The organism is Rhizobium oryzicola, from assembly GCF_030504645.1.
In the GTDB taxonomy this organism is placed as follows: Bacteria; Pseudomonadota; Alphaproteobacteria; order Rhizobiales; family Rhizobiaceae; genus Neorhizobium; species Neorhizobium oryzicola.
This window is the reverse complement of sequence record NZ_JAUKWQ010000004.1, coordinates 113,808-344,493: the sequence shown is the minus strand read 5'-3', so window position 1 is coordinate 344,493 and position 230,686 is coordinate 113,808. Positions and strand designations below refer to the sequence as shown.

The 230,686-nt window shown below is 59.0% G+C and carries 204 protein-coding genes, 6 pseudogenes and 1 riboswitch (2 of these 211 only partly in view); of the genes and pseudogenes, 106 read left to right on the top strand and 104 right to left on the bottom strand.

Translation table 11 applies throughout. From position 1 onward, the window contains the following. The 3 genes in view from Q2T52_RS15090 to Q2T52_RS15080 are tightly spaced (at most 14 nt apart) and all read right to left on the bottom strand, a layout consistent with a single transcriptional unit that may run on beyond the window. A protein-coding gene (locus Q2T52_RS15090; protein WP_302077599.1) for an isochorismatase family protein crosses the window boundary here: on the bottom strand, positions 1-66 show its beginning. 576 nt of this gene lie to the left of the window's left edge; 66 of the gene's 642 nt are visible here — the first part of the coding sequence; it begins with the start codon at positions 64-66; its stop codon lies off the left edge, out of view. A gap of 10 nt (positions 67-76) precedes the next feature. Beyond that, a complete protein-coding gene (locus Q2T52_RS15085) occupies positions 77-937 on the bottom strand; it encodes an isocitrate lyase/PEP mutase family protein (protein WP_302077598.1) in 861 nt (286 codons plus the stop codon). A gap of 14 nt (positions 938-951) precedes the next feature. Beyond that, positions 952-1,698: a maleate cis-trans isomerase family protein gene (locus tag Q2T52_RS15080; RefSeq protein WP_302077597.1), complete on the bottom strand. Its 747-nt coding sequence runs from the start codon at positions 1,696-1,698 to the stop codon at positions 952-954. Between the two features lie 108 nt (positions 1,699-1,806). Between Q2T52_RS15080 and Q2T52_RS15075 the strand changes: the two genes are divergently transcribed. Then, positions 1,807-2,583, top strand: a complete 777-nt coding sequence (locus tag Q2T52_RS15075) for a GntR family transcriptional regulator (RefSeq protein ID WP_302077596.1) — start codon at positions 1,807-1,809, stop codon at positions 2,581-2,583. Positions 2,584-2,594: 11 nt separating this feature from the next. On the opposite strand, the gene Q2T52_RS15070 is transcribed toward Q2T52_RS15075, so the two are convergent. The 7 genes from Q2T52_RS15070 to Q2T52_RS15040 are packed head-to-tail and all read right to left on the bottom strand — an operon-like array spanning position 2,595 to position 9,492. Beyond that, a complete protein-coding gene (locus Q2T52_RS15070; protein ID WP_302077594.1) occupies positions 2,595-3,467 on the bottom strand; it encodes an MBL fold metallo-hydrolase in 873 nt (290 codons plus the stop codon). 9 nt (positions 3,468-3,476) lie between these two features. Continuing rightward, positions 3,477-4,316, bottom strand: a complete 840-nt coding sequence (locus Q2T52_RS15065; protein ID WP_302077593.1) for an SDR family NAD(P)-dependent oxidoreductase — start codon at positions 4,314-4,316, stop codon at positions 3,477-3,479. Continuing rightward, a complete protein-coding gene (locus Q2T52_RS15060; RefSeq protein WP_302077592.1) occupies positions 4,313-5,830 on the bottom strand; it encodes an aldehyde dehydrogenase in 1,518 nt (505 codons plus the stop codon). Before Q2T52_RS15060 ends, Q2T52_RS15065 begins: the two co-directional genes overlap by 4 nt. A 32-nt stretch (positions 5,831-5,862) precedes the next feature. Beyond that, entirely contained in the window at positions 5,863-6,582 is a 720-nt protein-coding gene (locus Q2T52_RS15055; RefSeq protein WP_302077591.1) for a GntR family transcriptional regulator, read from the bottom strand. After that, complete coding sequence (locus Q2T52_RS15050) at positions 6,579-7,493, bottom strand: polysaccharide deacetylase family protein (RefSeq protein ID WP_302077590.1); 915 nt, start codon at positions 7,491-7,493, stop codon at positions 6,579-6,581. The genes Q2T52_RS15055 and Q2T52_RS15050 overlap by 4 nt, the downstream gene beginning before the upstream one ends. Before the next feature lie 17 nt (positions 7,494-7,510). Continuing rightward, the gene (locus Q2T52_RS15045) at positions 7,511-8,257 is read right to left on the bottom strand and encodes a maleate cis-trans isomerase family protein (RefSeq protein ID WP_302077589.1); all 747 of its coding nucleotides are present in this window, start codon (positions 8,255-8,257) and stop codon (positions 7,511-7,513) included. A gap of 29 nt (positions 8,258-8,286) precedes the next feature. After that, positions 8,287-9,492 carry an FAD-dependent oxidoreductase gene (locus tag Q2T52_RS15040; RefSeq protein ID WP_302077588.1) on the bottom strand — a complete coding sequence of 402 codons (1,206 nt, stop codon included), beginning with the start codon at positions 9,490-9,492 and terminating at the stop codon, positions 8,287-8,289. A 376-nt stretch (positions 9,493-9,868) separates the two neighbouring features. On the opposite strand from Q2T52_RS15040, the gene Q2T52_RS15035 reads away from it, so the two are divergent. From Q2T52_RS15035 to Q2T52_RS15010, 6 genes are all read left to right on the top strand, one after another. Continuing rightward, positions 9,869-10,786, top strand: a complete 918-nt coding sequence (locus tag Q2T52_RS15035; protein ID WP_302077587.1) for a branched-chain amino acid ABC transporter permease — start codon at positions 9,869-9,871, stop codon at positions 10,784-10,786. 2 nt (positions 10,787-10,788) lie between these two features. After that, positions 10,789-11,718, top strand: a complete 930-nt coding sequence (locus Q2T52_RS15030; protein WP_302077586.1) for a branched-chain amino acid ABC transporter permease — start codon at positions 10,789-10,791, stop codon at positions 11,716-11,718. Beyond that, positions 11,715-12,530 (top strand): ABC transporter ATP-binding protein, encoded by an 816-nt coding sequence (locus Q2T52_RS15025; protein WP_302077585.1) that lies wholly within the window; start codon positions 11,715-11,717, stop codon positions 12,528-12,530. Before Q2T52_RS15030 ends, Q2T52_RS15025 begins: the two co-directional genes overlap by 4 nt. Beyond that, entirely contained in the window at positions 12,520-13,251 is a 732-nt protein-coding gene (locus tag Q2T52_RS15020) for an ABC transporter ATP-binding protein (protein WP_367187321.1), read from the top strand. Before Q2T52_RS15025 ends, Q2T52_RS15020 begins: the two co-directional genes overlap by 11 nt. Before the next feature lie 42 nt (positions 13,252-13,293). Further along, complete coding sequence (locus Q2T52_RS15015) at positions 13,294-14,475, top strand: ABC transporter substrate-binding protein (protein WP_302077584.1); 1,182 nt, start codon at positions 13,294-13,296, stop codon at positions 14,473-14,475. A 491-nt stretch (positions 14,476-14,966) separates the two neighbouring features. Further along, the gene (locus Q2T52_RS15010) at positions 14,967-15,806 is read left to right on the top strand and encodes a DUF1206 domain-containing protein (RefSeq protein ID WP_302077583.1); all 840 of its coding nucleotides are present in this window, start codon (positions 14,967-14,969) and stop codon (positions 15,804-15,806) included. 88 nt (positions 15,807-15,894) lie between these two features. Here the strand turns inward: Q2T52_RS15010 and Q2T52_RS15005 are convergent, their stop codons facing one another. Then, complete coding sequence (locus Q2T52_RS15005; protein ID WP_302077582.1) at positions 15,895-17,121, bottom strand: MFS transporter; 1,227 nt, start codon at positions 17,119-17,121, stop codon at positions 15,895-15,897. A 305-nt stretch (positions 17,122-17,426) separates the two neighbouring features. After that, complete coding sequence (locus Q2T52_RS15000; protein WP_302077581.1) at positions 17,427-18,293, bottom strand: aldo/keto reductase; 867 nt, start codon at positions 18,291-18,293, stop codon at positions 17,427-17,429. A gap of 169 nt (positions 18,294-18,462) precedes the next feature. Here Q2T52_RS15000 and tehA point away from each other — a divergent pair, with 169 nt between their 5' ends. Beyond that, positions 18,463-19,458 (top strand): dicarboxylate transporter/tellurite-resistance protein TehA, encoded by a 996-nt coding sequence (gene tehA / locus Q2T52_RS14995; protein ID WP_302077580.1) that lies wholly within the window; start codon positions 18,463-18,465, stop codon positions 19,456-19,458. Between the two features lie 90 nt (positions 19,459-19,548). Here the strand turns inward: tehA and Q2T52_RS14990 are convergent, their stop codons facing one another. The 4 genes from Q2T52_RS14990 to Q2T52_RS14975 all read right to left on the bottom strand — a co-directional run bounded on the left by Q2T52_RS14990 (position 19,549) and on the right by Q2T52_RS14975 (position 25,926). Next, positions 19,549-21,225, bottom strand: a complete 1,677-nt coding sequence (locus tag Q2T52_RS14990; RefSeq protein WP_302077579.1) for a DUF4214 domain-containing protein — start codon at positions 21,223-21,225, stop codon at positions 19,549-19,551. Between the two features lie 85 nt (positions 21,226-21,310). Further along, positions 21,311-23,074, bottom strand: a complete 1,764-nt coding sequence (locus tag Q2T52_RS14985) for a DUF4214 domain-containing protein (RefSeq protein WP_302077577.1) — start codon at positions 23,072-23,074, stop codon at positions 21,311-21,313. Between the two features lie 310 nt (positions 23,075-23,384). Further along, entirely contained in the window at positions 23,385-24,770 is a 1,386-nt protein-coding gene (locus tag Q2T52_RS14980) for an MFS transporter (RefSeq protein WP_367187320.1), read from the bottom strand. A gap of 205 nt (positions 24,771-24,975) precedes the next feature. Continuing rightward, on the bottom strand, positions 24,976-25,926 hold the full coding sequence (locus Q2T52_RS14975) for a dihydrodipicolinate synthase family protein (protein ID WP_302077576.1): 951 nt from the start codon (positions 25,924-25,926) through the stop codon (positions 24,976-24,978). 143 nt (positions 25,927-26,069) lie between these two features. Here Q2T52_RS14975 and Q2T52_RS14970 point away from each other — a divergent pair, with 143 nt between their 5' ends. Then, a complete protein-coding gene (locus Q2T52_RS14970) occupies positions 26,070-27,101 on the top strand; it encodes a LacI family DNA-binding transcriptional regulator (protein ID WP_302077575.1) in 1,032 nt (343 codons plus the stop codon). Between the two features lie 45 nt (positions 27,102-27,146). On the opposite strand, the gene ccoS is transcribed toward Q2T52_RS14970, so the two are convergent. From ccoS to Q2T52_RS14920, 10 genes are all read right to left on the bottom strand, one after another. Further along, a complete protein-coding gene (gene ccoS / locus Q2T52_RS14965) occupies positions 27,147-27,314 on the bottom strand; it encodes a cbb3-type cytochrome oxidase assembly protein CcoS (RefSeq protein ID WP_302077574.1) in 168 nt (55 codons plus the stop codon). A 1-nt stretch (position 27,315) separates the two neighbouring features. Next, positions 27,316-29,520: a heavy metal translocating P-type ATPase gene (locus Q2T52_RS14960; RefSeq protein ID WP_302077573.1), complete on the bottom strand. Its 2,205-nt coding sequence runs from the start codon at positions 29,518-29,520 to the stop codon at positions 27,316-27,318. Between the two features lie 21 nt (positions 29,521-29,541). Beyond that, a complete protein-coding gene (locus Q2T52_RS14955) occupies positions 29,542-30,336 on the bottom strand; it encodes a DUF2189 domain-containing protein (RefSeq protein ID WP_302077572.1) in 795 nt (264 codons plus the stop codon). Between the two features lie 11 nt (positions 30,337-30,347). Continuing rightward, positions 30,348-30,569: a hypothetical protein gene (locus tag Q2T52_RS14950; RefSeq protein ID WP_302077571.1), complete on the bottom strand. Its 222-nt coding sequence runs from the start codon at positions 30,567-30,569 to the stop codon at positions 30,348-30,350. Next, positions 30,566-31,441 carry a cytochrome-c oxidase, cbb3-type subunit III gene (gene ccoP, locus Q2T52_RS14945; protein WP_302077570.1) on the bottom strand — a complete coding sequence of 292 codons (876 nt, stop codon included), beginning with the start codon at positions 31,439-31,441 and terminating at the stop codon, positions 30,566-30,568. The genes Q2T52_RS14950 and ccoP overlap by 4 nt, the downstream gene beginning before the upstream one ends. Then, a complete protein-coding gene (locus tag Q2T52_RS14940; protein WP_367187319.1) occupies positions 31,432-31,605 on the bottom strand; it encodes a cbb3-type cytochrome c oxidase subunit 3 in 174 nt (57 codons plus the stop codon). Before Q2T52_RS14940 ends, ccoP begins: the two co-directional genes overlap by 10 nt. Next, positions 31,605-32,339: a cytochrome-c oxidase, cbb3-type subunit II gene (gene ccoO / locus Q2T52_RS14935; protein WP_302077569.1), complete on the bottom strand. Its 735-nt coding sequence runs from the start codon at positions 32,337-32,339 to the stop codon at positions 31,605-31,607. The genes Q2T52_RS14940 and ccoO overlap by 1 nt, the downstream gene beginning before the upstream one ends. Positions 32,340-32,342: 3 nt before the next feature. Continuing rightward, the gene (ccoN, locus tag Q2T52_RS14930; RefSeq protein ID WP_302077792.1) at positions 32,343-33,995 is read right to left on the bottom strand and encodes a cytochrome-c oxidase, cbb3-type subunit I; all 1,653 of its coding nucleotides are present in this window, start codon (positions 33,993-33,995) and stop codon (positions 32,343-32,345) included. Between the two features lie 433 nt (positions 33,996-34,428). Then, positions 34,429-35,307 (bottom strand): NAD(P)-dependent oxidoreductase, encoded by an 879-nt coding sequence (locus tag Q2T52_RS14925; protein ID WP_302077568.1) that lies wholly within the window; start codon positions 35,305-35,307, stop codon positions 34,429-34,431. A 118-nt stretch (positions 35,308-35,425) separates the two neighbouring features. After that, positions 35,426-36,223, bottom strand: coding sequence for an inositol monophosphatase family protein (locus Q2T52_RS14920; protein WP_302077567.1), 798 nt, complete (start codon positions 36,221-36,223; stop codon positions 35,426-35,428). 310 nt (positions 36,224-36,533) lie between these two features. Between Q2T52_RS14920 and Q2T52_RS14915 the strand changes: the two genes are divergently transcribed. The 11 genes from Q2T52_RS14915 (at position 36,534) to Q2T52_RS14865 (ending at position 49,278) form a co-directional block, all read left to right on the top strand. Then, positions 36,534-37,883: an ABC transporter substrate-binding protein gene (locus Q2T52_RS14915; protein WP_302077566.1), complete on the top strand. Its 1,350-nt coding sequence runs from the start codon at positions 36,534-36,536 to the stop codon at positions 37,881-37,883. 95 nt (positions 37,884-37,978) lie between these two features. After that, positions 37,979-38,530 (top strand): SIS domain-containing protein, encoded by a 552-nt coding sequence (locus tag Q2T52_RS14910; protein ID WP_302077565.1) that lies wholly within the window; start codon positions 37,979-37,981, stop codon positions 38,528-38,530. Positions 38,531-38,604: 74 nt separating this feature from the next. Continuing rightward, positions 38,605-39,519 (top strand): carbohydrate ABC transporter permease, encoded by a 915-nt coding sequence (locus Q2T52_RS14905; RefSeq protein WP_302077564.1) that lies wholly within the window; start codon positions 38,605-38,607, stop codon positions 39,517-39,519. Next, positions 39,519-40,337 (top strand): carbohydrate ABC transporter permease, encoded by an 819-nt coding sequence (locus Q2T52_RS14900; RefSeq protein ID WP_302077563.1) that lies wholly within the window; start codon positions 39,519-39,521, stop codon positions 40,335-40,337. Before Q2T52_RS14905 ends, Q2T52_RS14900 begins: the two co-directional genes overlap by 1 nt. Beyond that, entirely contained in the window at positions 40,334-41,239 is a 906-nt protein-coding gene (locus Q2T52_RS14895; RefSeq protein ID WP_302077562.1) for a sugar phosphate isomerase/epimerase family protein, read from the top strand. Before Q2T52_RS14900 ends, Q2T52_RS14895 begins: the two co-directional genes overlap by 4 nt. A 19-nt stretch (positions 41,240-41,258) precedes the next feature. Further along, the gene (locus tag Q2T52_RS14890) at positions 41,259-42,257 is read left to right on the top strand and encodes a sugar-binding transcriptional regulator (RefSeq protein ID WP_302077561.1); all 999 of its coding nucleotides are present in this window, start codon (positions 41,259-41,261) and stop codon (positions 42,255-42,257) included. A gap of 56 nt (positions 42,258-42,313) precedes the next feature. After that, a complete protein-coding gene (locus tag Q2T52_RS14885) occupies positions 42,314-43,396 on the top strand; it encodes an ABC transporter ATP-binding protein (RefSeq protein ID WP_302077560.1) in 1,083 nt (360 codons plus the stop codon). A 75-nt stretch (positions 43,397-43,471) separates the two neighbouring features. Continuing rightward, positions 43,472-44,509 (top strand): NAD(P)-dependent alcohol dehydrogenase, encoded by a 1,038-nt coding sequence (locus tag Q2T52_RS14880; protein ID WP_302077559.1) that lies wholly within the window; start codon positions 43,472-43,474, stop codon positions 44,507-44,509. 28 nt (positions 44,510-44,537) lie between these two features. Continuing rightward, positions 44,538-45,266 carry an SDR family oxidoreductase gene (locus tag Q2T52_RS14875; RefSeq protein ID WP_302077558.1) on the top strand — a complete coding sequence of 243 codons (729 nt, stop codon included), beginning with the start codon at positions 44,538-44,540 and terminating at the stop codon, positions 45,264-45,266. Between the two features lie 36 nt (positions 45,267-45,302). Further along, on the top strand, positions 45,303-46,913 hold the full coding sequence (locus Q2T52_RS14870; RefSeq protein WP_302077557.1) for an FGGY-family carbohydrate kinase: 1,611 nt from the start codon (positions 45,303-45,305) through the stop codon (positions 46,911-46,913). Between the two features lie 397 nt (positions 46,914-47,310). After that, on the top strand, positions 47,311-49,278 hold the full coding sequence (locus tag Q2T52_RS14865; protein WP_302077556.1) for a methyl-accepting chemotaxis protein: 1,968 nt from the start codon (positions 47,311-47,313) through the stop codon (positions 49,276-49,278). 105 nt (positions 49,279-49,383) lie between these two features. Here Q2T52_RS14865 and Q2T52_RS14860 read toward each other — a convergent pair whose 3' ends face one another. Beyond that, positions 49,384-50,277: a LysR family transcriptional regulator gene (locus tag Q2T52_RS14860; RefSeq protein WP_302077555.1), complete on the bottom strand. Its 894-nt coding sequence runs from the start codon at positions 50,275-50,277 to the stop codon at positions 49,384-49,386. A 333-nt stretch (positions 50,278-50,610) separates the two neighbouring features. On the opposite strand from Q2T52_RS14860, the gene Q2T52_RS14855 reads away from it, so the two are divergent. From Q2T52_RS14855 to Q2T52_RS14840, 4 genes are all read left to right on the top strand, one after another. Beyond that, positions 50,611-52,035 (top strand): c-type cytochrome, encoded by a 1,425-nt coding sequence (locus Q2T52_RS14855; protein ID WP_302077554.1) that lies wholly within the window; start codon positions 50,611-50,613, stop codon positions 52,033-52,035. Between the two features lie 45 nt (positions 52,036-52,080). Continuing rightward, entirely contained in the window at positions 52,081-52,611 is a 531-nt protein-coding gene (locus tag Q2T52_RS14850; RefSeq protein ID WP_302077553.1) for a sugar dehydrogenase complex small subunit, read from the top strand. A 13-nt stretch (positions 52,612-52,624) separates the two neighbouring features. Then, entirely contained in the window at positions 52,625-54,259 is a 1,635-nt protein-coding gene (locus Q2T52_RS14845) for a GMC family oxidoreductase (protein ID WP_302077552.1), read from the top strand. Between the two features lie 266 nt (positions 54,260-54,525). Next, positions 54,526-56,385, top strand: a complete 1,860-nt coding sequence (locus Q2T52_RS14840; RefSeq protein WP_302077551.1) for a methyl-accepting chemotaxis protein — start codon at positions 54,526-54,528, stop codon at positions 56,383-56,385. A 65-nt stretch (positions 56,386-56,450) separates the two neighbouring features. Here Q2T52_RS14840 and Q2T52_RS14835 read toward each other — a convergent pair whose 3' ends face one another. The 3 genes and pseudogenes from Q2T52_RS14835 to Q2T52_RS14825 form a co-directional block, all read right to left on the bottom strand. After that, entirely contained in the window at positions 56,451-56,663 is a 213-nt protein-coding gene (locus Q2T52_RS14835) for a hypothetical protein (protein WP_302077550.1), read from the bottom strand. Further along, positions 56,639-57,144: pseudogene (locus tag Q2T52_RS14830) on the bottom strand (IS6 family transposase); the annotation flags it as partial. The pseudogene Q2T52_RS14830 and the gene Q2T52_RS14835, both read right to left, overlap by 25 nt. 236 nt (positions 57,145-57,380) lie before the next feature. Next, positions 57,381-57,965, bottom strand: a complete 585-nt coding sequence (locus Q2T52_RS14825; protein WP_302077549.1) for an NUDIX domain-containing protein — start codon at positions 57,963-57,965, stop codon at positions 57,381-57,383. A 400-nt stretch (positions 57,966-58,365) separates the two neighbouring features. Between Q2T52_RS14825 and Q2T52_RS14820 the strand changes: the two are divergent. Then, positions 58,366-58,572 (top strand): annotated as a pseudogene (locus tag Q2T52_RS14820) (transposase); the annotation flags it as partial. On the opposite strand, the gene Q2T52_RS14815 reads toward Q2T52_RS14820, so the two are convergent. After that, a complete protein-coding gene (locus tag Q2T52_RS14815; RefSeq protein WP_302077791.1) occupies positions 58,564-59,325 on the bottom strand; it encodes a DeoR/GlpR family DNA-binding transcription regulator in 762 nt (253 codons plus the stop codon). The pseudogene Q2T52_RS14820 and the gene Q2T52_RS14815 sit on opposite strands and share 9 nt — an antisense overlap. A gap of 464 nt (positions 59,326-59,789) precedes the next feature. On the opposite strand from Q2T52_RS14815, the gene Q2T52_RS14810 reads away from it, so the two are divergent. After that, the gene (locus Q2T52_RS14810; RefSeq protein ID WP_302077548.1) at positions 59,790-59,975 is read left to right on the top strand and encodes an NUDIX hydrolase; all 186 of its coding nucleotides are present in this window, start codon (positions 59,790-59,792) and stop codon (positions 59,973-59,975) included. Positions 59,976-60,743: 768 nt separating this feature from the next. On the opposite strand, the pseudogene Q2T52_RS14805 reads toward Q2T52_RS14810, so the two are convergent. The 3 genes and pseudogenes from Q2T52_RS14805 to Q2T52_RS14795 form a co-directional block, all read right to left on the bottom strand. Further along, positions 60,744-60,893 (bottom strand): annotated as a pseudogene (locus Q2T52_RS14805) (IS5/IS1182 family transposase); the annotation flags it as partial. 136 nt (positions 60,894-61,029) lie between these two features. Then, positions 61,030-63,984 carry a cadherin-like beta sandwich domain-containing protein gene (locus tag Q2T52_RS14800; RefSeq protein ID WP_302077547.1) on the bottom strand — a complete coding sequence of 985 codons (2,955 nt, stop codon included), beginning with the start codon at positions 63,982-63,984 and terminating at the stop codon, positions 61,030-61,032. 602 nt (positions 63,985-64,586) lie between these two features. Then, positions 64,587-65,434: pseudogene (locus Q2T52_RS14795) on the bottom strand (transposase). A gap of 72 nt (positions 65,435-65,506) precedes the next feature. Here Q2T52_RS14795 and Q2T52_RS26935 point away from each other — a divergent pair. Together Q2T52_RS26935 and Q2T52_RS14785 are read left to right on the top strand one after the other, a co-directional pair. Beyond that, positions 65,507-65,665 (top strand): annotated as a pseudogene (locus tag Q2T52_RS26935) (ornithine cyclodeaminase); the annotation flags it as partial. Positions 65,666-66,057: 392 nt separating this feature from the next. Beyond that, entirely contained in the window at positions 66,058-66,276 is a 219-nt protein-coding gene (locus tag Q2T52_RS14785) for a hypothetical protein (RefSeq protein ID WP_302077546.1), read from the top strand. A gap of 219 nt (positions 66,277-66,495) precedes the next feature. Here Q2T52_RS14785 and Q2T52_RS14780 read toward each other — a convergent pair whose 3' ends face one another. The 6 genes and pseudogenes from Q2T52_RS14780 to Q2T52_RS14755 all read right to left on the bottom strand — a co-directional run bounded on the left by Q2T52_RS14780 (position 66,496) and on the right by Q2T52_RS14755 (position 71,482). Next, positions 66,496-66,861, bottom strand: a complete 366-nt coding sequence (locus Q2T52_RS14780; RefSeq protein WP_302077545.1) for a hypothetical protein — start codon at positions 66,859-66,861, stop codon at positions 66,496-66,498. A 111-nt stretch (positions 66,862-66,972) separates the two neighbouring features. Beyond that, the gene (locus tag Q2T52_RS14775; RefSeq protein ID WP_302077544.1) at positions 66,973-67,554 is read right to left on the bottom strand and encodes a VOC family protein; all 582 of its coding nucleotides are present in this window, start codon (positions 67,552-67,554) and stop codon (positions 66,973-66,975) included. A 19-nt stretch (positions 67,555-67,573) separates the two neighbouring features. Further along, on the bottom strand, positions 67,574-68,323 hold the full coding sequence (locus tag Q2T52_RS14770) for a GntR family transcriptional regulator (protein WP_302077543.1): 750 nt from the start codon (positions 68,321-68,323) through the stop codon (positions 67,574-67,576). Between the two features lie 142 nt (positions 68,324-68,465). Beyond that, positions 68,466-69,151 (bottom strand): annotated as a pseudogene (locus tag Q2T52_RS14765) (amidase family protein). 496 nt (positions 69,152-69,647) lie between these two features. Then, positions 69,648-70,697, bottom strand: coding sequence for an ATP-binding cassette domain-containing protein (locus Q2T52_RS14760; protein ID WP_302077541.1), 1,050 nt, complete (start codon positions 70,695-70,697; stop codon positions 69,648-69,650). Further along, complete coding sequence (locus Q2T52_RS14755; protein ID WP_302077540.1) at positions 70,694-71,482, bottom strand: SDR family NAD(P)-dependent oxidoreductase; 789 nt, start codon at positions 71,480-71,482, stop codon at positions 70,694-70,696. The genes Q2T52_RS14760 and Q2T52_RS14755 overlap by 4 nt, the downstream gene beginning before the upstream one ends. 198 nt (positions 71,483-71,680) lie before the next feature. Here Q2T52_RS14755 and Q2T52_RS14750 point away from each other — a divergent pair, with 198 nt between their 5' ends. The 3 genes from Q2T52_RS14750 to Q2T52_RS14740 are packed head-to-tail and all read left to right on the top strand — an operon-like array spanning position 71,681 to position 75,680. Continuing rightward, a complete protein-coding gene (locus Q2T52_RS14750) occupies positions 71,681-72,637 on the top strand; it encodes an ABC transporter substrate-binding protein (RefSeq protein ID WP_302077539.1) in 957 nt (318 codons plus the stop codon). Then, entirely contained in the window at positions 72,625-74,655 is a 2,031-nt protein-coding gene (locus Q2T52_RS14745; RefSeq protein WP_302077538.1) for an ABC transporter permease, read from the top strand. The genes Q2T52_RS14750 and Q2T52_RS14745 overlap by 13 nt, the downstream gene beginning before the upstream one ends. Continuing rightward, positions 74,652-75,680: a histone deacetylase family protein gene (locus Q2T52_RS14740; RefSeq protein ID WP_302077537.1), complete on the top strand. Its 1,029-nt coding sequence runs from the start codon at positions 74,652-74,654 to the stop codon at positions 75,678-75,680. Before Q2T52_RS14745 ends, Q2T52_RS14740 begins: the two co-directional genes overlap by 4 nt. Positions 75,681-75,766: 86 nt before the next feature. Here the strand turns inward: Q2T52_RS14740 and ggt are convergent, their stop codons facing one another. From ggt to Q2T52_RS14715, 5 genes are all read right to left on the bottom strand, one after another. Then, on the bottom strand, positions 75,767-77,362 hold the full coding sequence (gene ggt / locus Q2T52_RS14735; RefSeq protein ID WP_302077536.1) for a gamma-glutamyltransferase: 1,596 nt from the start codon (positions 77,360-77,362) through the stop codon (positions 75,767-75,769). A 37-nt stretch (positions 77,363-77,399) separates the two neighbouring features. Then, on the bottom strand, positions 77,400-78,089 hold the full coding sequence (locus Q2T52_RS14730; RefSeq protein ID WP_302077535.1) for an ABC transporter permease: 690 nt from the start codon (positions 78,087-78,089) through the stop codon (positions 77,400-77,402). Then, entirely contained in the window at positions 78,086-78,799 is a 714-nt protein-coding gene (locus tag Q2T52_RS14725; protein ID WP_302077534.1) for an ABC transporter permease, read from the bottom strand. The genes Q2T52_RS14730 and Q2T52_RS14725 overlap by 4 nt, the downstream gene beginning before the upstream one ends. Positions 78,800-78,896: 97 nt before the next feature. After that, positions 78,897-79,748: a transporter substrate-binding domain-containing protein gene (locus Q2T52_RS14720; protein ID WP_302077533.1), complete on the bottom strand. Its 852-nt coding sequence runs from the start codon at positions 79,746-79,748 to the stop codon at positions 78,897-78,899. 92 nt (positions 79,749-79,840) lie between these two features. Next, positions 79,841-80,515 (bottom strand): GntR family transcriptional regulator, encoded by a 675-nt coding sequence (locus Q2T52_RS14715; RefSeq protein WP_302077532.1) that lies wholly within the window; start codon positions 80,513-80,515, stop codon positions 79,841-79,843. Positions 80,516-80,794: 279 nt separating this feature from the next. On the opposite strand from Q2T52_RS14715, the gene speB reads away from it, so the two are divergent. Then, on the top strand, positions 80,795-81,835 hold the full coding sequence (gene speB, locus Q2T52_RS14710) for an agmatinase (RefSeq protein WP_302077531.1): 1,041 nt from the start codon (positions 80,795-80,797) through the stop codon (positions 81,833-81,835). Positions 81,836-81,910: 75 nt separating this feature from the next. Here the strand turns inward: speB and Q2T52_RS14705 are convergent, their stop codons facing one another. The 5 genes from Q2T52_RS14705 to Q2T52_RS14685 all read right to left on the bottom strand — a co-directional run bounded on the left by Q2T52_RS14705 (position 81,911) and on the right by Q2T52_RS14685 (position 89,039). Further along, positions 81,911-84,331: an aminotransferase class III-fold pyridoxal phosphate-dependent enzyme gene (locus Q2T52_RS14705; protein WP_302077530.1), complete on the bottom strand. Its 2,421-nt coding sequence runs from the start codon at positions 84,329-84,331 to the stop codon at positions 81,911-81,913. A gap of 188 nt (positions 84,332-84,519) precedes the next feature. Next, positions 84,520-85,482 (bottom strand): LysR family transcriptional regulator, encoded by a 963-nt coding sequence (locus Q2T52_RS14700; RefSeq protein ID WP_302077529.1) that lies wholly within the window; start codon positions 85,480-85,482, stop codon positions 84,520-84,522. Positions 85,483-85,697: 215 nt separating this feature from the next. After that, complete coding sequence (locus Q2T52_RS14695) at positions 85,698-86,855, bottom strand: ABC transporter permease (protein ID WP_302077528.1); 1,158 nt, start codon at positions 86,853-86,855, stop codon at positions 85,698-85,700. After that, the gene (locus Q2T52_RS14690; protein WP_302077527.1) at positions 86,852-88,057 is read right to left on the bottom strand and encodes an ABC transporter permease; all 1,206 of its coding nucleotides are present in this window, start codon (positions 88,055-88,057) and stop codon (positions 86,852-86,854) included. The genes Q2T52_RS14695 and Q2T52_RS14690 overlap by 4 nt, the downstream gene beginning before the upstream one ends. A 4-nt stretch (positions 88,058-88,061) precedes the next feature. Then, on the bottom strand, positions 88,062-89,039 hold the full coding sequence (locus Q2T52_RS14685) for an HlyD family secretion protein (protein ID WP_302077526.1): 978 nt from the start codon (positions 89,037-89,039) through the stop codon (positions 88,062-88,064). Between the two features lie 428 nt (positions 89,040-89,467). Here Q2T52_RS14685 and Q2T52_RS14680 point away from each other — a divergent pair, with 428 nt between their 5' ends. Beyond that, on the top strand, positions 89,468-91,234 hold the full coding sequence (locus Q2T52_RS14680; RefSeq protein ID WP_302077525.1) for a hypothetical protein: 1,767 nt from the start codon (positions 89,468-89,470) through the stop codon (positions 91,232-91,234). Between the two features lie 21 nt (positions 91,235-91,255). Here the strand turns inward: Q2T52_RS14680 and Q2T52_RS14675 are convergent, their stop codons facing one another. Further along, on the bottom strand, positions 91,256-92,155 hold the full coding sequence (locus Q2T52_RS14675; RefSeq protein ID WP_302077524.1) for an AraC family transcriptional regulator: 900 nt from the start codon (positions 92,153-92,155) through the stop codon (positions 91,256-91,258). 200 nt (positions 92,156-92,355) lie between these two features. On the opposite strand from Q2T52_RS14675, the gene Q2T52_RS14670 reads away from it, so the two are divergent. The 14 genes from Q2T52_RS14670 to Q2T52_RS14605 all read left to right on the top strand — a co-directional run bounded on the left by Q2T52_RS14670 (position 92,356) and on the right by Q2T52_RS14605 (position 112,605). After that, positions 92,356-93,822: an alpha-glucosidase/alpha-galactosidase gene (locus Q2T52_RS14670; RefSeq protein WP_302077523.1), complete on the top strand. Its 1,467-nt coding sequence runs from the start codon at positions 92,356-92,358 to the stop codon at positions 93,820-93,822. Between the two features lie 108 nt (positions 93,823-93,930). Beyond that, positions 93,931-96,018: an ABC transporter substrate-binding protein gene (locus tag Q2T52_RS14665; protein WP_302077522.1), complete on the top strand. Its 2,088-nt coding sequence runs from the start codon at positions 93,931-93,933 to the stop codon at positions 96,016-96,018. Between the two features lie 108 nt (positions 96,019-96,126). Further along, positions 96,127-97,134 (top strand): ABC transporter permease, encoded by a 1,008-nt coding sequence (locus Q2T52_RS14660; protein ID WP_302077521.1) that lies wholly within the window; start codon positions 96,127-96,129, stop codon positions 97,132-97,134. Positions 97,135-97,144: 10 nt separating this feature from the next. Then, a complete protein-coding gene (locus tag Q2T52_RS14655) occupies positions 97,145-98,278 on the top strand; it encodes an ABC transporter permease (protein ID WP_302077790.1) in 1,134 nt (377 codons plus the stop codon). 11 nt (positions 98,279-98,289) lie between these two features. After that, positions 98,290-99,957 carry an ABC transporter ATP-binding protein gene (locus Q2T52_RS14650; protein ID WP_436799541.1) on the top strand — a complete coding sequence of 556 codons (1,668 nt, stop codon included), beginning with the start codon at positions 98,290-98,292 and terminating at the stop codon, positions 99,955-99,957. A gap of 16 nt (positions 99,958-99,973) precedes the next feature. Further along, positions 99,974-101,347, top strand: coding sequence for an alpha-glucosidase/alpha-galactosidase (locus Q2T52_RS14645; RefSeq protein ID WP_302077519.1), 1,374 nt, complete (start codon positions 99,974-99,976; stop codon positions 101,345-101,347). A gap of 346 nt (positions 101,348-101,693) precedes the next feature. Then, a complete protein-coding gene (locus Q2T52_RS14640) occupies positions 101,694-103,895 on the top strand; it encodes a putative bifunctional diguanylate cyclase/phosphodiesterase (protein ID WP_302077518.1) in 2,202 nt (733 codons plus the stop codon). Between the two features lie 29 nt (positions 103,896-103,924). Then, positions 103,925-104,848: an amino acid ABC transporter substrate-binding protein gene (locus Q2T52_RS14635; protein WP_302077517.1), complete on the top strand. Its 924-nt coding sequence runs from the start codon at positions 103,925-103,927 to the stop codon at positions 104,846-104,848. Positions 104,849-104,855: 7 nt separating this feature from the next. Beyond that, on the top strand, positions 104,856-105,788 hold the full coding sequence (locus Q2T52_RS14630) for an amino acid ABC transporter substrate-binding protein (RefSeq protein ID WP_302077516.1): 933 nt from the start codon (positions 104,856-104,858) through the stop codon (positions 105,786-105,788). A gap of 312 nt (positions 105,789-106,100) precedes the next feature. After that, on the top strand, positions 106,101-107,315 hold the full coding sequence (gene repA, locus Q2T52_RS14625; protein WP_302077515.1) for a plasmid partitioning protein RepA: 1,215 nt from the start codon (positions 106,101-106,103) through the stop codon (positions 107,313-107,315). 97 nt (positions 107,316-107,412) lie between these two features. Then, complete coding sequence (gene repB, locus Q2T52_RS14620) at positions 107,413-108,405, top strand: plasmid partitioning protein RepB (protein ID WP_302077514.1); 993 nt, start codon at positions 107,413-107,415, stop codon at positions 108,403-108,405. A gap of 186 nt (positions 108,406-108,591) precedes the next feature. Beyond that, entirely contained in the window at positions 108,592-109,854 is a 1,263-nt protein-coding gene (gene repC, locus Q2T52_RS14615; protein ID WP_302077513.1) for a plasmid replication protein RepC, read from the top strand. 359 nt (positions 109,855-110,213) lie between these two features. Then, positions 110,214-111,347: an RHE_PE00001 family protein gene (locus tag Q2T52_RS14610; protein WP_302077512.1), complete on the top strand. Its 1,134-nt coding sequence runs from the start codon at positions 110,214-110,216 to the stop codon at positions 111,345-111,347. A gap of 94 nt (positions 111,348-111,441) precedes the next feature. Continuing rightward, positions 111,442-112,605, top strand: coding sequence for a M20 aminoacylase family protein (locus Q2T52_RS14605; protein ID WP_302077511.1), 1,164 nt, complete (start codon positions 111,442-111,444; stop codon positions 112,603-112,605). A 23-nt stretch (positions 112,606-112,628) separates the two neighbouring features. On the opposite strand, the gene Q2T52_RS14600 is transcribed toward Q2T52_RS14605, so the two are convergent. Continuing rightward, entirely contained in the window at positions 112,629-113,516 is an 888-nt protein-coding gene (locus Q2T52_RS14600; RefSeq protein ID WP_302077510.1) for an SMP-30/gluconolactonase/LRE family protein, read from the bottom strand. A gap of 80 nt (positions 113,517-113,596) precedes the next feature. Here Q2T52_RS14600 and Q2T52_RS14595 point away from each other — a divergent pair, with 80 nt between their 5' ends. Further along, positions 113,597-114,037, top strand: coding sequence for a GlcG/HbpS family heme-binding protein (locus tag Q2T52_RS14595; RefSeq protein ID WP_302077509.1), 441 nt, complete (start codon positions 113,597-113,599; stop codon positions 114,035-114,037). A 3-nt stretch (positions 114,038-114,040) separates the two neighbouring features. On the opposite strand, the gene Q2T52_RS14590 is transcribed toward Q2T52_RS14595, so the two are convergent. After that, entirely contained in the window at positions 114,041-115,072 is a 1,032-nt protein-coding gene (locus Q2T52_RS14590; protein WP_302077508.1) for an L-idonate 5-dehydrogenase, read from the bottom strand. A gap of 16 nt (positions 115,073-115,088) precedes the next feature. After that, entirely contained in the window at positions 115,089-116,036 is a 948-nt protein-coding gene (locus Q2T52_RS14585; protein WP_302077507.1) for a 2-hydroxyacid dehydrogenase, read from the bottom strand. Between the two features lie 97 nt (positions 116,037-116,133). Between Q2T52_RS14585 and Q2T52_RS14580 the strand changes: the two genes are divergently transcribed. The 4 genes from Q2T52_RS14580 (at position 116,134) to Q2T52_RS14565 (ending at position 119,284) form a co-directional block, all read left to right on the top strand. Next, positions 116,134-116,892, top strand: coding sequence for an SDR family oxidoreductase (locus tag Q2T52_RS14580; RefSeq protein ID WP_302077506.1), 759 nt, complete (start codon positions 116,134-116,136; stop codon positions 116,890-116,892). Positions 116,893-116,938: 46 nt separating this feature from the next. Beyond that, positions 116,939-117,826 (top strand): NAD(P)-dependent oxidoreductase, encoded by an 888-nt coding sequence (locus Q2T52_RS14575; protein ID WP_302077505.1) that lies wholly within the window; start codon positions 116,939-116,941, stop codon positions 117,824-117,826. Next, positions 117,823-118,155: an NIPSNAP family protein gene (locus tag Q2T52_RS14570; RefSeq protein ID WP_302077504.1), complete on the top strand. Its 333-nt coding sequence runs from the start codon at positions 117,823-117,825 to the stop codon at positions 118,153-118,155. Before Q2T52_RS14575 ends, Q2T52_RS14570 begins: the two co-directional genes overlap by 4 nt. A 115-nt stretch (positions 118,156-118,270) precedes the next feature. Beyond that, entirely contained in the window at positions 118,271-119,284 is a 1,014-nt protein-coding gene (locus tag Q2T52_RS14565; RefSeq protein WP_302077503.1) for a LacI family DNA-binding transcriptional regulator, read from the top strand. Positions 119,285-119,311: 27 nt separating this feature from the next. Here Q2T52_RS14565 and Q2T52_RS14560 read toward each other — a convergent pair whose 3' ends face one another. From Q2T52_RS14560 to Q2T52_RS14535, 6 genes are all read right to left on the bottom strand, one after another. After that, entirely contained in the window at positions 119,312-120,229 is a 918-nt protein-coding gene (locus tag Q2T52_RS14560) for a CE1 family esterase (RefSeq protein WP_302077502.1), read from the bottom strand. 177 nt (positions 120,230-120,406) lie between these two features. After that, the gene (locus Q2T52_RS14555; RefSeq protein WP_302077501.1) at positions 120,407-121,504 is read right to left on the bottom strand and encodes an ABC transporter substrate-binding protein; all 1,098 of its coding nucleotides are present in this window, start codon (positions 121,502-121,504) and stop codon (positions 120,407-120,409) included. Positions 121,505-121,540: 36 nt separating this feature from the next. Then, positions 121,541-122,605, bottom strand: coding sequence for an ABC transporter permease (locus tag Q2T52_RS14550; protein WP_302077500.1), 1,065 nt, complete (start codon positions 122,603-122,605; stop codon positions 121,541-121,543). Between the two features lie 15 nt (positions 122,606-122,620). Then, the gene (locus Q2T52_RS14545) at positions 122,621-124,117 is read right to left on the bottom strand and encodes a sugar ABC transporter ATP-binding protein (protein WP_302077499.1); all 1,497 of its coding nucleotides are present in this window, start codon (positions 124,115-124,117) and stop codon (positions 122,621-122,623) included. Between the two features lie 155 nt (positions 124,118-124,272). Next, positions 124,273-125,721, bottom strand: coding sequence for an aldehyde dehydrogenase (locus Q2T52_RS14540; RefSeq protein ID WP_302077498.1), 1,449 nt, complete (start codon positions 125,719-125,721; stop codon positions 124,273-124,275). Positions 125,722-125,757: 36 nt separating this feature from the next. After that, the gene (locus tag Q2T52_RS14535) at positions 125,758-127,203 is read right to left on the bottom strand and encodes an aldehyde dehydrogenase (protein WP_436799544.1); all 1,446 of its coding nucleotides are present in this window, start codon (positions 127,201-127,203) and stop codon (positions 125,758-125,760) included. 161 nt (positions 127,204-127,364) lie between these two features. Here Q2T52_RS14535 and Q2T52_RS14530 point away from each other — a divergent pair, with 161 nt between their 5' ends. Beyond that, positions 127,365-128,273 (top strand): helix-turn-helix transcriptional regulator, encoded by a 909-nt coding sequence (locus tag Q2T52_RS14530; protein ID WP_302077497.1) that lies wholly within the window; start codon positions 127,365-127,367, stop codon positions 128,271-128,273. 67 nt (positions 128,274-128,340) lie between these two features. Beyond that, positions 128,341-128,937 carry a DUF1349 domain-containing protein gene (locus Q2T52_RS14525; protein WP_302077496.1) on the top strand — a complete coding sequence of 199 codons (597 nt, stop codon included), beginning with the start codon at positions 128,341-128,343 and terminating at the stop codon, positions 128,935-128,937. 6 nt (positions 128,938-128,943) lie between these two features. On the opposite strand, the gene Q2T52_RS14520 is transcribed toward Q2T52_RS14525, so the two are convergent. From Q2T52_RS14520 to Q2T52_RS14470, 11 genes are all read right to left on the bottom strand, one after another. After that, positions 128,944-129,645: an ABC transporter ATP-binding protein gene (locus tag Q2T52_RS14520; protein WP_302077495.1), complete on the bottom strand. Its 702-nt coding sequence runs from the start codon at positions 129,643-129,645 to the stop codon at positions 128,944-128,946. Continuing rightward, complete coding sequence (locus tag Q2T52_RS14515) at positions 129,645-130,391, bottom strand: ABC transporter ATP-binding protein (RefSeq protein WP_302077494.1); 747 nt, start codon at positions 130,389-130,391, stop codon at positions 129,645-129,647. Before Q2T52_RS14515 ends, Q2T52_RS14520 begins: the two co-directional genes overlap by 1 nt. After that, complete coding sequence (locus Q2T52_RS14510; protein ID WP_302077493.1) at positions 130,388-131,410, bottom strand: branched-chain amino acid ABC transporter permease; 1,023 nt, start codon at positions 131,408-131,410, stop codon at positions 130,388-130,390. Before Q2T52_RS14510 ends, Q2T52_RS14515 begins: the two co-directional genes overlap by 4 nt. Next, positions 131,407-132,267 (bottom strand): branched-chain amino acid ABC transporter permease, encoded by an 861-nt coding sequence (locus Q2T52_RS14505; RefSeq protein ID WP_302077492.1) that lies wholly within the window; start codon positions 132,265-132,267, stop codon positions 131,407-131,409. Before Q2T52_RS14505 ends, Q2T52_RS14510 begins: the two co-directional genes overlap by 4 nt. A gap of 56 nt (positions 132,268-132,323) precedes the next feature. Beyond that, complete coding sequence (locus Q2T52_RS14500; protein ID WP_302077491.1) at positions 132,324-133,487, bottom strand: ABC transporter substrate-binding protein; 1,164 nt, start codon at positions 133,485-133,487, stop codon at positions 132,324-132,326. A gap of 140 nt (positions 133,488-133,627) precedes the next feature. Continuing rightward, positions 133,628-134,488: an NAD(P)-dependent oxidoreductase gene (locus tag Q2T52_RS14495; RefSeq protein WP_302077490.1), complete on the bottom strand. Its 861-nt coding sequence runs from the start codon at positions 134,486-134,488 to the stop codon at positions 133,628-133,630. A gap of 11 nt (positions 134,489-134,499) precedes the next feature. Then, positions 134,500-135,348 (bottom strand): formyltetrahydrofolate deformylase, encoded by an 849-nt coding sequence (gene purU, locus Q2T52_RS14490; RefSeq protein WP_302077489.1) that lies wholly within the window; start codon positions 135,346-135,348, stop codon positions 134,500-134,502. 52 nt (positions 135,349-135,400) lie between these two features. Beyond that, positions 135,401-136,465 (bottom strand): 4-oxalomesaconate tautomerase, encoded by a 1,065-nt coding sequence (locus Q2T52_RS14485; RefSeq protein WP_302077488.1) that lies wholly within the window; start codon positions 136,463-136,465, stop codon positions 135,401-135,403. Continuing rightward, positions 136,458-137,129 carry a 4-carboxy-4-hydroxy-2-oxoadipate aldolase/oxaloacetate decarboxylase gene (locus Q2T52_RS14480; RefSeq protein WP_302077487.1) on the bottom strand — a complete coding sequence of 224 codons (672 nt, stop codon included), beginning with the start codon at positions 137,127-137,129 and terminating at the stop codon, positions 136,458-136,460. Before Q2T52_RS14480 ends, Q2T52_RS14485 begins: the two co-directional genes overlap by 8 nt. Next, positions 137,129-137,857: a PIG-L deacetylase family protein gene (locus Q2T52_RS14475; protein ID WP_302077486.1), complete on the bottom strand. Its 729-nt coding sequence runs from the start codon at positions 137,855-137,857 to the stop codon at positions 137,129-137,131. Before Q2T52_RS14475 ends, Q2T52_RS14480 begins: the two co-directional genes overlap by 1 nt. A 1-nt stretch (position 137,858) precedes the next feature. Further along, positions 137,859-138,818 (bottom strand): VOC family protein, encoded by a 960-nt coding sequence (locus Q2T52_RS14470; RefSeq protein ID WP_302077485.1) that lies wholly within the window; start codon positions 138,816-138,818, stop codon positions 137,859-137,861. A 254-nt stretch (positions 138,819-139,072) separates the two neighbouring features. On the opposite strand from Q2T52_RS14470, the gene Q2T52_RS14465 reads away from it, so the two are divergent. Next, positions 139,073-139,993, top strand: coding sequence for a methylenetetrahydrofolate reductase (locus Q2T52_RS14465; RefSeq protein ID WP_302077484.1), 921 nt, complete (start codon positions 139,073-139,075; stop codon positions 139,991-139,993). A 7-nt stretch (positions 139,994-140,000) separates the two neighbouring features. Here the strand turns inward: Q2T52_RS14465 and Q2T52_RS14460 are convergent, their stop codons facing one another. The 6 genes from Q2T52_RS14460 to Q2T52_RS14435 form a co-directional block, all read right to left on the bottom strand. After that, positions 140,001-140,885 (bottom strand): TIM barrel protein, encoded by an 885-nt coding sequence (locus Q2T52_RS14460; RefSeq protein ID WP_302077483.1) that lies wholly within the window; start codon positions 140,883-140,885, stop codon positions 140,001-140,003. A gap of 58 nt (positions 140,886-140,943) precedes the next feature. After that, a complete protein-coding gene (locus Q2T52_RS14455; RefSeq protein ID WP_302077482.1) occupies positions 140,944-141,831 on the bottom strand; it encodes an ABC transporter permease subunit in 888 nt (295 codons plus the stop codon). 7 nt (positions 141,832-141,838) lie between these two features. Then, positions 141,839-142,729: a carbohydrate ABC transporter permease gene (locus tag Q2T52_RS14450; protein WP_302077481.1), complete on the bottom strand. Its 891-nt coding sequence runs from the start codon at positions 142,727-142,729 to the stop codon at positions 141,839-141,841. 77 nt (positions 142,730-142,806) lie between these two features. Continuing rightward, entirely contained in the window at positions 142,807-144,144 is a 1,338-nt protein-coding gene (locus Q2T52_RS14445; RefSeq protein WP_302077480.1) for an extracellular solute-binding protein, read from the bottom strand. A 166-nt stretch (positions 144,145-144,310) separates the two neighbouring features. Then, positions 144,311-145,666 (bottom strand): amidase, encoded by a 1,356-nt coding sequence (locus Q2T52_RS14440; RefSeq protein WP_302077479.1) that lies wholly within the window; start codon positions 145,664-145,666, stop codon positions 144,311-144,313. A 134-nt stretch (positions 145,667-145,800) separates the two neighbouring features. After that, complete coding sequence (locus tag Q2T52_RS14435; protein ID WP_302077478.1) at positions 145,801-146,556, bottom strand: IclR family transcriptional regulator; 756 nt, start codon at positions 146,554-146,556, stop codon at positions 145,801-145,803. 129 nt (positions 146,557-146,685) lie between these two features. Between Q2T52_RS14435 and Q2T52_RS14430 the strand changes: the two genes are divergently transcribed. From Q2T52_RS14430 to pcaF, 3 genes are read left to right on the top strand one after another with little or no spacing between them, the layout of a single operon-like run. Further along, positions 146,686-147,393 (top strand): 3-oxoacid CoA-transferase subunit A, encoded by a 708-nt coding sequence (locus Q2T52_RS14430; protein WP_302077477.1) that lies wholly within the window; start codon positions 146,686-146,688, stop codon positions 147,391-147,393. Next, entirely contained in the window at positions 147,390-148,079 is a 690-nt protein-coding gene (locus Q2T52_RS14425) for a CoA transferase subunit B (RefSeq protein WP_302077476.1), read from the top strand. The genes Q2T52_RS14430 and Q2T52_RS14425 overlap by 4 nt, the downstream gene beginning before the upstream one ends. A gap of 9 nt (positions 148,080-148,088) precedes the next feature. Next, positions 148,089-149,294, top strand: a complete 1,206-nt coding sequence (gene pcaF, locus Q2T52_RS14420) for a 3-oxoadipyl-CoA thiolase (protein WP_302077475.1) — start codon at positions 148,089-148,091, stop codon at positions 149,292-149,294. Positions 149,295-149,327: 33 nt separating this feature from the next. Here pcaF and Q2T52_RS14415 read toward each other — a convergent pair whose 3' ends face one another. Then, entirely contained in the window at positions 149,328-150,860 is a 1,533-nt protein-coding gene (locus Q2T52_RS14415) for a S10 family peptidase (RefSeq protein WP_302077474.1), read from the bottom strand. A 142-nt stretch (positions 150,861-151,002) separates the two neighbouring features. Between Q2T52_RS14415 and Q2T52_RS14410 the strand changes: the two genes are divergently transcribed. Together Q2T52_RS14410 and Q2T52_RS14405 are read left to right on the top strand one after the other, a co-directional pair. Further along, positions 151,003-151,410 (top strand): DUF2946 family protein, encoded by a 408-nt coding sequence (locus Q2T52_RS14410; protein ID WP_302077473.1) that lies wholly within the window; start codon positions 151,003-151,005, stop codon positions 151,408-151,410. Between the two features lie 65 nt (positions 151,411-151,475). After that, on the top strand, positions 151,476-152,846 hold the full coding sequence (locus tag Q2T52_RS14405; RefSeq protein ID WP_302077472.1) for a PepSY-associated TM helix domain-containing protein: 1,371 nt from the start codon (positions 151,476-151,478) through the stop codon (positions 152,844-152,846). Positions 152,847-153,259: 413 nt separating this feature from the next. Here the strand turns inward: Q2T52_RS14405 and Q2T52_RS14400 are convergent, their stop codons facing one another. The 5 genes from Q2T52_RS14400 to Q2T52_RS14380 all read right to left on the bottom strand — a co-directional run bounded on the left by Q2T52_RS14400 (position 153,260) and on the right by Q2T52_RS14380 (position 158,399). Continuing rightward, the gene (locus tag Q2T52_RS14400) at positions 153,260-154,045 is read right to left on the bottom strand and encodes an SDR family oxidoreductase (RefSeq protein WP_302077471.1); all 786 of its coding nucleotides are present in this window, start codon (positions 154,043-154,045) and stop codon (positions 153,260-153,262) included. Between the two features lie 48 nt (positions 154,046-154,093). Further along, on the bottom strand, positions 154,094-155,044 hold the full coding sequence (locus Q2T52_RS14395; RefSeq protein WP_302077470.1) for a sugar-binding transcriptional regulator: 951 nt from the start codon (positions 155,042-155,044) through the stop codon (positions 154,094-154,096). A gap of 21 nt (positions 155,045-155,065) precedes the next feature. Continuing rightward, positions 155,066-156,535: an FGGY family carbohydrate kinase gene (locus tag Q2T52_RS14390; RefSeq protein WP_302077469.1), complete on the bottom strand. Its 1,470-nt coding sequence runs from the start codon at positions 156,533-156,535 to the stop codon at positions 155,066-155,068. An 83-nt stretch (positions 156,536-156,618) separates the two neighbouring features. Next, a complete protein-coding gene (locus tag Q2T52_RS14385) occupies positions 156,619-157,587 on the bottom strand; it encodes a transketolase family protein (RefSeq protein WP_302077468.1) in 969 nt (322 codons plus the stop codon). Continuing rightward, positions 157,587-158,399 (bottom strand): transketolase, encoded by an 813-nt coding sequence (locus tag Q2T52_RS14380; protein ID WP_302077467.1) that lies wholly within the window; start codon positions 158,397-158,399, stop codon positions 157,587-157,589. Before Q2T52_RS14380 ends, Q2T52_RS14385 begins: the two co-directional genes overlap by 1 nt. A gap of 210 nt (positions 158,400-158,609) precedes the next feature. On the opposite strand from Q2T52_RS14380, the gene Q2T52_RS14375 reads away from it, so the two are divergent. The 4 genes from Q2T52_RS14375 (at position 158,610) to Q2T52_RS14360 (ending at position 162,955) form a co-directional block, all read left to right on the top strand. After that, a complete protein-coding gene (locus Q2T52_RS14375; protein WP_302077466.1) occupies positions 158,610-159,596 on the top strand; it encodes an ABC transporter permease in 987 nt (328 codons plus the stop codon). Between the two features lie 106 nt (positions 159,597-159,702). Next, positions 159,703-160,638: a substrate-binding domain-containing protein gene (locus tag Q2T52_RS14370; RefSeq protein WP_302077465.1), complete on the top strand. Its 936-nt coding sequence runs from the start codon at positions 159,703-159,705 to the stop codon at positions 160,636-160,638. 20 nt (positions 160,639-160,658) lie between these two features. Beyond that, entirely contained in the window at positions 160,659-162,152 is a 1,494-nt protein-coding gene (locus Q2T52_RS14365; RefSeq protein ID WP_302077464.1) for a sugar ABC transporter ATP-binding protein, read from the top strand. A 14-nt stretch (positions 162,153-162,166) separates the two neighbouring features. Continuing rightward, positions 162,167-162,955 carry an SDR family oxidoreductase gene (locus tag Q2T52_RS14360; RefSeq protein ID WP_302077463.1) on the top strand — a complete coding sequence of 263 codons (789 nt, stop codon included), beginning with the start codon at positions 162,167-162,169 and terminating at the stop codon, positions 162,953-162,955. Positions 162,956-163,056: 101 nt separating this feature from the next. Here Q2T52_RS14360 and ribB read toward each other — a convergent pair whose 3' ends face one another. Next, entirely contained in the window at positions 163,057-163,698 is a 642-nt protein-coding gene (gene ribB / locus Q2T52_RS14355) for a 3,4-dihydroxy-2-butanone-4-phosphate synthase (protein WP_302077462.1), read from the bottom strand. A 114-nt stretch (positions 163,699-163,812) separates the two neighbouring features. Beyond that, positions 163,813-163,963, bottom strand: a riboswitch (FMN riboswitch). Positions 163,964-164,185: 222 nt separating this feature from the next. On the opposite strand from ribB, the gene Q2T52_RS14350 reads away from it, so the two are divergent. The 9 genes from Q2T52_RS14350 (at position 164,186) to pcaD (ending at position 172,671) form a co-directional block, all read left to right on the top strand. Beyond that, the gene (locus Q2T52_RS14350; protein WP_302077461.1) at positions 164,186-165,367 is read left to right on the top strand and encodes a muconate/chloromuconate family cycloisomerase; all 1,182 of its coding nucleotides are present in this window, start codon (positions 164,186-164,188) and stop codon (positions 165,365-165,367) included. A 14-nt stretch (positions 165,368-165,381) separates the two neighbouring features. Next, positions 165,382-165,672: a muconolactone Delta-isomerase gene (gene catC, locus Q2T52_RS14345; RefSeq protein WP_302077460.1), complete on the top strand. Its 291-nt coding sequence runs from the start codon at positions 165,382-165,384 to the stop codon at positions 165,670-165,672. Between the two features lie 50 nt (positions 165,673-165,722). Then, positions 165,723-166,661, top strand: a complete 939-nt coding sequence (catA, locus tag Q2T52_RS14340; RefSeq protein ID WP_302077459.1) for a catechol 1,2-dioxygenase — start codon at positions 165,723-165,725, stop codon at positions 166,659-166,661. 118 nt (positions 166,662-166,779) lie between these two features. After that, complete coding sequence (locus Q2T52_RS14335; RefSeq protein WP_302077458.1) at positions 166,780-168,138, top strand: Rieske 2Fe-2S domain-containing protein; 1,359 nt, start codon at positions 166,780-166,782, stop codon at positions 168,136-168,138. Next, complete coding sequence (gene benB, locus Q2T52_RS14330) at positions 168,135-168,623, top strand: benzoate 1,2-dioxygenase small subunit (RefSeq protein WP_302077457.1); 489 nt, start codon at positions 168,135-168,137, stop codon at positions 168,621-168,623. Before Q2T52_RS14335 ends, benB begins: the two co-directional genes overlap by 4 nt. Positions 168,624-168,661: 38 nt before the next feature. Next, positions 168,662-169,684, top strand: coding sequence for a benzoate 1,2-dioxygenase electron transfer component BenC (gene benC, locus Q2T52_RS14325; protein ID WP_302077456.1), 1,023 nt, complete (start codon positions 168,662-168,664; stop codon positions 169,682-169,684). Further along, positions 169,681-170,469 (top strand): benzoate diol dehydrogenase BenD, encoded by a 789-nt coding sequence (gene benD, locus Q2T52_RS14320; RefSeq protein ID WP_302077455.1) that lies wholly within the window; start codon positions 169,681-169,683, stop codon positions 170,467-170,469. The genes benC and benD overlap by 4 nt, the downstream gene beginning before the upstream one ends. Positions 170,470-170,507: 38 nt before the next feature. Further along, complete coding sequence (locus tag Q2T52_RS14315; protein WP_302077454.1) at positions 170,508-171,836, top strand: MFS transporter; 1,329 nt, start codon at positions 170,508-170,510, stop codon at positions 171,834-171,836. A 55-nt stretch (positions 171,837-171,891) separates the two neighbouring features. Then, positions 171,892-172,671, top strand: a complete 780-nt coding sequence (pcaD, locus tag Q2T52_RS14310; RefSeq protein ID WP_302077453.1) for a 3-oxoadipate enol-lactonase — start codon at positions 171,892-171,894, stop codon at positions 172,669-172,671. Between the two features lie 80 nt (positions 172,672-172,751). On the opposite strand, the gene Q2T52_RS14305 is transcribed toward pcaD, so the two are convergent. The 6 genes from Q2T52_RS14305 to Q2T52_RS14280 all read right to left on the bottom strand — a co-directional run bounded on the left by Q2T52_RS14305 (position 172,752) and on the right by Q2T52_RS14280 (position 180,183). Further along, a complete protein-coding gene (locus Q2T52_RS14305) occupies positions 172,752-173,690 on the bottom strand; it encodes a LysR family transcriptional regulator (RefSeq protein WP_302077452.1) in 939 nt (312 codons plus the stop codon). Positions 173,691-173,860: 170 nt separating this feature from the next. Continuing rightward, positions 173,861-175,330: an amidase gene (locus Q2T52_RS14300; protein ID WP_302077451.1), complete on the bottom strand. Its 1,470-nt coding sequence runs from the start codon at positions 175,328-175,330 to the stop codon at positions 173,861-173,863. A gap of 295 nt (positions 175,331-175,625) precedes the next feature. Continuing rightward, complete coding sequence (locus tag Q2T52_RS14295) at positions 175,626-176,921, bottom strand: NAD(P)/FAD-dependent oxidoreductase (RefSeq protein WP_302077450.1); 1,296 nt, start codon at positions 176,919-176,921, stop codon at positions 175,626-175,628. A 44-nt stretch (positions 176,922-176,965) separates the two neighbouring features. After that, positions 176,966-177,388, bottom strand: coding sequence for a RidA family protein (locus tag Q2T52_RS14290; RefSeq protein WP_302077449.1), 423 nt, complete (start codon positions 177,386-177,388; stop codon positions 176,966-176,968). Positions 177,389-177,469: 81 nt separating this feature from the next. Next, complete coding sequence (locus Q2T52_RS14285; protein ID WP_302077448.1) at positions 177,470-178,609, bottom strand: ornithine cyclodeaminase family protein; 1,140 nt, start codon at positions 178,607-178,609, stop codon at positions 177,470-177,472. A 128-nt stretch (positions 178,610-178,737) separates the two neighbouring features. Beyond that, a complete protein-coding gene (locus Q2T52_RS14280; protein WP_302077447.1) occupies positions 178,738-180,183 on the bottom strand; it encodes an APC family permease in 1,446 nt (481 codons plus the stop codon). Between the two features lie 139 nt (positions 180,184-180,322). Between Q2T52_RS14280 and Q2T52_RS14275 the strand changes: the two genes are divergently transcribed. Continuing rightward, positions 180,323-181,345, top strand: a complete 1,023-nt coding sequence (locus Q2T52_RS14275; RefSeq protein WP_302077446.1) for an AraC family transcriptional regulator — start codon at positions 180,323-180,325, stop codon at positions 181,343-181,345. A gap of 3 nt (positions 181,346-181,348) precedes the next feature. Here Q2T52_RS14275 and Q2T52_RS14270 read toward each other — a convergent pair whose 3' ends face one another. Next, positions 181,349-181,732 (bottom strand): VOC family protein, encoded by a 384-nt coding sequence (locus tag Q2T52_RS14270; protein WP_302077445.1) that lies wholly within the window; start codon positions 181,730-181,732, stop codon positions 181,349-181,351. A gap of 55 nt (positions 181,733-181,787) precedes the next feature. Further along, positions 181,788-182,723 (bottom strand): LysR family transcriptional regulator, encoded by a 936-nt coding sequence (locus Q2T52_RS14265; RefSeq protein WP_302077444.1) that lies wholly within the window; start codon positions 182,721-182,723, stop codon positions 181,788-181,790. Between the two features lie 201 nt (positions 182,724-182,924). Between Q2T52_RS14265 and Q2T52_RS14260 the strand changes: the two genes are divergently transcribed. The 4 genes from Q2T52_RS14260 (at position 182,925) to Q2T52_RS14245 (ending at position 186,791) form a co-directional block, all read left to right on the top strand. After that, positions 182,925-183,266 (top strand): Dabb family protein, encoded by a 342-nt coding sequence (locus Q2T52_RS14260; RefSeq protein ID WP_302077443.1) that lies wholly within the window; start codon positions 182,925-182,927, stop codon positions 183,264-183,266. A gap of 1 nt (position 183,267) precedes the next feature. Then, on the top strand, positions 183,268-184,350 hold the full coding sequence (locus Q2T52_RS14255; RefSeq protein ID WP_302077442.1) for a maleylacetate reductase: 1,083 nt from the start codon (positions 183,268-183,270) through the stop codon (positions 184,348-184,350). After that, a complete protein-coding gene (locus Q2T52_RS14250) occupies positions 184,347-185,189 on the top strand; it encodes an intradiol ring-cleavage dioxygenase (protein ID WP_302077441.1) in 843 nt (280 codons plus the stop codon). Before Q2T52_RS14255 ends, Q2T52_RS14250 begins: the two co-directional genes overlap by 4 nt. A 93-nt stretch (positions 185,190-185,282) precedes the next feature. Next, complete coding sequence (locus tag Q2T52_RS14245; protein ID WP_302077440.1) at positions 185,283-186,791, top strand: aldehyde dehydrogenase family protein; 1,509 nt, start codon at positions 185,283-185,285, stop codon at positions 186,789-186,791. Positions 186,792-186,881: 90 nt separating this feature from the next. Here the strand turns inward: Q2T52_RS14245 and Q2T52_RS14240 are convergent, their stop codons facing one another. Beyond that, a complete protein-coding gene (locus Q2T52_RS14240) occupies positions 186,882-187,448 on the bottom strand; it encodes a nuclear transport factor 2 family protein (protein ID WP_302077439.1) in 567 nt (188 codons plus the stop codon). A 398-nt stretch (positions 187,449-187,846) separates the two neighbouring features. On the opposite strand from Q2T52_RS14240, the gene Q2T52_RS14235 reads away from it, so the two are divergent. The 8 genes from Q2T52_RS14235 to Q2T52_RS14200 are packed head-to-tail and all read left to right on the top strand — an operon-like array spanning position 187,847 to position 194,601. Beyond that, a complete protein-coding gene (locus Q2T52_RS14235; RefSeq protein ID WP_302077438.1) occupies positions 187,847-189,028 on the top strand; it encodes an amidase in 1,182 nt (393 codons plus the stop codon). A 4-nt stretch (positions 189,029-189,032) separates the two neighbouring features. Then, entirely contained in the window at positions 189,033-190,172 is a 1,140-nt protein-coding gene (locus Q2T52_RS14230; RefSeq protein ID WP_302077437.1) for an acyl-CoA dehydrogenase family protein, read from the top strand. Between the two features lie 24 nt (positions 190,173-190,196). Then, positions 190,197-190,559, top strand: a complete 363-nt coding sequence (locus Q2T52_RS14225; RefSeq protein WP_302077436.1) for a hypothetical protein — start codon at positions 190,197-190,199, stop codon at positions 190,557-190,559. An 18-nt stretch (positions 190,560-190,577) separates the two neighbouring features. Beyond that, the gene (locus tag Q2T52_RS14220; RefSeq protein ID WP_302077435.1) at positions 190,578-191,852 is read left to right on the top strand and encodes an aromatic ring-hydroxylating oxygenase subunit alpha; all 1,275 of its coding nucleotides are present in this window, start codon (positions 190,578-190,580) and stop codon (positions 191,850-191,852) included. Next, entirely contained in the window at positions 191,849-192,343 is a 495-nt protein-coding gene (locus tag Q2T52_RS14215; protein WP_302077434.1) for an aromatic-ring-hydroxylating dioxygenase subunit beta, read from the top strand. The genes Q2T52_RS14220 and Q2T52_RS14215 overlap by 4 nt, the downstream gene beginning before the upstream one ends. Next, the gene (locus tag Q2T52_RS14210) at positions 192,343-193,104 is read left to right on the top strand and encodes an SDR family NAD(P)-dependent oxidoreductase (RefSeq protein WP_302077433.1); all 762 of its coding nucleotides are present in this window, start codon (positions 192,343-192,345) and stop codon (positions 193,102-193,104) included. The genes Q2T52_RS14215 and Q2T52_RS14210 overlap by 1 nt, the downstream gene beginning before the upstream one ends. A gap of 13 nt (positions 193,105-193,117) precedes the next feature. Beyond that, positions 193,118-194,086: a PDR/VanB family oxidoreductase gene (locus Q2T52_RS14205; protein WP_302077432.1), complete on the top strand. Its 969-nt coding sequence runs from the start codon at positions 193,118-193,120 to the stop codon at positions 194,084-194,086. A gap of 2 nt (positions 194,087-194,088) precedes the next feature. Continuing rightward, complete coding sequence (locus Q2T52_RS14200) at positions 194,089-194,601, top strand: flavin reductase (protein WP_302077431.1); 513 nt, start codon at positions 194,089-194,091, stop codon at positions 194,599-194,601. 14 nt (positions 194,602-194,615) lie between these two features. On the opposite strand, the gene Q2T52_RS14195 is transcribed toward Q2T52_RS14200, so the two are convergent. Beyond that, positions 194,616-195,236, bottom strand: a complete 621-nt coding sequence (locus tag Q2T52_RS14195; protein WP_302077787.1) for a MarR family winged helix-turn-helix transcriptional regulator — start codon at positions 195,234-195,236, stop codon at positions 194,616-194,618. Positions 195,237-195,529: 293 nt separating this feature from the next. Between Q2T52_RS14195 and Q2T52_RS14190 the strand changes: the two genes are divergently transcribed. From Q2T52_RS14190 to Q2T52_RS14155, 8 genes are all read left to right on the top strand, one after another. Continuing rightward, entirely contained in the window at positions 195,530-196,768 is a 1,239-nt protein-coding gene (locus Q2T52_RS14190; protein WP_302077430.1) for an ABC transporter substrate-binding protein, read from the top strand. Positions 196,769-196,862: 94 nt separating this feature from the next. After that, on the top strand, positions 196,863-197,918 hold the full coding sequence (locus tag Q2T52_RS14185; protein ID WP_302077429.1) for a branched-chain amino acid ABC transporter permease: 1,056 nt from the start codon (positions 196,863-196,865) through the stop codon (positions 197,916-197,918). Between the two features lies 1 nt (position 197,919). Next, entirely contained in the window at positions 197,920-199,680 is a 1,761-nt protein-coding gene (locus tag Q2T52_RS14180; protein WP_302077428.1) for a branched-chain amino acid ABC transporter ATP-binding protein/permease, read from the top strand. Next, positions 199,677-200,402, top strand: coding sequence for an ABC transporter ATP-binding protein (locus tag Q2T52_RS14175; RefSeq protein ID WP_302077427.1), 726 nt, complete (start codon positions 199,677-199,679; stop codon positions 200,400-200,402). Before Q2T52_RS14180 ends, Q2T52_RS14175 begins: the two co-directional genes overlap by 4 nt. Before the next feature lie 381 nt (positions 200,403-200,783). Next, positions 200,784-201,752 (top strand): helix-turn-helix domain-containing protein, encoded by a 969-nt coding sequence (locus tag Q2T52_RS14170; protein WP_302077426.1) that lies wholly within the window; start codon positions 200,784-200,786, stop codon positions 201,750-201,752. 64 nt (positions 201,753-201,816) lie between these two features. Next, positions 201,817-202,758 carry a SphA family protein gene (locus Q2T52_RS14165; RefSeq protein ID WP_367187317.1) on the top strand — a complete coding sequence of 314 codons (942 nt, stop codon included), beginning with the start codon at positions 201,817-201,819 and terminating at the stop codon, positions 202,756-202,758. Positions 202,759-202,768: 10 nt separating this feature from the next. After that, on the top strand, positions 202,769-203,992 hold the full coding sequence (locus tag Q2T52_RS14160; protein WP_302077425.1) for an MFS transporter: 1,224 nt from the start codon (positions 202,769-202,771) through the stop codon (positions 203,990-203,992). Positions 203,993-204,055: 63 nt separating this feature from the next. Continuing rightward, entirely contained in the window at positions 204,056-205,495 is a 1,440-nt protein-coding gene (locus Q2T52_RS14155) for an amidase (protein WP_302077424.1), read from the top strand. Positions 205,496-205,621: 126 nt separating this feature from the next. Here Q2T52_RS14155 and Q2T52_RS14150 read toward each other — a convergent pair whose 3' ends face one another. From Q2T52_RS14150 to Q2T52_RS14130, 5 genes are read right to left on the bottom strand one after another with little or no spacing between them, the layout of a single operon-like run. Beyond that, a complete protein-coding gene (locus Q2T52_RS14150) occupies positions 205,622-206,701 on the bottom strand; it encodes an NAD(P)/FAD-dependent oxidoreductase (RefSeq protein WP_302077423.1) in 1,080 nt (359 codons plus the stop codon). Between the two features lie 57 nt (positions 206,702-206,758). Further along, on the bottom strand, positions 206,759-207,937 hold the full coding sequence (locus tag Q2T52_RS14145; protein WP_302077422.1) for an NAD(P)/FAD-dependent oxidoreductase: 1,179 nt from the start codon (positions 207,935-207,937) through the stop codon (positions 206,759-206,761). 11 nt (positions 207,938-207,948) lie between these two features. Then, on the bottom strand, positions 207,949-209,532 hold the full coding sequence (locus Q2T52_RS14140) for an FAD-dependent oxidoreductase (RefSeq protein ID WP_302077421.1): 1,584 nt from the start codon (positions 209,530-209,532) through the stop codon (positions 207,949-207,951). After that, positions 209,532-210,788 carry an aminotransferase class I/II-fold pyridoxal phosphate-dependent enzyme gene (locus Q2T52_RS14135; protein ID WP_302077420.1) on the bottom strand — a complete coding sequence of 419 codons (1,257 nt, stop codon included), beginning with the start codon at positions 210,786-210,788 and terminating at the stop codon, positions 209,532-209,534. The genes Q2T52_RS14140 and Q2T52_RS14135 overlap by 1 nt, the downstream gene beginning before the upstream one ends. 15 nt (positions 210,789-210,803) lie before the next feature. After that, positions 210,804-212,030, bottom strand: a complete 1,227-nt coding sequence (locus Q2T52_RS14130; protein WP_302077419.1) for an aromatic ring-hydroxylating oxygenase subunit alpha — start codon at positions 212,028-212,030, stop codon at positions 210,804-210,806. 216 nt (positions 212,031-212,246) lie between these two features. Here Q2T52_RS14130 and Q2T52_RS14125 point away from each other — a divergent pair, with 216 nt between their 5' ends. From Q2T52_RS14125 to Q2T52_RS14110, 4 genes are all read left to right on the top strand, one after another. After that, positions 212,247-213,239, top strand: coding sequence for a LysR family transcriptional regulator (locus Q2T52_RS14125; RefSeq protein WP_302077418.1), 993 nt, complete (start codon positions 212,247-212,249; stop codon positions 213,237-213,239). A gap of 46 nt (positions 213,240-213,285) precedes the next feature. After that, positions 213,286-214,308, top strand: coding sequence for a glycine betaine ABC transporter substrate-binding protein (locus Q2T52_RS14120; protein WP_302077417.1), 1,023 nt, complete (start codon positions 213,286-213,288; stop codon positions 214,306-214,308). A 120-nt stretch (positions 214,309-214,428) separates the two neighbouring features. After that, entirely contained in the window at positions 214,429-215,313 is an 885-nt protein-coding gene (locus tag Q2T52_RS14115; RefSeq protein ID WP_302077785.1) for an ABC transporter permease, read from the top strand. Beyond that, a complete protein-coding gene (locus Q2T52_RS14110; RefSeq protein ID WP_302077416.1) occupies positions 215,310-216,404 on the top strand; it encodes a quaternary amine ABC transporter ATP-binding protein in 1,095 nt (364 codons plus the stop codon). The genes Q2T52_RS14115 and Q2T52_RS14110 overlap by 4 nt, the downstream gene beginning before the upstream one ends. Before the next feature lie 205 nt (positions 216,405-216,609). Here the strand turns inward: Q2T52_RS14110 and Q2T52_RS14105 are convergent, their stop codons facing one another. Continuing rightward, positions 216,610-217,524, bottom strand: a complete 915-nt coding sequence (locus Q2T52_RS14105; protein ID WP_302077415.1) for a hypothetical protein — start codon at positions 217,522-217,524, stop codon at positions 216,610-216,612. A gap of 436 nt (positions 217,525-217,960) precedes the next feature. Further along, positions 217,961-218,878 carry a hypothetical protein gene (locus Q2T52_RS14100; protein ID WP_302077414.1) on the bottom strand — a complete coding sequence of 306 codons (918 nt, stop codon included), beginning with the start codon at positions 218,876-218,878 and terminating at the stop codon, positions 217,961-217,963. A 332-nt stretch (positions 218,879-219,210) separates the two neighbouring features. Here Q2T52_RS14100 and Q2T52_RS14095 point away from each other — a divergent pair, with 332 nt between their 5' ends. After that, positions 219,211-222,381, top strand: a complete 3,171-nt coding sequence (locus Q2T52_RS14095) for a beta strand repeat-containing protein (protein WP_302077413.1) — start codon at positions 219,211-219,213, stop codon at positions 222,379-222,381. 60 nt (positions 222,382-222,441) lie between these two features. Here the strand turns inward: Q2T52_RS14095 and Q2T52_RS14090 are convergent, their stop codons facing one another. The 3 genes from Q2T52_RS14090 to Q2T52_RS14080 are packed head-to-tail and all read right to left on the bottom strand — an operon-like array spanning position 222,442 to position 225,657. Continuing rightward, the gene (locus Q2T52_RS14090; RefSeq protein ID WP_302077412.1) at positions 222,442-223,986 is read right to left on the bottom strand and encodes a DHA2 family efflux MFS transporter permease subunit; all 1,545 of its coding nucleotides are present in this window, start codon (positions 223,984-223,986) and stop codon (positions 222,442-222,444) included. Beyond that, positions 223,983-225,203, bottom strand: coding sequence for an HlyD family secretion protein (locus Q2T52_RS14085; RefSeq protein WP_302077411.1), 1,221 nt, complete (start codon positions 225,201-225,203; stop codon positions 223,983-223,985). Before Q2T52_RS14085 ends, Q2T52_RS14090 begins: the two co-directional genes overlap by 4 nt. Continuing rightward, the gene (locus Q2T52_RS14080; protein WP_302077410.1) at positions 225,196-225,657 is read right to left on the bottom strand and encodes a MarR family winged helix-turn-helix transcriptional regulator; all 462 of its coding nucleotides are present in this window, start codon (positions 225,655-225,657) and stop codon (positions 225,196-225,198) included. Before Q2T52_RS14080 ends, Q2T52_RS14085 begins: the two co-directional genes overlap by 8 nt. 202 nt (positions 225,658-225,859) lie before the next feature. Between Q2T52_RS14080 and Q2T52_RS14075 the strand changes: the two genes are divergently transcribed. The 7 genes in view from Q2T52_RS14075 to Q2T52_RS14045 are tightly spaced (at most 43 nt apart) and all read left to right on the top strand, a layout consistent with a single transcriptional unit that may run on beyond the window. After that, positions 225,860-226,543 carry a tetratricopeptide repeat protein gene (locus tag Q2T52_RS14075; protein ID WP_302077409.1) on the top strand — a complete coding sequence of 228 codons (684 nt, stop codon included), beginning with the start codon at positions 225,860-225,862 and terminating at the stop codon, positions 226,541-226,543. Positions 226,544-226,586: 43 nt separating this feature from the next. Continuing rightward, the gene (gene sctE, locus Q2T52_RS14070) at positions 226,587-227,852 is read left to right on the top strand and encodes a type III secretion system translocon subunit SseC family protein (protein WP_302077408.1); all 1,266 of its coding nucleotides are present in this window, start codon (positions 226,587-226,589) and stop codon (positions 227,850-227,852) included. A gap of 27 nt (positions 227,853-227,879) precedes the next feature. After that, positions 227,880-228,815: a type III secretion system translocon subunit SctB gene (gene sctB / locus Q2T52_RS14065; RefSeq protein ID WP_302077407.1), complete on the top strand. Its 936-nt coding sequence runs from the start codon at positions 227,880-227,882 to the stop codon at positions 228,813-228,815. 7 nt (positions 228,816-228,822) lie between these two features. Continuing rightward, complete coding sequence (locus Q2T52_RS14060; protein WP_302077406.1) at positions 228,823-229,311, top strand: hypothetical protein; 489 nt, start codon at positions 228,823-228,825, stop codon at positions 229,309-229,311. Between the two features lie 35 nt (positions 229,312-229,346). After that, positions 229,347-229,796, top strand: coding sequence for a hypothetical protein (locus Q2T52_RS14055; protein WP_302077405.1), 450 nt, complete (start codon positions 229,347-229,349; stop codon positions 229,794-229,796). Positions 229,797-229,835: 39 nt separating this feature from the next. Continuing rightward, positions 229,836-230,429 (top strand): hypothetical protein, encoded by a 594-nt coding sequence (locus tag Q2T52_RS14050; RefSeq protein WP_302077404.1) that lies wholly within the window; start codon positions 229,836-229,838, stop codon positions 230,427-230,429. Continuing rightward, positions 230,426-230,686, top strand: the beginning of a protein-coding gene (locus Q2T52_RS14045; protein ID WP_302077403.1) for a hypothetical protein. 867 nt of this gene lie beyond the right edge of the window; only the first 261 of its 1,128 coding nucleotides appear in the window; the start codon lies at positions 230,426-230,428; its stop codon lies beyond the right edge, outside the window. The genes Q2T52_RS14050 and Q2T52_RS14045 overlap by 4 nt, the downstream gene beginning before the upstream one ends.

Below are 230,686 nucleotides of genomic sequence, written 5' to 3'. Positions count from 1 at the left end.
TGATTTTCCGAAGCCCGCCTTGTTGTCATAAGCGATCTTGTAATTGTCATCCAGGTTCTGGGCCATGGCCGCTCCTTCAGATTTCCGCGTAGCGGCGTTCGAAGTCCCACACATCCTCGAAGCCGAGCAACTTGTTGAATTCCGCAAATGAATAGAGATCGATCTCCGGCGAGGTGATGCCGTTGTCCTTGAGATCCGCATAAGCCTTCTGCAGGGCAGCACCCGCCGCCAGGAAGCCGATTGCCGGATGGATGGCGACCGAGAAACCGATCTCCTTCAGCTTTTCCGCCGGCAGGATCGGGGTCCGCCCACCATTGACCATGTTGGCAAACAGCGGAGCGTCGATGCTCTCGGCGATCCGGCGCATCTCATCCTCACTCTCGGGCGATTCCACGAAGACGATATCGGCACCGGCCGCGTGATAGGCCTTGCCGCGGCGGATCGCCTCGTCAAGGCCGAGCGTGGTGCGGGCATCGGTGCGGGCAATGATCAGGAAATCGTCGCTGCGGCGGCTTTCGACGGCCACCTCGATCTTGCGCACCATGTCCTCCATGCGGATCACCCGCCGACCGGGCGTGTGGCCGCATTTCTTCGGAAACTCCTGATCCTCGATCTGGATGGCGGAAACGCCGGCATCTTCGTAGCCGCGCACCGTGTGGCGCACATTCAAAAGGCCGCCATAGCCGGTATCGGCATCGGCAATCACCGGCGTCTTCGTCATTTTGACGATCTGCGCGATGCGCTCGATCATGTCGCGATAGGTCGCGATGCCCGCATCGGGCAGGCCGAGATAGGACGCGACCGTGCCGTAGCCGGTCACGTATAGCGCCGGAAACCCTGCTCTGTCGGCAATTAGCGCCGAAATCAGATCGAAAACGCCCGGTGCAAGAATGAAATCTCCCGCCTGCAGCGACGTCTTCAACGATGGATTGGCCATGTCATCCTCCCTTTTCAATGGTTTTTCAGTAGGCGGCCAAAGCCGTCCAGTTGGTCGTCAATCCCTGCCCGCCGCAACATGGCCCAGAAGGTCGCCTGATTGGAGGTGACGACAGGCACGCCCAGTTCCGCTTCCAATTGCGCAATGAGCGGCAGTGCCGGAAAATCCGTGCAGGTGATCAGAATGGCCTCGCTGCCCGGCGCGAAGGCCTGGCGCACATGCGCTGCGACCGCCTGCAGCGGTGTTTCTGCGATGCGGATATACTCTTCGGGGCCCTTGGCGCCGATGCCAAGGCCGATCAGCCGATCGACCACAAAACCGTTCTCCTGAAGAAATTCAGTTTCATGGTGATTGAGCGCCTCGGCATAGGGCGTTGCGACGGAAAGGCGGGCAACACCGAGCGTCTTGAGAGCCCTGATGATGGCCGCCGAGGTGGTGACCACAGGCACGCCACTCTTCGCCGTCAGTGCGTCCGGCAGGGCCTCGACCGGGTTCATCATCGATCCCGCCGTGCAGGCATAGGCGATAGCATCGACGCGGGCGGGTTTGAGCATGGCGATGACGGCATCCAGATCCGCCATCAGACCGACACGTCCCGCCTTGCTGCTGCTATCGGGATGCAGGCGCATGCGATGGGTATGGAAGGTCACGCCTGATGGCAGCATCTGCATCCATTCCGCTTCATTGACCGTATTGGTCGGCGGCGTGATCAGCCCCAGCTTGGCACGGAAGCTGTAAACCGAGGAATGCCGGGTGGACATGCGGATTTCCTTTCATAAGCTGGCGATGAACTGCGCCGCAGGCGTGCAGGCGCTGTCAACCGGCGGCAGTTTGCGATATCTGGGGGCCCAGGAATTCTGGAGATTGGCATGACACCTTCCGGCACGGACGCGCGATCCGAGAGCAAGACCGACAGCGGGCCGCGCTATGCGCAAATCCAGAAGATCCTGGAGAACCGGCTGATCGACGGCATTTACCCGATCGGCAGTCTCATTCCGCCGGAACTCGATCTGGCGGCGGAATTCAACATCAGCCGCACGACGATCCGCGAAGCGCTGCGTTATCTCACCGAGCGCGGCTATGTCGAACGCCGGCAGGGCGTTGGCACGCGGGTGATCTCCAACAGGTCGCGCTCCACCTTCTACCAGTCGTTCGCTTCGCTGGAAGAGCTTTTCCAGGTCGCGGTCGAGACCTATTTCGTCGTGCTGGACATCGAGAGCGTTGCGCTGACCTCCGAGATTGCCGAGCTGGTCGGCGGCCTCCCGGGCGAGGAATGGATGCGGGTCAACGGTGTGCGCTGGACGGAGCCGGGCGGCAAGCCGCTCTGCTACGTGCAAAGCTATGTGCCGAAACGCTTCGAAGCGGTGGTGCAACAGTTTCCAGGCTATCAGGGGCCTTTCTTCGAACTTCTGGAGCGCCATGCCGACGGGCCGATCGAGGAGGCGGTGCAGGAAATCCGTGCCGTGCCGATGCCCGCGGATTTCATTCGCCAGCTCGGCCTTCGTCCGGACAGCTGGTCGCTGCAATTGCTGCGCCGCTATGTCACCGAGGCGGGCGTGCTGATCGCCTCGTTCAACTGGCATCCGGCCGACCAGATGGCCTATGTGATGCATATCCATCGCGACCGGCAGACCGGCAATGAATGACACGCGCGCCATCACGGCAGGAACTCCGGGGTAAATACGGCACCTGCCCGCAACACGCGCAGGCCACTGCTGTGGCGCAGATGTGCGGGGACCAGAACCGTGCCATTGGCGGCTGAATCCTCAAACACAGCGATGCGCGTGGCGATCGCCTGCTGCGGGTCGGCGCAGAAGCGGCTTGCCCAGTTGGGATGCGGCACCTGAACAGGGGAATGGACAGCGTCGGCGCAAAACAGCACCTTCTCCGACCGGTGACAGAGGCAGAGCCCAAGCTGGCCTGGACTGTGGCCGGGCAAAGGCTGCAGAGTCACGCCTTCAAAGAGCGAGAATCCGTCCTCGACCAGATCCACTCGGTCCGCCTCGACAAGCGGCGCTACGCTATCGGCAAAGGCGCCGTGATTGTGGCTGCCGGGCTGCTCAGCCTCACTCGCCTGCCAGTGCTCATATTCTGCGCGCCCGATCAGATAGCGGGCATTCGGGAAGGTCGGCACCCAGCGGCCATCGGCAAGCATGGTGTTCCAGCCGACATGATCGGCATGCAGATGGGTGCAGAGAACAAAATCAACGTCTTCCGGGCGTATGCCAAGTGCGCCCAGCCGCTCGAGATAACCGGAGGCCAGCCGCTGATGCCAGTCGGCGCGACGCGGCCGTGGCCTGTGCTCGCCAACGCAGGTATCGATCAGCACGATGCGACCGCCTACCCTCAGCACATGGCTTTGCACGCCGAGCAGAATAGTGCCTGCTGCAAATTCCACATGGCTCGGTTCCAGCCACGAGCGATGATCGGCCAGCATCTCGACCGTCTTGCCGGGAAACAGCAGATCGATCGGCAGCGCGAAAGGATCGATATCCACGACGGTGTCGAGAGTGGCGTTGCCGATCTTCATCACATCCCCTCACATGATCACGGGCTTGGACACGGAGGGCGAGCGTGCCGCGGCAGCGGCAGCCTCAATCGGCAGCGCTTCATCCCAGAGCCGCGCAATATAGCGTCCACCGGTTTGACCTTTCGACTGGTCGGCACAGAGCCAGAGGATCGCCCGGCGCATGATCGATGCCGGCAAAAGGTTGCCGTCAGCGCCCTTCTTGTCCACGCTTGGCGGCAGAAGATCAGTATCGGCAGCGCCCCCCGGCAGGTAGACATTCACGTCAACGCCCCTGCCTGCAAGATCCTGCGCCCAGACACGGGATGCGGCCTCAAGCGCCGCCTTGCTTGGGCCGTAGGGCGAGTAGCCTCGGCGCACCATGGTCTGGTCGCTGGTCGAGATGTTGATGACCTTGCCGAAGCCGTTTGCAAGCATCTTCGGAACCGCGGCCCGCGCCATATTGAACGCGCCGTTGACATTGGTGTCGATGATGGCGCGCCACGCTTCGGGGTCCGCCTCCCAGAACCGGCTGGGCTCGGTGTTGAAGCTCTCGCTGATCAGCCGCATGCCAAGACCGGCATTGTTGATCAGCACATCCAGACGCCCGAAGGCATCAACAGCGGCGAGCACCGCGGCCTCGCACTGTGCGTAATCGGCGACGTCAGCGACCACTGCGATCGCCTTGCCGGGACCTTTGCGGTTCGCCTCATCCACCGTCTCCGTGAGCGCTGCCCCTGGCTTGGAACCGACAACGGCCACTGACGCACCGGCTTCTATGAGCGCCAAAACCATTTCGCGGCCAAGCCCGCGCGATCCGCCGGTGACGAGAACCGGACGGCCGGCGAGCGATGGATAGGATACGCTGCTCATGCCACCGTCTCCGGGGTCAGGCCCATACGTGGGATGTGGCGTGGTTCGCGCGCGATGATCGTCGTCTTCATTTCGGTGAACATCGCCTGCGATCCCTTGGCACCTTCACGACCGAGACCAGACTGCTTGTAGCCGCCAAAGCCGGTACGTAGGTCCCGCACGATCGGTGTGTTGACGAGAACCGTACCAGTACGAAGGCCGGAGGAGGTGCGCATCGAACGCTCAAGATCCTGCGTCCAGACATAACCGACCAGGCCGAAATCGCTGTCGTTTGCACGCTCGATGACTTCATCCTCGTCTTCGAACACCTGCAGCGTGGCAAAGGGACCAAAGATCTCCTCCTGGCAGATCGCCAGATCATTGCCGGGTGCCAGCATCGCCGTCGGCTCGAAGTAATAGCCGGTGTTGAAAGCGCTCGCCCGATGACCACCCGCCAGCAGGCTTGCGCCCTCCTTCAGCCCCGCTTCCGCATAGCGCGACATGCGCTCCCGCTGAGCGTGGTTGATCATCGGGCCGATTTCAGTGCCGACCGCCAGCGGATCGCCGATCCGCATCGCTTTCACTCGCTGCGTGAAGGCATCAATGAATCGATCCGAAATCCGACGATCGACAAAGATCCGGCTGCCCGCCAGACACATCTGACCGTTGTTCATGAAGGAACTCAGCAGAGCGCCATCCAGCGCCTGCTCGAAATCCGCGTCGGCAAAGATGATGTTGGCGGACTTGCCACCAAGCTCCATCGCGGCACCTTTGATGCCCTTGGCGAGCGAGGAGAGGATTGCCGTGCCGGTGGCGGTGCCACCGGTAAAGGACACCATGTCGATGCCCGGATGCGAAACGAGCGCATTGCCGGTCACCCCTCCCCGGCCGTTGACCATGTTCAGCACGCCCTCGGGCAACAGATGCGCCACCAGCTCGAACAGGCGCGTCACCGTCAGCGGCGTCATCTCGGACGGCTTGACGACGCAAGCGTTGCCGAAGGCAAGCGCGCCGGCGATCTTCATGGCGGTCAGACCAAGCGGCATGTTCCACGGCCCGATCAGCGCACAGACGCCGATCGGCTCATAGGTGACAAGGCTTAGCAAACCGGGCTCCTGGGTAAAGACATCGCCGCCAGACTGGTTGATATATTCCGCGAAGAACCGGAAGTTATAGGCAGCCCGCGGCACATGGATCATGCGGGTCTGGCTGAGCGGAATGCCGGTATTGATGCTTTCGAGAACAGCCAGTTCTTCCGCATTTTCCAGAATCGCATCATGGATGGACATCAGCGCATTCTGGCGCTCGGCCACCGTGGTGCGCCGCCAGGGACCGTGATCGAAGGCGCGGCGGGCGGCGACCACAGCACGGTCGACCTCATCGGGGCTCGATTCGATCAGAACCGCCACCTGCTCCTCGCTTGCGGGATCGATGACCGGAATCTCCTCGCCGGCGGAACTGCCGACAAAACCTCCGCCGACATGGCCTTGAATACACCGCAGGCTTTCGCGGACTTCAGCTCTCGCATGGATCATCGGATTGGCACCTTCTTTAAATACCTGTCGTTTCAAGACTTTCGGGCGGCATCGCGCGGCCGGGGCTTGGTGGACAGGATGTGGCCGGTCATGGCCGCACTCGCCCATTCGCTGTTGCGCAGCTGAAGCGCCGCCAAGATGTCGCGATGCTGTCGGTTGGAACGGACGACATCGACACGCTGCTCGATGACGTATTGCTTAAGCAGGATGAGCGGCAGCACCACGGCTGGCGCCGTCAACTGCTTCAGATGCGCCGAACGTGTCGCCTCAACGATGATTGTATGGAAGGCATCGTTGAGGCTCATGAAGCGATCGATCACCTCGTCGCTCTTGTCCTGTTCGATCTCAGCCGTCTCATCGATAATGCGCTGCAGCTGGGCGAGCTCATCTGCGGTGATCTTCTCCGCAGCTATGGCGGCAGCATAGCCTTCCATGCGGGCACGCATGTCGAAGATGATGGAGACTTCCTCATAGGAAAACTCCGTCACGAACCGGTGGCGGTTCTGCACCGTGGCCAACCCCTCAGCCACCAGGCGGCGCAGTGCCTCGCGCACCGGCGTGCGACTGGTGCCGGTCATTGTTGCCAGCATTTCCTCAGTCAGGTGGTCGCCGGGTTTCAGGATCCCACGCAGGATCGCCCGGCGAATGCCATCGTAAGCCTTTTCCACTGGCCGTTGACCGTCATCGTCCGCAAGATCCGTCGCCGTGGCCGGCGACGGCTGTTCGAAATCCTCCTCCCGAACGTCCCTCATACCGCCTTCTCCGGAATATGGTGCTGGTGGTTTGCCAGGTACCAGTCAGCAATCTCCTCACGGGTGGCAAACCACACGTCGTCGAACTGCTTGGCGTAACGGATGAAGTCACGCAGCGCCCGGATGCGGTAGGGCTGGCCGATGACATGCGGATGCAGACCGACATTCATGAACTTGCCGGTGGTTGCACTTTCCGCATAGAGCCAGTCGAACTGTTCCTTGAACATCTGCAGACCGCCTTCGGCACCGAGCCCCTGGCGCAGGAAGGAGAAGTCGTTGACCTCTGAGGTGTAGGACACCGAGACCATCGGCTTACCGCTGCGCGTCTTCACCAGATAGGGCTGGTCGTCGTTGAGCAGGTCGCAGATATAGGTCAGCCCCTCCTCCGCCAGGATATCGACGGTGTTGAGGGTCGAGCGCAGCGAGCTGGACAGCCAGCCCTTGGCCTTCTTGCCGCAGAACTCCTCGTAGACCTTGAGGGTCGCGCGGATCACCTCGCGCTCGGCCGCCTCATCGAACATGTTGTCGGTGAGAAGCTCGGACTGCACGTAGTTATGCGCAACGATTTCCCAGTTGCGGCCGAGAGCGGCTTGCACGACCTGCGGCCGTTCCAGCGCCATCTTGGCATTGATGGTGCAGCTGGAGGGCACGCCCTCGGCATCGAAGATATCGAACATGCGCCAGACGCCCACACGCTGGCCGTATTCGCGCCAGGTGTAGTTGGCATTGTCATAGACATTGCCCGGCAGATCGCCGCCGACGATGCTCGGACCACCCGGATAATAGGGCTTCGGCGTATCGCGCACCGCATCCCAATATTCAAAATTGGTGGTGAGGATCACGGCCAGGCGCTTGCCGTTCGGCCATTTAAGCGGCTGGCGTTCGCTGATCGGCACGAAATCATACTGCATGGGAAAACCCTCCGGTCTCAGTAATGCGACAGGAGCGAGCCGAAGCCCTGCACCTTGTCTTCGATGCCGTTCTGGCGCAACGCATACCAATAGGTTGCGGTGTTGATGGCGATGACAGGCTTGTCGAGCCAGAATTCGGCGATACCGGCAACGCGGGCCATGGCGAGGTTGGTGCCGACCTGGACAATCGCCTCGACGCTCGAATCATTGACCTCGTTGATACTGTCGCGCAGTTCCTGTTCGCTGACATGGGCGATCAGCATCGGGCTCTGGCACTTCAGGCCCTTCAGATGCACCACCTCGTAGCCGCAATCGGAGAAGAACTTGGTCACCTGCTTGTCACCAACAGGCATATAGGGCGTGACGACGCCGATGCGTTTGATTTCACCATACTTCGACAGTGCTGCCTGGCAGGCATCGGAACCCATGGTGACCTTCACGCCGGCGCGCTCTTCGACGCGCTTCTGCAGCTGGACCGAGCCATCCAGCCCGTCCCAGAAGGTTTCGGCCGACATGCCCATGACAAGATGGTCAGGTCTGCAGGTCATGACGGAATCGATCGACTGCATGATCGCCGCGCGGATATTGTCGATGAGCTTCAGAAAATCCTCGTCGCTATGGACCGGATCGTCAGGGATCGTGATGCGCGAAAAATGATTGGTCACGCCGACCGGGCTCATCCGGTCGAATTCCGGCTGGACCGAGGTGTTGGTGGAGGGAGCAATGACGCCGAACTTGTGGCGGTAGCCGAGACTGTCGACCATGGAAAATCCTTTATCAGAAAGAGAAAAGCTCAGGCGACCTGCTCAAGGTCCCGAAGCGACTGGATCATCGAAGAGCGCATCAGATAGGTTTTATGGGTCGCGGGGTTTTCGACCACGCGGCGCAGTTCGTCATGATAGGCGGCACGCGCCGCCGGATCATTCTCCGCCATCATTCGACGGTTGCGCAGCGATTGCTCCTGCACCGTCTCGATCGCAACCTTGCGGCGCTGGCGGTTGTAGCGGTCGATGAGTTCGATCGGCGCGCTGCCATTCCACACCTGAGCGAGCTTTTCGCAAAGGTTCACGGCATCATGAATGCCGCCATTCATGCCCATGCCGCCGAGTGGATTGTTGAGATGGGCTGCATCACCGGCCAGGAAAATGCGGCCTGCCACATAGGTCGCCGCGACGCGCTGGTGCACGCGATAGGCGGTCGCATGGCTGATCTCATAGGGCCCCGCCTTCGGGCAAAGCGCCTGCAGGCGGCTTTCCATCACGGCAGGATCCTTGATCTGCTCGTCGGTCTGGTTCGGATCGGTCGGAAGCAGCACCCGCCACAGCGAGGGCGTGCGCAAGAGCACCGCCCATTCGGAAGGGTCCGTCAAATAGGCGATAGGCGCCAGATCGCTGATCGCCTCGTCGAAGCGGAAGGGCGTCGACATCGACAGGAAGATTTCCGGAATGGTCAGGCCGTCAAAAGCGATGTCGAGCGATTTGCGGATCACGCTGCGGGCACCATCAGCGGCGATCAGATAGCGTGCGGTCAATTCCGAGCGCACGCCGTCGGCATCCTCGACCGTCAACGTAACGCTGTCATCATCCTGAGAGACATCGACAGCCCTTGCGCCATAGACGAGTTCGATCAGGTCGTCGGCATCGATGATGCGTCGCATCTCCTCGGACAATTTCCACTGCTCGCATTGCAGGCGGTAGGGATGATTGGTCTCCCCCTTGAGAACGCCCAGATCGAAGGTGGCAATGACGCCTTCCTTGCGATCGCGAAACTGCCAGGTCGGGCATACAAGCCCGCGTTCGACCAGTTTCTCGCTGACGCCGAAGCGATCCAGCATATCAAGGGTCGGCGGATGGAATGTCGACGCGCGCAGGTCGCGCGGCAGGTCGGGACTTGTCTCGACAATGGTAACCGGGATGCCTTCCTTGGCCAGGCAACAGGCAGCGACCAGACCGACAGGGCCAGCACCGACCACAAGAACACGCTCTTTTATGGGCCTCATTATTGAACACTCTCACCAATTGTTCCCTTGACAACGATCAAGGCCTAACTCATTGTGTACAAAATGTCACGACATTTAAAGACATATTTTTGGAATTTGTCGTGATTATTTTTTTGGCGAACGCGAGACGAACAAGAGGCAATTGCCCAAAACTTGTTCCAAATGCTCGCCGAAATCGACAAAAGCAATGCAAAAACAAATGATAAGTGGGAACGACAGTGCTTTATACAACTCTTGAAAGGAAATGCAGGGCGCATGCACGCCTGCCTCGTCCGGACTGACGAATGGTTTACCCAACGCCGCTTGCTGATCAGATTTGTATCCAATTATGCAGGCTGACGGCGGCGAATGTATCCAATTCAACCGGAGAGAGCCGATGTTGCTGATCCAGCAGATAATCAACGGCGTGATGCTTGGCAGTGTGTATGTGACGATGGCCGTCGCTTTCACACTGACGATCGGCGTGCTGAATTTCCTCAACTTCACCATCCCGACGCTGTTCATGCTTGCGGGCATGGGCGCATGGGCGCTGACAGCGAAGGGCGTGCCGATCATCGGGGCGCCGCTAATCCCTGTTGTCATCGCGCCGATCATCGCAATTGTCACGACAATTGCCGCTTCACTGATCGTCGAGCGCTTTACATTTCGCTACCTCAAAATGAAGTATGGCGATTCCACCGAACACGCGATCCCGCTCGTCAGTTCGCTCGGCTTCCTGCTGATCATCGAAAATCTGGTTCGCATCGCCTACGGCACCGATCCGCAGCGCTTTACGGCGCTGGAGGCGGATTTCACTTTCGATATCGCGGGGTTGATGATCCGCGTGCCGCAGCTCGCAAGCCTGATGATCTCGATCGGGATTGTGTTTGCCGTCAACCGGGCGCTCAATCATAGCCGGATTGGACGCGGGCTGCGCGCGGTAGCCGAAAATCCGGACGCGGCCAATCTGCTTGGCGTCGAAGCCAATAAGCTGGTTCCCGTCATCTTCATGCTGACCGGCCTTCTGTGTGGATTGGCAGGCATCCTGTTCGCCATGAATTACGGTGAAGTCTCGCCGCAGATGGGCGAGGACATCGGCTCGAAAGCGATCGCCGGCATGGTGATCGGCGGCCTCGGCTCCATCTGGGGCGCGGTCATCGGCGGTCTCATCATCGGCGTCGCCGAAATGCTGACGATCCATCTCTTCGGAGCAGACACAGTGCAGGTGGTCGTCTGGGGCCTGCTGCTGGTGATGCTGTTCTTCCGACCCCAGGGCCTGCTCGGCCACAACTCCATCGGCAAGGGAAAGCTCTGATCATGTCCGGCTATATGACGGGAATCCTGACCGTCCTCTCCATCAACATCATCATGGCCTACGCCATCTTCCTACCGGCTGCCGCTGGCCAGCTCAATTTGGGCGGCGCCGGTTTCCAGGCACTTGGTGCCTATGCGACGGCATTCCTGTCAGCGAAATATGGTACGCCAAGTTGGGCAACGATCCCGGCCGCCATGCTGGTCGGCGGTCTTGTTGGCGGCGTGCTCGCCTTCCCGCTGCTGCGCACGAAGGGTGTCTATCTGGTACTCGCCACCTTTGCGCTGGCTGAGGTGATCGCCGGAGCGATCTTGAATACCACAGCACTCGGCGGTGCGATGGGCCTGTCGGTGCCTGATTATGTCGGGGCCAATGTGCCGATGATTGCTGCCGCCTGTGTCACGCTGTTCGTCTTCTATCTGATGGCGACGCGCTTCGGCCTTGTCATGCGCGCTGCCCATGACGACGATGTCGTCACCGATCTGCTTGGCGCCAATGTGCGGGCTATCCGGGTCGTCGCATTTGCCCTGGGGGGTGCGCTGGCCGGGCTCTCGGGTGCGCTCTATGCGCTCGCCTTCAGCTTCGTCGACATCAGCACCTTCAATGCGACGATATCGATCTACGTGCTGCTCTATGTGCTGCTCGGCGGCACGCAGACCGCCTTCGGCCCCATCCTCGGCGCCACCTTCTTTACGCTGTTGCCCGAAGTGCTGCGCTCCGTACTGCCGCAGGTGAAGGCATTCCTTGCCGGCATCTTCGGCCAGACGGGCGCGATTGCGCCGCCGGATGAAAGCTGGCGCTTCATCATTCTCGGGCTTCTGACCGTCCTGATGATGATCTTCCGCCCGGAGGGGCTGGTGACACGGACCTTCATCGAAAGGCTGAAGGGAGCGCTGAGAGGCCAAGGTGCGCGTCGAAAGGGAGCCGTCGCATGACCACCGCAGCTCCTCTCCTATCCCTGCAGAATGTATCCAAGCGCTTCGGCGGCCTGAGCGTCATCACCGATGTGAGCTTCGAGGTGGCCAAGGGCGCACGCATGGCGCTGATCGGCCCGAACGGCGCCGGCAAGACGACGATCTTCAACCTCATCTCGGGCTTCTACCGGCCGGATGAAGGCCAGATCGTGCTGGATGGCGTGCCGATCCAGCAACTGCCGTCCCGCAAGCGCGTCGGCCTCGGCCTGTCGCGCAGCTTCCAGAACATCCGGCTGATGCCGCACCTGTCGGTCATCGAAAACATCATGCTGGCGCAACAACCCCATGCGGGCGGGCTTCTCGACATGGTGAAGCCGATCGCCCTTCCCGGTTTCCGGCGCTGGCAGCGCGAGGCGGAAGAGCTTCTCGATGCCATGGGCATTGACACCTATGCGGGAGACGTTGTCGCCACCCTGCCCTATGGCGTGCGCAAGAAGATCGAGGTGGTGCGGGCGCTTGCCGCGAAGCCAAAGCTGCTTCTGCTGGACGAGCCGGCCGCGGGCCTCAACGCCGCCGAAACCGAAGGCCTCACCGATTTCCTCAAGCGTATCGCGCTGACGGGCGTGACGCTGCTCGTCGTCGAGCACGACATGGGGCTGGTGCGCAAGCTCTGTGACGATGCGGTGGTGCTCAACTTCGGCGCCAAGATCTACGACGGCCCGACGGCCACCGTGCAGGACAATCCTCTCGTTCTGGAAGCCTATCTCGGCCCCCGCCATTCGAAAACCGCCTCGGGCGCCAGTGATCAGAAAGGGGCGCACCATGTTGCTTGAAATCCGTGATCTTGATGTCCGTTATGCCCGCACCCATGCGGTGAAATCCGCCAATCTAGACATCAAAGAAGGCGAGATCGTCACCGTGCTCGGCGCCAATGGTGCCGGCAAGACATCGCTTCTGCGCGCGCTGCAGGGCGCCGTCAAACCGGCCGGTGGCAAGATCCGCTTCGCAGGCGAGGACATTACCCATATGTCGCCCGCAGACCGTGTCCGCCGCGGCATGATGCTGGTTCCGGAAGGACGACAGATCTTTGTCAGCATGACGGTCCACGAGAACCTGCTGATGGGTGCCTATTTGCGGCAGGATGGCGACTGGGTGCGCGACCTCAAAGAGGTCTATGAGCGGTTTCCCAATCTTGCCAATCGCCGCGACATGAAAGCGAGCACGCTGTCCGGCGGCGAGCAACAGATGCTGGCCATCGGTCGTGCCCTGGTCAGCAGGCCGCGCCTCGTGATGCTCGATGAACCGTCGCTCGGCCTCTCGCCGCTCTTCGTCAACAACCTCTTCGAACTGATCACGCAGCTCAACCGCGATGGCATCACCATCCTGCTGGTGGAACAGAATACCGGCATGGCGCTGGAAGTCGCGGCCCGCGGCTACGTGCTTGAACTCGGTTCCGTCGTCTTGAGCGGCACATCCACCGACCTTTCGCAAAACAGCGCGCTTGCCGAAGCCTATCTCGGCGGCGGGCATGCCAAGACCTCCCAGACTGCCTAACACCAACATTCCGGCGTCATCTGTCGCCTCAAGGAGAGCATCATGAAAATAAGGTCCAGCTTGATTTCCAGCATCGCCCTTGCCGTCCTGATCGCCGGGTCTGCAAAGGCGGAAGACACCATCAAGATCGGCAATCTGATCGTCACCTCCGGTGTGCTGAAGAGCATCGCCGAACCGGCCGTCGTTGCTGCCGACATTGCGGTGGCGGAAATCAATGCCTCCGGTGGCATCAACGGCAAGAAGGTCGAGCTGGTGCGTTATGAAACGGCATCCGATCCCAAGCAGGCAGCGGTTGGTGCGCGCAAGCTCATCCAGGATGATGGCGTCCTCGCCATTCTCGGCCCGTTCTCGTCGGCGGAATCGGCCGTCGCCTTCAATGATGCCGAGCGCGGCAAGGTGCTGATGATCCCGAACACCGCCTCGACACCGGGCCTGACGGACGGCAAGACCTATGCCTGGCGCCTTTCCGAGGATGAGGAAAAGCAGTTCGGTCGCCTGCTGAAGACGATCAAGGAGAAGGGCATCAAGTCCGATACCGCTGCCATCGTCTATATCTCGGACGAAGCCGTATCGAATGCGGCCGGCACCAAGCTCTATCCGAGCCTGCTGACCAAATACGGCATCAAATTCGGTGAGCCGATTGCCGTGCAGTACAAGAGCTTCGACATGTCTGCCCAGGCTGCACAGATCATCCAGGCCAATCCCGATCTGGTTGCCATTGCCGGCACACCGCCTTCCGCCTCCAAGGTCGTCAAGGAACTGCGCCGACAGGGATACAAGGGGCGTATCATCGGTTCGCAGATCTTTGCCGATCCCAATATCGTCGAGCTGTTCGGTCCTGAAGGCGAAGGCACCATGGTGGTGTCCAGCTTCTCCGAAGCCTCCAGCGAACGCGCCAAGAAGTTCAACGATCTCTTCGTCGCCGAAGCCGAAAAGCGCGGCATTCACAAGCTCGGCGCCCACCATTCCGATGCCCAGACCTATGATTCGCTGTTCCTGATGAAACAGTTGATGGAAAAGACCAAGGTGACGGGCAATCCCGCCAAGCTTGCCGAAGAGCGCGAAGCGATCAACAAGGCGATGACCGGCGTGACCTTCACCGGGATCGTTGGCAAAGACATCTGCTTTGCCGGTCACGATGCCGAATTGCCGGGCTATATCATCGAGATCAAGGGCGGCAAATGGACCGAGTTCGCCGAGGTTCCCGCCGATCCCTGCAAGTAATGTATTCTTACGCGGCACAGAGGACATGCCGATCATTGCTGAGTGACGTGGAAACGATCAAACAGCCAATCGCCCTTTCGTCTCAGCTGCGACATCTGCCATGAGGCCTCACCGATTGATTATCGATGAGGCCCTTTTTTGGGGTATTCGAGCTTCATCTGTTGATGCAGCACGTATGTCCGAAGAAGCAGAAAGTTAGGCCCGCAAGTATGAAACGGCTCAAAGTCGGCTATATCGTGTGATGTATCCCCACCTCTGGCGAGAAATCAGCATCATCGGTCACATAGATTAACTTGCCTTCCGGATAATCTTCTCGCCTTGAACGCAGGCGTCGAGCCGGCGCGCCGGAGAACCAGTAGCGACTGATCCATCAGGATGGACGCATTAACTTTGGAACTCCTCAGGCTTGCCCGCGCCATCAGAAAGATTGGTGACAACCTTTTGGCGCGAAAGGCGTTCTCGGTCCTTGTAGCCTTGCTGAGGAGCCTATGATGCCGAAACGCCCCAAATTCGAACTTCTGGCCAGGTCCGGTTATCTCGCGCGCGGCGTTGTATTCCTGCTGGTGGCCGGCCTCGCCCTCCTTTCTGGCGTGGCCGGGGGCAACGCAGATACAAAATCGGCCGTATCGCAATTGCTCGAGCAACCGTTTGGGCGGGTATGGGTCGGGCTTATCGGCCTTGGCCTCCTCGGTTTCGTAGCCTGGCGTTTTGCGCAAGCCTTGGCCGACAGCGATGGTCACGGAAAGGACAGGAAGGCCATTGTCATCCGGATGGCTATGTTTGGAAGCGCCATTACTTACATGTCTCTTGCCGGCTATGCCCTAAGCCAGGCTTTTTCCGGTATACGGGGGGACGGCGGCTCCGGAGAGAAGGGCCTGGCGCAATGGGTCATGTCCCAGCCATTCGGATCCTACATTGCCATGGCGATCGGCGCGGGCTTCATCATCGGCGGCATCGTGACATCCGCAAAGGGAGTCACTCGACGTTTTGAGAGGTATTTGAACCTTCCGGACTCCAGACGTGTTCTTAGCATGGTCTGCATCTACGGGCTGCTCGCGCGAGGCTTCGTCTTTGCTATCACCGGCTTGCTCTTTGCCTATGCAGGTTTCACGGTTGATCCTGACCAGGCAGGAAGTATCTCGGATGCCTTGTCGTCGCTGAGACAGTTACCGTTCGGCGCTGTCCTATACGTTCTCGTTGCTGTCGGATTGGCGGCGTTTGGGATCTACAATCTCGTCGAAGCGCGTTATCGGGTCGTGCGTGGGCCCCTTGTCATTCATCCCTCAGCAATCAAGCGCTCAGTCCTTCCCCTTCAAGGCAAACCTCACTAAGGCGGAAAGCGCGTAGCAAATGGCCCTGGAGCGCTCACCGTTTCGATGCGCCCCCCATCAATCGTCCTGGTACCGCCGGCCGGGAACCTCATGTCTTGAGGATATGCCTGCGGTCGAGCCAGATGGAGATCGCTTCCGAGAGGGCGGCAATGGCGCCAATGCCCCACACGGTTCCGGTTCCGATCACGCCTGCCCCCATGGCCGATCCGATGGAAAAACCGAGATACATTGTCGATGTATTGAGCGCCAGAGAGACCGATGCCTGCGAAACGGGGCCCGCCGCGATCAACCGGGCCATCTGCGCCGGGAAGAAGGACCAGACACTGAAGCCCCACACGGAAATGGCGGCAAGGACCGGTACCAGCGCCAAGGCTGGAGAGAGCTCGGTGGCGATAGCAAGCGTTGCAAAGGAGGCGCCGAGTAGGACGAGAGACCACAGCACCACGCGGTTCGAGCCGAAACTGTCATTCAGCCGGCCCCCGATGGTCACCCCGATCGCCGCGGAAATCCCCCACATGGAAACGGTTGCTCCGATGCCGGCCGGACCAAAGCCCAGGACCTGCGTCAGATAGGGAGCGACATAGGGATAGGCCGTATAGGCACCGATGGACCAGAACAGGGTCACACCAAGCAGCCGCAGCACGGGCCTCTGCTGGATGACACCGACGCGCTGGGCAAGGGAGGCAACCGCGATCTGCGAACCTGCATCACGCTTGACGCCTGACAGGATGCCAAGGATCGCAACAAGCCCCATTACCGCCACTGCCAGGAAAGTCGAGCGCCAGCCGAAGGCGTGGCCGACCAGCGCGCCCAAAGGCAGCCCCAGTGCAATGGCAATGGTCATGCCACCACTGACGATCGCCAGTGCCCTGCCCCGCTTTTCCGCGGGCACAATGACGCCGGCCAGCGAATTGGCACCTGGAACATAGAGCCCCGATGCGACCGCCATCAAAATCCGGGCAACCATCAAGGTCGCGAAGGAAGAAGAGAAGGCCGCAACGAGGTTACCGGCCGTAAACAGTGTCATCGCCACCAGCAACGTACTGCGACGCTTCAGGCTGGCTGTCATGACCGTTGTGATCGGCGAACTCAGCGACATGACCAGCGTGAAGACCACCACCAGCGTCGCCGTGGCCGATAGGCTCATGCCGAGATCCTCAGCAATGGTCGGCAGAAGAGGTGCAATCATGAAGCCCTCTGTGCCAATGGCAAAGGTGCCAAGCGCGAGGAAATAGGGCGGCAGAAGGGAGGCGCTTTCTGTGGGTTTTGCAGATGATGGCAGTGGCGCAGCCATAGGCGTATTTTCGGAGGTCATAGGACAAACTTTCCTGCCTGCAGAACAGCCATGCGAGGCGGTTGCAGCGGCATTATCAGGGGGCGATAGAACTGTAAGCTCAGCCTGGCCAAGCGGTGGGAGGATCAGCTAGGCCAGGTCGCGCCTATTCCATTCGACAATTGTGCATGATCTTGGCTCCTGGATGGGTGCATTCATCATAAGCCATGGACGAGACGCGCAATTGGCAGATCGAAGCACAAAATTGGACCGCTCAAGGAGGTCAGCAGACGTGGAAAAGCCGCAAGCAAGGCCTGCGGCTCAAAAAGATCGGCATGGATGCAGATTCAGGCCTCGCGACCAGCATCGTCCAGCTGTGTGAACTCATCATCTGTGAGTTCAACGCCAGCTGCCGCCACATTTTCTTCCAGATGCGACACCTGGGATGTGCCGGGGATCGGCAGAATGACCGGGCTACGTTTCAGGGTCCAGGCCAGGGCTATCTGGCTCGCAGATACGCCTTTTTGTGTCGCCAGCTGAGAGAGAATCGATCCCGGCTTGGTCAGCTGCCCCGCCGCCAGAGGGAACCAGGGAATGAATCCGATACCGTTTGCCTCGCAATAATCGAGGACTTCTTCGCTGCCACGATCGGCGAGATTGAAGCGATTTTGAACTGTCGCCACGGGGAAGACTTTTCGAGCAGCTTCGATTTCTTCGATACTCACCTCGCTCAAGCCCGCGTGACGGATAATGCCTGCCGACTGCAGCTGTCGAATGGCATCAAACTGTTCGTCACGCGGCACGCGCGGATCAATGCGGTGCAATTGCCAGAGGTCAATGCGCTCGACACCGAGTTTCCATGCGCTGCGATAGGCTTCCTGAATGAGATATTCCGGACGCCCAAGCGGATGCCAGGCATCCGGTCCGGTGCGCACCAGACCCGCCTTCGTGGCGACAACCACATTCTTGTAAGGATAAAGAGCTTCGCGGATCAGCTCTTCAGATATATCCGGCCCATAGGAATTGGCGGTATCGATGAAGTTGACCCCGAGCTCCGGCAGCCGACGGAGGGTATCGAGAGCACCTGCGCGGTTGGACGGCTCGCCCCAAATGCCGCGGCCGGTAATACGCATGGCGCCATAACCCAGGCGATTGACCTCAAGGTCTCCGCCAATGCGAAAGGTGCCGGAACGGCTTGCGTTTTTATGTGACATGATATCCTCGTCGATTGCGTGATCCTCTCATAGACCTAGGCCCTGCCGTCCGATTGTCGAATATGCTCGTTTGCAGCGATCGCGAGAAGATGCACGCTGACGGGGCGCGATCATCCAATCGCGATCTGGCGGTCCGCGCTAGTTCATGGCGAGATATCGGAGAACCGCCATGGATCTGACCCCTTCTCTTGAGATGAAAGCCCCCGAAGCGATGGCAACGTCACGTGCACCGGTCATTCCGGCAGCCGCCTTCGGCATCGTTCTCGGGCTCGGTGGCATGGCGAATGGCTGGCGAGCAGCGGAGCGGCTGTGGCATGTCTCGCCGCTCACGGGCCAAGCGATCTCAGTATTCGCTATCGGGATATGGGCTTTGCTGCTGATTGGTTATCTCTCCAAATGGATTTATCTGCGCGAGAAAGCGCTGCAGGAAATCGAGCATCCGGTTCAGTGCTGTTTTGTCGGCCTGATCGGTGTATCGACCATGCTGGTGGGCGGACTGTGCCTGCCTTACTCATCGATTGCAGCCCAAACCCTGTTTTGGCTGGGCGCCCTGTGGACCGTGATCTTCGCTGTGTGGCGCACCGGCGGCCTTTGGGCGGGCGGGCGCGAACCGGTCACGACGACTGCCGTTCTCTATCTGCCAACAGTTGCAGGCTCCTATGTGATGGCCATCGTGTCCGCACCCCTTGGCTATCCCGATATTGCTGAGCTTACCTTCGGCGCCGGCTTCTTCTCCTGGCTCGCGATCGAGTCCGTTTTGCTGAACCGCCTGCTGACGTCACCCAGCCTTGTGGAGCCGCTTCGGCCAACTATCGGCATCCAGTTGGCGCCACCCGCGGTTGGCTCTGTCGCCTATCTCAGCGCAACCTCCGGCGCGCCGGACATGCTGGCGCATGCCATGCTGGGCTATGCGCTGCTACAATTGCTGCTGATGATCCGAACCCTGCCCTGGGTGATGAAACAGCCCTTCACAGCCGCTTATTGGGCCTATTCCTTCGGGCTCACGGCGCTCGCAACAGCCCTGATCCGTATGGTTGACCGTGGCGATACGGGAGTCATCACGAGCCTCGCGGTGCCGATCTTCGTTCTCGTGAATGTGGCAATCGCACTCCTGATTCTGCTCAGTATAGTTGCGCTCGCCCGGGGTAAACTGTTTCCACGATGAGCCAGGCGGAAAATCGCGGTTGCGCGAAGGTCCACAGTCATTGAGATTGTTTGAACCAATACCTCCCAATGCCCCGATGGCTTTGACACATCAGAAAATGATGTTGTCCTTGGTGAACCCAACAGCATTGCCGCCCACCGCTTCGATACTCACGGCGAGATCCGTTCCCGCATCGAACACATTGTTGCCGTTCGTATCGAAGTAGACCCAGGTTGTTTTGCTACTGTCGACGAAGAGCGCCGCAGCTTTTCCATTGAATGTATCCGCACCGGAGATGGGTGCATTGGTAAAGGTCACAAGGCTGGATTTATCCCCTTTGAGCGCGAAAGCGGAAACATCAATCCTGTCTTTGGTAGGGCCTGCCGTCGCCGTGAAAGCCTTGATGGTATCCACTTTATTGACTGTCGAGATGTTGCCGGGGGAGTAGACAACGATGTCTCTAGAGGCGCCCAGCGTTACCGTATCAATGCCCTGTGAACCAATATAGGTCACGCCACGGTTGTTGAGGCTCATTGTCAGATTGCCGGAACCTGCGGAGGCATCAACTGTCGCAAGGACGGAAGCCGGATTAGGATCCCAGGATAGATCGCCTGTGCCGGTAATTCTCAAAGAAGAAAAATTTGCAGCCAGATAAAATATTTTATTAACACCGGACAAATCCATATTTAAAATTTCGATATTATTATCGATGTGTAAACGCCACGCCAAGGCATCAACGAGCTTCATAGTGATGGAATCATTAAATCCGGAAGAGTCTTTAAAATAAAAATATGTTTCGTCGGAAGCCTTATTTAATCCAATTATTGTCTTTATATTGATATTTCCGAAAGACAAATATGAATTTCCTCCGAAATTAGTGTGCGTGTCTACATTCCATATCTCTTTGTAGCCAATTGAATTCGCAAGATTAAAATCGACATTTACGTCGTCGCCGCTCGGGGTCTTTGTTTCTGTGACAGAAATTTTTTCTACAGAGGTGATCGTTGGCTTCAGATCGATTAATCTGATTCCATCTCCCCCTCTGGCGCCGGCGACCGCTTTGAAAACGAGGGTATCGTAACCGTCACCGCCATCGATCTTGTCCGTTGATGACAATGTTGTAGTTGTGACAAAGCCGGCTCCGGTCGCATTAGCGGTTATCGTGTCATCTCCGGCAGTGGATTTCATCGCCGCATCCTTGGCATTGGGAGACACGACATCATCACCTGTTGTCAAAGCGATATTGACGCCAGGCCCGCCGCTACTGACGGGCAAGGCGGCCACAAGCCCCGCCAGGATCTTGTCTGCGGCAGCCCCGTTCGGAATCGTTGCCGCATCCTTCGTCACACCCGTTAGAAAGCCTCGGCCAGCCGCTGCCGCATCATTGCCGGCATAGGCGCGCACTTCGTTCGAGGTGTCGATCGCCTTCGTAAAACTGTCAGCCGCCGCAAGCTTGTTGCTTGCCACAAGCTTGTCGTCGCCCTGTGCGCCATCGAGAATGGCAATGGCGATGTTCTTGATGGTCAGCGCGCCGCGGTTGAGCTGGTCCACAAAGAAATTCACCCCGGCCGCCTCTGCCTGACGGTTGAACAGCGACTGGTAGATGGAGCTGACGATCGCCGTATTGCTCTGGCCGGCGAAACGATCCCGATATTCCTGGGTGCCGGCAAGATCGCCGATCGCAGACAGATCCGCGCCGTTGCCAGTCACGGAATTGAAATAGGCCAACCCTGCCGGGTCTGCGGGGCGGGCGAACAAAGCCAGATATACGCCTTGAATGGAAGCCATCGGAAACTCCTCTTTCTCTGGCCGCGCTTTCAGGCAGGCCGGGACCATACAGGCCTGCCACAGACAGCCGGCGGATTGCGCCACATCAGAAAATGATATTGTCCTTGGTGATGCCCACGGCATTGCCGCCCACCGCTTCGACCCTCACGGCGAGATCCGTTCCTGCATCAAAAACGTTGTTGCCGTTCGTATCGAAGTAGACCCAGGTCGTTTTGCTACTGTCGACGAACAGCGCCGCAGCCTTGCCGTTGAAGCTGTCCGACCCTGAAACCGGCGCAGCTGCAAATGTTGCCAGACCCGACTTATCTCCGCTCAAGCCAAGCGCCGAAACATTGATTCGATCCTTGAGGCTACCCGTCGCGGTAAAGGCTTTGATCGTGTCGATCGCCTGAACGGTTGAGATGTTGGAGGACGTGTAAAAAACAGTATCGGTTTTGGCGCCGAGGGTGACGGTATCCACACCGGTCGAGCCCGTAAAATCCACACCTGCATCACCCACCGAAATGGTGATGCGACCGCTTGCGCCAGAGGCGTCGATCGTTCTCAAAGGAGGTGAGCCGGGCGCGGACGTCACCGGACTTGTCAGGGTGAAATCACCTCCGCCGATGATTTTCAAAACTTGAGCAGAGGGATCGATAAGGGTGCCGATCGTGCTGGTGCCTGATACATTGATCGTCAAATTTTCAATGCCGTAGCACTGCACGGTTCCGCTTGTTGCGCTGTCCAGCTTCAGGGTCGCAGTGTCATTGGCGGAGCCGGAATCCTTCAGGAAGAAGGACGTGAAGTCAGTGACCCCCTTCAGGCCATACACAGTGTTTGCAGCAAGCTTATAAAATGCAACTTGGGAAGAGCCGCCGATCGAACCGCTGCCGGCCGGACCGGTTTGCGAACCGTCGCTCCACACCTCCTTGTAACCATTGGAATTCTCAAGATTGAGAGCGACATAAACCTGACCGCCGAATGCCTCCTTAATTCCGCCGCCCTTGCCACCAACAGCGGTCACCACGATCTTTTCAATGGAACTCAACGCGGGCTTCAGGCCTGTTAACGATGTGGTATAGGGCGCGCCCCCATACGTCTGAAGCGCATCGCCGCCGGTCACCTTGAAGATAAAGGTGTCGTTGCCGGCCCCGCCATCCACCACATCGTTATCGCTCAGAGTGACGGTTGATCCCGGTGGCGTGGAAGGATAGTTCATCCATCCAGTGGCCACAGCGGAAGCCACAATCGTATCATCGCCAGCGGTTGAACGAAGCGCGGGATTGGCAGCATTGGTGGAAACGATGTCATCGGCAGTTGTAAGCTGGATCGTTACACCCGCCCCGCCACCGGAGCCGAAGGTGCCGAGCGATGCGAGCACCTTGTCGGCCGCGGCGACGCCCGGCACGCTCGATGCATCCCGGGTCACATTCGCGACGAAGGCACGCCCGGCCGCGGCCGCATTGTTGCCGGTATAGGCACCAACCTCAAGCGGCGTATCAATGGCATTGGTGAAGTTGTTGGCCGCAGCGAGCTTGTTGGTGACGATCGTCAAGTCATCACCTTGAGCGCCATCGAGAATGGCGATCGCGATGTTTTTGATCGTCAGGGCTCCCTTAGCGAGTTGATCGACGAAGAAAGCCGCACCTTCGGCTTCAGCAGGGCGATTGAAAAGGGACTGGTAGATGGAGCTGACGATGGCGGTATTGCTCTGGCCGGCGAAACGATCCTGATATTCTTTGGTGCCGGCGAGATCGCCGATCGCAGAAAGATCTGCGCCGTTGCCAGTCACCGAATTGAAATAGGCCAACCCTGCTGGATCGGCCGGACGAGCAAACAGAGCCACATACACGCCTTGAATGGAAGCCATGGTACAAATTCCCCCTAGAAGCGAACAGGCGTCTCCTCCCACGGAGCCGCCGTATCATTTCCAGAAACTGACATGGCATCACGCTTCCGCCTATTACCCGAACGGGTGATGACAAGCAGAATCCCGGAAAACCAGACCAGTATTGCCGAAGGAAATGCGGCAGCTGGGCACAAGCCAGGGAACATGGCAGGCCATAGTTTGCCCGCGAACTGGCTGCAGAGTTTCGAGAGACCCTGCAAACCAATTCAGGCAATTTTCAAGACATATGCACGATGAGGAGGTCTCTCGCCCCACCGCGATCATGAACACCTCAGGGAGAGAGTTCTTCCAGAGCCTTCCCCTTGGTTTCAACTGCGAAGAGCGCCGTAATTGCCGCTCCGATGACGAGGAGTACCGCGAACGTCGCGAACACATACTGGATACCCATGGCGCTCATGATGAACCCGACGACCATCGGGCCTGCCGAAGAGCCCAGTCGAAGCCAGGCGCTTCCGGTTCCGGTTCCGAGTGCGCGCAATCGTGTGGGGTAGATCTCAGCGGAATAAAGATAAAGCGAGAACGTCACCGTCTGCACGATCGCATAAGCAAGGCCGGCGAGGACCAGAACCTGCTCTGCCGAGGTGGCGCCGAGCCATGCAAGGGCGAGGAGGGGCAGCGGGGCCAGAAGAAGAGCACCGGTGTACCAGCGTTTGCGACCGACCCTGTCGATCAAAAGCGCGCAGATGACGGCTGCGACCACACCGCCCACCGATGTCAGGAAGCCATAGAATATGCTCGTCTGCAGGGGCAGGTTGAAGACCTGCCGATAAAGCGTTGGCAACCAGGTGATCGTGCCATTGGCCACGGTATAGCTCGTGAACCACATGGCCCAGATGGAAAGCGTGCGTTTGAGGTAAATGCCCTGGAAGAGTTCCTTCCAATCGGATTGACGCCGGACGGGCGTTGCTACGATCTTCGGTTGCGGCAAGTCGTGGCCTGCTGCCCGTGCGCTTGCTTCCATCTTGGAAACGATGGCGTCAGCCTCTTCATAACGACCATTTGCAACGAGCCAACGCGGAGACTCCTTGAGGAACCACCGGAGCGGGATCATCAGGATCGCCGGCACGAGGCCAACGATGAACATTGCCTTCCAACCATAGGTCGGCACCATGAAGTAGCCGATGAGACCTGCACCGACGAGGCCGAGAAGGAACATGACTTCGTAGAGAAGGAAGAAGCGGCCTCGTCCCTTGGAGCCAATCATTTCATTGATATAGGCACTCGCAACGGGCACTTCACCGCCAGTGCCGATGCCCTGCACAAAGCGAAACGCCATCATCATGGTCGCGCCCGCGGCAAAGAGGCATGCGACATCCATGCTGACGAACAGCAGAATGGTGAACAGCAGAACCTTGAGACGCCCGATTTTCTCCGCCAGCCAGCCGAAGAGGATCGCACCGATCAACTGTCCAACATACCCCATGGACAGGATCATGCCGGTCTGCTGCGCATTCAGGCCCCACTCCTTGACGAGAACGGGCATGGCGTAGGCGATGGCGATCACCGTATAGCCATCGAAAAAGGTTGCGGCTCCGACGATGTTGCGTGCCCAGAAGACTTCGCGCGTGACCGGAAGCCTTTCAAGGCGCGCGCTGATCTCCGCTTGCGGATCTACCACCTGCCTCGCTTCTGCCATCGAGGTCTGCATCATGTTCATTGGTTCCTCCTTGACGCCTCTGGCCCATCTTCTCCATCCCGGGCCGGGAGCGTTCTCTTGTGTTTGCTAGCGTGGTTTAGGCACCCTGTCTGCGCTGAATTTGTTTGGTCACGTCCAAGGTGAGGGAGTGTCGAAGACTGCCACCCACCGGGTCCGCGAGGACGTGGAAGCGATGGCCCCTGCCAGAACGACAGGGGCCACGAGATTATTCCGCAGCAAGCAGTTGCTGATCGATCCGGCCGATGCCTGCAGCGTCAAACGCTGCGAAGATTTCCTGCTCGGCCTTTTCGCCGAGATTCTTGAGCGGTTCCCGGATGGTGGCGTGGTCGAGAAGGCCGCGATGCACGAGACCAAGCTTCAGGGCGACAGTGCCTTCCATGTGAGAGCCGCGGTGATAGACCGCGCGGGTCACAGGCAGGAGCCGTTCGAAGATCTTGCGGGCTTCCGGGTAGTTCTGCGCCTTGCCGGCTTCGATGAGCTGCACCAGCAGTTCAGGGGCGATATTGCCATAACCCACCAGCAGTCCGTCGACATCGAACATGGTCGGCAGAAGCCATTCGTCATGGCAAGACAAAACCTGCAGCTTTGGATTTGCCTTCTTCAGCTCCGGAATTTCGACATACCAGCGCTTCATGTTACGCACGCCGTTCTTGGTTGCCACGACGCCATCTTGTGTGGCGATCTCCAGCTGGGTGTCGAGGTCATAGGACGCCTTGGTGACGTCAGGATATTGGAAGAGGATTTCCTGCAGGCCCGACTCCTCCCAGATGGCCTTATAGCGGCTCTGCGGTGCGCCCTTCTGGTAGCCGAAGCGGAGCCAGCCGTGATTGGGATAGACGAGTGCGCCGGTCGCGCCTGCAGCCTTGCACTTTTTCGCTTCGGCCGCGGCAACCTTGGTGCCTTCACCCGTGATGCCAGCAATGATCGGAACAGCGCCGTCAACAGCTTCGACATAGGTACGAATAAGCGCAAGGCGCTCTTCTTCCGTGAGGAAAGTGCCTTCGCCAGCATGGCCTAGAATAACCAGGCTCTTCACGCCTTTGATGGATACAAGCCACTTTGCAATGCGGGCATTGGCTTTGTGGTCCACTTCCCCATCGGGAGTGAAGGCTGTGACGGGGGCTGGGCTGAGGCCGCGAAGGTCCATGGGGTTCATCTTGATTTCTCCTCCTGATGTATCGCCAACCAATTTCGATCAGCGACGGGAACGATATTGGGAACGTTCCCAGTATCGATTTGATAACTTTTGCTGTCAAGTGGTAGAGATAAAAATCAGCAAGCCGGCACGAAGGCGATTCGATGAAGAGCGACAGACCCAACCCGACCGTGACCTCCCGCGTGACGATCCTTGACGTCGCCAGAGCTGCAGGTGTGTCAAAGTCTAGCGTTTCCCGCTTTCTGGATGAACGCATGCCAAAATCCGACAGCGAGACGGCACGCCGCGTGCGGCAGATCGCTGTGGAATTGGGCTATGTGCGCGATGTTTCGGCGTCTTCTCTTCGCCGCGGCAAAACGGGGATGGTCGGCGTGATCGTGCCGCGCCTCACCGATACTGTCATGGCGATGCTCTATGAGGCCCTGGCCCACGCGGCCACCCGATCCGGCCAGTTTACAATCGTAGCGACAACGGAAGACGAACCGGGCGCCGATCGCCGCGCGGCCGACCTTTTGTTACGTCGCGGTGTGGATGGATTGATCTTGTCCACGGCACGCGAAGGCGACACGCTGACCGATGAATTGGTCGATCGTGGCGTCCCTTTCGTTCTGGCATTGCGCACCGATGGCAAATGTCGCTCGTCCATCGGTGATGATGCCCTGGGCGGCTATCTGGCAACACGGCATCTGATCGATCTCGGCCATCGCCGCATCGGCTTGATTGCTGGTCCCCGTCATGCGTCCAGCGCCAGGGGACGTGTCAGTGGATACGAAAATGCCATGGCTGAAGCCGGGTTGGAGATCAGACCAGAATGGATCAAACCCTCAACATTCGGCATCGAATCCGGGGCAGACGCTGCGCGCAAACTCATGTTGATACCGGATCGCCCTACTGCCATCTTTGCCGTCAACGACAACACTGCGATCGGAGCGATGTCGGCGCTCTTGAGGCTCGGGCTTTCAGTTCCAAATGACGTATCTCTCGTGGGTTACAACGACATCCCGATTGTCAGCCATCTGCCAACACCGCTCACCTCGGTGAAAATTCCATTCGACCAGATTGCCACCGCCGCGTTTGAATTATTGGCTGCCGAAACAGTCTCGTCCAATGACCGCATCCGTGTTGCCGTCCCCTCCCTGATACCCAGAGGATCAACAAAGCCAAGGAAGGAATGAACAGGAGACCGCAACAACGGGCTGCAGGCGAAGCTGAAATAGACTTCAGAGCTCTCTATCCGATGCGGGACGCTCGCGGTCTTCGTGCAGGACGCGTTCGGCAGCTCCGGCGAGGTCCTCATATTGGCCGTCCGCCAGGCTCCAAAGGAAAGCGATGAGCGCGGCGGCGCTGAGGATGACCGCGAGCGGCACGAGAAATAGTGCATCAACCATTCTACTTCTCCGGTTGAGCGGTCAGGGCGAGCCTGAGCGCATTCAGGACAACGATGATCGAGGAGGAAGACATCGCAATCGCTGCCAGCAATGGCGTGAGGAACCCGCCGACCGCCACGGGCACGGCAACCAGGTTATAGGCGATGGACAATGCGAAGTTCTGCCGGATGAGCTGGGCGCTACGGATGGCGATACGGTGCGCCAACGGAATAGCGGCGAGGCTTTCCTGCAAGAAAATCAGATCGGCCGCGGTTCGCCCGACATCGGAGGCGGAGGCCGGTGCCATCGATACATGCGCACTTGCAAGGGCCGCGGCATCATTCAAGCCGTCTCCGACCATCAGCACCCTATGCCCCTCCCGCTTCAACTCTTCAAGACGCTGAACCTTGTTCGCTGGTGTTGCCTCCGCGTGGTAAACAATTCCCAGACGCGCCGCCAGATCCGCCACGGCGGACTTCCTGTCACCTGAGAGCATCTCGACAGAAAGGCCTCGCGCCTTCAGATCCTCAATCGCCTGTTCAGCGCCGGGACGTAATCGATCGCGAAAGTGAAAGCTTTCGAGCGGCTCCGCGTTGCGGCTGAGAATGACGCTTGCGTCGGAGCCGGCAGCATGCGCAGGTGCCGCCCAGCCGGGACGGCCAAGACGAAAGATGGCACCATCGATCAGAGCCTCAAGGCCGTACCCAGCCTGCTCCGTCACGCATTCGGTCGCAACTGCCAGAGGTCGCGGGCAGCTTGCTGCTATGGCGCGGGAATACGGGTGATTCGAATGTGCCGCTATGCCAGCGGCGAGCGGCAGATTGGCCTCGTGATCCTGCGTTCCCTTCTCATACAGCAGGAGTTCGGGCATCCCCGTCGTCAGCGTACCAGTCTTGTCAAACACAACCGTGTCTATTTCGGCCAGCCGCTCCAGACCGCTGCCATCCTTGATCAGGATACCGCTGCGAAACAACCGCCCGGCAGCAACCACCTGCACCATCGGCACGGCAAGGCCGAGTGCACAGGGGCAGGTAATGATCAGCACGGCGATTGCCGTCGTCAGCGCCTGATGCAGATCGGAGCCGATTGCCAGCCAACCAACAAGTGTCAAGGCTGCCGCGGCATGTACCACCGGCGCATAGAGCGCAGACGCCCGGTCGGCGATCCGCCGGTAGAGGCCGCGGCCGGATTCGGCCGCTTCCATCATCCGCGTCATTTCAGCAAGGAACGATTGGCTGGACGGACGAAGCGCCAGCAAGACGAGCGGGGCACCGAGATTGAGAACACCCGCCTGCAATTGCTGACCGGCAGAGACCGCGATCGGAGTACTTTCTCCGCTGACCAGCGCGCAATCGACGTCAGACGTGCCTTCAATAACGCAGGCATCAACGGGAACACGCTGCCCGGCGGCCACGGCCAGCTTCATGCCCGGCATAACCTTGCCCAGTGGAAGATCGCTGCGCCGTCCGTCCGTTTCAATCACGGTGGCGCTAGGTGATGCCAGACGTGCGATACCGGACACGGCGCTTCGCGCCCGCGCTCGCATCATGTGATCCAGCGTGCGGCCGATCAGCAGGAAGAAAATGAGCGATACCGCTGCATCGAAATAGGCATGCCTGCCGTGCAGTGCCGTCTCCCATAGGCTGAGCCCAAAGGTCAGCGTCACGCCAATGGAAATCGGCACATCCATATTCGTGCGACCGTGCCGCAGAGCCGCCCAGGCGGAACGGTAGAAGACCTGACCAGAATAGAGCACGGTCGGCAAGGCGATCAGTCCGGACAACAAATGAAAATATTGCCGCGTTGATGGATCGGCCCCGAACCAGACGGCAAAGGACAAGAGCATGATATTGCTGGAAGCAAAGGCCGCCACAGCAAGCGCGCGCAACAAGGCTTTAAGATCCGCATCATGCTGCCTGTCCGGCAGTTCGGCCGCATGGGCCGGAAAACCGATCCGGTCCAGCGTTTCTATCATCGCCGGTGTGACCTCTCGATCGCTCCATTCGACGATGACACGTTTCGTTGAAAGGTTGGCGCGTGCCGCAGTCACTCCGGGGAGGGCATGCAATGCCTTCTCAACCCGCCGCATACAGGCACCGCAATGCATGGACGGAACAACCAGTTCCGCCCGCAACCCAGAGCCAGGCCCGGTATGTCGGCGACTGAAAAACGGCAGATCACGGGCGCGCTCAGCGGATGAGCCGGTACGATCGAGGATGAGTGACATCGTGCGATCCCTCAAGTTATTTCAGGCAAGCGGACGCAACTCTCGGTAGCTATGCCACGTCCCGTGACCAAGAACCGGAAAGACAAGAATCAATGGCAGAAGGCCGAATACAGCGCTTAGGGCGAACAGCACCGAGACGATGGCTGCCCAGGCGAGCATCACCTTCAGATTGTGCCAAACAAGCACCAGGCTTGTTCCCATGGCCGTCAGTGCATCGGAATGCTCCTGCAGCAGGATGGGAAGCGACAATGCACCAATGGCAAAGGAGAAGGCGGCGAAAAGACCACCGACAGCGCTGCCGACCACGAGCATGGCCCAACCGGTAGGGGACAGGAGCAGTGCCGGTAACAGATGGTCGAGGCCCGGAAAAGGCAAGAGGCCGAAGAACAGTGCATAGACAATCACGGCAGCCCTGAGCCAAACCATCATCAGCAGGCAGAGAAGAGCGCCCGCGAACACGACCTGGTAGCCGGAGGCCGGCCGGACGAAGATCATGTCCAGCAGGTTTACGGACAGTCCAAGGGATAGACGCCTGCTTTTCTCGTAAAGGCCCATGGCCAGTATGGGACCGATTACCATGATGCCGGATAGCGCAGGAAACAGGATGTAATCCGCTCCATGGGCCAACAGAGACCAGGCTGCGCCGCACAGCAACAGCCACACGAAGAGGCCGTAGCACAAGCTCTGCACAGGGCTTACCATCAGATCGCGCCAGCCCAAGCGCAGCCAGTGGAAACCCTCTTCGGTGGAAAGGTTGCGGGCCCAGGCGTCTCTCTTCGGGTCGGGCGGCAGAACGTCCGGAAGGGCATCGGTCATAGATCACTCCCCTAATTTTCGGCCAGGACGGACGGGCTGCAGGAAGACTCTGCGGCGGCGAAAGCGACACCTGCCTGACGTTCACCGATACGCCTGTGCGCCACGCAATCCGGTTGCGAGGCGAGCGCGACATAGATCAAGTGGGCATTGGCGCCGCAGATCAGAGCGATCAGTGCTGCCACCGCGAGCACAAAGGCGGCGCGACTGCTAAGCCTTCTCACAGGCGCGGTCATGGCCGTCTCTTGCGCAAATCGGCGATATAGGCCGCGAGCAATTTGACATTGCGTGCTCCAAGGCGGCTTTCCCATGTGGGCATGCGGCCCTGTCGTCCATACCATACCGTTTCGAAGATCGTTGCTAGATCTCCACCATAGAGCCAGGTGGTGTCGGTCAGATTGGGAGCGCCGAGATCGGAATTGCCTCGCGCATCGGCACCATGGCAGGCTGAGCACTGAGCGCTGAAGACCTTTGCGCCATCGGGATGCGCGAGGCCGGAGGCGGTTATTCCGCTAATGCTGAGATCGTGAACATAGCTGATTACCGCCATCACGTCGTTGCGGCTGAGAATGCCATCCTGACCAAAAGCCGGCATCTGCGCGGTGCGCGTATCCGGATGCGCGGAATTGACACCAACCCTGATCGTTTCCTGAATGGCTTCCGGGCTGTCACCCCAGTTCAACGCACCGGCGGCGAGATTGGGAAAACCGGCATTGCCCTTGGCCTCGACACCGTGGCAGGCAGCGCAGTTTTGACCGAAGAGCAGGCGGCCTGCTTCGCGAATATCCTTCATCGCCTTGTCATCGGCAGCAAGGGCAGAGAAATCCTGCCGGTCCAGTGCATCATGCCAAGGTGCGCGTGCCGCGGCGGCGCTGGTCAGATCACGGTGAACTGCTGCACGCTCGTCATAGCCGAGAAGACCTTTGGTATAGGTTGTCCCGAGCGGCAGCGCCGGCATCAGCAACCAATAGATTAGGCCAATGGTGGTATTGAGAATCAGGAACACGTAGACAATGCGCGGCACCGGCGTGTTGAGTTCCTTGATGCCGTTCCACTCGTGCCCGGTGGTCATGTAGCCCGTGATGGGATCGCGTTCCTCTAGCGCCATGGACGGTCCTCCTGTTTCAGGATCGCTGCGGATGCGTCGTGGAATTCCTTCTGGCGCGATGGCCAGAAGGCGTAGGCAACGACAGCCATGGAGAAGATCACCAAATAGATAAGGCCGAAGGTTTTGGCGGCCCAGACCACTGTTTCATGGGAAAAATCCATCATCATTCCAGGTCCTTGGCAACGGTATCGCGGCTTGCAGCATCGGTGAGGTGGCCGAGAATTTGCAGGTAGGCTACGAGCGCGTCCATTTCAGTCAGGCGACCGGGCGCACCCGCGAAGGAGCGGATGTTGGTTTCCTCGCCGTAACGCGTCTTCACCCCCTTGGCCCGGCTGCTGTCAGGATTGGCTTGGCCATAAGCATCATCGGCTGCATTGCGGATCATGTCCGGCGTATAGGGAACGCCAACGACACGTTGTGCGGTCAACTGGTCGGAAAGGTCATCCGTACGCAGATCATTTTCCATCAGCCAGCCATAGGCAGGCATGATCGACACAGGCACGACATCGCGCGGGTTAAGCAAATGGCGCACATGCCATTCATCGGAATACTTGCCGCCCAGACGGGCAATGTCCGGACCTGTGCGCTTGGATCCCCACAGCATGGGATGATCATATTTCGATTCCACCGCCAGGCTATAATGACCGTACCGCTCCACCTCATCCCGAAGCGTGCGGATCATCTGCGAATGACAGGCATAACAACCCTCGCGGATATAGATGTTGCGGCCAGCGAGCTCCAGCGGAGTATAGACCCGCATATCCGGTGCCGCTTCGACGGTCTGGTGGATCGTGAAGAGTGGAGCAATTTCGACGAACCCGCCGATGCTTGCCGCCGCAATAATGCCGAGCGTCATGCCGATCGCGCGTCGTTCCAGCCTGTAGTGAAGTTTGAACATCTTTTACTCCGCCGGCAGTGTCGCCGCATCATTCAGCTCGTCGCGGAGCGGCTTCAGGGAAGCCGTATCCGTCGCCGGCGCCGCATAGCGGATCGTCAGATATAGATTGAGACACCCTGCCAAAGCCCCAAGCAGGAAGAGCAGCCCGCCGATGGCGCGGGCGATGTAATACGGCCGCATGGCGACGACAGAGTCTAGGAAGGTATAGGCCAGATTGCCGTTTTCGGTGTAGGTACGCCACATCAGGCCCTGGATGATACCGGCGTTCCAAAGCGCAAAGACGTAGATGGCGGTTCCCGACAGAGCGAGCCAGAAATGCACTTCAACAAGCGCGGGCGAATACATACGCTCTCGCTTCCATAGCCAAGGGATCGAGGCATAGAGTGCGCCGAAAGTGATCATTGCCACCCAGCCGAGCGCACCGGCATGGACATGGCCAACCGTCCAATCTGTATAATGGGAGAGCGCGTTGACCGAGCGAATTGCCATAAACGAGCCCTCAAAGGTGGTAAGCCCATAGAAGACGGCGGCAATCATCATGAAGCGCAGCGTTGCGTCGTCTCGCACCTTGTGCCAGGCGCCGTTCAGCGTCAGCAACGCATTGGCCGCTGATGCCCAGGAGGGCACAATAAGAACCAGCGAGAAGGTCATCCCCAGCGTCTGAACCCATTGCGGCAGCGCCGTGTGATGCAGATGGTGCGACCCTACCCACATATACATGAAGGTGATGCCCCAGAAGCTGATGATCGACATCCGGTAAGAGAAGATGGGGCGCCCGGCGCGAATGGGGAGGTAGTAGTACATCATGCCAAGGAAGCCAGCCGTCAGGAAGAAGGCGACTGCGTTGTGGCCGTACCACCACTCCGTTAGAGCATCCTGGACTCCTGAAAACAATGAGAAGCTTTTGGCACTGAGGAAGGAAACCGGAACCGCGAGGTTGTTCACGATATGCAGCATCGCCACAACCAGAATGAACGCCATATAGTACCAGTTGGCTACGTAAATGTGGGGCTCCTCACGGCGCGCAAGCGTGCGCATATAGAGGATGAAATAGACCACCCAGACGATCACCAGCCACAGATCGGCATACCATTCCGGCTCGGCATATTCCTTTGACTGGGTGATGCCGAGCATGTAGCCGGTAACAGCGAGCACGCAGAAAAGATTGTAGCCGATCAGCACGAACCACGGGCTAAGCTGATCCGGTAGGCGCACACGGCTGGTCCGCTGCATCACGTAAAAAGAAGTGGCAATCAGGCCATTTCCGCCGAACCCAAATATCACGCCTGTGGTGTGCACGGGCCGGATACGGCCAAAGCTCGACCAGGCGCCGGATGTGGTCCAGGTCGGCTCAACCAGAAGCCACGCCACCCAATCACCGACGAACATCGCAAAGGCTGCCCAGACGAATGTTAGGATAATGCCGACCTTGCTGGGGTCATCATAATAGGTGTCAAATCGCTCGGCTGGCGGTTCCGGATCGTAAAGGCGCGCCATGATCGGGAAAGCCAAAGCAATGGCAGCAACCATGATCAGAGCGCCATGGACCGCAATCGGATCCCCACGTCCGGCCGCCGCAAAAAAGAGACCGACCAGCGTCATCACAAGAAGGATGAGCAGTGCGCCACGACGTTCGCCTGTCGTCAAGTTGGAGATCACGTGTATATCCTTCCGCCTGGCAAGACAGGCTACCCTATTGCGCACAGCCAGCATGCCCACATTGGTCCCTGCCCCGCACCAGGCCAGTTATGACCGGGCTCCGCGCGCGAATGACATTGAGATGTGCGCCAGTCCGGTGCGAGGTAGAAAGTGCGGTGGACGGCTGAATTATTAACGGCGCATATACACAACCGGAAGTGATACGGCTTTCAGCTCACTGTGAGCGCAACCGTGATGCTCTCGCCTGTGTGGCCTGCGCCCTTGCTCAAAAGCTTCCAGATCAAGGAAGTGAGGCGATTATTCAGGAAAATAGCCGGATATTGTTTGTCAGCATTGCGCAGAGCAAAAACTGCGGGCTTTGACTTTGAGGGCTGCCGTGGCAATCCCTGGGGTAAGACGCGTGTCTTCCCCAGGAGTTTAGCGCATCTGCTTACGCCTTTGTATGGCGCAAGATCTCCGAGAGTTCCGGCAGATAGGTCGCGCCGTGGCCTGCCTCGACCGCGCCTGAAAGTGCGGCGCGCACGCCATCGGCAATCAAATGAAGCGCACCGGCCTGCTCTGACATCGCAATGTAGTAATCAAAATCCTTCAGCGCGTTGCTGATAGCGAATGGCAGATTGCCACTGCCTTCACCCAGCAGAAACGGCGCCATGCGGTCCAGCGCAACACCGCCGCCGCCACCGGACCTCAAGACCGAAACGAGCGCCTGCGGATCGACGCCACCATCTGCGGCCTGAGCTGCAGCCTCCGCCAGAAGCGACATGAAACCGACTGAAACGAAATTGTGCAACAGCTTCAGCCGGTGGCCGGCACCCGTTGCTCCAACATGCACGGCTTCTTCGGAAAAAGACGCAAGCACGGGCCGCACCCGCTCGATAACTGCCGCGTCACCCCCCAGCAAAAGATGGAGCTTTCCTTCATGAGCAAACTTGGCCGTACGCGTCATGGGAGCATCGACGAAGAAGCCGTCCGCCTGCTTGACCGCCTTTGCCATCCGCTGCGTCGATTCCGGCAAGGCCGTGGAGCAATCGACCACAATCGTTCCAGGCTTCAGCTCTGAGAGTACGCCTTCTGACCCGGTCAGCACAGCCTCAACCTGCGGAGAACCCGTCACACACAGAATGATGACATCGGATGCTGCCGCAACGGCGGCAGCTGTCTTCACAGAGGTTGCGCCCAAAGCCAGAAGCTCGTCCACCGGCTGGTTTCCGGGATGGTCCAAAAAGGTCAGGCTATGGCCACCGCGGAGCAACACGTTGCGCGCAATACCTTGGCCCATCAGGCCGACCCCAATAATACCGGTTCTCATTGCTACTTTCCCATCATCATCCCGAATTGCTGGTAATGTCCGGCGACAATCCGCGCCGTTCATTACCATCAACTCGGTCTATCAGATGGCTGCACAGACGGGCAATAATGGGGTTTATTCACTCCGTGGCGCTCAAACGCTTGAGATCCGAAAACACCTGCGCATTGCCGGCCCAGATCGGGCCGGGCTGTGACAGGTTTCCGGCGAATTCTACAATACCTCCCGCCTCCCGGATCAGCACCATGCCGGCCATGCAGTCCCAGCAGAACAGGGTTGGGTCATAATAGCCGGCAAGGCGGTTGGCGGCGACATAGGCCAGCATCAGGGCGCCGGAACCTACGCGGAAGAGGACACCTCCCTCCTGGTACAGGCGGGTCACGAAGGCGCCGATCTGTAAGGGATCAGCCCTTTCGGTACCGCCAAACCCGATCGTGGTGGAACGGATGGTCCAGTCCTGATTGAGCACGAGACGCCTTCCGTTGAGGGTAGATCCCTCACCCGCACAACCGACATAGGTTTCACCCAGCATGGGTGCAACAACCACGCCAATAACCGGTTCACCCTCATGGAGCACGGCGATGGAGACCGTCCAGTTCGGTTGGCCGACGAGAAAGGCCATGGTGCCATCGATCGGATCGATCACCCAGTCGAAACCGGAATTGCCTGTTGTTGATCCTGCTTCCTCTCCGACAATGCCGTCATCCGGGAAGGCCTGTTGGATCATCCCGCGCAGATAGGTTTCGGTCGCCTCGTCGGCCGCGCTAACGATGTCCTGTGACGAGGCTTTCTCAACCCAACCCAGCTTTTCCGGGTTCGCGAGGAACGAGCGAGCCTTCTCGCCCGCTTGCCGCGCAATGCTTTCTGCAAGCGCGCGGCGCGTGGTCACATCGATGGGGCTCCGATGATGATTGTTCATGATGACCTCCCTTCCTGTGAATGATCACACCATAATTCGTCAAAGAATGCTATTGAAAATCTAAAAATACAGATGTATCGATAATGCGTCCCGCCGAGAGGAACGGCGAACCTAAGCGATTGATAAATTTCACATTCGCGTTCAACGCGCGATCGGCGAAGCTTTGTCTATGGCCATGTTCAAAGGGACGAAGTCAGGTTCTTGGGTGTCTTGGATGAAGGCCGTACCGTGCCTTGAACGTCTTGGACGCCTTCGTCGGAAGATCGAACGAGGCTGCCGGGGAGGCGGCTTTCACCGTAGGAGGAGTGGAATGAAACGTCTGTTGAGAATCTGCGCGAGCGTGCTGGCCCTTGCGAGCGCCAGCGCCGTGATGCCGCATGCGGCGCATGCCGACTGGCTGGAGGATGCCGCCAAGCCCCTGAAGGGCACGCAAATCAGCGGCATCTTCCTGGATCGCCCAGGCTACCGCGCCATCATCAAGCTCCTGCCGGAGTTCGAAAAGAAGACCGGTATCAAGGTGAATTACGAAATCGTTCCTTACGAGAACACCCGCGAGAAGGAAGTGCTGAACTTCACCTCGCAGGGTGACATCACCATGGCGCTGGTCGATCTGGTCTGGATCGGCGAGTTCGCTGAAAACGGCTGGATCGAGCCGATCGAAAAGTTCACCAAGGACAAGTCAATCACCGATCCCAACTTGAAGCTGGACGGCTTCTTCCCGCTTCTGCTGGATGCTTTCGGCTCATGGGGCGGCAAGACCTACGGCCTGCCCTTCGATAACTATTCCGGCCTTCTGTTCTACAATTCCTGCAAGCTGAAGGAAGCCGGCTTCGATAAGCCCCCGGCAACCTGGGACGAGGTGATGAACGTCTATGGGCCGAAGCTCACGGATGCTTCGAAGAACCAGTATGCCTTCGCGCTTCAGTCGCTGCGCGGCGAAACGCAGTCGGCCGACAGCTTCATGCGCTTCCTGTGGCCCTTCGGCGGATCGCTGCTCGACAAGCAGTTCAAGTCCAACCTGATGAGCAAGGAAAGCCAGGCAGGCCTCAACTTCCGTCAGGCGCTGATGAAGTACATGCCGCCCGGCATTGTCAGCTTCGACCATGCGGAAGCCGTCAATGCGCTTGCACAGGGGCAGGTCGCGATGATTACCGAATGGTCGGCCTTCTACGGCACCCTCGTTGACCCGGCCACATCGAAACTCGGCGATTGCCTTGCTGTTGCACCGGAACCGGCAGGTCCCGCAGGCCGTCTGCCCGCACTTGGCGGCTTCTCGCTCGCCGTTGCGTCGCAGGCTTCCGATGCGCAGAAGAAGGCAACCTGGCTGTTCATCCAGTGGGCGACATCCGAAGCCATTGCCAAGGATTATGTGGAAGCAGGCGGCGTTTCCGGCCGCATGTCGATCTATCAGGATCCGGCGATCAAGGCGAAATACAAGTTCGTCGAGCCGATGGTGGCCTCCTGGCAGAAGGGCGTGCCGGAATTCCGTCCGCGCTTCCCGGCATGGCCTGCTATCTCGGAAGTGGTTGCCGAATGGGGTTCCAAGATGATGCTGGGCCAGGTCTCGGTCGAGGCCGGGTCCAAGGAGATCGGCACCCGCATGGAAGATATCCTGAAGAAGGAAGGCTACTACGACGGCAAGAAGAAGCTGTTGCAGTAACCCCTAACCTGTCCCTCCCGGGATGAAAGAAGGGAGATGGCGGCTTTTCAAATCCGCCGTCTCCCTCCTCATCGACATCAGGCGAGACACAACAAATGCTTCATCTTCACGCAAAGGCGCTGGCTGAACTCGGCGATTGCCTATCGAAGATCGATCAAACGCAATTCGAAGCAGCCGTTACCGAAATCACGTCTACGCAACGGATTGCGCTCTATGGCGTGGGTCGCGAGGGCCTACAGATCAAAGGCCTGGCCATGCGCCTGTTTCATCTCGGCCTTCGGGCTGCCGTGGTGGGAGACATGACGACGCCGCCGGTCGGCAAAGGTGATCTCTTGATCGTCTCTGCCGGACCTGGAGATTTCTCGACGGTATCGGCGCTGATTGGCGTTGCAAAGGCGGCCGGTGCCCGGGTTCTGGTGGTGACGGCTCAACCTTCCGGTGGTGCCGCGGCCATGACGGATGTCGTTCTGACGGTGCCTGCCCAGACCATGGCGAATGATCAAGGTGTTGGCACCTCGGTGCTGCCCATGGGGTCGCTTTATGAGGGCGCGCTTTATGTCGCCTTCGAACTGCTGGTGCTGGCCGTGCGTGACAAGCTCGGCGTGACGCCGGCTGCCATGCGCGCCAACCACACCAATCTCGAATGACGTGAAATGAGAATCTTGCCGCACCAGCGGCACTGCATGAGGGCCGTCCCGGACGGCATGGAGAGGAGACGCTGATGACGAGGACGACCTCCGGGCCGAACATCAGACCCAATCGCGGTTATGGCCGCTGGACACCCTTCTGGTTTCTGGCGCCTGCCGTGTTCACGCTGTTCATCATCGGCATCTATCCGACCATCTTCGCGCTGGTGACCTCTTTCCGGCGCTACAACATAGCGCGTCCGCGCGATGGCTTTCCCTTTGTCGGGCTGGAAAACTACACCTCCGTGCTCACCGATGGCACCTTCTGGGCCTCACTGTTCCTGACCGCCAAGTTCTACATCACGGTGCTGCCGGTCGAGATTGTGCTCGGCCTTGTCATTGCGCTTCTGTTGCACAAGACGGGCATGGGGTTCCTCAAGTCGCTGGCCCGCGTCACGCTGGTGGTGCCGCTTGCCACCACCTATGCCGTGGTTGGCCTCATCGGACGCCTGATCTTCAACCGCGATTTCGGGGTGGCGAACTGGTTCCTGGATGCGCTGGGTGTTGGCGGACTGGATTGGCTGGGCTCGCAGGCGGGTGCCTTTGCCGCCATCGTCATCATGGATATCTGGCAGTGGACGCCCTTCTGCGCTCTGATTTTCCTCGCCGGTCTCTCCATGGTGCCGGGTGAGATCGAGGAAGCGGCGCGATTGGAAACCTCCTCCAAATGGTCGCTCCTGAAGCACGTACAGCTTCCCTACCTCATGCCGGGTTTGACGGCGCTTCTGATCCTGCGTTCCGCCGATGTGCTGAAGCTGTTCGATATGGTGTTCGTGATGACACGCGGCGGACCGGGTTCGGCCACCGATCTGGTATCGGTCTACATCCAGCGTGTCGGCTTCCGCGTCTTCGATCTCGGCACGGCCTCCGCGCAGGCGATCCTGCTGCTGGTCATCACCATCCTGCTCAGCCGTCTGTACATCCGCGTTCTCTACAAGGAGGTGAACTGATGCGTCGTTCATCCGGTCCCATCCTGCATGCCCTTGGCCTGACCGCCGTCATTCTCTTCACGCTGTTTCCGTTCTATTGGATGGTGTCGGCGAGCTTCAAGACGCAGGCCGATATCCTGGCCTCGCCGCCGGTCTGGCTGTTTACACCGACGCTCGATCACTACCGGGAAATTTTTGCGGATTCGAAGGTGATCGGCGCGGTCGGCAATTCGCTGATTATCGCAACGGCCACCACCGCCCTTGCGGTCATGCTGGGGGCTCCAGCGGCCTTTGCTCTCGCCCGATATGAATTTCGCGGCAAGTCCGACCTCTGGTTCTGGTTCATCTCCAACCGCATGACGAGCCCGATCGTGCTGGCGCTGCCGGTCTATATCCTGGCGCTGCAGTTGAAGATGCTCGATACGCATCTGGTGCTGATCCTCATCTACCTCACCTTCAACCTGCCGATCGTGGTGTGGATCTGCACGGACCAGTTCAAGTCCATCCCGCCGGATCTGGAGCAGGCGGCGCGTCTGGATGGGGCTGACCAGTTCACCATTTTCCGCAAGATCTACCTGCCGTTGGGTGCTCCGGGTATCGCGGTCTCGGCCATCTTCTCCTTCATCTTCTCCTGGAACGAGTTGCTCTATGCGCTGGTGCTGACGCGCCGCGATGTGCAGACGGCCCCCGTCGTCGCGACAAGCTTCATGTCCGGTTACGAACTGCCCTGGGGCAAGATCATGGCGACCGGTACGGTCATCGTTCTTCCCGTCACTATTTTCGCTCTGATCGTTTCCCGCCACATGGTGCGCGGCCTGACCATGGGAGCGACCAAATGAGCGTTGCCAACCCTCTCGGCATCAACCTTTCCTTCTGCGTGAAGCGCTGGGTGACCCCGAACCTTTGGGCGCCCGTGGTGCGGGATCAACTGGGGCTGGATCTCATCCAGTTCTCCTTCGATCTGGTCGATCCCATGTGGCCCGCCGCAATCCTGTCGCGTCACGCCAAAGAGGTGCGCACGGCGGCCGACGATCACGGCATCACCATTCACAGTGCCTTCATCGGGCTTGCGCATTACACCTTCAACCAGTTGCTGCATCCGGATGAAGACGTTCGAGCCTATGCCGAACAGTGGCTGGAGCGCGCCTATGGTTTTGCCGCCGAAGCCGGCATTCAGGGCGTCGGTGGTCCGCTGGGCGCCATTGCCTCCCGCCCGGACGGAAGTGAGGCCGACGCCATCGACGCGCGCGATTATGCAAGCCTGATCGAGCGGATGCTGCGCCTGGGCGACAAGGCAAAGGCAGCCGGTCTCTCAGAGCTTTATGTCGAGCCCACGCCGATGCGCCGCGAATGGCCATGGACCATTCAGCAGGCGCGCCAGATGATGACCGATGTTTCGGCAAGCGCCACACCCTGGAGCCTCTGTGTTGATTGGGGGCACGGTACCTTCCTGCCGCTTTACGGACGCCAAGCGGATACGATGGAGCCTTGGTTCGCGGAGCTGAACGATGTCATCGGCGCGGTTCACATTCAGCAGACGGATTTCCAGTTCGACCGGCATTGGGATTTCACCGAAGAGGGTCGCGTCGATCCCGTCGAGGCGAGAGCTTTGCTTGCCCGAACGGGACTTGCGCAATCTCCGGTATTCCTTGAAGTGTTCTACCCATTCGAACGGGATAGCAAATCCATACTGGATGCACTGAAGGCATCGGCCGTGTCTCTCAAACAGGCCTTTGCCTGAGCCAAGGAGACGACGAAGCATGCCGCCCAAGGGAACAGACACGCCGACGACAGCGATTGAAGACATGGACGCGCAGCAGATCCGCGCGCGCGTCGCTTGGCTCTATTTCATCGGTGGCCTGACCCAGCAGGAGATCGCCGACCAGTTGGGGCTGACCCGTCTTCGCGTGAACAAGACTCTTGGGCAATTGCGCACGGATGGCTCGGTCGTGGTCGATATCCGCCTGCCCATGGCCAATTGCATCGAGCTTGAGAACAAGGTGAAGGAGAAATTCGGGCTGGAAGAGGTCTGCGTCATCCCGACGTTGCCGGATGATCCCGAAAACCAGCGGGCGGTTGGCGATGCGGCGGGCGGCCTTCTCGACCGGCTGTTGGAAGATGGCATGGGGCTTGGCGTCGGTTGGGGCAAGACCCTGACGGCCGGGTTGAAACGGTTGACGCCGCGCGCGCTTCCCAATAGCTGGGTCACCTCAGTCATGGGTGGCCTCACACGTGGTTCCGGCTCCAGCACCTTCGAGGTTGCGACGGGCTATGCGCGGGCGATCTCCGCCGAGTGCTGGTATCTCACGGCACCGCTCTATCTTCCATCCGTCGAAAGCCGGGAAGCGCTTCTCGCCCATCACGGCATTCGCGAAACCATGCGCCGCGCCCGATCCGTCGATGTGGCGCTGGTTTCCTGTGGTGACATGACCACGCGTTCTCTTCTCGTGCAGACGCCGACCGTTTCCGAAACTCTTGAAGGGCTGCTGGCAGCCGGTGCCGTCGGCGACTTGCTCGGCGTTTTTCTCGATGCGAACGGCAAGCCTGTCGACCATCCGTTGAACGAGCGCGTGCTGTCGCTGACACCGGAGCAGCTGACGTCGGTCAAGCATTCCATCCTGGCCTCCGGCGGCTGGTACAAGGTCGATATCATCCGCGCCATCCTGCGCGGCGGCTACGTCAAGCGCCTGGTGACGGACGAAAACTGTGCCGCAGGCCTGCTGCGAGACGAAATCCAGAGACACAACAAAAGCCAATAGAGAAGGCGCTGCCGGCGGCCAAGCCCCGGTAACGCGGACGTGGGAGTAACGAGAATATGACTTTCCTGCAGCTGGACAACATCAAGAAGACGTTTGGGGAGCTCAGCGTCATCAAGGGTGTCAATATTTCCGCCTCCAAGGGGGAGTTCGTGGTTTTCGTCGGCCCCTCGGGCTGCGGCAAGTCCACACTTCTCAGAATGATTGCGGGCCTTGAGGACGTATCATCAGGAACACTGTCCATTGACGGCAAGGAGGTCACCTACGAGGAGCCTGCCAAGCGCGAAGTCTCCATGGTCTTCCAGTCCTACGCGCTTTACCCCCACATGAGCGTGTTCGAGAACATGGCCTTTGGCTTGCGCATGGCAAAGCTGCCGGAAGACGAGATCAAGCGTCGTGTCGGGGAAGCCGCCCGCATTCTGCAGATCGAGCCCCTTCTGGAGCGCAAACCGCGCGCGCTGTCCGGCGGTCAGCGCCAGCGCGTGGCGATCGGCCGCTCCATCGTTCGCAACCCCAAGATCTTCCTGTTCGACGAGCCGCTCTCGAACCTCGATGCGGAACTGCGCAGCCAGATGCGCGTGGAAATCGCCAAGCTGCACCGCAATCTGGGCGCCACCATGGTCTATGTCACCCACGACCAGGTCGAGGCCATGACGCTGGCAGACCGTATTGTGGTGCTGCGCGCTGGCCTTGTGGAGCAGATCGGCTCACCAACCGAACTTTACGATCATCCAGCGAATACCTTCGTTGCCGGCTTTATCGGCTCACCGAAGATGAATTTCCTCACCGCGAAGGTGACCGGAGCCGACAGCACCAGCCTGCAGCTTTCGCATCCGGCCTTCGAGGGCGGCACCCTATCTCTTGCGCATCCCGCAGCGGGCAAGGCGAAGGCTGGCGATACACTGACGGTTGGCCTGCGCCCCGAACATCTGGATGTTGCGGCTGCCACGCCACGCCTCAGGCTGACCGCCGACTTTGCGGAAAATCTCGGCGGCTCCACGCAGATCTATGCGCGCACCGGCGCGGAAACCGTGATCATTCTGGCGAATGGGCGGCCGGATCTGACGCCCGGCGCAGCGATGACCGCTGGCATTGACCCGCGTCACATCTATCTCTTCACGCCGGATGGCTTGGCACTCTGATTTTTCCGCAACTCCAGACGCAAAACCGGCACCCCCACTATTGCCGGAATTGCTCTGACCTCAGGAAGCAAAAACATGAAAGCTCTGGTACTGGAACGTAAAGGCGAGCTGGCGCTCCGCGATATCGATCTGCCGCGCGAAGTCGGCTCCGGTGACGTCAAGATCGCTATTCATACCGTCGGTGTCTGCGGCAGTGACGTGCATTATTACACGCATGGCGCCATAGGCTCCTTCGTCGTGCGCGAACCGATGGTGCTCGGCCACGAGGCGGCGGGCACGGTGATCGAAGTCGGTGCGAACGTCAAAAACCTCAAGGTAGGCGACCGCGTCTGCATGGAGCCCGGCGTGCCGAACATGGAATCGCGCGCGTCTAAGCTCGGCATCTACAATGTCGATCCGGATGTCCGCTTCTGGGCGACTCCGCCCATTCACGGCGTGCTGACGGCGGAGGTGGTGCATCCCGCAGCCTTCACCTACAAGCTGCCGGACAATGTTTCCTTTGCCGAAGGTGCGATGATCGAACCCTTCGCGGTGGGTATGCAAGCGGCCACACGCGCCAAAATCACTCCTGGCGATGTCGCCGTCGTCATCGGCTGCGGCCCCATCGGCATCATGACGGCGATCGCCGCTCTCGCCGGCGGTTGCTCGCGCGTTATCATCTCGGATCTGAGCGCCCCAAAGCTTGCGATTGCCGGGCAATATGCGGGCATTACGCCCGTCAACATCAAGGAGGCCTCGCTGAAGGATGTCGTGGCTGATGCAACCGAGGGCTGGGGTGCGGATGTGATCTTTGAGGCCAGCGGTAGTCCGCGGGCTTACGAGGGCATCTTCGACCTCCTGCGTCCGGGCGGCACGCTGGTGCTGGTGGGTCTGCCGATCGAACCGGTCAATTTCGATGTGCCTGCCTCGATCTTCAAGGAAGCACGCATCGAAACCGTCTTCCGTTATGCCAACAATTTCGACCGCGCAGTCAACCTGATTGCGTCAGGCAAGGTCGACCTGAAGCCGCTGATCACCGAGACCTTCGATTTCAGTGACAGCATCGCTGCCTTCGATCGTGCCGCCAAGGGACTGCCGGACGATGTGAAGCTGCAGATCCGGCTTGGCGATTAATGGTGGTTCATTCCGACGGGAGTTCATCATGACAAACAGCATGAACGGAAAGGTCGCGGCCATCACCGGGGCCGCTTCGGGGATCGGGTTGGCCTGTGCCAAAAAGCTGATCGATGAGGGCGCGACTGTCGTGCTCGTCGATCGCGCCGAGGACAGGCTGAAAACACTCTGCGATGAGCTTGGAGATCGCGCCCGCATGGTGGTGGTCGACCTTCTCGACGGGCCTCAGGTTTCCGGCCTTCTGCCGCGGATCCTTGAGGTCGCGGGTCGGCTGGACATTTTCCACGCCAATGCCGGGGCCTATGTCGGCGGGGCCGTCGCAGAAGGTGATCCCGATGCATGGGACCGTATGCTGAACCTCAACATCAACGCGGCCTTCCGCAGCGTTCATGCAGTTCTGCCGCATATGATTGCCCAGAAGTCCGGTGATATCCTGTTCACCAGTTCGGTGGCCGGTGTCGTGCCGGTGGTTTGGGAGCCGATCTATACCGCCTCAAAATTCGCGGTGCAGGCTTTCGTGCATACGACACGCCGGCAGGTGTCCCAGCATGGCATTCGCGTCGGTGCTGTTCTGCCCGGTCCGGTCGTCACCGCCCTTCTGGATGATTGGCCCAAGGAAAAGATGGACGAGGCTCTTGCCAATGGCAGCCTTATGCAGCCGCAGGAAGTGGCGGAGGCCGTCTTCTTCATGTTGTCTCGTCCCCGCAATGTGGTCATTCGGGATCTTGTGATCTTGCCAAATAGCGTCGATCTATAGGCCCGACACTGTATCGAGTCGGCGGAGGAGTAGGGCATGAGCGGTTCCAGGTATTTTATCGGCGTGGATGTTGGCACGGGCAGTGCGCGCGCCGGTGTCTTCGATGAGGACGGCCAATGCCGTGGAACCGGCAAGCGCGATATCGAGATCTACCGCGATCACGCGCATATGGTCGAACAATCGAGCGCCAATATCTGGGCTTCCGTGTGCCATGCGGTTCAAACCGCTCTTGCGCAGGCGAAGGTTTCACCGGATCAGGTCGCCGGTCTCGGGTTCGATGCAACCTGTTCTCTCGTTGTGCTGGCTGAAGGCGGGCTATCCCTGCCTGTTGGCCCGTCGGAAGATCCAGATCGCGACATCATCGTGTGGATGGATCATCGCGCCGTCGAACAGGCCGAGCGGATCAATGCGCTGGGCCATGGCGTGCTGCGTTATGTCGGCGGTCGTATTTCGCCGGAGATGGAAACGCCGAAACTCCTCTGGCTGAAGGAAAACCGGCCGCAGATTTTTAAGGCCGCATGGCAGTTCTTCGATCTGGCTGATTTCCTGACCTGGCGGGCAACGGGTAGCCTTGCCCGTTCCACCTGCACGCTGGCCTGCAAGTGGACTTATCTCGCGCATGAAAGCCGTTGGGACCCCAGCTACTTCCACCAGATCGGCTTGCAGGAACTGGCTGATGAGAACTTTGCCCGCATTGGCCAGGAGATCGTCGAGCCCGGCACCGCAGTCGGTCACGGCCTGACGGCCGCAGCGGCCAAGGAGCTTGGTCTTCGTCCCGGCACGCCGGTCTCCGCCGGCATGATCGACGCCCATGCGGGCGGCATTGGCACCGTCGGCATTGGCGGCACGCCGGAATGCAACATGGGATATGTCTTCGGCACCTCGTCCTGCACGCTGACTTCCACCAGCAGTCCGAAATTCGTGCCCGGCGTCTGGGGGCCCTATTTCTCCGCCATGGTTCCTGGGCTGTGGTTGAACGAGGGCGGTCAGAGCGCGGCGGGCGCTGCGATCGATCAATTGATCAGCTTCCATCCCGCCTTCCATGAGGCAAGCGAGCGGGCGAAGTCGCAAGGTCTCTCGCTGCCCGTGCTGCTGGCCAATCTGGCGGTCGAGGCCGTATCCTCGGCCTCGCATGTCGTCTCCCTGGCACGGGGTCTGCATGTGCTGCCGGAGTTTTTGGGAAACCGCGCACCGTTCGCCGATCCCGCCGCACGGGCTGCCATTGCCGGCCTTGGTATGGAAAGGGATCTCGAAAATCTGGTGGCGCTCTATGTGGGCGGGCTCTGCGGCATAGGCTACGGCCTGCGCCAGATCATCGAAGCACAGGCCGAAGCTGGCGCCGATGTGCAGCAGATCATCATCAGCGGCGGCGCGGGTCAGCATGATCTGACCCGCCAGATCCTGGCGGACGCCAGCGGCAAGCCGGTGGTTGCGCCGCAAACCTCGGAGCCTGTCCTGCTGGGAGCGGCGCTACTCGGAGCGACTGCGGCGAAATCCTTCTCTGATCTGAGGCAGGCCATGCAGGCGCTCAGCAAGGCCGGGCGGGTCTATACTCCCGCCTCCGGTAACATCCGCACTATTCACGATAAGCGGTTCGAAGCCTTCCGGTTACTCCAGGCGGAATTGCGGAAAATCAGGGATTTTTGACAGGAGCGGGCACGCATGCCTCACCGACCGCACCGCGCTAGATGACCACGTGTATTTATTTTTCCTACAACTGGAAGATTTTCACTTATTCGGCGCTTCATTTATTTTCTATGGAAACTGGCTCAGTTGCTTCAAAAATGAATGTACGAATATATCACATGAAATCTCAGTAAATATTCACCTTAATAAGCATATCAATTTTAGATTACATTTCGAATTCAATTGAGCTTATATATTCATCCATAAATTGCTAAAGATAAATTTTCACCTGCAATATATAGGGGAACTGGCGCCCTAAAATCTAAAACAGAAATTAACGATTACTGCCCCAGAATCTGGATAACCGGGCAATGCGATCCGACAAAACAGATTCGCACATCAATTGAGGAGGGCGGACGTGACATTCTTCCAAAACATCAAAATTATTACCAAGATCTCTACGGTCATCATCAGTTTGATCGTGGTGAGTCTCATCGTCTCGTTCGTCAGCTATACATCCAGCTCCACACAGACGCAGAACGCCAACTGGACGGACCATACCTATCAGGTGTTGGATAAGGTCAGCGACATGATGGCCGCCATGGTGGATCAGGAAACCGGTATGCGCGGTTATCTCGTTGCTGCTGACCAGAAGTTCCTAGAGCCCCAGATCGCAGGCGCCAAAGCCTTTCAGGAAGCCTGGGCCGCTGCCAAGAAGCTAACCTCCGACAATCCGGCCCAGCAGGCACGCCTTGATGAAGTCTCCAAGCTGGCCGAAACCTGGAACGCCAAGGTGGTCAAGGCAGAGATGGAGTTCATGAAGGACCCTGCGACCATTGAAAAGGCCCGCCAGATTGAAATCTCCGGTGCCGGCAAGGCCTCCATGGATGGCATTCGCGCCAAGGTAAAAGAGTTGGCTGACGCAGAGACTTCGCTGCTCAGCACGCGCAAGGCCGCCCTAGAATCAGCCGGCGAAATGGCCAAGATGACAGCGCTGGCGGGCGGGATTGCCATGCTGGTTATTTCCGGTCTGGGCCTCCTCGTTTTGAACGGAAGCCTGGTCAAGCCGCTGCGCGCCTTGAACGACTGCATGCTCAGCCTCGTCAAGGGCCAAAATGACGTGACTGTACCGGGTCGTCAGCGCAAGGACGAGCTGGGCGACATGTCGGCCGCCGTGGAAACCTTCCGCCAGACAGCCATTGCGAAGATTGAAAGCGACCGCGCCGCCGCCGAAACTCGCAACATGACGGAAGCAGAGCGCGCCCGCGCCGCCGAAGTTGATGCCAAGCGCGCCACCGAAATGGCAGAAGCCACATCCGGCCTGGCCGAAGGTCTGAAGCAGCTCGCCGGCGGCAATCTCGGTTTCGAACTGTCGCGCCCCTTTGCGTCAGACTTCGAGGGCCTGCGCAACGACTTCAACCTCGCAGTCTCCCAGCTGCGCGATACGCTCTCTTCCGTCGCCGAAGCCACCCGCTCCATCGACAGCGGCTCTCGCGAACTCTCCTCCAGCGCCAACGACTTGTCGAAGCGCACCGAACAGCAGGCGGCCTCGCTCGAAGAGACAGCCGCAGCACTCGATGAGATCACGACTAACGTCACTAACTCTTCCAAGCGCACGGAAGAGGCTCGCTCCATGGCTATGGATGCGAACAAGTCGGCGCGTCAATCCGGCGAAGTCGTGGCGAATGCTGTCAACGCCATGCAGCGCATCGAGGCCTCGTCGAGCCAGATCTCCAACATCATCGGGGTGATCGACGAAATCGCCTTCCAGACTAATCTCCTAGCGCTGAATGCCGGCGTGGAAGCCGCCCGTGCAGGCGAGGCCGGCAAGGGTTTTGCCGTCGTCGCCCAGGAAGTGCGCGAGCTTGCCCAGCGCTCCGCCCAGGCGGCCAAGGAGATCAAGGATCTCATTCGCACCTCGGCAGACGAAGTGGAAAATGGCGTCAAGCTGGTCACGGCGACAGGGGAAGCCCTTAAGGTCATCGAAGATCACGTCGTCGCCATCAACGGTCAACTGGATGCCATCGCCACCTCGGCCCGCGAGCAGTCGGTCGGCCTGTCCGAAGTCAACACCGCCGTCAACCAGATGGACCAGACCACGCAGCAGAACGCAGCCATGGTGGAACAGGCAACCGCCGCCAGCGCGACGCTGGCCGGAGAAGCTGACAAGCTTCGCCAGCTCGTCGGTCGCTTCCAGCTCAGCGGTGGCAGCGCTTCCGGCTATGGGCATGGCGGTTACGCCCAGTCCTCTGCCCCGGTCGCTGCCTCCAATCGCCATGCGGCAGCCCCCTCGCCCGCCCGAAAGCTCGTCAGCAAGCTTGCTCGCGCGGTCGGCGTCGGTGGTGGTTCGTCAGCCGCTGCTGCCGAAAGCTGGGAAGAGTTTTGAGAAAAGTGCGCAAAGGAGCCTGGGAGCCGCTGTTCGCGGCTCCCAGTATATATTCAGACTTTATCATGAGCGAAGCAGGCGCCTCTATCCCCTCGACGCAAGATATCAGGTGACCTCCGCATAGCGCCGCAAGTGCTCCAGCAAGCGCTTCGCAAAACGCGGCAATTCCGCTTCATGCCGCACGCATAGAAAAAGCTTTCGGTCAGCCCAGGCATCAGCAATCTCCAAGATCCGGAAATCCATGAATGTGCGGTAGCGTTGGGCCGCGCTGTGGGGGACGATGGCGACGCCTGCACCGCTCTCCACCATGCGAGCTATGCCTTCAAAGCCGTTCATCCGCATACGCACCTTGATGTCCCGGCCGAGTTCCCGGGCAAGGCGGCCTAGGAACTGCGATAGAGCGACCGTCTCAGGCATGCCAATCATCGGGAAATCAAGGATACGCGTATAATTGATACTTTCGTCCGTTACGTCAAAGTTACAGGGAGCGATCAGCACGAGGTGATCCGGTACGAAGCGCCAACGCTCCAAGCCTGTCATATCGGCCGAGGCGGCGACAATACCGATATCGGCTTCTCCATTCTTGAGCATGGTCACGACTTCATGGCTGGGCCGGTCGATGACGTCGACGCTGATGTCCGGGTTGGTGGCGAGGAAAGTGCCGAGCACCCTGGGCATGTGCTCAGCCAGCATATTCGTGTTCGACAAAAGCCGTACCTGACCGCTCCGCCCCTCTGCGAACTCGTCCAGTTCGCTCTCTACCCGCCGCGCATCATCAACAATCTTTCGGGCATGAGTTGCAAACATGTCGCCTGCAAGGGTGGTGCGAATGCCGCGACCCGTGCGCTCGAACAGTTCCACCCGGAACGCCTCTTCCAGCCGGCGGATACGCGCGCTCACCGCCGCCACGACAATGTTGTTCTCGACGGCGGCAGCGCTAAAGCTGCCATTATCAACGGCCGCCAGGAAAATTCGCAAATCTGTCAAATCGAACTTCATAGAAAGCTTTCATATTTTGTGAAATCAGCTTTTAAAAAATACCGCTTCTCAAAGCCAGATGTAACTGCGTATTACCTTAGACAAGTCGCCGATCGCGACACATCGTCTCGCCCTCCGATCCGGTGAAGGATCGTCAAAGAGCATTTTAGCTCGTCTCTTCAGAGATATGCGGCATTCTATCCGATGTGCATCTTTATGTATTGCGACGACAAGGCAATGGTTTGCGCGTGGGAGGCAGGCGTAAACTGATCAATATATTATTCACGCCTGATGAAAGCATCTGGTATGCCTCCATACTGTGGTTTTTTCGAAAGCCCGTCTGTTAAAGCAGTTTTGTTCCGCTATTCCAGCACCGCCCGATCGGTCGTGATCGGCCTGTTTGCGGCGTGCAGCCTTGTCGGCACGGTCTGCGCGCAGGATGCAAGCCGCCCCCAGGCAGAGCTGATTGCTCGCGGACGATATCTTGCAATGGCTGCCGACTGCGCAGCCTGTCACACGGCGCCGGAAGGTGGACAACCCTATGCGGGCGGATACGGCATCCAGTCGCCGCTCGGAACCATCTTCTCGACCAACATCACGCCGTCGAAAGTCAATGGGATTGGTGAGTACACCGAAGCGGATTTCGCTCGTGCGGTACGTGCGGGCGTCGCGAAGGATGGAACGCATCTCTATCCGGCCATGCCCTTCACGGCTTATGCGAAGCTCAGCGACACTGATATTTCGGCACTCTATGCATTTTTCAAGAACGAGGTGAAGCCGGTCGACCAAGCGTCGAGAAAGACCGAACTTCCCTTCCCGTTCAGCATCCGTGCGTCCATGGCGGTCTGGAACATGCTCTTCCTGTCGAATGAGCGGTTTCAGCCGGACGCTGCCCGATCAGCCGACTGGAACCGCGGTGCCTATCTCGCGGAAGCATTGGAACATTGCAGCACCTGTCACACGCCGCGCAATCTGTTCATGGCCGAGGATACCCGAAGTGCTCTGTCCGGCGGCACGGTCGGACCCTGGTCTGCGCCGAACATCACCTCGGACAAGACAAGCGGCATTGGCGGCTGGTCTGATGCGGAACTCCTCCAATACCTGCGGACAGGCCATGTGGCCGGCAAGGCGCAGGCTGCAGGCCCGATGGCGGAAGACGTCGAACACAGTCTGCAGCATCTCACCGATGCGGATCTGAGGGCGCTGGTGACCTATCTGCGCGGCACGAAGCCGGTTGCCTCCAGTGATAAGCAGCCCCGCTATAGCTTCGGCAAACCCTCGGCATCAGAGGCGAGCCTGCGCGGACTTCCAGGCCAGGCGCCGGCGGAAAACGGGTTTCACGTCTTCAGCGGTGCCTGTGCCAACTGTCATCAGGCCGATGGCAGCGGCAATGCGCACTATCCATCGCTCTTCAACAACACGGCGACCGGTGCAGACAATCCCGACAACCTGATTTCGACGATCCTGTTTGGTCTCAACCGCACGGTTGATGGCGTCCCCGTCTTCATGCCCGCCTTCGGCCCGGATGCCTCATTCACCGACAGGCTCTCGGACAAGGACGTCGCCGACGTCAGCAATTACGTTCTGAGCCAGTTCGGCAATGCGGCCGTCAAGGTCGGGCCTGAAGATGTGGCGCGGGTCCGCGAGGGAGGCAGGAAGCCATTTCTGGCCTTGGCTGCCCCGTATATCGCGCCAATTGCGGTGGTTGTTGCCGTGATCCTGCTGGTGTTCATCGGATTGGTGGTGGCACGTGGCCGACGCCGCGTCGCGCCTGCCTGACTTCGCCTTCGCTTCCGCTTCTGACTGCCGCCGAGGACTTCGCTTATGACCACCGAACGCGATAAAACAGGCTCCCCTATGGAATACGCCCTTCGTCGGCGTGATCTCCTGCGCGCAACGGTCGCTGTCGGGGGGCTGGCGACGCTGTCCAGGATCGCAATGCCAGTGCCCGCCGCGGCATCCGATGACGAGGCACAGCGGTTCACGCTGCTGTCGGAATTCCTCACCGGCTACACGCTTGATCCGGTACTCGGTGCCCGTTACCTGGCGGCGCTCGCAAAGCGCAACAAGACGTTCTCGTCCGACATCTCCGCGTTGCAGCATGTCGTCGAGCAATCCGGTGTCGCGAACATGGATGCCTTCCTGGCGTTAAAGCTCGCCGACCCCAATGTGATGAAGACCGCCACCAACATCGTCTCCGCCTGGTATCTCGGCGTCGTGGGCGAGCCTGAAGATGCCGAGCTCATCACCTATCGAGAAGCCCTTATGTACCGCCCGACCAAGGGCATCCTTTCCATCCCGACCTACGGTCCCGGCCCGAACGGCTGGGGACCAAAGCCCGGCAGCAAGATCTGACAGGAACAAGACAATGGCGAACGACTCTTATGATGCGGACCTGATCGTCATCGGCTCCGGCGTTATGGGCGGGCTGGTCGCGGCAAGTCTGGCGAAGGCCGGCAAGAAGGTGATCATCCTGGAGGCTGGTCCGCGCGTGGACCGTCGCGAGATCGTCGAGACGTTTCGCAATGCGCCCGTCAAGCTCTCGCTGGCGAATGCCAAGCTGCAAGGCGCCGGTTCGCCCTTCCCGAGCCTGCCGCATGCGCCGTCGACCTATGGCGATTATCTGCAATATGAAGGGCCGGTAAAATACAATACGTCCTACCTGCGCGTCGTCGGTGGTACGACTTGGCATTTCGGATCGGCGCTCTGGCGGATGATCCCCAACGACTTCAAGCTGCAATCACTCTATGGTCGTGGCCGTGACTGGCCCATCGGCTATGACGATCTGGAAGCCTATTACAACCGGGCGGAATTGGAGCTGGGTGTCACCGGCCTCGATGGCCAGGACGAGAGCGGTCAGGGCGGTGGCCCAATGCCGCCGCGCTCAATGCCCTTCCCGATGGAGCAGCTGAATTCCAGCTACATGTTCAAGACGATCGCCGAAAAGCTTTCCGTCGGCGGCTTCAACCCTGTACTGGAACCACATGGCCGCGCGTCACGCCCTTATGGGCGCCGTCCGGTCTGTGCCGGCAACAATAATTGCAATCCCGTCTGTCCGATAGGCGCCAAATACGATGGCTCAATGCACATCGACGAGGCCGAGAGGCACGGCGCCAAACTGCTCGACAACTCGGTCGTTTACAAGATCGAAGCCGGCGACGACGGCAAGATCACGGCCGTCTGGTATAAGCGGCCGGATAATTCCGAACACAAATTGAACGCCCGCTACTTCGTGCTCGCGGCCTACGGCATTGAGTCCGCCAAGCTGCTGTTGATCTCCACATCCAGCAAATATCCGAACGGCATTGCCAATTCCTCCGATCAGGTCGGACGCAATCTCATGGATCATACCGGGATCAGCATGAACATGTTGACCAAGGAGGATATGTGGCCGGGTGAAGGACCGACCGAACTTCTCGTCTACCTCAACCAGCGCGATGGTGCCTTCCGCAAGGACTATCCGAGCTACAAGATCAAGGTGCGCAATACCGTGCCGACCGCCCAGATGACGGAAGGCTTTATCAAGAAGGGGCTGCTCGGATCGAAGCTCGACGCAGAAATCCGGAAATATTCGGCTCGCTCATTGAACTGGGCGATTGACTTCGAGCCCCTACCCCTTCCCGAAAACCGCGTGACGCCGTCCAAAACCAAGTTCGACGCGCTCGGCCTGCCGGTCCCGGTTCTCTATTACAGCGTGACCGACTATTGGAATGCCGGCCGTGATCGCGGTCTTGAGGATCTCAACAAGATCGCCCAGCTTCTCGATGCGGAGGTCCTGTCGACCGACGTGAAGTGGCAAAACCGTCAGCATGTCATGGGCACGACGCGGATGGGCGATGACCCGAAGGATTCAGTTGTCGATCGGGATTGCCGGACCCATGATCACAGCAACATGTTCATCGCTGGCACCAGCGTCATGCCGTCGGCATCTTGCATGAACCCGACATTGACGGGTGCGGCTCTGAGTGTTCGGATCGCCGACACCTTGCTGAGGGAGATTTGAAGCATTTTAACGACATCTCATCGCAATAAATATCCAGATATCCGCTTTGTTGTAATATTATTAATCTTCAATATGTAGTTTAAATGCGCACTCAAAGCATAAATCTAATATAGATTTCGCTTTGTACATCGTCGTTGTTTAAACTGATCAGGACCTCGCGCATCTTGAGCCGACATTAATATTCAATTCATTTGAGAAACGTTGTAATTTTGGATTGACATTGTCGGACGACTGTTGGCGGCGGGCCGGACAGCCTGGTGGACCCAATGTCATTTCTAACAAATGCGAGCATTCGAACAAAAGTCCTATCTCTCCTGATTCCGGTGTCGCTGGTCGGCATTGGAGCAGCATCGATCCTGGCGAATGATTTCAAGAAAGCGGATGGCGTTTACGCTGACTTCGTCGCCAAGGACAACCAGGCGGAAGTCGACATGGTGGCAGCGACCCGAAGCCTGGTGGCGACAGTCTATGCCGCTCACGAGATGATCTTCTACGCGCCGAACGATCCTGCCTACAAGGTGGCAGCCGCCTTCTACAAGGAGAACACCGGAAGTCTGATCGCGCGTATGGAGCAGGCGAAGAAAGGTCGTCCTGAGGATGGCGCGAAAATCGACAGCTACATCGCGCGGGCGAAGCCTCTGATTTCCGTTACCGATTCAGCTGTGAAGCCCGGCGCAGTTGAGGCGGAAGCGCGCAAGGCGCTCGCCTTGGCGGACCAGCAGATGCCTTCCCTGCTGTCTGACATGCGCGATCTCACGACGGCGATGAAGGATAATATCAAAGCTCGCTCCGTCGAGCTCGGCAATAAGACAAATTCGACAATCATTACGTCACTGGTGACACTCGGCGTCATCTTCATCGCCAGCCTTCTCGCAGCCGTGCTGATATCATCGCGCGGCATTACTGGTCCCATTTTGCGCCTAAGGGAACGCATGACAGCGTTGGCCAATGGCGATACGGAAGCAACAGTCGAGGGCCGTGAGCGCCGCGATGAGGTCGGCCAGATGGCGGCGGCTGTGGCCGTATTCCGGGACAACGCCCTCGAACGTCTGCGTCTCGAGCGGGAGGCTGATGCACATCGCAGCCTGTCGGAAACGGAACGCTTGGCGCGCGAAGCACAAAAAGCCAAAGACGACGCAGACACCCAATTCGCAGTGGAACAGCTGGCGCACGCGCTCAGCCGCCTTGCCGAAGGCGACGTGGGTTACCAGATCGAGGTGCCGTTCGTAGCTCAGCTCGATGGCCTGCGAGTCAATTTCAACAACTCAACCACAAACCTGAAGCAGGCGCTTCGCGAAGTCGGTGCCAATGCGCGCAGCATCGATGCCGGGGCCAGCGAGATCCGCGCCTCTGCCGACGATCTGTCCAAGCGGACTGAACAGCAAGCATCGTCGGTGGAAGAAACCTCGGCCGCGCTTGAACAGATCACCACAACGGTCAAGGATTCCAGCAGACGCGCCGAGGAAGTCGGACACCTGGTCGCTCAAGCCCGTACTGGCGCCGAGAAGTCGGGCCAGGTTGTGCGCAACGCCGTCATCGCCATGAAGGAAATTGAGCGATCTTCAGACGAAATCACCAACATCATTGGTGTCATTGATGAGATTGCATTCCAAACGAACCTGCTGGCGCTGAATGCCGGTGTCGAAGCGGCGCGTGCCGGTGAAGCCGGTAAGGGGTTTGCCGTCGTTGCGCAGGAAGTGCGCGAACTTGCACAGCGTTCCGCCCAAGCGGCCAAGGAGATCAAGGCGCTGATTGTTACATCTGGCGATCATGTGCGTTCCGGCGTCACGCTCGTCGATGAGACCGGCCGGGCACTGGAGGTGATCGTGGCGGAGGTGCAAGAGATCAACCGCCACGTCGATGCAATCGTTGAATCTGCCCATGAACAATCAGCCGGACTGCACGAGATCAACAGTGCGGTGACCGAGATAGACAAGGGAACACAACAGAACGCAGCGATGGTGGAGGAGCAAACCGCAGCAAGCCATAGCCTGGCACGCGACGCTGCATCGCTCAACCAACTTCTATCCCGCTTCCGACTGGATGGGGTTGGTCGAGAAGCAACACCAGCGTCTGCGTCTAGCGCACCGGTCCACGCTCTACGGCAGAGGATCGCAGCGGCCTAACAAGATAACAGGCACTCAAAAAAACCACCCCGTTGAGGAACAGGCCTTGACGGGGTGACAGTAGCTCAAAGATCGAGCGCGATGCCGTCCTTACGGGATAACGATGCGCCGGTGAGCGTGCCGTTTTCCCAGTCGATGCGGATCACCTGTGCGCCGGCGATCGGGTCTTCAGTCCGTACAATCTCGAAGCCGCCCGCCGGCATCGTAAACTTAATGGGCGCGCGGCAGTCGTAGCGCGCTTCGCCACGGCGGTTCATGCTCGAGCGATTTTTGCCCACAGGTTCATTCCCTCTGAACGCAGTTCGCGATGATGGCTGAAGGAGATTTCGTGTCAGGGGATTTGGAACAGGTTAGCGATCGGATCATGGATAGAGACAAAGCGTTGCAGATGGCGCTCAGACTTGAAGCGCTTCATCATCCGTTCTCGTCTTCGGATTGGCGGATGGGGACTCTCCGCCCGATTGTTCAAGCCTTTGTGGGGCAACGCTCGACACCCGGCATGATCTGTCGCTTTGAGGCGGCTTAGGCTTGAAGCTTGTCGGTGATCATCACGCGCGGCGCGCGGCCCTGGCGCTTCAATAGCTTGCCCATCATACGCTTAGCCGCCTTGGCATTGCGGCGACTTTGCACCAGAACCTCCAGGACGAAACCGTCCTGATCGACGGCGCCGCAGAGCCAGTGCCTCGTGCCGCCGATCGAAACGACGGCCTCGTCGAGATGCAACTTGTCACCCAGTCGGCCCGCTGAGCAGCGGCAGATCACTATATCAATCAACGCGTGAGGGCTTGCATCACGCCAGACGCCCCCCTTGGCGCCACATACGCTTTCGCCCCCTGCGCTGATCAATTCTCGTTTCTCGATACCAATGAGGATGCCCTGGCTGTCCCGCTGACTGTTCCCAATGGAGAATAGTCAGCTATTCTGATCACCGTTTGCTTGCGACGGAGCGAAAATCGAGTCGAAGACACGACAGATGGGTTCTGACGCGTTCAGCTTTACGCCGCGAACAAGTGGATGGCTGCGTATTGCAGAAGCATGATGGTCTTTCCGTCACGGATTTCGCCCGACGCCATCATCGACAGCGCCTCCTCAATCGTGATCTCGAAGACAGCGATATCCTCGCCCTCATCGGCGTTACCACCGCCATCGGCAAGGCGATCCTGCGGCTGATATCGAGCAACAAAGAAGTGCAACCGTTCGGTCACCGAACCCGGGCTCATGAAGGCATCGAAAACTTGGCGCACCTCGTTCACATGAAACCCCGTCTCCTCTGCCAACTCCGCCCGAATCCGAACTTCGGGCTCGGCGTCGTCTAACAATCCGGCGGGTACTTCGATCAGAAGGTCGTCATGTCCGTTGACAAAGGCAGGGTAGCGGAACTGACGGGTGAGGATCACCGTGCGACGTTCGGGATCGTAAAGTAGGATGGCCGCGCCATTTCCACGATCATAGGTTTCACGCGACTGACGCTGCCAACTGCCGTCCTGCCGCTGAAAGTCAAAGACCGTCTTCTTCAGGACATACCAATTGTCCGACAGGACGGTGACTTCCTCTATCTTTACACGGTCAGCAATGCTCATGCCAGTTCCCTCGTCACTTGAAGAGCAGGCCATTCGCCCGCTAGACACGGATCATATTTTCATGCAATTTCATGCAGAGTCAATGATTATCGTGCATCTTGAGGAATACTGATTTCCGAGCGCAAGGGGCTAATTCAACACGTCCTCTATCCTGACGGACGGCGGATCGCCAAACCGTTCAGCAAGGAGATCGGTGCATCGGAGGACACGATGTTGCGGACCTGCGGCTGCAATCCTGCAGCCATGTGCATCAGCGTATCCCGGCTCACGTCGCAGCGGCGCACACGGGCGGATCGGTTCCGCTCGGCCATCCGGCACACGACATGCTCAAAGAGCTGCGGCCCGGCACCCGTGTTGCGGATCAGGAACGTCTCCGACGCGAGCGCCGACCGCGAAAGCGCCCGTCCACGTATTGATCGATAGCACAGGGCTGCAGGTCAACGGCGCTGGCCAATGGCTATAGGAAAAGCATGGTGTCAAATCCCGCAGGGGTTGGCGCAAACTACACCTGGCACTCAATGCCGACAGCGGCGATATTATCGCTCACCTCATGACGGATAAGGATGGCGGCGACGCCTCGCAGGTGGAGCCGCTTTGCTCAGTCATTGCTTTCGATGATCGCGATTGAAGCGGCTCGAAATGGCGTCAGCACTTCGGACTCGAGTCCAGATTCTGTCACCACAGTGGAGATTTCTGCCAGTGGCACGATGTCGTAGGGCGAGGCAGCCCCCAATTTTTCACGCGTAGCGAGAACGATTGTTTCCGCTGACTGGTGGGCAATAAGGCGTTTTATAGCGGCCTCTTCCCTGTTCCCTGTCGTCGCCCCCGTTTCAGGATGGAGACCTGTCACTCCCATGAAGAATGCATCAACGCGGATTTTTGCGATTGCCTCCGCACTTATGGATCCGACTGCCACGACAGAGTGTTTGAATAAGTGTCCACCCACCAATTCGACATCCACGAGGGGGTGACGCGCCAATTCGACGGCAATACTCGGACTATGCGTTACAACGGTGGCCTTCAGGCCAATGGGCAGTTGCCGAGCAAGCTGTATGTTTGTTGTACCGCCATCCAAGAACACTATCTGCGTCGGCTGGATCAAGCGGGCAGCGGCTCGGGCTATCATTGCTTTGGCCTTGGATGCGGTTCCCTCGCGCGAGGCAAAATCAGCAACCGCTGACGATGCCGGCAAGGCGCCACCATGGACCCGCTGCAAGAGACCTTCGCTCGCAAGCTCCCGCAAATCACGCCTGATCGTATCCTCTGACACTCCCAATTCCTGGCTGAATGTCTTGGCGATCAGACGCCCATCCCGACGAAGAATCTCCTGAATGAGGGCCTTACGTTCCGTTGTCAGCATATTGTCACTCTGCACGAAAACACTTACCAATGTATGATTTTGCACGCAATGATCACGATGTCCAGAGCGTGGCCAACCGACCAGTGCTTTTAGCCAGGGAGTTAATCCATGAGCATCTCTCAGCGCGTTCGCGTCGAACACGTCGCCACTCTGGCCAATGACTAGTACATACTGCAGAAGACCGCTTCTGCGCTTCAGCGCGCGCATGTCAGTTGGCAGCACCAATCGCGCAAAACCTATGACCGGGGGAATGGCGCGACCATCCTCGTCTATGACCGTTTTCGGCGGACCGTGGTTCACGCGGCAATTCCGATACCCGCATTCTTCAACGGCACGACGACCTTCTCATCGAAACTCCGACCGGCCCTCTTGGACAACGCGCACCCGGAGATCCGCATTCGGGCTGAAACCGAGGTGCAAACTGGCGTTCGGATACGCGAATAACGCAAGTCTTCGATATTTTCATGGGCCTTGGCTCCGTGACGGAAAGGCTGCATTTCTTCGTCGGAGAATACGAACCCGACGACCGCACCTCGAAAGGCGGCTGGAAATGGGAAGAAGGCGAGGATATTGCCGTCCTTGAAATCGTAATGGAAGAGGCGTTGGCAATGGTCGCGCCCCGGACAATACGCGATGCCAAAGACGATTAGGTTGCTCCATTACGCCGCACTTAGCCTGGCAAAGGAACCCCGAACAAGCACATCCAAGATATTATCGCGCAGAGGAAAGTAATGAATAAGGACAATGCCTTTCTGCACGCGGCAATATCCCAAAGAAAGCTTCAATTCCGGGTGACAAATCCGCTGGAATGCGCAGAAGTCTGACCTACCTTTCAGCCGATCGTCGACTTCCGCTCCGGAGCTTTGGCAGGATTTGAAATCCTCTCCCACGGAGTGTTCCTGAAGCCGGCGATATCAGTCCTGTGCAGGTCGTCCACTTCTCGAAAGGCATCGCCTCGTTGACGAATTGTTGCAGGCGTTGATGCCGGAGGGGTGGGCAAAGCCCGCTGACGCTCAGGCCTTGCCGCGATAGGCTTTCAACAGAGCGATATTGGAGGCATGTACCTCCCCGTAGGCCGCAATATAAATCAGTGAGCCGCTATTCACGTCGTCGCCCACGGCGTTGGAGAGCAGCTGCTTCCAGATTTCGCGTTCTCGGCAACATCCTCGTACATCGCCTCCACATAATTAGGGCCGCCTTGCGGGATTGACGGGAACATCGAAAGTCCTAGTGCAAACGCTAGGAGTAGTCCTATGACGAAGCATTGGCGCTCAGGCTGCATGACCTGCGGCCTTCGCCGGATGCTTACTCTACCCACATAACGTTGCGTCGACAAAGGATGGCTCGTAGCCACCCGCCACGATGCGGTCCGGATCGCCGTGGCAGAGAAGGATCTTGCGATCGGGAAGGAACTCAGCAGCCTGCCAGGACGACAGCGCCTCCGGCGTCATCCACAGAGTGCGGCTACCACGGTGCCGAAGGCCTTCCTCGTATTCCGCCCAGTTCGTGACCTTGAATTTCATCTTGACGATACGATGACGGCGGCAGGCGTCGTGCTTGAAAGGCATAATCGATCCACAGGGTTGTTTCAACACAAGTCGACTACGTCCCTACCGATGAAGTATCCATGCACCAACGCTGTTCAGAACCGGATGCTCTGGACACTGTCGCCTCCGCGACTGCGACAGTGTTGTGAGAGGGATATCAGAACCGCTTGCTGACCCGGGCCTGCGCTCCTGCGGATTTGTCCCCATCTCCTTCGACATTGAAGAGGAGATTAAAATCGAGGTTCCACTCATTTGCAGTTTCGACAGAAAGGCCCGCCGAGAGCGATCCGAAGGCACCGGAGCCGTCGATTCCGGAGAAGCCGCCAGTCAAGCCAACCTTTGGCGTCAGCTTTGTGTTGTTACTCAGTGTGTATTCACGTGCAATTTCTCCGCCCAGGCTAACCCGGAGTTGGTCCGAAGTGAACCCGTCGAGCGTGAGCGTATCGCCTTTGGCGTTTGATACGGTATAATCCTTGACCTGTTCGGAGAAGTAAACAGCCCGCAGCTTCGGTGTCAGCACCGTTGTACTGTCCAGATACCACTGGCCTTTGATGGCTGTGTCTGCCATCCAGCGTCGGGTGTCGAATTTTCCATTCCAGAACTGGGTGTCAATATCATTGGCCGACCCGCCATAAAGCAGGCTGGTGTCCCAGAACACACCTTTGCCAATTTCAAGCGAGGTGTAAGGACCCGCTAGCCAACCATTGCCGGTCAGCTTTGCATCGTCAGCGGTTGGGTCAGTCATGCGATCCATGTGGAACGACATCCCCACGAGAGCCTTGTCGGTAATGAGATAGTCAACTCCCGCAGACAGCATCCCAAAGCTGCCCCACTTACTGTCGTTCGCTGGCCGATTATGAAGCATCACTGTGCCATTCAGCCAGATATTGAACGGAGACGAAGCAATACCACCGAGCTCCTCGCCTGGTGCGCGGTTTGCGTTGTTTTGTGCTGCTTCCATCTGCGCAAGGCTGGTCGAGAAGCCCAAGGTCATGCCGTTGGAGGACGGCGAAACCCGCGTTGTGACCGGTTCTCTGGCATTTTCAACATTTCTGCGCTCAAGCAGGCCTGGAACTTTAATCGTCGATGAAATCAGGCTTTGGCGCGATTGGACAAAGTCTCTGACTTCACCGTCGATCTGCGTTGCAACCTTGGCTGGATCGTAGTTGAGATTATATGTCACGGTTCCAGTGCTGCTGCCGATGCCGCTTGTGAGGCTAAAGGTAATAACAACCGAACCGGAGTATCCTGTGGTTGGAGTAAACTTCAGATACCAGCCAACAGGGGCCACAGGTGCCGCTTGCGCGTAATCACCCATGGTGAGGGTTGCAGTACCTGCGTTTGGTGGCTGAACAGAAACAAGCTGTCCGTTGTTGAATGGTCCGCCAGTTGCCGTTTTGTCGAGGCGAGTGTCGGGAGGCGTGGAGCCGCTTGGCACATTGACGACCTGATTAGGAACAGTAACAGCCCGTTCCTTCACTTTCAGCCTGTAGCTTGCGGTCGCATTCGCACCATTTGCATCTGTGACTTTGACTGTGAAGGTATAATCGTTCTGCGTATTGGCTGCCAGCGTACCCGAGAGTTCGCCAGATGGACTCAAAGTCAGCCCGTTTGGCAAATTGCCAGACAGGATACTGAATGTCAGCGGTGAGGCACCGCCCGAAACAGCAATCTGCTGATTATATTTTTCGCCCGCCATGGCATCTGTCAGAGATCCCGCCGCTGACGAGAATGCAAGCGTGGTTGCTGACTGCGCGATAGTGATGGAGTAGGTCACGTTCGCTATCACGTTATTCGCGTCGGTAACCTTCACTGTAAAGATGCTAGTCCCAGCTGCGGTCGGTGTCCCCGAAATGACCTTAGAGGATGTACTGCCAGAGTTTATCGAAATTCCCGCCGGCAGAGAGCCAGATATAAATTGATAATCATAGGGCGCTGTCCCGCCGGAAACGGTGACGGTTTTGCTGTAAGCCGTGCCAACCGTTCCGGCTGTAAGGGCGCCTGCTGCTGGTGAGACGGTGAGGCCTGCTGCTGGCGGCGATACAGTAATGGAAACGGTAGCGGGTGAGGATGTGCCGCTGGTATTTGTTGCGGTGTAGGTAAAGCTGTCGGAACCGGAATATCCAGCGGTTGGGGTATAAGTGATGCTGGTTCCGGACACCGTTGCCGTGCCATGGCTTGCCTGAGTGGCGACGGCGACAGAAGCTGCGGTTCCACCGGTGATGTTCAAGGTGATGGCGTTGGCCGAGGAGTTTGCAGCAACGGTCGCAGTCGCGTTATTCGCGACAGGCACCTGATCAGCCCGCGTGACAACAATCGAATAGGATTTTGTGGTTGTGCCATCAGCAGCGGTGACGGTGACGGTGATCGTTTTGGCGCCGACATTCAGAGCAATATTGGACGATGCAGAACCTGAGGTCACTGTCGTACCGTTAACCTTCACGGTTGCACCGCTGTCATTCACCGTTGGGGTTACGGTGATAGACGTCACACCATTGGCCACGGACGCAGTGTAGCTGGTGGTTGCAGACGTGAATGACGGCGTTAGACTGCCGCTGGAGAGGGAAAGCGTTGACAGGGTGGCGTCTGTTGATGCTGCCGAACTATCGGTACATGTGACTCGCAACGTCAAGGTATTACCTTGACCTGCCTGATTGTCGGCGTCTCTCAGCAGATAAATATCCCGTGACCCTTCCGTGCCATTGAACGTGTAGCTGTTGCTGGCGTTAAAGTTTCCGCCATTGGATGTTTTGTTGTCTTTGTCTAGTATTAAAATATTTCCGTCATCGGCATAAATATTGATCGTCGACGAGTTCGTATTGTTCGTTGTTCCTGTCGATGATGCTGTAGCCGTTATCTTTTCTCCTATAGAAAATGGAGAAAAAGTAACGCCGCCATTGGTTAGGCGTTGTCCGCTCGGCGGGGCATAAACCTGCGTTGTGCTGTATTGGGTGTTAATATCTTGACAGGCCTGAGAAAGCGCTGCCTGCGCCTGCCCTACCATGAAGCAGGAAAACATCAATGCGAGCGCACCGTTAAAAGTTCGGAGCGACAACCACGAAAGCGACGATGAAAAGGCACTAAGAATACGGCTTAGAATTTCGCGCTGCACTACACTGCCCTCAAGAAACATAAAATTTATTGACCTATTCGTCGCCAAACAAAAGATTTGGTGCTGCGAACAATCGCCATAAGGGAGTAGGTCCACAGCAGCACATTCTCAGAATGCACCGCATCTTACCCGGCGACCGTAAGAACTAAGCCTGCACCCCGTTGGGATGAAGACGCCAACAATCCCATGAGAAAGCGGCGCCGTTTGCCCGTCTCACATGCGGCGTTGCGCACAGCGACAGCCTCGACTTCCACCAAAATTGGGTCATCCATGAATGGCAGTGTTTGAACAAGGGAGAATGCCGGCCGGATGGCAGCAAATGCTTCGCCATACGCCCGCGCCGCCTACATTCTCCACGCCAATGCGATGGGCAATACTCATGATAGACCTCGGATACAAATGGGAACGGGGAATCGGCCCGCGTTCTCTATACCAACAATATTCGTGCAATAACACGTAAAGTCAAGTATTTTCGTGCATTCGAAAAAGACCTGAGGCCTCATTCAGCGCGTGCTGGGCCGGGATGGACCGTTGAGAGCGAAGGCAATTGGCGTTGGTGCATGGATCACTTGATGGATGGATTTCGGTTTTTGATACAGTGGCTACGCGTTAGCTTGCCGAGCCTGAACGGAATTCGGGCGAGCACAAGCCAGCATGCAATTGAGGACGACGCAGCCGTGGGCGACTTCCGTCTGCTGCGCGGAAAATGAACGTGCTCGCAGCCGACGGCCGATGATCGACTTGTAGCGACCGATCGGGGTCTCAACCAATGACCGCTTTCCGTAGCCGGTCGCCACCTGCGACTTCATCTGGCCATCGGCATTGATCGACGCGATATGTTGGTTTAGTTGATTGGAGGGATCGGCGTCCTGGCGTTCGCCCTCATTGGCGCGCGGCGGGATAACTACTGCGGCATCGGCGCTGTGCCTGGTGACGGCGCCATAGGTCGGTTCACCGCCATAGTCTCCATCAGCCGTGAACCGCGCGATCGGCATGTTGATCTTGTCAAGCAGTGGCCCACCTGCGAGGCATTCCCCTGCATCATGGCCCGTCAAGACGTGTGCAATGATGTTGCCGCTATCAACATCCAGCTCCAGATGCAGTTTTTGCCAACCTCGACGGGATTTGACACTATGTTTTCGTCCAGCCACTGGCCAGCACCGTAGACTTGCAGCCCTGCGCTACCGAGCAGGACATGCAAGGACGCTATCTCCGGCGTACAACCAGAGTCATCGCTCCGCCTGTTCGGGGCTTGCAAGATCGGAACAGCGCGGCTGTCCACCGCGGGTCATGCGCTTCGGGGCCTGCCAGGACGACTGCGCGTCAGGCGCTATCCGCCGTGTAGGCTACCACGGTGCCGAGGGCCAGCCTCGTGTTCCGCCCAGTTCGTGACCTTGAATTTCATCTTGCCGATACGACGACGGCGGCAGGCGTTGTGTTTGACAGGCATGATCGGTCCGCCGGGTTGTTTCAACCCAAGCCGATTACCTCGCCGCCGATGAAGTATCCATGCGCCAACGCTCTCTGGGAGGTCATTGCCGGAAGGAGCCGCGGTCGAGACTCGAAACGAACAATCACCCTGTTCGCAAGCATAGGCTTTACAATCGAGGATTTTTCCGCACTTCGCCATGTCCGCAGCAAGCTTGAGCAGACCGGGCTCTACGTCGATCTCGATCTGCTAGGGTGAGGACTCAATCATATTATTGAAATGGCGCGATGAACGGCCATGATATGCGAGGAGAAGCGCACACGAATAGGTCCGGCACCCATTCAAGCGCTTAGACAACGCAGATCGCAGCCGTTCGCGCGTCCCCCCGCATAATCCTGACAGGATTATGCTCGGGATGTGGTCGATCCGGCGAGCTACGTCGTTCAAAAGCCTCGCCGATGCCTTTGCATCGTCTACGTTTTTCGCCTCGTATCTCATCCGGATCGCCTCACACCATTTCAACAAGATGATTGGGTCCTCACCCTAGGCTGACGGCACCAGTCTGAACCTTCTCAATCTTAACTTTTGCAACGACGGATTTTCCGACGACGGGAGAACCGTGTCCTCAAGAAAGGAAGATGAACATGTCCCGCATGAACTCGTCCGAAGTGGCACCCGACGGCGCAAAGGCGCTCTATGGTGTCCACCACTACGTGACGACGAAGACAAAGCTTCGGGATGAGCTGAACCGGCATCGTAAACTTAATGGGCGCGAGGCACTTGTAGCGCGCTTCGCCACGGCGGTTCATGCTCGAGCGACTTTTGCCCACAGGTTCATTGCCTCTGAACGCAGTTCGCGATGATGGCTGGAGGGGATGTCGTGTCACGCGATCGCATGATCCCGCTGCCATCTCAGGAGAGCATTTGACGTCAGATCGGTTTGAACAGCCCCTTTTTTGACGCCTCCTCCCCTAAATTTCAGGTGGGACGCCTATATGGACAAAGCGAATTTCACAGAAGAGTTCAAACGCAACGCGGTGCGCCAGATGACCGAACGGTCTAATGACAGGACAAGACGTCTTTTACCCAAAATCTATGTTACAGCCCCATGTATCGATGAGGTTCACCCAAAGTTCGATCTTGAACATTTTCCCAAACTGCGCATCCCACTTGGATATGATTTCGTCGCAAAGCGCCTGGAATTGAGGTTGAAGCTCACCATCACTTGTCGCGATCTGGATCACAACATCAGGAATTGCCCCATTATTGACAGCCGTTGCGTTGAACGCAATTGCGGTGCACCGATTAAGCTCAACGATGATGTCATGGTCGGGAACGTTAAAGACATCTTTGGTGGCTTGATAGATGAGGTTCATCACTGACGTAGCGTCACCAGCCAATCGTTGCTCTGCCTGGGCGGATTTGGGAAACAGTCTGATATATGCCATTCGTATGCTCGGCCTCGGGCTTCCATTGCCTGTGTCTAGGGGAGAACTGCAGGAAGACTTTCTCGGTCGAGGAGAAAGCTCCATCGGAATCGGGATGATCGAAGGTAGATCCTATTTCCGATCGCTTTTTATCTCCATCAACTCGATCGGAAATCCGATCGACGGCTCCATGTCCATCTTGACCTCCCTGGAAACATCGGAGGAAAGAGAGTCCGTGACCCGCCAGCCAAGCTTCGACAAGCGTTTCAGATCGGCGTCCATGTTGGGCGTCAAAAACCCGATTTCGCTCAGATGCCCGATGGGCGCGCCACAGCCAGTATCATAACCCAGCTGCTGCTTTTCGACCGGCTCCATCAGTTCAAGATAGAACTCGTCGCTCACCCAGGCTCCGCTGACGGCAGCCTCGCCCTTGAAGAGGTCACCCTCAACCCGCACGAACCCGTCTGCGCCGATGCCGAAGGATTCGGCCAGCAGCTTCTCGATCCGGTCGATGTCCTCGACGCGGATGCACACGTGGTTCATAATCAGTCGGTTCTCTTCACGGCACTTGCGGGCTAGCCGCAACATGCGGCTCTCGAATGCGTCATGCTTGTCTTGTTGTTCCATGCATATTTCCTCCGATGGCTGCACTGATCTCATGGTCAATGGCGTAACTAATAAACGGGTCTCGAGCGCCTTGCGGTCGAAGAGCAACAGATGCCGTGGCGGCAGATCACACCTCGCCGGCTAAGCCTTCTGCGGCGTAAATTTCCTTTCTCCCCCGGCGCTTTGGCGCACGCACGGGGCTTGGGCCTGATTCCTCATCCGCCAACGGCAATATCGACCGTTCGGCGAAGCTCAAGGCGGCCACGAGCGCGTTTGCAGCCGCAATGGAATCCTTTCGTCTCAATGCCTGAAAGATCTCGATCAAGTGCGCATGGATCCTGCCGACGAATTCGGGTGCCTCGAAAATCGCATTGGATGGCGGAGCGACATGAACCCAGGCATATTCGATCATCTCTATGAGGGCGCTTGACCCTCCAATGCGATAGACCTCCATCAAAATCGAGTTGAAACGCTGCGCGTAGCCTGCGGTCCGCCCATCTTCGATCTCCAGCCTTATCGCCTCGGCTCTTTCAAGCAGACTGGTCAACTGCAACGGCGTGATCCGCGCGGACGCTCTCTCCAGCGCGAGCGTTTCGAGCCGGACCGTAATCTCGTAGAATTCGCTGAACCTCCGCTGCGAGATGACCGGAACACGCGCGGAACGGTTCTCCTCGACGGTCAACGCACCTTCCTCTCCCAGGCGCTTCAAGGCCAGACGTACGGGCATGGGGCTCACGCCAAATTCCTCGGAAAGTTTTCTGATCTTCAGCGTATGACCCGCGGGCCAACGGCACTCCATCAAGTCCTTCCGGATGGACTTGTAAATCTGGTCGGCGATCGTTTCCTTGGCGCCCTCTGTCAAGTTCTTGGCATTCATGTCTTCCGGCTTTCAGTGATATGCGATGTTTCAGCGGTGCATGTCAGTTGGGCATTTGCTTGGGGGTCGGGGCACGACATTGCAGCCATCATGCTTTCTCGACTGTTCCTGACTTAACGATCACCCTGTGCGCGCCATCTGGTCAATCCAAGCAAGGCTGTCGCAACTGCGTGATGGCATCCATAATAGTCGCAAAGCAATGAACAGGAAAACCGCTCCTTCCATCGTCTCGGGGCAGGTTCAGCCTCCAGGCTTCTCCGTGTACCGCGCCAGCAAGGATGTCAAAAGCCATCGAAAGATCGGCCGTGTACCTCGCCATAGGTCCGCATACGGACAGCGGAGACTGGACCAGCGCGCCCGGATTGGGCGGGACCCGCCCACGCTGCGAAACGACGCCATAGCTCGGCCTGTGACCCCACACGCCACAGAAATGCGACGGTATCCGGATCGAGCCGCCAATGTCACTGCCGAGTTCGAGCGCGGTGAACCCTGCCGCCAGCGCGGCAGCAGAGCCGCCTGATGAGCCTCCAGGCGAGCGGCCGAATCCCACGGGTTATTCGTAACCCCGAAGATCGGGTTGTAGCTCTGGTGGTCTACGGCAGCGACCGGCATGTTGGTCTTGCCCCAGAACACGGCGCCAGCCTTCCTAAGGCGTGCTACCGCGTCGGCATCCCGTACCGAGCGATAATCCTTCAGCTCCGGCATGCCCCCTGTACAGCCGAAACCTTTCACCTCATATGTATCCTTGATGGTCATCGGGAGACCGGCTAGAGGTCCTGAAATCTCGCCATTGTCGTCCGCCTTTGCGGTCGAGCGTGCAAGATCCATTCGGGTCTCGATGACTGAATTGACCTGCGGCGCGAGTTTTTGAAACCTGCCTGTCATATGCGCGAACAGTTCGACCGCAACAATGCGACGGCTGTGCAGTTCAGCCAAGGTCTCGGTGGCGGTCCACCCGTGCGGGGCATTTGTTTTCGACATCATTCCCTCAGGCTGTTCAACGACGGAAATTGGATCTCAAGCCGCTCCGGCCTTTATGTCTTCTGGGTTCAGGCAACACCCGCCTGACCACGCGAGCCCTTAGGGTGAGGACCCAATCATCTTGTTGAAATGGTGTGAGGCGATCCGGATGAGATACGAGGCGAAAAACGCAGACGATGCAAAGGCATCGGCGAGGCTTTTCAACGACGTAGCTCGCCGGAGCGCCCACATCCTCAAAGGACGCGTGAACGGCTGCGATCTGCTGTGTCGAAGCGCTTGAATGGGTGCCGGACCCATTCAAGCGCGCTTCTCCTCGCATATCATGGCCGTTCATCGCGCCATTTCAATAATATGATTGAGTCCTCACCCTAGTCTGCAGGCCCTCAAACTCCGCCACCGCCAGTGCTGCGCCAAATTGTTCGCGCCGCATGAAGCCAACCGTCTTGTGCTGGTCATCGCAAAAGGCCAACACGTGCGCACCTTGGGCAAACACGTGCGAAGCGTCCTTCAGGCTTGCATTCATCGGCAGGCTCTTGTCCGCGGCATCCGGAACACCGCGCTCCATGAAGCGCCCGACCTTGAAAATCCGGGCACGATCGACTTCCGCCGTGAACGCTCGCACGTAATCGTCTGCCGGGAAGCAGACGAGTTCCTCGGCTGTTCCGCATTGCACGAGGCGGCCCTGCCGCAGGATCGCAATCCTGTCGCCAACGCGTGCCGCTTCCTCGAAATCATGTGTCACAAAGACGACGGCCTTGGCGAGCGTCGACTGAAGTCGGAGGATCTCGTCCTGCATTTCACGCCGGATGAGAGGATCCAGCGCCGAGAAAGGCTCGTCCAACAGCCAGAGAGACGGGTTGCTGCACAGGCTTCGCGCAATACCGACGCGCTGCTGCTGACCACCGGAAAGTTCGTGCGGAAAATGATCTACCTTCGACTTGAGGCCAACCAGCTCGATCATTTCGAGTGCTGCGGCGCGGCGTGACTTGGCATCCTGCTTCTGGATTTCCAGCGGCAGCTCGACATTACCGAGGACGGTGCGGTGGGGCAGAAGCGCAAAATTCTGGAAGACCATGCTCATATGTTTGCGCCGCAGCGATAGCAGGTCCTTGCGCGCCATACCGGTGATCGGCGAACCGTCGAAAAGAACTTCGCCCGCACTCGGTTCGATCAGCCGCGTCAGGCATCGCAGCAGGGTCGACTTGCCCGATCCGGATAGGCCCATGATAACGAGCGTTTCACCCCGCTCGACGCCGAGATTGATGTCGGCGAGGGCGACATAGGCGCCCGATGTCTCGGCGCGGGCAATCACTTCCTCAATGCTTTCGCTGCCCGAAGAGACCGCCTCGTTGCCGCCGTAGACCTTCCACAAATGCCGGCATTCAACGATCATGGCTTCTCCCCCAGTTTGGATGCCTGAAACTGGCGGGACTCGTTCAGCATGATCGGATCCGAGGACGTATATCCACCATCAACGACGATGGTCGCACCGGTGACAAAGCTCGCCCTTGGGGAGGCAAGAAAACCAATCACGTTGGCAACTTCTTGCGGAGTGCCATCACGGCCGAGCGGCGTCACTGAGGCAGAATCGGAAGACCCTTCCGTTGTCATGTCCGTGGATATCCAGCCGGGCGCGACCGCGTTGACGCGAATGTTTCTGGCTCCGTAATTGCAGGCAAGACTGCGCGTCAGGTTGATCAGGGCCGCCTTGGACGCGGCATAAGCCATGCTGGCGTAGGATCCGACATAGCCATCCGTGGACGAAACCATGACGATGGAGCCGCCGTCGACCAGCGCATTTTGCAGCCGTACAGAGAACCGCAGGATCGAACTCAGATTGGTCTCCAGTGTCCGCACCCAGATCGCCTCGTCATAGTCCGAGAAATCCTCGAACTCGATCATGCCGGCATTGAAGATCAGCGTGTTGAACCGAACACCCGCGAGTTCCTTCAGGAAGCGGTCCTGATCTTCCAGCGAACTCGCCTCCAGCTTGTGAAGCGTCACGCGACGCCCGAGGCTTTCGCCGAGAGCACCAAGGCCTTGCGCCACATCGGAACGGTTCCGATAGGTTACATGAAGATCGTAACCTTCGTTGAGAAGCAGCTCTGCCGTCGCGCGGCCAATGCCGCGAGACCCGCCTGTCACCAGTGCGATTGGAGCATCCCCATGAATAGACATGTCATTCCCCTTTTGAGCGGCCCGTTTTGACGGCACGAGAACTTATATTTTCTTGCGTTATTAGAAGCACAAACAAATCACAAATCAATTATAAAATCGCCAATTACCGCCTAATTATCCAATTTTGAGATAAAATTGTGATTGACAGAAAGGCGGAATGCGATCTCACTTAGGGTGCAGCAAAAAAGGGGAACAACCATGCAAAACCGCCGCTACAGCCTTCTGATCGCTACCGTTATGTCTCTGACCGTTTCCACCGGGCTTGCAGCCGCTGAGACAGCCAAGTTTCAGGGCACAGTGAGGATCCCGGTCTACAACGTGCCGGACTCCGACTTCATCGATTACAGTTTCGGGCAAATGCTGGAGAAAGCCGGCTATCGGGTCGAATTCGTCAAGATCGACTACACGGCCCATTTCACCGCACTGGAATTCGGCGATGTTGACCTGTCGCCCGCGGTGTGGGGCACCAGCAAGGACCTCATCGACAAGACCCTTGCCTCCGGCTCTGTGAAGAACTCCGGATCGCTGGGCGTCCAAACGCGCGAATCCTGGTGGTATCCGAACTATGTCGGTGACCTTTGCCCGGGTCTTCCGGACTGGAAAGCTCTCAAGGACCCCGCCTGCATCAAGGCGCTGACGACGCCGAACTCGGATGGAAAGATCAACTACCTCGGCACCCCCCCAGACTTCGCGGCCTATGATGACGAGCGCATCAAGGCGCTGGATCTGCAGGTTCACATCACGCTCCCCGGCACCGTCGGCACAATGGTCGCCACAATGCAGGGCGCGATCCAGAAGAAGGAACCCATCATCGGTTGGGGCATGACCCCGCACTGGCTGTATGGCTCCGGTCAGGGCAAGTTTGTTGAATTCCCGCTCTTCGACGATAAGTGCCCGACCGACCCTAGCTGGGGTGTCAATCCCAACGAAGTCTGGGACTGCGCATTGTCGACAGGCGAAATCGTCAAGCTCTACAATTCGGAATTTGCCAAGAAGGCCCCCGAGCTTCTCCGCATTCTCACGAATTTCAAGCTGACATCCGACGACGTGGCAAAGGGGATATCCCGCCAGGACATCGACGGCGCGCCGCCTGAACAGGCAGCGAAGGAATGGATCGACGCCCACAAGGAGGTCTGGGCGAAATGGCTTCAGTGATGACCGGCGCAGACGACGCATCGGGACGTGCCCCAACCGCCCAGGCCTGGATTTCGGAGCGTCGGAAGGTTTGGCTTTGGGCAGCAGTTGCCGTTCTCGTCCTCGGCTACGTCGCACGGGGCGTCCTGCCGGAAAGCCTGTATGTTTGGCCGAAGGCCTACCGTTTTCCGTTGCAGACCGTCGCCAATGACTGGCTGGACCAGCTCCTGCGTCGGACGGTCATCTTTGACGCGCCTCTCCGCATGTGGACCCGCAGCTTCGGCGAGATCCTCGGCGTTCCCATGCGCTTCATCCAGAGCGCCCTTGCTAACGGCTGGAGCCTCATGGGTTCCGGCGGCACAAGCACCAAGATTCCGCCCATTCCTTGGATCGCGGTAAGCATGATATTCGCATCCGCAGCCTGGTATGTCGCCGGGCTGCGGCTTGGCCTCTTCACCGTTGCGACCTTTTTCTATTATGCGGCCTTCGGCCTCTGGAACGAGGCGATGCTGACGCTCGCATCGGTATCGGTCACGATCGTGCTCGGGGTCGTCCTCGGCCTGATTGCGGGGATTGCGCTATGGCGATGGCCAAGGATTGAGGTGGTGGTCAATCCGCTCTTCGACATCATGCAGACCATCCCGCCTTTCAGCTATCTGGTTCCGGTGCTGGTGCTCTTCGGCTTCGGACCGGTGGCGGCTCTCGTCGCCACCATGATCTTCGCACTGCCGCCGATGGCGAAAGCGACGGCCTATGCGCTTCGGCGTGTTCCGGCCTCGGTCTTGGAACTTTCGGACATGACCGGTGCGAACTTCTGGCAACAGCAGAGCAAGATCCTGATCTCGACGGCTCGTACCGATATTCTGCTCGGGCTCAACCAACTGGTCATGATGTCGCTGGCCATGGTCATCCTCGCCTCCATGATCGGGGCGGGCGGACTGGGTGGCGAAGTGCTCAAGGCCCTTCAGTCGCTGCGCTTCGGGCGTGGGTTGGAAGCCGGGCTTGCGATCACCTTCATGGCGATCCAACTCTACAACTTCGGCCACGCTTTCGCCACCCGGCGTCCATCGCACGACAAGGCGGCGCAAAACTGGAAACGCAGGACTGTGGCGCTTGGAATGGTCGCGTTCGCCATTGTTCTTGCCTTGATCATCCCGGACTTCCGACAGGTTCCGGCCTCTTGGACTATCTCGACGTCGGATATCTGGTCGCACGCCATCGTTTGGCTGAACGGGAACCTTGGCTGGTTCTTCGAGGCCTTCCGTGCCAACACGACCTTCTGGGTACTCAGACCCCTGCTCGGCACGCTGCAAGGCATTGGGTGGGCACCTGCCGCGCTTGCCATTGGCCTTGCATGTTTCGCGATGGGAAGGCCGCAGATCGCGCTTTTGTCGACGCTCATCATCGTCGCGATCTCGATCATCGGTTACTGGGAACCGGCACTCATCACGCTTCACCTGGTGTTGGCCGGAACGCTCGTCTCACTGATCATTGGCGTCCCGCTCGGCATGTGGGCAGCCTCGTCACGCCACGTATATCGGGTTGCTGACGCGGTGGTAACCACCCTCCAAACGCTGCCGTCCTTCGTCTATCTCATCCCGATTGTGATGCTCCTCGGGCCAGGGGACGTCTCCGGCGTTCTGGCGATAGCCATCTACGCAATGGCGACGACGATCCGGTATGTCTCACATGCTCTGAAAGAGGTCGATCCGGGCGTGCTTGAAGCAGCCGACATGTTCGGCGCGACACCGGGGCAGGCTTTCTTCAAGGTGCGTCTGCCGCTCGCCTGGCCAGGTCTGCTGCTGGCGCTCAACCAGACACTGATGATGGCTGTCGGCATGGTGGTCATCACATCGCTGATCGGCACGAGAGGATTGGAACTGGAAACTATTGAGGCGATCGCCAAGGTACAGCCTGGACGCAGTCTGGTTGCAGGTCTCGCCATCTGCGCCGTTGCGATCCTCATCGACAGGTTGCTTACCGCTGCTGCCGTTTCCTGTTCGCCAAGCAAATCCCGAACACATAGGGGCACAGCATGAAGATCTTCGGTCACAGCGGCCATCGCGCCCATGAAGCCAAACGGGAACTCATCCCCGGTGAACTCGTTCCGACAATTGAAACCCCAAACCGGATCGACCGCGTGCTCGAAACGCTGAACCAACGTGGCTTCGCTCCCTTGATGGAATGTCCGGCGCTGTCGCGCGATGACCTTCTTCTGGTCCACGATGCGGATTACCTTTCCTTCCTGGAGACTGCCTGGGATGAATGGACACGGAGTTACGATCCGGAACTGGATGGGATCGGCTTCGTCTGGCCGCACCGTAATCGGCCACCACGGGTGCCCGAAGCGATCGAGGGTAAGCTCGGCTATTACTTCTTCGACGGTGTAAGCCCGATCACCCAGCATGTCTGGACAGCGGCCACCGGTGCGGCGGGAGCCGCACGTGGTGGCGCCCTGCATCTCGCATCGACCGGCGAACCCGTCTTTGCCCCCATTCGACCGCCGGGTCACCATGCCTGCCGCAACATGGGCGGCGGGACGAGTTATCTCAATCACACGGCGCTTGCGGCTGCGACCCTGGCAAAAGACGGCTCAAGGGTCGCGATCCTGGACGTCGATGCCCATCACGGAAATGGAACGCAGGACATTTTCTGGCAATCTCCATCCGTGCTGACGGTCTCGATCCATGCCGACCCGGCGCATGATTATCCTTATTTCTCCGGCTATGCGGATGAGATCGGTGCGGGTGCCGGCGAAGGCTTCAACCTGAACCTGCCGCTTCAGCCGGGTTCTGCTTGGGGCCGCTATTCCGAAGCTCTTCAGGCAGCGCTCGCCAGGATTACAGACTTCTCGCCCGACTATGTCGTTGTCGCTCTCGGCGTGGATGCCTATCGCGCGGACCCTTCTGGCAAGCTTGCTTTGGAGCGGGAAGATTTTTCCAGGATTGGCGAGGCCATTGCGTCCATTGGCAACCCGAAGATGTTCGTCTTCGAAGGCGGTTACGACGAGCGGGCTATCGGCGAGTGCGTGGCACGCGTGCTTGAGCCGACGGCGGGCAGGTAAGTCTAAGCAGCGGCTTACGCGCTGATTTCCGGATCCATACGTAGAAGTCCCCGCCCCGGTCATCCGGCGGCGGGGCTTTTGTTCAGTTAGATACCGAGCGCGATGCCGTCTTTGCGGGATTCCGATGCGCCGGTGAGCGTGCCGTTTTCCCAGTCGATGCGGATCACCTGCGCGCCGCCGATTGGCTCCTCAGTTGGCACGATTTGGAAACCGCGCGCCTTGAGTTCGGCGATGGTTGCCGCCGGCACGGTCTGTTCGGTTTCGATCTTCGGAGTGAAGCCGCTTGCGGGAACCAGACGCGGCAGGTCGATGGCATCTTGCATATCCATGCCATAGTCCAGCACCTTGGAGATAAGGTGGGCATGGCCCATGGCCTGATAGTAGCCCCCCATGACGCCGAAGGACATTTCGGTGCGGCCGTTCTTTGTGACCATGCCTGGAATGATCGTGTGCAGCGGCCGCTTTCCAGGCGCGATCATGTTCAGATGTCCGCGTTGCAGCGAGAAGCTCTGGCCGCGATTGTGCAGCACGACGCCGGATTTCGGGGCAACGATGCAGGAGCCGAACGTGTAGAAGACGGAGTTGATGAAGCTGACCGCATTGCGTTCGGAATCGACCACCGTGATATAGACCGTGTCGCGATGAACAGGCAGTTCGAAAGGCGGCAGATCGGTAATCGCCTTCTTGAGGTCGATCATGCCGGCGAGCCGCTTTGCCATCTCGTCCGAAAGCATCTCCTCGATCGGAACGTCGACTTTGGACGGGTCCGCCAGCCAGGTGTCGCGGGCGGCATAGGCAAGTCGCGTCGCCTCAAGCTCGATATGCACGCGATCGATATCGTCCGGCGCGCCCTTGGCCTCGAAATGCGAGAGAATGTTGAGGATCATCAGCGCGATGATTCCCTGACCGTTCGGCGGGCATTCGTGAATTGTGTAACCGCGGAAGTCGGTGGTGATCGGCGTGACATATTCGCCCTTCGCGGCGGCGAAGTCTTCGAGCGTATGGAGCCCCCCCAGTTCGCGCAGGCGAGTGACCATGTCTTCGGCCACCGGCCCGCGATAAAAGCCGTCGCGGCCTTCGCGGACGATGCGCTTGAGCGTCTCGGCCAGTTCCGGCTGGCGATGCAATTCACCGATGCGCGGTGTGCGGCCGTCGATCAGCAGGATGCGTGCTGCATGTTCGTCGGCCGCCAGCAGCGCCTCTTCCTTGGCCCAGTCATAGTGGGTGCGCGGCGAGATCGCATAGCCGTGTTCGGCAAAGGCAATGGCAGGGGCCAGAACATCGGCAAGCGGCAGGCGGCCGTGATCGGCATGCAGGCGGGTCCAGGCATCGACGGCGCCGGGAATGGTGACGGATGATGGGGAACAGCGCGGCACTTCGGTGAAGCCGCGTTCCTCGAACCAGTCCACTGTGAGGGCTGCGGGCGTACGGCCCGAGCCGTTATAGGCAATCACCTGATCGCCGCCCTTGGGAGCGTAAAGCGCAAAGCAATCGCCGCCAATGCCGGTCGAGCCGGGTTCGACGACGCATTGCACGGCGCAGGCCGCAATGGCCGCGTCCATCGCATTGCCGCCGGCTTGAAGGATGTTGATCGCGGCAAGCGTGGATGATGGATGCGACGTGGCGGCCATCGCCTGAGCGGATACAACAACCGATCGCGTCGGCTTTTCAAAGTTGCGCATTGTTGTTTGGTCTCCCATTTGTGCAGTTAAGCGTGTCCTACCGCTTACGGTACGGGGTCAGCTTTATCTCGAGCAGCTCAAGCGCTCGTACGATGATGAAGTTGATGAGAAGATAGATCGCGCCTGCAGCGACGAAGACCTCCATGGCACGATAAGTCTGTGAGATAAGTTCCTGTGCGAGGCCCGTGACTTCCGTCAGCGTGATGATGGAGGCGAGGGACGTCCCCTTCACGATCAGGATGATCTCATTGCCATAGGCCGGCAGGGCCTGGCGCAGCGCCAGCGGCAGAACCACAAGCCGCAAAGTCAGAAGACGGGATAGGCCGAGAGCAGAAGCGGCTTCAGGCAGACCTCGTGGGACATTGCGGATCGCGCCCCGGAGAATTTCACTGCTGTAGGCGGCGGTGTTGAGCGTCAGCGCGATGATGGCGCACCAAAAGGGCTCGCGAAACAGCCACCAGAGGCCAAGCGCCTGAAGATTCGGCCGGAACTGCCCGAGACCGTAATAGATCAGGAAGATCTGCACCAAGAGCGGCGTGCCACGAAACACCGAAACGAAGGCGCGAATAGGCCAGACGAAAAAGGCGTTCTCACTCTGCTGTGCCAGCGCCAGCACGACCGCAAGGACAAAACCGAGTAGCACAGATATGCCACACAGCTTGAGTGTCAGCGGCAGACCGGCAACAAGCTTCGGGAAGATTTCAAGGAAGAAGCCGGGATCGATCATCGGTGCACGATCCCCCGCGAGGCATTGGCTTCCGCCCGGCTGAAGAACAGATCGGTGACGGCGGCAATGGTGTAATAGAGGGCGGCCGCCGCCAAATAAAACAGGAATGGCTCACGCGTCGAACCTGCCCCGATCTGCGCCTGCCGCATGAGTTCGACGAGGCCGATGACCGAAATCAGCGCCGAGTCCTTCAGCACCAACTGCCAGACATTGCCGAGACCGGGAATGGCATGGCGCAGCAATTGCGGCACGATGACGAGGCGCAGCATCTGGATGCGCGTCAGCGCCAGCGCCTTGGCGGCATCGAACTGCCCCTTGTCGACGGCGAGATAGGCGCCGCGATAGACTTCGGACTGGTAGGCGCCGGAGATGAAGCCGATGGTCACGACGCCAGTCGCGAGCGTCGGCAAGCCGACAAAGCCCGTCGCGCCGAAGAGACGGGCGATCGAGGTCAGCGCGACGCTGCCGCCGTAATAGAAGAGATAGATACTGAGCAGGTCAGGCACGCCGCGAAAGACAGTGCCATATGTCGACGCGATGACACGCGAAACCTTAGAGGATGACAACTTGCCAGCCGCAGCCACGCCACCGAAAACAGCACCGACCGCGAAGCCTAGCGCAGACAGCAAAAGGGTGATGCCGGCCGCTTCGAGAAGCAAGGCACCCCAGCCTCCTGCCCCGAAGCCGAGCAGATGGATTTTTTCGAACATAGGGATCAAGAGCCTGTCGGACAGCGCAGCGGTCCGGTTTCAGAATGGATGAACAGGGATCGGACGATGCGCCCGATCCCCGCTGGTCCGCCTTGGTTTACTTGACCGGAGTAACGTCAGCGTGGAACCACTTTTCCGACAGGCGCTTGATGGTGCCGTCAGCAATCGCTTCATCGATCGCCTTGTTGAAGGCAGTCTTCAGCGCGGTGTCTTCCTTGCGCATGCCCGCACCCGTACCCATGCCGAGAATACCGCCGACAAAGCCCGGACCTGCTGCGGTGTAATCGGCAAATTCAGGCTTGGCGAAGATGGCCGCCAGGTTCGTCTGCTGAACAACGACGGCGTCGATACGGCCCGCGGCGAGATCAAGGTCATGCTGTTCCGTCGTCTTGTATTCGCGCACCTCGGCCACATCGCCGAAATACTTCTTGACGAAGGCGAGCAGTTGGGTGCCGGACTGAACGCCGATCACCTTGCCCTTGAGGGCCGGCTTCATCTTGTCGATGGCAGCCTGGGCGGCCTTTTCGTCTTCAAGCTTGATCTTTTCCGTTGACGGGCCCTGCTTGCCGAGATCGCTGCTTTTGGCGACGCCGATGGCTGTGGGATCAATCGCGTAAGGCTGCGTGAAGTCGATCGTCTCCATGCGCTTCGGCGTGATGAACATGGCGGCCATGATCACATCGAACTTGCCGACCTGAAGCGAGGGAATGAGACCATCCCAGTTCTGGGCAATGATAGTGCACTTAATCTTTGTACGAGCACAAAGATCGTTGGCGAGATCGATTTCAAAACCGTCAAGCTTGCCGTCGGAATTGACGAAATTCCAAGGCGCATAGGCGCCTTCGGTCGCGATTTTGATTTCCTTTGGCAACTCCGCAGCCGTTGCGAACGGTGCGGATACGAGTGTCATGAAGGCAGCCGCAATCGCGGCCATACGACGCTGTGTCATGGCTTATCCCTTTTTGTTGTGCCGCCATTGCGGCTGTTCCCCGTCCTTGCCGGATGTCTCCCCGGCTTCAGACAATACTGACCGACCGGCGTTCAGCGCCGACCGGGACTTGCAAAATCGGCCAGCAACGCGGCTGTGCCGAGAACGTGCTCCTGCATGACCCTTTCGGCCAGCGCCACATCGCCGGATTTCAGAGCGTCTATGAGGTTCTGGTGCTCCTCACGCGCTGAGAGCGGCTTATCGACATAGTCGAACCAAATTCGCATATAAGGTTCGATAGCGACGTGCAGCGCGGCAATCTGACGGATGAGCTTTGGCCTGCCGCTCAACGTGTATATGTAGGCATGCAGTTCTTGGTGGCGCAGCACCCAGTCGGTGCTGCCAGCTTCACCTGCACGTTCCATACGGATCAGAAGGCGGTCTAGTTCCTCAAAATGCTCTGCCGTCAAACCCGGCACCACGAGGCGCACTGCAAGACCTTCAAGCACCGAGCGTATCTCGAATGCCTCGTTCAACTCATCCAGCGTCAGCCCCGCCACCACGCAACCCCGGTTGGGTCTCAGGGTAACCAGTCCGTCTGCCGCGAGCCGCCGAAATGCCTCCCGTACAGGCATTCGGCTCATGCCGATTTCGGCAGCGATATCCTCCGGGATCAGCCGCTCTCCCGCTTTGTAACGTCCAAGCCGTAGAGCCTTCTGCAGATAAAGGTAAGCCTCCTCTTCGGCAGTAGACACGGTTGAATTTGCGGCGGAGAGATTGGAAATCATCGGCTCACTGCATTTTTGTATCCACTTATCCAAACATCCAATTTGAAGAGGGTCAAGATCTTCGTTGGAAGTTTCGCAGCTGGTTGAGCAAATGTTGGATCACATTTCACAGCAATATGACCCACCGCACCACCACGTCGCTTTGTCGTTGAAAATCATATTCCAGCATGTCCCGTCTTCGATACATAGGAAGAAGCCCCCGCCTTACTTCGTAGGAATCCGAATTAAACGGAGTGTACCGGCGATTAAGGTGCTATCTATTGAGCAGGAGACTTCGCGATGATAGACCAGGCGCACCTTGATGCACTTCGTAAAAAATACGGCAATGCCGCCGGCGGCGACATTTTCGATCCGCTTTTCAAGCAGGTGGCGGAAGCCCAGTTTTCGGGCGGCGACAAGCGCAAATGGCCCTTTGCCGGCATCCCGACTTTCCTTGATGCGCCAGCCATGCCGGATGCTGCGAACTCCGACGATTTCGGCGGCCTCGATATTGCGCTGCTCGGCGTTCCCATGGATCTCGGCGTCACCAATCGCAACGGCACCCGCTTCGGCCCCCGCGCCGTTCGGACCATCGAACGCATCGGGCCTTATGATCACGTCCTGAAGGTCTCCCCGCTTACCAAGGCCAAGGTCGGCGACATAGGCGACGTGCCGCTGCAGAGCCGCTTCGATCTTGCCCAATGCCATGCCGATATCGAAGCCTTCTATCGCCGGCTCGTCAGCGCCGGTGTCCGTCCGCTCAGCGTCGGCGGCGATCACTCCATTACCTCTTCGATCCTGAAGGCGGTCGGCGCCAAGGAGCCCGTCGGCCTAATTCATATCGATGCGCATTGTGACACGTCCGGCCCCTATGAAGGTACAAAGTTCACGCATGGCGGCCCATTCCGGCTTGCCGTTCTCGACGGCGTGCTCGATCCGCGCCGCACGATCCAGATCGGCATTCGCGGTCCGGCGGAATATCTCTGGGAATTCTCCTATGAGAGCGGCATGACCGTCGTCCATGCCGAAGAGATCAACGAGCACTCCCTGCCGCAGATCATCGCCAAGGCGCGCGAGATCGTCGGCAATGGCCCGACCTATATCTCCTTCGACATCGACAGCGTCGATCCGGGCTTCGCGCCCGGCACCGGGACGCCGGAAGTGGGCGGCCTGCAGCCGCGCGAGGTGCTGCAGATCCTGCGGGGGCTCGACGGCCTCAACATCGTCGGCGGCGACGTCGTCGAAGTCGCGCCGCAATACGACCCGACAACCAACACGGCCCAGATCGCAGCGCAGGTGCTCCATACGATCCTTTGCCTGATGGTCAATTCCGGCAAGTAATCACAACGGAAAAGCAAAGGACCGGCGAAGCGCAGGCCTCGCCGGTCCTTTTTGCGTCTTGAAAGGCTGGGACGCTCAGGCAGCGACCGTGCGCAGGTCCGCAGGAACTTCGGAAAGCGCCCGGTCGAGCGTCTCCAGGCAACGCGCGGCATCAGCAAGACTGAAGACGAGCGGCGGGCGGATCTTGATGATATTGCCGTGCGGTCCTGTGGAGGACACGAGCACGCCAAGCATCTTCATCCGCTCGCGCACCCAGCGAGCAGCAAATTTCGCCGGCCCCCTGGTCGTCCGGTCGGTGACCAGCTCGACACCGAGGAACAGGCCGCGCCCCTGGATGTGGCCGATGATCTCATGGCGCTGCATCAGGCCGTTCAGTTCCTTCATCAACCATGTACCGCTGCGCGCCGCATTGCCCTGCAGGTCCTCGCCGATCAGCACGTCGAGGCAGGCATTGGCAACGGCGGCCGAGACGGTATTGCCGCCGAACGTGTTGAAATAGCCGGTCTGCTTCTGCAGCACTTCGGCGATATCGCGCCGAGTGGCCACGGCTGCGACCGGATGACCATTGCCCATCGGCTTGCCCATGGTGACGATGTCGGGCTGAACACCAAAGGCTTCGAAGCCCCACATATGGGTACCCGATCGGCCAAAACCCATCTGGACTTCGTCTGCAATCACCAGCGCACCGGCCTTCTTCGCGGCCTCATAGGCGAGCGGCATGTAGTCCGGCGGCGGCACCAGTGCCCCGTTCGCGTCGAAGATGGAATCGATCATCAGCGCCGCCATACCCGGACCATCCGCGACAAGCTTCTGGGCGGCCTGCGTGACGTGTTCGGCATATCGGCGACCGGCATCGTTGACGTCCTGGCCGTAGAGCCCGCGATAGAGGTTCGGCGGCGGCACGGTCGCGACCCAGCCCGGCTTGTCCTTGATGTCGTAGTCGATCAGCGACAGCGGCGCGACGGTCGTCGTGTTGCCGTGATAGCTGTTCTCGGTGATGACCACGCCTTCGCTACCCGAGATCAGGCGCGCCATGCGCACGGCCAGGTCGTTGGCTTCCGAGCCGGTGCAGACAAAGACCAGCGTATCGAGATGTGCCGGTAGCGTCGCCGAAAGCCGCTCGCCCAGCCGCACGATTTCGGGATGCAGATAACGCGAATTGGTGTTGAGCGTGGCAGCCTGCCGCGTCAGCGCATCCAGAACGTAAGGATGGCAGTGACCGACATTGGCGACATTGTTGTAGCAGTCCAGATATTCCTTGCCGGCGGCATCATAGAGCATGCAGCCGCGTCCGCGCACCAGTTCCAGCGGCTCGTTGTAGAACATGTAGGTCTTGCCAAGCACGGCCTGACGGCGCTCCAGCAGTGCCGGCGTAGACAAGGCGGCGGGAGAGGCGGGAACCGCCTCGCTGACCGGCACGACCGAGGGCATGACGCCCTTGATGAAATCGGCGTCCGAAACCGCGGCAATCTTCAAGATCGCCTGAATGTAGAGCTCCTGGAGCAATTCAAGGCCTTCATTCTCGCGGCCATGAACGGCCGTCTGGTAGGCCACCAGACCGACTTGCAGCAACAGGCGCGCCAGCACAAGGTTTCTCAAAATCGCGAGATCGTCCTGCTCCAGCGGCGTGGAACGCTGGTAGCCGCGTACGAGGCAGGTGGCCGCGAAGACAGGATCCGGCGTCCAGTGGATCAGCGAGGCGACCATGACGGCGAGATCCTGCGCCACCGGCCCGAAGATCATGTCCCCGAAATCGATGACGCCTTCCACCGACAGCGAGGGGCCGAACTTCACGAGAACGTTGGACTCGTGGAAGTCGTTATAGATCACTTGCGCCCGCAGCTTCGGCAGCTGCTTCGAAAGCACATCGGAAATGTGCGTCAGTAGTCTGTCCAGGATTGGCTTCAATGTGGCCGGCATATGCGCGTGGACAGCGGGTGAAAAGAGCAAGCCGCTGCGGATATCCCAGGGCATAACGCTGGAGGCGCCACGGCCGGCAAAGCCTCGGAGAGCGCGGGCGAGACGGCCATTCGCGTGGCCGAGCGCGAAGAGGTCTTCCGCACCGAGTGAGCGGCCCGTCTCCGCCAGCTGGTCGAAGAGGATCTCACCCTTCACGAAGGTAAGAACACGAAGCACATGGCTTTCGCCCGCTTCGTCGAGAATATGCGACATCGCCTCGCCAGATAGCGTGCGGCGCAGTCGGGGTGCCACGAAGCCCGGATCGACGCTTTCGATATGCTCCAGCGCCTCCGTCTGAAAGCGGAGGCTTTCCACGGGCTCGCTCGGCGAGGCAATCTTGACCACGAAGGCTTCGCCGTCTGCGGTCGTCAGGCGGAAATTCTGCTCCCGCTCCCCGCCCAACTGCTTCCACTCTCCGGTCAGGCCATAAATTTCGGCAACGCGCGCCCGGATCAGACCCAGCGGCAGGTTCGGCGCCTTGATGCCATCAAGCATGGCCTCGATTGTCGGGTCCGTCATCATCGGCTGCGTCTTCAATTCCTAACCTCATGAACTGGCGATCAGGTGTACTCTCACACGGCACTTCACTCTGGCAAATGGTTCAGGGCCGGAGTTCACTTCGATATATTCCAAACTACGGTGGCTGTTGGATTCATATCGGTTCTTGCCAGGATCAGTGTTCGGCGCGCTATTTCAGGGGAAAGTAGTGGAAGTGCGTGGATATTTTATGCCTTTGATCCGCGACCGGCTTTTGCCGACAGATTGTTGCTGGTTTGGGTCAGGATATCGATGAAGGTTTTGACGACCGGCCTGCTTTTCCAATCCTCCAAAGCCGCAACCTGAAACTTCGCCTTGTAAGAAAACAGATTGGGTCGGATCATCCGCATACGACCTGTTTGGACGAATGGAGCTGCGTAATGTTCCGGCAGATAGCCAAGGTAACATCCGGAGAGAATAAGAAAAGCTTCGGCCTCCATATTCGAAACCGTTGCATGCGGGTTTGCGATGGCAAAGATCTTGATGTCTCTCGAGGCCCAATAGCTGCGTCCGATAATGCGATGTGTCCGAACCAGATCGATCCCGATCTCTTCATCCACTACTGAGTAGAGTGGATGCCCAGCGCCGCAATAGAAGTTTTGAGTTTCGTCATAGAGATCGATATAAGCAAGCCCGAGGGCCATCCTCGGAAAGCTACCAATCGCCAAATCGAGCTTTCGTGCAACAACGTCGCGCAAGAGTTCACCGGGCGCTCGCATGTCAACCGAGAGATTGATCGCGGGCGCGAGATCCACCAGACCGGCGAACGTTGACGCAAGGGGCGAATTCGGATCCGCAATCGTATTGTCCACCATGCCCACCGAAAGACTACCACTCAGATTGGAACGGAGTCCCGCCACCTTGCGGCTGAATTGATCCAGTGAGCCGAACAAACGCTGGCATTCCTCAAAGGTCAGCCGGCCGCTCTCCGTCAGTTGAAAGCCACTTCTTCCACGTTTACAAAGCGTTATGCCCAGCCGCTGTTCGAGGGCGGAAATCTTTTCTGATATGGTGGAAAGCGACAGATTGAGTTCTGCCTGCGCAGCGGAAAGGCCACCAGCTTCCACGACCTTGACGAATATCCGTATGAGACGAATATCCATATTGTCCAGGGAAAGCGGACTCCGCGAATTGATATCGGCCTTTTGCATCCCACCTCCCCCTCTTCCCGGCATTCGCATACCTGAAGCCGTTTAAGTAGACGAGACCGGCTTCAATCCTAGCCGTGTATCATGTGACCGGGACTTGGCAAGTTCACATGGAAGCACCAAGCGGGAGCGCGGATGTGCGAAAGGCTTGCGACAGAGATGGGGAACGCGCCAAAATTGAAAGCAGGGATGCGTATGCCATGCCTCCCTCGCAAGCTTCAGCCGCCATTACCGGTCTCATAGCGGAATGCTCTGGCTTCGAGGAACAGAACCAGCCCGCAGTAAAACACGGCGAGAAATATCAACGTCAGTACGTGCGGGCCGACCTCCGGTAGGCTTGCCCCCAGCTGGCTTACATTGACTAGGGCGTTGATCGCGCTGGTGCTGGGAATGACAAGGGCAGCGGTTCGCAAGGTAGCAGGTATCGCATCGGCCGGCCATGAGAAGCCGGACATAAACAAAAACGGCATACCCATACCCGCCGCAACCATTTGCACGAGAACCGGATTACTCAGCATACGTGCCATGAGCATTCCAAGGCCGCCCACGGCAAGGATGAAAGGGAATGAAACCGTCGCTATCAACCAGATAGACCCTAGACGCGGAATACCATAAAGATAGGGCACGGCGATCAGGTAGAAAGCAAAGGCACAAACTTCCACCACGAAATAGGCGAGTAGGCAGCCAACCACGCGGTCGATCGGTCCGATCTTTCTCTTCTGTGCCTCAGCTTCCCACTCCTTTGGATAGGTGCCAAGAAGGCTAACGCCGATCAGCATCGTTTGCTGAAGCAAAAGCACCAAGGCTGCCGGGAGGATGTAGGTCGCATAGCCACCTTGCGGATTGAAGAGCGGTATGGCCGTCAGCGGCATCGGGTCAGTTGCAGCAAAAGCGATTGCGGGGTCAATATTGGCCGCTATGAGCCGCTTGGCTTCGACCTCTGATCCCATGGTTTTTGCAAGCGCGGTTACCGCACTCGAGATGCGACTATACAGCAGGAAATAGCTGGCATCTGCATACAGCGCGATGGGTGACGCCCGGCCGTGCAATAGATCCCGCTCAAAGAATTTCGGAATGACAAGAATGCCCGAAAGTTGACGCGCAAATACCTCATGTTCTGCTGTCGCAAGATCAGGAAATGCTGCAACCACGGCCACATCGGCAGATGCATCGAGCCTTCGGGCGAAGGCGCGGCTACTGTCGGTGCCATCCAGATCCACCAGTGCGATTGGCACATCTCTAAGCGTTTCGGCACGATAAGGCTGCGGATAGAAGGCCGAATAGATCACGACTGCCAGTATCATGACTGAAAAGACCGGACGCAGCGTCAGGATCCGCCGAAGCTCCATTCGACAGATGAAGATCACAGCGCTCACGACACCGCCTCCAGGGCATGATTGGCCTGTTGCCGCTTGATCCGGTTGCGTTCCAGACAAAGTGCCGTCAATGCGGTGAAGATAATCACCATGAACAGCAAAACGGCGAGCGGCTTGCCCGACAGATCCGGAGGCGTACCACGCAGTGTCTGGTCTATGCGCGCGGTGAGATACCAGGTGCCGGGCAGTGCCTCACCCCAATAATAAGCAAAGGGCGTCATGCCGAGGCGTGGGAATCCGATCCCCATGAAACCGAAGGCAGGCGCGGTGGCAAACGTGCCGATGCTGATGGCAAGCGCCATCGGTCGCATTGCGACAGCCAGAAACGCACCGAACATCTGGTTGGCAAGAACGAAAAGAAGTCCGGCGGACAAGAGGAGCATTCGGTCGCCGCGGAGCGGCAATTGGAACCATAAGAACAGTAGAAGATCCGAGATGCCGAGCACGAAGAGAAAGACGAGGGTGTAGGGCAAAAGCTTGCCGAACATTGCGGGCCACAGCCCCCCTCCCAGCCGACGAAGCACACGCAATCGATGCCGTGTTTCCACATCGCGCCCAACAGCATAGGCCGTCGATGTGACGACGATGATCTGCAAAACAGCCGGAAGAAGGGCTGCCAGCAGAAAATGACTGTAGTTCATCGTCGGATTGAACAAGGGATTGATCTGAACCGGGATCGGTGAGAGTGCAGCTTGCGCAATGTCGACGGGTTCACCATGCGACGTGCGTAAAGACAAACGGATGCCCCCTTCCACTCCGGCCAAGGCAGCATTCACGCCCCGCAGTGTGAGATTGCCGGCGGTCAATGTCTGGGTGTTATAGAAGAACACCACCTCGGGGCGCCGACCGGCGAAGACGTCACGTTCCAGATTATCCCGGATCATCAGGACGCCATGGACCTGACCGGATAGAATCAGGCGGCGTGCCTCGCTCAAGTCACTGACGTTGATGACAACTGCCGTGTCCGGTGTGGCATCGATCGTGCGGATAATCGAGCGGGAGAGGTCGCCCCCATCCAGGTTGAGAACCGCGATCGGCAGCCGTGTTGCCAGCCCTTGGCTGAACACAACAGCCAGGATACCCATGAGGAACAGCGGCATCAGAACGGTTAGAGCAAGAAGCACCGGTAATTTGCGAAACTGCTCGACTTCCCGGACGAAGACGAGCAGGAAGCCGGGGCGGAGGTTTCCTTTTCCACGCATGTCCTTACTCCGGCCGGGCCCAGGAGACGATGGCGCTCATACCGGGTCGCAGTCCGTCCACGGGCTCCACCGGCTGGGCACGCACCTCAAATGTCCGCAGATCGAAGTCGCCCGTGGCACGGGTGGCACGCCAGGTGGCGTACTGCCCCTGCGCATTTATGACGGTCACACGCGTCTTCACACTCGCGTTCTTGAGGGCGGGCACCTGGACTGTCAGGATATCGCCGATCTTCAGGCCCTTCAGCAGGTCTTCGCGCAGGTTGAAGGTAAACCATGGATGGCCGATATCGACGATGGAATACAGAGGCGCGCCAGCACTGAAGTTCTCACCCAGTTCCGCGACGCGGGTCGTGACCTGTCCATCGATGGGCGCGATGACTGTCAGTTCCTTCACATCCGTATTCTGCTGGTTGAGCGTTGCTTCCGCCTGCTGGACCTTTGCAGCCGCCAGAGCCCGCTCCTCCTTACTCGCACCGGCAACAGCCAGATCGAGATTGGCTTGCGCCGCTTCCCGCGCGCGAAGGGCAGATTCCAGGTTGCGGCTCGATTGCTCAAGCCGAGCCTGCGAGGCCGCATTGGTTTCCGCCAATTTTGTCTGACGCTCCTTGTCTGAGACGTAAAGAACCACATCGGCATCGGCGGCGCGTACCTCAGCCTTATGTGCTTCAATCACCTCCGGACGCGTGCTGTTCACACGCTCCAGATCCGCTTGGGCAACGGCCAGCGCCGCCTGCGTAGAGAGCGTGGCCGACACCAGTTGCGGACTTTCAAGTTGCGCAATCGTCGTCCCCTTTTTGACAATATCGCCGACGTCGGCGTTAAGTTTGGCCACGCGACCGGAAACGCGCGGGCTAACGTCGACCCTGTCCGCCGACACCTCTCCCTGCACGATGAGGGCGGGAAGACGGGTGGCGAACCACAACAAAGCGGCAAGGCCTGCTATGCTTGCTATGCCAATTGTCGCGCCGAGTTTGCTGGCCATAAGGCGAACCTTTCAGAGGTCATTGAAGTGAGTGGTGTCGGCAGACCGGTGTTCGCAAACCCCATCATCAGCAAGACTGACTGAACCGTCACTGCTGCAGTATCGGAGGGAGATGAGGGACGCATGTCTGTCTGCTGCTCAGACGAAGAAAGAGACCGCGTCAGCAATGTGAGCGCTGAAAGCTCGTCATTATAGAGCCGCTAGGTCTCCACGCTGTGCGTTTCATAGTTTCGCGACACCACCGGATGTTGAAGTTGACTCAAAAGTAATATTTAATTGCAGTAACGGAAGTTAGCTGTCTGTGAGTTAGGCATAGCTCACCTTGTTTGAACGAGGGGCATGGTTAAGGCGATAGCCCCGCAGCAACGGGTAAGTCACAACCGCGCATCGCCCAATGCGGCACCTAAGCCTTTGATGGAAAATACTTTATGAAAAGCGACCTTCCAGTATCCGCGATCCGAGAGCAGATGGAACTGCTTCGCAAGAGTCCGGCATTTTCCGGCTGCGAGCGCCTGATAGTTCTCCTCAACTATATTGTCGAGGAAACTCTCAATGGTCGCACAAGCGACCTGAAAGAGGCTGTTATCGGCAATGCGGTCTATCAGCGTGAGCCACCCTACGATCCCCGGATCGATTCCACCGTGCGTGTTGAGGCAAGGCGCCTGCGCAAGAAGCTGGAAGAACACAATCACCTTTACGGGCAGTCGGACCCCATCAGTATCATGATACCGACAGGAACCTATGTGCCGGTATTTGTGATGAAATCCGGAGGCGTTGACGGTTCGGATCTTCCTCAGGAATGCGAGAAGCAGATTTTTCGAAGTGGTCCCGGCGCCACGATCGCAATACTGCCGTTTCGCACTGTTTCCGGTGATGCGGCCTGTCAAGAATTCGCGGATATCATCACGGACGAGATGATCTTCGCATTCGGTTCCGAACCAGGCATGAACATTCTGTCTCGCGCAACGACCTTTACCTATAAGGATAAGCAGCCGTCGATACGAGACCTGGCCACAGAACTGGGAGTGGATGCGATCATACAGGGTACTGTGCGGGAACAGGCCGAGATTATCCGTGTTACGATAGAAGTGTCCGACTTCCGCGGGGTCGTCATCACTTCCGATCGTTTCGAAGGTCCTGTCGATCAACGCATGGACTTGCCGGAACGCGTTGCGACAACCTTTGTCAGCCGCCACCGGTTTGATACATCCAAACTGCGGGCACACCGCGTGATGCCGAGCCCCGCCGCTGTTCAGGCTCACGGCCAGTTATACAGGGCGCGCCAGCTACTCGACCGACAGATGCCAGAGAGCTTGCGCGAATCCCTCGCGATCTTCTCGAAGATTGCGGAAGACACGGCCGATTATGCGCGCGGCTATTCCGGGATTGCCGATTGCTATTGCGATATGTTCCGCATCGGGATGGTCGATGCACCCACCGCATGTTCCTTCGCGCGGCCCGCAGTTGAAAAGGCGCTTGAGATCGATCCGCAATCGGCAGAAGGCCTGACCGCGCTCGGTGTGGTGCAGGCTTGGCTGGAACGCGATTTCGTAGCAGCAGAAGCCAGTTTCAACGCGGCCATGGCTTACGGTTATCATTCGCGAACCGCTCGCGTTTTCGGAACCTATCTTGCTGCGCGCGGACTGCAGGATGAATCCGAGCGCTTGTTCCACGAGGCACGTCGGATCGAACCATTTTCGCAACAGCAGGATATTGCCGAAGCCATAAGTCGCTTCCAGTCTCGCAATTTCTCGGCTCTCAGTGACATGGTATCCACGGTGGCGTTGCGCAATGCCCCTATGGAAGCGCTGTATTACCTCGCCCTTGGCGCCAATTTCGCAGGCAATCAGGAATTTGCGCGCTGCTGTCTGCAACCACTCGGCAATATGATGATGACACATCCGCTGCTGGTTTTTGCCAAGGCAGAGCTGGAAGCCTGGATGGGTTCTCCCGAACGAGCGATTACCCTGTTAAAAGCGGGCAATCCCCGAGCGAGCTATTTCGCCCACGCCACTCTCGCCTGTTCCGTCGGAGACAGTGAGGCAACGATCCGATATCTTGATCTCGCCTACAAGAACCGGGAGCTTTCAACGGTTTGGGTTCGCATGGACACGCGCTTCGACTTCATCAGAAGCCACGAGCGTTTTCGGGCTGTGACCGGCAGTTTGACAAAACCAAACAGCGTTGCAGTCTAGAATGAGTTTATCCCTGAGCCGCTATGGCACGCGGCGAGGCGTATCGAGACTGGCATACATGCCGCTGGTGCGAAAATCGCTAGGGTTTGTTCCGTAAAGCCGTCGGAAGACTTTCGAGAAATAATTGGGATCCTCGAAGCCGCAGAGAGCCGCCACTTCCTTCACCGGTAGATCCGCCGCCTTCGTCAACAGTTTCGCGGCACGGCGCAACCTCTTCTGCAACACGAACTCCGCAGGCGGCAATCCTTCGCTGGCGGCAAATATGCGGGAAAAGTGAGCACGGCTTAACCCGGCAACCTCCGCCAAGTCTGGCACGGAGAGCCGCTGGTCGAGATTGTTTTCGATATGTGTGAGGACATGCTGCAGCGATCGGTACTCCTGCGCAAAGGTCGGGTGGGAGCCGAAGACGTCATCATAGAGCACCATTGCGGCCTCGTAAGCTATGGCGGAGGCTGAACCCGGCGCTTCGCCACCGGTGACGAGCCGGTAGCAACACTCAGCCAATTGGTCGATGGTGGAAGGCTGCAGCTTCAGAACCGGGCCTGTGATGGCAAGGATCGAACGGTGAATGCGCAGCGCCTCCTCGCCATTCATGGAAATCCAGAAGAACTCCCAGCGGTTGCCTTTCTCCAGCCAGTACCGGTGGCTGTGCGGAATGACCACCAGCAGCGTCTCGCCCTGCTTCACCTGCATCGCGCGGTTCTCGTAAATCAGATTGCCACGCCCGGCGATGGTGTGCTGCAGCACCGTGAAGGGTGCGAGACCTCGCTTTCGCCCATCCCAATCATAGAAACAGTTCTCGCGGATTTCATAACCTGCACTGGTCGGCATGGTATGCAGCGTCTGGCGTCCGCGCGGTAGCGAAACTGTGCGCATCACAGGCCCGGCGGCAACCAGATTGTCGAGCACAAAATTACCCATGAAAGCATAATCCTTCTCTGTTGCGCGCGGAAAATATACGCATAATCCCAGGCCGAGGAGAAGCCGAAAGCAAAGTCTGATCGTGTTCCCGTCGCCAAACCCCAAGGCTCACCGGCTATTTCACGCCGGATCGAATGGCGGATGCATTTGAACGGAGCACGTTGTCGATCGGCTTGAAAATTGCGAGGAGAATGGGACGGATGAGTTTCAAAATCGCTATCATTGGCGCTGGAAGCGTCGGCTTCACGAAAAAGCTGTTCACAGACCTTCTTTGTGTGCCGGAGTTTCAGGACGTCGAATTCGCCCTGACCGACATCAGCGAGCAGAATCTGGGCATGATCCGCCAGATCCTGGAGCAGGTCGTGGCATCCAACAATCTGCCCACGAAAGTGACCGCGACGACGGATCGCCGCCGCGCCTTGGAAGGCGCGCGCTACATTATCAGTTGCGTGCGCGTCGGCGGGCTGGAAGCCTATGCGGAGGATATCCGCATACCGCTGAAATACGGGATCGACCAATGCGTGGGCGACACGATCTGCGCCGGCGGCATTCTCTATGGCCAGCGCAACATTCCGGTCATCCTGGATTTCTGCAAGGATATCCGCGAGGTCGCCGCACCGGGTGCCAAGTTCCTGAACTATGCCAACCCGATGGCCATGAACACCTGGGCGGCAATCGAATACGGCAAAGTCGATACGATCGGCCTTTGCCATGGCGTCCAGCATGGTGCCGAGCAGATTGCCGAAGTGCTGGGCGCATCGTCGGTCAGGGAACTGGATTATGTATGCTCCGGCATCAACCACCAGACATGGTTCGTCGATCTGAGGCTGAAGGGCCGCAAAATCGGCAAGGATGAACTGATTGCCGCCTTCGAGGCGCATCCGGTCTATTCGCAGCAGGAAAAGCTGCGCATCGACGTGCTGAAACGCTTCGGCGTCTACTCCACCGAAAGCAACGGGCACCTTTCCGAATACCTGCCCTGGTACCGCAAGCGGCCGGAAGAGATCACCCGCTGGATCGACATGTCGGATTGGATCCACGGCGAAACAGGCGGCTATCTGCGCTACTCCACCGAGACGCGCAACTGGTTCGAAACGGAATTTCCGCAATTCCTGGAATCCGCCAAGAGGCCGATCGATCCTGCCCGCCGCTCCAATGAGCATGCGAGCCATATTCTGGAAGCGCTCGAAACCGGTCGAGTCTATCGCGGTCATTTCAATGTGAAGAACACCGGCGTCATTACCAATCTGCCGGCGGATGCCATCATTGAATCGCCCGGCTTCGTCGATCGCTTCGGCATCAACATGGTGTCAGGCATCACGCTGCCGGAAGCCTGTGCTGCAACCTGCATGGCTTCGATCAATGTGCAGCGCATGTCCGTTCATGCGGCTGTCACCGGGGACATTGATCTTCTAAAGCTCGCTGTCCTGCATGATCCGCTGGTCGGTGCCGTCTCCACACCGGAAGAGGTCTGGCAGATGGTGGATGAGATGGTGGTCGCGCAAGCGCGGTGGCTTCCGCAATACGCCGATGCCGTTCCCGCCTCGCGCGAGAGGTTGTCGAAGGCCAAGGTAAAAACCCGTGACTGGGCCGGTGCCGCACGGCGCCAGGTGCGCTCCATCGAGGAACTGCGCGCCGAAAAGGCCGCAATGAAGGCCGCTAGCTGAACCTGGTGCCGGAATGGAATTGGCAGATGCGGGAAGAGGAGTTTCGCATCTGCGGGTGAGGATGAGGAGCGACGCGCTGGGGAGCGCAGTCGAAAGGGAGGAATGGATATGCCGCATCTAAGCAGGATCAGCAGGATCACCGCGCTCAGTCTGGGAGCTTCTATCTTTGCGCTGAATGCACAGGCCTTTGAAACGAGCGCTCCGCCTGAGCCGCCACCTTTTCCGGCGCAAGGCAAGATTACTTATGTAGCCCGCGATTCCATACTCGAGTTCAAGGCCCTGCCCTTCTACAGCGAGCCCGGCTGGGTGATGGAGAAGTTCGAAAAGACCGGCAAGCTGCCGCCCTTGAAGGATCGCTTGCCCGAGGAGCCGCTCGTCTACAAGGCGGGCAATATGCCCGACGGCATCGGCGTCTACGGCGACACCTTGCGCCACGTCATCGGCGGCCGTCCCGAGGGGTGGAATTATATCGCCGGACAGAGCCAGGGCTGGGGCGGCATCGACATCGCGCTTTCCGAATGCCTGACGCGGACGGCCCCGCTGTTCCAGGTCAACGCCAAGGATACTGAGCCGCTGCCGAACCTAGCCAAGAGCTGGGAATGGTCTTCGGACGGCCACAAGCTGACCATGCATCTTGTGAAAGGTGCCAAATGGTCCGATGGCGTTCCTTTCACCGCTGACGATGTGATGTTCTATTGGGAAGATGCCGTCATCGATCCCAATGTCTCGCCGCTTGGCGGTGGCGCTTCGCCGGAAGCCTTCGGCGAGGGAACGACACTGACCAAGATCGACGACTACACCGTCGAGTGGACCTTCAAGGCCGCCTTCCCCAAGCAGTATCTCTACACCATGGCCTATCCGAACTTCTGCCCGGGCCCGGCCCATATGCTGAAGCAGAAGCACCCTAAATACTCCAAGAACACCTATGACCAGTTCAAGAATGCCTATCCACCGGAATACATGAACATGCCGGTCATGGGCGCCTGGGTGCCGGTGGCCTATCGGCCGGACGATATCATCGTCCTGCGCCGCAATCCCTATTACTGGAAGGTGGATGAGAAGGGCCAGCAACTGCCCTATCTCGACGAGGTGCACTATAAGCTTTCCACCTGGGCGGATCGTGACGTGCAGGCAGTGGCCGGCTCCGGCGACTTCTCCAATCTTGAACAGCCGGAAAACTTTGTGGCCTCGCTGAAGCGCGCGGCGGACCCCAATGCGCCGGCGCGTCTCGATTTCGGCCCGCGCCTGATCGGCTACAATCTGCTGATGAATTTTTCCGCCAATGGCTGGGGCACGCCGGATGAGCGCCAGCAGGCGGTGCGTGAACTGAACCGCAATCTGGAGTTCCGCCAGGCCATCAGTTCGGCCATCGATCGCAAGGCGGTGGGCGACAGTCTGGTCAAGGGTCCGTTTACGGCCATCTATCCTGGCGGTCTGTCTTCCGGCACCAGCTTCTATGATCGCAATTCCACGGTCTATTACCCCTATGATCTGGAAGGCGCGAAGGCGACACTGAAGAAACTCGGTCTCGTCGATACGGATAATGACGGCTTCGTCAATTTCCCGAAGGGCACCGCCGGCGGCAAGAATGTCGAGATCGTGCTTCTGGTCAACAATGGCTACACGACGGACAAGAGCCTGGCGGAAGGTCTGGTCGGCCAGATGGCGAAAATCGGCATCCGCGTCGTCATCAATGCGCTCGACTCCAACCAGCGGGATGCCGCCCATTATTCCGGCCGCTTCGACTGGGCCGTGAGACGCAACAGCACCGAGCTGTCGTCAGTCGTCCAGAACACCGAGCAATTGGCGCCGGTCGGCCCACGCACCAGCTGGAACCACCGCGCACCGGAAGGCAAGGAACTCGACATTCTGCCCTTCGAACAGCAGATGGCGGATCTGGTGAAGCGCTTCATCGCCTCGCAGGACAATGCTGAACGGGCCGAGCTGATGAAGCAGTACCAGAAGCTCTATACCCAGAACCTCTATACGATCGGCCTGACCGAATATCCGGGGGCGCTCATCATCAACAAGCGCTTCTCCAACATCCCGCCCGGCACGCCGATCTATATGTTCAACTGGGCGGAAGATTCCATCATGCGCGAACGGGTCTGGGTCGCGGCCAGCAAGCAGGGCAAGTACGAGCTCTTCCCGCAGCAGCTTCCCGGCAAGCCGGGTGATCCAGGCCCCATCAACTGATCTCCTGTCCCCCAGAGAGAGAAAAGCCCGGCCGCGCGTGAGGCGCGGCCGGACGGGATCCAAGCAAAAGGCCGCATCCTGTGGCCTCCGCAACGCAGAGAGGACGTGATGCTGAGATTTCTCCTGACACGGATCGCATCGGCGGTGCCGGTGCTTCTGATCCTGAGCATCGTCACCTTCGCAATCATTCAGGCACCGCCCGGCGATTATGCAGATTACATCCGTTCACAGCTGATGAACCAGGGTGGGGCTTCCTATGAACAGGCGGAAGCGCAGGCGCAGGCCTACCGCGTCGAACATGGGCTCGACCAGCCGATGGCGGTGCAGTATCTCAACTGGATCACCGGCATCGTGACGCGTGGCGACTTCGGCTATAGCTTCTATTATAACAAGCCCGTGGCGGAAGTGGTGGGTGAGCGCCTGCCCCGCACGCTGGCCCTGGCGCTGGTCTGCCATATCCTGGCCTCGCTGTTCGGCATCAGCTTCGGCATCTGGGCGGCCACGCGGCAGTATTCCTGGATCGACAATGTTCTGTCGGCTATCTCTTTCCTCGGCATGACCATTCCGCGCTTCCTGATGGCGCTTGTGCTGGTCTATCTGATGGTCTTTCATTTCGACGTTTCGGAGATCGGCAGCTTCTTCTCGCCGCAATATGGCGGCGCGCCATGGTCCTGGGCCAAGGTCGCGGACCTCTTCCACCATGTCTGGCCGGTGGTTGCCATCGCCGTATTCGGCGGGCTTGCCTATAATATGCGGGTCATGCGCGGCAATCTGCTCGATACGCTGAATGCCCAATACATCGAAACGGCCCGCGCCAAGGGTCTGTCGGAAGGGTCCGTCATTCTTCGCCACGCGGTGCCGAACGCGCTGCATCCGCTGGTCATGTATCAGGGCGTCGTGCTGCCCTACATGCTGAGTGGCGAAATCGAAACCGCCATCATTTTCGCGCTGCCGACCGTCGGCCCGGCCATCGTCGGCTCTATGGCGGTCGGCGACGTCTATGTCACGGCGACCTTCATGATGGTGCTGGCCGCCACGCTGGTGGTGGGCAACATCATCGCCGACATGCTGCTGGCGCTTCTGGACCCGCGCGTCCGCGAATTTGGGAGGGCGTGAGATGCTGGCCATGAATGAAACCCAGACCGCTCAAAGCGAAACAACCACCACCGACAGCCGCAAGAGAGCTCATCGTAACGAGAGTTATGCCGCTCTTGTGTGGCGACGCTTCCGCCGCTCCCTGACCGGCATGATGGGCCTCATCCTCGTCGCGCTGCTGGTGCTGATGGCGGTGTTTGCCGATTTCTTCGCGCCGATGAACCCGGTCGAAACGCATGAGAGCTTCTCGCCGCCGCAAGCCATCAGCTTCCGCGACAAGGACGGGAACGTCACGTTCCGGCCACGCGTCTACGCCACCGCCGAAACGGGCGAACTCGATCCCGTCACCTTTCAGCCGGTTGTCGGGCCAGACTTCGACCATCCTCGCCTGCTGGGCTTTTTCGTGAAGGGCGCGGAGTATCGTCTCTTCGGCCTCATCCCCACCGACAGGCATTTCTTCGGATCGATTGATGGAGAGCCCGTGCATCTGCTCGGCACCGACAAGTTCGGTCGCGATGTTCTCTCCCGCGCCATCCATGGCTCGCGCATTTCGCTGGCGATTGCGCTGAGCGTCGTTGCCATCGTCACCATCGTCGGCACCACCGTGGGGCTTGTCTCCGGCTATTTCGGCGGTGCTGCGGATGCCTGGATCCAGCGCTTCGTGGAGATCGTGCTGGCCTTTCCGCAATTGCCGCTCTACCTGGCGCTGACTTCGCTGATCCCGGTGACAGCTCCGACGCATGTGTTCCTCACTTTCGTGGTGGTCGTCATGTCGGCGCTCGGCTGGGCGCAGATGTCACGCGAGGTGCGCGGCAAGACGCTGGCGCTCGCCCGCATCGAATATGTGCGGGCCGCGATTGCAGTCGGCGCCACAGACCGGCGCATCATATTTCAGCACATCCTTCCGAATGTCATGAGCCATGTGATCGTGGCGGTGACGTTGCATATCCCGACCGTCATCCTGCTCGAATCCTTCCTCGGCTTCCTGGGCTTTGCCGTGAAGCCGCCGCTCATTTCCTGGGGGCTGATGCTGCAGGATACCGCCACCTATTCGGTGATCGGTTCCTACCCCTGGATCCTCTCGCCCGTCGCCTTCGTGCTGGTTGCCGTCTTCGCCTTCAATGCGCTGGGCGACGGTCTGCGCGATGCGGTTGATCCCTATTGAGGAGAATGTCCATGGCTGTCGTTCGGCTGAACCCCTATGCCCCGGAAACCCGCCTCGACCATGCGAACCGCAATGGCGAACCCATTCTGGATGCGCGCAACGTCGCCGTCACTTTCAAGGTGGAGCATGGCCATGTGGAGGCGGTGAAGGATATTTCCTTCCAGCTCTACAAGGGTGAGACGATCGCGATTGTCGGTGAGTCCGGCTCCGGCAAGTCCGTGACCGCCCGCACGGTCATGGGGCTGCTGACCAAACGCGCCCGTGTCTCCACCGATGCGACGATTACCTTCAACGGCGCCAATATCCTGAAGTTCACGCCCCGCGTCCGCCGTGCGCTGCGCGGCAACCGCATCTCGATGATCTTCCAGGAACCGATGAGTTCGCTGAACCCGCTCTATACGATCGGCAGCCAGATCGTCGAGGCGATCCGGGTTCATTCGCGGATCGGCAAGGCGGAAGCGGAGGCTCGCGCGCTGGATCTTTTGCGTCAGGTACAGATCCCGGAACCGGAGGCGCGGCTGAAACAATATCCGCATCAGCTTTCCGGCGGTCAGCGGCAGCGGGTGATGATTGCCATGGCGCTGTCAAACGACCCGGACGTGCTGATTGCCGATGAACCGACGACGGCGCTCGATGTCACGGTTCAGGCGCAGATCCTCAACCTCATCCGCGACCTGCAGCAGGCGCGCGGCATGGCCGTAGTGCTGATCACTCACGATCTCACCATCGTCCGCAAGTTCTCCGATTATGTCTACGTCATGCAGCATGGCGAGATGCGCGAGCACAACACGACAGCGGAGATCTTCGCCAATCCGCGCCACCCCTACACGAAGAAGCTGCTTGGTTCCGAACCGCATGGAAGCGCCTCGCCGCTGCCGGACGGTTCGCGGCCGCTTCTAACGGCCCGCGGTGTGAAGGTGTCGTTCATGCTACGCCATGGCGGGTTCTTCAAACCGGACCTGCGCGAACTGGTGGCGGTGGATGGCCTCGGCCTCACCCTGCACCGGCACGAGACGCTCGGCATCGTCGGGGAATCCGGTTCCGGCAAGACCACATTCGGCCAGTCGCTTCTGCGGCTGAACGAACCGGCAGCGGCCGAGATCGCGTTCGACGGGGAGCGTGTCGATGGCCGCACGCGCGCGCAAATGCGCCCCTTGCGCGCCCGCATGCAGATCGTCTTCCAGGATCCGTTCGCCTCGCTCAATCCGCGCATGACGATCGGTCAGATCATTGAGGAGGGCCTGATCGTCAACGGCATCGGCAACAGCCGGGGCGAGCGGCTGGAGCGCGTGCAGGATGCATTGGACGCAGCAGGAATGCCGGTCGACATCCTCTCCCGTTTCCCGCACGAATTTTCCGGCGGCCAGCGTCAGCGCATCGCCATTGCCCGCGCCATAGCGCTTGAGCCGGAATTCATCCTGCTGGATGAGCCGACCTCGGCGCTGGATCTTTCGGTGCAGGCCCAAATCATCGATCTCCTGCGCAAGCTGCAGGACGAGAGAGGCCTCAGCTACCTCTTCATTTCCCACGACCTCAAGGTGGTGCGGGCGCTCTGCCACCGTGTCATCGTCATGCAGCACGGCCGGATCGTCGAGGAAGGCCCCGTGGCCGAGGTACTGTCCAACCCCAAGACCGATTACACCCGGCGGCTCGTAAGGGCCGCCTTCGATATTGCCTGATTGCAGGAGGAATGACATGGCAAGACAACCCAGGATCACGTTCATCGGCGCCGGCTCCACGGTGTTCATGAAGAACATTGTTGGCGACGTGCTGCAGAGGCCCGCCCTTTCGGAGGCCACCATTGCGCTGATGGATATCAATCCGCAGCGCCTGGAAGAAAGTGCCATCGTCGTCAACAAGCTGATCGCGACGCTCGGCGTCAAGGCCAAAGCGGAAACCTATACGGACCAGCGCCGCGCCCTGCAGGGAGCCGATTTCGTCGTCGTCGCCTTCCAGATCGGCGGCTATGAGCCCTGCACGGTTACGGATTTCGAACTGCCGAAGAAATACGGCCTGCGCCAGACGATTGCCGATACTTTGGGTGTCGGCGGCATCATGCGCGGGCTTCGCACCGTGCCGCATCTCTGGAAGATCTGCGAGGACATGCTGGCGGTCTGCCCCAATGCCATCATGCTGCAATATGTGAACCCGATGGCGATCAACACCTGGGCGATTGCGGAGAAATATCCGAGCATTCGCCAGGTGGGCCTCTGCCATTCGGTGCAGGGTACGGCGATGGAGCTCGCGCATGACCTGGATATCCCCTACGAGGAAATCCGCTACCGCTCCGCCGGCATCAACCACATGGCCTTCTTCCTGGAATTCGAACACCGCCAGGCGGATGGCAGCTATCGCAACCTCTATCCGGATCTCGTGCGCGCCTATCGCGAGGGTCGTGCGCCCAAGCCTGGCTGGAACCCGCGCTGCCCCAACAAGGTGCGTTACGAGATGCTGACCCGTCTCGGCTATTTCGTCACTGAAAGCTCCGAGCATTTTGCCGAGTACACGCCCTATTTCATCAAGGAGGGCCGCGAGGATCTGATCGAGAAGTTTGGCATTCCCTTGGACGAGTATCCCAAGCGCTGCATCGAGCAGATCGAGCGGTGGAAAACGCAGGCCGCAACCTATCGCTCGGCCGATCGCATCGAAGTCAAGCAGTCCAAGGAATATGCATCCTCTATCATCAACTCGGTGTGGACCGGCGAACCCTCGGTCATCTACGGCAACCAGCGCAACAATGGCTGCATCACCTCGCTGCCAGCCGATTGCGCCGCTGAAGTGCCGTGCCTGGTGGATCATAACGGCATCCAACCAACCTTCATCGGGGATCTCCCGCCGCAGCTGACAGCGCTAATCCGCACCAACATCAATGTGCAGGAACTGACTGTGCGGGCGCTGATGAGCGAAAACCGGGAGCACATCTATCATGCCGCGATGATGGACCCGCACACGGCCGCCGAACTGGATCTCGACCAGATCTGGTCGCTGGTCGATGACCTGCTCATTGCCCATCGGGAATGGCTGCCGGAGTGGACGCAAGGTAGCAAAGGCTATGCCAAAGCAAGCTGAGTCAAGAAACCAACCTGCTTGGCAAACGGCAAGTGGGCTGCTTCGAACAACGACATGATCATGAAAACGGGGCGCCCGCATAAGGCTGGCGTCCTGTTGCACTACACGTGCAAAGATCGAGTTGTCTCTTGCTGTAGTGTAATGCGTTACAAAGAAATTTGTTAATCCTCCCTATGAAGGAGGATTGGAAATATAGATACGAATGACCTTAACAATCACCGTATTTTGTTAACGGGTCTGAAACCTTCTCCGGCAGTATATTCCGTCGGTAAATTCCTTTTCAATGACTCTTCCTGCACGCTGAACGCGCGAATACCTTTTGCGAATTTAAAGAAGTGCAGGTTTTATGCAGCTCGATAATTTCCAGTCGCAATTTAAAGCTGTATCACGTATCAGCTGGCATCGCTCGCTGCTGGGCAAAATTGGATATTTTCTCTTAACGGCTGTTGTTCTCGCGTTTGTGTCTGGGGCGTTGACGGGCTGGATCATGATGGAGAATGGCCAGCGCCAGGATTGGCGCCGCCAAGCCGAGATGAATGCGCAGATCGCAACGGCAGCCATCCGCAATATTTACAGCTTCGTGACTGTGGATGCCGCCCCCTCCGGGCAGATTGTCCGCATTCGCACAGACCGGCTGATCGGCGACGATCAATCGGTTTTGGATACAGGCTTCAACCCAGCGGATGTTCTGGCACTGGCAAGCCTTCAGACCAAACAACCAGTATGGCTCTTCCGCTCCATTCCGAACGAGCATCGCCTGGTCAGCATTACCGACAGTGATGCCGGAGAGGGTGGGCAGCTTTTGCGGATCGCCAACGCCGAGCACGAACAGATCGACGCTTCGAACACTTTCTTCACCGGGTTCGTGGAGATCGCGGGCGCTGAATATTTTACCAGCTATCTGCCGATACAGAACAATCAGGGGGATTTGCTGGGCGCCGTCGTCGCCAGCGTCGGCTCTGCGGATACGCTGCTGCAGAATCGCGCCGTCTTTTACCGCAACACTCTGATCATTCTGGGTTTGATTATGGTGGTCACCGGCGGCGCGATTGTATTCGTCATGAAGGGTCTCTTTCATCCGGTGCCGACACTCATCCAATCGTTAAAACGCATTGCGGAAGATGATACCGGTAACCTAACGCCATTTCAGGAGCGAGGCGACGAAATCGGCCAGTTGGCAACAGCCATCGAAACGCTTCGGGCGGCAGTCGTCGAACGGGAACATCTGAGGCAGGTGCGTGAAACGGCCCGAGAAATGGAGCATCTAGCCCATCATGATCCGCTCACCGGGCTGCCGAACCGCACCTCGATGATCAAATGCGCCGAAGCCGCTTTAGAAGAGATGCGGGAAGCCGGCAAGGCCTTCAATCTGCTGCTTCTGGATCTCGATCGGTTCAAGCCGGTCAATGACACCTATGGTCATGCTGTGGGAGACCGCATTCTAGTCATGACGGCAGAAAGGGTCTCAGCTCTGCTTGCGCCAGGCGATGTCTTTGCACGTCTGGGCGGCGATGAATTCGCTTTGTTGCAACGCCTGGAACTGAGTGGAGATGTCGAGGGGCGCAAGCTCGCATCCCGCATCATCGAAGCCATTGAACAACCGTTTTCTGTTGACGGACGTATCATTGAAATCGGCGGAAGTATCGGCATCGCGACAGCGCCGGTGCACGCCGCCTCTCGTACGGCTCTAATCCATGCGGCGGATATCGCTCTCTATGCCTCCAAGGCAGCAGGGCGCGGGCAATTCACCTTCTTTGAACCGGGCATGGACATGCCAGGTGGTGATACCATGAAGGCTGAGTTACTACGTGCCTTGGCCCATAAGGAATTTGAGCTTCACTATCAGCCAATCGTCAACCTGTCTGATGTTTCCGTGCTTGGTTACGAAGCACTTCTGCGCTGGCGTCATCCGGAGCAGGGGCTTATTCTTCCGGACACCTTCATTCCTACCGCCGAAGACAGCGGGTTGATCGTCGAGATCGGCCAATGGATTCTGGAACAGGCCTGCCAGGACGCCTGTGGCTGGGAGGACGGCCAGAAGGTTGCCGTCAATATCTCCGCGGTGCAACTGCATCGAGGTGATATAGGGGCCTCTGTCCGTCAGGCGCTTGCTTCAACTGGCCTCCCACCTTCGCGTCTAGAGCTGGAATTGACGGAATCGGTTCTTCTCAATCGCCAGGAAGCGGAAGCAACGCTTGCAGACATCCGCAATCTCGGCGTCGGACTGGCGCTGGACGATTTCGGCACCGGTTTTTCCACGTTCACTTATTTGGCAGAACTGCCGGTAACCCGCATCAAACTCGATAGGCATTTCGTCTCGACACTGGAGACAAACGAGCGAAGCCGGGCCATCCTTGCCAGCACAATCAACCTTGCCCGCAATCTTCAACTCGAGGTGACAGCCGAGGGCATAGAGAACATGACGCAACTCGCCTGGCTGCGGGGCGTGGGGTGTGATGCCGGGCAAGGCTATCTGTTCGGCAAACCGCAGCGCCAGGATCTATTCTTCCCATCTCCCTCCCGTCTGGTTTCTGCCAGAGCGCAATAGCAAAGGGCTGCATCATGCTGTGTCGTCGCATGCAAGGATCTGGAAATGGCATCTCGTTCGGCAGCTTTCTGCGATCGGCGATCGCAGCAGGCTCTCTGTGCCTGACGGCAAACCTGGCACAAGCTGAGGAGTCCCCCGATACGCTGAAAAAGATTGCCGAGACCAGGACAATCGTGATCGGGCACCGACAAAACGAGATTCCGTTCTCCTATGTTCGGGATGGCCACCCGATAGGATACTCCATCGAGCTATGCGAGCGCATCGTCCAGGCCTTGGAAACCACGCTGCAGTTGGACAAGATCAAGATCGAATACTTGCCAACAACCACCGCTACACGCTTCGTGCTGATGCGGGCCGGCAAGATGGACATGGAATGTGCTGAGACCACCAACAACGCTGAACGGCGCAAGATAGTCGACTTCTCGCTGCCGCACTTTCTGACCGCTACACGTTTCGTGTCGCTGAAATCCTCTCACATGAGTACGATTGCCGATCTATCCGGTCGCAGCGTTGCCTCCACCACCGGCACCGTCAACATCGAGCAGTTGAACGCAGTCAATCGTGGCAGAAACCTCAACATTTCCGTCATGATCAACAAGGAGCACAAGGATAGCTTCGCGATGGTGGAAAGCGGCCGCGCCTCTGCCTTCGTGATGGATGATGTGCTGCTGGCGGGGCTGGTTGCGGTTTCCGCGGATCCATCCAAGTTCGAGATTTCCCGCGAAGCCCTCAATCGGCCAGAGCCCTACGGATTGATGCTGCCGGCAAAAGATGAGGCCTTCAAGACGGCCGTCAACGACGCGTTGCGGCAACTCTTCGTCAGCGGTGAAATTCGCAAGATCTACGAAAAGTGGTTCATGTCGCCCATTCCCCCGGCAGGCCTCAATATGCATTTGCCCATGTCGCCGGAATTGGAAGCGCTGTTCGCCACCCCTCAGGAATACAAGGATTGAGGCGGCTATGGAGTCAATGATCGTCACACACGTCCGAGCGTTGGTTCAGTTGCTGCTCATCGCCATTTGCATCATCTTCTGTGGTACGGCCGCGGCGCAAGAGAGCTCCACTCTAGAAAGAATTCGTAAGAGTGGGGTGTTACGCGTAGCCTATGGTGCATCTGCCCCGTTCTCCTACCAGGCAGACGACGGAACCGTTGCGGGTTATTCCATAGATCTCTGCGCAGCTCTGGCTGAGCAATTGCGGCAGGCATTGCAACTTCCAAAATTGCGCACTGAATATATCCAGAGAACGCCGAGCAATCGTGTCCAAATGCTGAATGATGGTCAGGCCGATATCGAATGCGCGTCGAGCAGCAACACGCCTGACCGGATGAAAGTCGCCACCTTCGCACCACCGCATTTCATCTCACAGACGCGCTTTGTCTCACTTGCAAAGAACAACATCAGAACGGTCGAGGATCTGCGGGGCAAATCCGTAAGTGTTGTCCTGGGAACTGTCAATGTCGCCGACATCCTAAAAGTAAGCCGGGAGAAAAAGCTGAACCTCGTTTCGCTCCCTCTGGATACAGTTCAAGGTGCATTCGATCTGGTTTCAAGCGGTCGGGCTTCAGCCTTTGCCATGGATGACATTCTGCTGAGGACAATGGTTGCCGCAACCGGTCACTCAACCGACTATGTGATCTCGACCGAAGCAATCACCGAGCCTACACCCTATGGCTTTATGACACACGTCGATGATCGTGAATTTTCCGAGCTCGTAGCAACGCTGCTCCGGAAAATCTATGCAAGCCCGCAAATGCCGGAGATATACGCCCGCTGGTTCCTGAGGCCGATCACCAGCGCAGGCTATTGCATCTGTCTGCCGATGAGTGATGAGTTAAAGGTGGCGATGGGAATTGCGACAACACCCGCTGCCGGACAAGAAGCCCCGAAGTGAGATTTGATGTGCGGCAAGAGGTCGGCGATTCTATCCTCTGAGTCGGAAAAATCTCGAGACTCCTGCGGTCCGTAAGATGGATACCCCCCGGCGAGGACACCGACCCGTGTGGCCCGACTTGTTTGCACGACTTTCTTATCTATCGGATTTTCCGGGGATTTTGGGGCATGCGGGACTAAACGCCATGAAGCCCGCATGCCGGTAAGGCATTGTTAACTCTAATTCCCTTGCGGGGTTGCGAGAATCGTGGCTTATCTTGAGACGGTATTAGCGCGTCTAACGCCCAGAAACCGTCTGAAACCAGAGGCCGCAGTGAACGTGATCGACAGGCACATCCGTGGAGCATCGACATCCGCGCATATTACGCAACGAGCAGAAGCTTTGTCTGCACGTTTGCGGGCGGTTGGTGAGCGTGCATTTCCGCCCATGGCGCAAAAGTCTCTTCGCTCGTTCACCTCCGGCGAGGTGGCCGAGATTGTTGGTGTGTCCGATGGTTATCTGCGCCAGCTTTCACTCGATGGCCTCGGACCGACGCCAGACCTTGGAACCGCCGGCCGACGCTCCTATTCGCTTGAACAGATCAACGAGCTGCGGCGCTATCTTGCCACGTCTCGCCCCAAGGATGCCGTGCGGTTTTGGCCGCGCCGCCGGCCTGGTGAAAAATTGCAGATCATCACCGTCGCGAATTTCAAAGGGGGGTCGGCCAAGACCACGACGTCCGTCTATCTTGCGCAGGGACTCGCCCTTCAGGGTTATCGCGTGCTGGCAATCGATCTCGATCCACAGGCTTCCTTATCCGCCATGTTCGGGTATCAACCGGAATTCGATGTTGCCGAAAACGCCACCTTGTACGGTGCGATCCGCTATGACGATGAGCGGGTTTCGATGCGGGATATCATCAAGCCGACCTATTTCACCGGCATCAGCATCGTACCCGGCAATCTGGAACTGATGGAATTCGAGCATCAGACTCCGCGCCACATGCTGCAGAACCGGGGCAAACCGGAAGACCTCTTCTTCCGTCGCGTTGCTGGCGCGATTGCACAGGTCGAAGATGAATACGATGTCGTGGTCGTCGATTGCCCTCCACAACTTGGCTTTCTCACCATGGGGGCGTTGAACGCAGCGACTGGCATGATCGTCACCGTCCATCCGCAGATGGTGGATGTCGCATCCATGAGCCAATTCCTGCTGATGACGTCCGACCTCGTTTCGGTCATCGAAGAAGCGGGTGGCAAGCTCGATTACGACTTCCTGCGTTTCCTCATCACCCGGCACGACCCACGCGACGTGCCTGAACAGGAGATTGTGGGTCTGCTTCGGGATGTCTTTGCAAGCGACGTCATGGCAGCGTCCGCATGGAAATCAACCGCGATTGCCAATGCGGGGTTGACCAAGCAATCCCTTTATGAGCTGTCGCGCGGTGCCGTGGGTCGCTCCACGTATGATCGGGCAATGGAATCGATCAATGCGGTCAATCAGGAGGTCATCGATCTCATCAACGGAGTATGGGAGCGCGCCAAATGACCTTAACGGTTCAGATTCAAAAGGTTAGCTTGTTGTCCACAGACAACACGACAGCTGTTTTGCCATACAGCGAAGCCCTGATCGAAAGAGAGATGCCATGAGCAAACGTACCCAATCGATCCGGTCGCTATTTGCTGCAGGCAATGATGAAACTCAAACCACTGAGCGTCGGGGTGCCACCCCGCGTGTCACCTCAGGAGCCGTCCGCTCATTGCAGGATACGTTTTCAGAGGTAGAACGTGAATACGAGGCTCTGAAGAAGCGTGTGGCAGAAGGGGCGCTGCCGGTCGAACTGGATCCGGCTTCCGTCGATCCCTCGCCTTTTGCAGACCGATTTCTGGATCAGGATATTGCAGCCTTTGAAGCCCTGCGCGCCTCCATTCTGGAACACGGACAGGAAATCCCCATTCTTGTGCGCCCGCATCCGACGGAACAAGGTCGGTATCAGGTTGCTTACGGACACCGACGGCTTCGTGCTGCAACCGATCTCGGGCTTCCCGTCAAAGCCTATGTGCGCGATCTGGATGATGACCGCCTCGTCGTCGCACAAGGAATAGAAAACTCTGCTCGCGAAGATCTGAGCTTCATCGAGCGAGCTGCCTTTGCGCACAAACTCGAAAGCGCCGGATTTCAGAGGACATTGATCCAGTCCGCTCTTTCGGTAGACCGAGCGGAAGTTTCCAAACTGATTGCCGTCGCTCAATCCGTGCCTGACTGGGTCGTTACTGCCATTGGTCGAGCACCAAAGGTGGGACGCGGTCGTTGGCAGGAAATGGCGGACCTTTTCAAGGACACGTCATCCGAAGCCAAGGCCCGGAAGGCAATTCAGGACAAGGCCTTCGTCCACAAGGATACCGAGGATCGGTTTACGACGATTTTGCGGGCGCTCAAGAAGGCCGATGTATCAGGGGCGGAGAAGATCCGCGACACATCGATTGCCCGCTCCGCCAACGGAGTTGATATTGCTGTGCTTTCCGTTTCTTCAAAGCATTGCAAGATCCAGATTAACCGACAACGCGATGAAGCTTTCGCGTTGTTCGTTATGGATCAATTGCCTGCACTCTACGAAAGCTTCAACAAGGAAAAATGACAGCCTGAGGAAAACTTAAGGACAAGAACCGCAAAAGAAAAAGGCCCCCAAAACGTTGCCGTCATGGAAGCCTCTCTCATTGGTGTAAGCAGCCTGAGAATCGCATTTCCATAAAAAGCAGTCAAGTCTTTTTGGCATCGTTTCGGTGACCGGATTTCTTTTGCCTTTGGATAGGTGAAAAGAAAGATGTCAACTGGACATGTAACGACGCCCTTTGGGCGGCGGACGATATCGCTTGCCCTGATGAAACGACAAGCGGCCATAGAGGAAATAGAACACGGTTTTTGTATCGACAAATGGAAGGTTTTCCGTGACGTTACGGAAGCCAGAAAGACGCTTGGTCTACAAGATCGCAGCATGGCGGTTCTCAACGCGCTGCTGAGCTTTTATCCGGAGACGGAATTGAAGCAAGGCGATTGCATGATTGTCTTCCCTTCCAACACGCAGCTCTCCTTGCGTGCGCATGGCATGGCGGGCGCAACGCTGCGCCGTCACCTCGCATTCCTGATAGAAGCCGGTCTGATCATTCGCAGAGATAGTGCGAACGGAAAACGCTATGCCCGCAAATCGACAGCTGGCAAAGTGGAAGCCGCGTTTGGTTTCGATCTGTCACCACTTGTGGCACGAGCCCCGGAACTTGCCGTGTTGGCGCAAAAGGTCGTTGCGGAAAGACTGGCGCTCCGCCGGGCGAAGGAGGACCTCAGCATCTGCAGACGTGACCTGCGTAAGCTGATCGCATCAGCCATCGCAGAAGGGATCGCAGGCGATTGGGAAGCCTTGGATGCCTGCTGCAGTGAAACCTTGGCGACACTAACAAGGTCACCATCATTGCATGAAGTGGAACTTATTCTCGCACGGCTCGTGAAGCTGCGTTCCGATGTCGTTACTCGCTTGAAAGAACAACAAAATGCGTCAATGGCGAGCAGCAATGTTGCCCGAAATGAGCAGCACAAAGAGAGTCCTGAATCAGAATCTCAAATTGAATCCGAATTGGCTTTGGAAACGCTGAAGAAAGAAAATTCGCGATCTGTACAGTTGAATAATCACACGGGGCTTAAAGGCATGCCGCTGGACATGGTCGTCAGAGCGTGTCCAGAAATTTCAGCCTACGCGCCCGGTGGTACCGTCTCGACCTGGAGGGACCTGATGGCAGCTGCCATCGTTGTGCGTTCGATGCTGGGCATAGACCCCGTTCTCTATCAGCAGGCATGTGACGCACTGCGACCGGAAAATGCCGCTGTGATCATGGCCTGCCTTCTTGAACGCGTCGAACATATCCGTCGCCCGGCAAGCTATCTGCACGATCTCATGAACCGGGCCAAAGCAGGCTCCTTTACCCTTGCACCCATGATTACCGCGCTTCTTAGAAAGGAGCAGCACCATCTGATATCCCCTTCCGGTGATACGGCCAACTCCAATGAAATTGCTGTTGAGGCCAGCATGTGGTGACGACGCAGAAGGCTATTCTAAATGAAGCACTCGCTCATCGATATGAATGCGGATTCAGAAGAAGATTCAGTCATATCGAAGCTTTGGAGTCTGTGACGGGCTTTTTGTTGTCTGCCGACAACAAACTAAGCGGCTGATTTCCTGTCGTAATTTTGTTGGTGAATGAAAAGGATCAGATGGGGGATTGGATGCGATACGGGGATACGCTGTTTGCCTTATCAGCCATTTTGCGCTATAAGGGAGAGGTAATGACGAAGCCGCCAGATACGGCTGCGATACAACTCCCCTCCTCCTATCGCATGTGGCGGACATTAACTGGCCGCTAGCTTCCGTATGGAAGTTGTTCTAACGTTTATTCAATGTCTTATGATTTGAGGAAATTGCCGCTGCGGGAACTGTTCGCACCGGTAACGGAGGCAACGGCGGAGCTCAGTCGTCTCGATGAACGGATAGCGCGTTCGTCGATTGGAGAAGGCTGGATCGAGAGAACTCACTTCTCGGATGCCTGTTCTTCCGTCTGGGTCGACGGCGAATTGGTGCATCTCGAAGATCTTGTGTTGCATGATGCCGGCCATGACATTCGTGCGCCCACCAGAGAGCTCACAATTGCGCGGGATGTGTTGCGGTCTCGCAGGCGTATTGTATCCCATGCTCCCGAATGGGCCTTAGGAAGGGATGGCTTGGCATCCCTGCGCCAGGGACCTGGATCACGTGTCGAAGATGTCCGCGAGAAGCAAGCGGATACAGCCCTTGAAGTGAAGTCCGTCATCGAGCGGCATGGCCAAGACGCCAGAACCTCAGCCATTTTAACAGCTCTGGATGCCGAACTTGCATCCATCGATGCATTGCTGGCTCGCTCGGCAACCCTTCTGGAAAATGCACCGATTGAACATCCAGTTCCCGAACCTCACGAGAGAGACCCTTGGGTTTACGATGCAGACTGGGACGAAGATCAACGTCTTGGGGAATGGCTGGCTGTGCTGCAAGAAGCGAAGGAGTTGCCGCCGGTCGCGCGGGCTGTCATTGCGCTTGATGCCTGGAATGAATTGCAGGTTTTGCAGCACGCGCCTTGGCTTGGGCGGCTTCTTTCCGGAGCCGTGTTGCGTGAGGCCCAGATGACAAGCCAGACCCATCTGGTCACCTTGAACCTCGGACTTAGATCGGTCCCGGTCGAACGACGCAGGCATTCGCAGCGCCAGGTCCGTCTTCTCGCTTACACACAGGCGCTGGCAGCCGCCGCAGAAATTGGCCTGAAGGAGCATGACCGACTTCTACTGGCACATCAGTCGCTGCAACGTAGGCTCAGCGGTCGCCGGATGTCATCTTCCCTGCCTCAGCTTATCGAACTGGCGATCGCCCGCCCGGTACTGTCTTCAAACATGATTGCGGACGCTCTTGATGTCACCCCACGAGCCGCGCTTCGGCTGGTGGACGAACTCGGCCTTCGTGAACTGACGGGACGCGGACGCTTCAGAGCCTGGGGTATTGTGTGACGGTGGGCGCCACGCTTCAATGATTTGCCACTTGAGGCCCAGAGTTTCAGGAGGCTATGGTGCGGTGTTTGTAACCTCCTTAATAGAGCTCCAAATGTCTGTTATCCCGCATATTGCTGACTTTGCTCATGACCTCACAGAGATCCGCCAGGATCTTCATCGCCATCCGGAAATAGGCTTTGAAGAGGTTCGCACGTCTGCAATCGTCGCGGAAAAACTGACCTCCTACGGCATCGAGGTGCATCGCGGAATTGGTAAGACCGGAGTCATCGGCGTGCTAAAGGGTTCGCTGGGTCCCGGCCGCACGATCGGCCTTCGCGCTGATATGGATGCGCTTCCGATGGAAGAGCGCACCAACCTCAGCTACAGCTCACAAAACCCTGGACGCTTTCATGGTTGCGGACATGACGGGCATACGACAATCCTGCTGGGAGCCGCACGCTATCTGGCGGAAACCCGGCAGTTCGCCGGTACGGTCATCTTCATCTTCCAGCCAGGTGAGGAAGGATGCGGAGGCGCACGCGCGATGCTGGCGGACGGTCTGTTCGAGCGCTTCCCTTGTGACGAAATCTACGCGCTTCACAATTCCCCGCAGGATGATCCTTACCGGATCGGCATCAAGCCGGGGCCTGCCATGGCCGGTGCCGATTTCTTCGATCTGCGTATTAAGGGCCGTGGAAGCCATGGCGCTCATCCCGAAACGTCGCGAGATCCGATCATTGTCGCGACAGCCCTGGTACAGGCGTTGCAGACCGTGATCAGCCGCAACATCAGCCCGCTGAAACAGGCAGTGCTGTCGGTCACACAGATCCATTCCGGCACGGCCTATAATATCGTCCCGGAGGAGGCGGTCGTTTCGGGCACTGTTCGGTTCATGGATCGCGACGTGAATGAACTGGTGCGAGCGCGCATGCGCAGCATCGCTGCGGGCATTGCAGCCTCCTTCGAAGTCGAGATCGAGGTGGATATTCGAAACGTCTTCGATGTTCTCATCAACACCGAGGAACTGGTCGAAGGCTATCTGGCCGCGGCACGGGATGTGGTGGGCGAGGAGAACGTCTATGTGAAAGGCAACCCGGTTATGGGAAGCGAGGATTTCGCCGACATGCTGCATGCCTGCCCCGGCGTCTATTGCACCGTGGGTCACGCCGGAAATGTGCCGGTTCACAATCCAGGCTTTGTACTGGATGACGGCATTTTGCCGGTGGGCGCAAGCCTGTTCGCCCGCATCGTCGAACGGCGCGGCGCCATCACCTGAACCGGCTCAATAGTTGAGGCTGCTCAGCAGCCTCGACGGTTCAGGGCGATGGAATAGACGCTCTTTGACGCGGTGATGAAGAGCACGTGCTTATGCCGCCCGCCAAAGCAGACATTCGAGACGGTCTGCGGGATCAGGATCTTGCCCATCAGATGCCCGTCCGGCGCGATGCAATGCACGCCGTCAGCCGCGGATGACCAGATATTGCCCTCCTGATCCAGCCGGAAACCATCGGCACAGCCGGGATCAATCACGTGGAAGATGTCGCCGCCTGTCAGTGACCAGGCTGTTTCGACGTCGAAGACGCGGATATGGCGTGGGTCGGGCTCACCCATGCGGCCGGTATCGGCCACATAAAGCCGCTTTTCATCCGGGCTGAAGGCAAGCCCGTTCGGGCAGTTGAAATCGGTCAGCACCGCCTTGATCTCGCCGTTCGGATCGACACGGTAAACATTGCAGGGAAGCTCCTGCTCGGATTTCTGGCCCTCGTAATCCATCATGATGCCGTAATGGGGATCGGAGAACCAGATGGCGCCATCGGAAGCAACAATCACATCATTGGGGGAGTTCAACCGTTTGCCCTGGTAGCTGTCGGCAATCACCGTGATCGACCCGTCTATCTCCGTCCGCGTCACACGGCGTCCGCCATGTTCGCAGGTGACCAGACGCCCCTGCCGGTCGCGCGTATTGCCATTGGCAAAATTGGAGGGCGCGCGAAACACGCTCGTGCCCACCTCCGGTATCCAGCGGTAGATACGGTTGTTGGGAATATCGGAAAACAGCAGGCAGTTCAGATCCCCAAACCAGACAGGGCCTTCCACCCAGTCAAAGCCGGTCGCGATTTCCTTGACCGGGGCGTTGCCGAGCACGAACCTGTTGAACTTTGGATCGATGGCTTCGAAAAACGACATCTCGGTTTGCTCCTCCCATGGCATTGATAGCTGATATCGATAACATACGGGTACCAAGACTCAAAGCAGAGGAAGACGCCATGTCCTTTACCCAGACCTTCGCGCAGCTGACCGACGAGGCTGTCTTGACCATGCTGCAGGCGGCCGTGACGCGGGCCAAAGAAATGAATCAGCCGCAGTGCATTGTCATTGTGGATCAAAGCGGCGTGGAACTGGGCGTCGTGCGTATGACGGGTTCGCGCTTCCTCTCGCTTAAAAGTGCCGGTGCCAAGGCCAAGACGGCGGCCTCCATTGGGGCGCCGAGCAACAGCTTGCCAGAACATGCGAAGCTGCCGCTGGCAGCGGCCAGCCAGGGCAGCGTCACCGGTCTGCGTGGCGGGCTGCCGATCCGGGTGAACGGCATGCTGCTTGGCGGCATCGGCGTTGGTTCCGGTTCGGGCGAGCAGGATGAAATGGTCGCCGCCTCAGCTCTGGAGGCGATCGGCGCCGACCGTTCCTTTCTGACCACCCCCACGCGCTGACGTTCAATTGAACCGGATCTGCGCCTTCATGGCGCGGCTGCGGTCGGACGCGAGTTCGAAAGCGGAAATTGCGTCCGCCAGAGGCACGGTGTGAGTGATCAGCGGCTTTACGTCGATCAAGCCCTTCTGCATCAGCGAAACGCCGGTGGCGAACTCCTCGTGGAAGCGGAAGGAGCCGCGCAGCTCCAGTTCCTTCGAGGTGATGGCCATCATCGGCAGGCTCATATCGCCGCCGAGCCCCAGCTGGATGATGACGCCGCGTGGCCGCATGGCGGTAATGCCAGCCGCGAGGGCTGCGGCTGCACCGGAGCATTCATAGAGCACGTCGAAAGTTCCCTTGTCGGCGCCATAAGCGGCCAGCGCGTCCGGCTCCTGCGCGGAATTGATCGTGCGATCCGCCCCCGCCGTCTTGGCCATGGCCAATGTGAAATCGGAGAGATCCGTCGCCACGATCTCCGCGGCCCCTGCCCTGCGCGCCGAGAGAATGGACAAAAGCCCGATCGGGCCGCAGCCGGTCACCAGCACGCGCTTGCCCAGCATTTCGCCGGCCCGGCGCGTCGCGTGCAAGGTCACGGCGAGAGGTTCTGCCATCGCCGCCTCTCCGGCCGATAAGCCATCCGCGGGCACGCACTGAATGGCATCGGCAATAAGATGCTCACGGAAGGCACCCTGGATGTGCGGGAAGGGCATGGCGCTGCCGTAAAAGCGCATGTTGAGGCACTGGTTGTGCAAACCTTGCTGGCAGTATCTGCAGCTTCGGCAGGGCCGTGATGGCGAGACGGCAACAAGCTGGCCGATCTCCAGGTTCTCGACGCCCTCCCCGAGAGCCTCGACCACGGCCGAGACCTCATGGCCGAGAACCATGGGTTGGCGAAGGCGGACGGTGCCGAAACCGCCGTGATTGTAATAATGCAGGTCGCTGCCGCAGATGCCGCCGGTGGCAAGCTTCAGCCGCACCTGTCCCTTGCCCAGGTCCTCATCCGGAAACTCTTCAATGCGGACATCTTTCGCCGCATGCGCAACGATGGCTTTCATGGCAATGATCTCCTTGTCAAAGAACCGGGGTCAGCAGCGGATCGCCCGAGAAATGGGCGGTCAGATTGTCCCGCACCAACTGCCCCATGGCCTTTCGGGTTTCGACTGTGCCGGAAGCGTGATGCGGCTGTAGCAGCACATTACCGAGTTTCAAGAAACGCGGATTGAGCTTGGGTTCGCCCTCAAACACGTCAAGCGCCGCCGAACCGAGCTTGCCCGTTTCCAGCGCCGTCAGCAGTTCCTCTTCATCAATGTTGGAGGCACGGGATATATTGATCAGCATGCCTTCCGGCCCAAGCGCCTCGATCACATTCTGGCCGACGATATGCCTGGTCTCGGCGGACGCCGCCAGCGTCACGAACAGGAAGTCGGATCGTTGTGCGAGGCTGACAGGATCGGCAATGAACTCCATCCCCTCAGCATAAGATTTTGGTCCCACATCCGAGTAGGCGATTTGCATGTCGAAGCCCTTGAGGCGCTTGGCGACCTCGAAGCCGATACGGCCAAGGCCGAGAATGCCGGCGCGCCTGCCCCAGACCCGACGCTTCAACGGATAAAGCCCCTTTGCCGCCCAGCTGCCATCGCGGACCCATGTTTCAGCGCCGATCATGCCGCGTGACTGCACGAGCATCATGGCAACGCCCAGATCCGCCACGTCATTGGTCAGCACATCAGGCGTGTTGGTGACGCGAATGCCCCGCTCGCGGGCGGCAGCAAGATCCACCGCATCGAAGCCGACGCCATAGACGGAGATGATCTCAAGGTTGGGGCAGGCTTCGATCAGGGCACGGGACGCCCCGAGTTCCCCGCGCGTGGCAATGCCGCGAACGCCGGGGCCTACGTTTTCGAGAAATGTCTGTTTGTCCTCCGCTTCGAAATATCGGTGAACGTCGAAAGCCGCATTCAGCGGCTCCTCATCCCATTGTGGATAGGGACCGATTTGCAAAATGCCCGGTCGAGCCATTTCTGTTATCCTCCCGCGATAACGCCTTGACAGTGTATGTTATCGATAACATAAACAGTGTGTCGGGGGGTTGTCGAGACAAAAAGTGGAGGAAACAATGTCGCTCACCCTTTTCAATCTCACGGGCCGTCGCGCCCTCATCACCGGTTCGTCGCAGGGCATCGGCCTTGCGCTGGCCAAGGGTCTGGCGGATGCTGGCGCATCCGTGGTGCTCAACGGGCGTGATGAAAAGAAACTCAAGGATGCGGCGTCTCAGTTTGCGTCTCCTGTCGAACTCCTGCCCTTCGACGTGACGGAACATGGCGCCGCGCGCGCTGCTGTAGATGCCTATGAGGCGGAACACGGCGCGATCGATATTCTCGTCAACAATGCGGGCATGCAGCATCGCGGGCCGCTGGAAGACTTTCCGGAAGACGCTTTCGAACGGCTGCTGCGCACCAATATCGCCAGCGTGTTCAACGTTGGCCAGGCGGTCGCCCGCCACATGATCAAGCGTGGCCGCGGCAAGATCGTCAATATCGCCAGCGTGCAGACGGCGCTCGCACGTCCCTCGATCGCGCCCTACACAATGACGAAGGGCGCTGTCGGCAACCTCACCAAGGGCATGGCGACGGACTGGGCGAAATATGGCCTGCAATGCAATGCCATCGCGCCCGGTTATTTCGAAACGCCGCTGAATGCCGCGCTGATGGCCGATCCGAACTTCAATTCCTGGCTGGAGAAGCGCACGCCAGCGGGGCGTTGGGGCAAGGTCGAGGAACTGGTAGGCGCCTGCATCTATCTGTCCTCAGATGCTTCGTCCTTCGTCAACGGGCACATTCTCTACGTCGATGGCGGGATTACCGTCTCGCTGTAACGGCAAGGCATAGCCGGCGCATTGCGCCGTTCGGGAGGAGATGAGGATGAGCAGGAAGGTTGCCCTGATCGGGGCCGGCGCCATGGGCGGCGCCATTGGGCAGCGTCTGGTGGAAACGGGTATTGCGCTTTGTGTGTTCGATCCCGATCCGGCCAAGGTGGCGGCGCTGGTCAAACGTGGCGCGCAAGGGGCGGCAAGTGCTGGCGATGCCGCAGCGCGATCCGAAGCCGTCATCCTCAGCCTCAACTCTCCGAAGATCGTGCGTCTCGCGGTCTTCGGAGAAAAGGGCGTTGCATCCGGCGCCAAACACGGCACGCTCATCATCGACATGTCATCCATCGATCCCGAAGCGACGCGGGAATTGGCTGCAGACGCTGCTGACAAAGGTCTGCGCTGGGTGGATAGCCCGCTATCGGGTGGGGCGCCGAAGGCGCTGATCGGTGCGCTGACCTTGATGGCAGGTGGCGCAGAACAGGATGTGGCGGATGCCCATGAGATCCTGAAACATGTGTCCACCAACTTCACCCATATGGGGCCAGTTGGAGCGGGACAGACGACCAAGCTGATCAACCAGGTGCTTTGCGGATTGAACTTCCTCGCGGTGGCGGAGGCTACACAGCTTGCTATCGATGCAGGGGTAGATGCCGCCAAGATCCCGCAAGCGCTTAAAGGGGGCCGTGCCGACAGCGCTATCCTGCAGGAATATATGCCGCGCTATGTGGCACGGGATTACCGGCGCACAGGGCGCATCGACAACATGGTGAAGGATCTGAACGGCGCGCAGGATCTGGCGCGGCGTACCAACACGGCCATGCCGCTGACGGCAACCTGCGCCGAGGTTCACCGCATGCTGACAGCCGCCGGTCTGGGCGGCGAGGATCAGGCGGCGCTGATGGAATATTTCAGGGGAGCGAAGAGGGAGATTTTGGAATGATCACGCGTTACGCCTTGTTCGAAGGATCGATCAAACCCGGCCAGACGGAAGCCTTCCGCGCCGCCGTCATCGAAGAAATCCTGCCGAAGTGGAAGCAATTTCCCGGCGCGCTCGATGTGCGCGTCTCCTTTGCCGAAGCACGCGACGATGGCGCGCCGGAGTTTCCGATGATCCTGGCCGTGAATTATCCGGATATGGCAGCGGTGGATGCAGCGCTGGCAAGTCCGGTGCGGACGCAAGCGCGGGCGGCTACCGAGTCAGTCCTCTCCCGTTTCTTCGAGGGCCGTATCCATCACCATGTGACCCTTGCCAACGAATTTCCGCTGTAAGCGGCACTTGGTAGGCCAGGGCGGTGGAGAGACCGCTTCGCCCCGGCCTATTTCCTTGCATTAGCACTTCAAACACGCTCTACTGGCTGTGGTATCGATAACAACGTAGCCCTTCATGAGCCAGATCCGCAAACCTCCGACCATGGCCGACATCGCCCGGGTAACAGGGGTTTCACCCATGACGGTCTCGCGCGCCTTCAAGACAGACAGTTTGATCAGCGCGGAAACCCGCCAAGCCATTCTGCAGGCGGCGGAAGATCTCGGCTATGTGTTCGATTCGACCGCTTCCAACCTGCGCTCGCAGCGTTCGGATTTTGTCGCCGTCACCATTCCATCCATCAACAACGCAAACTTTGCCGATACGGTGGGCGGTCTTTCCGATGCGCTTGCGGCGCGCAACATGCAGATCCTGCTGGGTTATACCAATTACGACATGCAGGAGGAGGAGCGGCTGATCGAGCAGCTGCTCAGACGCAAGCCGGAAGCGATTGTGGTGACGGGAGGCAAGCATACGCCGCGCGGCCGCAAGCTCCTGGAAAACGCCCGCATTCCCGTGATCGAGACCTGGGACAAACCTGCAAGCCCGATCGGCCATTATGTCGGTTTCTCCAATGCGGACGCGGTGCGTGGCATGGTCGATCACTTCGTGCGCGTCGGTTATCGCAGAATAGCCTTCATCGGCGGTGATGCGGGTCGCGATACGCGCGGCAGCGATCGTCGCATGGGCTTCCTTGGCGCGATGAAGGCGCATGGGCTTGAAACGGATCGGCTGATCGCGGCAGGCCCACCGCCGATTTCCATGCGCGAGGGTGCAAACGCCATGGCCCGGCTGCTGACTGAATTTCCCGACACGGAAGCCGTCATCTGCGTCTCGGATCTCTCGGCCTTCGGCGCCTTGACCGAGTGCCAGCGCCGTGGTGTGGCGGTGCCTCACGATATCGCACTGGCCGGTTTCGGCGATTATGAGATCGGCGGCATCTGCGTGCCGACGCTGACCACCATCGACGCCAAGGCCCGCGAGATCGGTCGCCGCACCGGCCAGCTCATTCTCGAACTGCTCGAAGGCGTCAGCGATGCCGGCCACGTGACCATCCAGCCGGAACTGATGGTGCGCGAAAGCACGCGGTAAGTAGGATGTTTCGGTTGCAGCCCGTGGTCAGTCCACGCGGAACTGCTTGAAGAACTTCCAGGCTTCTTCGGTCGCTTCAATATCATTGCTGCATCCACCGAAACGCGGCTCGTCCTCGGTCTCATTGTTAGCGGATGCGAGACGCGGCCAGCAATGCCCGCCGTTTTCGATGCGATACAGCTGAACGGCCTTGCCCGGCGCGCAGCCCGACCACTGGAACAGGCTGGCCCGCGTCAGGTCGTGCGGGTTGAGATGCGGTAGCGGTGTCACGCCAACCCCGGTGCAGCTGTTGATGCGCCGCCAGTACTCGGTTGTTTCCGGCACGGAGGTCAGGCGACCGAAGGAGCGGATATAGCCATCGTAAAGCTGCACATCATCGCTTGTGCCATTGATCATCATGACAGGCTTAGGATGACCGGGCTTGCAGTTTTCGACCTGGGATTCGTTCATGGCGCTCGCAACGGGAGCGATGGCGGCAATCCTGTCCGGCAGCGAGCAGGCGAGCGTATAGCTCATCAGCGCGCCGAAGGAGAAACCGGTGGCATAGATCCGTTTCTCGTCGGCAATATTCCGGTTCACGAGATCATCCAGCATGGTGCGGAAGAAGCCGACATCATCGACGGGCTCGCCGTTGATGACCGGCCTTTTGGCACGGATGTTCCAGGCACCATCGATCGCTTCCGGATAGAGCGTGATGAAGTTCTCGCTGTCGGCCACTACGTCGGCGCCGCTATTCTTCTGGAAGTTGGCGGCCTTGTCGCCGGAACCATACATCACGATGACCACCGGAGCAGGTTGCCCCTCCAGACCCTTTGGAACATGCAAAATGGCGGTGCGATCGACACCCTGCCACTTGTAGCTCAGAAGTTCATCGGCTTGCGCGGCTGAAAAGCCGAAGAGAGAGAGGAGGATGGTGAATGGCAGCCGTAGCAATGTGCGGCACATGAAACTTCCCGCTTCGAAACGAAATACAGCGGCAAGATTTAGGTCATTCCCGGCCGTCGGCAATGACCGATCGGAAGGTGTCTGGTCACCTTCAGTTGAACGGGAAAGCTCGTCTCCCGAAACAGATAGAGGCGCGGCTTTCGCCGCGCCCCCAAGCATTGAGTGAAAGTGTGCAGGTTACTTGCCCCAGATCTTTTTGTAGGCGTCGCGATAGCCGTTGTCCGGGTCGAACGTGTTCTTCGGTCCGCCATCGAATTCGACATTCTGGGTGGTTACCACATGCAGCGGCGAGACATAGCCGGACCATTTTTCACCGGCGAGAGCTCGGTTCAGCTCATCAACCAGCTGCCAACCCTGCAGGTTGAGCGGTTCGGCCACGGTCACGGCCTGATACTGCTTGGCGCGGATGCGCTGGTAGGCGCCTTCCGAGCCATCGCCTGCGGCAACGCTCTTCGGTGCGCCATCACCGGCAATGCCGGCAGAGGCGAGCGATGGGCCCATGAAGTCGAAATAGATGTCGTTGATCGCCAGCGAATGCGTCCACTTTGCACCGTATTTCTGCAGCAGCGCGGTCGTCAGCTGCGGCATGCGCTGGGACGTTTCGGCAATCGGCGTATCGACATATTCCAGCACGGTGCCGCCCAGCTTTTCGATTTCCTGCTTCATGCGGTCGGCCTTGGCAATCGCAATCGCATAGGTCGAATCCGTGAAGATGATCACACCCGGCTTTCCGCCAGCATCCACAAAGGCATAATTGGCCGCTGCGCGCGAGACTTCCATCGCGTCCGTCGTGACGTTTGCGAAAACGCCAACTTCCGGCACCGGACCGACGGCGGAGGCTGCATGCCAGGAGACCATCGGGATCTTGGCATTCTTGGCGGCTTCCATGGCAGGCTTCTGCTCGACGGCATCGAAGCCGTTGATGATGATGCCATCCGGCTTCAGGGTCATGGCCTGGCCGAAGGCTGCGGTACGCCCATCAATCGAGCCGCCGCTATCCAGCACCGTCACGGTCCAGCCCACGGCCTTGGCCGCTTCCTGGATGCCGTTGACCACGCCGAGGATACCGCCATTCTTCATGTCGGCGGCGACGATGACGATCTTCTTGCCCGTCTGCGCTTTGGGTCCCGTGGTCGGGCCATCCCATTTCTCCACGCGGCTGGCATATTTGGCCACGATCGCCTTGGCATCGCCAAGAGCATCGGCAAAGGCCGGTGCGGATAACAGTGCCCCCAGCACCATCGCCGTCGAAATCATGAAATGTCTGCGTTTCATCTTCTTTCCTCCCGTATGAAACACGAATGCTGAAAATCAGTTTGCTTTCGAACTCTCCGTGGGCGCAGCGGCAGGCCGGGCTGACTTGGCAATACCCCGGCGGCGCTGCGCATAGCCGGCAATGCCGATGGCAACGAGAAGGGTGACGCCGTTGAACAGCGGTTCGACGAAGAAGGAGCCGCCTAGCTGCTGGATGCCGGCAATGCCGACCGCAAGGATAATGACGCCGATCATCGTGCCCCAGACATTGACGCGGCCGGGCTTGATGGTGGTGGAGCCGAGGAAGGCGCCGACCAGCGCAGGCAGCAAATATTCAAGCCCGACGCTCGCCTGACCAATGCGCAGTTTGGACGCGAGCAGGACGCCCGCGACCGCCGACAACGTGCCAGATGCGACGAAAGCACCGATGACGAAACGGCGAACCGGAATACCGTTCAGGGCTGCTGCCTTCGGGTTTGCGCCGATGGCATAGATATAGCGGCCGATCGGCATGTATTCGAGAACGATCCACATGGCGACTGCCAGAGCCAGCACGTAAAGGCCAGTGATCGGCAGCCCGAACATCATGGTGCCGTTCAGCGCGTAGAAACCATCCGGCAGCATGCCGATCATCTGGCGGCCGCCGGTGTGCCACAGCGCAAGCGCATAGATGACCGTGCCGGTGCCGAGCGTGGCGATGAAGCTGTCGATCTTGGCGACTTCCACCAGAATACCGTTCAGGAAACCTGTCGCGGCACCGAGCACCAGCACGATCAGCACCGCGACCGGCCAGGGCAGATGGAACATGGTCTGCAGGCTGATCGCCAGGATGTGCCAGAGCACGATGCCGTAGCCGATGGTAAGATCGATGCGTCCCGCCGCCATCGGGATCATCGCCGCCAGCGACAGGATCGCGATGATCGTCTTGTTGGCGATGATCGAGCGCAGGTTCAGAAGCGTCGGAAACGTATCCGGCAGGATGATCGAGAAGAACAGGATCAGCAGCGCCGTCAGAATCACCAGCCCATAAACCGGCAGCAGGCGCAGCCACTTCTCAGCGCGGCTCAGGTTCTTCATCTCTGCCCTGGTCGGTTCCAGCGCGGTGGATTGGATGGATTGCATGTCATGTCCTCCCGATCAGGCCGCTTCGGAAGCGGAGGCCGCAGCAATGACGGCAGATGTGGTGAGTTCCGCGCCGTTGAGTTCGCGAACGATGCGTCCGCGCGAAAAGACAAGGGCGCGATGGCAGATGTGGGCGATCTCCTCGAAGTCCGTGGAGATGACGAGAACCGCAAGCCCGCTTTCGACCGCCGCGGCAATCAGCCGGTAAATGTCGGCCTTGGCGCCGACATCGACGCCGGCCGTTGGGTCTTCCGCAATCAGCAGCTTGCGGCCCGTGGCGAGCCAGCGCCCCACGACCACTTTCTGCTGATTGCCGCCGGAGAGTGCTTCGATGGCAAGCGATTGGTCATTTGGGCGCAGCCCCACCTTGTCGCCGAGAACAGCGGCTTCCGCCGCCTCGCGCGCGGGCGATCGGAAGTCGAACAGCTTACGGCCCGATGCGCTGGGATTGAGATAGGTGTTTTCCCGCAGGCTGAGAGACATGGCGACAGACTCCTCCGTGCGGTCGCGAGCAATCAGCCCGATGCCGGAAGAAATCGCCGTGACGGTGCTGGAAAGATCCGGCGCCTTACCGCGAATGGTCACCTCCCCGCTGGAAGCCTCGCACCCGAACAGGGCGCGCCCGATAAGCTCCTGACCCGCGCCGCGCAAACCCACGAGACCGAGAAGTTCCCCTTCCCTCAGATCGAAGGAAATAGGGCCAGTGCCGCGGCAGATCAGGTTGCGGACGCTGACGATCGGTGCGCCAGGCCGGCTCTCCGCCTTGGCGAACAACTGGTCTGCCTTGCGGCCAACGATCATGCGGATCAGTTCATCCGAGGTGGTGTCGCTGACGCGCGATTGCCCGACCAGACGGCCGTCGCGCAGTACCGCCACGCGGTCTGCAATACGAAAGATTTCATCGAGCCGATGCGAGACATAGATCATCGCAACGCCGCGCTCCTTCAGAGGGCGGATGGCGGCAAACAGACGCTCAACCTCATCGGCGGGAAGGCTGGCGGTCGGCTCATCCAGCACCAGAACATCGGCTTCCACGGCAAGCGCGCGGGCGATGGCGACCAGGGATTTTTCCGTGCGGGTCAGATCCTGTACGCGGGTAGACGGATCGAAATCGCAGCCGACCAGTTTCAGGGCTTCCGCCGTGCGACGCTCGGTGCCGCGCCAGTCGATCAGCCGCCTGCGCATGGAATAGCCTTGCGCGAGACCGACATTCTCGCCAACAGTCATCCATTCGATAAGGCCGAGATCTTGATGGATGAAGGCAACCGGCTGCCGCTCCTGCGGCTGCGGCGGATGATGCTGATAGGGCAGGCCACGAAACAGGATCTGACCTGTTTCGGGTTTGTAGATGCCTGCCAGCGTCTTGATAAGTGTGGACTTGCCTGCGCCATTCTCGCCGAGAAGCGCCAGGATCTCACCCGGCCGGATCTCCAGCGAAACATCGGTCAGGGCCTTGGTGCCGCCGAATTCCTTGGAAATTCGACGGAATTCCAGAAGTGGTTGTTCCTCCATCTGCTCCTCCCAAAGCAAGAATGAGAACACCATATGTTATCGATAACATCAGAGTCAAGCGACCCTTTCGAAGTCGTTAATATCTGCAGCAAAGAAAACGGGCAGGTGCCGCACCAGCGCCTGCCCGTCCGATCAATCCAGCTGATCCAATGGGATCAGAAGGGATAATGCTGGTGCGGATCTTCGACGGTGATCCAGCGCAGCTCGGTAAACTCGTTGATGCCGGCCTTGCCACCGAAGCGGCCGAAGCCGGAGCCCTTCACGCCGCCGAATGGCATCTGCGGCTCGTCGTGCACGGTCGGGCCATTGATGTGGCAAATGCCGCTTTCGATGCGGGCTGCAACCGCCATGGCGCGCTGGACGTCGCGGCTGTAGACGGCAGCAGAAAGGCCGTATTCCGTATCATTGGCAATGGCGAGTGCCTCCTCGTCATCTTTCACGCGGATCACAGGCTTCACGGGGCCGAAGCTTTCCTCGTTATAGGCGCGCATGCCGGGCTTCACATGGTCGAGCAGGGTAGCTGAAACCACAGAGCCCTCGACCTTGCCGCCTGCCACGAGCTTTGCACCTTTGGAAACGGCGTCATCGATGAATTCCTGCATTTTCGTCGCGGCTCCTGGGTTGACCAGCGAACCCAGCACCACATGGCCGCGCGGATCGCCCGCCGGAAGAGTGGCGGCGCGTGCTGCCATCTTTGCCACAAATTCGTCGGCAATCTTTTCGCTGACGATGATGCGCTCGGTCGACATGCAGATCTGGCCCATATTGGCATAGGCGCCGAAGATCGCGCCATTCACGGCGGCATCGATATCAGCATCCTCCAGCACGATCAGCGGTGCCTTGCCGCCCAATTCCAGAAGCGCCGGCTTCAGATGGCGGCCGCAGAGTTCGCCGATGATACGGCCAACCTTGGTCGAGCCGGTGAAGTTGACGCGCTTCACCTCCGGTGCCGCAATGAGAGCCTCGACAACGGCCGCTGCGTCTTCCGGGGCATTGGTGATGACGTTGACGACGCCTGCGGGGAAGCCGGCTTCGTTCAGTGCTTCCACGATCAACGCATGGATCCCCGGGCATGCTTCCGAGGCTTTGAGGATAACGGTATTGCCGCATGCAAGCGCGACCGCAATCGCGCGCGTGCCGAGAATGATCGGCGCGTTCCAAGGCGCGATGCCGACGCAGACGCCGGCTGCCTGGCGAACGGCCATGGCAAGCGTGCCCGGCTTGTCGGAGGGGATAATTTCGCCCTGGATCTGCGTGGTCAGCCCTGCTGCATCGCGCAGCATTCCAGCGGCCAGCATGGTGTTGAAACCTGCCCATGGCGCGGTGCCGCCGGTTTCTGCAATCATGAGTTCGCCGAACCGATCTGCCTTGGAAGCCAGTATGTCTGCAGCCTTCAGCAGCAGGGCACGACGTGTACCAGGGCCTGTCTTCGACCAGGCGGGAAAGGCAGCGGCGGCAGCGGCGACGACTGCCTTCACATCCTCGAGCCCTGATGCTGGCGAGCGCGACGCAACGGAACCGTTGAACGGGTCGATGCGGTCGAAGGTCTTGCCGGAAATGGCCCCGACCAACTGGCCGTTGATGAGTTGTTTGATCTCGAACATGGTTGTCTCCTCCTTGAACGTTGAATTAGAAGCCGCCTAAAGCGGATAGCTGCCGGGTCCGGTGCTGACCGTGATCCAGCGAAGTTCGGTAAATTCATCCAAAGCGGCCGCGCCGCCGAAGCGGCCATAGCCGCTGGCTTTCACGCCGCCGAATGGCATTTGCGGTTCGTCCGCAACGGTTGCCGAATTGATGTGGCAGATGCCGCTCTCCAGCCGTCTGGCAATCTCCATGCCCTTGGCGATATCGGCGGTGAAAACCGAAGAGGACAGGCCATATTCGCAATCATTGGCGACCGTGACGGCCTCTTCCATGTCGGACACACGGATGATCGCGCAGACCGGGCCAAAACTTTCTTCGCGATAGATTCGCATGGGCTGCGTGACGTGGTCGAGAACGGTGGCATCCATGAAGGCATCATGTGGGTCGCCGCCGCTGAGAAGTAGCGCCCCCTTGGCCGTTGCATCTTCCACCAAGGCACGGACGCGTCTGGCCGCTTCCGCGGTAATCATGGCACCGAGCGGCATATGGACGCGATCGGGATCACCCGCCGTCAGGGTCTTTGCCCGCGCGAGAAGTTTCTCCACGAAACGGTCTGCCACCTTCTCCGACACGATGATGCGCTCAGTGGACATGCAGATCTGGCCTTGATTGAAAAACGCGCCGAAGGCAGCGGCCCGGGCGGCTTCATCGAGATCGGCATCGTCATCGATGATGAAGGCCGCCTTGCCGCCGAGCTCCAGCAGGCAACGCTTCAGATGCCTTGCCGCCTTTTCCGCGATGATCTTGCCCACGCGGGTGGAGCCGGTGAAATTCACCCGCCTAACGACCGGATGGGCGATCAGGGCTTCCACGATCAATGACGCATCGGCGGGTGCGTTGAAGAGGACATTGACGACACCGGCCGGAAATCCGGCTTCGGCCAGCACGTCGACAATATGGCGATGCGTTGCCGGGCAGAGCTCCGACCCCTTGAAGATGACGGTATTGCCACAAGCCAAAGCGATGGCCAGTGAACGAACACCCAGGATAATCGGCGCGTTCCACGGAGCCATGGCAAGGCAAACGCCGGAGGGCTGGCGCACTGCGTAAGAGGTCACACCGGGCCGGTCGGACGGGATCAGGCTACCCGTTACCTGAGTCGCCTGTGCGGCGGCATCCAGCAGGATTTCCGCTCCAAGCCTGACATTGAAGCGGCACCAGTCGCGCGTGGCGCCCGTCTCCCGCATCATGGAGAAAAGGATGGCTTCTTCACGGGCCAGCAGAATGCGGGCGGCCTCTTCCAGAAGCCTGCGGCGGAAGCCGGGTGTGGTGCTCGACCAGGCGGGAAAAGCCGCCGCTGCCGCCGTGGCCACGGCATGCACATCGGTAATGCTTGCTGCTGCGGTTCGTGTCACGACCGCGCCCGTCACAGGGCTTATCCGTTCGAAGGAGCGCGTATCTGCGGCATCGCGTGAAGCGCCGCCCACAAACAGGCGGATGATTTCCGCCCCGGCTGAGGCTGCGTCAGGCGCGCTTTGCCCACTGTGCTTCGCGTGATGCTGGTTCACCGATCCGCCTCCTCCCAAAGGCTTGCGAAGACGATAGCGGGCACAGTGAATTTCTGAATGTGCTTTTTTGGGGAATATATGTATAAATCTGGTGTATGATCTACCCAAGCCCTACCAAGTCGCTTCCTCAAGCTGATCTCTATGGTGAGATGCGGCTCGTTCAGGTTCTGCCGTCGCTGGGGCGGCAGCGCATACAGCTATTGCATCCTCGCCAGCGTCACTTTCACCATCTGTTGTTTGTCGCATCCGGCGACGCCATTCTGGATGGTGAGAGGGAGCATCCCCATGCAGGGCCCTCATTCATTCTGTCTCCGACGGAGCGCTTGCAAACCGCCACCTTCTTTGCCGGTGCCGAAGGAATGGTTATCGGTCTTTCGCCGCAGCTTCTGGCGGATGCAATCGGCAACCAGCCCGAATCGGCTTCACTTCGCGCCTTCTGCTCACAGGCTCTCGTCTTGCGCCTAGGGGACAGTACTGCGGTGGAAACGCGAACGTTTCTCCTGCAGATCGCTCGTGAATGGGAGCGACCGCGTTACATGTCCCGCATGACAATCGCCGCCAGTCTGAGGTTGATCCTGATCGGGGCATGGCAAGCATCCGAGACCCAGCCCTCCGTGCATCCAAGCCGCCGTGGGCGGGATGATCTGCTCCAGCGGTTCCGGCAATTGGTGGAGACCAGTTTCCGCCAGCAGATGAGCATAGCCCGCTATGCGGAAGGCCTTGGCGTTTCGCCGGATCGTCTTCATGCCATCTGCACCCGGCAACTCAAGCGCTCGCCTCTCGATCTCGTGCATGAGCGTCTTGTGCGGGAGGCCCAATTTCAATTGGAGCGTTCGGCGCGCTCTGTTCAGGATATTGCCGAAAGCTTGGGCTTCCGCGACCCCTCCAACTTCAGCCATTTCTTCAAGAAGAAGACCGGCCTGTCACCGCTCAATTATCGTAACCGCATGCAGCGGAGTGCGGGCCGTGACATTGCTCCGGCCGATTATCACGATTGGCCGTAACAACGCGGGCTGACAGAAGGCGACGTGCGCTCCATATTCCCGATCCATCAAGGGAGGCACAAAGCGGATGAAGACAGATCGGGTGTTTGGTCGCAAAGAGTTCAACTGGTTTGGTGAACCGGCGGCTTGGGCCGCAGATGGCGACGTGCTGGATGTTGTCACAGACGGAAAGACGGATTTCTGGCGCGAAACGCATTACGGCTTCATCCGCGACAACGGTCATTTCCTGGGATTTGCGACAGGGGATGCCTTTATGGCACAGCTGCGCGTTCAAGCTAATTTCGAAGAGCTCTACGATCAGGCAGGGCTGATGGTGCGCGTCGATGAACGCAACTGGATCAAGGCGGGTATCGAGTTCTCCGATGGGCAGGCGATGCTCTCCAGTGTTCTGACGCGCGAGCAATCGGACTGGGCAACGGCGCCCTATCTCGGCAATGCCGCCGATTTCTGGCTGCGTGTAACGGTGAAAGCGGGCGTGCTGCGCCTTCAGGTGTCGGCTGATGGAAAGACCTGGCCGCTGGTGCGCCTGGCACCGTTTCCTATTGCATCACGCTATTGGGTCGGCCCCATGTGCTGCACGCCGGAGCGGGCGGGATTGAAGGTGCGGTTCTCCGAATTCCTGCTCGGTGCCCCCCTCGACCGCGATCTGCACGACCTGACGTGAGTGCTTTCAGGCGACGCTAAGGTGATGCTCAAGTGCGTCCGGGTTTGACAGAAGCGTCGCGGAGGTATCGCGATAGGCAATACCTCCGCGCTCCAGGACCGCCGCATCATCGGTCAATGGCAGGATCTTGCGTGCCTTCTGCTCCACGATAATCGCGGACATGCCCTCCTCCGTCACGATCCTTCGAAGTGCAGCGAGCAATTCATCAACAATGATCGGAGCAAGGCCTTCCAGTGGCTCATCCAGCAGCAGCAGCTTCGGGTTCAGCATCAGGGCGCGCGCCACGGCCAGCATCTGCTGTTCCCCGCCGGAGAGCTGATTGCCGAGATTGCGCTTGCGCTCTTCCAGTCGCGGAAACATGGCGTAGACGCGTGACAGGTTCCACACACCCGGGCGCGACGTGGCGGTGAGATTTTCCTCCACAGTCAGCGAATGGAAAATGTTGCGCTCCTGCGGCACCCAGCCAATGCCAGCCGCCGCCCGCTGTTCTGGTCGCGTGCGGGTGATATCGCGCCCTGCAAACCGGATGCTGCCGGCATGATGCGTGGTGACACCGACGATCGTGTCCAGCAGCGTCGTCTTGCCGGCGCCATTGCGCCCCAGAAGCGCCAGGGATTTCCCCTCCTCCAACGCAAGGTCAATGCGATGCAGGACTCGCGCCTCGCCATAACCCGACACCAGTTTTTCGATCGAGAGCAGCGGTGCCATCAGGCATCCTCCCCCAGATAGATGGCCTTGACTTGCGGGTCGTGGGAGATTTCCTCCACGGTCCCTTCCTTGAACAAGCCGCCGGCAACCAGAACCGAAATGCGGTCCGCGAAGGAGAAGACCAGATCCATATCGTGCTCGATCAGAACCACGGTCACATCGGCAGGAAGCGCCCGTACTATCCCTAAGACCTCGTGACGTTCCTCTTCGGGAACGCCAGCGGCCGGCTCATCCAGCAGTAGTACGCGGGGACGTGCCGCAATGGCCAGAGCGATCTCCAGCAGGCGCTGCTTGCCATAGGGCAGAAGCTTGGTCGGGGTCGACAGCGCATCGGTGAGCCGGAAGCGGTCCAGGAGGCTTGCGGCCTCGTCAATAATTGCATGGTTCTTGGAAAGTGGTTTCCAAGCCATGCTGCCCTGCCCCTCGCGCTCGCCGATTGCCAGCATCAACGCTTCCAAGGGCGTGAAATCGGCAAACAGCTGGTTGATCTGGAAGGTGCGTGAAAGGCCGCGGCCCACCCGGTGATGCGCGGGTGTGGCGGTAATGTCCTCTCCTTCCAGCAGGATCTGTCCGCTGCTGGGTGTCAGCACCCCCGTCAGCAGATTGATCAGTGTCGTTTTTCCAGCCCCGTTCGGGCCGATCAGCGCGTGGCGCGCGCCTTTGGCAACAGAGAGCGAGACATCATTGGTGGCGACAAGGCTGCCAAATCGTTTGGAAAGGTTGCGGGTCTCAAGAGCGTGCGTCATCGCGGCTCCTCCGCCAACTGGGTTGCCGCTCGCGTGGTTGCTTTGCGGTTCAAAAGCGCTGGCCAGCGTGTCAGCCGCTCGCGACCGATCAAGACCAACGCAATCAGGATCAAGCCGATCCAGAACATCCAGTATTGCGGCGTCACCACCGAGAGCCAATCGCGCAGCAGCGTGAAGATGATGGCGCCGACCACACCGCCATAGAGATAGCCGGTACCGCCGATGACCAGCACCAGAAGCACTTCCGCCGAGCGGTGAAAGGCCAGCACATCAGGGGAGACGAAACTCGTCGTTTGAGCAAGCAAGGCACCGGCCATGCCCGCATAGACCGCCGACAGCGTGTAGATCGCGACGATGCGGCGCGTGGCGGAAATGCCGATCATGGCGGAACGGCGCGGATTGAGCTTCAGCGCCTTCAGCGACAGCCCATAGGGCGAATGAACGAGACGGCGCGCGATGAAAGTCAGCACGGCCAGAACCACCAGTGCATAGACATAGCCATTTCGCCCAAAGAGATCGAATTCGAACAGACCGAGGATCGGAGTGAGCATGATGCCGGAGAGGCCATCGGCACCACCGGTCAGCCATGCCGCCTGGTTCGCCACTTCGGCGAGAAGCATCGCGACGCCAAACGTTGTCATCAGGCGCGTCAGATCAGAGCCGCGTAAGACCAGGAAGCTCGTCGCAAAGCCGAAGAGCCCGCTGATGAAGCCGGCAAAGATGAGGCCGGTCACCGGCTCGCTGACATAGTCGCGCGCCAGGATGCCAGCCGCATAGGCGCCAAGCCCGAAAAAGGCGGTATGGCCGAGCGATACAATGCCGGCATAACCGAGGATCAAATCCAGCGAGAGCGCAAAGATCGCGAGGATCGTGATCTCGGTCAGTATCAGCAGCTTGGAGGGCAGCAGAAAGATGGCGGCCACTGCGATGACCCAGAGTGCAATTTCCCAGAGTCTCACTCGGTTGGAGCGGCTGATCCAGTCGCGTGCAAGTTTCTGCGTTTCAACCGGCGCCGTCATCGCCCTCCCTCCCGGCTGAAGAGGCCGTGGGGGCGAAGGATGAGCACCAGCACCATCAGCGCATAGATGATGAAAGCGCCAAGCTGTGGCACGTAATATTTGCCGGCGACATCGGCGATGCCGAGCAAGAGGGCGGCCAGGAACGGCCCGCTGATAGAGGATGTGCCGCCGACGGTGACAACGATCATGAAATAGATCAGGAATTTCAGCGGAAAGTTCGGGTCTAGCCCGAGGAGATCGGTGCCCAGCGCACCGCCCAAGCCTGCAAGGCCGGAGCCGAGCGCAAAGGTCAGCGAGAAGACGAGCGAGACATTGACACCCAGCCCGCGTGCGACGCGACCGTCATCCACGGCTGCGCGCAGCTGGCTGCCGAAGCGGGTCTTCGTTAGCGCCAACTGGAGCGTCACGACGAGGAAGGCGCAGAGCACGATGATGAAGAGACGGTAACGACCGATGCCGATGCCGAGGAAATCGAAGCGGCCCTTGAGTTCTGGCGGCAGGTTGATCAACTGCTGCTGGCCGCCCATGAAATAATCGACGCCGGCAATCGCCATGAAGACGATGCCGATGGAAAACAGCACCTGGTCAAGATGCGAGGCCTTGTAGAGCGGGCGATAGAGAAGCCGTTCGAGAATGGCTCCGACGGTCGCGCTGACCAGAAATGCCGCAGGCAGGCACCAATAGAAGGAAAGACCGTAGCGGTTCATCATGATGACCGTCACATAGCCGCCCGCCATCGCAAAGGCGCCATGGGCCAGATTGACGAAATTCATCAGGCCAAGCGTAATGGACAGGCCGCAGGCAAGAACAAACAGAAGCATGCCATAGGCGATGCCATCGAACAGAATGGTCAGCATGGTCGCTCGCATGTTGGAGAGACGGGCGGGATGTCTCCCGCCCGGCAATCATGGTGTTACTGAGCGTTCGGGTCTTTGATCTTCGGGAATGTCGCAAACTCCACATTGTAGAGTTCACCATCCACCTTCTTCACTTCACGGATGTAGATGTCCTGAATGATGTCGCGGGTGGCCGCATCGATGGTGATTGGGCCGCGCGGACTGACCCAGGATTGGCCTTTCATTGCCTCGATCAGCTTCGTGCCATCCGTGTCGCCATTGGTCTTTTTCAGCGCCGCATAGGCAAGTGCCATGGCATCGAAGCCGCCGACCGACATGAAGTTCGGACGAATGTTGGCCGCCTTCTTGACCCGTGCCACGAAGGCCTTGTTTTCCGGGCTGTCATGAGATGCGGAATAGAAATGTCCGGTGATGACCCCAAGCGCCGGATCGCCGATGGCGTTCAGCAGGTCATCATCCGTCACGTCGCCGGTCGCGATCAGCTTGATACCGGCTTCCGCCAGGCCGCGATCGACGAACTGCTTCATGAACAGCGAACCGACGCCAGAGGGCACGAAGACAAAGATCGCATCAGGCTTGGAGTCACGCACACGCTGCAGGAAGGGGGCAAAATCCGGGTTCTGCAGCGGTACGCGCACCGCTTCCACGATCTGCCCGCCATCCTTCTTGAACTGGTCGGTGAACCCTTTTTCGATATCGATGCCGGGGCCGTAATCGGAAACCAAGGTCACGACACGCTTCAGCCCGTTCTTCACCGCCCAGGTGGCGACAGGCACGGCAGACTGTGGCCCCGCCATCGATGTGCGGGCATAGAAGGGTGACTGCTTGACGATGCTGGACGTCGTTGCCGAGGTGATGATCGCCGGCACCTTCGCCTGCGTGATGACAGGCGCGACAGCCAGCGCCAGCGGTGTCAGGCCAAAGCCCATCAACATCTTGGCGCCGTCATTAACGATCAGTTCCTGCGCCAGGCGCCGGGTCTGGTCGGCGGTGCCGGCGTCGTCACGCAGGACGATCTCGATCTTCTTGCCTGCTACCGTGTCGCCGTTCAACGCCATGTATGCACGAACGCCGGCTTCTACCTGCCGTCCCGTCGAGGCGAAAGGCCCTGTCATCGGCAGAATAAGGCCGACCTTCAACACATCCGCAGCCATGGCCGGAACCGCCGCCAACGCGGTGGTCGCGGCTGTACCGGCGATAAACACTCGCCTTGAAATCATGATGAACTCCTCCCGTGGGTTCGAACTTCCATTCACGTCCTCCCGGCTTTCCCGCTCCCACAGGTCCGCCGCGCATTCAGAATTCGAATGAGTTTATGTATACATACTTTACAAGGGTGTACAAGCACGACAACCGGCCGTCACGTCTCCCGCATGCGGCCGGCAAGGGCGGCCTGAACAATCGTCTGAAGGGGCGCCTTTTCATCAACTGCTCCGGCATGCCCCATATCCTCTTGAACGGCCGCGATTTCGTGAGCGAGGCCTCCATGTAGCCCGAGTGCCTGCAGGGTCGCCGCGCTTTCCCGCATCTCTGCGGCCCGGCGCTTGCCGTGGCGGGTGGTGCGTTCGAACTGGTAGGCCGCAAATTCCGGCCAGCCGAGACCGGGAAAGGAGCCGGAGAGCGAGGCCAATATCTCCTCGAAGCAGCCGGAAGCCTCGGCGGCCAGCAAGGCCTCGACGGTGATGGCTTCAAGCCCCTTTACGAACAGAGAGCGCACCATCTTGATGGCAGTGGCAGCGCCGACTTTTTCTCCTGCAATGGATGCATGAAAGCCGAGGCTTGAAAGTTCTGGCAAAAGCCTTTCCGCGCATTCGCCGGCAATCAGCACCGGCGTCTGGTGCTTCTTCGGATGCACGGGCGCCATGACGGCCATGTCGAGGTAATCGGCGCCAGCCGCTTGGACGGCTTTTGCCGTCTCCCGTTTGCGATCCGGGGAGACCGAGTTGATGTCGATGACCACCTGGCCCTGGCGCAGATGCGGCAAAAGTGGTTGCACCGCTTCCAGGCTCTGGTCGGCCGTGACGGCGCTGAAAATCCAGTCGGCGTCGCCCAGACCCGCGATGGAGACGGCCTGCCCTCCCCGTTTGCTGACTTCGCCGGTAATCGTATCGGCGCCCTCTTCCAACAGGATATCATAGATCAGGAATGTACGGCCCGGTGCCGCAAGGCCTTCGTGAAAGGCGCGAGCCGCTTCGCCGTAGCCCAGGAAACCGATGCGCATGCCGTTCCTCCCTACTTCGCAAACACCACCGTCTTGCCCTTGTTGATCAGCACCCGATCCTCCAGATGCCAGGCAACGGCGCGCGCCAGCACGCGGCGCTCGATGTCTCGTCCCTTCTGCACCAGTTCGTCTGGTGTATCGGCGTGGCTGACAGGTTCTACATCCTGACAGATGATTGGGCCTTCATCCAGATCGCCTGTCACGTAGTGGGCGGTGGCGCCGATCATCTTCACGCCCCGCGCATGCGCCTGATGATAGGGTTTCGCGCCCTTGAAGCCCGGCAAAAAGGAGTGGTGGATGTTGATGCAGCGCCCGGCCAGATCGGCGGAAAATTCATCTGAGAGGATTTGCATATAGCGGGCCAGAACCACCAGTTCGGCGCCGGTCTCCTCAATCAGGCGCCTGATCTGCGCTTCCTGCTCCGCCTTGCTATCCTTGGCGATCGGCAGGTGGTGATAGGGTATGTTCCCCATCAAAGTGAGGTTCAACGCTTCGCGCGGGTGATTGCTGACGATCGCGACCGGCTCAATCGGCAGTTCGCCGATGCGGGCCCGATAGAGCAGATCGCCGAGGCAATGATCGAAGCGCGACACCATTAGCAGAACCTTTCGCTTCTGCCCGAAGGGGCGAAGCGTCAGATCAAGGCCAAATCCCTTCTCTTCCTCGGCGATGGCCGCGCGAAATGCTTCCTCTGATCCTTCCATGCTGAAGGCGACACGCATGAAGAACATGCCGGTTTCCTGATCATCGAACTGGTGCGCTTCGAAAATGTCGCCACCATGGCCGGTAATGCGGCTGGCAACGGAAGCGACGATGCCGCGTCGGTTGTTGCAGCGAAGCGTGAGGACGTAGTCGGTCATGCATTCCTCTAGATGCGAATGTTAAAGGGGTTCGGATTGGAGAGGGGCGGGATCAGGCGAAGATCAGCCCGTCGAAAAGCTTGCGGGCTGTGCGCAATACGGCGGCATTGGTCACCTGCCCATCGCGAACCGTCACAACCACACTCATTTCGCCCGTGGGGTGTTCTACGGAGATGAGCTTTTCGTTTCCATCAGGGACATTTGCCAGCGCCGCCGCTGGACCTTCCGGCAGCAGGCAAGCCGTCGCGATACTGACGGCACCGAGCACGCCGATTGCATCGTGACAGCGGTGCGGAATGAAGGTGCGCGTCGCGATCGCGCCACCGGCCCTCGGCTGAGAAACCAGTGTCATCTTCGGCACGGATTTGTCCGTAACATCACCCATGTTCATCAGTGGCCCGGCGGTTAGCCGGATGTTTTCAAGCCTACGCTTCAGTTCGGCATCGGTTTCCAACTCCTCAACCGTTTCGGCACCGGTTACGCCGAGATCTCTCGCCCGCATCACGACACAGGGCATGCCGTTGTCGATCAGCGTGCATTCCACGCCGTCGATGACATCAGCAGCCTTGCCGGTCGGAAGCAGTGCACCGCAGTTGGAGCCGGCCGTGTCCGCGAAGGTGATCGGGATCGGCGCCGATGTGCCCGGGACGCCATCGATGCGCGCGGAACCGGCATAGGTCACCCGCCCGCCCGGTGTCTCCACCCGGGCGGTTGCGATCTGGCCCGTGTTCTCCATGAAGATGGTCACCTCGGTCTGCCCGTCGCTTGCCGGAACCAGGCCACGTTCGATGGCAAAGGGACCGACGCCCGCCAGAATGTTTCCGCAGTTCTGCGCATCTGTGACGATCGCCCGATCCACGAAGACCTGCAGGAAGAGGTAGTCCACGTCGACCCCCGCGCGTTGGGATCGCTGGACAACCGCCACCTTTGATGTCAGCGGGTTGGCCCCACCCATTCCATCGATCTGGCGCGGATCCGGAGAGCCCATCGCGCCAAGCAGGAAGGCGTCACGGTCGGCGGGCAGATCCTCGGAGAGAAAATAGCCGCCCTTGGAGGTGCCACCGCGCATCCACATGCAGGGCACCCCCTGCCCGCCCGAATTGAAGCGCTCAGACATATCTCAGCCCCTTCTCCTCCAGCCGCTTGCGCATGTCGTAAATGTCGAGGCCAAGTTCGCCGGCTGCCAGCCGCGCCCGTTTGTTCTCCTCCAGCGCCACACGCGCCTCGGCCTTGGCTGCGACCGTCTCTGCCTCCTCGCGGCGGACCACACAGACACCATCGTCATCGGCCACGATCACATCGCCCGGATGGATGAGTGCACCGGCGCAGACGATGGGGACGTTCACCGAGCCTAGCGTTTCCTTGACTGTTCCTTGCGCAAAGATCGCCTTCGACCAGACCGGAAATTTCATCGCGGTTAGATCGGCCACGTCGCGCACGCCAGCCTCGATCACCAGACCCCGGCAGCCGCGAGCCTGTGCAGAGGTCGCCAGCAGGTCACCGAAATAGCCGTCTTCGCAGGGGCTGGTCGGGGCCAGCACCAGCATGTCCCCCGATTTCAGCTGCTCGATCGCGACATGGATCATCCAGTTGTCGCCCGGCGGTGCGGAGATCGTCACGGCGCTCCCGGCAATCCGAGCGCCGGAATAGATCGGCCGCATGTGGCTCGCCAGCAGGCCTTTTCGCCCCTGCCCCTCATGCACGGTGGCGACGCCGCAGGCCGCCAGCCGATCGATGACGGAGGCTGGTGCGCGCTCGATGTTCTGAACGACAACGCCCATCAGAGTTCATCCACGGTTCTGGGAAAGACGGACTGAAAGCCTTCCGCATGCGTGGCCTTGCGGCCTCCGGACTGACCGCCGGAATTGCGCATGAAGTGATTGCCGCGGTTCTCCGCAACGTTCTTGTAATAGTGCCAGAGATGCTCCTGCCCCTCCATGCACTGGATGGCGGCCCACTTTTTCTCCCAGACGGGCGAGATGTCGAGAAACACGTCCGGCTTCCATTCCATCTGCTCGGTCTGGTGCGGCTCGAAGAGATAGAGCTGCGGCGCGCCAAGGATCTTTTCACCGGGGTTATGACCCCAGGCCTGGGCGATCATCCGCGCTTCGATGGCGATCTTAGTCGCATACATGTGGTCGGTATTGTAGGGATCCCAGCGGGAATGGCTCAGCATGAACTCCGGCTGCACCTTGCGGATCACGTCGACCAGCCGGAATTTCGCCTCGCGATCTACTTCCAGCGGATAGTCACCCAGATCAAAGAACTGGATGTCGTGAACGCCGAGCGCCTTAGCGGCATTTTCCGCCTCGACCCGGCGAGCGGCCTTCACCTTCTCCAGCGTCATGTCCGGCTGCTTCCACAGCTTGGCGCTTTCGCCGCGCTCGCCGAAGGACAGGCAGATCACGGTCACCTCATAGCCCTTGTCGGCATGAAGCGCGATTGCGCCGCCGCAACGCCAGACAAAGTCTGCCGAATGTGCGGAAATCACGAGTGCAGTCTTTGCCATCTCAATCCCTCCTCGCCACGGGCGGCGTGCCATGCGTATGGAATGTTTCGATCGTCTTCAGGCCCCAGGCCTGGCCTTTCTTCCGTTCGGTCTCGGTCCAGGTCACGGTCGGCCAGTCGGGTCTGAGGATCAGCCGTGCACCGGCATTGGCCAGTTCCACGCGGTTGCCGGCGGGCTCCCAGACATAAAGGAAGAAGGTGCCCTGGATCGCGTGCTTGTGCGGGCCGGTCTCGATATGCACGCCGTTTTCGAGGAAGATATCGGCCGCGCGCAGAATGTCCTCGCGCTGGTCCACCGCATAGGTGACATGGTGGAAGCGGCCCTTTGCGCCTGTATGGTCCTCCGAATAGGCGATGTCATAGGTCTTGTTGTTGACCGTGAACCAGCAGCCAGCGATGCGGCCGCTGTCGAGTTGGATCTGTTCGGTGACGCGGCTGCCGAGCGCTTTGGTCATGAAATCGTGGATCGCTTCCACATCGGCTGCCAGCAGGTTCAGGTGATCCAGCCGGCGCGGGCAAGCACCCCGGCCGTGATAGCGTTGGGCGAGGTTCTTCAGCGCCGGTCTTTCTTCAGGTGGTGCCTCATAGATGCGCGTGTCGAAATAGAGTTCGAAGATGTGGCCGTCCGGATCGCTGAAGCGGTAGGCACGGCCATGGCCGTCGTCACCTTCGACCCAACCGATGCCGCAACCCATCGCCTCGATGACAGCGACGCGCCGCTGAAGCGCTTCCGGCGAACTGGTGCGATAGGCAACATGGCCGACACCCGTCGTGTGATGGCGGGTCAGCTTCAGCGTGTGGAATTCGTAATCATCGAAGGCGCGCAGATAAGCGCTGTCGGCTGTGACGAGACTGGCGGTCAATCCGTAGACGCGGGTAAAGAAATCCAGGCTTTCGTCGAATTTGTCCGTATAGAGTTCAACATGGCCGAGATGGGCCACGTCAAAACAGGGCTCGGTCATGCTTATCTCCTCCCAGTGGTCAGCATGTCGGGCATGTGCGATCGCTTGCCTGTTGCCGTGGCGGGCCTGGGCTCCTCTCCCAAGCCGGCCGCAGCCTTCGGAAGGCAGTGACGATGTATTCTTTATGGGTCAGTTTGAAAAACAAGGCAACGCTGAAAGCGCATAAATTCGCACATTTTCGGGATATCACTTGTCCATCTTGATTTTTTCTACGAGTGCCATGTATACATTTTGCGGGAAGAGGAGATAAGGCTATGGCGTTTTTGAACATCATGGGCCGCGCAGGCAGAACGCCCGGCCAGACGCCGCTGGCAGATTTGCTGCAGGGCTGGTCAATTGAGGTCATGCCGCGGACTGCGGCAAAGATCGAGGATTTCCGTAACCTTCTGCCCAAGGGCACGCGGGTTTACATTGCCCATATCGCGGATACTCCGATCGATGACATGGTGGCGACGGCCCGCCGCCTGCGCGACGAAGGCTTCGAGCCCATGCCGCATATCGCGGCACGCGGTATTGCCGATGCTGCCACCCTGGAAAACTGGATCGGGCGGTACCGAGAGGAAGCCGGTGTTACGGAGGCTCTGCTGCTGGGCGGTGGCCACACTGCGCCGGCGGGTGCTTTCGACGGTTCCATCGCCATGATTGAGACCGGTCTGTTCGATCGCTTCGGCTTCAAGCGCCTGCATGTCGCCGGACATCCGGAAGGAAGCCGCGACATTGATCGCGACGGCACCACTGCCAATGTCGACAGGGCACTTCTCTGGAAGCAGAATTTTTCAGATCTGACGGATGCCAAGATGGCCATCGTCACGCAATTTGCTTTTGATGCGAAAGCAGTGATCGACTGGGCCGAGCGGATCAAGCCGCTCGGGGTGAACCTGCCGATCCATGTGGGCGTCGCCGGTCCCGCAAAGCTGCAGACGCTCATTCAGTTCGCCATTTCCTGCGGTGTCGGTCCTTCGCTGAAGGTGCTGCAAAAGCGGGCGATGGATGTGACGCGCCTTTTGAAACCCTACGAACCGACCGAGGTTCTGGCGGGCCTTGCGGCGTACAAGCTCAACCATCCGGAAAGCCTCATCGAGCAGGCCCATGTGTTTCCGCTGGGCGGCATCAAGGCTGCGACCGAGTGGATGAATGCGGCAGCCCCGCCGGAACAGGTCCCGGCGGAGCGCTGAAAGCAAGTTAAAGCTTCGCCAGACGCTTGGCCCATTCCAGGCTGGCGGGCTGTTCGGCGGCATAACGATCGTCGATTTCCATCATCAGCACGGTGTCCGGCAGGAATTCGAGTTCTGCAAAGATCTCGTCCCAGGCAATATCGCCCCAGCCGAGCGGCATGTGCAGGTCGCCGAGACCGAGCGCCGTTGCCTCCTGCGGGAAGAAGGCCTTGTAGAAGCCGATGGGACGACCGAAGCTGTCATGCACATGCAGGTGACCGGCGACCGGTGCCATGGCGCGCAGCTCGGCGCGGAAATCGAGGCCCTTATAGGTGCTTTCGATATAGGCGTGGCTGAAATCGATCAGCGCCACCAGATTGGAATGGCCGACAGCCTTGACCGTTTCGGCGATCTGCGAGGGCGTCTGGCGATACTGGCCAGGCTCGGTGGTGAAGATGTTTTCCAGCGCGATGCGCACATTGTGGCTCTTGGCATGTTCGGCAAGGTCGTGCAGGGCTTCACGCTCGCGGGCATTGGCACCTGCCACGTCTTCCAGCTGGTCTGCACGCAGGCAGCCGCCATGCTGCACCAGGATGCCGGAGCCGATGCGGCCACAGACTTCGGCCAGTGCCTTCGCGGCTGCTAGCTGGTGGGGCAGGGTCAGTGGGTCCATGAAATTGGAGGAGACCAGACCATGCACCGTGTAACGGAAGTCGAAGTTCTGCGTCATCGCTTCGAGGCGGCGTGCGCGCTCCTCGATGATACGGCCGCCGGAAATCAGGTCGAGGCTGGTCAGCGCCAGTTCAACCGTGTCGACGCCGATGCCGGCCAGACGTTCCAGATCCTGTTCCAGCGTGGCGAATTCGCCATCCTTCGATGCGGCGTTGAAGCCGACGGCGGTGATGGAGCTCATTGTTCAATCTCCTGAGCGATATTGGGGGGAGGCGAGGGCGAAAGGCCCTCGCCCGAAATCATTTGTCGTGAGAGACGAGACCGCGCACGAACCAGCGCTGCAAGGTTCCAACCACCAGCAGCGGTGGCAAGACGATGATCAGGGAACCGGCCAGCGTGACGTTCCAATCCGGGGTGCCGTTGTCGGCGGGCAGAAGCGAAATCAGCGACATCATCGTCGTCTTGTAGCTCGCATCGGTGACCATCAGCAGTGGCCAGAGGTACTGATTCCAGCCATAGACAAACATGATCGTGGTCAGCGCCAGCATGTTGGTGCGCGACAGCGGCAGCACCATGTCGAAGAAGAAGCGGATGGGCCCTGCCCCGTCGATACGGGCGGCTTCCGCCAGTTCCTCCGGCAGCGTCAGGAAGAACTGACGATACAGGAAGGTGCCGGTTGCCGTGGCAATCAGCGGAAGGGTCAGGCCGGCAAAGGAATTCAGCAGGTTCCATTCGATGGAAAGACGCGTGCCGGTCACCAGTTCGATCAGCGTATTGATGGGGCTGAACAGATCGGCTGCCACAGCATAGGTCGGCACCACACGCACTTCCAGCGGCAGCATCAGCGTGATGAAGACCGACCAGAACAGAAAATGTTTCAACGGCGTGCGGAAGAACACGATCGCATAGGCCGTCAGTGCCGATAGCGCCACCTTTCCGACGGTGACCAGGCTTGCCATGATGAAACTGTTCAACATGGCAGAACCCAGATTGGCACGGCGCCATGCAGCCTGCAGATTGTGGAACAGCTGATCCTGCGGCACGAAACGGAAGGGGATCATGTTGATCTGCTGCACATTCTGCGTTGCGCCCAGCAGCACGACCAGCAGAGGGCCGATCAGCAGCACAAAGCCCAGGATCATGATGAGGTAGGTAACGGCGTTGGAAACCGGTGTACGCTGGATCATGGCACCCTCACTTGTAATGCACTTGCTTCTCGACGAAGCGGAACTGGATGAAGGTGAAAATCATGATCAGGCCGATCAGCACGAGGCTCTGTGCCGAGGCTCCGGAATAGTTCAGCCCGTGGAAGGCTTCATCCACGATGCGGTAGACCATCACTTCGGTACCATGGTTCGGCCCGCCGTCGGTCGTGTGGCGGACGATGCCGAAGGTATCGGAGCCGACAAAGGCTTCGGTCATCATGGTGACAAGCAGGAAAAAGAGCGTAGGTGCCAACAGCGGCACCTGGATATCCAGTGCGCGACGAAGTGGACTGGAGCCATCGATCGCGGCGGCTTCCATCAGTGAGCGCGGCACGGATTGCAGACCGGCCAGCAGGAAGATGAAGGTATAGCCCGCCCATTTCCAGATGAAGATCACAATGACCAGGATCAGAGCATGGCTACCATACTTACCCGGGTTCCAGAAATCTGGATAGGACTGGTTGACGAGCGCCATCAACCCGCGTTCCGGCGACAAGATGAAGCGGAACGCCATGCCCGCAGCCGGCCCTGCGATCGCGAAAGGCAGAATATAGATGAAGCGGAAGAAGCCCGAACCGGGCAATTCGCGATCGACGGCAAGCGCCAACACGAGGCCGATGAGAATTGCGAACAGGGCCGCAGACAGGGAGAAGATCAGGCTGACAATGACCGAATTCCAATAGAGCGGATCCGCAAAGACCTGGGCGAAATTCTGCCAGCCAACAAATTCGGCATTGCCACCAAAGGGCGGCTCCAGCGTGAATGCCCATTTGATGACCGCCGCGGCAGGCCAGTAGAAGAAAAGAAGGATCAGCAGGAACTGCGGAAGCGCAAAGGCAATCGGCAGCCACCAGCTTGTAAAAGCGCCGCGTTTTTCCATGGAATATCACTTGGTGGTTCGAACCAAAGGGAAAAGCCTGCCGGGTGACCCGGCAGGCTCGAAGGACGGCGTGAGGCTTAGTTCAGCTTTTCGCCGGCATAGGTCTGCTCGAAGCGGCGCAGACCAACATTGGAGCGCTCGACAGCTTGGTCAATTTCCTTCTGGATGTCCGCGTTCTGCATGAAGATGGCTTCCATGGCAGTGGAAACTTCCTTGCGGATCTGCGTGAAGTTGCCAAGGCGAATACCGCGGGTGTTTTCGGTCGGCTCGGTCAGCGAAAGGCTGGCGATGGCGATTTCGCGGCCCTTGTACGGAGCCTTGTCGTAGAAGCCATTCTTCTTCATGGCTTCGAAACCGGTCTTGGTGACCGGGATGTAGCCGGTGACCGTCGACCACCACTGAACCATGTCGGGCTGGGCGATGAAGTTCAGGAAGGCAGCAGCGCCCTTATATTCCTCAGCCGGGCGACCTGCGAGAACCCAGAGCGAAGCGCCGCCCACCAGCGACTTCTTGCGCTCCGTACCCTTGAAGACCGGCAGCATGCCAACATCCCACTTCACGCCTTCGGCAATCGTCTTGCCTACGGTGCCGTGGTCAGCGATCGAGCTCATGGCGATCTGGCAGGCCTGCGATGCAAAGGCCGGGATCGGGTCCATGCCGAGCTGCTTGGTCTTGACCACGAGCAGCTTGTCGTCCTGCATCTTCTTGAAGAATTTCAGTTCGTCGATGAACTTGGTCTTGTTGACGACGAGTTCGGCGCTCAGGCTCTTGTAGCCGTTGGCCTGGCTTGCAATCGGCTGATCATGGATGGCGGAGAACTGTTCCATCGTCGGCCAGGTGTCGAAGTTGAATGCCATCGGGCAATCAAAGCCGGCAGCCTTCAGCTTCTTGGCGGCATCGGCCACGTCTTCCCAGGTTTCCGGCTTGGCGGTCACGCCAGCCTTTTCCAGGGCAGACATGTTGTAATAGATGACAGCCGTCGAGGAGTTGAACGGGAAGGACAGAAGCTCGCCGCTGGCCGTCGCGTAGTAGTTGGCAATACCGGGGAAATAGTTGCTCCAGTCGATGTTGTAGCCGTTGTCAGCCATCAGCTTCTTCGCCGGAACGAAAGCCTTGGACAGCATCATGTCGAGCGTGCCGGCATCATAGATCTGGGCGATTGCTGGCTGCTTCTTGGCGCGGTAGGCGGCAATCGTGTTCTGCAGGGTCGCTGCATAATCGTTCTGCGAGACGCAGACGATCTCAAAATCCTTCTGCGAGTCGTTGAACTTCTTGCAGGCCTCCTGAACGCGCTCGCCGAGGTCGCCGGACAGGCCGTGCCAGAATTCAAACTTCGTGGCGGCCTGGGCAGGCGCCTGTGCTGCCGAAACGAACGATGCGGCGACCGCCGCCGCAAGCAACCAGCTATTTTTCATGATCCACTCTCCGGGAAATGACCGCCCCCATCCAGGGCGCCGGATTCATAGCCATGCTGCTTGAAGGATAAATTTCATATTCATGAATATGCTATGACGCGGTTGTTGCCGCGCCATATTTCACCGGGGGGTCGCGGATAAAGCTTCAATCCGGCGATGTGGCTCATCAAATCGAGGACAAAACCTCTTCAACGGCAAGCCCGACCCGCAGAATATGACGGTCCTGCATCGCTGTTCCAGCCAGCATCAACCCCACCGGCGCCTCGCCCGGCGTGTGGCACGGTAAAGAAAGCGCGCAACCATCCAGGAAGTTGATCATAGTCGGGTTGCGAAGCACGAGTGCGTTCGCGGCAAAGAAGGCCGCATCGTCAGCTTCCAGGGGTGCGATCTCGGGTGCGATGATTGGCACCGTCGGCATCACGATTGCATCAAAGCCAGCCACTCTTTCCCCTACCCTCTCCTGCCAGGAGCGGCGGGTATGCAGGGCTTCGATATAAAGTGCGGAGGAGATTTCCCTTCCGCGCTCGATGCGCGCGCGAACCCGGTGATCGTAAAGGTGTCCCTTCTCAGCAATGAGATCCTGGTGCCAGTGGAAGGCTTCAGCGGCCACAAATCCGGTCCGCGCATAGATCTGCGAGAGTTCGGCAAACTCGGGAATGTCGATTTCCGTGATGACGGCACCCGCGGCTGAAAGGAGGCTCAGCGCGCGGTCAAAGGATTTCGCGACAGGTGTATCCATGTCATCCTGCACGACGGTGCGTACCACACCCAGTCGGAGGCCGCGAATGGGTAGCGCTGTCGGAAGCGGCGCGTCATCCCCGGTCAGCACCGCATCGACGACGGCGCAGCAGGACACACTACGGGCGAGGGGGCCAATCGAATCCAGTGTTGTGGACAGGGGCACCACGCCTTCAGCAGACACGCGCCGTGCCGTTGGCTTGAAGCCGGTAAGCCCGCACAGGGCGGATGGAATACGGATGGAGCCGCCGGTGTCCGTGCCGATGGCTGCTACGGCCATACCGTCCGTGACCGAAATCGCCGCACCGGACGAAGAGCCGCCCGGCACTCGGCCCTTCTCTCTTTCATACGGATTTCGCGGGGTGCCGTAATGGGGGTTCAGGCCGAGACCGGAAAAGGCAAATTCGCTCATATTGGTCGTGCCGGTGATGACGGCACCAGCGGCGATGAGGCGCCGTACGACAGGTGAATCGGTAGCGGCGGGCGCGCGATCCTTCAGGGCAACGCTGCCCGCCAGGGTCGTTTCACCGGAGATATCGAAGAGATCCTTGACCGAAATGGGAAGGCCTTCCAATAGGGAACGCCGATGGCCCGCGGCTTGTACCCGATCGGACGCCTCGGCCAACTGACGGGCGCGCTGATCGTTGCGGCGCACGTAAACCTTCAATCCCTCGCCCGCGGGATCGTTGATTCGTTCCAATACGCTTTCGGTCAATTTGGTAGACGTCATCGTTCCGGCGCCCAGTTCGGTCGCGGCGTTCCTAATCGTCATATGGCTTGGCATGATGGCCTCTAATGGGGTGTGATTTTCAGCGCATGCTGGAGCCTTTTATTCTCCTGCGCAACACTTCTTCGACGTTGACAGCTGTCAACGCATTCCGCCCCGTACGATTGGGTTGACAGCTGTCAACAGACTGGTCACCCCAGCAAAGGTCGCAATTGCTGAGCAACGGTTCTCAGTGGCGCGAGAAACTGCGCCTCCATTTCTTTGGCCGCAACGCGTGCTGCCGGTGCGCCGATATTGAGTGCGGCGACCGTTCTTCCCCTTGCATCGGTGAGCGGCACGGCGATCGAACGAAGCCCGAGCTCCAGTTCCTCATCGATGACGGCAAAGCCCTGCGCTCGGATTTTCCGGACTTCCTCCACCAGTTCTTCAACACCTGTCTTCGTCTTGGGCGTGAAACTGCGCAAGGTGGATTGGTTCAGGAGTGCGCGCGCCTCTTCTTCAGGCAGCTGCGCGAGAAGGACCCGGCCCATGGAGGCGCAATAGGCGGGCAGGCGGCTGCCGGGGCTCAAGTTTATGGACATGACGCGGCGTTGCGATGCGCGAGCGACATAAACGACCTCCGTGCCATCCAGTACACTCACCGACGCGCTTTGCCCAACCTCTTCAGAAAGACGATCAAGGAACGGCTGAACAACATGCGGCAGGGGAGTGGCCGACAGATAGGCGTGACCGAGGCGCAAGATGCGCGGCGTCAGCGAGAAGAATTTCCCGTCGTAATGGGCAAAGCCCAGTTCGGCGAGGGTCAGAAGGCAGCGACGGGCGGTGGCTCGATCCAATCCCGTCAGCTTTGAAGCTTCCGTGATGGTCAGCCGGGGCTGTGTTTCGCCAAAGGCTTCAATGACCTTCAATCCCTTGGCAAGCCCGCCGATGAAATCCGTCTCGCGCATTCGTAACTCTCCAGACGCGAATTCATTTTGTGCGATATAAGAACAAATGTCAAATAACGCACAAAAAAGTTGACGGCTGGCAACTTGAGGGCGCTTAGTGCCGCCAGTTTCATTGGGAGAGAAACCAAGATGGACAAGACGATTGCGAGCACGGCGGATGCCGTCTCGGAGATCCATGACGGTGCCACCGTCATGATCGGAGGTTTCGGTGGATCCGGCGCGCCGATCGAACTCATTCATGCGCTCATCGACAGAGGCCCGAAGAACCTGACGGTCATCAACAACAATGCCGGCAATGGACGCATTGGGATTGCTGCGATGATTGATGCCGGCATGGTTCGCAAGATGATCTGCTCCTTCCCGCGCTCATCCGATCCCCGCGCATTTACAGACAGGTATTTGGCGGGAGAGATCGAGCTGGAGCTTGTGCCGCAGGGCACGCTGGCTGAGCGCATCCGTGCAGGCGGCGCGGGTATCCCTGCCTTTTACACGCCAACCGGTTACGGCACCGAACTGGCAGAAGGCAAGGTCATCGTGGAATTCGATGGCCGCCATTATGTGCAGGAGCGCTGGCTGAAAGCAGATTTCGCGATCGTCAAGGCGCAGTTGGGCGACACCTACGGCAATCTCACCTACAACAAGGCCGGTCGCAATTTTAATCCCTTGATGTGCATGGCGGCTGCCAAGACGATTGCGCAGGTCTCCCGCATCGTGACGGCGGGTGACATCGATCCCGAGCACGTCGTCACCCCCGGCATCTTCGTGAACGGCGTCGTCGAAGTCGCCAACCCGCAGCAGGAAGAAGAGCTCATTCGAGCCGGGGTGGCCTACGTATGACGATCGACACACGCGAAGACATCAAGCTTTCCAATGCGCAAATTGCCTGGCGCGCGGCGCAGGATATCGAGGATGGCGCCTATGTGAACCTCGGCATCGGCTTTCCGGAAATGGTGGCGCGCTTTCAGCCGCCGGGCCGTCAGGCGATTTTCCACACCGAGAACGGCATCCTGAACTTCGGCGAATCCCCCGCACCGGGCGAGGAAGACTGGGATCTGATCAATGCCGGCAAGAAGGCGGTGACGCTGAAGCCGGGCGCTGCCTTTTTCCATCATGCCGACAGCTTCGCCATGGTGCGCGGCGGACATCTGGATGTCGCGATCCTTGGCGCCTATCAGGTGGCGCAGAACGGTGATCTCGCCAATTGGCGCGTCGGCTCCAAGGGCGTGCCTGCCGTTGGCGGTGCAATGGATCTCGTGCACGGCGCAAAACAGGTCTTCGTCATCACAGAGCATGTCACCAAGGATGGAAAACCGAAACTGGTCGACAAATGCACCTTCCCGCTGACGGGCGTCGGCTGCATTACGCGGGTCTATACGAGCCATGCGGTCATCGATATCAAGCAAGGACGCTTCGTCGTGCGCGAAAAGCTGGCGGCGATATCGTTGGAGGAGTTGCAGGCCATGACAGGTGCGCCGCTCCATACGGACGGTCCGATCGCGGATCTCGTCGTGCCGCAAGTTTGAGGAATGATCATGACTGAAGCCTATATCTGCGATTACATCCGCACACCGATCGGCCGCTTTGGCGGTTCGCTTTCCTCCGTGCGCGCCGATGATCTGGGAGCAATCCCGCTTAAGGCGCTGATCGAGCGCAATGGCGGAGTCGATTGGGAAGCGGTGGAGGATGTCATTTTCGGTTGCGCCAACCAGGCCGGCGAAGACAACCGCAACGTCGCGCGCATGTCGTTGCTGCTGGCCGGTCTGCCCGTCTCAGTCACTGGCACCACAATCAATCGTCTTTGCGGCTCCGGCATGGACGCGGTGATCACCGCAGCGCGCGCCATCAAGGCGGGTGAGGCCGACCTGATGATCGCTGGCGGCGTGGAAAGCATGAGCCGCGCACCCTTCGTGATGCCGAAGGCCGAAACAGCCTTCTCGCGCAATGCCGAGATCTACGACACCACGATTGGCTGGCGCTTCGTCAATCCGCTCATGAAGAAGCAGTACGGCGTCGATTCCATGCCGGAAACAGGCGACAATGTCGCGATCGATTACAAGGTCTCCCGTGAGGATCAGGATGCGTTTGCCGTGCGCAGCCAGGCTAAAGCCGCGGAGGCTCAGGCCAATGGTCGTCTCGCCAAGGAAATCACACCGGTGACCGTGCCCCAGCGCAAAGGCGATCCTGTGATTGTGGATCGGGACGAACATCCGCGCGCAACCTCTGTCGAGGCGCTCGCCAAGCTGAAGCCGGTCAACAAGTTGGATGGCGCGACCGTCACCGCCGGCAATGCCTCCGGCGTCAACGACGGTGCGGCGGCACTGATCATCGCATCAGAAGCAGCAGTGAAAAAATTTGGCCTCACCCCCATCGCCCGCGTCATCGGTGGCGCCACGGCCGGCGTTCCGCCGCGTATCATGGGCATTGGTCCGGCACCAGCTTCGAAAAAGCTCCTGGCACGGCTTGGGCTTTCGCAGCAGCTGCTTGATGTGGTCGAGCTGAACGAGGCGTTTGCATCCCAGGGCATCGCGACGCTGCGGGAACTCGGCATTGCCGATGACGACGCTCGCGTCAACCGCAACGGCGGCGCGATTGCGCTGGGCCACCCGCTTGGCATGTCGGGTGCGCGTATCGCCGGCACGGCAGCGCTGGAGCTTCGTGAAACAGGCGGGCGTTACGCGCTCGCGACGATGTGCATTGGCGTCGGCCAGGGCATTGCCATCGCGCTGGAACGCGTCTGATCAGTGGAGGGGAGGGGCTTTGTCTCTCCCCCTTTATTTTGAGCCTGACTGATAAAACGTTTGAGCATCCTCAAACATGGCTCGGCGTGAATCGTCGCGGGTATAGAACATGTGCCCGCCGCGATAGACTTTCAGCTCCGCACGGTTTTCCGCCAGAGCGGGCGGCAGATGATCCAGCACATAGCGTGCCGCTCCATAGGGCGTCAGCGTATCGCTATAGCCATGGGCGATCATCAGCTTCATCGAGGGTATGGTGGACATGAGATCGCGCAGGTCCGTCGTAACACTTGCCGTAACCCGGCTGTCGCCGCCGCGCCCGCCATTCCATTCCCAGCGCCTGTTGATGTCCTCATTGAGAAGCGAATAGGTCATCTCCGTCCGGAACTTCAGAGTGTTCAGCGCATAATCGACGAAGGCACCGCCATAGGCGCGCGTATAGCCATCCAGAATGGGATCGTCATTCTGCGCATAGCTTGCTTCCGGATAAGGGTCGGTTTCGCCAGAACCGGCATCATAGGGACTGACGATCTTGCCTTCGCCCGCAGCCTCTTTCGAATAGAGATCCCCGACAAAGCCACGCGTCCGCCGGACAGTTTCCAAGGAAAGGCCGGTCCAGTTGGATAGCTTTGCGAAGAAAGCATCCGCTGCAGTTCCAGTCGGGGAGGGACCAGCGAGCGACACCAGATACTCCGTCATGGCAAACTGCTCGGCCTTAGCAACCTCTGCTGGATCGAAGGCATTCTTGCGCTCAAGCGCTCCCGCTGCCAGCGAGGGAAATTGCAGGGCGGCGGCCAAAGGATCCTGGCCCCGCGCGAAAATGAAGCGTCCGTCGATCAGCGGCGAGAGCATGATGATGCCGGACACCAGCAGGCCCTGGCTGCTTTTCAGCGAGAGCGCGACTTTTGCTGCCCGGAAGCCGCCATAGCTTTCGCCCAGCAGATATTTCGGTGCCGCGATCAGGTTGTTCTTCTGAACATATAGGGAGATGACCTTGGCGAGCGCATCGGCATCCTGCCGCACGCCCCAGAATTTCGCTGCCATGTCGTCATTGACGGCGCGGCTCCAGCCGGTGCCAACGGGGTCAATCAGCACGAGATCGGTGAAGGCAAGCCAGCTTTCGGGATTATCCTGCAGCGCTGGCCGCGTGCCATCAGCATTGTCGCCGGTAAAGCTAAGGATCTTCGGGCCAACCAGACCCAGGTGCAGATAGGCGGATGCCGCACCTGGCCCACCATTGAAGGCAAAGGTGACGGGACGATTGGCTGGACGATCCTTGGCGCGATAGGCGGTGTAGAAGATCTTGGCGTTAACGGCGCCATCCTGTCCGCGCAACTCGATGGTGCCGGCGGTGGCCGTATAGGGCAGGGGGCCTTGTGGGATGTTGAGAACCTGCTCGCTTGTTGAATCCGCGGGCAACAGCGAAAATATACCTTCTCCCTTCCCGGGGCTGGCCTCTGCCGCTTGCGCGCGTTCCGGTCCGCGATGAGGGGAGGGGCGCTCCTGGGAAACAGCAGGAAAGCCCGATGCGACAAGGGTCGAAAGGGCGATGGCAATCAATCGGGACAAGGATATTCCTCCATTTGCGGGCCAATGTAGGGCTGGCGCCCACAGATGAAACTCAACTTCTGTTGATATTCCCGTATTCTGTGGTTCGCCATTCGGTCGCAGTGACACAAGCGCGCAGTTATGGCATCAGGCGGGAATGGGGATGCTGAGGCAGATATTGCGGGATCGGTTGCTGGCGGGCGCCTGGGCGCTGACGCTGACCTGTTTCCTGTTGCTGCAGGCCATCATGTCCGGCTATGGCGGCGGGATGATGGCCGCTTCTGCCAGCCAGAGCGACATCATTTGCGTCAGCGGTGACGAAGCCAGCGCATCGGTCCACCACCACGGTGGCCACGAGCAGGATCACAGCAAGGCGGTTTTCGATTGCTGCGGCACGCTCTGCCGTCTGGCTGTTGCAAGTGTCACGGCTATTGTCGCCGCGCAGTTCATTCTGATCGCCTGGTCGCAGCCCGGCTCGGCCATTGAAATTCCCGCCGATCGGACAATCTCGATACCGCCCATCTGGCGCGGACTGACAGGGGCGCCGCGCGCGCCGCCACAACTTTCCTGAGCGTGTTTCGTGCTGCCCGCATGCATGCGGGGCAGATATAAACCCTTTTCTGGAAAGCTTTTTCTATGTCCGACATCTCCCTGGGTCGGGAGAGCGCAGCCGCGTCGGCGCGTTCCTCCATGGACCTTTATCGTGCCGTCTGGCGCTGGCATTTCTATGCCGGTCTGCTCGTGCTGCCTTTCATGATCACGCTCGCCATCACCGGCGCGCTTTATCTATTCCGCGACGAAATCGATGCCATCGTTCATGCCGATCTGAAAAAGGTCGAGATCGTGCAAGGCGGGGCCATGGCGGCCCCCTCCGAAATGGTCGCTGCGGCCCTGGCGGTCGAGCCCGGCACCGCCATTAAACTGACAACTCCCTCATCACCGGACATGTCGGCAGAGGTGACAATCAATGGGGCCGCTGGGAAAATAGCCGTCTATGTAAATCCCTATACAGGCAAGGTGCTGGGGAAATTGCCGGATCGCGGTACGATCATGTGGACGATCCGCTATCTCCATAGCCTCAAATATTTCGGCACCTATGCGCGCTATCTCATCGAGATCACGGCGGGCTGGTCCATTCTGCTGGTAGGCACAGGCATCTATCTCTGGTGGCCGCGTAGCCAGACGGGCGGAGTCCTCAGTGTACGGGGAACGCCGAAGCGGCGGGTTTTCTGGCGCGATATGCACGCTGTGACCGGCATCTTCGTTGGTGGCTTTATCGTCTTCCTGGCCGTGACGGGCATGCCGTGGTCTGGCGTCTGGGGCGCGAAAGTCAACGAATGGGCGAATGGCAATAACTTCGGATATCCGGCTGGCGTTCGGGTTGCCGTGCCCATGTCCGATGAACATGTGGATCATATCGCCAAGACGACGTGGTCGCTGGAGCAGGCGCAGGTGCCGCTTTCGCCTGAACATGCACATGGCGCGACACCCATATCACTCGATCAGGCGGTGGCGACCTTCAACAGTCTCGGACTGACGCAGGGCTATGCGGTTAACATCCCCACCACTGCGAACGGCGTTTTCACGGGCTCCGTCTACCCAGATGATCTTTCCAAGCAGCGTGTCGTCCATCTCGACCAATACACGGGTAAACCTTTGCTGGACATGAGCTATGCGGACTATGGACCCTTAGGCCGTGCGTTGGAATGGGGCATCAATGTCCATATGGGGCAGGAATTCGGGCTGGGGAACCAGATCGTCCTGACCTTTGCCTGCCTTGCGATCATTCTCTTGGCGGTATCCGCAGCGGTGATGTGGTGGAAGAGGCGGCCCGCTGGCTCGCTTGGGGTGCCACCCATGCCCGCTGATCGTCGCGTGCTGAGGGGGCTGCTTGCGATCCTGATCATCGGAGGGTTGTTTTTCCCGCTGGTCGGGGCCTCGCTGATCCTGATGCTGGTGTTTGATACGCTCTATACCCGCACCCGACAGCAGCGTGTGGCGGCCTAGGGTGAGGAATCAATCATATTATTGAAATGGCGCGATGAACGGCCATGATTTGCGAGGAGAAGCGCGCACGAATGGGTCCGGCACCCATTCAAGCGCTTCGACACAGCAGATCGCAGCCGTTCACGCGTCCTTTGAGGATGTGGGCGCTACGGCGAGCTACGTCGTTGAAAAGCCTTGCCGATGCCTTTGCATCGTCTGCGTTTTTCGCCTCGTATCTCATCCGGATCGCCTCACACCATTTCAACAAGATGATTAGGTCCTCACCCTAAGGACCAGTTTCCGCAAAAACCCATATGAACACGCCGATGAACTAGAAGTTCGTCGGCGTGTTAATGCCCATCTTTATACGCCGCAAGGCCTCCACATGAGGCCTGGGCGAGAGCAGATTCACCATCGCCGTTCGTGCGCAACTCTCACGACATGATCAGTCCACCATCCACATTGATGGTTTGGCCCGTGATGTATGCGGCATCTGCGGAGGCGAGGAAGGCAACCAAGGCGCCCACTTCCGCTGGCGTACCCGCGCGGCCCATGGGAATGCCCTCGACCCATTCCGCCATCAGTTCACCCGGCCCGTAGTCGCCGAGCATCTTGCCCCATACCCGATCGTTGTAATCCCACATCTCCGTGTGAATGATGCCGGGGCAAATTGCATTGACCGTGATTCCCTCCCGCGCCAGTTCCTTCGCAAGGCTTTGGGTCAATCCCACGACGCCGAACTTCGACGCGGCGTAATGCGGGGTGTAGATGAAGCCCTGGCGCGCCTGACCAGACGCCGTATTCACAAGTTTGCCATTTATACCTGAAGCGCGAAAGCGGCGGATGGCTTCCTGGCAGCACAGGAACACGCCCTTGGTATTTACATCGAGATTGAAGTCCCACTCTTTCTCAGTGAGATCTTCGACCTTGGCGATGGTGATGACGCCGGCATTCTGTACGGAAACCGAGAGAGGTCCGACGGCGGCTTCCGCCTCCCCATAGACCTCTCGGACTGCCTTGGCATCGGTCACGTCGAGCACATAGCCCTTCACGATAGCGCCCGTCTCTTCCGCAAGGGCGGCTGCGGCGTCCGGCGTATCCTTGTCGATGGCGGCGATTGCGACCTTCGCACCCTCTTCGGCAAAGCGCTTGGCAATGCCGCGGCCAATGCCTTTGTTACCTCCGGTAACGATGACGGTCTTGCCCACAAAACGCTTCATGACAGTTCCTCCTGTTGATCGCAGCGGGCAGAGACCGACCGAAAACAGTCAGCTCAAAAGCCTCGCTGCGGTGAATTTGTCGGTGACCAGGACATCGATCACGCCGAGTTTCAGGGCTGCGGCGATGGCCTGCGTTTTCGATTCGCCGCCCGCCAGCGCCATGACGCGATCCGTCCGGCGCAGCTCCTCCAGCGTCAGGCCGATCACTCGATCGTTCAGCGGCGTCTCGACCGGTCTTCCGTCCTTGTCGTAGAAGCGGTAGGAAATTTCGCCGACCGCACCGGCCTCGTGCAGCATCGCCATTTCTTGCCGCGAAAACGTATTGCCGGAGCGCGCCAGCAATTCCGATGGCTCGACAGCGCCGATGCCGACGATCGCAAGGCTCAACCGACCGAAGAGGTCCATCGTTTCGCGCACGACAGGGTCGGCCAGCATGACGAGCTTTGCCTCCCGCGACGACGTAATCCCCTGCACCAGCAGAAGACGCGGTTCGCCACCGGTCAGCTTTGCAAGGCGGGCAGTCAGCTGCGTCGCATGCGTCTGCACGGAGGCGTCTCCCATGCCCCCGAGGATTTGCACGACATACTTCGCCTTGGAGCCCTTCATAGGGTGGATATTGTCCACCATCCGGAGGATCGTTTGGCTCCAGCTGGAGACACCGATGATCTCGTCCTGCTGCAGTGTCACTTCGATAAAATGGGCTGCCGCCTCCCCAATGCGCGCCATGACCGCACCGTCACGATCTTCAGAACAGTCAACGACGATGACTTCAGTCAAACCAAAGCGCGTACGCAGATCAGTCTCGAGATCCGCAAATGTGCCGGGCGGCGGGATAACGGTGGTGCGGACGATATCCTCCTGCTCGGCGCGTTTCAGCATCCGCGAAACCGTTGCCTGGGACATGCGCAGGATCTCGCCAATCTCCGATTGGCGCTTGTGTTCCACATGGTACATCTGGGCAACACGAGCAACCAACCGAAGTTCATTTATGCGCCCCATACCGGCCTCCATGGTGAATTTTTATTCACTCATAGCTCCAGTTGTGGCGATGGTCGAGCGGTAGATCGCGTCCTTCCAAACCTTCAGGCGAAGAGCTGCATCCGTCTCTCGCGGATTGAGAGTGACCCGGGGCCGCGGCAAGGCCGCCACGGCGTCAAGATCCTTCCAGACCCCGAGCGAAAGCCCGGCCAGATAGGCCGCACCAAGTGCTGACGCCTCCGGTGCGTCGGACTGTATAATCGCGTGGTTCAACGTGTTTGCCACGCATTGCATCAGGAAGCTGTTCTTGCTGGGGCCGCCATCCGCAAAGAGATCGCCCAGCGGCGCGGGGGAGATCGACGACATGGCGGTGAATACGTCATGCACCTGAAACGCCATCGAGTCCGTCACGGCGCGTGCCATCTGTGCGCGTGATGTGCTGAAGTTGATGTCGGAAAACAGGGCGCGGGCATCGGAGTGCCAATAGGGCGCGCCGAGCCCGACGAAAGCCGGCACAAAACCCGGTCCATGAGGCTCTGCGGTTTCTGCGAGTTCGATGAGCGCCTGCACATCCGGCAGGCCCAGAATGTTGACCATCCAGGGCATGGCAGCGGCTGAAACAAGAATGTTGCCTTCGAACGCATAGGTCGGCGTGCCCGCAATCGACCAGGCAATGGTCGTGGTGATGCCGTGCTGTGGCGCGATGAAGTGCGGCAGGGTCGTCATGATCGAGGATCCGGTGCCGAAGGTAACCTTGCCGTCTCCAGGGCGAAATGCGCCATGACCAAACAAAGCTGCGTGGCTATCGCCGATCGCGGCATGAACCGGAATTCCATCCGTCAGACCCGGGACGCCTTTCGTCACGCCAAAGAAATCACTGCTGTTGCGCACCTCCGGAAGGAAGGATTTTTCGACACCGAAGAGCCCGCAGAGCTCGTCGCTCCAGCACTGCCGTTGCAAGTCATAAAGCTGGCTGCGCGCTGCATTGGCGGCATCGCAGGCATGAACCAAACCACCCGTAAAACGATGGATGAGCCACGAATCGATCGTTCCCAGCCGGATCGTATGCCCCGCAGGAATGCGATCGATGAGCCACTTCATTTTCGGCCCGGGAAACATCGGATCGATCGGCAGGCCGGCGAGTGCCTGAACCCGCTCCGCGTGCCCCGCCTTGTTCAACCGGGTGCAGTCGGCAGCGGTTCTCCGGCATTGCCAGCTGACAACGGGACCCAGCGGCTCCCCAGTTTTGGCATCCCAGGCGGTGACGGATTCCCTCTGGTTCGAAATGGCAATGCCGATGACCTCAACGCCGGGTGCAGATTCGAGGCACGCCCCGATCGCCTCCAGCACGGATTGCCAGATGCGCAACGGGTTTTGCTCCACCCAGCCGGGTTGAGGATGGTCGATACCGACAGGCGACGAACCGCGTGCAAGCACCTCGCCAACCATCGACACTAGAACGGCCTTGGAGTTGGTGGTTCCCTGGTCAACGGCAAGGATAGCGGTCTGCATGGCGGTCTCGAGCTTTGTTGAAGAAAGAAAGGCGCAGCAACGGGAGGCCTTGCTGCGCCCGGCACGGTAAAGATCGGCAGAGGTCAGGCGCCAGTCTTTTTCCGCGCAATCAATGCAGTCGCAGCTTCTGCCACAGCAGCAGGCGCCATGCCGAACTCGTCCAACAGAAATTCTGCTGAGCCGGTCGGCGCGAAAATTCCGGGGACGCCGAGGATCTTCATGGAAACCGGCGCTTCAGCAACAACCACCTCAGCAATGGCGGAACCCAAGCCGCCAAAGGTAGAATGTTCTTCCGCCGTCAGGATCGCACCGGTTTCCGTCGCGGCCTTGATCACGGCCTCGACATCAATGGGACGTACCGAGGCCATGTTGAGAACGCGCGCCTCGATGCCTTTTGCCGCTAGGATGTCGGCGGCCTTCATCATGCGGTGAGTGAGTGTGCCGTTGGCAATCAATGTTACGGCGTCACCGTCGCGCAGCAGGTTCGCCTTGCCGAGCTCAAACTTATGGCCGACCGGCAGAAGATCCGGGACACCGACACGCGAAAGCCGCAGGAACACGGGGCCGTCATACTGAGCTGCCCACTCGACAGCTGCAGTCGTCTCGATTGAATCGCACGGCGCAATCACCGGAAGATTGGGCAGCACGCGCATCCAGGCAAAGTCTTCGATCGAATGATGCGTCGGTCCCAATTCGCCATAGGCCATGCCGGAGGAGATTCCGACCAGCTTCACATTCGCGTTGGAGTAGGCGATATCGGCCTTGACCTGCTCCAGCGAACGGCCTGTCAGAAAGCAGGAGGCGGCGCAGACGAAGGGCAACATGCCGCCATTGGCAAGGCCCGCGCCAACGCCCACCATGTTCTGCTCCGCGATGCCGACATTCACCAGCCTTTCGGGAAACTTGGACTTGAAGCCGCCGAGCTTGGAAGAGCCGACGGAGTCGTTGCAAACCGCCACGACCTTGTTGTTTTCGGCACCGAGCCGCTCCAGCACGGCCGCAAAGGCGTCACGGCAATCGTGAAGCTTGGGAGTAAGGGCCACAGCGTTCATCAAAGTGCTTCCTCCAGTTCTGCCATCGCAATCTTGTACTGTTCGGCATTCGGCACCTTGTGGTGCCAATCGACCTTGTCCTGCATGAAGGAGATGCCGTGTCCCTTGTTGGTGTGCGCGACAATGCCACAGGGACGGCCCGTCGAGCGATGCTGCAGGGCATCCACGACCTCTGACATGTTGTTGCCGTCAATCTCCAGAACCTCCCAACCGAACGCCTCAAGCTTGGTGCGGAAGGGAGCAAGATTGTTGGTTTCGCTGAGCGCTGCGCCCTGCTGAAAGCGGTTGTGATCGATGACAAGCGTGAGGTTATCGAGAGCGAACTGCGCAGCGGACGAGATGGCTTCCCAGTTTGAGCCTTCCTGCATCTCACCGTCTCCGGTCAGGACGTAGGTGTGATAGGATGCGCCCGTCAATTTTGCGGCTTTTGCCATGCCGACAGCGACCGGCAAACCATGCCCCAGGGGCCCGGTATTGGTTTCCACACCAGGCACCTTGTTGCAATTCGGATGTCCGTTGAGGCGCGAATGCGGCTTGAGGAAGGTGGAAATCTCTTCCTCTGGAAGAAAGCCGCGCTTGGCGAGCGTTACATACAAGGCGCATGCCGTATGCCCCTTCGAAAGCACGAACCGGTCGCGATCCGGATGCTTCGGTTGGTCCGGCCACAGTTTCAGGACCTTGAAGTAGAGCGCCGCCATGATGTCGATGGCCGACATTTCCCCACCAATGTGACCCGCCCCCGCTTCGAAGACTGCTTGCAGATCGCGGATGCGGATCTCGCGGGCAATGCGTTCCAGTTCAGTCGTTTGCATGTAAACCCTCGTGTGCATAATTATGCGTAACTAAATATTCGTGCCAATCCCCGCCGATTGTCAAGGCATAAGATTAACGCACCCGCATCATTCTTCGTCAGATTGCATATTGACAGCCCAAGGATCAATCCGATACGAATTTACACACTGTCATGAATTTTTATGCATAGCCGAAGACGAGGACGTTCGGTAAGGGAGTGGGAGATGGCAATGACTGCTGCGAAAGAACAGGCGGAAGGAACTTCTTTCGACCTCAGGGCGGCGCTCAAGGGAACGACGGGACCGCTGATCGGCCTGATCCTGCTGTGCCTGTTTCTGACATTTGCAACGGACAAATTCATGTCCGTTCGAAACCTCCTGAACATCCTGGATCAGATTACCGTTCTCGGAATTATGGCTGTCGGCATGACACTGGTCATCCTGATCGGCGGCATCGACCTCGCGGTGGGTTCGGTTCTTGCGCTGGCCATGATGGTGATGGGCTACGTCGCCAATGTCCTGGGGCTACCGATAGCGCTGGGAATGGTTGTCGCCCTGGCTGTGGCTGCCGCGTCGGGCGCCATTTCCGGCTTGCTCATTACGGTTTTCAGGGTGCCGGCCTTCATCGCGACACTTGCAATGATGTCGGCCGCGCGTGGTCTTGCAAACATGATTACGGATGGGCAGCAGATCGTGGGTTTCCCGGCCTGGTTCAGCCTGCTTGCATTCAACCGCATCGGAGGATTTCTGACGCTGACGGTTGCCATCATGATCGTTATCTTTGCGATTGGCTGGCTCTATCTGCATTACACGTCGGGAGGACGTTCGCTCTATGCCATCGGCGGAAACCTGGAGGTTGCGCGTCTGGCCGGTATCAACGTCAGGCTCCACACCACGGGCGTCTATGTTGTCTCCGGATTGATGGCCGGCCTTGCGGGCATCGTTCTCGCCATGCGTCTCGACTCGGTTCAGCCAACGGCCGGCGTAGGCTATGAACTCGACACGATTGCCGCTGTCGTCATCGGCGGTACCAGCCTGACCGGTGGCAAGGGCGGCATTTTTGGAACGTTGATCGGCGTGCTGATCATTGGCGTGCTGCGCAATGGTCTCAACCTTCTCGGAGTCTCGCCCTTCACGCAAGCGGTCGTCATCGGCGTGGTGATCGCACTCGCGGTTGCCGCAGAAACTTTCAAGAAGAACCAGTCCAGATTTGGCTGACGGGCCTCAGCCCACCGGCCGTTGGAGGCTATCCCCGGGAAGTGATCCGGGGTTCAGATCGGTGCCGTGCAGTTGCGGCATTGGAGTATCAAAGGAGGAGAAGAACATGAAAATCAAGACTGCGCTTCTGGTCGCCGCCGCTCTCGCGACAACGGCCTTCAGCCCGCTGACTGCATCGGCCAAGGACGTGAAAAAGATCGGCCTTGCCGTATCCAACCTTCAGGCCGACTACTTCAACCAGATCAAGATCGGTGTCGAATCCTACGCGAAGGAAAAGGGCATACAGGTCATCACGGTCGACGCGAAAAATGACGGCGCGACGCAGGTGAACCAGGTGCAGGATCTGCTGACGCAGAACATCGACGCATTCATCTATATTCCGGCAGGTGCCGCAGCTGCCGCCGTTCCGACGCGGCTTGCCAAGCAGGCGGGTATTCCGGTTGTCAACGTGGACCGCAACGCCGATGGTGCACCGGGCGACACCTTCATTGCCACCGACAACGCAACGTCTGCCTATGAAGTCTGCAAGCACATCATTGGGCTGGCCGGCGGCAAGGGCAAGATGCTGATGATCCACGGTCAGAAGGGCACGACGCCGGAAGTCGAACGCACCAAAGGCTGCAACAAGGCCATTTCCGAAAATTCTGGCGTGAAGCTGGTTGCGGAACAGTGGAGCGAGCAGTGGTCGCAGGCGGAAGGCCTCAACATTACCCAGAACCTGCTGCAGGCAAATCCTGACGTCACGCTGATCTTCGCCCAGGCGGACGGCCTCGCACTCGGCGCCGCTCAGGCCATCAAGGTTTCCGGCGTTTCGCAGCGCGTCTATCTCGGCGGCTTCGACGGCGACACGACCGCTCTGCCGATCCTCGCTCAGGGTGGCTTCGATGCCACGGCAACACAGCAGGTTCGTGGCATCGGCCGCCTGGCGGTTGACAGTGCGATCAAGCTTGCCGCCGGTGAAAAGCTTCCTGCCGAACAGCTTCTTCCGGGCTTCCTGACCACCAAGGAGAATGCTCCGAAATTCGTGGCCAATCACCCCTAATCGATAACAGGACAGACGCCATGACCGATCAGGACAAGACACCGATCCTTTCCCTCAGGCAGATCCGGAAGACATATGGTCTTCTTGAAGTGCTGCATGGCATTGATCTGGATGTTTACGCCGGAGAGGTCGTGGCGCTTCTTGGTGAAAACGGCGCCGGAAAATCGACACTCTCGAACATTATTTCCGGCACCGTGCAACCTTCCACGGGTCAGATGACATGGTTGGGGGCACCCTATGCCCCCACCAGCCCGCGTGATGCTATGGATGCGGGGGTCGGCATGATCCACCAGGAATTGAAGCTTCTGCCGCAGCTCTCGATCGCTGAAAACATCTTTGTCGGACGCTATCTCAAAAAAGCAGGCCGTATAGACCGCCAGGCCATGGAGGAGCGCGCCCATAGCGGTCTGCGCCGTCTGGGTCTTGATATTTCACCACGCCGCGTGGTTGAAGGATTGTCGACGGCGAACCAACAGCTGATCGAGATCGCCAAGGCGCTGACGCTGAATGCCAAGCTGCTGATTCTCGACGAGCCCACCGCCGCACTGGGCGGAGAGGAAACCCAGCTTCTGTTCCGCCAGATCGAGCGGCTGAAGGCAGAAGGCGTCGGCATCATCTACATCTCCCACCGGCTGGACGAAATTCGCCAGATCGCGGACCGCATCGTGGTCATGCGCGACGGCTCGAAGGTGCAGGAATTCGATAGTGGCAACGTGCCTGTACGCACCATTGTGGAAGCCATGGTCGGGCGCTCTCTGGAGCGAATGTTCCCCGCCATTCCAACGCCCGCAGATGTGACGCTCCTTGAGGTAAAGGATCTTTGCTCGGCACTCGGCCACTTCAGGGGTGTCAACTTCAGCGTCAGCAAGGGTGAGGTGTTCGGGATCGCCGGACTGGTCGGCGCAGGGCGCACCGAGCTGGTTCGCGCCATCACCGGAGCCGATCCTATAGCAAGTGGCGCGGTGCTTCTTGATGGCAAGGATATTACGCCCAAGGCGCCCATCGATGCGATCCGCAACGGCATCGTACTTGTGCCAGAAGATCGCAAGCTGCAGGGCCTGGTTCTCGATCACAAGATCAGTGAGAACATCGGCTACGCCAATCTTGCCGAAGTCGCGCAGGGTGGCTTCATCACCGCGCGGCGTATGGCCAAATTCGCTGACCAATTCATTGCCAAGTTCGGGGTCAAGGGACGCGGCAGCCAGAATGCCGGCGAGTTGTCCGGCGGCAACCAACAGAAGGTGGTTCTGGCCAAATGGCTGGCGCGCAAGCCCCGTGTGGTGGTGCTGGACGAGCCGACCCGCGGCATCGATGTCGGCGCACGTTCATCGATCTATGACACGATCATGCAGTTGGCGCGCGAAGGCGTTGCGGTCATCGTCGTCAGCTCGGATCTCGAAGAGGTGCTCGGCGTTTCCAACCGCATCATGGTGATGGCGCAAGGCAAGCAGGCCGGCATTCTCGATCGGGCGGAGGCAAACGACGTCTCCGTCATGGAACTCGCTACAATCTGAAGCAGGATAGAGTCATGTCTGAAATCACCCTCAACGCTCCCCGGATGTTTGATCTTACCGGTCGTGTGGCACTGGTCACTGGTGCTGGCAGTGGCATCGGTCAGCGCATTGCCATGGGGCTTGCCCAATGCGGCGCTGATGTTGCGCTGCTGGATCGCCGCACAGATGAGGGGCTTTCCGTGACTGCCGAATTCATCGCGCGTGCCGGTCGCCGCAGCATCAAGATCGCAGCCGACGTGACAAGCGGCTCGGCCCTGAACGAAGCTGTTTCCCAGACGGAAAAGGAACTGGGTGACCTGACCCTTGCCGTCAACGCCGCGGGCATTGCCAACGCCAACCCGGCGGAGGACATGGAAGAAAGCCAGTTCCAGACGATGATGGACATCAACCTGAAGGGCGTTTTCCTGTCCTGCCAGGCCGAGGCGCGCGCCATGCTGAAACATGGCAAGGGCTCGATCGTCAACATCGCCTCAATGTCCGGTGTCATCGTCAATCGTGGCCTGAACCAGTGCCACTACAACGCCTCAAAGGCGGGCGTCATCCACATGTCGAAGTCCATGGCGATGGAATGGGTGACGCGAGGCATTCGTGTCAACACCATCAGCCCCGGCTATACCGCAACCCCGATGAACACCCGCCCTGAGATGGTTCACCAGACCAAGCTCTTTGAAGAGCAGACACCCATGCAGCGTATGGCGACGGTCGATGAAATGGTCGGTCCCGCTGTCTTCCTGCTTTCGGATGCCGCCACCTTCGTCACCGGGGTGGATCTTCTGGTCGATGGCGGCTTCTGCTGCTGGTAAGCTGTGCGATTATTTCGCGCGTGTGCTGATGTTGCTTGAATGGGCGAGAACGCCTGGCTCAAGCCGGGCGTCCGCGGATGCATAAATTATTGAGGCGCAGATTAGGCAACCTGCTTCTGCGCCACGCCCTCGGCAACGTCACCCTCCAGATAGGCAACGAGGTCCCGGATCGTCACGACGAGTAGCCCATGGCGCTCAGCGAAGACCTCAAGCTGAGGTAGGCGGGCCATGGTGCCATCGTCATTGGCGACCTCGCAGATGGTGCCAGATGGGAATTTTCCAGCAAGGCGGCAGAGATCGACTGCTGCTTCCGTGTGGCCGGTGCGGCCGAGAACACCCCGAGGATTAGCCCGCAGTGGGAAGATATGGCCGGGGCGGGCAAAATCTTCAGGGCGCGCGTCTTCCGATACCAACGCATGAACGGTCTTGGCACGGTCAGCCGCCGAAATGCCTGTCGTCGTGCCTGGAATATAGTCTACCGAGACGGTGAAGGCCGTCTTTAGGGACTCTGTATTGCGCGACACCATCAACGGAATATCGAGTGCGTCGAGGCGCTCACCTGGTAATGCGACGCAGATAAGCCCGCGCGCATGGTTCATCATGAAGGCGATCTGTTGCGGTGTGATGCTTTCGGAAGCGGCGATGATATCGCCTTCGTTTTCGCGGTCCTCATCGTCAACCACAATCACCATCTCGCCACGTGAAATGGCTTTGATAGCGTCTTCAATTTTAGCGATTGTCATTTCTTTCAAGCCTTTCAAGGGTGCCGTTTGCGGCATTTTCGCGCTTCTTGAAGCGCCAAATATCCCTTGGGCGAACAATGCACTGCTACGCCTGCAGAGCGCAGGCGTCCTATGCGTTGCCCTCTTCCATCCGGACTATACCGTCGGCTCCGGCATCTCACCGGATCTGCTGACCTTCCGGCTTTGGAGACCGGAAGCGCTCGCGGGCTCCGGGACAAATCCCGATACCGCCGGTGGGGAATTGCACCCCGCCCTGAGAACAGCGCTAACATAAGGTATCAGACGGGACGGAATCAAGGGGCGGCGCTCTGTCCAGAAGCATCAGCGTGAAAAGAAAATCCCGATTACCAGCGTGAGCGAGTATGTTGTTTCTGTTCCAGGGCGCACCTTGGTCACCTCGCATAAAAAGTTCATCTATACCTACGAAGTATGGCAACCTACTTAATCAGTGTTGGACGTACGAGCCCAGGCTGCGCACTATCCTCCCATGAACGCGACCTTTCCTTCTCCCCAGACAGCACTTGCGGCAGCCCCAATGATCGAGCGCATCGAAACGATGCTGGTGGATCTGCCGACGATCCGGCCGCACAAGCTTTCGGTTGCGACGATGAACGGTCAGACCCTGATGATTGTCCGCGTGTTTTGCAGCGACGGCATTGTGGGCGTTGGCGAGGGCACGACGATTGGCGGACTTGCCTATGGCGGTGAGAGCCCGGAGAGCATGAAGCTTGCCATCGATCGCTACTTTTCGGCCGTGATGATCGGGCAGGATGCCAGCCGCATTCAGGCGCTGATGGCGCGGATCGGCAAGATGATCAAGGACAATCGTTTTTCGAAGAGCGCCGTCGAAACGGCGTTGCTGGATGCACAGGGCAAGCGTCTGGGTGTGCCGGTGAGCGAGCTTTTGGGCGGTCGCCGTCGCGACCGTCTGCCTGTGGCCTGGACGCTCGCGTCTGGCGATACGGGCCGCGATATCGAGGAGGCAGAGAAGATGCTCTCCCTGCGTCGCCACTCGATCTTCAAGTTGAAGATCGGCCTTAGGCCTGTGCGCGAGGATGTCGCCCATGTTGCGGCGATCAAGCGCGCGCTTGGCGAGCGTGGCACGGTGCGGGTCGATGTAAACATGGCCTGGACGGAGACGGATGCACGTCTTGGCATCGCAGCGCTGGCTGACGCGGGCTGTGAGCTGGTGGAGCAACCGGTGCAATCGACTGCGGCGCTGGGGCGTCTCGTTCGCCGCTTTCCGATTGCCATCATGGCGGACGAATCCCTGCACGGGCCTGAAAGTGCCTTCGAGATTGCACGGAACAATGGCGCCGACGTGTTTGCCGTGAAGGTGGAGCAGAGTGGCGGCGCCTTCAATGCCCAGCGGGTAGCGGCGATTGCCGATGCGGCTGGCATCGAACTCTACGGCGGCACCATGCTCGAAGGTGCGGTGGGCACGGTTATCTCGGCGCATGCCTTTGCAACATTTGCCAATCTGCAATGGGGCACAGAACTGTTCGGTCCGCTGCTGCTGACCGAGGAGATCCTGGAGACACCGCTCGATTACAGCGATTTCTCATTGGCCGTGCCGGCGGGGCCGGGGCTTGGTCTTGTGCTGGACGAGGACAAGCTCACTCACTTCACTCGTGACGGGTCGTTTACCGTCACACGCAGCACGCATTGAGGAGACGCTCTTTTATGCTCTTTCACGTCAGAATGAACGTCAATCTTCCCCACGATCTGCCTGCAAGCGATGTGGCGGAGATCCTGCAGAAGGAGAAGGCCTACTCGCAGGAGCTGCAGCGCAACGGCACGTGGCGGCATATCTGGCGGATCGCCGGCCAGTACGCGAATATCAGTATTTTCGATGTGGCCGATAACGAGGAGCTGCACCGGCTGCTTTCTGGCCTTCCACTGTTCAAGTTCATGGACATCGAGGTGATGCCGCTTTTGCGCCACCCCTCAGCTGTCCGGGACGACGATCGATAATCCGAGCCCGCTATGACGGGCTAAAACATACCATATGAGGAGGAGATAATATGACTGTAAAGATCTTCAACCGGCCGGATATTCAGGACTTCCTGAAGACGCTGAGCGGCTTCAACCAGAGCGGGGGCAATGCCCGCGTCAAGGAAATCACGCATCGGATCGTGTCCGACCTGTTCAAGGCGATCGACGATCTGAACATCACCCCGGACGAATACTGGGCCGGGATCGCCTGGCTGAACGAGATCGGTGCGGCTGGACAGGCCGGTCTCATCTCTCCCGGCCTTGGCATCGACCACTTCCTCGATGAGCGGCTTGACGCCATCGACGCAGAGCTTGGCATCGAAAACCCCACTCCGCGCACAATCGAAGGCCCGCTTTATGTGGCGGGCGCGCCGGAGTGTCATGGCTTTGCCCGTCTGGACGATGGTGCCGACGAGAATGGCCATACGCTGATCATGCATGGAACGGTCTACGGCGCCGACGGCCAGGCGATACCTGGCGCGAAGGTGGAAGTGTGGCACTGCGATACGCGCGGCTTCTACTCGCATTTCGATCCGACGGGTAAGCAGGCGCCGTTCAACATGCGCCGCACCATCATCGCGGACGAGCAGGGCCGTTACAAGTTCCAGAGCATCTTGCCGAGCGGCTATGGTGTGCCACCGGGCAGCCCCACCGAGCAGCTCCTCTCTGCGCTCGGCCGTCATGGACAGCGTCCTGCACATATCCATTTCTTCATCAGTGCCGAGGGTCACCGTAAACTGACGACGCAGATCAATATCGAGGGCGATCCGTTGATCAATGACGACTTCGCCTATGCGACCCGCGACGGCCTTGTGCCGGCCGTGATCGAGCGTACGGACGAGGCAAGCATCCACGCCAACAACCTCAATGGCCCGTTTGCGGAGATCGTCTTCGACATCAAACTCACCGCGCTCGTTGATGGCGTCGATAACCAGGTCAACGAACTGCGCAAGCGCGCCGCTGCCTGACAATACGGCGCTCTACCGACCAGGAAGACACAACCGGTGGAGCGCCGGTTTCCGATAAACATGACCGGCATCGTTGAAACGGATTGGCCTCAAGGCCGTTCCGGGCAGGAGAGAGACTATGTCCAAACTGATTGACAAGCATGCGGCGCTGCAGGATCTGCTGGCCAATGCCGTAGAGGATGACAAGGAAGCGGGTGTTTTCCGTTGTCGCCGCGACATCTTCACAAACGCCGACCTGTTCGAGCTGGAGATGAAGTACATCTTCGAGAGCAACTGGGTCTATCTGGCGCATGAAAGCCAGATTCCGGAACCTAACGATTACTACACCACTTCAATTGGCCGCCAACCCGTCGTCATTACGCGCGACAAGACCGGCACCCTCAATGCTGTGATCAATGCGTGTGCACACCGTGGCGCCATGCTGTGTCGCCGTAAGCACGGCAACAAAGGCTCGTTTACCTGTCCCTTCCATGGCTGGACATTCTCGAACACTGGCAAGCTTCTCAAGGTAAAGGACGAAAAGACCACCCAATATCCGGAGCAGTTCGGTAAAAATGGTTCACACGACCTCACGAAAGTAGCTCGCTTCGAGAGTTATCGGGGTTTCCTGTTCGGCAGCCTTAATGCGGATGTCGCACCATTGGAGGATTTCCTCGGCGAAACAAAGGTCATCATAGATCAGATCGTTGATCAGGCTCCCGAAGGTCTGGAAGTTCTGCGGGGCAACTCTTCCTACATCTATGACGGCAACTGGAAGCTCCAGATGGAAAACGGATGTGATGGCTATCACGTCAGCTCCGTTCACTGGAATTACGCCGCCACCATGGGGCGTCGCAAGGAGGAGGGCACCAAAGCCGTCGACGCCAACAGCTGGAGCCGTTCCATTGCTGGTGTCTATGGCTTCGAGAACGGCCATATCTTGCTATGGACCAATACGATGAATCCTGAGGTTCGCCCGGTTTACAACCGACGCGATGAAATCTCGGAACGGGTTGGAAGCGACAAGGCCGATTTCATCGTCAACCAGACGCGAAATCTTTGCATCTATCCGAACGTCTTCCTCATGGACCAATTCAGCACGCAGATCCGCGTGACGCGCCCCATCAGCGTCGACAAGACGGAAATCAGCATCTTCTGTTTCGCGCCCAAGGGCGAAAGCGCCGCCGATCGAGCTCTGCGCATTCGTCAGTACGAGGACTTCTTCAACGTATCCGGTATGGGGACTGCTGACGATCTGGAGGAATTTCGCGCCTGCCAGAACGGTTATGCGGGAACGGCCGCTTTGTGGAACGATCTGTCGCGCGGTGCGCCGCTTTGGATCGATGGGCCGGACGAAAATGCCCGCCGCATGGGCATGAAGCCGTTGCTTTCCGGTGAACGCAGTGAGGACGAAGGCCTCTTTGTGCGCCAGCACGAATACTGGGCATCGGTGATGCGCCACGCGCTCGCTGGCGAAATCGAAGGAGCGGAGGCATGAGTGCCATTTATGACCGAGTGTGCGCCTTCCTTTACCGCGAGGCGCGTTTTCTCGATGACCGCAATTGGGATGCTTGGCTAACCTGCTATGCGGAAGACGCCAGCTACTGGATGCCTGCCTGGGACGATGACGACCAGCTGACGGAGGATCCACAGAGTGAGATCTCTCTGATTTATTATGGAGATCGCAGCGGGCTGGAAGATCGGATATTCCGCATAAAGACAGAGCGTTCGGGGGCTTCGACCCCGGAGCCGCGTACGAGCCACATGATCGCGAATATCGAGATTTTGGACGAGCGCGAGACAGAGATCGACCTGCGTTACAATTTTCATACGCTCAACCATCGATACAAGATCACCGACCACTTCTTCGGCACCGTGTCTCTGACTCTGCGCCGTAACGGGGAGGGTTTTCTGATCTCGGCGAAGAAGGTGGTGCTGAAGAACGACTACATCCGCCAAGTGATTGACATCTACCACATCTGAAGACGGCGGATGTCTTGCGTAAGGGAGGAAGAGACACAATGGCTAGCTATCGGATCGCACTGAACTTCGAAGACGGCGTCACCCGTTTCGTGGAATGCCGGGCAGGAGAAAAGCTGCTGGATGCGGCCTATCGCAGCCAGATCAACCTTCCCATGGACTGTTCTGACGGCGTTTGCGGCACCTGTAAATGCCGTTCCGAGGCAGGAAGCTACGATCTGGGTAACGACTATATCGACGATGCCCTGACGGCTGATGAGGCTGCCGAGCGGCTTGTCTTGACCTGCCAGATGCGGCCCACCAGTGATGGCATCGTCTCGGTCCCGACCCGCTCTTCGGTCTGCAAGACCGGCCAGCAGAAGTTGGCGGCCACGGTCGCGGCGGTGGTACCGCACAATGATGCGGCCATTGTGTTGGAACTGGACGTGGAGGCCGGGCCGCAATTCCTGCCCGGGCAATATGTCAATATCGATGTACCTGGCAGCGGCGCGACCCGCTCCTATTCGTTTACCACGGCGCCTGGACACAATCGGCTCGGCTTCCTGATCAAAAAGCAGCCTGGCGGCTTGATGAGCAGCTGGCTTGGCCATGCCAAGCCGGGCGATCAGCTGACGTTCGCCGGGCCAATGGGAAGCTTCTATCTGCGCGAGACGGAGCGCCCGCTTCTCTTCCTGGCGGGCGGTACAGGCCTCGCCCCTTTCCTGTCCATGCTGGAGGTTCTGGCTGTACAAGAGCTGCATCAGCCAGTCCATCTCATCTACGGCGTGACACGCGATCAGGATCTCGTGCTGGTCGACGTTCTTGAGGCTTATGCGGCGCGCCTTCCCGCCTTCAGCTTCACGACTGTCGTGGCAGACAAAATGTCATCGCATCCGCGCACTGGCTGGGTGACAGAACACATGCCGGAAGGGCTGCTCCACGGTGGCGACGTCGATATCTATCTCTGCGGTCCGCCGCCGATGGTGGACGCCGTGCGGGCATGGCTTTCGGAAAAAGGCATCAAGCCCCATAGCTTCCACTATGAAAAATTCACCCCCAATCTGCCTCTGAAGGAAAGCGCATGAGCGCGCCCGTATTCCAAGGTCGGTTCGCTGACAAGGTTTTGGTCGTGACCGGTGCAGCACAGGGCATAGGTTTTGCTGTGGCGTCGCGGGCGATTGCCGAAGGAGGGCGCGTGCTGCTGGTGGACCGCGCGGATTTTCTCCCAGAGGTCGTACGCGGACTTGAATCCGATAGAGCGTCCGCCTTTGTTGGAGACCTTGAGACCTATGAGGGTGCGGAGGCTGCGATGCAGCATGCCGCGCAGTGTTTCGGCGGCATCGATATCCTGATCAACAATGTGGGCGGTGCTATCCGTATGCGCCCCTACGGCGCGTTTCAACCCGGGCAGATCGATGCCGAAATCCGTCGATCGCTCATGCCGACGCTCTATTGCTGTCACGCGGTTTTGCCGCACCTCTTCGCGCGCGGGGCGGGAACCATCGTTAACGTGTCCTCGAATGCCACACGCGGCATCCACAGGGTGCCGTATTCGGCCGCCAAGGGCGGTATCAACGCCCTTACCCAATCGCTCGCCATGGAAGTTGCCGAGCGCAATATTCGCGTGGTTGCAACCGCTCCCGGCGGCACGGAGGCACCGCCGAGGCGTATTCCCCGCAATGCGGAGGGCGATACAACCGAGGAACAGGGCTGGATGCGCGATGTCGTCTCGCAAGTGAAGCAGTCGAGCTTCATGAAACGTTACGGCACGCTTCCGGAGCAGGTGGCGCCGATCCTGTTTTTGGCCTCAGACGAGGCATCCTACATCACCGGGTCTGTGCTGCCGGTCGCGGGAGGCGATTTGGGCTGAACTGATCTATCAACGCAGACCACTTGGGAGGAGTGACCATGCGCACTATCGATATAAATGAAGCCATAAACGAGGGGCGCTTCGGGCGCTTTCAGTGGGTAATCGTTGCTCTTTGCGGGCTGCTGCTCATCGTTGATGGCTACGATGTCTTCGTAGCTGGGACCGTGCTGCCGAAGCTGATTGCCGAATGGGGACTAACCAAGCCACAGGCGGGAGCGCTTCAAGCCTGGGCATTGTTTGGCATGATGTTCGGGGCCCTTGTCTTCGGCACGCTGGCTGACAGGATTGGCCGTAAAAAGGGGATAGCCATCAGCTTTATACTCTTTACGTCGGCAACAATTGCTACTGGTTTTGCCCAGTCGCCCCTGCAATTCGAGGTGCTTCGCTTTTTGGCGGGGCTCGGTTGTGGCGGTTTGATGCCGAACGCTGTTGCCTTGATGAACGAATATGCGCCAAAGCGCCTGCGCAGCACCATGGTTGCTCTGATGTTTTCCGGCTATTCCGTCGGTGGTATGGTCGCGGCAGGCCTTGGCATTGCCATTATTCCGGCGTTCGGTTGGCAGTGGATGTTCTTCGTCGCGGCACTGCCGCTGGCCATGCTGCCGCTCATTCTCTGGCATCTCCCGGAATCTCTCGGCTTCCTGGTTCGCCAGAACCGTCAGGCAGAAGCCCGTGCCGTCTACGCCAGACTCTATCCGGCACAGCGCTTGGCGGAAGGTGATCAGCTCGTCTTCAACGAAACAAAGGGTGCGTCGGCATCTGTGGCCGAACTCTTCCGGCAAGATCGCGGCACGCGCACGGCCATGCTGTGGGTCTCCTTCTTCTGCTGCTTGTTGTTAGTCTACCTCTTGTCGTCCTGGCTCCCCAAGGTGCTTCAAGAAGCAGGCTACGCGGAGAAAGCGGCTCTTCTCAGCCTGTTCTCGCTCAATTTTGGCGGGATGGTGGGCGCGATTGCCGGCGGCTGGCTGGGTGACCGCTTCGGCCTACCCAAAGTCGTGGTCGGCTTTTTCGCCGCTGCTGCCATTTCGATTGCTCTGATTGGAACTGGCCTGCCGGCGCCGCTGCTGTTCTTGAGCGTTTTTGTCGCGGGTGCAGCCACCATTGGCACGCAGATCCTGCTCTATGCCAGTGTGGCCCAGCTTTATAGCCTTTCCATCCGCTCGACCGGGCTTGGCTGGGCATCTGGAGTGGGACGCATCGGCGCCATTGTCGGACCTACCTTCGGCGGCTATCTACTGGCGCAGGAACTTTCCCTGCAGCAAAACTTTCTGTTGTTTGCCGTGCCGGCCATCATCGCCACGCTTGCCATGCTCGCCTATGCCGCGCTGAGCATGCGCAAGGCCAGCCGCGAATTCGCGCTCGCCTGACCACTGGTTCGGGAGGCCCGCTCGCGGGTCTCCCATTCTCCAAGGAGCTTTCTCAATGCCCTATCTTGAATTGGCGCGTCATCGTCTGCATTACCGCATTGACGGGCGTGATCCAACGAAACCCTGGTTGGTTTTCTGCAATTCTCTTGGAACCGATCTACATATGTGGGACGATCAGGTTGATGGGCTCGATGAGAATTTTCGCATCCTTCGCTACGATCGACGCGGCCACGGCCTGTCGACGTCGCCGCCGCCACCGTTTTCCATGGCCGATCTCGGTGAAGACCTCCTGCGTCTTTTGGACCATCTGGGGATAGAACGGGCGCATTTTTGCGGTCTGTCCATCGGAGGACTTCTCGGACAATGGTTGGCCCTGAATGCATCATCGCGCTTTGACAGCTTCGTCCTCTGCGCAACTGCGGCCCGGATCGGTACTGCGCAATCGTGGACGGAGCGCATGAAAGCCGTGTCTGCCAATGGGCTTTCCCCTTTGCTCCAGGGGACCTTGGAACGCTGGTTCACACCAGACTTTGCACAGCAAGCGGCGGATGCTGTTCAGGCCTGTCTGGCAACGTTTCAAAAAACATCGGTGGACGGTTACATCGGCTGTTGCGCGGCGCTTGCAGGGGCCGACTTCCAGCAAAGCCTCTCCGCAATCTCGCGCCCAGTGCTGACGATCTCCGGCTCGAACGACCCTGTTTGCCCTCCAACTGAACTGGAAGCCATCGCCGCAAATGTTGCAGATGGCCGTCATGTCAGTCTCGCTGGACGTCACATCGTCAACATCGAAGCCGCGCAAGCATTCAACGAGCAGATTATCCGCTTCCTTGCGTGACAGGAAACTGTGGCGCTGAGGCGTGTACTTTCGCCCCCAAAGGTCCAAAGCACAGGTCTGCCGCAGAATTGTAAAGATCACTACTTATCTGTTTTACCCAGATACACGTTGGAGATTTGAAGCCAAGGCGGGTTATCGGCGTACATCTCCCGAATAATCTGCTTAATCGCGTCGATCCTGTTTTGAGGGTCGTTGCGTCGATAGCTCATGATGATAGGCGATGTGGCTTTTTCATCGGAAATCATGCGATAGAAGACATCGTCCGGGCGCTGGCGTTGGGACGCTGCGGGGATGACGCACACTCCTGTTCCAGCCGCAACCATGCCCAATGCGGTTTGTATTTCCCGAACCTCCTCCACGCGCAGCAGGTTTACGCGGTTTTCTTCGAATAGATTGAGAACTTCGTCCGCAAAACTTGGCCGGGGCATTCCCGGATAGACGATCAGCGTCTCTCCCTCCAGATCGCGAAGGGCAATTGGTTCTTTGTCGAGTGACTTGGCGTGTCCAAGCGGTAAAGCAACGAAGAGACGTTCCTCTCTGAGCGTTAGGCGCTCCACTTCCTTGTCGTTGAAACGCACACGGCCGAAACCGAGGTCGATATGACGCTCTTTCAGGGCGGCAATCTGCTCCGTCGACATCATTTCACGGATTTCTATATCCAGGTCAGGCCAATGCTGCCGCATTCGTCTCACAAGGTCTGGAATGCCTCCATAAAGCGTTGATCCGACACAGCCGATGACGAAACGCTCGCGCTGGCTTTTTCCGATTCTTTGAGTTTGATCGCGGACATGATCCAGGCGCCGAAGAATCTGAGATGCCTGATCCAAGAAGAAGCGTCCGGCCTGTGTCAGCGCAAGTGGCCTCATGGTACGATCTATCAGGACAACGCCGAGTTCTTCCTCAAGTTGCTGGATCTGACGGCTTAACGGCGGCTGAGCAATGTGCAGGATTTCCGCTGCTCGCGAGAAGTTGCGCTCTGTTGCTACGGCTACAAAATATCGAAGGTGGCGGACTTCCATATTGCCATTTCTTTATTCGTGAAGATGTAAAGATATTGGACGAAAAGTGCCTGTAACAACAGCATGTCTTCACACGAAACTGTCAATGCAATGGCATGGGAACAGCAGGCTAATTTGGCCATTCCCATGCATCAAGCCTAGATCAAAATGGCCGCTGGAGAACGGTCCTCCTAAAATCCGCGGGGATCGATCGGTGTCTGCATCGGGTGGGCAGCCTCAATGACGCGTCCTGCTGCAAGGCATTGATCTTCCCGAAAACGACCTGCCACGATTTGTACACCAGCGGGCACGCCATTGGAAAGGCCAGTGGGTACGGACAATCCGGGCAAACCCAATAGCGCAGGCAAAAGCATGGGGGACTGGATATGAAGGATCTCGCGGATCGCATCCAGGCCGCCCTGATCGCGATCCAGCATCATTGGCAGCTCCCAGGAATTCGGCATCAGAATGACAGGATGCGTTTCCAGAAGATGTTGCCACGCAATTGCAATGCGTTCACGGACGCACATGGCGGCGGAGAATTCGGTGACTGAGATACGCGGAACAAGATCGGACCAGTCCTGGAATTTTCTTTTGATGCGGTCATCGCCCAGCTGCATGGCTGCCGCGCCGAGGGTGTCGCGCCATTCGTTGATCACCAACTGCGACCAGAGATCCTGGCCTTCCGCAAAATCGGGAAGTTCGATTTCCTCGACAACATATCCCGCTGCGGTCAGTGCCTCTGCGGCATTTTTGAGTGCGGCAGCCACCGAAGCGTCGGGCTTGTATGTGGCATTGCCGGAAAACAAGGCAACTTTGCAAGGTGCGTCAGCGCCTGCGAAAGAGAGGGGCGCCGGTACGTACCAAGGATCCCTTGCATCCGGAAAGACCATAGCTTCCAATCCGATTGAGACATCCTTGATTGAGCGGCCCAAAACGCCCTCGACGGCCATGATCGCCGCTGTCACACCACGCCCATATTCGGCAATGCTCGGAATGCGTCCAAAAGTTGGTCGAAGGCCCAGAACGCCACACGCATAGGCGGGGTACCGCACCGATCCGGCAATGTCGTTGCCATGCGCCAAAGCGCCAATGCCTGAAGCTACCGCGGAGGCTGCACCGCCGCTTGATCCGCCCGGCGTGTGCGCCTTATCCCAAGGGTTATAGGTACGGCCGTGGAGGTCATTCTCGGTGAACCAGCGGAATGAGAAGCTCGGGGTATTTGTTCGGCCAATGATCACAGCGCCAGAACGACGGAAGTTCTTAACCGGCGGACTGTCGGTCGCGGCCAGCTTATCCTTGAAGGCGAGGACACCATTCGTCGTTGCGTGCCCGGCCAGATCAACATTGATTTTCGTCGTTACCGGCACGCCATGGAGGATGGCGAGATGTTCTCCTCGCTGCACCGCTGCATCTGCCGCATCAGCCGCCCTCAGGGCTTCTTCTGCGAGCACTTCCGCAACCGCATTGATCTTTGGGTTGACATCCGAGATACGCTCCAAGGCGCTCAGCGTCGCTTCGCGGCTGGTGATATCTTTGCGCTTGATGGCTGCGGCCAGATCCTCAGCGCTCCAGCTCCATAGATCTCCAGCATTAGACGTTCTGTCTGCTTTTGCCACGTGCGTCGCTTCGTTTGCTGGAACAATGTTGTCTTTATACATGCCATTACCTCCGGAGTTATTCGATATTGGAGCGTATCTCCTGCATGCCATCAGCTGCTTTCAGCCTCAGACACCGGTTTGGAGATACGGGCTCTCGATTTTTTGCGTGTAAATCGGCGAACATTCCCATGGTTGGGTGGAATTCACCGGCGGGAAATTTGGCGGCCACTCCCGCGATCAGCGCGTCATGGACTTCATAGGATTTAAACGGGTGAGTCTAAGACATTTTCCGTGTAAAAGCATACCTTTGCGGTATAGATAGCAGGCTGTTTCATGTGAGTGCGCGGATCCAGCGTCAGCCGAAGCGTTTCAGCTTGTAGGGCGCCGGATCAAGGATCGGCGGGGCATTGGTAACAAGATCGGCGGCGAGTTGGCCGGCCGCCGGACCGGTGCCGAAACCGTGGCCGGAAAAGCCGGTAGCGATGGTGAAGCCCGGAATGCTGTCGATACGCTCAATGGCGGGCAGTGAGTCCGGCGTGATATCCATCATCCCGGCCCAGACGTCCTGAACCACCATATTCTTGAAGACCGGCCAGGCTGCGACAAGATTGCGGATCGCTTCGGCATTGATACTTTCGTCCGCCTGCGGGTCCATCGTGCGGATGCGCTCGAACGGGGACACACTCTTCGGGCCCCAGCGGCGCGGCAGCCTGATATCGTTGAGGAAATCCTTGCCGAGGTTGATGCGCAGCAGGCTCCGCTGATGGCGCAACATGTGCAGGTAGCGCAAGCCAATCAGTAGATGGTCAAGCATGAGAGGTGCGCCAAGGGCGCCGCGCTGCGTCACGGTATAGCCGCCGTCGCTTCGCTTGCGGAAGGAGAAGTCGGGGCCGCCGACCGCAATGTCGGTCGGACCGTCCATCGGGGCGGTGCGCATGACGGAGGAGACGAGCGGCAGCGTCGGCAAGGAGATACCAAGATTGGCGAGGAATTTGCGCGACCAGAGGCCGGCAGCGAGCAGGACCTGATCGCAGCGGATTTCGCCGCGCTCGGTGACGACGCCGGTTACCTTCCCGCCCGTGCGCGACAGCGTGCGGACGGCGCAGTTCTCGACGATCTTCACGCCGAGACGCGCGGCTGCATTGGCGATTGCGCTCGGCGCCAGCGTCGGTTCGGCGCGGCCGTCGGAGGCGGTGAAGATGCCACCGGCCCATTGACCCTTGCCACCGGGAACCAGCCCGTCGATTTCGCTGGCGCTGAGCAGTTTCGAATCCAGCGTCAGGTCACTCACCGATTTCATCCAGCCGCGATGCATCTCCATCTCCGCCTCGGTGCGAGCGAGATACATGATGCCGGCCTGGCGATAGCCGACATCGACGCCGACACGCTGCGGCATCTCCGCCCAGAGTTGGTCGGCGGCGACCGCCATCGGCACGTCGGGCGCCGAGCGGCCCATCTTGCGGCACCAGCCGAGATTGCGCGACGACTGTTCGCCAGCCACTCTGCCCTTTTCGAGCACGACGACCGGAATGCCGCGCTCCGCCAGCGTCAGTGCCGCCGTGAGGCCGACGATCCCCGCGCCGATGACGACGACGGTCGTCTCCTTCGGAAAATCGGGCGAGGTCTGAACCGGTGTAATCGCGGGAGCCATGGCAATCGTCCTTGGAAAAGTGGGAAGGCGGGCGCGGCCCGCCGTCAGAGGGAAATGGTGCGCTTTTCGATCTCGGACGTGGAGGCACCGCGATAGGCCGTCACTTCGATTTCGACCTTGTAGACGGTCGAGCCGAGCGGCGGGCAGGTCACGGTCGAGGCCGGATCGGTGCCCCGGAACTTCTCGCCGACAATGGTCATGACAGTTTCGGTGTCCTTCGGCTCCTGGATGAAGACGCGGGACATGACGACATCGGCGAGGCTTGCGCCAACGGCTTGAAGGGCCCGCTCGATATTGGCGAAGACTTGATGCGTCTGCGCACTGACATCCTCGGGGATTTCCTTTGTGTCCGGATTACGGCCTGCGGTATTGGACACGAAAATCCAGTTATCGACCGCAACGAGGCGGGAATAGCTGCCATGGTCCTCGAATCTCGAACCGGTCTTGATCTTCACGATCTTGGTCATGATCGCTCCTTACGCGAATTGATGAAAAGGGGACCGGGCGGACGCTCAGGGCGCGTCACCCGGCCAAGGTGGCGCTGGAGGTCAGCGCAGGACTGGGACGTCCCAGAGGTTGAGCTTGACGCCGATGCCGCGTTCGATGGCGTTGCGGTAGACGATTGTGCCCCAGGCAACGTCTTCCACCGGCATGCCGCCGACCGACATGATGATGATCTCGTCCTCGTTCTTGCGGCCGGGCGCATCGCCGGCGACGATCTTGCCGATATCCTCCAGCTGGTCGCGGCTCATCCGGCCCTCGGCGATCATGTCTAGGAACTTCACGCCGATGATCGGCACGTGCACATGTGCAGGCTTCGGGAGCTCGTGGAACCAGGCGTCGTAGAGGCCCGTATTGTCTACGACCTTGCGGACATCCGGGCTTTCCATGCCCTCATCGATATTGCAGAGCGCCGGCATGGCGAGGAACGTGCCGGGGCTGACCCATTCGCGCTTCACCATCGGATAGGTGGACGGATCGCCGACCGCACCGGAATTGCAATAGGTGACCAGGTCGGAATTGCGCACGACGTTCTCGATCGTGTCGACCAGCTCGACCTTGGTGACCTGCGGATAGGTTTCCTTCAGCCAGGACAGGAAACTGTCGAGGCTCTTCTGGCCGCGGCCCTTGACCTTGACCGTATCGATATTCGGGCAGGCGGCGATGAAGGCGGCGAGCGTCGTCTTCGCCATCACACCCGGGCCAAGAATGCCGACGACGCGGGAATCCTTGCGCGCCAGATGGCGGGCGCCGACGCCCGGGATCGCGCCGGTGCGATAGGCCGAGAGCAGGTTCGCCGACATGAAGGCGAGCGGCGCGCCGGTATCGGCATCGTTGAGGCAGAACATGAGGATCGAGCGCGGTAGGCCCTTCTCGCGGTTCTCAATGTTGGAGCCATACCACTTCATGCCCGCGGTGCGGAAACGGCCGCCGAGATAGGCGGGCATGGCCATGAAGCGCCGATCAGCCGTCGGCTTCGGCATGTCCGGAAAGGGCGAGTTTTCCGGGAAGCTGATGGCTGCGCCGTGGCTATCGCTGTTCGGGCCCGCCATGCGGTAATCGCCGTGATAGAGCAGGCCGAACATTTCTTCCATGGCATCGACGCAGGCCGGCATTTCGGTGACGCCGGCGCGGATCATGTCCTGCTCGGAGAGATAGATGAAGTCGATCTTGGTATTCTCGGTCATGATTTACTCTCGTTCGGGTAAGGCTTCGCTGGCCCGCCCCTAAGCACTGCGGCTGCGGGCGGGTTGGCATGTGACGGTTTCTGTTAAGAGGTGGAGAGCATGGCTTTGCGCCATGCCCCATATCGTTCTCAGTCGGCGAAGACACGGCCGAGAGCGGCGTAGCGCTCGGGGCTTGCCTTCTTGATCGACAGGGCAAAGGAGGCTCCGACCGTGCCAATCAGCACGACGAGGACTGGGAAAGAGTCGACTACGATGTTCGACGCGCCGGCGAGGAGACCCAGGTTGGCAATGACGAGGACGATCGCACCAGCGAGGCCGATGAGCGCCAGGAAAGGCGCGATCGTGGTCCTCCATGGGCCGTAACCCTTGTTATCCTTGCGGAAGAACATGATGATGGCAATGGATACCAGAGCCTGCACTGACAGGATGCCCAGCACCGCGAGCGCCGACATATAGGAGAAGACGACCGCGAACGGGTCCTGTCCGGTGATGGCGAAGGCGGCGAGGAAGAAGGCGGCGATGCCCGACTGCAGCATGCCAGCGACATGAGGCGAGCCATGAACTTCATGCACCTTACCGAGAACCTTGAAAGCAAGTCCTTCCCGGCCGAGCGCGAAGAAATAGCGGTTCAGCGTGTTGTGGAAGGACAGGATGCAGGCAAACAGGCTGGTGATGAGCAGGATGTTCATCGCATGCGCGGCCCAGGGGCCGATAACCGTTGCAGCTGCGTCGAAATAGAGCGTGTTGAGAGCGCCATTCGCCGTCGCCTGGATCTTGGAAGGACCGTAATACTGCACGATCGCCCAGGTCGAGAAGGCATAGAAGACTGCAATCAGCAGAACCGATAGATAGGTCGCGCGCGGAATGGTGATTTCCGGACGATGCGCTTCCTCACCGAAAATGGCGGTTGCCTCGAAGCCGATGAAGGAGCCGACGACGAAGACGAGCGACACGCCAAGACCGGGCGTAAAGACCGTCGAGGGCATGAAGGCGGACGCGCTCATGCCTTCCGGACCGCCGCCATGCACGATGATGCCGATGTCGAGCAGCAACAGGATCAGCATCTCGGCCAGCATGCAGACGCCGAGAATTGCACCCGAAAAGGCGATGTTGCGCTGTCCGGCGAGATGCGTGATGACGAGGATCGCGAAGGACCACACCCACCAGGGCAGATCGAGACCCAACGATGCCATGGCACCATTGGTGAAAACGCCGATCAGACCGTAGACGGCAATCTGCACGGCGCTGTAGGTCAGTAGCGCGATGAACGCGCCGGCCACGCCGGCCGGCTTGCCGATGCCGTTGGCGATATAGGTGTAGAACGCGCCGGCACCGCTGATATGACGGCTCATGGCCGTGAAGCCGACGGAAAAGATCAGATAGAGCAGGCCTGCGAGAACGAAGGCGCCGGAAACCCCGGCCCCGTTACCGAAGGCGAAGGCTGGCGGTGTCGCCCCCACCACTGCGGTTAGCGGCGCAGCCGCGGCCACGACGAAGAAAACGATATGCGCAATTCCCACAGAATTGCGCGCTAGCCGACCGCTGGGCGCGGTGGCGCTCTCACCCGTTTGCATATTGAACCCCATTTATATGTTTAATTGTTATTTGTGAAATCTAGGGAAGATTTTCGCGCTGCAATATTGCAATCCATGCCGCGAATTTGATAATTTACGTCACTTTTCACGCAATGTTCACAAGGTGTGGAGCTGTGGCATGAAGCAAGCGCGTCGGACTGGAAATGTCGCCTTCATCCGCGTGGCGGCAATTACGCCGCTGATCCACCAGTTCGACAAACGGCAGGAAAAGGCACGCGTGCTGTTGGCGCGACATCGGCTCTCGCAATCGCTTTTGGAGGACCCCTACGCAGTTATACCCCTGCAAAGGTTTATCGCCTTTTTCGAAGATGCGGCGGAGGCGCTGGACGACCCCTTCTTTGGCGCGAAGCTTGGCTCGGTCTTCAAGCCGGCCGATATCGGTCCTCTTGGCGTGCTGTTTTCGTTGTCGCCAACGATCAAGGACGCGTTCGAACGGATCTCCAAATTTGTCAATTCGCTGCAAAACTCAACGAGTTCGCATTTCGTTGAGGACGGTGACAGCTTCGTGTGGACCTATCGTATCGCCGATCAATCCATCTGGCCACGCCGACAGGATGCGGAATATTCGCTTGCCGCAAGCTGCCAGCTTGTGCGCTCGAACTTTTCCTCCGCCTGGAAGCCGGATGAGATCCATTTTGAGCATGACGCGCCGGCAGATGCAGATACTCTACGCAGGATCTTCCGGGCGCCAGTTCTCTTCCGACAGTCGAGCAATCGAATGATCATGCGCACGGAAGAAATTACCCGCGTTTATCGCAGCGACAACAAGGAGCTAGCCGCGATCTTGGAACGGCATATCGCTGACCTGATCGGAGAAACCGAGGTTGGTCAAAGCTTGACGTCTAAGGTGACGGCGTTGATCGAGCATTATGTTGGCCGTCATTCCCTGACGGTCGGTTTTCTGGCGGAAGAATTGGGCATGAATGCCAGGACAATGCAGCGGCAACTCGAGCGGGAAGGCACGAGCGTTCGCGACTTAATGCAGACGTGTCGGCAGCAGCTTGCCGCGAATCTTCTTAACGCCGGCAAGAGACTGCCGATATCCGAAATTGCACAAACGCTTGGCTATGCCGATAGCGCTGTGTTCGGCCGGGCTTTTAAGAGCTGGACCGGCCACGCCCCGTCAAGAGCCGGGAAATAGGCTTCATATTCTCGGATCGAGATTGCGGATGATCTCTACCGCATTGTCCTTTTCCGGCAGAAATTCGAGCAGAAGGCCATTTTGCAAAAGCAGCCAGTGCTCTCCCTTTGCGGTGGAAACGGCACCCCGTGCGCGTGCGGCTTCAATGGCGGCCGGCACATCCTTGCACACGACACCCAGATGGCCGAAACGTCCTTCGGGACCGACAAAACCCGGATCGGCAATGAGCTGTACGCCGCCTTGCAGCCAGACCTGTCGGGGTGAGTGCGCATCGCCATCGACCTGGGTGACAGTCATGCCAAGCACCTCGGCGAAAAAATCGATGAGGGGCACAATGTCACGGACGAAGAACGCAGTGTGTTCGACATAGGCAGTGGTGGCTGACATGAGGCTTTCCTTCGGAATAGAGACGAGAGCGGATTTCGCATGACCGAAATCCGCATTAATCGGAACTGTTATCGGTGGTACCTGCCCATACGCGCTCCAGATCCTTCTCCCGGACGTAGCGGACCAGAGCATCGATGAAAAGGCGTGTGCGTGCAGGCAGATGGTTGCGGGTAGGAAAGGCGATGTTCATCGTGAGTGGATGAAGTTGCCAGTCGGGAAGCACCGGAACCAGCCTACCCGCTTTAAGCTCGTCATGCACGATATATGCCGGTTGCACCACAATGCCCATATTGTTCAAGGCTGCGCGAAGCAGGACTTGGCCATCATTGCAGCTGACGTCCGGGCTGACTGGCAAGCGTTTCATCATGCCGTTGCGCTGGAAGGTAAGGTGCTCCCAGTCGTCTGAAAGAGTGTAAAGAAGCAGTGCATGCTGCGACAATTCCTCTGGATCCGATGGCATGCCGTGTCGTTCCAGATAGGCAGGTGTCGCGGCGAGCAAACGTGGAACCTCGGCCAGCTTGCGGATGGTGACGGAGCTGTCGCTTTCGACCCGCCGTGTGCGGATGGCGAGATCGAGACCGTTCTCTATCAGATCGTAATAGCGATTGGAGACTTGAAGATCGACACGGACGGCGGGATGATCGATCTTGAATTGACTGATCACAGGAATGAGATGCAGCAGAGAAAATGACAGCGATGCGCCGATCCGCAGCGTGCCCAGAGGCTCTGCCGCTACCGCGCTGACGCTTGCTTCCGCATTGCTGAGTGTGGCCAATATCTCCCGCGCATTGCAGGCAAATCGCTCGCCTTCCAGTGTGAGTGACAACTGGCGCGTCGTGCGCTGTACCAGACGGACCCCAAGCCTGTTTTCCAAGCTCGTCAGACAGCGGCTCACACCAGAAACAGACAGGCCCATGAGGTCTGCCGCACGAGTGAGGCTCGCCTCGTCAGCAATTCTCGTGAAAACTTCCAGTTCCGTGAAACGGTCCATGGCCCAACGCTTGCAGCCCTTTCAAATACGGTAATATTCACGCATAATTCCCAACCGATGGCAAGCCCGGCCGAGAAAGGCTGGCAATTATTGCGGAACCAGCAACAGACTTTTCCGCAAAACATGATTTATCACGCAATTGGACGGTGAGAGGTTATGAAGAAGCCGAAGGTCTTTGCATCAGCTTGACGGAGAAAAGCCATGTCCTTTCCTACGAGCAAATCTGCCATGCGCCACATCGTGATGTGGAATGTCGCGGGCACAACGACGGAAGAAAAGGCGGATGCAATCGCTCACATTCGCCGGGAATTCGAGGCATTACGGGGCAGCATTCCCGGCATGACCTTCCTGGAGATCGGCGAGGATACAAGCGGCGCGTCCTATGCCTGCGACGTTGTGCTTGTGACGGAATTCGATAGCCAGGATGCTTTGGATGCCTATGCGTCGCATCCAGCGCACCTTGCTGTTCGCGGGCGCTTGGAAGGAATACGCATCGCGCGCCATCAGGTCGATTACGCCGTCGGCCCGAGCAAGGTGGCGTGAAATGGGCAGGCAAAGCTTCGTTTACACCGCCCACCCGGCGCGTGTCATTTTTGGTTTTGACACAACTGAAACATTGCCCGGTGAGGTTGAGCGGCTTGGCGCATCAAAGGCACTTGTCCTGTCGACACCCCATCAGGAAGAGCAGGCCCAGCATCTGGCGTCTCTCCTCGGTAAATCGGCAGCAGGTGTCTTCGCAGGAGCCGTCATGCATACACCGGTCCATGTAAGCGAGCAGGCGGTTGCAGTAGCCTCAACGCTCGGAGCCGATGTCGTCGTTGCAATTGGCGGTGGTTCGACCACCGGGCTCGGCAAGGCAATTGCATTGCGCACCGGCCTGCCGCAGATCGTTCTGCCCACGACCTATGCCGGTTCCGAGATGACACCAATTCTCGGCGAGACCGAGAATGGGCTTAAGAAGACGCAAACGACGCCGAAAGTCCTGCCGCAGGTCGTTATTTACGACGTTGAGCAGACCATGAGCCTGCCCGTCAGCCTTTCGGGCACAAGCGGCATCAACGCTATGGCCCATGCTATCGAGGCTCTTTATGCACGAGACCGCAATCCAGTGACCTCAACGCTTGCGCTTGCGGCCGTAAAGGCGCTCGCCTCGGCGCTACCGAAAATCGCCCGTGACCCGGCCGACCGCGATGCGCGATATGACGCGCTCTATGGTGCCTGGCTTTGCGGCATCTGTCTCGGCTCGGTCGGGATGGCGTTGCATCACAAGCTCTGCCACACGCTGGGGGGCAGTTTCGAGCTTCCCCATGCTGAAACGCATACTGTGGTTCTGCCGCACGCGCTTGCCTATAACGCCCCGACCATACCGGATGCCATGGCTGCACTGCAAACCGTGCTTGGCGCAGACCCCGCGCGAGCACTGCAGGAGCTGGCTCGCGCCGTTGGCGCGCCTGTCAGCCTTGCCGCAATCGGAATGTCAGCCGACGGGCTCGACCGGGCAACCGAAATTGCCATGTCTAACAGCTACTGGAACCCGCGACCGCTGGAGGCGGAAGCAATACGGACATTGATGCAGCGCGCCTTCGACGGTGCGCCGCCTCTGGTCGAAGGGAGGAAGACCGTATGAGCTATTTTACCGAAGACACATCTGCCAGCGTCGTCAACGGACGTATCGGCCCAGAAGCGTCGCCGCGCTTACGCCGGGTCATGACCTCTCTGGTCGAACACTTGCATGCATTCGTTCGTGATGTGGAACTGACCGAAGAGGAGTGGGAGACCGCCATCAATTTTCTCACCGAGACCGGTCAGATCTGTTCCGGCAGCCGTCAGGAATTCATTCTTCTTTCTGACACGCTGGGCGTTTCAATGCTGGTCGATGCAATCAACCACCGCAACCCTAACGGCGCGACCGAGACAACTGTGTTCGGCCCCTTTCATGTCGAGAACGCGCCGGAACGCGAAATGGGCACGAATATCAGCCTTGATGGCAAGGGCGAGATCTGCCTTTACAGCGGCCATGTACTCGATCTCGATGGCAATCCGATCGAGAACGCCATCGTCGATGTTTGGTCCGACAATCAGGACGGCTTCTATGACGTCCAGCAGCCGGATATCCAGCCGCCGTTCAACAATCGTGGGCGGTTCCGTACTGGCCCAGACGGGGCGTATGCCTTTCGTGGCATCAAGCCGGTTTCCTATCCCATTCCGGATGACGGCCCTGTTGGCAAGATGCTGACCGCCCTAGGCCGGCATCCCTGGCGGCCAGCGCATATGCATTTCCTGGTCTCCGCGCCGGGGTGCCGGCGCCTGATCACGCATCTCTTCGTGGCTGGCGACACCTATCTCGCCTCCGACGCCGTCTTTGGCGTCAAGCGCTCGCTGATCGTCGATTACCGCAAGGTAGCTAGCGTCAGCGAGGCATGGCGCGCGGACTATGATTTCTTCCTATGCAGGGAGACGCAGTGAAACTTCGACCGGCGTGAACGCGCCGTTGTCGAAATCCTCGTTTTCGCCGGAAGGGGCGAATTTCAATAACAAAAACCGACAGAGGGATATCAAATGAGAATAGCGCAACCCGACATCGCCGTCGAAGCGGTTCTGCCTGCCGTGGCCGAGTTCCTGAAAGCACCGAAAGCCCTGATAGACGGCCAGAGCGTTTTAGCCGCATCCGGCGCCACTTACCCGGTCTACAATCCGGCAACCGGCGAAGTTCTTTCCCACGCCCCTGCCTGCGACGCGGCCGATGTCGATCAGGCGGTCAAGGCAGCAGCAGCGGCCTTCGAAGGGCCGTGGTCGAAGATGCTGCCGGTTCAGCGCCAGTCGCTGATGCTGAAGCTCGCGGACCTCATCGAAGCCAATGGCGAGGAACTGGCGCAGCTCGAAACGCTGAACCAGGGCAAGTCGGTCATGCTGTCGCGCCTGATCGAGGTGCAGTCCTCGGCTGAATATTTCCGCTACATGGCGGGCGCGGCCACCAAGATCGAAGGCTCGACGCTTGATGTCTCGATCGCCATTCCGCCGGGCATGCGGTATCAGGCGCAGACGCGCAAGGAGCCGGTCGGCGTTGTGGCTGCCATCACCCCGTGGAATTTCCCGCTCAACATGGCCTCCTGGAAAATCGCCCCGGCGCTCGCCGCGGGCTGCACAGTGGTCCTGAAACCCGCCGAAGAAACGCCGCTGACGTCCATCCGCCTTGTGGAGCTGTGCCGCGAAGCCGGGTTTCCCGATGGCGTCGTCAATGTCGTGACCGGGATGGGCGAGACGGCTGGGGCGGCGCTGGTTGCCCATCCAGGCGTTGCCAAGATCACCTTCACCGGCTCGACCGAGACCGGCAAGCTGATCGGCGTTCAGGCCATGAAGGACATGAAGCGCGTGACGCTGGAACTCGGCGGCAAGGCCCCGATGGTCATGTTCGACGACATGGATCTCGATCTTCTCGGCACCGCCGCCGGCATCGGCGTCTTCTTCAACACCGGGCAGACCTGCTGCGCCGCCACCCGCATCTATGCCCAGAAGGGCATCTATGAGAAGGCGCTGGAGGTGATCGCCAATGTGTCGCGTAGCCTTGCGATCGGCTCGGGCCTCAATCCGATGAACCACATCAACCCGCTGGTTTCCGCAAAACATCAGGCGCACGTGAAGGCCTGCATCGCGCGCGGCATTGACCAAGGCGCGACACCGGTCATCAACGGCAGCGCACCGGACAAGGGCTTCTTTGTCGCCCCGGAACTCTTCACCGATGTCCGCCAGGACATGTCGCTCATGCAGGACGAGGTCTTCGGCCCGGTCGTCACGATCACGCCCTTCGAGGACGCGGACGAGGCGATTGCCAAGGCCAACGACACCCGCTACGGCCTCGGCGCATCCATCTGGACCAACGATCTCAACAAGGTCATGCGCTATGTACCGAGAATCCAGGCTGGTACGGTCTGGGTCAACAGCCACAACATCCCCGACCAGAACATGCCCTTCGGCGGCTTCAAGCAATCCGGTATCGGCCGCGAGCACGGCAGCCGCGCGCTGGAGAATTATCTGGAAACGAAGTCGGTCTGTATTGCCTATCGATGAAGGACAGCAGGCTATAAAAATGGAAGGGCCGGCGAAAACCGGCCCTTCTTGTATATCGGAAAGGAGAGGCGGCAGGCTCCGCCTGGCCTATCAAGGCTTCATCAGCACCGACTTCGACGGATAGTCGGATGCCCAGGTGGCGGGCAGGGGGGCGACGAAGACGTTTTCGGTTCGGGTTCGGGTGATCTTCCAGACTCCGTCCGGCTCCTTGCGGAACGTGTTGTTGAGGCGCGAGGAGCGGAGCAACGCCTTGCCGTCGGAGAAGAGCCAAGGCTGCATATGCACCCACTGGCCATCCGCTGTCATGCCGTTCTCATGAACATGGATCTGCTCGGACGTCAGATAATGGCAGTTCAGGATCAGCGCCGGATCGGTCTTGCCACCCCAGAAACCCTGGAAATGCTTGCGGATCGCATCAGCCCCCACGGCACGGCCGAACTGGTTGTCGTAATATTCGCCAACACCTTCCCAGACGGCATCTTCCGTATAGAGCTGCATGATCAGATCGATGCGCTCGGCATCGTTAGCGACGCCGAATTCCGGGTTGGGCGTATCGCAGAGGAACATGTAGCGCGCCTGGATGCGGCGGATATCGGCTTCCGCTTCCAGCGTTTCGATACGACGCACCAGCGCCGCGATATCTTTTCCAGTCGTCATGATGATTATCCTATTCGCGGGCGCTTCAAGCCCTCGAGCGGGCGCGCCATCTTTCAAAATCCTAGCCTCGACATGATAAGCGTCAAGCGGTAATATTCACGTAAATTCGTCCCCGTTCGGAAAAGACTTTTCCGGATTACGCAAAAACCATGCACAGGGACCCATGTTATATATGTCCCTGCGCGCTATGCCTGTTGAGGCGTTGGCGGGCAAAAATTAGTCATGGCCGATACCTCCTAGAAACGGTTCCGTCCCAGTGGCGGCGCCGCCATTTGTGCTTTAAAATATTGATATAAAAGAATAATTTTCATATTTCCTCAGATCGGCAATTGACAGCCCGCAGAGTTACGGTAACATTCACGTAATAACTGGGGAACGGGCAAAAGCCCGACTGTTCAATGTCACATGCAGCAAGCCATAACGACGCCTATGGCGTCTTCGCATCGCAATTTTCGCTTGGACCGCAAGGCGGCAAGACGCCCGCTCTCACGGTTGCCATCAAGGATTGCCTCGATATCGAAGGTATGGTGACACGGTGCGGCTCAAGGGCGCTGGCCGATGCGGCGCCTGCAAAATCCCATGCCGATGTTGTTGCGAACCTGCTTGCCTCCGGTTGCCGTATTGTCGGCAAGACAAGGATGCATGAGCTTGCCTATGGCATGACCGGCATCAACACGTTCGAGGGAACTCCGGTTAATCCGCGTTATCCTGACCGCATCCCAGGCGGGTCCTCATCCGGTTCGGCGGCGGCGGTCGCAGCCAGCCTTGTCGATTTCGCTATCGGCACGGACACCGGTGGCTCGATCCGCCAGCCAGCCATCTGCTGCGGTGTCATCGGCTTCAAGCCGACTTTTGGCCGCGTCAGCCGCAAGGGTGCGCTGCCGGCACAGTCCTCTCTCGACTGTGTCGGCCCCTTTGCCCGCAGCCTCCCGATGATCGAGCGCGCCATGTCCGCCATCGATTCCGGTTTTTGGCCAGAGACCTTCGACGGCCAGCTCCGGATCGGTCGCTTGCGGCTGGACGATCGGATCGAAACGCCCATGGCGGAGGCGATGCTGTCCGTCGACAGTGACAAGGATGGCGTGATCGAAGACATCGAACTGCCGCTGCTCAATGCCGCCTTCAAGGCCGGCATGACGATCATCGCCCGCGAGACGCTTCTGGCCAATGCCGCACTGATGGAGCGTCCTGAACTGCTGGGTGACGACGTGCGCAAGCGACTTGAAGGTGCGCGCAGCGTGACCGACGCTGATGTTGCGGAGGCCGAAGACATTCGAGCCCGTTTCACGGCGGATGTGGATGGGCTGTTTGAGCGCTTCGATGTACTGCTCACGCCAGCCCTGCCGCTTCCGCCGCCACGTCTTTTCGAGGCTGGCGAGCCGGCAAAGGTGCTGACGCTGACGCACTATCTCCGGCCTTTCAATCTTTCGGGCCATCCGGCTCTCGTGCTGCCGGCAGCAACGTCCGACGGACTGCCCTCTGGCATCCAGCTTCTAGGCCCCAAGGGTGCTGATGCCAGGCTAATCGCGATGGCTCGCCGACTCATCGAAACCAATCCGAATTTCCACATAGAGGAATGAGACGATGAACTATCATGCCCCTCCGGCTCCAGCCGCAGCGCTCGAGGCGTTGAAAAGCGAAATCAAAGCGCGCTCGGAAGAGTTTCAGGCGCTCCGCCACATTCCCCGCGACATCGTTGCCAAGTTCCAAGCCGTCGGCGTCTATCGTGCCTTCGTGCCGAAGCGTTTCGGCGGCGATGAGCTCGCCCCGCAGGATTTCTGTCGCCTCATCGAAGAAATCTCCACCGCCGACGCCTCCGCAGGTTGGGTAGCAAGCTTCGGCGTCTCGGCCACCTATCTGGCTGCGCTGCCGCCGGAAACCTATGCCACGATCTATGGGGCCAATCCGAACACGGTCTTTGCCGGCGCAATGTTCCCGCCGCAGCCGGCCAGACGCGTCGAGGACGGGCTGGAAGTTTCTGGCCGCTGGCCCTGGGGCTCCGGCGTCATGGGAGCGGACATCGTCGGCGCCGGCATCAAGATCGAGGGTGAGGAGAGCCCGCTTCCCCGCACGGCTGTGTTGCCACGCGCCAAGGCAAGCGTCGACGAGAACTGGGATACGGTCGGCCTTCGCGCCACCGGCAGCCATGACATCGTCATCGAAAAGGCCATTGTCCCGGAAGAATGGACTTTCATTCGTGGCGGCAAGCCACAGCAGGACGATGTGATCTTCCGTTATCCGGCCATGGCGCTTGCCGCACAGGTTCTCGCCGTCGTGGCGCTTGGCACGGCGCGCTCAGCACTCGACTGGGTGCACACCAATGCGCTCGCCCGCGCCTCCGTCACCGGAGCACCGAGTCCCGCCGCACGCGCGTATATCCAGATCGATTTCGCCAAGGCAGAAGGGCTTCTGATGGGGGCACGCTCAGCCTTTTACGATGCTATCGAGGAAGGCTGGCGGCAAATGCAGACAAATGGCGAGGTCGACCGACCGACGCTCATCCGCCTGCGCCATGCAGCCTCCAAGGCTGCGCAGGACGGCGCGGAAGCTGCCCGTCTGGCCTTCGTCATGGGCGGATCAGAAGCCATGGCAACCGGCCATCCGCTTGGTCGCAAGATGGTTGATGCAGCCTGCGTGGCGCAACACGCCTTCATCAATTCCGGAAGCTGGCAGGCGGCGGGTGCCGCCCTCTTCGGTCAGCAGACACCGCCCGGTTATCCGTAATTACGACGCGAAAGGATTAGTTTCATGTCCGAACCAACACCCATCCGCACGCTTCTTTGCCTTGCCGTGCAACCGGCCTTTTTTGATCTGCCCTTCGGCGAGATCGGTGCTGTCTGGACCGCAACGCAAGCCTTTATGTCTGGCGTTGCGAACCTCGAAGGCGTGACTGTTCTCGGCACGCTCGACGACGACCAGACACAGGTTGGCACATCGCCGTCTTTCCCCTGGACCTGGTACATGCTGTGCGATTTCCCGGACCGTGAGTCGGTGATTGCCGCCTGCAACCTGCTGCGCACCATTGTGGTCGATGATGCCGACCACCGCCTTTGGAAATACATGCGCGTCGAGGCCCGTATGGGCCGGGCGCTCACCATTCCTGAACTTTGAACCCTGAAAGGAGCAGCCATGTTGCACGCTTACGAGAAATTCAGCGATCTTGACGCGCTCTATTCGCCGGACGCAAAGGTCGCAACCTCGATGTACGAGAATGCCGACCTGTTTAACGAAGAGATGGAACGCATCTTCAAGCGCACCTGGGTCTGGGTCGCTCACGACAGCGAACTCGCCGACAAGGGCTCGTTCAAGCTGTCGAATGTCGGGCTCGAACCGGTCATTGTCGTCCGCGACCGCAAGGGCGATGTGAATGTGCTGGTCAACCGGTGTCGCCACCGCGCCGCCACCGTCTGCGAGGTGAAGAAGGGCAAGACATCGTCATTCCAGTGCCCCTATCACGGCTGGGGCTATGGTCTTGACGGCTCTCTGCGCGGTCTCCCCTACCCTGAACAGTATGGCGAGGATTTCGACAAGGGCGCGCATGGCCTGAAGAAGCTGCGCACCGAAAGCTATAACGGCATGATCTTCGCGACCTTCAACGACGAGGTCGAGCCGCTTGTCGACTTTCTCGGGCCGGAAGTGCGCCGCTATATCGACCTCTTCATGAAGCAGGGCGGCGGTTTTCCGGTCAAGGTTCTCGGCGAACATCAGTTCACCGTGCCGATGAACTGGAAGGTGCAGCTGGAAAACACCACCGACGCCTATCATTTCCCGGTCGTTCACAAGAGTTTTATGCAGTCGCTCGACGGCGACGCGGAAGAGGCCTTCAAATTCCTTGATACCGGAAAGGGTTATGTCGAGGATCTCGGCAACGGCCATTCCGTTATGGTGATGATCCCTGAGCGCATCGATCTCGATGAAAATCTCGACGATCCAGTCGAGGAACGCTTCTTGCCTCTCGTTCAGGAACTGCGCGAGGAAGGCTATCCGGAAGATCAGGTCAAGAAAATCGTCCGTGCCGTCGGCGGGGCAGGCTTCAACCTCAACCTTTTCCCCAACGTCTCCTTCTCTCTCGCCTTCTTCCGCGTGCTGACCCCGATCAATGTGGAAAGGACCGACATTCGCCACATCGCGCTCGGTATGGACGGCGGCCCGGCGGCGGCCAACCGGATGCGGATGCGCCTGCACGAGCATTTCCAAGGCCCGATGGGCTTCGGCTCGCCGGACGATGCGGAAGTGTGGGAGCGCGTGCAGCGCGGCACCAAGGGCGGAGAGGACCTGCCGATCCTCGTCAATCGCGGTCTGATCGACGAACATCCCGGCGCGCTCGGTCCACGTGGCCATATCAGCGCCGAAACCGGTATGCGCGCTGCCTACAAGATGTGGAAGAGGATGATGTCGCTATGAACATGATGACGAAGACCAATGATCTGGTGCTCTTGCAAAAGGTCAGCGCCTTCCTCTGGGCCGAGGCCGACCTTCTTGATGCCAAGGATTACGACGCCTGGCTGGCGCTCTGGCTAACCGAAGGCTTCTACACGCTGCCGATTGGCGAAGGCGACGATTTCGACAATCAACTGAACCTCTGCCACGACAATGACCGGATGCGCCGCGACCGCATCCAGCGCTTCCAGCAGGGCTTTTCAATCTCCTCCGCCCCTCCGGCGCGCACCGTGCGCACCGTCTCCCGCTTCGTCATCGAAAGCGTCGAAGGTGACACAGTCACTGTCTCAAGCGCCGAACATGTGATCGAGGACAAGTTCGGCCGCCAGCGCGTCTGGGCTGCGAACATGAAGCATACGCTGGTTGCTTCCGGAGACGGCTTCAAGATCCGCACCAAGGTTGTGCGGCTGCTCAACTCAGATGGGATGCTGAACTCGTTCAGCTATTTATTCTGATGGTGGCCCCTCTTCCTGAAAAGATCCAGACCGCCGTGGTGACGGGCGGCGCACGTGGGCTTGGTGCCGAGATCGTGCGTGCGCTCCACCGTGAAGGCTTCCGGGTCGTCATCACAGATATTGAGGCAGATGCGGGGGCCGCACTCGCCTCCGAACTCGATCTGGCAGGCGAGACGGCGGTCACCGCGACGCTGGACGTCAACAAACCGGGCGATTTCCAGGACGTGCTCGACAAAAGCGTCGAGCGCTGGGGCTCGGTGGAAGTGCTGGTCAACAATGCGGCACGCACGGCTGTCAAGCCGGTTCTTGACATCGACCCGGCCGACTTCAACGCGATCCTGACAACCAACGCTGGCGGTACTTTCGCTGGCAGCCAGATCTTCGGGCGGCATTTCAAAGAACGCGGCTATGGCCGCATCGTCAATCTTGCCTCGCTGGCGGGGCAGAATGGCGGCACGGCGACGGGCGCGCATTACGCGGCTTCCAAGGGCGCAATCCTGACACTGACCAAGGTTTTCGCTCGCGACCTCGCCCCCTTCGGCGTGACCTGCAACGCGATTGCCCCCGGCCCCATGGATACGCCCATGGTCCGCTCGGTGATCACGCCGGACAAGATGGCAGCGGCACTGGCCAATATCCCGGTTGGCGAACTGGGCGATCCGGTTTTCGTCGCTGAACTGGTGGCGCTGCTGGCCGGGCCAAAAGCATCCTTCGTCAATGGCGCCTGCTGGGACGTCAATGGCGGCATCTACATGCGATGAGGGGAGGAGAACCATGGGCAAGAACACGCTGAAACTGAAAGTTGCCGACCGCATTGAAGAGCCCGGCAACATCCTGCGGCTCCGTCTGGTGGAGGCATCGGGGGCTTCGCTCCCGGCCTTCGAGGCGGGCGCGCATCTCGATCTGCATCTCAAGGATGGTACGACGGATTTGTGGCGGCAGTATTCACTCTGCTCGGATCCGGCAACGTCGAACGCCTACGAGATCGGCGTGCTGCTCGATCCGAAATCGCGCGGCGGCTCCATCGCCGTCCACAGACTGGCGCAGGTTGGCAGCACGTTCGAGGTCGAAGGGCCGCGCAACCATTTCCCGCTGGAAGAAAAGGCGGAAGTCTCCGTCCTTCTCGGTGGCGGCATCGGCATCACGCCCATGCTCGCCATGGCGCAGCGCCTCCATGCGCTGAACCGCAATTTTGTATTGCATTACTGCACCCGATCAGACAGCGTCACGGCCTTCAAGGACTTGATCCAAACCGCACCCTGGGCCGACAAAGTGGTCTTTCACTTTGATGATCAGGCGGCGGAACAGCGGCTCGATCTGGTCCGTGACCTGCCGAAGCCGTCTCCCGGTACGCATCTGTATGTTTGCGGCCCGCAGGGCTTCATGGACTGGGTGATCGACACGGCGGAGGGCTCCGGCCATGCCAAGGCGAATGTCCACCGTGAGTATTTCTCAGCGGACGTCGATCAGTCCGGCGGCGGGTTCGAGGTCGTGGCCAAACGCTCCGGCGTCACGGTGCGCGTCGAGGCGGGCAACACGATTGCCAAGGCGCTTGCCGCCGCTGGCGTGAAAATTGAAGTGAAATGTGAGGAAGGTGTGTGCGGCACCTGCGTCACCGACGTTCTCGAAGGCATACCCGACCACCGCGACAAGTTCCTGACCGATGAAGAACGCGAGGAATGCACGATGATCTGTGCATGCTGCTCGCGCGCTGCCACCTCCACCCTGGTATTGGATGTATAACCATGACCCAAGATGCCACTCCACAAGCCCCGACCCCGGAAGCGCTTGCGTTTCGCAACGGCATGAGCCGCCTCGGCGCGTCCGTCAACATCGTCACCACCGACGGCTCGGCGGGTCGCCATGGGCTCACCGTCTCGGCCGTCTGCTCCGTGACAGACCAGCCGCCAACGCTGCTCGTCTGCATCAACCGCAAGGCCTTTTCGCATGATGCTTTCGTGGAAAACGGCGTGGTCTGCGTCAATGTCCTGAGCCCCACGCATCAGGACCTGTCGCGGGCCTTTGCCCGCTGGACCGGGGAGGATCGTTTCGCTACCACCGAGTGGCACACGCGTGTGACCGGCGCGCCGGTTCTGGCGGATGCTGCCGTTGCTTTCGACTGTCGCATTGTTGATCAGCAACTTCGCGGCACACACAGCGTCTTCTTTTGCGAAGTCATCTCAACCGAAGTCGCTGAAGGTGAAGCCAACGGCCTCATATGGTTCGATCGTGCCTTCCACCCGCTGAAGCCGCATTGATGGCCTGCTCAGCCTCACGCCCCTTCGAGTTGCAGAAAAACCTTCTCCAGAAGGCCGTTCAATTGCGCCAGTTCGTCCGGTGTGATGTTGACGAAGGACGAGGCGAACACGTGGTCGGCCTCCTTGCGGGCGAGACGACGCAGACGGTCGCCTTCGGGAGTGAGGCAGACTTCGGTCACGCGCCCGTCATTGGGCCGGACGCGGGTGACGACAAGTCCGTCGGCAATCATGCGCTGGACGATCTTCGTCACGGTATTGAGCTTGATGACCGCATAGTCGGCAATTTCCGAGACGCTCAGATGCTCGTCCTCGTAAAGCGACATGAGGACGCGCCAGCGCGCCACATCCAGGTTCAGCGGCTTCAGGCGACGTTCAAGAACCTGCGCGTAGCGCGCGTTCACACGCGACACCCAGTAAAACGGCCAGTCTTTCTTCATTCGCTTTTCTGCAGTCACTCCAGTGTGTTCAGCAGCATTAGGAGCTGTGTTTTCAAACATGAGTGTCTCGTGCCTGTTTGGTGTTTTGGCCTTCCCGAAAAGCTTCGGGCAGTGCGCATCCACTGCTTGCGCGCCATGGCGATAGTGGAAAATTCCCTTATTCGCAACCACCATATCCGGCGAATTACCCGATTTCATCGCGGTCAAGGCGGCCATTCATCAGAAGAAGGTAAATTATTGGAAGGATTTTGAAATCAAAGAAGATTTTCACTTGTAAAATGGAAAAGAGCTTGAAAAACATCAAGTCAAAAAGTATATTTTTCACGTGAATTTTCTTCTTTGTTGGTGCAAAGCCAAGCAATGGGAGGCGGCTTCTTATGGAGAGGCCGTCAAGGGGTAAACTTTTGCCGATGCCGGGATGAGGCGAAATAATGCCCGCGGCATCTGGAGTTTCACGATCGAAAATCGATCAGATCTCAGGGGAACATGAAATGAAAAATCTGGGTTCCATTCACCCGCTCTTGGCGCGGACAACAAGCGACCTTGACCGCAGACAGTTTCTCAAGCGTGGCGCACGCGCGGTCGCAGCAACTGCCGCAATGTCCTCCTTTCCGGTAGGGCTTGTTTCGCGTGCCCGCGCTGCAGACAGCACTATCGTTGTTGGCTTCATCACATCTATGTCAGGTCCAGTGTCTTCGCTCGGCATTCCCTATGATCAGGGCATCAAAGCCGCTCTGGCCTTCAAGAACCAGGTGGGGGGCAAGTCCGTCAAACTCATCGCTCTCGACGATGCCTCCGATCCAACGATCGCCGCTGTTAACGCCCGCAAGCTCATTCAGGAAAGCAATGTCGACGTGATCATCGGCACGGCCGGCTCGCCGGGCGCGCTGGCGATTGCGACGGTGTGCGCAGAGACGAAGACACCTTTGATCTGCATCGCAAACGCAAATCCGCAAGGAGAACCGGGCAATTGGACGATTACGATACCTCAGCCTGCACCGCTTATGATTGCGGGCGCGGTTGCGCATATGCAGCAGGCGGGCGTCAAATCCGTCGGGTATATGGGGTTTGCTGACCCCTGGGGCGACCTCGTCTACAATGCCCTGATGGAATCGACACCTGCGGCTGGCATCAAGGTTACCTCAAACGAGCGTTACGCCCGTGCCGACACATCGGTGACCGGTCAGGCCCTCAAGGTCTTCGCGACACGGCCTGACGTTTTCGTCGGGGGTGGTTCCGGTACACCCGGCGCGCTGCCCTATCTCGCGCTGCGGGAGCGGGGCTACAAGGGGCAATTCTATGGTACGCCCGCCATTATCAATCCGGCTTTCGTCAAGGTTGGCGGCGCCGCGGTGGAAGGCTTAATTGCGTCTACCGGACCGGTGGTCGTTTTCGAACAGCTTGCCGACACCAATCCGACAAAAGCCGTCTCGCAAGAGTTTGCCAAGGCGTTGAAGGCTACCGTTCCTGATGCGACACCCAATGCGTTTTCGGGCTATTCATTCGATGCCTGGGTGCTGTTCCTTGCTGCGGCAGAAAACGCCATCAAAACGAACGCGCCGGGGACGCCGCAATTCAAGCTTGCTCTTCGCGATGCATTGACCAATGCACGTGAAGTGGTTGGTTCTCATGGCGTCTACAACTTCAAGCCCGGCTCACGCTACGGCAATGACGAGCGCTCTCGGGTTCTCGTGAAGCTGGAGAAGAGCGACTGGAAATTGATCTCCTGATCGATGGATGCAGATGCGGTGGGCGAATGGCGCCTGCCGCCTTTCACAGATCCCTTGTCCGGGGTCGTGCGCAGTCATGTTCGGGAGTATCCGGATGTCTTTGGACATTGTTCTTATTTTGCTGATCGACGGGCTGTCGACCGGAGCGATCTACCTGCTTGCGGGCCTGGGTTTCGTGCTGGTTTTCTCGGTGACCCGCGTGATCTTCATTCCCTCCGGGGATATTGCCGCCTTTGCAGCGCTGACACTTGCTGCATTTCAAAGCCGCACGGTGCCTGGCTCGATCTGGCTGGTCGCTGCCATGGCCGTTCTCGCCTGTCTTGCTGAATGCGTTACCCTGGTGCGTAACGGCTCTGCGCGTCGTTTGCCGCACGCGATCTTCTTCTACGCCGTTTTGCCGCTCATACCGTGTATCGCCGGATTGGCAATCGCCAAACAGGATGTTCCTGAGATACTGCGCATTGCGATTACCATGGCATTGATCCTGCCCATGGGCGTGCTGATTGACCGCCTGACGCTGAGGCCGCTTGCAACGTCATCTACGCTCATTCTTTTCATCGTCGCTATCGCGGTTCATTTCCTGATTGCTGGAATTGGCCTTATCGTCTTCGGGCCTGAAGGCGTGCGCACGAACCCCATTCTCGATGGTGTTGCTTCTCTGCCGGGCGGCGTTGTGGTTCCAGCGCAGCAGATACTCATGATGATCGTAGCGCTGCTGCTGAGCCTCGTCTTTTACCTGTTCTTCGGACGCTCCATTACCGGGAAGGCTTTGCGCGCAACTGCTTCAAATCGCGTCGGAGCTCGCCTCATGGGTATCCGGCCGGAGCGAGCGGCCGCGGCGGCCTATCTCATCGCTTCGGGGCTTGCTGCCATTGTCGGTATTCTGATCGCGCCGGTCACGACCATGTACTACGATTCCGGGTTCATGATCGGTTTGAAGGCGTCCGTCGGCGCGATCATCGGTGGCATGGCCAGCTATCCCATTACGGCGATCGGTTCTGTTTTCATTGGTATCCTGGAAAGCGGGGCCTCGTTCGTTGCGAGTGATTACAAGGAAATCATCATCTTCAGCGTGGTCATTCCGGTGCTGATCTGGCGGTCCTTCGCCGTTCACCGTGACGGTGACGAAGAAATCGAGGAGCTTGCCTGATATGATGCCCGCACGTTTACTCGCTGTCGTCGTGGTTCTTGCGCTTTTTGCGCTGCCTGCCGTGGCGCCACCTTTTCTTGTCACCCTCATGAGCCATGTCGGCGTTAGTTCGCTTGTTGTCCTTGGCCTTGTTCTTCTGACCGGTATTGGCGGAATGATGTCCTTCGGACAGGCGGCCTTTGTTGGCATTGCGGCCTATACCACCGGTTGGCTGACCACTGCCCTGGGCTGGTCACCCTGGTTGGGGCTTATTTTCGCCCTAGCCCTCACGGCCGTCAGTGCGCTGGCCATTGGCGTCATCACGCTGCGTCTGGGTGGGCATTTCCTTCCACTTTCGACAATCGCCTGGGGTTTGTCGATCTACTATCTCTTCGGCAATCTGGAGCTACTCGGCCGTCATAGCGGAATGCTCAATATCCCGCCCATCACGCTCGGTCCCATTTCTTTCATGTCGCAGACGGCGATGTACTATCTCATCTGGACCTTCGCGCTTCTGGCAACGCTCTTCAGCCTGAATCTACTCGATTCCCGTGAGGGAAGGGCGCTGCGTCTTCTGCGAGGTGGAGCGCACCTCATGGGAAGTATCGGCATGGACACTTTCGGCACACGGCTGCGGGTGTTTGTCATTTCCGGCATATTCGCAGGCATCGCCGGCTGGCTCTATGCGCATATGACCCGCTTCATCAGCCCTGCGCCGTTCGAAGTGAAGATCTCTATCGAGTATCTGCTGATGGCGATGACAGGGGGCGCATCGCACGTGGCGGGGGCGACAGTTGGCTCTGGTTTGGTCGTGTTGATCAAGAATTGGCTTCAGGATCTTCTGCCACATCTGACGAGCAACCCCGCGCAGCTTGAGCAGGTAGCCTTTGCCCTGATGCTGATCTTAATCCTGCGCTTTGCCAGAAGCGGTCTGATGCCCTTGGTTCTCAAAGTGGTCCGGCGCACGTCGCGTCCGATCCTAAAGGAAGCGGGACTTCTCCCCAAACGGCAATTGCCCGCGCCGGGGGACACGGTACTGGAGGTGGATGCCGTCGAACGGCGTTTCGGTGGGCTTATTGCCGTCAACAAGGTCAGCTTTGACGTGAAGGCGGGCGAAATCGTAGGACTGATCGGCCCGAACGGTGCCGGCAAAAGCACGATGTTCAACCTGATCACGGGAACGCTTTCCGTTACAAGCGGGTCGGTTCGCTTCCTTGGCAGGGATGCCAGCCGTCTTTCCCAGCGCGAAGTTGCTGCCCTTGGCTGTGCCCGCACCTTTCAGCACGTAAAACTGCGGCATGGCATGTCCTTGCTGGATAATGTGGTCAGCGGCACTTACCTCCGTACCCGTGCAGGCTACATCAAAAGTGGACTTAGGCTCGATCGTGCGGAGGAGGAACGCGCACGGCTTGAAGCACTCATGCGACTGCAACAGGTTGGGCTTGCCGAGCGTGCACACGATCTGGCGGGAGATCTACCGCTAGGCCAGCAGCGTGTTCTGGAGATTGCCCGTGCGCTGGCGGTCGATCCGGTCCTTCTAATCCTCGACGAACCAGCTGCCGGCCTTCGCAAGAAGGAAAAGGACGCGCTGGCCGCACTCCTGAACAAGTTGCGCGGCGAGGGTCTGACCATCCTCATCGTCGAGCACGACATGGACTTCGTCATGAACCTCGTAGACCGGCTCGTGGTCATGGTGTTCGGACAAAAGCTGCGGGAGGGCGATCCTGCTACGATCCGCCGGGATCCCGCTGTACAGGAAGCCTACCTTGGAGGTCTCGCATGAGTGCCGCTTTGCTATCTCTCGAAGGGGTTCATGTGGCTTACGGCAAGGTTGAGGCCGTTCGCGGGGTCACCCTTAAGCTTGACGAGGGGCAGATCACCACCGTCATTGGTGCGAACGGGGCTGGCAAGACCACGCTTCTTTCTGCAGCGGCCGGACTTTTGCCTTGGAGTGGGCGGGCGCAATACCGGGGTCAGGATCTTTCCCGCATGACGGTGGAAGATCGGGTTGAGCGAGGTTTCTGCCTCGTACCGGAACAACGTGCCCTGTTCGGCGACATGCCGGTTCTCGATAACCTGCTGCTTGGAGCCTTCGTACGACGCCATGACAAGGCCTTTGTTAGGAAGAGCTTGGACGCTGTCTTCGAACAATTTCCGAGGCTTGCAGAGCGGCAGACACAGCTGGCACAGACCTTGTCCGGTGGCGAGCGCCAGATGCTCGCCATTGGGCGGGCGTTGATGTCACAACCCCGCTTGTTGCTTCTCGATGAACCAAGCCTCGGTCTTGCACCGACCATTGTGCGCGATGTTTTGAAACGCGTACGAGGATTGCGTGATCAAGGCGTTTCAATTCTCCTTGTGGAGCAGAATGCACGTGCGGCGCTGGATGTGGCGGATTATGCCTATGTCATGGACACAGGTGAGTTCGTGCTGGAGGGTGCGGCTACCGATATGGCAAACGACGAGCGTGTCATGGCGACGTATCTGGGAGGCAGGATAGAATAGGTTGGCTCCACCCGCCGCTCCGTTGCTGTATCGCCCGAATATGGCCTGCACCACATCTTCGTAGATATGCCTGCGTTAATTTTGCCGCGTCAAAGGCAACGCGAGTCTTAGAGAATGGATCGTGCGGCGGCATTGGGCGATCGAAGGGGCCGAGCTACCTATCTCTTCCGATTGTCGATGGCACGAAAATTGAATGAATGCTTAGCGGCTGAGGGCACGCTCCATGTGTCGTTCGTAGCTGCTTCAGAAGAGCCTTGGAGGGAGCATTGCTGATTTAGGGAAGTAGACGCTTACCTTGAAAGGCAGGCAGGAGGATGCAGAATGGTCGCAGATCTTGAAATCCGCGTTGGTTGGCCGCCGCATCAGTGTTGCGGAGCAAGGGTGCATTCCATCGATGAAGCAATCGGTGTGATGCCGGGTTGGCAACTCGACCTTCTGCAGATGTCGCCGGGTCGGCTAAACTATTCGCTTTCGTTGATCCAGCTGGGGATGATCCAGATTTTCCGAGAGCGGGCTGACAAGATGCTTCTGAAGCGTGGCCTTAGTTGGCCCGGATCCCTCGTGTTGAGCTTCCTTGTCAATGCGGAAGGCACTGCCTGGCTTTCCGGCCATGAGGTCGATCCTGATGTCTGCCTCATGGTCGATGGGCAGTTCCTGCCCGAAATCCTGACGCCGCGCTCGCTTGATCTCGTCTATGTGGCAATCGATCGTAACTGGCTTGCGGCACAATTGTCGTTGCGAGGGTTCGATGGTTTGGCAAATTACATCCGTGCCTACTCCTCCATTGCCATGTGGCATGCCGAAACAGCAGCCTTCAGTCGTTGCTTGTCCGGCCTATTGTCCGAAACCACTTGCGCCGGGTCCGCGAGTTTGAATTCGATAGGATCATCAGCGCAGGACTATGTTGCTGATATTCTTCTGAACGTGATTACTTCGGCTCGAAAGGTTGAGGTCGTCAGCGACACCAGCAATAAGCTTATTATCGACAAGGCGCGTCGTTTAATGCTGCGCGACTGTAGCCACGTGCCGACAGTCACTAAAGTCGCTGCCCATCTGGGGATTAGCCGCCGTCACCTTCAAACCTGCTTCAACAATTCCGTTGGCCTGCCGGCCACGGAGTTCATCAGGGCGGAACGGCTGAACATGGTTCGCAAGGCTTTGATCCAGGCGAGGCGAGAGAAGCGGGGCGCCATCATCGGCGATATCGCGGCCCAATGGGGCTTCTGGCATTTGAGTCGATTTGCCGCCGATTACCGAGATATGTTTGCAGAACTGCCCTCCGAGACCCTGCGCCCCGGCGAGAACGCGGATGTTCGAAGCAAAATGAAGAATACTTCCCAAATCGGATAACCATGTGCCGGCTTGCGTTTTTACAGTTCCAGGATTGGTTCGTGTAGAAACCTGGGGAACATAGATGTCTGACTTACGAATCGCGCGTGCGCGCGTGACCGCTTTTGCTTGTTCTGCGATTTCTGTAGCTCTCTTGTTGTCGACGCCGGCACGCGCGGTCGAGCAAGGAGGTACGATCACTCCCATGGGCGTGACCGATTTCGGCGCAGGGCTCCTTCCGCCCACAACGCCTTACGGTACGGCCGGATTAAGAAGCTCATACTATTCGTCCTCTACCCTTAGGGATGGATCTGGCAAGGAGATACCAAATAACTTTCACCTCGAGGTGGAGACGGTCTCCTTGGCATACTTCTACATGACTGATGTAGAACTGCTGGGCGCTAGGTTGGGTTTTGGCGGTGTCTTGCCTTTAATGAACATCAGCGGCCGGCTAAACGTACCCACGCCAAGCGGACCGTTTGCGATTTCCGGCAGTGATTTTGGGCTTGGCGATGCCGCGATCATGCCGTTGCTTCTCGCCTGGCAGGCCCCACCGAATTTCTTCGTCAACGCAGGTCTTCAGATTCAGGCACCGACGGGTGAATACAGCGCGTCAAAAGCCTTCAATACGGGTGTCAATCATTGGACAATAACGCCCATTCTCGGCGCTACTTATATTTCTGATGGCGGCTTTGAACTGTCGACGCAGATCAACGTCAACTTCAATACGGTCAATCCGGCGACAGACTATCGAAGCGGCATAGAATACAAGCAGGAATTTGCTGTCGGCCAGCACATCGACGCCTGGACTGTGGGCGTCGGGGGATATGCTTATCAACAGATCAGCGACGATAAAGGAACGGGCTCGCGAGATGGTAACCGTGCCCGTGTATTCGCCGCCGGGCCGGCCATCAGCTACTTCAAACCAGGCATGCCTCTTTTCACCCTGCATGCTTACAAGGAGTTCGGAGCAGAAAATCGCCCAGAGGGCTACAATGTCGCGCTGCGTCTATCCATGAGCTTCTGAGGTGATCATCATGAACCAGCTCGTCTCCTCTGGTCGTGCGGCCGGTGCGAAGCAGGGATTAATCATCCAGCTCGCAAGCAGCCTGACCATCATGGGCTCCGTAATGATCGCGCCCATGTTGCCGAAGATCACGATGGAATTCGCAGCGAAGGATCCGGGATCGGTCGATATCATCCCGCTGATCGTTGCGGCTCCTGCTCTTGCGATTGCACTTTTTGCGCCGATCGCTGGCGTGCTGGCCGATGTTCTCGGTCGCAAACGTATGCTGCTCATCGGTTGCCTTCTCTATGCGCTGTTCGGGGCATTGCCGGCAGTCATCGCGGATCTAAAGATCATCGTTCTTTCCCGCCTGCTGTTCGGCTGTGCCGAAGCGATCATCATGACCTGCTGCACCACACTGATCGCCGATTATTGGGCGCCGGCGGACCGAATGCGATACATCAACCGCCAGGTGATCACGATCGGCGTTGTCGGCGCCTTGTTCTTCATCATCGGCGGCATTGCTGGAGAGGGATCATGGCGTACGCCGTTCTTCCTCTACCTGGCACCGCTTCTGATCATACCCTCGGTTATCCTATGGCTCTGGGAGCCTGATCGGCGCGCCGAAGAAACTTCAGTGCCAAATCGTCCCCAGCAGAAGATCGCATCGACCGTTGCCGGTTCCTATTTCCTGATCTTTGCCGGCATGGTCACCTGCTTCGTCGTGACAGTCCAGACTCCTACGGTGTTGGTTGGCCTTGGCGTGACATCGACGTCACTGATCGGCGCTGCGGCGGGGCTCGCTATCCTCTGCACGCTGCTTGGCTCGGTTGCATGGCCCTTTGTCCGCGAGCGAATCGGTGTTGCCCGTGTCAATGCATTTCTCCTGTGGTTCATGGCTTGCGGGCTGTTCGTCCTTTCGCTTGCCCAATCATACCCTGTCGTACTGGTCGCAATGGTGCTGCAAGGATTTGGCGCAGGCTTCCTTGTGTCCAATGCGTCGCTGCCGCTGCTGATGAAGCTACCCGTCGGTTTACGGGCCCGTGGTATCGGCGGGTTCACCTCAAGCCTTTATCTCGGTCAGTTCGCCAGCCCATTGATTGTGGCAGTCATAGCTACGCCCTTTGGTGGCATTCCGCGAGGTCTTTCAACCGCCATTTTGATCTGGGGATGTATGACAGCTTTTATCGGGCTCGGTTGGCTATTGGTCAGCTTTTCGGAAAGCCGCCATCATGTGCAGGCGCACCACAGTTGAGCCCTGCATTTTTATCGGCGGCCTAATTCCGCTCCAACATCTCTAAGTTGAAAGGACTCTTCAATGAATGTTTCTGTCACGAAAACGACGATTGACGGTCTCGATCTCGCGGCGCAGATCCGCAGCGGTCATCTAAGCCCTGCCGAGGCTCTGTCGGATGCAATCGCCAGGGTGGAAAAGGTTAATCCTGAGCTCAATGCCATTGCTGAGAAGCTTTATGACACGGCGAAAATCCAAGCAAATTCTGTAGCTGCTTCGGGTCCGTTTGGTGGCGTACCGCTCCTGACAAAAGATCTTTTCACACCCGTACGGGGTGCAAGGATGACGAACGGGTCACTTCTGCTGAAGGACAACGTCATGTCATTCGACGCTGAACTGGTGACGCGGTTTCGGAAAGCAGGCTTCACGATCTTTGGGACCACAACTTCTCCGGAATTCGGAAGCTCGTTCACGACCGAATCGCGGCTGTTTGGCGCCAGCCGCAATCCATGGTCGCTTGACCATATCTGTGGCGGTTCGAGTGGTGCTGCGGCAGCTATGGTGGCTGCTCGCGCGCTTCCCGTTGCACATGGCAATGATGGCGGCGGCTCACTGCGCGTTCCTGCCTCTGTTTGCGGCGTGTTTGGCCTTAAGCCGTCGAGAGGTCTCACCCCGATGGGACCAGCGGTCGGCGAGGGATGGGCGGGCATGAGCACAAGCCACGTAATTAGCATTTCTGTTCGTGATAGCGCTGCGGCGCTCGATCAACTGGCCGGTGCCGACCTCGGTGCACCTTATGCGGCCCCACATCATGAGCAAACCTTCTTGTCGGCCGCGACCGGCGCACCGCCGAAGGCGCTTAGAATTGGCCTCGTGTCGCATTTAGCGCCTTGGCAGAGCCATGCGGACTGCGTTGAAGCCGTTCAAAAGACTGCAAAACTATGTGAAACGCTCGGCCACAAAGTTGAAGAAACGACTCTCCCTGTCCAGGCTCTTGAGTTCTACGATAATGTGTTCACCATTATTGGTTCACAAACTCGAAGCCTGATGCACTTCCTCAGTCGTATGGCCGGACATCCGGTGGATGAGCAGGCTCTGGAAGCGCGTCACCGCGTGCTCCTGCGTGAAAAAGGCAACTCAAGCGGTGCAGATTACGCCGCGTCAGTCGATTATATCCATGCCTTGGGTCGTCGCATGGCTGAACTTTTTCAGCGTTTCGACGTGCTCTTGATGCCAACCATGGCGCGTCCTCCCGCCAGGATCGGTGAGATCGACGTCAAGGATCACGATGATCTTTCGAGCATCATTGAAACCTTCCATTCTTTCTCTCCGTTCACGGCCCTTTTCAATGCCAGCGGGCAGCCGGCAATGTCAGTTCCGTTGCACTGGAATTCCGAGCAGCTTCCAATCGGGTCGCATTTCGCAGCACCATTCGGCGGCGAGCCGCTGCTGTTTGCGCTGGCTGCTCAGTTGGAGCAGGCACTGCCTTGGGCCCACCGACTTCCGCCGGTCAACGCCCTCTGAAATGACAATGATTAGAAACGCGTCTGCAACGTTGTGGACGTGTTTGGCTACGTTGTCTTGATCCGGGATCAAAGGCGCGGCTGGTGGCGCCGGCCTCTAAGCGATCGCCCCCGTGCTTCGAAGCGCCTAAAGCGGCAAGGCTTGCGACACGAGGTCTGCCACGATCCGCGCCGATTGCGGCGCCAGCTTGAAGCCGTGGCCGGAGCAGGCCGACATCAGCGTCGCCTTGGCGCCTGCGGACTGCAGAACGAAGCTTTCGTCCTCCGTCACGGTGTAATAGCAGGCCTTGCGCTCCAGGATCATGTAGTCGTCGAAATCGGTGTAGCCCGCCCGGCAGGCGTCGATCAGCCTTGCGACCTCATCCTCCGATGCCAGGCGCGGCTGGTCCGGCTCACCGGTTCTGGTGAAGCGGTGGTCGCCGATCTTCAGGCGTGTGCCCGGCCGCGGCGGCAGGACATAGGTTCCGGTCTCGGCATCCAGGTCGAAATAGACCGGCGCCGATGCCCAAAGGCCGGCAAACTTGCGGGGCGGTGCGAGGAAGACCACCGTCTGGCGCGAGGGCACCAGTGTCGCGGCAAATTCAGGCAGGAGCCGCGTGACCCAGGCGCCTGCGGCGATCACCAGATGGTCGGCCATATGCAGTTCTCCCCCAACCGTGATCGTGCCGTTTTCGGTGTCGATGTCGGTGACATCCGTATGGGGATGGAAGGTCACGCCCTGTGCCGCAAGATGCACGACGAGGTCGGTGAGAATGCGGTTGGGAAACAGCACGCCCGAGCCATGCAGTTCGACGGCGCGGGTGACACCTTCGGTATTGATCAGGGGATGCGCCGACTGGAAGTCCGCAATGTCGAGCTCGCGCCAGGCGATCCCCATGCGGCTCAGATCCTCGATCGAGGGATCGATCCATCCGGAAGGCTCCCGCTCGAAGGCCACCACCGGCAGGGGATCAAAGTGCCGGGCGCCGATATCCGCAAAGAGTTCCTCCCAGAGCGAAAAGGCTTCCGGCATTCTCGCCGCATAGTCGCGCATGGCACCATAGGCATGGCGCGTCACCCGGTGCTCGTCGAAAGAACTGGAGACGGGATTGGGAATGGGACCGCGATCGAAGACGCTGACGCGGTAGCCTTTCCTGTTCAAATGCCAGGCTGTGGTGAGACCGTTGATGCCCGCTCCCACGATGATGACCTTGGCGTTCACGTCCATCTGTCTTCCATGTCCCTTTGATCAATCTTGCGTTTGTTGCTGCCACAACGGGGTGCGTCAAGCGTACTGCGGCGCTTTCCAGCCCTTCTCCTCGGCCCAGCCGGCGGCAAGTCCGTCAAACCGCGAGAGGCTGTATTTCGAGATATCAGCGAAGGAGCACGCGCCGTCGAGAACCAGATCCCGCAGGGCATGGCCGGTGGCGGGCGAGAGGCCGAAGCCGACGGATGACATCGTGCAGACACTGATATTGCCGGTCTGCGCCGGGCGGTCGATGATCGGCCGTCCGTCGGGCGTATTTTCGATGATGCCCGCCCAGCTGCGGATCACGCGCGCATGGGCAGCCTTGGGGAAGAGTTCCGCAAGCCGCCTGGCAAGCGAGGCGGCGACCGTCGTGACCGGTCTGGACAGGGCCTCGCCGTCTGCCGGAAGCGTGATCCATTCATGCGGGCCGCCGCCATAGGCGAGGTTGCCCCTCAGCGTCTGGCGCCCATAGAGCCCGTTTCCATCGACGCCGCCGATCGGCATCAGTTCCAGCGGTTCGGTCACGATCATTTCCGCGCGGGCGGATTGGACCGGCAGGAAAAGCCCTGCGGTCGCCGCCAGACGGCCGATCTGCGGCCCCGCCGCCAGGACCAGATGATCGCAGCCGATGAAGCCGGCTGAGGTTTCCACGCCGACGGCCCACCCGGATTTCATCACCACCGAGGAGACGGCGGTATGTTGCAGGATGCGCCCGCCGAGATCCTGCAGCGCCCAGGCATAGGCCTGCACCGTGCGCTGCGGATTGGCGTGACCGCCCACCTTCAGGTGGATGCCGCCCAGCGCCGTGTCGCCTGCCAGCGGCACGCGCCGGCGCACCTCATCGGCGTCAAGCTTTTCCCAGTCGTAACCCAATGAGCCAACGGTCGCGCCCATGGAACGATAGAGCTCTAGATGCCGCTCATTGGTGGCGAAGATGATGCGCTCGCGGCGGTATTCGGTGGGATAGCCCAGGAGGTCGTCCATCATCGGCCAGAGCCGCTGCTCTTCGTGGAAAAGCGCGCTGTTGTAATGGCTGCAGCCGCCGCCGTTTCGGCCCGATGCCTCCCATCCGACGATGCCCTTGTCGATGACCAGGACATCGACGCCGCTGCGGGCGAGCCACCAGGCCGTCGACAGGCCCGTGACACCGGCGCCGACGACGATGACGGTTGCGCCGCGGATACCCTCGCCATTGTTGGTGACCGGCAGGTTCATCGTGGCTGTCCTTACAGATGCATATGGGTGGCAAGCATGGCGTCTTCCTCCGGCGTGCCGATGGCGCCGTAGGGAATCCATTGAGTAGGGATCCCGAACCAGACCGGCCATTCATCCGCCATCGCTCTTGTTTCGGCCATGGTTGCCAGTACGGAAAGAGGCAGCGGCCGCACGGGCGGGCGATAGCCCGCAAGCGGCACGGCAGCACTCGGCATGCCGCCATAGATGGCCATCAGCAAGGCCACTTGCTCGCGGCAGCGGCGGCCCTGGCAGGCACCCATGGAGACGCGGGTCAGCCGTTTCATCTGGTCGTGATTGAGCGGCCCTTCGGCCGCATGCGATTTCAGGTCACGCCGGTTGCCGGTAGAGGCGGGACAGCCGAGATAGCGGGGCGGGCGGATGCCGGCGAGGTCGCCGCGCGTCACATCCTCGCACTGGCAGGCCAGCACCTCATGGCCGCCGCTTTCCAGCATGCGTTCGATCACGTGGCGCCGATAGGCAAGCTGGTCCTGTGCGGGCACCGTTCGTGCGCCGATCACTGCGGGCGATCCATCGAGCGATGCCATCACGATCGCCGCAGCACGGCGCGCCTCGTCTTCGATGTCCGCGCGCGACGGCAGATCCTCCGACACTCCTATGCAGTCGCCAAGGCCGAACACGAGGGGTGAGGAGGTGGAGATGCCGTCGGCGCTGCGCGGCACATAACCGCCAAGACCCGCTTCCAGCACGATTTCGATCCCGGCGCTGTCGAACAGTTCGATAGACGGGATTCGCCCGAGCGCCAGACAGATCGTATCGCAAGCGAAGGTTTCGGTGACACCGTTCCGGTCGGCGAGGGTTGCGGAGGTGACGCCGAGCGCGCCGCGTGCCGCAGCGGTCACGGTGACGCCGGTGCGGATCGCCACACCTTTGGCCCGCAGCGCATTGATGCTTGCCGGCGCGGCACGGGGCTCGTCCGTCACATCCACCAGGGCCGCGACCTCCAGACCGAGATCAAGCGCTCTCTGCGCGGTGCGGACGCCGAGTTCGCCGCTGCCATAGACCAGCAGGCGGCGCCCGTCGAAGGCATCATAGCGATCGGTCAGCGCGGCAAAGGCTTGCGCTCCCATCACGCCCGGCTGGTCGGCGCCGTCGAAAAAGGCCACGAAGTCGCGGGCGCCGGCGGCAATCAGCAGCCGGTCGAAGCCGACCGTCCAGCTGCGCGCGCCATCCGTAAGGGCGGCGACCGGGCCGGGCAGGGCGCGGCTGGCCGGCCCCGGCAGATACACACCCCAGCAGGTGACGCCGAGCCCTACATCCACGCCTGCCTCGAAGGCGGCCTCATAGGCCGGGTCGCTTGCGACGATCTGCTCGACCATGCGGGCCTGGTTCTGCACGGCAGACCCTGCGCGGCCGCCGAAAAAGAGCGGCACATCCAGCCCGACGAGATGCGGATCAAGCGGGTTCTCGTCGATCAGCATGACACTCACCCCGTTGCGGGCAAGTTCGGTGGCGGCCGTCAGACCCGCAGGCCCCGCTCCAACCACCAGCACCTGCACATGGCTTTCGGGCGCCGGCAATTTCCCGTCCAGTGCTGCCGGATCGGAGGCCTGCATCAGACTGCCTCCAGCGCGTGGGCAATATCGGCCAGAAGATCGTCGATATGCTCGATGCCAACGGAGATGCGCAGCGTCGCGTCATCGATCCCGAGTGCCTCGCGCCTGTCGCGCGCAACCGCATAATGCGTCGTCGTGGCCGGATGGCAGATCAGGGTTTCGGTGCCCCCAAGGCTGACGGCGACCTTCAGGATCTTCAGCGCGTCGAGGAAGCGGAAGGCGGCGGCTTCGTCGCCACGCACCCGGAAGGAGAAGGTCGATCCGGCGCCTTTGCACTGCCGCTCGAAAGCGAGCCGGGCAGGCGAGCCCTCCGGCTTGAAGCGTACATAGGTGACCGAGGCGACAGCGGGGTGGGCGGCGAGCATTTCGGCGATGGCGCGGGCATTGTCGCCTGCCCTTTCGGTCCTCAGATGCATGGTCTCGAAAGAGCGGGCCAGGAGCCAGGCGGAATGCGCATCCAGCGTCGAGCCGACCAGGGTGCGGAAGGTCTTCAGGCGCGCGATCGGCCCTGCTGATCCGGAGACGCCGCCGGCCAGGAAATCCGAGTGGCCGCCGGCATATTTGGTGAGCGAGGTCATGCAGAGATCGGCGCCGAATGTCAGCGAGCTCTGCACGAAAGGCCCGAGAAACGTGTTGTCGACGCCGAGCAGTGGGCGATGCTCCTGCTGTTTTTCGATATAGTCGATGAGGCGGGCGACTTCCTCCAGGTCGACGATGGCGGCTGTCGGATTGGCCGGCGTCTCGGCCCAGACCAGCGCGATGCGACCCTTTCCAAGGGCTTCGTCGGCGGCCTTGCGCATCACGTCGGGATCGCAGCCATCGGGAAACCCGACCGCGGAGATGCCAAGCCGTATCAACTCGGTGTTGAGCAGCATATCGGTGCCGCCATAGATCGGCTGGCTGTGCAGCACGACATCGCCGGGTCCGAGATTGGCAAGCATGATGGCGGAAATGGCGGCCATGCCGGTCGCGAAGATCGCCGCGTCCTCAGCGCCGTCCAGCACGGCAAGCCGCTTCTCGACGATATCGAGACCCGGGTGACCCAGCCGCCCGTAGATATAGCCGGTCGCGCCATTGTCGGCGTGATCGAAAAAGGCCTCGTGCAGCCGCTTTGCCGCGAGCGCCGAGGGATAGACGAAGGTGGAGCTGTGATAGGCCGGCGGCTTGGCGCTGCCGGAGGCGGACGCCGGCTCATAGCCGGCACTGACGGTCAGCGTCTCCAGATGGAGCGGCGGAAGGTTCGAGGGGCTCTTCATGCCTTGCTCCAAGGGTTAGGCGACATCAGCGATCTGGAGGGCCGGGAGGCCGAGGGCGGCGGAGGCGCGATCGCAATACCAGTCGACAAACCGGATCACCAACGCCTCGGCTTCCTGCGAATAGGGGCCTGGCTGGTAGCCGATGCCGCGCACGCCGCGATGATTGTTTTCCGCGAGATCCCGATCCTGGCGGTTGGTGGCGTCCCAGGTTTCGATCAGGCGCTTCGGGTCGTAATCGACGCCTTCGACAGCGTCCTTGTGGACATACCATTTTGCGATGACGACGGTTTCTTCCGGACCCGTTGGGTAGCAGGAGAAGACGAAGGCATAATCGCCGAGCACATGGATAAAATTATGCGGTTCCGTTGCAATGCGCAGCGACCCCATGTCCGGATCGAGATTGCAGAGCGGCTTGGAAACCACGATCTTGCCGTCGAGCGACATGCTGCAAACGCCGTCGTTCAGCGGAAAGCGGGCAATCTGCCACCAGGAACCGTCGGCGGGCCCGACGCTAAGCCCAAGCCGCGCCATCTTCTCCCGATAGGCATTCGAACGGGCCGCGTCTTCCGCCGAGAAATCGGGCGTGATCGCGATCGGGAAGGAAATGCCAAGTTCCGGATGACAGGCCGCGCAATGATAGCATTCCCGGCCGTTTTCCATGACGAGCTTCCAGTTTGCCTTCTCGACATAGATCTCGGTATGGGCAAGCTTGGCGCTTTCAAGGCCCATCGGCGCCAGCATGGGTTCGAGGCAACCGGCAAAGGCATCGAATTCCGGTGGCTGGGAAGCCAGACAGATATAGATCGCGCCCGCAACCACGCGCACGTGGAAAGATTGCAGCGCGTGCGAGGAAGGATCAAAATCCTCCGGCATCGAATTGGCATGGATCAGCTTGCCATCCAGTTCATAGGTCCACTGATGATAGGGACAGACCAGCCTTGCGCTGCGGCCGGCGCCATCCGCGCAGATCTGCGCGCCCCGGTGGCGGCAGGAGTTGAAGAAGCCGCGGATCACATTGTCGCGTCCGCGGATGACGACGACAGGTGTCTGGCCGATCGTCATGGCGAGATAGCTGCCGGGCTTCGGCAGTTCGCAGTCGAGCCCGATCATCAGCCAGTTCTTCTCAAAGATTTCGCTCAGGTCGAATTCATAGGCCTCGCGGCTGATGTAAAGATCGCGCGGCAGGGCGTGGTTCTTCTTGCGCGAGGCGAGGATCTCGCCGAGTTTAGACGCATATTGCATCGTTTACTCCGGATATGGGGGAGCATGAATTCCATGCGGACGTAACGTGATCCTCGCATGCCGGTTTTGTTTGATGAAATACAATTTCCTGATGAGCGGATCGAAAAAAGGCAATTGCGAAAATTGATAAACGGCAGAACTATAAGTCATAACAAAGGAGCCGATTCATAACGGCTCCGGCGCCGGTCATCGTGCCGGCGTGGACGGGGGAATGACATGCTTGACCGCAAATGGCTACCTCTGAATGCCTTGCGCGCTTTTGAAGCTGTGGCCAAGAAAGCAAGCTTCACTGCGGGCGCGCACAGCCTGTCGGTTACACAGAGTGCGATCAGCCGCCATGTCAGCAGTCTCGAAGATCTGCTCGGCAAGAAGCTGTTCGAACGCCGGCCCTCCGGCCTCGTGCTGACCGATGCCGGACAGAAGCTGCTGCCGGTGGTCGAGCGGTCCTTCGACCGCATCGAGAAGACCATGAACGAGCTGAAGCAGGAAAGCGCCAAGGGGGCGCGGGTGCTGCGTATTCATATGCCGCCGACATTCCTGCAGCGGCTGGGCATGCAGCTTCTGCATGAATTCCGGGTGGAGTTTCCGGACATCAACATCGACGTGTCGAGCACCTATGGCAACGGCATGCCGAGCCGCGACATCGACGTGGCGGTCATCTACGACAAGCCGCGGATCAGCGACGCGATCATGGATGTGCTCTGGATGGAGCGCGTGACGCCGGTCTGTTCCCCCGACATGGCTGCGAAATACAAGGACTGTCCGCTGGATCAGCTATTGGCTGACAACGAACTCCTGCATGTGCGCATCGACGGCCAGCCGAACAACCATCTCTGGAGCCAGTTCTCCAAGCATGCCCGGATCGACCTTGACACAAGCCGCGGCGTGACCTTCGACACGCTGGCGCTTGCCGTCCAGTATGCCAGCCGGGGATACGGCATTGTGCTCTGTGATATCGACATGTATGCCGATGACATTGACGCGGGATTGCTCGGCATACCGGCCGAAACCGAGATCAAGGATGGATTTGGCTATTTCCTCGTCCTGAACGCCGAGGATCTCGAAGACCCCTTGATTTCGCTGTTCCGTAACTGGATCATTACCCGGTTTTCTGCGGTCGATCGCAGGAGCCTGAGCAGCATGCGGGCCGGTACGCCAGCCATGCGCCGGGATGCCGTGGGGGATCCGGTTCAAGTCGTTGACGTATAGAACGAAAATGCCGCTGAGGGGCGGTCCAAAAAAGGAGAGAGCCGAAATGCCGAGTATCACTGGGAAATCGTCACTTTATGCCTTTGCAGCCATTCTCGCCTCCACTGTCTTTGTCTCCGCGCAGCCTGCGGCGGCCGCTTGCGGGAAGGTGACGATTGCCGACATGAACTGGGCCTCCGCCTCGGCCGTTGCCTGGATCGACAAGATCATTCTCTCCTCCGGCTATGGCTGCGACGCGCAGATCGTTGCTGGCGACACGATGCCGACCATCGCTTCAATGACCGAGAAGAGCGAGCCGGATATCGCGCCGGAAACCTGGATCAACGGTGCGCGCCAAGTGTTGGATAAGGCGGTCGCGGATGGCAGGCTCGTTTATGCGACAGACGAGATCGCTGGCGGCGCCATCGATGGCCTCTGGATTCCAAAATACATGCAGGAGGCGCATCCGGACCTGAAAACGGTCGCCGATGTGCTGAAGCATCCGGAACTCTTCCCCGATCCGGAAGACAGCTCCAAGGGCGCCATCTTCAATTGTCCGGCGGGCTGGAGCTGTCAGATCACGACCGCCAATCATTACAAAGCCTACAAGATGAAGGAAGCCGGTTTCACGCTGGTTGATGCCGGTTCTGGCGCTGGCCTGGACGGTTCCATCGCCAAAGCCTTTCAGCGCAAGCAGGGCTGGTTCGGCTATTATTGGGCGCCGACGGCCATTCTCGGCAAATATGATATGGTGCGGCTCGATCCCGCGCCCGGCGTGACCTACGATGAGGAATACTGGAACGCCTGCTTTTCCAAGGCCGACTGCACGCCCACCAAGCCAAGCGCTCCTGCGCCTGCGCCAATCAAGACAGTCGTCACCGCCAAGTTCAAGAAGGAGGCAGGCCCAGCCTACGAATACATAGCCAAGCGGCAGCTGACGATCGATCAGATCAACAAGTTCCTTGCCTGGGCGACCAACAACCAGGCGACAGGCGAGGCGACCGCCAAGTACTTCCTCAAGAATTCCGAGGCCGTCTGGACGGCCTGGGTCACGCCAGAAGCCGCGGCCGCCATCAAGAAGGCGCTCTGACAGATGAAGCAGGGGCTGCCGGATCCTCTCCGGCGGTCCCATGCCCCGGCGTCTCGCGCATCGCAGATGCGATGCTGAGCCCGCTGGCAATTCCTGTTGCAGCTTTATGAAGGGCAGCCGATGGAGTGGTGGAAGAGCTTTCCGGCCATGGATGATCTGCGGTTAACGGAGATCAAGAAGGCCATTGATTCCGGTTTCCTGCAATTCACCCGGACCTATGGCGTGGTGATCGAGGATTTCTTCGCGCCGCTGAAGAGCTTCCTGATCTGGTCCGAAAAGCTTGCCATCACCACGCCGTGGCCGATTGTCGTGCTGGTGTTTTCGGCCATCGCCTATGCCTCGACGCGATCCTGGCGCATCGCGCTCGGAACGACCGTGGGTTTCTGTCTCATCGGCTATCTTGGCATGTGGGAAGATGCCATGAAGACCGTGTCGATGATCTTTGCCTCGACGCTGGTCTCCATCGCGCTCGGTCTTCCCGTCGGCATCCTCATGTCCCGTTACAAGTGGTTGCGCGTGAGCGTGACACCGGTGCTGGACGTGATGCAGACCATGCCGACCTTTGTCTACCTGATCCCGGTCGTCATGCTCCTCGGCATCGGCAAGGTGCCGGGCCTCATTGCGGTTGTTATCTATGCACTGCCGCCCGTCATCCGCCTGACCGATCTCGGCATCCGGCTGGTCGACGCGGAGGTGCTGGAGGCGGCGGATGCATTCGGCTCCTCGCCCTGGCAGAAACTCGTCAAGGTTCAGCTGCCGCTGGCTCTTCCGACGATCATGGCCGGCATCAACCAGACGATCATGATGGCGCTTGCCATGGTCGTCGTGGCATCGATGATCGGCGTGCAGGGGCTGGGGCAACCCGTCCTCAAGGCTATCGCCAACCAGTATTTCACGCTCGGCCTATTCAATGGTCTCGCCATCGTCGCCATTGCGATCATCTTTGATCGCATCAGCCAGGCGTTTGGCCGCCGCCTGCAGAATGTAAGAGGGCATGAGCAATGAGCGGTCTGGCCATTGAAATTCGACACCTTTACAAGTTGTTTGGCGGGAAGGCAGGCAACCTTATCGCTCTTGCCGAAAGCGGTTTGGGGCGCGCTGAAATGCTGTCTGCGCATAATCACGTTCTGGCACTGAGCGACATCAACTTGCATATCGAGTCTGGCCGCATCCAGGTGATCATGGGGCTGTCCGGCTCCGGCAAATCGACGCTCATTCGTCACATCAACCGGCTGATCGATCCGACGTCGGGCAATGTCCTTGTCGGGGGAACGGATGTAACGCGCCTTTCGGTGAAGGAGTTGAGACAGTTTCGTCGGGAAGCAACCGCGATGGTGTTCCAGAAGTTCGCACTTCTGCCTCATCGCACTGTGCTCGACAACGTAGTTTATGGGCTTGAGATCAAGGGCGTCGCCCGCGCCGAGCAGGAACGCCACGCGCGCAAATGGATCGATCGCGTCGGGCTTGGCGGATATGAGCGGCGCCTTCCCTCGCAGCTGTCCGGCGGCATGCAGCAGCGTGTCGGGCTTGCTCGCGCGTTGTGCAACGACGCACCGATCCTTTTGATGGACGAGGCCTTTTCGGCTCTTGATCCCCTTATTCGCGTCGATATGCAGTCTGTTCTGCTCGACCTGCAGAAGGAGATTCGCAAGACGATCGTCTTCATCACGCACGATCTCGACGAAGCGCTGCGCCTTGGAGACCGGATCGCAATCCTGAAGGACGGCCTGATCGTACAGAACGGAACGCCTGAAGATATCGTTCTGACACCAGCCGACGACTATGTCTCAGCCTTCGTCAAGGAGGTTAACCGAGGGCGTGTTCTGACGCTGTCATCGGTGATGCGCGCCGGGGAACCCGCCCAAAGTCCGCTCGGGCTTACTGCGGATCTGACACTTGAGGAGGCCCTGTCGAGGATGATCGCGGCAGATGCATCCGAGGCAGCGGTCTTGTCCACGGATGGTGTACTTCTCGGGCGGGTACGGTTCACGGATATTGTCGCTGCGACCCTGCGCACATCTGTCGGAACAGACGCTGGGCTACCGGTTTTTGCACACACTGGCTGCCTACGCGGGTCTCACACAGTCTCTGTCTAAGCGCTGTGGTTCAGTATGTTATTATTTCGGGGCAGATGTCGGAGGCCGGTGCGATATTTCTTTGTGCCTGTGGGTCTACTATGCTGGTGATAATTCTCAAACCAGAGAAGTTTAACGCATTGTTAACTTCGGCGGGTCCCTTTAAAGCGCGAAAAAAGGGCGTCGCCGCCCTTTTAAGTCACGCTAGTGCCTTCGGGACGCGGAGTTAGATTCGCGTCGATAGCAAAACATCCTCTTCCTCATCCCGTTGGCGGCCGCCAAAGGCGGCTGCAGCGGATGAAATAAAAGCGCCGACCAGCAGTGATAAAGAGCCGATCATCGCCGTGGTGGCGGCCGCCTTGCGAGCGTCGTCGGCTGCTTTTTGCGCGGCGACCTTCGCATCATCAACCCGCTTCAGGACAACATCTACCCTGCCGCGGGCTTCGTCCGGCGAAAGGCCGGTACGAGCGGCAATGATGCCGGCCATGTAAGCCTTGTCCTCTTCCGGGATGTTGCCGGCCGATGCCCCGTTCACGAGGATGCGGGAGATTTCCGCAGTTGCTGCACCGTTGTCGGTTTCGGCACGAGCCGAAATCTGCTGAGGCCGTAGCAATGCATCCGTGAAGTATGCGGTTGCCGGATTGCCCGTGCTGCCGGAGTTTGCAGACGAAGCCGCCGCAGCCGTGCCCGCCACTCCGGCAGCCTGGGCAACCGACCCGACAGCTTGCGCTCCAGCGCCGGCAAGCGACGTCAATGAAGAGGTGAGGAAACCGGCGACAATGATGGTAGCAATTGCCCACGACACAAAGCCATGAGCCGTGTCGCGGAAGAAAACTTCGTCTGTATGGACTGCAGCCCATTTGGTACGCAGGCGCCCCGTGAGATAGCCTCCGAGGGCGGCGGATAGCCATTGCACGACAACAAGCCATATTGCGGCGCTTAGTCCGACGCTTGCGGCAGAGCTGCTCTCACCTGACCAGGGGGAAATCATGGTCAAGCCGAGGCCTGAGCCGAACATTGCGAGGATGAGTGTAACCCCAATCGCCGCAGCCACCCCGCCGAGGATCGGTCCCCAATGAATGGCCGATTGGGAGGACTCGACCGGAAGCGCCGATGTCCCCGTTGTTGATGTAAATGCCATATGGGTTCTCCTCAGCGCATGAAGAGAACGAGCAGAATGACGATCGGCAGCGGAATACCGAGAAGCCAAAGAAGAATACCGCGTCCCATGGTTAGCCTCCAAATGTTGTCGTTGAACCGGCTTGTTAAGGCACAATTCTCCTGCTCCGCTTTCGTTCCCTCAGGGGACGTTAGCGGTTGGCATTAGGGCGCTACTTCAATAGAAGCGGCTCTCATTCCAATGTCCTCTCATCAGCCAGTGGAGGAGGCTCGCCGCTCTGGTGCGATCGACGCAACGATCTGATAGCGCTTCAGCTGGAGTTCGCATTGGGGAGGGCCCGATGGGCGGGAGCGATGGGGCCGTTGCTAACCGCTGCAAAAGATGCAGTCGTCTCAGGTTTTGTCGCAAAAGGGTATGCTTAACCCTTCTGCCCTCTGCCTGCCGACAGAAACCGCGGTTATTGCGCCACGTCAGAGTCGTGTGCAGCAGAAAGCTTGAGTTTGGCGAGAAGCGCCGACAAACCCTGCGGCTTGGAAGCGGCTCCAAGGAGATCGGCGACGGGGATTGGCTGCTCTGCGTCAATATCGACCTGATAGCGACCGGCTGGGTGCGGAAATTCGGCCAGGAAAGTCTTCAATACGGTCTTGCTATCGCTTGTTGCTATCCTGTCTGGCAACGAATCCACGAAAGCCGTGGCCAACGATCGATATCTTTCGATCGCTGGCTTGGGGTCGTGATCCTGCGGAAGAGTGGAAATCAGCGGCATCACCACGATGCTCTCGAAGACGCCGCGGTTGTCCAGCTTGAGCGAAAGCTTGCGAATGGCGGCGAGCTTCGTCGCCTCCTCCACCTGGCTAGCTAGAACTGGCATCTTGCTTACGCCGGAAGCTGCTCCGCTGACTCCGATGGAGCCGAAACGCGTGCCTCTAAGGCTTAAATCGTCAAGCGTAAGCTCCTGACTGGCGCCGTCCCCACGGTAGGCAAGATGGATATCGAAGGGAAGCTGAGTCACCTCCATCACATAGTTCGACAGCGGTGTGCCCGCGTTGAGCGAGAACTGAAGACCAGTCAGCGATACCTCCAGCGTTTCCGGCAGGCGCTCGGCCGTGACTGACGCAAAAAGGTCCTTGCCTGTGATCCTGAGGTCGGCCGCCTTCCATCGTGCGTAGGCGCTTTGGGAGATAAGGACGTTCGACGCGTGGCAGCCGTTCTCGATCGGCTCGATCTTGCTGTCCGGTTTAACCTCGACGAGCGGCGCGGAGCGGCTGATGAGAGCGGCGCAATCCATCACCGGGCTCTTCTGTTGCTGGGCGGCAGCGATCCATGCCGTAGAAATAAATAGGAAAGTGGCCGCAAGGCGGAAAAAAATCGGCATGCATTCTCCTGTCTGTTGGCGGCCGCTTTTGATGCGCGGCGCAAAAGAGGATGGGGCGGATAAGGCACAAGACAATGGGGAATGGCCCTGTACGGAGAATGGCTGCCTCGTATCCTGTCAGGATAGCGATGGAGGTGACGGGCGGGCCGTCCCCAAATTTGCGCAAGCCTCAGAAAAGGAAGCCACCCTAAGATAATCGCGAAAGTTGAGATTTGTCAGCGAAAAGGTCGAAATATCAATACAACAAAATCACGTTAAATATACTTAGTTGTATAAATTGAATGAATTGATCAACGGGCTAAGTGCTGTCATGTTGATATTGAGAGATTTTCATGACCACGATCATTCCTTCTTTGACGTATAGCCAGATAAGATCCCTCACTGCCGGCGCGATTGCCTCTTTAACAACCGAAGATATTTCGCAATTTAGCACCAATCAGATTAAGGCTTTGTCCGCAAGTCAGATAGCTGCGTTTAATACCGCAGATGTCAAGGCGCTCACAAAGGCCCAAATAAGCTCAGTGCCGGCAGCCTCGATCGGCGGGTTAAGCCTGGATCAGTTGGCAATCTTGTCTGCCGTGCAAATCAATGGAATGCGTTCAAGCCAAATGAACGCGCTGAGCGGCAGTCAAATTGCGGCGTTTTCCAGTAGTCAGGTCGCTGAGTTGAGCACTGAGCAGATTGCTGCATTGACAGTATCCGCCATCAGTGGGCTTTCAACTCAGGATATCGCCACTTTCACCTCCTCCAAGATCAATGCAATCAGCCCAAGAGCGATTTCAGGGCTTTCCACAAGCGGCATTTCATCGCTTTCGACGGACCAAGTTGCGGCCTTCTCGACAGCACAGATCGCAGCACTTACCACCAGTCAGACTGCCGCATTGTCGACCAATCAGCTTGCTGTGTTGAACACGGCCCAAATCGGGGCTTTGACACCTGCGGCAATAGCAGGCTTGTCCACAACCAATCTAGCAACATTATCAACCTCGGATATCGCAGCTATAGCGGCGCGAGCGATTTCAGGACTTTCGACAGGTAGCATCCAGTCGCTTTCTACAAATCAGGTCGCAGCCCTGACGACTGGCCAGATTGTCGCTTTGACAAACGCTCAGATAGCGGCATTGACGACCGACCAGATCCACGTCTTGAGTACGGGTCAGATCGGCGTTTTGGGCGTGAGGCAGGTCGGTTCCCTGACTGCCAGTGATATGGCGGCAATGTCGACCGATCAGATTGCGTCAATGAGTACGGCGGCAATTTCAGGCCTCTCTTCGGCGGGCATGGCCTCGCTCTCCACCAGTCAGATAGGCGCCCTGAAAACAGGGCAAATGGCAGCGCTATCGGGTCGCCAAATCGCCGCGTTAACATCCGCACAAATTTCCGTTCTGAGTTCTGGCCAGATTGCTGCATTTGGGGCCAACCAGATCACAGGTTTAACCAGTGACGACATTGCAATACTCTCAACCGGTCAAATCCTCGCGCTTTCAACGAATGCTATTGCGGCACTCAGCACGCGTCAGGTCGGCGGATTTTCTAGCGGCCAAGCTATGGCCTTGAACGTGGCGCAGATCGCCGCGCTAACGGCAACGGCGATCGGCGCAATGCCCACGCAAGATCTTGCGGCTTTGACGACAGCCGAGATCGCTGCGATCAATCCAACGGCGATGGCAGGACTATCGACACTCGGTGTCGCATCCCTCTCGACCGATCAAGTCGCAGCGTTGGCAACCAGGCAGATTGGCGTTCTGACGATCGCGCAGATATCAGCGTTGACAAGCAGCCAGATCCGAGCGCTTACGACGCAGCAGATCTCTGTTTTGAGGGCAAGTCAGAGCGGAGGTTTGTCAGCGCAGAATCTCGATGTGCTTTCAACCGGACAGATAGGCGCGTTCAATACAAACTTGGTTGCATCGCTCACATCAAGTCAGATTGATGCTCTCTCCACCAGTCAGCTTGCCGTGTTGGCCGGTGGCCAGATTGCCGTGTTGACTGCGAGCGCCGTTAAGGGCCTTTCTGCGGCAGACGTTGCAATATTAACCCCTTCACAAATTGCGGCAATCAATCCGAAAGCGATGTCTGGCTTTGCGACCTCCAGCATAGCAAGCTTTTCGACGGACCAGATTGCAGCGCTTACAACCGGTCAGATCACCGCGCTGGCTACTACGCAGCTTGCAGCGTTCACAACGAACCAACTCAATGCCCTCAATTCAAGCCAAATCGGTGTTTTAGGGCCAACGCAGGTCGCCGCCTTCACCACTGCTGAGCTTTCGCTTCTATCGTCCAGCCAGCTTGGCGCTCTGAAGCCGGCCGCCATGGCAGGGCTGAGCGGCAATCAAATGGCGGGGTTTTCCAGTATTCAAGTCGCTGCATTGAGCACTGCGCAGATTGCGGCATTGACAACGTCCGCCATCAGTGGGCTTTCCTCTGAGGACATCCCCACGTTCACGTCCTCCAAGATCAATGCGATCAGTACGCGGGCGATTTCAGGGCTGTCCACAAGCAGTGTTGCATCACTTTCAACGGACCAGGTTGCAGCCTTCTCGACGGCACAGATCGCGGCACTTTCCACCGGCCAGATTGCCGCATTCGCCACCGGGGCGATCAGTGTGTTGAGCTCAAGCCAGATAGGCGCCTTGGCACCACGGCAAGTTGCCGCTTTATCGACCAGCGGCATCACAGCGCTTTCGGCCGGCCAGATCGCCGCTTTGAAGACAATCGTTATGGCTGCGCTGACGAGCGGTCAGGCTGCCGCATTATCGACCAATCAGATTGCAGTGTTGAACACGGCCCAAATCGGGGCTTTGACACCTGCGGCAATAGCGGGCTTGTCCACCACCAATTTAGCAGCGTTATCAGCCTCAGATATCGCTGCTATAACGGCGCGAACGATTTCAGGGCTTTCGACAGATAGCATCCAGTCGCTTTCTACAAATCAGGTCGCAGCCCTGACGACTAGCCAGATTGTCGCGCTGACCAGCGCTCAGATGGCAGCCCTGACGACCGACCAGATCCACGTCTTGAGCACGGGTCAAATCGGCGTTTTGGGTGTGAGGCAGGTCGGTTCCCTGACCGCCAGTGATATAGCGGCAATGTCGACCGATCAAATTGCGTCAATGAGTACGGCCGCAATTTCAGGCCTCTCTTCGGCAGGCATGGCTGCTCTCTCCACCAATCAGATCGGCGCCCTGAAAACAGGGCAAATGGCGGCGTTGAAGTCTTACCAGATTGCTGCGTTATCGACGTTACAAGTGGCTGCACTCAACAGCCGCCAAATCGTTTCCTTATCGGCAGCCGGAATACGCGCCATGTCGACCGGCGACATTGCGACATTCAGCCCCACTGAGATTTCCGCGATTATTTCGAGCGCAGTATCTGGCCTTTCAACCACGGATATTTTGTCGCTCTCAAGCGAGCAACTGTATTCATTAACCTCACAACAGATGGCTGCGCTCGATGCGGCGCAAGTAGAGGCTGTTGTTGCGGCGTATGCCATTTATAGGTGAACGAAATCGCGAAGTTAAAAGTTACTCGACGACTTCTGCCTTCACCTAACGCAATAGCTGTTATTCCATCACAGCACTATGATCGACTTCAGCGGGTTTAGCAGGCTTCTTAAGCATCAGAACGAGTGGCATTGCAGCAATTGATAAGAGCATAAGGAGCTTAAAGTCGTCCATATAGGCGATTATCGTCGATTGGAGGGTAATGCTGCCATCCAGAGCGGCTCGGCCGGTTGCGGTTAATGGGCTCATTGTGCTCTGAATAACGGGATTGTCGAAGCCACGGTTGAAGGGCGTCACATAGGCCGCGATGCTCTCATGGTTCTTCTGGATGTTTTCGGTGATCAAGGTCGTCACCAAGGAAATTCCAACGGAGGAGCCGATGTTTCTCGAGAGGTTATAAAGTCCGGTACCGTCGCCGCGCATATGCGCTGGCAGCGTCGAGAAGGCCATAGTCGTCAGCGGCACGAAGAGGAAGCCCAACCCGGCGCCCTGAACGAAGCCGACTTGCATGATCGTCCACTGGGCGACGTCTGGCGTCCAGCCGGTCATATCGTACATTGCCCAAGCCGTAAGTCCGAGGCCGGCGAGCAAGAGCAGGCGCGTGTCGACTTTGCCGATCAGTCGACCGACAATAAACATGCAAACCATTGTACCCAACCCGCGCGGCCCCATGACAATACCCGCGGTGACGACCGGATATCCCATCAGCGTCTGTAGGTAAGGCGTCATCAGAGCCAGAGAGGCGAGATAGGTAATGCCAACCACGAATATGAAGATCATGCTGACGGCAAAGTTCTGATCAAGAAACAGCCGTGGATTTACGAATGACTTGTTTGCTGTCAGGGTGTGGACAAGTAACAGATAAAATGCTGATCCGCAGACGATGGCTTCGATCAGGATCTCTCCAGACGAAAACCAGTCGAGTTGCTCGCCACGATCCAAAAAGAGCTGTAGAGATGCGATGAACAGGCTCATCATTCCGAAGCCGAACCAGTCGAGCTTTGAGCCGGCATCTTTACTGGTTTCAGACACAAAGGTAACTATGCCGACAAAGGCGAGCGCTCCGATGGGGACGTTGATGTAGAAGACCCAGCGCCAACTCATATTGTCCGTAAGCCAACCACCGATCACGGGACCGAGCACCGGTCCAACCATCACAGATATACCGAAAAGCGCCATGGCAGAGCCGCGTTCTTCCGGATTGTAGATGTCGAGCAGTATTCCCTGTGACAGGGGTACGAGAGAGGCGCCGAAGAAGCCTTGCAAGAGACGAAATGCCACGATCTGCGGAAGGCTTTGCGCAAGACCACATAGGATGGACGCGAATACGAACCCGGCTATCGCAGCAAGCAATACATTCTTGCGACCGAAGCGAGCGGCGAGGAAGCCCGACGGGGGCGTCATAATTGCGGCCGCAACGATGTAGGACGTGAGGACCCAATTTACCTGGTCGGCGGAAGCCGACACGCTGCCTTGTATGTATGGTAGGGCAACGTTTGCGATTGTCGTGTCGAGCGCCTGCATGATCACGGCAAGGATCACGCAGGCAGTGATGGCGCCGCGATTCTTAATCCTCGGAACGGAATGCGAGGCGACGCTCGTCATGGCTCTTTCCGGGTGAAAAGGCCGACCAGGTTTTTCAGAAATTCTGGGAGCCCGCGGGCGTGTCCTGTATCGATCGAGAGCTCGGTACTCATCCCCACGCGCAGCGGCGGCTTGTCTGCCGCCGATTGGATGCCGATGCGCATCGGGATGCGCTGCACGACCTTCACCCAGTTGCCCGTCGTATTCTGGGCCGGCAGGAGTGAAAAGCTGGAGCCTGAAGCCGGGCTGATACTCTCGACAGTGCCGTTCCAGACGATACCAGGATAGGCATCGACGGAAATCGTCGCAGGCTGGCCTTGCTTTACATAGGTCAGCTCAGTTTCCTTGGGACTGGCATCAATCCAAACCCGCTCAGTCGACACAAGGGAGAAAGCCTGTGAAGATGCGGCCAAATATGACCCAACCTGCAGCGAGCTTACATTCGCCACGATGCCCGCAAAGGGTGCTTTCACCGTTGCATGATCGAGATCTCTCTGCGCCTTATCCACTTGTGCTTCCGCCTGCAGATACAGCGGATTTTCCTCAACCGGCTGATCCGCGTTACCCCCTAGCTGGGCAAGGGTCGTAGCGGCCTTGGCCTTCGCTACCTCGACCTTCTGATTTGCTGCATCAAGATTGTGCTTTGCTTCATCATAGGCGGTGCGGGTCGCACTGCCATTATTGACAAGGTTCTGCTGCCGATCAAATTGAGATTGAAAATATGGAAGGTCGGACTGTGCCTGTGTGATCTCCGCCAAAGACTGCTTGTAGCTGGCCTTAAGGTTTAGGATCTCGTTCCGCTGCGTTCCCAGTTGTGCCTGGGCGCCTTGAAGTGCGATCTGAAATGGCTCCGGATCAAGACGGAAAAGGATTTGCCCTTCCTTAACCTGTTCGTTCTCGTGAACATTGATGGTTTGCACGATACCCGATACGTCGGTGGTAATGCCGACCTTGTCGGCCTGCACATACGCGTTATCGGTGGACATAATTTGTCCGCCGTTGACATAAGCGTAGCCGCCCGCAAGCAATGCCACGGGAAGTGCCATGAACAGTATCGGCCTCACGATATTACGCCGGTTGCGCTGGGGCTTCTCGCTCTCGGGCGCCACGTTCGCGATCACTGTCGGACCATTTGAAGCGGACGCATCATCGACCGAATTCGTATGCGTGTCACCGACGCGGTTTTTTGCCACTGCGTCAGTATTGGGCAAGGCCTGAGGCCCAGGCTTACTATCCATTTTTGTGCTCTTTCTCTGCGAACGGCGTTGCACAGGCCTGCAGGAGGTTTTCCTTGATTTCAGATAGAACCGCGAATGCCTGATCCAGACGATCCTGTTCGATATCTTTGAGAGCCTCTTCCTTGGTGGCGTCGGCGAGCACATGGATTTCGTCCAGCAAGGGGCGAACTGCTTCAAGCGTGTGAAGAAGCCACATCCTCCTGTCTGTTGCATGGCGGCGCCTTTCGACAAAACCGCGCTCAACCAACTGGTCCACGATCCGAACAAGCGCAATGGGCTCGATCTCAAGCAATTCCGCGAGAGCGGCTTGATGCATTCCCTCATTTTTCGAGAGGTGAGCGAGTGTCCTCCACTGAGGTCTCGTTAGTCCCAACAACTGCGCTCGCTGCTCGAACCGCTTCCGCAAAAGCCGCGCAACTTCGCTCAGGAGGATCAAAGACTCTTTGGATGTCATAAGGATATCTAATATGTATAAGTCTGTCATAGACTAGCATATGACATTGCGGGGACGCAAGAGCTGCGTGCTGATGCGCAATCGCGCTCAGCTTCTAACCTCCAGTCTGGGGATGGTGCTCTGGACGATACCAACGGGACGCCCTTCGACGGTGTCCGGACAACGCACTTAATGAATCCGCGTACCAACGCCGTGCTCGAGGGTGAGTGAAGAAAGCAGGCATTGGGCTGCTGAGCTTTGGTTGTCTGTCCTTTACGACACAGCGCCTCTGCCAAGGCTCCATTACTGTTCTTGTCATGCCGAGAATAGACAGGAGCCAGGAATGTCGATCCTCAACAGCAAATACACAAATGCCGGGATGATGCAGGGGGCAACTGAAATTGCAGCCGATTTCCTAAAGGATATTCTCGGTCAGATGGAGCTTGATCATCGGGAGCAGAGCATTCTCGATTTGATGCAGCAGGGGCTTTCGCTTGGAGATATCCTAGGCATCAAGAAAGAGCATCGTGACGCTCTGATCAATCTTGCTGCCTCCCTGATCCAGGCAGGCGAGCTGGACAAAGCTCGCGACGTTTTAGTGCAGACCGTTCAATTCGACAATCTTGAGGATCGCGCGCTGTATCTGCTGGGCGTCGTCTTCCAGCTGAAGTCCGATCTGGAACGTGCTGCCTTCTTCTATCTCCAGTTCCTGGCGCTCGATGCCACCAATCCAGAGGGTTATCTCCGTTTGGGGGAATGCCTGATGAGTGCAGGCGAATTGTCCGAAGCGCGCGAAGCCATTGGCGCGGCGCTTTCCTTCGCCCGTGAGGGCAAGGGGCGACCGGGGAATGTCGAACAGGCCGAAAATTTGTTGATAGCCATTGGCGCCGCCGGGGCGGCAGCCTGAACTGTAAACCCCTTGCGGCACAGCCGCTTAAGAGGAGGTATTGATGCCGGATATTTCATCCAGTGTGCAGTCGTTGATTTCCATCAAGCTGCAGCAGTTGAATCAGAACGGTCAGGTCAGCGATGAGGCCCCGGTTGGGGTTGGCGTTGGTGCTGTGACCGGCGCCGATGTGCCCGTCAGCGCTTCAATGAACCCGATCTCGCCCTCCATGGCGGCCTTGATGGAGAGTGTGAAGGGTTTGATGACCGACGCTCCCCGCGAGGACACCGAAGTCATGCTGGTGGAGATCTTCGAGGCGCTGAAGGACCGAGAGACTGCCAGCCAGAAAGACAAGGTCAAGCTCGATCAGCAAACGAAGAAGGACGAGCTTCAGAGCAAGCAGAAGAAGCTCGAAGAGGCGGCAAAGAAACTCCAGGAAGCGCTCGATAAAAAGGGTAGCGGCAATATCTTCGACAAGATCAAGCTGGCTTTTGAGTGGATCGGCGCCATCCTGGCCATCGTGACGGCTGCCATCATGATTGCAACCGGGGTCGGCGCAGTCGTTGGTGCCATGTTGATTGGTGCAGCTGTCACGACCGTGGCGCTTGCCGTTGCGGACACGGTGCAGGAAGTCACAAAGGAAATGGGTTTGAACGGCGGCGCCGGTTTCGGCATTGCCGGAGGCGTCACCTATATGGCCATGAAGGCTGACGGCAAGAGCGACAAGGAAACGCAGGAGGCGGTTCAGAAGGCTGACATGGGGTTCAGCATAGCCCTGACCGTGATTACCGTTGTTCTCTCGCTGGGGGCGGGCGCAGCCAGCCTGGCAAATGCTCTCAAGACAGGCGTTCAGGTGGGCATTCAGGCAGGACAGACTGCCCAGAAGTCTGTGAGCACCGCCACCAGCATTTCCGAAAAGCTGACGGAATTGGCGCGTGGCGCGAAGAACGTTGTCACATCTGCCTATAGGGCCGCGAAGGCCGGACAGGATGTCGGCGAAGAGAGCATCAGCACCGCTGTCAAGGGTGCCAAAATCGCGGGCCGGGTGACGGAGGTAGCCTCCGTCACCCAGCAGACTGCTTCGGCTGGAACCGATGTCGCAGAAGGCGTCATCCATTATCAGGCGACCGAACTGGATTCAGAGGCGAAAAAGAAGGAGGCCGAGGCCAAGGCCATGGAAGCGCTCATGACGCAGCTTGACGACATGATCGATCAGGCGCTGCAGCGGCTGATTAACGCCTCCAACCGGTTCAACGACGTGCTCGATATGATCGTGGAGACGATCAAGGACAAGGCCGACACGACGGCCTCCATGAAATTCCGTGCGTGATGCGCAATTGAAGCAAGGATAGCGACCATGAGTATCAACGGTTTAGGGGTAAACGCCCCCGGGATGAACAGTCTGGCCGGCACCGACGCCAGTCAGGATGTGGGCAATGCGCAACAGGCAGGTCTCGGAAATGCTGCCGGCAGCGGTATGACGCCCCCGGTTGCTGCGGACGGAAGCAGCAATATTTTGGGGACGGGCGGTTCCACAAAAGTGCCACCCGGTGCCGAGCAGCGACTGGCGGATGCAATGGCAATGCTGGAAGGAGGGGCTGGTGGTTCCATCTCGCAGCTGATCGGCGCAATCATGATCAAGCTCGCAGCCGAGCAGCGTCAGAATGCGCTGGAGAACCGCACTGCCGCCTATGAAGAGCAAAAGGCTGCCATGCAAGGCCAGGCCAGTGAGATGCGCGAGGCTGCCGAAAAGATGATGGAGGGCGCCATCATGTCGCTGGTTTTGACGGTGGTCTCGGCGGCAATGAGCACGTCGATTGGACTGATGAACCTCAAGCAGCAGATGAGTGCTGTGAAGGACATGTCGACATCTGCCAAGGGCGTGCATAGCGCTGACAAGAAGATAGGCCAACTTGGAAACGTTCAGGGCGATCTTGCCGGCGAGGCCAAGGCGATGAAGCTGTCTGCGAAGAAGGTCGCCTATGAGGATCGGTTCAAGATCGCGGAAGCCAAGGCAAATGTGGCGCAGATGCAAAACCAAATCCTCAATTCGTTGGGCGAATCCGTCCAGAACCTATCGGGGAGCGCCTCCAAGATACTCGATGCGCAGGCAAAACTTGACGATGCCGAAGCGGAGGAAAAATCGGCACTGGCAACAACGGCGGCTCAGCAGGGAGACGTTGCCAAGGAGATCCAGCAGAACCTGAAGGACATGATGGCCGCCATCATCAATTTCCTCAAGGAACTCAACGACACCGAAGTTGAGCAGATGCGCGCGATCACCCGTGCGTAAGAGGAACTTGATGCGCGACGATCCTTTTCGGCTGGCTGTTCAACGCCTGTTCGCACGCCTGAGCCTGCCCGAGCCGCGTTTTGATGGATCGGGCAGCGTGCGGCTGCGTATCGAGGGAACCGCCGTCGATCTCGCCGATGACGACCGCGGCCTGCTGCGTATCGAAGCGCTTGCCGGGCTATTGCCGGAAGATCCGGTGCAGCGACAAGCGGCGATTGATCAAATCCTGCGCGTCAATGCGGGTCTGCTGATCGATATCGAAGTCGGCACCTATATCAAGCCGAGCCCGGATGGCCGCGACATGGTCTGTGTGGAAGCCCATTTTCCATACTTCGATCGCGATCCAGAAGGTCTTGTTTCGCGGATCGAAGATGTGTTGCGCCGTATTGAAATCCACCGCGCGGCGCAACCAGTCGGCGGTGTGGCACGCACCGCACCGCCGACCTCGAATCCCTCCGAACCCGGTTTCGAACAAGCTCTCATTTTCAGACCCTGACCGGTCTCACATGCTCAACTTGAAGGATCCTCGCCATGAGCCTTTCTTCGCAGGCTGCGGCCTTTGACAACACAATCTTTCTGGAAGCCCTGGGCTTGAAGCCGGGGGATCTCTCCATCGGCGTCGCCGCGGCCACAGCGATGCTTCGAAGGGGGGAAGGTCCCGAAGCCCTGCGGATGTTCGCCATGTTGGCGCTCTGTGATCCGGCGGACATCAACATCCAGCTTGGGCTCGCCGAATGCGCAGCAGAGCTTGAGCAACACGAATTGGTCATTCAGGCCGCCTCGGTTCTGATCGCGATGGCACCCCAGGATGCCCGGGGCTATTTTCTCTGCGGCCGCGCGTGTCTCATGGCCGGTTATGACGCCGAAGCGCAGGAAGACTTGAGCATGGCTATCAAGCTGGACCGGGAACGGGGCGCCGGTGCAATCGCAGCAGAAGCCGAGCGTCTTCTTGCCATACGGGCAGCCTCATCTGCGGCCTGATATCACAGTGATTGCAACCCCGTGCCTCGGGAGAGCCACATGCCACCTAACGCCTCCGGTTCTGGTCTGCATGGCCAAGCTGCTGATGTCGATCTTCTCGCCGCGCTTTTCGGTCTAGAACGGAGGGAAGCTGAAACATTTGGCGAGGTGGTTGAAGTGGGCCTTGCCGCACGGGGGTTGGACGGAACGGTTTTCATGGAGGAACTAAAGGCCGGCAAGCCGGTCGGTGCTGCACTCGGACTGCCAGACGCGCTGGCGGATGCGGTTTACGATCGCGCATGCCGATGGTTTTCTGCAGGACGTCCGGAACGCGCAGAGCCCCTCTTCAGGGCACTTTGTACGCTCGACGGTCGCGTGGCGGACTTCTGGGTGGCTTACGGGGTATCACTGCGCGCATGCGGGCGATTATCATTTGCGGAGATAGCCTTTGCCGTAGCCGCAAGACTACGCCCGAACTGGGCTTTACCCTATTTCCACCTCGCGGACGTTTTCGCTGTTCAACATCGTCTGGACGCCGCTCGCACCACGCTGGATGTCTTCTTCAGGCTGAATGATGCAACAATCCCTGTGGTTGTGGTGGACCAAGCTAAGCGCTTACAGACCGTTGTCTCTGCCCTCGGGCAGCGTCCATGATGATTGGCGGAATTCCCAGTTCTGTTATCCGGGACCTGCTCTTGCTGATTGGACAGAATATCGGCGGGAGCGCACCCAGTGTGACTGACCCGGATTTGCCCAAGATAGATGATCCCTCACACAGGAGCACGCTGACTGATTTTTCTGTCATTGAGGTCGATAAATATGAATCTCGTTCCTCCGAGGTCGGGCTCGCAGGTCTGAGGAGCCCTTTTGCAGATGCCCAGAGGCCTGAGGCGCATAACGCGATCCGGGAG

Excerpts from the sequence above, each read along its gene's own strand:
- Q2T52_RS15085 (WP_302077598.1), bottom strand. The coding sequence starts at position 937 with ATGGCCAATCCATCGTTGAAGACGTCGCTGCAGGCGGGAGATTTCATT.
- Q2T52_RS15080 (WP_302077597.1), bottom strand. The coding sequence starts at position 1,698 with ATGTCCACCCGGCATTCCTCGGTTTACAGCTTCCGTGCCAAGCTGGGG.
- Q2T52_RS15075 (WP_302077596.1), top strand. The coding sequence starts at position 1,807 with ATGACACCTTCCGGCACGGACGCGCGATCCGAGAGCAAGACCGACAGC.
- Q2T52_RS15070 (WP_302077594.1), bottom strand. The coding sequence starts at position 3,467 with ATGAAGATCGGCAACGCCACTCTCGACACCGTCGTGGATATCGATCCT.
- Q2T52_RS15065 (WP_302077593.1), bottom strand. The coding sequence starts at position 4,316 with ATGAGCAGCGTATCCTATCCATCGCTCGCCGGCCGTCCGGTTCTCGTC.
- Q2T52_RS15060 (WP_302077592.1), bottom strand. The coding sequence starts at position 5,830 with ATGATCCATGCGAGAGCTGAAGTCCGCGAAAGCCTGCGGTGTATTCAA.
- Q2T52_RS15055 (WP_302077591.1), bottom strand. The coding sequence starts at position 6,582 with ATGAGGGACGTTCGGGAGGAGGATTTCGAACAGCCGTCGCCGGCCACG.
- Q2T52_RS15050 (WP_302077590.1), bottom strand. The coding sequence starts at position 7,493 with ATGCAGTATGATTTCGTGCCGATCAGCGAACGCCAGCCGCTTAAATGG.
- Q2T52_RS15045 (WP_302077589.1), bottom strand. The coding sequence starts at position 8,257 with ATGGTCGACAGTCTCGGCTACCGCCACAAGTTCGGCGTCATTGCTCCC.
- Q2T52_RS15040 (WP_302077588.1), bottom strand. The coding sequence starts at position 9,492 with ATGAGGCCCATAAAAGAGCGTGTTCTTGTGGTCGGTGCTGGCCCTGTC.
- Q2T52_RS15035 (WP_302077587.1), top strand. The coding sequence starts at position 9,869 with ATGTTGCTGATCCAGCAGATAATCAACGGCGTGATGCTTGGCAGTGTG.
- Q2T52_RS15030 (WP_302077586.1), top strand. The coding sequence starts at position 10,789 with ATGTCCGGCTATATGACGGGAATCCTGACCGTCCTCTCCATCAACATC.
- Q2T52_RS15025 (WP_302077585.1), top strand. The coding sequence starts at position 11,715 with ATGACCACCGCAGCTCCTCTCCTATCCCTGCAGAATGTATCCAAGCGC.
- Q2T52_RS15020 (WP_367187321.1), top strand. The coding sequence starts at position 12,520 with ATGTTGCTTGAAATCCGTGATCTTGATGTCCGTTATGCCCGCACCCAT.
- Q2T52_RS15015 (WP_302077584.1), top strand. The coding sequence starts at position 13,294 with ATGAAAATAAGGTCCAGCTTGATTTCCAGCATCGCCCTTGCCGTCCTG.
- Q2T52_RS15010 (WP_302077583.1), top strand. The coding sequence starts at position 14,967 with ATGCCGAAACGCCCCAAATTCGAACTTCTGGCCAGGTCCGGTTATCTC.
- Q2T52_RS15005 (WP_302077582.1), bottom strand. The coding sequence starts at position 17,121 with ATGACCTCCGAAAATACGCCTATGGCTGCGCCACTGCCATCATCTGCA.
- Q2T52_RS15000 (WP_302077581.1), bottom strand. The coding sequence starts at position 18,293 with ATGTCACATAAAAACGCAAGCCGTTCCGGCACCTTTCGCATTGGCGGA.
- tehA (WP_302077580.1), top strand. The coding sequence starts at position 18,463 with ATGGATCTGACCCCTTCTCTTGAGATGAAAGCCCCCGAAGCGATGGCA.
- Q2T52_RS14990 (WP_302077579.1), bottom strand. The coding sequence starts at position 21,225 with ATGGCTTCCATTCAAGGCGTATATCTGGCTTTGTTCGCCCGCCCCGCA.
- Q2T52_RS14985 (WP_302077577.1), bottom strand. The coding sequence starts at position 23,074 with ATGGCTTCCATTCAAGGCGTGTATGTGGCTCTGTTTGCTCGTCCGGCC.
- Q2T52_RS14980 (WP_367187320.1), bottom strand. The coding sequence starts at position 24,770 with ATGAACATGATGCAGACCTCGATGGCAGAAGCGAGGCAGGTGGTAGAT.
- Q2T52_RS14975 (WP_302077576.1), bottom strand. The coding sequence starts at position 25,926 with ATGAACCCCATGGACCTTCGCGGCCTCAGCCCAGCCCCCGTCACAGCC.
- Q2T52_RS14970 (WP_302077575.1), top strand. The coding sequence starts at position 26,070 with ATGAAGAGCGACAGACCCAACCCGACCGTGACCTCCCGCGTGACGATC.
- ccoS (WP_302077574.1), bottom strand. The coding sequence starts at position 27,314 with ATGGTTGATGCACTATTTCTCGTGCCGCTCGCGGTCATCCTCAGCGCC.
- Q2T52_RS14960 (WP_302077573.1), bottom strand. The coding sequence starts at position 29,520 with ATGTCACTCATCCTCGATCGTACCGGCTCATCCGCTGAGCGCGCCCGT.
- Q2T52_RS14955 (WP_302077572.1), bottom strand. The coding sequence starts at position 30,336 with ATGACCGATGCCCTTCCGGACGTTCTGCCGCCCGACCCGAAGAGAGAC.
- Q2T52_RS14950 (WP_302077571.1), bottom strand. The coding sequence starts at position 30,569 with ATGACCGCGCCTGTGAGAAGGCTTAGCAGTCGCGCCGCCTTTGTGCTC.
- ccoP (WP_302077570.1), bottom strand. The coding sequence starts at position 31,441 with ATGGCGCTAGAGGAACGCGATCCCATCACGGGCTACATGACCACCGGG.
- Q2T52_RS14940 (WP_367187319.1), bottom strand. The coding sequence starts at position 31,605 with ATGATGGATTTTTCCCATGAAACAGTGGTCTGGGCCGCCAAAACCTTC.
- ccoO (WP_302077569.1), bottom strand. The coding sequence starts at position 32,339 with ATGTTCAAACTTCACTACAGGCTGGAACGACGCGCGATCGGCATGACG.
- Q2T52_RS14925 (WP_302077568.1), bottom strand. The coding sequence starts at position 35,307 with ATGAGAACCGGTATTATTGGGGTCGGCCTGATGGGCCAAGGTATTGCG.
- Q2T52_RS14920 (WP_302077567.1), bottom strand. The coding sequence starts at position 36,223 with ATGAACAATCATCATCGGAGCCCCATCGATGTGACCACGCGCCGCGCG.
- Q2T52_RS14915 (WP_302077566.1), top strand. The coding sequence starts at position 36,534 with ATGAAACGTCTGTTGAGAATCTGCGCGAGCGTGCTGGCCCTTGCGAGC.
- Q2T52_RS14910 (WP_302077565.1), top strand. The coding sequence starts at position 37,979 with ATGCTTCATCTTCACGCAAAGGCGCTGGCTGAACTCGGCGATTGCCTA.
- Q2T52_RS14905 (WP_302077564.1), top strand. The coding sequence starts at position 38,605 with ATGACGAGGACGACCTCCGGGCCGAACATCAGACCCAATCGCGGTTAT.
- Q2T52_RS14900 (WP_302077563.1), top strand. The coding sequence starts at position 39,519 with ATGCGTCGTTCATCCGGTCCCATCCTGCATGCCCTTGGCCTGACCGCC.
- Q2T52_RS14895 (WP_302077562.1), top strand. The coding sequence starts at position 40,334 with ATGAGCGTTGCCAACCCTCTCGGCATCAACCTTTCCTTCTGCGTGAAG.
- Q2T52_RS14890 (WP_302077561.1), top strand. The coding sequence starts at position 41,259 with ATGCCGCCCAAGGGAACAGACACGCCGACGACAGCGATTGAAGACATG.
- Q2T52_RS14885 (WP_302077560.1), top strand. The coding sequence starts at position 42,314 with ATGACTTTCCTGCAGCTGGACAACATCAAGAAGACGTTTGGGGAGCTC.
- Q2T52_RS14880 (WP_302077559.1), top strand. The coding sequence starts at position 43,472 with ATGAAAGCTCTGGTACTGGAACGTAAAGGCGAGCTGGCGCTCCGCGAT.
- Q2T52_RS14875 (WP_302077558.1), top strand. The coding sequence starts at position 44,538 with ATGACAAACAGCATGAACGGAAAGGTCGCGGCCATCACCGGGGCCGCT.
- Q2T52_RS14870 (WP_302077557.1), top strand. The coding sequence starts at position 45,303 with ATGAGCGGTTCCAGGTATTTTATCGGCGTGGATGTTGGCACGGGCAGT.
- Q2T52_RS14860 (WP_302077555.1), bottom strand. The coding sequence starts at position 50,277 with ATGAAGTTCGATTTGACAGATTTGCGAATTTTCCTGGCGGCCGTTGAT.
- Q2T52_RS14850 (WP_302077553.1), top strand. The coding sequence starts at position 52,081 with ATGACCACCGAACGCGATAAAACAGGCTCCCCTATGGAATACGCCCTT.
- Q2T52_RS14845 (WP_302077552.1), top strand. The coding sequence starts at position 52,625 with ATGGCGAACGACTCTTATGATGCGGACCTGATCGTCATCGGCTCCGGC.
- Q2T52_RS14840 (WP_302077551.1), top strand. The coding sequence starts at position 54,526 with ATGTCATTTCTAACAAATGCGAGCATTCGAACAAAAGTCCTATCTCTC.
- Q2T52_RS14825 (WP_302077549.1), bottom strand. The coding sequence starts at position 57,965 with ATGAGCATTGCTGACCGTGTAAAGATAGAGGAAGTCACCGTCCTGTCG.
- Q2T52_RS14815 (WP_302077791.1), bottom strand. The coding sequence starts at position 59,325 with ATGCTGACAACGGAACGTAAGGCCCTCATTCAGGAGATTCTTCGTCGG.
- Q2T52_RS14810 (WP_302077548.1), top strand. The coding sequence starts at position 59,790 with ATGGGCCTTGGCTCCGTGACGGAAAGGCTGCATTTCTTCGTCGGAGAA.
- Q2T52_RS14785 (WP_302077546.1), top strand. The coding sequence starts at position 66,058 with ATGTCCCGCATGAACTCGTCCGAAGTGGCACCCGACGGCGCAAAGGCG.
- Q2T52_RS14780 (WP_302077545.1), bottom strand. The coding sequence starts at position 66,861 with ATGGCATATATCAGACTGTTTCCCAAATCCGCCCAGGCAGAGCAACGA.
- Q2T52_RS14770 (WP_302077543.1), bottom strand. The coding sequence starts at position 68,323 with ATGAATGCCAAGAACTTGACAGAGGGCGCCAAGGAAACGATCGCCGAC.
- Q2T52_RS14760 (WP_302077541.1), bottom strand. The coding sequence starts at position 70,697 with ATGATCGTTGAATGCCGGCATTTGTGGAAGGTCTACGGCGGCAACGAG.
- Q2T52_RS14755 (WP_302077540.1), bottom strand. The coding sequence starts at position 71,482 with ATGTCTATTCATGGGGATGCTCCAATCGCACTGGTGACAGGCGGGTCT.
- Q2T52_RS14750 (WP_302077539.1), top strand. The coding sequence starts at position 71,681 with ATGCAAAACCGCCGCTACAGCCTTCTGATCGCTACCGTTATGTCTCTG.
- Q2T52_RS14745 (WP_302077538.1), top strand. The coding sequence starts at position 72,625 with ATGGCTTCAGTGATGACCGGCGCAGACGACGCATCGGGACGTGCCCCA.
- Q2T52_RS14740 (WP_302077537.1), top strand. The coding sequence starts at position 74,652 with ATGAAGATCTTCGGTCACAGCGGCCATCGCGCCCATGAAGCCAAACGG.
- ggt (WP_302077536.1), bottom strand. The coding sequence starts at position 77,362 with ATGCGCAACTTTGAAAAGCCGACGCGATCGGTTGTTGTATCCGCTCAG.
- Q2T52_RS14730 (WP_302077535.1), bottom strand. The coding sequence starts at position 78,089 with ATGATCGATCCCGGCTTCTTCCTTGAAATCTTCCCGAAGCTTGTTGCC.
- Q2T52_RS14725 (WP_302077534.1), bottom strand. The coding sequence starts at position 78,799 with ATGTTCGAAAAAATCCATCTGCTCGGCTTCGGGGCAGGAGGCTGGGGT.
- Q2T52_RS14720 (WP_302077533.1), bottom strand. The coding sequence starts at position 79,748 with ATGACACAGCGTCGTATGGCCGCGATTGCGGCTGCCTTCATGACACTC.
- Q2T52_RS14715 (WP_302077532.1), bottom strand. The coding sequence starts at position 80,515 with ATGATTTCCAATCTCTCCGCCGCAAATTCAACCGTGTCTACTGCCGAA.
- speB (WP_302077531.1), top strand. The coding sequence starts at position 80,795 with ATGATAGACCAGGCGCACCTTGATGCACTTCGTAAAAAATACGGCAAT.
- Q2T52_RS14700 (WP_302077529.1), bottom strand. The coding sequence starts at position 85,482 with ATGCAAAAGGCCGATATCAATTCGCGGAGTCCGCTTTCCCTGGACAAT.
- Q2T52_RS14690 (WP_302077527.1), bottom strand. The coding sequence starts at position 88,057 with ATGCGTGGAAAAGGAAACCTCCGCCCCGGCTTCCTGCTCGTCTTCGTC.
- Q2T52_RS14685 (WP_302077526.1), bottom strand. The coding sequence starts at position 89,039 with ATGGCCAGCAAACTCGGCGCGACAATTGGCATAGCAAGCATAGCAGGC.
- Q2T52_RS14680 (WP_302077525.1), top strand. The coding sequence starts at position 89,468 with ATGAAAAGCGACCTTCCAGTATCCGCGATCCGAGAGCAGATGGAACTG.
- Q2T52_RS14675 (WP_302077524.1), bottom strand. The coding sequence starts at position 92,155 with ATGGGTAATTTTGTGCTCGACAATCTGGTTGCCGCCGGGCCTGTGATG.
- Q2T52_RS14670 (WP_302077523.1), top strand. The coding sequence starts at position 92,356 with ATGAGTTTCAAAATCGCTATCATTGGCGCTGGAAGCGTCGGCTTCACG.
- Q2T52_RS14665 (WP_302077522.1), top strand. The coding sequence starts at position 93,931 with ATGCCGCATCTAAGCAGGATCAGCAGGATCACCGCGCTCAGTCTGGGA.
- Q2T52_RS14660 (WP_302077521.1), top strand. The coding sequence starts at position 96,127 with ATGCTGAGATTTCTCCTGACACGGATCGCATCGGCGGTGCCGGTGCTT.
- Q2T52_RS14655 (WP_302077790.1), top strand. The coding sequence starts at position 97,145 with ATGAATGAAACCCAGACCGCTCAAAGCGAAACAACCACCACCGACAGC.
- Q2T52_RS14650 (WP_436799541.1), top strand. The coding sequence starts at position 98,290 with ATGGCTGTCGTTCGGCTGAACCCCTATGCCCCGGAAACCCGCCTCGAC.
- Q2T52_RS14645 (WP_302077519.1), top strand. The coding sequence starts at position 99,974 with ATGGCAAGACAACCCAGGATCACGTTCATCGGCGCCGGCTCCACGGTG.
- Q2T52_RS14640 (WP_302077518.1), top strand. The coding sequence starts at position 101,694 with ATGCAGCTCGATAATTTCCAGTCGCAATTTAAAGCTGTATCACGTATC.
- Q2T52_RS14635 (WP_302077517.1), top strand. The coding sequence starts at position 103,925 with ATGCAAGGATCTGGAAATGGCATCTCGTTCGGCAGCTTTCTGCGATCG.
- Q2T52_RS14630 (WP_302077516.1), top strand. The coding sequence starts at position 104,856 with ATGGAGTCAATGATCGTCACACACGTCCGAGCGTTGGTTCAGTTGCTG.
- repB (WP_302077514.1), top strand. The coding sequence starts at position 107,413 with ATGAGCAAACGTACCCAATCGATCCGGTCGCTATTTGCTGCAGGCAAT.
- repC (WP_302077513.1), top strand. The coding sequence starts at position 108,592 with ATGTCAACTGGACATGTAACGACGCCCTTTGGGCGGCGGACGATATCG.
- Q2T52_RS14610 (WP_302077512.1), top strand. The coding sequence starts at position 110,214 with ATGTCTTATGATTTGAGGAAATTGCCGCTGCGGGAACTGTTCGCACCG.
- Q2T52_RS14605 (WP_302077511.1), top strand. The coding sequence starts at position 111,442 with ATGTCTGTTATCCCGCATATTGCTGACTTTGCTCATGACCTCACAGAG.
- Q2T52_RS14600 (WP_302077510.1), bottom strand. The coding sequence starts at position 113,516 with ATGTCGTTTTTCGAAGCCATCGATCCAAAGTTCAACAGGTTCGTGCTC.
- Q2T52_RS14595 (WP_302077509.1), top strand. The coding sequence starts at position 113,597 with ATGTCCTTTACCCAGACCTTCGCGCAGCTGACCGACGAGGCTGTCTTG.
- Q2T52_RS14590 (WP_302077508.1), bottom strand. The coding sequence starts at position 115,072 with ATGAAAGCCATCGTTGCGCATGCGGCGAAAGATGTCCGCATTGAAGAG.
- Q2T52_RS14585 (WP_302077507.1), bottom strand. The coding sequence starts at position 116,036 with ATGGCTCGACCGGGCATTTTGCAAATCGGTCCCTATCCACAATGGGAT.
- Q2T52_RS14580 (WP_302077506.1), top strand. The coding sequence starts at position 116,134 with ATGTCGCTCACCCTTTTCAATCTCACGGGCCGTCGCGCCCTCATCACC.
- Q2T52_RS14575 (WP_302077505.1), top strand. The coding sequence starts at position 116,939 with ATGAGCAGGAAGGTTGCCCTGATCGGGGCCGGCGCCATGGGCGGCGCC.
- Q2T52_RS14570 (WP_302077504.1), top strand. The coding sequence starts at position 117,823 with ATGATCACGCGTTACGCCTTGTTCGAAGGATCGATCAAACCCGGCCAG.
- Q2T52_RS14565 (WP_302077503.1), top strand. The coding sequence starts at position 118,271 with ATGAGCCAGATCCGCAAACCTCCGACCATGGCCGACATCGCCCGGGTA.
- Q2T52_RS14560 (WP_302077502.1), bottom strand. The coding sequence starts at position 120,229 with ATGTGCCGCACATTGCTACGGCTGCCATTCACCATCCTCCTCTCTCTC.
- Q2T52_RS14555 (WP_302077501.1), bottom strand. The coding sequence starts at position 121,504 with ATGAAACGCAGACATTTCATGATTTCGACGGCGATGGTGCTGGGGGCA.
- Q2T52_RS14550 (WP_302077500.1), bottom strand. The coding sequence starts at position 122,605 with ATGCAATCCATCCAATCCACCGCGCTGGAACCGACCAGGGCAGAGATG.
- Q2T52_RS14545 (WP_302077499.1), bottom strand. The coding sequence starts at position 124,117 with ATGGAGGAACAACCACTTCTGGAATTCCGTCGAATTTCCAAGGAATTC.
- Q2T52_RS14540 (WP_302077498.1), bottom strand. The coding sequence starts at position 125,721 with ATGTTCGAGATCAAACAACTCATCAACGGCCAGTTGGTCGGGGCCATT.
- Q2T52_RS14530 (WP_302077497.1), top strand. The coding sequence starts at position 127,365 with ATGATCTACCCAAGCCCTACCAAGTCGCTTCCTCAAGCTGATCTCTAT.
- Q2T52_RS14525 (WP_302077496.1), top strand. The coding sequence starts at position 128,341 with ATGAAGACAGATCGGGTGTTTGGTCGCAAAGAGTTCAACTGGTTTGGT.
- Q2T52_RS14520 (WP_302077495.1), bottom strand. The coding sequence starts at position 129,645 with ATGGCACCGCTGCTCTCGATCGAAAAACTGGTGTCGGGTTATGGCGAG.
- Q2T52_RS14515 (WP_302077494.1), bottom strand. The coding sequence starts at position 130,391 with ATGACGCACGCTCTTGAGACCCGCAACCTTTCCAAACGATTTGGCAGC.
- Q2T52_RS14510 (WP_302077493.1), bottom strand. The coding sequence starts at position 131,410 with ATGACGGCGCCGGTTGAAACGCAGAAACTTGCACGCGACTGGATCAGC.
- Q2T52_RS14505 (WP_302077492.1), bottom strand. The coding sequence starts at position 132,267 with ATGCTGACCATTCTGTTCGATGGCATCGCCTATGGCATGCTTCTGTTT.
- Q2T52_RS14500 (WP_302077491.1), bottom strand. The coding sequence starts at position 133,487 with ATGATTTCAAGGCGAGTGTTTATCGCCGGTACAGCCGCGACCACCGCG.
- Q2T52_RS14495 (WP_302077490.1), bottom strand. The coding sequence starts at position 134,488 with ATGCGCATCGGTTTCCTGGGCTACGGCGAAGCGGCTCGCGCCTTTCAC.
- purU (WP_302077489.1), bottom strand. The coding sequence starts at position 135,348 with ATGACCGACTACGTCCTCACGCTTCGCTGCAACAACCGACGCGGCATC.
- Q2T52_RS14485 (WP_302077488.1), bottom strand. The coding sequence starts at position 136,465 with ATGTCTGAGCGCTTCAATTCGGGCGGGCAGGGGGTGCCCTGCATGTGG.
- Q2T52_RS14480 (WP_302077487.1), bottom strand. The coding sequence starts at position 137,129 with ATGGGCGTTGTCGTTCAGAACATCGAGCGCGCACCAGCCTCCGTCATC.
- Q2T52_RS14475 (WP_302077486.1), bottom strand. The coding sequence starts at position 137,857 with ATGGCAAAGACTGCACTCGTGATTTCCGCACATTCGGCAGACTTTGTC.
- Q2T52_RS14470 (WP_302077485.1), bottom strand. The coding sequence starts at position 138,818 with ATGACCGAGCCCTGTTTTGACGTGGCCCATCTCGGCCATGTTGAACTC.
- Q2T52_RS14465 (WP_302077484.1), top strand. The coding sequence starts at position 139,073 with ATGGCGTTTTTGAACATCATGGGCCGCGCAGGCAGAACGCCCGGCCAG.
- Q2T52_RS14460 (WP_302077483.1), bottom strand. The coding sequence starts at position 140,885 with ATGAGCTCCATCACCGCCGTCGGCTTCAACGCCGCATCGAAGGATGGC.
- Q2T52_RS14455 (WP_302077482.1), bottom strand. The coding sequence starts at position 141,831 with ATGATCCAGCGTACACCGGTTTCCAACGCCGTTACCTACCTCATCATG.
- Q2T52_RS14450 (WP_302077481.1), bottom strand. The coding sequence starts at position 142,729 with ATGGAAAAACGCGGCGCTTTTACAAGCTGGTGGCTGCCGATTGCCTTT.
- Q2T52_RS14445 (WP_302077480.1), bottom strand. The coding sequence starts at position 144,144 with ATGAAAAATAGCTGGTTGCTTGCGGCGGCGGTCGCCGCATCGTTCGTT.
- Q2T52_RS14440 (WP_302077479.1), bottom strand. The coding sequence starts at position 145,666 with ATGCCAAGCCATATGACGATTAGGAACGCCGCGACCGAACTGGGCGCC.
- Q2T52_RS14435 (WP_302077478.1), bottom strand. The coding sequence starts at position 146,556 with ATGCGCGAGACGGATTTCATCGGCGGGCTTGCCAAGGGATTGAAGGTC.
- Q2T52_RS14430 (WP_302077477.1), top strand. The coding sequence starts at position 146,686 with ATGGACAAGACGATTGCGAGCACGGCGGATGCCGTCTCGGAGATCCAT.
- Q2T52_RS14425 (WP_302077476.1), top strand. The coding sequence starts at position 147,390 with ATGACGATCGACACACGCGAAGACATCAAGCTTTCCAATGCGCAAATT.
- pcaF (WP_302077475.1), top strand. The coding sequence starts at position 148,089 with ATGACTGAAGCCTATATCTGCGATTACATCCGCACACCGATCGGCCGC.
- Q2T52_RS14410 (WP_302077473.1), top strand. The coding sequence starts at position 151,003 with ATGCTGAGGCAGATATTGCGGGATCGGTTGCTGGCGGGCGCCTGGGCG.
- Q2T52_RS14405 (WP_302077472.1), top strand. The coding sequence starts at position 151,476 with ATGTCCGACATCTCCCTGGGTCGGGAGAGCGCAGCCGCGTCGGCGCGT.
- Q2T52_RS14400 (WP_302077471.1), bottom strand. The coding sequence starts at position 154,045 with ATGAAGCGTTTTGTGGGCAAGACCGTCATCGTTACCGGAGGTAACAAA.
- Q2T52_RS14395 (WP_302077470.1), bottom strand. The coding sequence starts at position 155,044 with ATGGGGCGCATAAATGAACTTCGGTTGGTTGCTCGTGTTGCCCAGATG.
- Q2T52_RS14390 (WP_302077469.1), bottom strand. The coding sequence starts at position 156,535 with ATGCAGACCGCTATCCTTGCCGTTGACCAGGGAACCACCAACTCCAAG.
- Q2T52_RS14385 (WP_302077468.1), bottom strand. The coding sequence starts at position 157,587 with ATGAACGCTGTGGCCCTTACTCCCAAGCTTCACGATTGCCGTGACGCC.
- Q2T52_RS14380 (WP_302077467.1), bottom strand. The coding sequence starts at position 158,399 with ATGCAAACGACTGAACTGGAACGCATTGCCCGCGAGATCCGCATCCGC.
- Q2T52_RS14375 (WP_302077466.1), top strand. The coding sequence starts at position 158,610 with ATGACTGCTGCGAAAGAACAGGCGGAAGGAACTTCTTTCGACCTCAGG.
- Q2T52_RS14370 (WP_302077465.1), top strand. The coding sequence starts at position 159,703 with ATGAAAATCAAGACTGCGCTTCTGGTCGCCGCCGCTCTCGCGACAACG.
- Q2T52_RS14365 (WP_302077464.1), top strand. The coding sequence starts at position 160,659 with ATGACCGATCAGGACAAGACACCGATCCTTTCCCTCAGGCAGATCCGG.
- Q2T52_RS14360 (WP_302077463.1), top strand. The coding sequence starts at position 162,167 with ATGTCTGAAATCACCCTCAACGCTCCCCGGATGTTTGATCTTACCGGT.
- ribB (WP_302077462.1), bottom strand. The coding sequence starts at position 163,698 with ATGACAATCGCTAAAATTGAAGACGCTATCAAAGCCATTTCACGTGGC.
- Q2T52_RS14350 (WP_302077461.1), top strand. The coding sequence starts at position 164,186 with ATGAACGCGACCTTTCCTTCTCCCCAGACAGCACTTGCGGCAGCCCCA.
- catC (WP_302077460.1), top strand. The coding sequence starts at position 165,382 with ATGCTCTTTCACGTCAGAATGAACGTCAATCTTCCCCACGATCTGCCT.
- catA (WP_302077459.1), top strand. The coding sequence starts at position 165,723 with ATGACTGTAAAGATCTTCAACCGGCCGGATATTCAGGACTTCCTGAAG.
- Q2T52_RS14335 (WP_302077458.1), top strand. The coding sequence starts at position 166,780 with ATGTCCAAACTGATTGACAAGCATGCGGCGCTGCAGGATCTGCTGGCC.
- benB (WP_302077457.1), top strand. The coding sequence starts at position 168,135 with ATGAGTGCCATTTATGACCGAGTGTGCGCCTTCCTTTACCGCGAGGCG.
- benC (WP_302077456.1), top strand. The coding sequence starts at position 168,662 with ATGGCTAGCTATCGGATCGCACTGAACTTCGAAGACGGCGTCACCCGT.
- benD (WP_302077455.1), top strand. The coding sequence starts at position 169,681 with ATGAGCGCGCCCGTATTCCAAGGTCGGTTCGCTGACAAGGTTTTGGTC.
- Q2T52_RS14315 (WP_302077454.1), top strand. The coding sequence starts at position 170,508 with ATGCGCACTATCGATATAAATGAAGCCATAAACGAGGGGCGCTTCGGG.
- pcaD (WP_302077453.1), top strand. The coding sequence starts at position 171,892 with ATGCCCTATCTTGAATTGGCGCGTCATCGTCTGCATTACCGCATTGAC.
- Q2T52_RS14305 (WP_302077452.1), bottom strand. The coding sequence starts at position 173,690 with ATGGAAGTCCGCCACCTTCGATATTTTGTAGCCGTAGCAACAGAGCGC.
- Q2T52_RS14300 (WP_302077451.1), bottom strand. The coding sequence starts at position 175,330 with ATGTATAAAGACAACATTGTTCCAGCAAACGAAGCGACGCACGTGGCA.
- Q2T52_RS14295 (WP_302077450.1), bottom strand. The coding sequence starts at position 176,921 with ATGGCTCCCGCGATTACACCGGTTCAGACCTCGCCCGATTTTCCGAAG.
- Q2T52_RS14290 (WP_302077449.1), bottom strand. The coding sequence starts at position 177,388 with ATGACCAAGATCGTGAAGATCAAGACCGGTTCGAGATTCGAGGACCAT.
- Q2T52_RS14285 (WP_302077448.1), bottom strand. The coding sequence starts at position 178,609 with ATGACCGAGAATACCAAGATCGACTTCATCTATCTCTCCGAGCAGGAC.
- Q2T52_RS14280 (WP_302077447.1), bottom strand. The coding sequence starts at position 180,183 with ATGCAAACGGGTGAGAGCGCCACCGCGCCCAGCGGTCGGCTAGCGCGC.
- Q2T52_RS14275 (WP_302077446.1), top strand. The coding sequence starts at position 180,323 with ATGAAGCAAGCGCGTCGGACTGGAAATGTCGCCTTCATCCGCGTGGCG.
- Q2T52_RS14270 (WP_302077445.1), bottom strand. The coding sequence starts at position 181,732 with ATGTCAGCCACCACTGCCTATGTCGAACACACTGCGTTCTTCGTCCGT.
- Q2T52_RS14265 (WP_302077444.1), bottom strand. The coding sequence starts at position 182,723 with ATGGACCGTTTCACGGAACTGGAAGTTTTCACGAGAATTGCTGACGAG.
- Q2T52_RS14260 (WP_302077443.1), top strand. The coding sequence starts at position 182,925 with ATGTCCTTTCCTACGAGCAAATCTGCCATGCGCCACATCGTGATGTGG.
- Q2T52_RS14255 (WP_302077442.1), top strand. The coding sequence starts at position 183,268 with ATGGGCAGGCAAAGCTTCGTTTACACCGCCCACCCGGCGCGTGTCATT.
- Q2T52_RS14250 (WP_302077441.1), top strand. The coding sequence starts at position 184,347 with ATGAGCTATTTTACCGAAGACACATCTGCCAGCGTCGTCAACGGACGT.
- Q2T52_RS14245 (WP_302077440.1), top strand. The coding sequence starts at position 185,283 with ATGAGAATAGCGCAACCCGACATCGCCGTCGAAGCGGTTCTGCCTGCC.
- Q2T52_RS14240 (WP_302077439.1), bottom strand. The coding sequence starts at position 187,448 with ATGACGACTGGAAAAGATATCGCGGCGCTGGTGCGTCGTATCGAAACG.
- Q2T52_RS14235 (WP_302077438.1), top strand. The coding sequence starts at position 187,847 with ATGTCACATGCAGCAAGCCATAACGACGCCTATGGCGTCTTCGCATCG.
- Q2T52_RS14230 (WP_302077437.1), top strand. The coding sequence starts at position 189,033 with ATGAACTATCATGCCCCTCCGGCTCCAGCCGCAGCGCTCGAGGCGTTG.
- Q2T52_RS14225 (WP_302077436.1), top strand. The coding sequence starts at position 190,197 with ATGTCCGAACCAACACCCATCCGCACGCTTCTTTGCCTTGCCGTGCAA.
- Q2T52_RS14220 (WP_302077435.1), top strand. The coding sequence starts at position 190,578 with ATGTTGCACGCTTACGAGAAATTCAGCGATCTTGACGCGCTCTATTCG.
- Q2T52_RS14215 (WP_302077434.1), top strand. The coding sequence starts at position 191,849 with ATGAACATGATGACGAAGACCAATGATCTGGTGCTCTTGCAAAAGGTC.
- Q2T52_RS14210 (WP_302077433.1), top strand. The coding sequence starts at position 192,343 with ATGGTGGCCCCTCTTCCTGAAAAGATCCAGACCGCCGTGGTGACGGGC.
- Q2T52_RS14205 (WP_302077432.1), top strand. The coding sequence starts at position 193,118 with ATGGGCAAGAACACGCTGAAACTGAAAGTTGCCGACCGCATTGAAGAG.
- Q2T52_RS14200 (WP_302077431.1), top strand. The coding sequence starts at position 194,089 with ATGACCCAAGATGCCACTCCACAAGCCCCGACCCCGGAAGCGCTTGCG.
- Q2T52_RS14195 (WP_302077787.1), bottom strand. The coding sequence starts at position 195,236 with ATGAAATCGGGTAATTCGCCGGATATGGTGGTTGCGAATAAGGGAATT.
- Q2T52_RS14190 (WP_302077430.1), top strand. The coding sequence starts at position 195,530 with ATGAAAAATCTGGGTTCCATTCACCCGCTCTTGGCGCGGACAACAAGC.
- Q2T52_RS14185 (WP_302077429.1), top strand. The coding sequence starts at position 196,863 with ATGTCTTTGGACATTGTTCTTATTTTGCTGATCGACGGGCTGTCGACC.
- Q2T52_RS14180 (WP_302077428.1), top strand. The coding sequence starts at position 197,920 with ATGATGCCCGCACGTTTACTCGCTGTCGTCGTGGTTCTTGCGCTTTTT.
- Q2T52_RS14175 (WP_302077427.1), top strand. The coding sequence starts at position 199,677 with ATGAGTGCCGCTTTGCTATCTCTCGAAGGGGTTCATGTGGCTTACGGC.
- Q2T52_RS14165 (WP_367187317.1), top strand. The coding sequence starts at position 201,817 with ATGTCTGACTTACGAATCGCGCGTGCGCGCGTGACCGCTTTTGCTTGT.
- Q2T52_RS14160 (WP_302077425.1), top strand. The coding sequence starts at position 202,769 with ATGAACCAGCTCGTCTCCTCTGGTCGTGCGGCCGGTGCGAAGCAGGGA.
- Q2T52_RS14155 (WP_302077424.1), top strand. The coding sequence starts at position 204,056 with ATGAATGTTTCTGTCACGAAAACGACGATTGACGGTCTCGATCTCGCG.
- Q2T52_RS14150 (WP_302077423.1), bottom strand. The coding sequence starts at position 206,701 with ATGGACGTGAACGCCAAGGTCATCATCGTGGGAGCGGGCATCAACGGT.
- Q2T52_RS14145 (WP_302077422.1), bottom strand. The coding sequence starts at position 207,937 with ATGAACCTGCCGGTCACCAACAATGGCGAGGGTATCCGCGGCGCAACC.
- Q2T52_RS14140 (WP_302077421.1), bottom strand. The coding sequence starts at position 209,532 with ATGCAGGCCTCCGATCCGGCAGCACTGGACGGGAAATTGCCGGCGCCC.
- Q2T52_RS14135 (WP_302077420.1), bottom strand. The coding sequence starts at position 210,788 with ATGAAGAGCCCCTCGAACCTTCCGCCGCTCCATCTGGAGACGCTGACC.
- Q2T52_RS14130 (WP_302077419.1), bottom strand. The coding sequence starts at position 212,030 with ATGCAATATGCGTCTAAACTCGGCGAGATCCTCGCCTCGCGCAAGAAG.
- Q2T52_RS14125 (WP_302077418.1), top strand. The coding sequence starts at position 212,247 with ATGCTTGACCGCAAATGGCTACCTCTGAATGCCTTGCGCGCTTTTGAA.
- Q2T52_RS14120 (WP_302077417.1), top strand. The coding sequence starts at position 213,286 with ATGCCGAGTATCACTGGGAAATCGTCACTTTATGCCTTTGCAGCCATT.
- Q2T52_RS14115 (WP_302077785.1), top strand. The coding sequence starts at position 214,429 with ATGGAGTGGTGGAAGAGCTTTCCGGCCATGGATGATCTGCGGTTAACG.
- Q2T52_RS14110 (WP_302077416.1), top strand. The coding sequence starts at position 215,310 with ATGAGCGGTCTGGCCATTGAAATTCGACACCTTTACAAGTTGTTTGGC.
- Q2T52_RS14105 (WP_302077415.1), bottom strand. The coding sequence starts at position 217,524 with ATGGCATTTACATCAACAACGGGGACATCGGCGCTTCCGGTCGAGTCC.
- Q2T52_RS14100 (WP_302077414.1), bottom strand. The coding sequence starts at position 218,878 with ATGCCGATTTTTTTCCGCCTTGCGGCCACTTTCCTATTTATTTCTACG.
- Q2T52_RS14095 (WP_302077413.1), top strand. The coding sequence starts at position 219,211 with ATGACCACGATCATTCCTTCTTTGACGTATAGCCAGATAAGATCCCTC.
- Q2T52_RS14090 (WP_302077412.1), bottom strand. The coding sequence starts at position 223,986 with ATGACGAGCGTCGCCTCGCATTCCGTTCCGAGGATTAAGAATCGCGGC.
- Q2T52_RS14085 (WP_302077411.1), bottom strand. The coding sequence starts at position 225,203 with ATGGATAGTAAGCCTGGGCCTCAGGCCTTGCCCAATACTGACGCAGTG.
- Q2T52_RS14080 (WP_302077410.1), bottom strand. The coding sequence starts at position 225,657 with ATGACATCCAAAGAGTCTTTGATCCTCCTGAGCGAAGTTGCGCGGCTT.
- sctE (WP_302077408.1), top strand. The coding sequence starts at position 226,587 with ATGCCGGATATTTCATCCAGTGTGCAGTCGTTGATTTCCATCAAGCTG.
- sctB (WP_302077407.1), top strand. The coding sequence starts at position 227,880 with ATGAGTATCAACGGTTTAGGGGTAAACGCCCCCGGGATGAACAGTCTG.
- Q2T52_RS14055 (WP_302077405.1), top strand. The coding sequence starts at position 229,347 with ATGAGCCTTTCTTCGCAGGCTGCGGCCTTTGACAACACAATCTTTCTG.
- Q2T52_RS14050 (WP_302077404.1), top strand. The coding sequence starts at position 229,836 with ATGCCACCTAACGCCTCCGGTTCTGGTCTGCATGGCCAAGCTGCTGAT.